Below are 229466 nucleotides of genomic sequence, written 5' to 3'. Positions count from 1 at the left end.
TGATCACGCCTTCTTTACCGACTTTGTCCATCGCTTCCGCGATCAGTTTACCTACGGTTTCGTCGGAGTTAGCGGAGATGGTACCTACCTGAGCAATGGCTTTAGAGTCAGAACACGGTACGGACAGCGCTTTCAGTTCTTCAACGGCGGCAACGACAGCTTTGTCGATACCACGTTTCAGGTCCATCGGGTTCATACCCGCAGCAACGGCTTTCAGGCCTTCAGCGATGATCGCCTGAGCCAGTACGGTTGCGGTGGTGGTACCGTCGCCTGCAGCGTCGTTCGCTTTAGAGGCAACTTCTTTCACCATCTGCGCGCCCATGTTTTCAAACTTGTCTTCCAGCTCGATTTCACGCGCTACGGAAACGCCGTCTTTAGTGATGGTCGGCGCACCGAAGGATTTGTCCAGAACCACATTACGGCCTTTCGGGCCCAGGGTTACTTTAACTGCGTCTGCCAGTACGTTTACGCCGCGCAGCATTTTCACACGAGCGTCGTTACCGAATTTTACGTCTTTAGCTGCCATTTTATCTTTCCCTTAAATTCGTATGTTCAGTGTCGTTCGCGGATTACGCTTCAACAATTGCCAGAATGTCGCTTTCGGACATGATCAACACTTCTTCATTGTCGATCTTCTCGGACTTCACGCCATAGCCATCGTTGAAAATGACGATGTCACCAACTTTAACGTCCAGAGGCTGCACGGTTCCGTTTTCCAGGATGCGGCCCTTACCGACAGCGATGATTTCGCCACGAGTTGATTTTGCTGCCGCAGAACCGGTCAGAACGATGCCGCCAGCAGACTTCGTTTCAACTTCTTTACGTTTGACGATCACACGATCATGTAACGGACGAATACTCATTTTGATAGCTCTCCTTTGAGAAAGTCATTATCAGTTATGGATGACGCCGGTCCGCACACGGTTTTCCGGCTAGTGCCCTGAGAGATGGGGATGGGGTTTTACCGCTTCAAGGGGAAAAGTAAAAAAAAATTTGTCCTCGTGCTCGGACGCACATAAATTTGCCGTCCTCGCCCGACGTCATAAGCAAAAGCGATTGTGATACCATCCTTTTTTTGCCGGGCGCAAGGTCGAATCATGAGTGGTTTAAAACAGGAGTTAGGGCTGGCTCAAGGCGTGGGATTACTCTCCACGTCATTACTGGGAACCGGGGTCTTCGCCGTTCCGGCACTGGCCGCGCTGGTCGCCGGCGATAACAGCCTCTGGGCCTGGCCGGCGCTGATTTTACTGGTGTTTCCCATCGCTATCGTCTTTGCGACGCTGGGTCGCCACTTTCCCAGCGCCGGCGGCGTGGCGCATTTTGTGAATATGGCCTTTGGCCCGCGTCTGGCGCGCGTCACCGGCTGGCTCTTTTTATCGGTGATCCCGGTGGGATTACCCGCGGCCCTGCACATCGCCACCGGCTTTGGTCAGGCGCTTTTTGGCTGGCACGACAGCCAGCTGCTGCTGGCCGAGCTGGGAACGCTGGCGATTATCTGGTGGGTCGGTTCCCGCGGAGCCAGCTCCAGCGCCAATCTACAAACGCTGGTTGCCGTGCTGATTGTCGCCCTGATCGTCGCCATCTGGTGGCGCGGCGCGATCAATCCCGCGCAGATCCCCTTCCCGGCGCCCGCTGAAATCGATAGTTCGCAGCTTTTCTCCGCACTTTCAGTGATGTTCTGGTGCTTTGTCGGGCTGGAGGCTTTTGCACACCTGGCCTCTGAGTTTAAGCAGCCGGAACGCGATTTCCCCCGCGCGCTGATGATTGGCTTATTACTGGCGGGTTCCGTCTACTGGGCCTGTACCGTGCTGGTCCTGCATTTTCATGCCTTTGGCGAGGAGATGGCCGCCGCCGCGTCGCTGCCCAATATCGTGGTGCGCCTGTTTGGCGTGCAGGCGCTGTGGATTGCCTGCGTTATCGGCTATCTCGCCTGCTTCGCCAGCCTCAATATCTATATTCAGAGTTTTGCTCGCCTGGTCTGGTCGCAGGCGCAGTACAAGCCCGAGAGCTATCTGGCCCGGCTGTCGCCGCGACAGATTCCGCGCAACGCGCTGAACGCGGTGCTCGGCTGCTGCGTCATTAGCGCGTTATGCATTTATGCGCTCAATATCAATCTTGATGCGCTGATCGTCTACGCCAACGGCATTTTTATTATGATCTATCTGCTGTGCATGCTGGCGGGCTGCCGTTTGCTTGAGGGACGTTATCGCGCGTTAGCGGCGTTTGGCAGTCTGCTGTGCCTGCTGCTGCTGGCGATGGTGGGCTGGAAGAGCCTTTACGCGTTTATCATGCTGGCGGTACTGTGGCTGTTTTTACCGAAGCGCAGGCTGGCGGAGGGGTATTCCAGGCCGGAGTAACCGGCCCGGGCAATGCATGTTAGTCGCGGCGATCGTCTTTATGATCGAGACGGTCGCGTTCGTCGTCTTTACGCTGGTATTCGCCTTCAAAGGTATCGCCGCCGCCCGTTCCGGCGCTAAACCCGCCGCCCGGCATTCGGCTAAAGCGCAGATGCGGCATCAGTTTTAAGGTCAGATGCTTCTGTACCGGAGGTAACAGCAGCAGCAGCCCCAGGAAATCGGTAAAGAACCCCGGCAGAAGCAACAGCAAACCGGCGATAATCAGCGACACGCTTTTGATCATCTCTGCGGCCGGGCTCTCCCCCGCTGCCATCTTCTGCTGCATCAGCATGAGGTTTTTAAAGCCCTGGTTTTTCACCAGCGATATCCCCACCACCGAGCTGAAGATCACCAGAATCAGCGTCAGCAGAACGCCAAGCACATGAGCGACCTGGATAAAGATCGAGATTTCAATGTAAACGTATAAAAAAACGGCAATTAACGGAATCCAACGCACCGGCGTCTCCTTCATTAACAGACGCCAGCATCGGCGCCCGTAGTCATAGATGTGCTATTCGCATCAGCAAGATGTTGGGCCAAAACGTCACTTTTCAATCGTAAAAAAAGCTTATTTTTTTCAAAATTAGAAAACCGGTGACTCATTTCACAGATTAATAATTCTTATAAGATTCACTACATAATAAGTGATCAGGGCGGCTGATATTCGCTATCATCAGCATATGATCGTGGGCACCGGGCCGATTAAGGAAATAATCTGCGGCCAGAAAATGCGCTAGATCCCATAAATTCTGCGTATTTGGTGAATTCATAGGCAGCTTGAAAGAGAAGGTTCACATGTTAAACAACATTCGTATCGAAGAAGACCTGTTGGGTACCAGGGAAGTTCCAGCTGACGCTTACTACGGCGTCCATACTCTGAGAGCGATTGAAAACTTCTACATCAGCAACAACAAAATCAGCGATATCCCTGAATTTGTCCGCGGAATGGTGATGGTGAAGAAGGCCGCTGCGCAGGCTAACAAAGAGCTGCAAACTATCCCCAAAAGCGTCGCCAATGCCATTATCGCCGCCTGCGATGAGGTCCTGAATAACGGCAAATGCATGGACCAGTTCCCGGTCGATGTGTTCCAGGGCGGCGCGGGCACTTCCGTTAACATGAACACCAACGAAGTACTGGCGAACATCGGCCTTGAGCTGATGGGCCACCAGAAAGGCGAATATCAGTATCTCAACCCGAACGACCACGTTAACAAATGCCAGTCCACCAACGATGCCTACCCGACCGGTTTCCGCATCGCGGTCTACGCCTCTATCCTCAAACTGATCGATGCGATTAATCAGCTGGGCGAAGGTTTCCAGCAGAAGGCCGTGGAGTTCCAGGACATTCTGAAAATGGGCCGGACTCAGCTACAGGATGCGGTACCGATGACCCTCGGTCAGGAGTTCCACGCGTTTAATGTTCTGCTTAACGAAGAGACCAAATGCATTCTGCGCACCGCGGAACTGCTGCTGGAAGTGAACCTTGGCGCGACCGCTATCGGCACCCGTCTGAACACCCCGGATGGCTATCAGCAGCTGGCGGTACAAAAACTGGCGGAAGTCAGCAACCTGCCGGTTGTCCCCGCGGAAGATCTGATCGAAGCGACCTCCGACTGCGGCGCCTACGTGATGGTCCACAGCTCTCTGAAGCGTCTGGCGGTAAAACTGTCCAAAATCTGTAACGACCTGCGCCTGCTCTCTTCCGGCCCGCGCGCTGGCCTGAACGAAATCAACCTGCCTGAACTGCAGGCGGGCTCTTCCATCATGCCCGCCAAGGTTAACCCGGTGGTCCCGGAAGTGGTCAACCAGGTATGCTTCAAAGTAATCGGTAACGACACCACCGTCACCATGGCTTCCGAAGCGGGCCAGCTGCAGCTGAACGTGATGGAACCGGTGATTGGCCAGGCGATGTTTGAATCTATCCATATTCTGACCAACGCCTGCTACAACCTGCTGGAAAAATGCGTCAGCGGCATCACCGCCAACAAAGCGGTATGTGAAAGCTACGTCTACAACTCCATTGGCATCGTCACCTACCTCAACCCGTATATCGGCCACCACAATGGCGATATCGTCGGCAAAATCTGCGCTGAAACGGGCAAAAGCGTGCGGGATGTGGTGCTTGAACGCGGCCTGCTGACCGCAGCGGAGCTGGACGATATCTTCTCTGCGCAAAACCTGATGCATCCGGCCTACAAAGCGAAGCGTTATACCGATGAAAGCGAACAGTAGGTTTTCCGATTAAACTAACCACGGGCATGTCAGCAATGACATGCCCTTTTTGTTCTTATTGATTTACTAAATTACAACAACCCAATATCAACTTGTTAATAAAACAAGGAAGGCAAATATGTTTGGTGCAGAACTCGTTATTGTCCTGCTGGCGATTTATCTGGGGGCCAGGCTCGGGGGAATCGGCATCGGTTTCGCCGGTGGCCTGGGCGTCCTCGTCCTGACCCTCGTGTTTCAAATTAAACCTGGCGCGATCCCCTTCGACGTCATCGAAATCATTATGGCGGTTATCGCCGCTATCGCCGCCATGCAGGTCGCCGGAGGGATGGATTACCTGGTCAGCCTTGCCGAACGTATGCTCCGGCGTCATCCCAAATACATCACCTTTCTCGCGCCGCTGGTCACCTGGTTTATGACCGTGCTTGCCGGAACCGGGCATACGGCGTTCTCAACCTTACCGGTTATCACCGAAGTGGCGAAAGAACAGGGCATTCGCCCCTCACGCCCGCTCTCCATTGCGGTGGTCGCTTCGCAGATTGCCATTACCGCCTCGCCGATTTCCGCCGCGGTGGTCTTCTTTGCCGGTATTCTCGAGCCCCTGGGCGTCAGCTACCTGACGCTACTGGCGATCTGTATTCCGGTTACCCTGATTGCCGTCATGCTTACCGCCATCGTCTGTAACTTCCTCGGCTGTGAGCTGAAAGACGACCCGATTTATCAGGAGCGGCTGGCAAAAGGGGAAGTCAAACTGCGCGGCAGCCAGGTTTTTGAACTGAAGCCGCACGCCAGACGCTCGGTATTACTGTTTCTGATCGGTATCGTCGCGGTGATGTTCTACGCCACCGCCATCAGCGATACCGTAGGGCTGATCCAGGATCCGGTCCTGCCGCGTAACGAAGCGATTGTGGTGTTTATGCTGACGATCGCGACGCTGATAAGCATCACCTGCAAAATCGACACCGGTGAAGTGCTCAACGCCAGCACCTTTAAATCCGGCATGAGCGCCTGCGTCTGCGTTCTCGGCGTCGCATGGCTGGGGGATACTTTCGTCAAAGCCCATATCAGCGATATCCAGACCGTGGCGGGCGACCTGCTGCACAACTACCCGTGGCTGCTGGCGGTGGTGCTGTTCTTCGCCGCGACCCTGCTATATTCCCAGGCCGCGACCACTAAGGCGCTGATGCCCGCCGCGCTGATGCTGGGCGTGAGCCCGCTTACCGCCATCGCCTCATTTGCAGCCGTCTCCGCCCTATTCGTTCTGCCGACCTACCCCACCCTGCTGGCGGCGGTCGAAATGGATGACACCGGCTCCACCCGCATCGGCAAATATGTCTTTAACCATGCCTTCCTGATCCCCGGCGTCATCGCCATTACGCTATGCGTGATCCTCGGGTTTATTTTCGGCGGCATCATGCTGTAAATCTCTTCAAATTCGGGCCAGATCCTGGCCCGTTTCGTTAATCCTCCCTATCTTGCGTGCTATAGTGCCTCTTTTCGCTGATACGAGGTTCACGATGACGATGCCTGATGCTGTTGTTGTACTCTGTACCGCGCCGGATGAAGCGACCGCCCAGGACCTGGCGGCCAAAGCGCTGGCGGAAAAACTCGCCGCCTGCGCCACTCTCCTGCCGGGAGCGACATCGCTCTACTACTGGGAAGGAAAACTGGAGCAGGAGTATGAAGTGCAAATGCTGCTGAAAACCGACCTTGCCCATCAGCAGGCGCTGCTGGACTGCCTGAAGTCCCATCACCCGTATCAAACCCCTGAACTTCTGGTTCTGCCCGTTATTCACGGAGACAACGATTACCTCTCATGGCTCAACGCATCATTACGCTGATCCTGCTGCTTTGCAGCACATCGGCCATTGCCGGCCTGTTCGACGCCCCTGGCCGCTCGAACTTTGTTCCTGCTGACCAGGCTTTTGCCTTCGATTTTCAGCAGAATCAACACGATCTTAATCTGACCTGGCAAATCAAGGATGGTTACTATCTTTACCGTAAACAGATAAAGCTGACGTCCGCCGATGCGGCGTTTACCGACCCCTCGCTGCCTGCAGGCGAATGGCATGAGGACGAGTTTTACGGTAAAAGCGAAATTTACCGCCAGCGCCTGACCGTGCCGGTCACTCTGACTCACGCCGCCGCCGGCGCGACTCTTACCGTGACTTATCAGGGATGCGCGGATGCCGGTTTCTGCTATCCGCCGGAAACCAAAATCGTGCCGCTCGGCAACGCGCTCGCGCGCTCCAGCAGCGATGCCGCCGTCGGGCAACCTGGGCTGACCCCGCCTCTGCCGCTGGAAACGCACCCGGCGCTGCCGGTAGAGTCGCCGTCTGACCTTCCGCCCCCCGCTGTGGACAATAAAGATGCCGCTCTCCCCTTTAGCGCGCTGTGGGCGCTCTTGATTGGTATCGGCATCGCGTTTACCCCCTGCGTGCTGCCGATGTATCCGCTGATTTCCGGCATCGTGCTGGGCGGTCAAAAACGTCTCTCCACCGCCCGCGCGCTGCTGCTGGCCTTTATCTACGTCCAGGGTATGGCCCTGACCTACACCGCCCTGGGGCTGGTCGTTGCCGCTGCGGGCCTGCAGTTCCAGGCGGCGCTGCAGCACCCTTATGTGCTGATCGGCCTGTCGGTGCTGTTTATCCTGCTGGCGCTGTCGATGTTTGGTCTGTTTACGCTCCAGCTGCCTTCGTCGCTGCAAACGCGCCTGACGCTGATGAGCAATAAACGCCAGGGCGGTTCACCCGGCGGCGTATTCGCCATGGGGGCGATTGCCGGATTAATCTGCTCGCCCTGCACCACCGCGCCGCTGAGCGCCATTCTGCTCTATATCGCCCAGAGCGGTAATCTGTGGCTGGGCGGCGGTACCCTGTACCTCTACGCGCTCGGTATGGGGCTGCCGCTGATCCTGGTGACCGTATTCGGTAACCGTCTGCTGCCGAAAAGCGGCCCGTGGATGGCCCACGTCAAAACCGCCTTTGGCTTTGTGATCCTGGCGCTGCCGGTATTTTTACTCGAGCGTATCGTGGGCGAACCGTGGGGCCTGCGGCTTTGGTCGCTACTTGGCGTCGCCTTTTTTAGCTGGGCGTTTATTACCTCGCTGGGCGGCACGCGCCCCTGGCTGCGTATTGTGCAAATAGCGATGCTCGGCGCCGCGCTGGTCAGCGCCCGTCCGCTGCAGGACTGGGCTTTCGATGCGCCGGTCGCGCAACGGCAGTCCCATCTCCAGTTTACCCGTATCCATAGCGTCGATGAGCTCAACCAGGCGCTGGCGCAGGCGAAAGGTAAACCGGTGATGCTCGACCTGTACGCCGACTGGTGCGTGGCCTGCAAAGAGTTCGAGAAATACACCTTTACCTCACCTGAGGTTCAACAGGCCCTGAAAGAGACCGTTCTGCTGCAGGTTGATGTCACCAAAAATAGCGCGCGGGACGCGGCGCTGCTGAAGCACCTCCAGGTGCTCGGCTTGCCCACCATTCTGTTTTTCAATGAACAGGGCGAGGAGCAGCCCATGCAGCGCGTCACCGGCTTTATGGATGCCGCGGCATTCAGCGCCCATTTGCGCGATCGACAACCGTGAGCGACACTGTAGGAGGAATAATGGAGGAAAAGACCGTGCAACGTGAAGATGTCCTGGGTGAAGCCATCCAAATCCTCGAAATCGAGGGTATCGCTAACACCACGCTGGAAATGGTCGCCGAGCGCGTGGCTTACCCGCTCAATGACCTCAAACGTTTCTGGCCTGACCAGGAAGCGCTGCTGTACGACGCGCTTCGCTATCTCAGCCATCAGGTCGATGCCTGGCGCCGCCAGCTTTTACTGGACGAGTCGCTCAGCGCGGAGCAGAAACTGCTGGCCCGCTACGCCGCGCTGACCACCTGCGTAAGCAACCATCGTTATCCCGGCTGCCTGTTTATTGCCGCCTGTACTTTTTATCCGGACCCTCAGCATCCGATCCATCAGCTGGCCGAGCAGCAAAAGCAGGCCTCGCTGGCCTATACCCATGAACTGCTTAGCCAGCTCGAAGTTGACGATCCGGCAATGGTCGCAAAGCAGATGGAGCTGATCGTTGAAGGCTGCCTGAGCCGACTGCTGATCAAGCGCAGCCAGACGGATGTCGATACCGCGCGTCGCCTGGCAGAAGACATTTTGCGTTTTGCCCAGTGCCGTATGGGCGGCGCCCTGACCTGATTCCGATATCTTAACCAATTCATCGCGCATATAATCCCCTCCTCATCGATATGCTGACAGGGTTTGATATGCGCTCTCTTCTTTGGGTTGCCATCATGGGGCTGTGTTCGACACCGCTCCTGGCAGCTTCTCCGCAAGGCTTTTCTTTCGCGCACAAAGACTGGGAGCTCGCCTGCGACAACACCGGGACCTGCCGAGCCGCCGGCTATGGCGCCACCATGGGCGAAGTCAGCGTTCTGCTGACCCGCAATGCGGGCGCGGCGCAGCACGTCATCGCTGTGGCGACTTTCGCGCAAACCGAACGCGATATCCCCCCTGACGCAACGGTAAATCTGTTCATTGACGATCGGGATAACGGCCCACTTGAGGCCGCCGACGAGAGCCACTTTCGCTTTGATGACACCCAAACGGCGGCCCTGATTCAGGCCCTGGAGCACAACGGCAAAATTGAGCTTGCCCTTAACGGCGAGCGTAAGACGCTCTCCGACGCGGGCAGCAGCGCCGTATTCCTGAAAATGGATGAGTTTCAGCAGCGCCTGGGCACTGCCGATGCGCTGTTACGCCAGGGCGACGCCGGTGATGAGAATATTTTGTCAGCCGCGCCCGCGCCGGAAATTATCGCCGCGCCGGTCATCCACAATGCCGCCACCGTAGCGCTGACGGCAAAGCAGCGGCAGAAACTCCGTCCCCAGCTCGTCCCTCTGCTAAACAGCCATTGCGACGACTGGCAAAACGCGGATATCCCGGCATCTGAGCGCCAGATCACCGCAACGCCGTTGGATAAAAGCCACACGCTGATTCAGGCGCTGTGCTGGCGCGCTGCCTACAACGACGGCTATGCAACGTGGGTGGTCGACAAGGCGTTTATGACCCAGCCTCAGCTGGTCACCACCGACGCCTCCAGCTATGCCGACGGCGTGCTCACCTTTTTCAATAAAGGCCGCGGTATCGCCGACTGCATCAGCGGTGAAGAGCGAGTCTGGGATGGCAAAACGTTTGTCCAGAGCCTGAAATACACCACCGGCGATTGCCGGGAGATCGCCCCCGGCGGCGCGTGGATGCTGCCCACCTTTGTGAGCCAGGTTATCCCGAAGCAACAGAAAGATGCCGATAACAACGCGCTGAAAGCGCTGTATAACGCCGTATTAAAGGAGCAGAAGGCCAATCCTGAACTGGATCTGAATAATATCGCCGAGCAGTTCCCCCTCAGCGGGAACGTCAGCCATTTTACGCTGACCTACGCGGACGACTCTCTGGTATCGACGACGAAACCGTCCGCCGATATCAGCGATGATGAGTGGCAGGCGTTTCTCCAGTCCGATATCAGCGCCGACTCCGAAAACGGTAAAGTGAGCTTTACGCTGGTCGACCTCGACGGTGACGGTAAACGCGATTTAATTATCGACAGCTACGTTGGCGGCACCGGACTCTTTAGCTATACCGGGATACTAAAACGCAGCGACGACGCTTTTGCTGCGGTTAACAGCGATGATAGCGGCAATGGCGATGATTTTGACGCAGGCGTTCCGGGCGCGCTCTATTCTCTCAACGGCCGCGGCGCCAACCAGTGGAGTCACTGGGTGCGCATTAACGGCCAGGTTTACGCACTCTGGTACAACGGCCAGTTTGGCGAAGACAATCTTTATCTGTTGCGCCCGTTTGGCCCCTCAGGCAGTACGCCGGCAGTGACAATCCGCTATCGCTACACCCTTAACGACATTCGCTCGCCGGAAAAAGACCAGCCTCTGACGCCCGCGCTGAATGAGCGGGAGAAGTCAGACCTGCTGAAGTCGCTGGAAGTGATGCAGAGCAGCCTGCTCAAGGATAAGCCACAGAGCGACAATGACGCGCCAATTTGCCCTATTCCTCCGGGCACATCATCCGACGACGCGGAAAACTACTACAGCGGGGTAGCGTCGAACTATATCTATGAAACCGTGGCATATATCCCGGTCTGGCTGAGCGATAAATGTTTTATCGGCACCATCTTTAGCCACCACGGCGCCTATCGTCACGGCGTCGATGCGGAAATCACGATCAGCTCGCCGCGCGATGACGAAGACATTGTTGGCGACTACGCGATCTCCGGATTACGCCGCGCTATCTCGGTGACCAGCGGCTGGAAAATCCGTGAAGGCGACAACGGTATGATGTAATTTTCAGCAAAAAAGCGTCTTCAGGTGCAGAATTGCCGCAAACTTAAGCAACCGGTAGATAAATCGAGAAATTTGATTGACGCCGCGTACGGATTACGGTTTAATGCGCCCCGTTGCCCGGATAGCTCAGTCGGTAGAGCAGGGGATTGAAAATCCCCGTGTCCTTGGTTCGATTCCGAGTCCGGGCACCACTAATTCTGCATCAAAGCACGCTGGTTAGAGGATAAATCCTTTGACGGGCGGAAAAAATGGAACCGGCAAGTTAATCTCGTAGTGTTTTCTAAGACCTTGTACACTCGATGTTAATGATTAGGTTCCTCTCAAAAAGGATGCCTGTGTCAGCAGGCGTCCTTTTCTTGAGCACTGGCAATTCTTACAGTTCGTTAAAGTTATGTCAAGGCGTGACTGGTTTCTACCTCGCCCGCCGGAATGACATCCATATACAGCGACAATTCCTCCTCTAGTGCCTGACCGGTGATCGCCAAATCCAACTCGACGTATTCCATTGTGGTACTGACGCTCCGATGCCCCAGCAGCCCTTTGACCAGCGCCAGATTGCGATCGGGCGACTTCATCATTTCCGTCGCCAGGGTATGCCTGAATCGGTGCGGGCTTACCTTAAAACCACACTCCTTTGTCAGTCTGGTGAAAAACGAACGAACAGGCTGTATCGCCGGTTCGGGACCCACTTCGCCTAATGGGTTCAGGAATCTTGCCACATCAAACAGGTAGCTTTCACGTTCGGCGCCTTGCGATATAGCGCGCTCAACCAGTATCCGCATACGCTCGCGGACAAAACTGACGACAGGAACCCGCCACTCGCGATAGGTTTTACTTCCCTCTCTGCACAGCAGAATGGCATTGGCTTCTAGATCGACGTCCATCAGACGTATGTGCAACAACTGGTTTTGCCGCATACCGGTCGAACGCAACACATCAATCACTGTCCGCCAATACCACACCGGATAGAGTGCGCAAGGCCGGCCTTTCTTCTCCTGGCGCTTTTCTCTTACTTCAAATTGCCCCAGAACCAGGTTCACCCTGACCAGTTGGTCACGACTCAGGATTTTCTTGCGTTTGCTTCCTAATGGCACCTGTGTTTCGTTGAGCGGATTCTCCCCGATAATGAGCCATTTTTTCTTGATCCCCTGGTTGTAAAGCGCCCGTAAATGACGCACCTTATTATTCCAGGTGCTGGTCGTTAAACCTCTTCCAAGCATGTCCCTGCGCCATAAAAGCAAGTCACGGTGAGTCACTTCGTCAGGCAACCTGTCATGGTCGATGAATTTCCGAAACACCGCGACCACGCGCCGATAGCTATTTTCAGTATCCGGTCGCAATGGTTTAGAGAAAAAGTATTCATCAAGCAATGCATCCCAGCTCATTAACCGTTCCTTATTCATGATTGACACCCCTCTTGTTTAACAGACATACAGCGAACGCCCGGCTCCCCATAGCACAGATAATTCCAGTCAGGGGATAACCAGCATCTTGCTATCGTCAGGTACATTTTTTCCGCGAAAGAGCAAACTCGCTTTAATGAGGTAGCCTTTAGTTCGTTTATAAGGGCCCGAGCCATCGGTGCTTTCATACAGATGAGCGAAATAAAAACGTTTCTCTTTGACCCGACGGTGTTTTTCCAGACGTTCAAAGTCCTCCTGGAGGGCTTCGCGCTGATTGCCATCCAGTCCTTGCTGTTTCAGATAAAGATAAAAAATACCGGGTACGGTGATAAAAACAAAACCAGAAACAAAATGGACTCTCGCCCCTGCCGTGTTGACCTCGATCTCGCCTGAATTAAGCCCTTCACTTAACCATTTCCAAAAATGTTCTCCCGGTTTATTTTCTGAGGGCGGGCCACCAAACGGCAGCATTTGCTCCTCTGGTGCGAGCGTTTCCCCACCAGAGACCTCAGCAATGTCCAGGGGCTCGGCTGGCGGTAGCGGTTCAATTTCAGGCTTGGCTGTTTGATCGAGCAAGTCAGCTAATTTTTCCGTTACGTCAGGCATATCCGGCACCGGGGCGTGGCTATCTTTAGGCGGAGGAACCTCTTCCTGATTTTTTGGGTGCACCGGTGCAGACACCTTTACTGCCATCAGTGACAACAAGGTCGCCATATCCTCTTCAGTGCCGGCAACCGGTTCAGGCGCCACAACCATTTCAGCCAGCGGTTTGTCATTGACGGGTTCATCCAGTGCGGAGCTCAGCAACACATCGGCTGTGGGCGTTTTGCTCACCTCTGCCGCAGGCTCGCTTTCCACTGACGGCGCTTCAACCGCAGGTAAAGTACTGGCCGCGCTTTGCAAATCCTCCGCCGGGGCCAATGGCCCGACAGCGGCAGTGACCGTTTGCAGCGGTACCGGTGAAACGATAGCCACGCTCCCCGACGGTAAGGCAGGCAACAGACTCTCCCCCCGCGCCTGCCGAACGGCTTCCCGGACAATCTCATCAATCACCGGTAATGGGCTGGGCTGATGTGCAACAATCATCATAAGTGCCTGGGCGGCGGCCGGCAGCGTCGACAGCCAGGCAATGGCATCCGACGGCACCAGGCGTGCGGCGATCAACGCACTCTGACTTGCCGTCAGTACCGGCTCAGGCGGCTTAACCCTGAAACGAAAACGGTATGGTTCACCCGGTACGGTGATGCCGGGCAACCAGGGCCGGCCGCTCAGCAGTTCGCCTTCAATTTGGCTGAGGACTGGCAGGTAACGACAAAGGGCGGCGTAAAAAATGACGGCATTCCACAGTACATTCTGGGCGGACTGATCTTCCGGCGCGGCACCGGGGGGAAGCATATGCCCCCTGGCCAGGCGTACGGCAAACGTCGTCGTCTGCAGGGTGACCTCCGCCAGCCCGCCCTCTCCGGCATACTCCCCTTGTTGCGTCGCTGGCAACAATTGCATCAGCGTTACCAAATGCTCTAGGGGCTGCAGATAAAATTGCCTGTAGAGGTCTCCAGGTAATGCACTGCTTTCCCATAGCTGTTGCAGGCATTGTTTGCGGGATACCGGGTTCAACAGTTGTCCGGCGGATACCGGCATAAAATAGCCTGCGGGGCATGCCGGAGATGAAGACTGAAGCACAGATTTTGCCGGTGCCGCCCGGCTGCCAACCAGTAACGCCCTGATGGCTTTCAGCATGACGTCTCCCCGGAGGTATCACGCTCTTCGGCCATAAGCGCCTGCAGCAACGTATTGATCACCAGCGTTTGCCGGGCGCGCGTCACCGCCACATACAGCAAATTGGTTTCATCGGTACGTTCGCACTCCGCCATCAACGGATCGGTAATATCGGCAAAATCCTCATCCAGCACCACCACCGGCCACTCCAGCCCCTTGCTGCGATGAGCCGTTGAAACGGTGACCTGGGCCTGATTTTCATTCGTCACCGCATGCTCACGCATCACCTGTAGCTTTTGTGGCAGGGGGAAATACCGATCAAGCAACCGCAATGCCTGATTCATGTCGGCATCTTTGGTGGCTCTGGCCACGGCTTCAAACTCGTCAAAGTGGCGATATTCCCGTGCCAGCTGTGGCGATTGCATGCGTTCCGGCATATCGGCCGAGAACCAGTACAAATCCTCCATTTCTTCCGTTTTGTAGCCGGCGATGCCGCCCACCCAATACACTTTTTTCCCAGCCAGGCTGGCCTGCAGCGCCGCACCGATGACGCCGGCAACGGTCCGGCTCAATATGGCGACATGCTCCTGCCCGGCGTCTTTGGGCAAATGTGCCACAACGTTATCACTGCCCCCATTACCCACCACGGCCAGCGTTTCTCCCTGACGGGCCAGCAGCATATTTGCCACGCCAGCCACCGCCGGGCCAAAACGAAAACTGTGGGTCAGGCACAATTGATCCGCGTCAGCCAGTTGCGGCGCATCGAGCGCATTTTCGGCGCCGCGAAACCGGTAAATCTGTTGATGACGATCGCCGACCAGCACCACGTTGCAGCGCTGTGTCAGTACCAGCGACTGGGTGACCGGGTTTGCATCCTGCCCTTCATCGAACAGCACGGTATGCCAGCGCGTCGAGAAATCGGGCCGGGAGAGCTGGTACAGTTTAAGATAGACGTCATGGGTGACAGGAAATATCCCGTCCTGGCGGGCTGATTCATGCCAGAGCTGTTGCGCTGCGGCCAGTATTTTTCCGGCGGACAATCCACTGCGTGCCTCGTTGTCCGGTAAGTGTTGATGCCCAAACTCGGTATCGCTACTGCAGAGGAAGGCATTGAAAGTGGTGATAGCCGCTCGTGCCAGCGGCCAGTGGCGGGTATTGAGCTGCCGGGCAACGTCGGTGATGCGCAGATTCCCGGTCAGCCGGTGTTGGTAGTGACGGCCAAAATTAGGCCAGGCCAATTGATGTGATGTTTTGCATTCCACGTTGAACGGGAATTTTTGCTCGGCTTCATCCCTGACCGACCGATTATAGGCGAGATAGAGCATCCTGCTTTCAGGGTTGGCCAACGCAAAACGCACCAGGGTCGAGGTTTTGCCTGTGCCGGCAAAGGCCCTGACCACCAGGCGGTGTCCGGACCAGCCGATGACGGCGGCCTGTTCAGGCGTATCAGAATAGGACATCAGCAGCACTCCGTAAAATCATGACCGGCGTTATGCTGCGCGGGTCGTTACAACGTTCGCCACAGAAAAACCTTTTCCCGGAAAGAAAAGATTATTTTCAGACAGATTTAATGCTACGACAGCGCCTGACCGAAAATACGGGTTAACCACATGATAAGAAAGACGAAACAATACGGTCTAAAATAAAAAAAACCGGCCAACAGGCCGGCACAAAGACAGCGTTTATTGCCCGGAGTCAGGCAATACTTTCCCGTCTTGACTGTAACCGATGTGCCCAGTTCCCCAGATAATGGCCGGGCGTGTAGAGGATCCGACGACGTTCATCGTTAAGGCTGTTCCCAATCACGACTTCACCCGCTACGCCACAAAGTGACAACTGTATATAGGCCATTCCAGCCGCCAGTGGATCAACATCCGTCGCGGAAACCCACAGGTAACGGTGCGAAGCGTAACCTGCCTGGTTAAGAACATCGGCATAGGCTAATACCATGCAACCCGCTCCGCATGCAGGCTCGCTGAGCGTGATAAAGGGGCGCTGTTTAAACACCTTATTCACATCGCCCAGCTGTATTTTTGCCATCATGAGTGAAATTTCCCACGGCGTAAAAAACTGGCCGCGGTATTTGTCGCCCAGTTCCAACTGCATAAACACCCGGCCGAGGAAGTCACAGAACCCTGTTTGCAAGCCGTTAACCACATGGGCAAGCAGTTGCGCCAGACGATTCACATCCGTTTTTTCATAGCCACTGATTATTCGCATATATTTGTCCTCCCGCTTTTGGCTGAAGCAAAGACGGTTCTCCAGCGCAATCACGCTGCAGCTGACAAAATCTTCGAATACCTTGTGCCGCTTATGGTATCGCGCCGTCTGGTTAAAAAGAGAAACAAAAGCCTTTTCATGGTTAATAACGCCGTTCATACGTGCTCTCCACAAAAAAGGGAACACGTATCCCGTCAGGGAAACAATGTTCCCCAACGGGTAAAAAGGCCACCGTTGTCAGCGGTGGCCACAGGTTAATTTAAACGCAAAGACAGCGGTTAACTGGCAGTTGCATTTGACGAAAGCGGCACTGAATCCTTGTCTGCGTAGGTCAGGTACACAACCTCATCCTCAGGCTCTATTCGTCCGCCATCGACATGTTCGCCACGGTCGTAACAGTCATAACCACTGCGTTCCGCATCCGGCATAAACCAGGCATGCTCGACCTGGCAACTGAACTGCTCTGATAATACCCCGATAACTTCGCCTTCCGGCGGATACCACGGAGAGTCGAAATGCACCGTTAACGTGTTGATACCGTCACGAACGCAACCAACGTTATGCCCACATGGCCATTCAACCCCGTACTGGCGGCCGTAAAGCCCGGGTGTTGTCGGCACGTCCCGCAACAGATCCCCTGAACCATTCAGTTCAGTGGCCAAACGTGTCGGTATCAGCATCAGCATATCGCACGGGGCGGTATACTCGGGCATCATGCCTAGACGTTCCCAGCAATTGCCGGCATCAATGACGGGGCTGACGCCGACGATGCCAAACCAGTCCGCATACTGACGGGTGAGTACATCCGCAATACGAGCCTGCGCCATGGCCGGGATATTTTCCCACTTCACCGCATCAATGCCTGACTGTCGGTAAAGACGTTCAATCAGTCGAATGTTTTCAGTCGTTAACGACACATCCGCTTTCAGCAACCCAATCCATTGTTCAAAGGCCAGATTCTGCGGCGATGCCACGCCAGGATGCGCCAGTAATCCTGGATAGGGTACATAGATACCGGGCTTTACCGTCGCCGGCTTCAATATTCCGGCGCAACCTGCCAAAAACAGGCGGCAGCTCTGCAAAATGGCATGACGATAATCAGGCACCACATGGCCATTGACCCATTTTTGCACCTCATCCACAAACACGGATTGGCCAGTGATAATCAAACGATTGTTGCACCAGTTCGACATGGTAGTTCTCCTCTTCTTTACAAGAAAAAGAGGGAGTTTCCCCCATAGGGGGAATGTCTCCCCCTATGGGTCAGGTGTTAAATCATGACAGTCAGACTGATTACGCCTTCCTCTCTGTTAGCTGTATTCTTCTTCTGCCTCCAGGATAACCTTCAACTCGTCGGCTTCACGGATATACGGTGATAGTGGTTGATAGTCAGTGGAATCAATGCGTTCAAGGTGGTACTTGTCCACCAGGGTGTTGATCGCCTCAAATGGCTGTATCCCGGCCTCCTCTAAAGCAATAACGCAATCATCTTCACACAGCTCGGTATCGTTTAACGTCAGGCCAAAGTATTTGGCCAGAAGCATGCCGGCAGTGGATTGCCAGATTTGTTGTTCATGATTCATCATGATGCCTCTCTCATGCCGCCACTGCGGATTCAGTCGTCCCCATTTCTGCTTCAGCCAGAGGCGTTAACAGAAACTCGGATGCCTCCCTTGCCTGTTTGCTGGCACGAAAAATCGCACGTTTATCCTCATGCAGCACCTTAAGCCAGGACTCAAGGTAACTGTCGTGCTGGACATGACCGAAGATCCCCAACTGCGCACATAAAAAAGCGCTGCCCAGCTCGGCCACCAGTTCTTCAAACGCATAAAGCGGATCGCCGAACCGGCGCGAAGTTAAGGCGATCCCCTCACGATTAAGCCGTTTGGCATGACCGGTACTGTGTACCAGTTCATGCAGCAACGTTGACCAGTAGTCCGCCTCGGTTCGAAACTGCCGAACCTGCGGCAAAACAATCTGGTCGCGGCCCGGTGAGTAAAACGCCTTGTCCTGGTAAATCCGGTCAAATTGAACGCTACAGGCTTCAACCATCGTATTAACCTGTTCCTGAATTTTCTCATCAACCCGCGTGACATCCTGTTCCGGGGCATCTGCCGGCGGTTCGCCGACAACGCTATCTGGGAGGTCATCACACTGGGCGACATTAAACAGATACAGGGGTTTCAGCATGGGTATTCGCATTTTCAGCGGGTTCCCGTCGTCGTCCAGTTGCGGCTTACCGTCGGTATCCTCCACCTGTTTATCCCAGGGTTTGAATACCACGGCCAGTGTCGCGGTCTCGCCTGCGCGCATATGGCCGCCAACGGCTTGCGCCTGTTTGTAGGTTAACCAGCGATTAGCCTCATAGCCCTTCTCAGCTGCAGCTATCCATAACAGCAATACATTGACGCCGCTGTAGAGATAACCGGTCATGCCGTTGCACGGCATGGCGGCATTCGGAGAAATACGGGGCTTATTGGTTCGCCATGGCTTACGCCAGGGCAAGGTTCCATTCTCAATGGCCACAATAATTTTGTCCGTCACCTGCTGATACAGATCCGGACGGTCGCCACGAGATTGAGTGAACTGACGTGATGTTTTTTTCATGGAGTGCTCCTCATAAAAAAAGGCGCATTCCTCCCCAAGTGGCGAAGAATACGCCCCGGGGGACAGAAAAAGGGTTAGCAAGCGGGGTAACGTATCGCCTCTTGTGTGTTGACCGAGTCAATGCGCTGTTTCAGTAACCCGAAAGCGGCCTGGAACTCTTCCCGATCGCGCGGTTTAGTCCGTTTGCAAGCGGTGTAGCAAGCCGTTCCCAGCAGGTTGATGGCGCTGTTACGCCAGCGTTTCAGTAACGATTTACCGACACATGCCGGATAATGGGTGTTAGCCTGTTGCAGCAGACGCGCAGCCATTCGACGGTAATCTGCAACGCATACCCACTCAACAGGAGCAACATGAATGATGAGTTCCTCTTTGAGTAAATGTATCCGTAACTGATTGCTTTCAGAAAGTATTCGTTCAGCAGCCTTTGCATCCAGTTTGAGGTGCTCGCAAAAGTCATCACCGCCGGCAAATTCACAGGCAGTATCGTACCAGTCCTCATCCTTCTCAGGATGGCAGCCATCCGCATAAACCAGATGCTTGATATGGCCATCTTTTCGCCACTCTCCCTCCGCCGACATCAGGTAAATCCCCTGATCTTTGACCAACAACAACTCACACTGGTTGGCCAACGTTTCCTCGACGACCGGACGCAATTCCGCAGGGTTAAAATGCAACATGTTTGTCTCCTTCAATAACGGAGACAGCTTCCCGGGAAGGAAAGCTCCCTCCGGGGATTAACGCCTTAAAGGCGCAGGGTTCTTTAGCTCAAAACCGTAAGGTCATCAGTATTCGTAAAAATTTTCCGCTTTTAGTTGATACAAGTGATGCTCGGCTTCAGTCAGGATCCGCCAATCGTCTTTATTCAGAGAACGTTTCGGATCGGAAAGAAAAGTAAGTAAAAGCTCGTCTACAGAACCCGCCATCACTGTTACGGAAGACGGTGAAAGAGGAGCCGATAACACAGGCCAGCCCAGATTCCGGTTCAGCCAACGTAACGGCATAGACCAACTGGCTTCGCCGGCAGAGGAATGCACCCGAAAATTATTCGGGCAGAGACTGTGCAACAGCACCATGACAAGCCGACTAAAAAAATCATAGGGTTGATGCTGTGGGGTAAATTCCTGAACGCAAAGTGTGTTGTTGCTACGTATACGTTCGACAGTGATGACATCCGGTCGGTGTTCAGCATCAGTTTCGCCAGAAAAGACCAGAACGCCAGAGTCAGGGAACAGACCAGAAGCATCAGTCAGTGCCCTATGCTGCTCATCATACGGACGCAAAATAGAGGGTAATCTCCAAAATGTATCCGTCACTGCCAGCACAAAATTTTGCCAGTCGTGAGGGGCAACAGTATTCACCTGTTCAATGGTGTAAGCGATGGGTTCAACAGTGGGGTTGAAAGATAACGAGCTCATGAATAAATCCTCCAGAAAGAAATGAAGGGGGATTTATCCCCCGGACGGGAATAAATCCCCGTCTGGGTCAGTCGTTACAGAAAACCAAACGCTTTAATGGTAATGGTAACGAAGTGAAGCAAGATGTTCGGCCAGAATCATTGCCGCCGCCATTGCCTCCCTTTGAGTACGAAATACGACTGAAGCCGCTCCTGCTGTCAACGGTCGGATAGAAAAACTGTACTTCCCGGCATGGAATCCGGAACGAGAGATGATTGACGCCCCCCAACCACCAGATGGCAGTGGGAAAGCTCTGGCCCTAAAGCTCAGATCTCCCATAGCGGTATGTTTCCACTCACCTTCAATTACGCCTTCCAGAACCGGATTTATTTGGCACCAGAGCGAACGCAATTTTTCGGTGACGCGAAAAGTTGGACGCAAGTAACGCAGTGAAAAGGTATGCATGGTATTTCTCCTGTAAAAACGGGAAACACCCGTCCCATCGGGAAGGTATTTCCCGATGGGTAAGCCAACTGCAAAGCAGACTGGCTGATGGTGATTAATCGTCCATATCCATTGAATAGACGAACTATGGGTGAATGAGACAATGACGACCTAACCGAAAAAGCGTTTTCCGATGGGTAAGTCAGCTAAATCAGGAAGGCATAACCAGAGGTACAGACCACTGGTTGATAGCTGGAGTCTTAATGAACCTTCATCACCGTTAAGTGATCTCCGTTCTCAAAGGGTAAACGGAGTTACCACCACAAGGGCATCCTCTTTCAGGCTACAAGGATATTCGCGATCGCCCGAAGGCGTTTCTCACAGATCGCTGAAACATTGGTTGGCACTCACCCGAAGGCGCCTCTCACAGAGTGCTGAGGCATTGGCTGGTTGTCCTAAGACAACAAGTAAGCCTGTTCATTTTCAGACCACATGATGGCTCTGTCAAGACGATTTACCGACAAATCAGAAGCGATAAAAAGCCGCAGCCCTGTGCGACCTGCGGCGGCTACGTTCATCCAGTAAACGTGGGCCTTATCCCTAACCCTCCATGTTTACAACACTACTCTTACCCTCATTTGTTTGCGATATTCTGTTGGCGTCATACCTTTAAACCTACGAAACGCTCTTGTAAGCATACCTGCTTTAGTTCCATGCACTTTTTGAGATTTCCTGGCTTTCAGCCATCAGCCGGTACTCTTCCGGCGTCAGATTATTCAGGGATTCATGGGGACGCTCGCTGTTATATTCATACAGCCAGCGCTCCGTGATTTCCCTTGCTTCATTCAGTGTCCTGAACAGATAAAAATCCAGTGTTTCTGTTCGGTACGTACGGTTAAAACGTTCAATAAAAGCATTTTGCGTCGGCTTACCCGGTTTTATAAATTCCAGTATCACCCCATGTTCTTCTGCCCACTGCGCCAGTGTCAACGATACTGAACTTACCCAGCAATAGTAGACACGCGATTAAGTGAGTAAACTCTCAACCAGAGGTGACTCATGACAAAACCGACATCAACCAGCAAGAAACCCCGTAAGCAGCATACGCCGGAGTTTCGCGATGAAGCCTTGAAACTGGCTGAGCACATGGCCGTCACTTAATCTGTCGCGGCACTCGTCAAGGATACGTTCGATCAATCCCAGCGCCATACTACACTGCAAACTGAGAAAACGCGGGTGCACGGCTGGAAAAAAAGTCCGGGCGGCAGGATGGATCACATTGTCCTTCTCCAGTACGACATCGTCGAAGCGCAATGCCGCCGTAGCGCTGCCCTGCATCGCCATCAGCGAAAGGTCGTCAGAGCGCGACACGCCTGCAAGCCCGGAGCTTATACAGGCGATGAAAGCAAAGCTCGCCAGTTGACGGAACTCCGGCGTGTATTTGTTACGGTATGCCTTTTCCACGGGTTTTGCTTGCGTCATGGTCCATCTATTAATGACTTTACGCACTTCACAGCGTGTCCACTATTCATGTATTCATCGGTAGGATCACTCCGACGAGATCAAGGTCATGCGACACGCCGTTCTTGAACCATATCCTTGATAACAAAGGACATGCTGCTTCTTTGATCTCTTTTGATGAGTTGCTGTTGCAATTCATTCTTAATTGCATAATATAGATGAACAAATGGGCAGCAAGGCTGCGAACTATTCCGAAGATAAATTCGAGAAACCATCCGCCGATAATGCAATTCAGATGCATATGCGCTAAAGGGGTATTTATGTTCAATAGAGTAAAATCATTCGCTCTGGCCGGAATAATGAGCGCTATGGTTATTACCACGTCACCGGTCGCTGCCCAGGAAAAGTTCAAGGCCGTTACGACATTCACGGTGATCGCCGACATGGCACAGAATGTGGCTGGTGATGCTGCTATTGTTGAATCGATTACCAAACCGGGGGCTGAAATCCACAACTATTCACCGACGCCGGGCGACATTCAGCGGGCGCAAGGGGCGCAGCTTATTCTCTGGAATGGGCTTAATCTTGAGGTTTGGTTCGAAAAATTCTTCAGTAATTTGCGTAATGTTCCCGGCGTTGTGGTCTCTGACGGTATCAAACCAATGGGCATATCAGAAGGCCCTTATGAAGGTAAACCCAATCCACATGCCTGGATGTCGCCAGAAAACGCGCTCATTTATGTCGATAATATCCGTGATGCTTTCGTGAAGTATGATCCGGCGAATGCCGAAACCTATAAAGCGAATGCCGAGGCCTACAAAGCGAAGATAAAATCCACGATCGCACCGATTCGTAAGAGCCTTGAACAAATCCCTGAAGACAAACGTTGGTTGGTATCGAGCGAAGGCGCTTTCTCTTATCTGGCGCGTGATTTCGGCCTTAAGGAGCTTTACCTGTGGCCAATTAATGCCGATCAGCAAGGTACACCACAACAGGTGCGTAAGGTGATAGACGCCGTTAGGGCTAACAAGATCCCGGTGGTCTTTAGTGAAAGCACCGTCTCCAACAAGCCTGCGCGACAAGTGGCAAGGGAAACTGGTGCGCATTATGGCGGCATTATCTATGTTGATTCGCTGAGTGAGCCCGATGGCCCTGTGCCGACATATCTTGATCTGCTCCGTGTCACATCCGACACTGTGGCAAAAGGCTTGGCTGAAGGATTATCTAGATAATGAAACAGCGCAACGTTCTCGACAGTTCCGCGTCATCGGAGGACAGTTCCGCGTCATCGGAGGCGCGAACGGGTATTTCGGTGATGAACGCTACAGTCACATATCGCAACGGGCACACCGCCCTTCGTGATGCCGTCTTCCATATTCCAACAGGTACGATCACGGCGCTTGTTGGGGTCAATGGTTCAGGCAAGTCGACGTTATTCAAGGCGATTATGGGGTTTGTGCGTCTCGCCAAAGGCGATATCAGCGTTCTCGGTATGCCGGTTAAGGTGGCGCTACGCCAGAATCTGGTCGCTTATGTTCCTCAGGCCGAAGAGGTCGACTGGAACTTTCCGGTGCTCGTCGAGGATGTTGTGATGATGGGGCGTTACGGCCATATGGGAATGATGCGTATCCCAGCACGCGTCGATCGTGAGGCCGTTGATACCGCACTTTCCCGCGTCGGCATGAGCGAATTTCGCAAGCGCCAAATTGGTGAGTTATCCGGGGGGCAGAAAAAGCGCGTCTTTCTTGCCCGCGCGTTGGCGCAGGATGGCCAGGTCATTCTGCTTGACGAACCTTTTACTGGCGTCGACGTCAAGACTGAAGACCAGATTATCAAGCTGCTGTGTGAGTTACGGGATGAAGGCCGGGTTATGTTGGTTTCCACGCACAACCTTGGTTCGGTGCCGGAATTCTGCGATCGTACGGTTCTGATCAACAGTACGGTACTTGCCTATGGTCTGACCGGGGATACGTTTACACAGGAAAACCTGGAAAAGACTTTTGGCGGCGTATTGCGCCACTTCGTACTTAATGAAACGCATGAAGGCAAACTGACATCCGCCAGCGTTTTTAGCGACGATGAGCGGCCACTGGTGCTCTCTGGAGGAAAAGTAAAAAGCATCGTATCGAAAGAACGCACCGGGAGCCAAAAATGATCGCCAATCTGCTTGAGCCCTTTGCTTACCACTATATGCTCAATGCCATGTGGGTTTCAGCATTGGTTGGCGGCGTCTGTGCTTTCCTCTCTTGCTATCTGATGCTCAAAGGTTGGTCGCTGATTGGCGATGCGCTGTCACATTCTATCGTTCCGGGGGTCGCGGGCGCTTATATGCTCGGGCTGCCTTTTTCGATCGGCGCCTTTTTTTCTGGCGGGTTGGCCGCCGCTGCGATGCTGTTCCTCAATCAACGCACAAAATTGAAGGAAGATGCAGTCATCGGCCTGATTTTCTCTTCCTTCTTCGGACTCGGTCTGTTCATGGTTTCCCTACGGCCGACAGCGGTAAATATTCAGACCATCGTGCTGGGCAATATTCTCGCTATCACACCGGAGGATACGCTTCAGCTTGCAATCATAGGTATCGTTTCCCTCGTTATATTGTTCGTCAAGTGGAAAGATCTCATGGTTACGTTCTTCGATGAAAAGCACGCACGTTCGATCGGGCTTAATCCGATCGCGCTCAAGATTATGTTTTTCACTCTGTTGTCTGCGTCCACGGTTGCTGCATTGCAGACGGTCGGCGCGTTCCTCGTTATCTGTATGGTGGTGACGCCCGGCGCGACAGCCTATTTGCTGACTGACCGCTTCCCGAGGCTTCTTATCATCGCCGTCGTCATTGGCACGGTCACCAGTTTTGTTGGCGCTTATGCGAGCTATTTCCTTGATGGCGCGACCGGTGGCATTATCGTCGTTCTGCAAACGGCAATCTTCCTTATTGCATTCTTTCTGGCGCCCCGACATGGCATGCTAGCGGCTCACCGACGAGCCACTAAAGCATTGGAGGCAGCGCGATGAATATTGTCGACATACTCATCTCCCCCTTTCAGTTCGGCTTCATGGTCAATGCATTGGTGATCTCAACGTTGGTCGCCGTGCCTATGGCGCTCCTGTCCTGTTTTCTGGTGCTGAAAGGATGGTCGCTTATGGGGGATGCTATCAGTCATGCCGTTTTCCCAGGCGTGGTGATCGCTTATATCATCGGCATACCTTTTGCGATCGGCGCTTTCGTGGCTGGCATGTTTTGCGCTATCGCCACCGGTTTTCTGAAGGACAACAGCCGTATCAAGCAAGATACAGTCATGGGGATCGTCTTCTCCGGCATGTTTGGCCTGGGGTTGGTTCTTTATGTCAAGATCCAGTCGTCGGTTCATCTCGATCACATCCTGTTTGGCGACATGCTTGGTGTTTCCGGGATTGATATCGGTGAGGCTGCATTAATCGCAGTGATAACGGCAGGGGTTATTGGCGTGAAGTGGCGGGACTTTCTGTTACATGCCTTTGATCCTGCGCAGGCAAGGGCTGTCGGGCTTCGCGTCAATTTTCTGCATTACGGTTTGCTCGCGCTTATATCGATGACTATTGTCGGCGCTTTACAGGCCGTTGGCATCATCCTTTCCATCGCCATGTTGATTGCGCCGGGAGCCATTGCCTTCCTGCTGACGAAAAAGTTCAACACCATGTTAATCCTGTCAGTGGTTATCGCTGTCTTCGGTTCTTTCGTTGGCGTTTATGTTTCGTTCTTTATCGACAGCGCGCCAGCGCCAACTATTGTGTTGCTACTGGCGATCAGCTTTGTGCTGGCTTTTATCTATGCTACTCGTAAGGCAGCCCGATTCGAATCATCATCGCAGGCAGTATGAGGCTTCACCCCACCCGGCGGGAGTAGCCGGGTGGGCCCTATGAAAGAAGACCTCTAACAGGGAAAGCGAGAAATACAGGCTGGCAGAATAGGGCAACGATCCGACAGCGCAACGGTGTGACAAAGGGCAAACTAATTATTCCTGTTTGGCGATGTTTTTTTCTTACCGCCTTGCCCTAATGGCTTGACGTAGATTTCAAACCTGTGGCTAACAATCGAAAAACCATGTTGGCGGGCAATCTCTTCCTGCAGACGTTCGATCTCATCGGAGCGAAACTCAATCACATCCCCGGTCTCGACATTAATAAAGTGGTCATGATGCTCGTGATCCGAACTTTCGAAGCGCGCAGGGCCATCCCCGAACGTATGCCTTTCCAGAATTCCCTTCTCTTCAAGCAACTTCAACGTTCGGTAAACGGTCGCGATTGCAATACCCGGATCGATTTTTGTCACTCGGCGGTGCAATTCTATCGCATCAGGATGATCATCCGATTCCGCGAGCACTTTCATGATGACACGTCGAGGCCCCGTCATCCGGAGGCCGTGCCCTTTGCAAAGTGTAATTATATCCATCTGAGGCCTAATTAACTAAATATACGCGCCCTACGGGCGAACAGTTCAAAATAGCTTCTGGTATAAAATTATCGCCGACAGCGCCATTGTTTGGTCTATTTTATTTAAGCTAGTTGCGTTGCAATTGCAATATGAGCAAGAATTGTACCATGCTTAGCGTGCGGAAAAAATTCTACATGCTACTCGAGCCTGGACATATAACCCATGTCTATGTTGTTTAAATAGTGCCGCGGAATAGTAGTAGATCACTTTTGGGGTACCCAGCTTAGAGCCTATCCCATTAGGGCTATTTTAGATTGCGTAATCTGATCAATCGACAAACCCACCCTATCAGCAACCGGACTGAGCGATGCCGATCATAGCATCAATGCCCACAAGGCTGTTCCTGTGATTGTTTTAGCCTGTAGATGTAGTAAAAGCGAAGAGAGCAGCAGTTTCACCAGGCGTTCTCTTCCCGACGGTGAGCCGAAAAGTAATTTTATCGCACAGACGGGGATAACGTAGCCACGAATTATTACGTAAAAGCGTGCTGTGAGGCTTAATCAGAAACTGCCAACTGTAAGCTGTGAAAGCGCCGACCGACCGGGGTTATCAAGCTTAACCTTTAAGGGGAATTCACATTCCCAAAAAGAATAGCAATCGCTTTGCGATTAATCCGCTTCAGTCTGTTGACCAGCCGCCTCCGAGCGCCTGATAAAGCGCGATTGCATTGAGCAAACGGCTTTCACGCAGTTGAACCAGTTCAACTTCCGCATTCAGCAACCCGCGCTGTGCGTCCAACTCTTCTAGATAGGAGGCATAACCCGCCCGGTAACGGTTGCGGGCATACTTCAGCGCCTCCGTGACCGCAGTCCGCTGCGCACTTGCCTCAATGGCCTGACGTTCCAGCCGAACCACGCCTTCCAATGCATTTTCAGTTTCCAAAAAAGCGTTCAACACCACCGCGCGATAGGCCAGCGCGGCCTGATCGCGACGCGCCTGCGCCGCATCCGCCTGCGCCGCACGTAGACCGCCGTCAAATAGCGGTGCCAGCAGACTGCCGCCGAGACTCCAGACGTTAACCGGATCGATACGCTCGACGAACAAGCGGCCGACCGATGCAGTGAGACTCACTTGCGGCAGCAAGGCCGCGCGATTGGACGCGAAGGTCGCATCCGCCGACGCCAGTTCCGCTTCAGCCTGGGCAATATCAGGGCGGCGCGCCAGCAACGAGGACGGCAGGCCCGGCACCGGTTCAGGAATGGTCGCGGCATCGAAACGGCCGCGTTTTACCGGGCCAGGCAAATCGCCGGTAAGCAACCTTAACGCATTCTCCTGTTGCCGCACGGCCAGCTCCAGCGCAGGAACGCGCCGGGCGGCGGTACGTTGCTCCACCTCGGCTTGCGCCTGCTCCAACCGAGACGTATGGCCCGCTTGCGTACGTCGTGTAGCGACGCGCAGCGCCTGATCGCGCGAAATCAGCGTGTCACGCGCGATCGCCAGTTGCGCATCAAGTGACATCAGTTGAACATAGGCGCGCGCTGTCGCGGCCGCCACCGATAGCGCGGCGGCGTCACGGGCATACCGACTAGCCTGAAGACTGGCGCGCGCCGCATCGTTGGCGGCCCGCAGGCGTCCCCACAGATCGACCTCATAGGCGGCCTGCAACTGCGGCTGAACGTTAGCGCTTCTGGATGCCTGACCCGACGCGTTCAGAGCACGAGCATTCTGCGCGGCGACCGCAGCCGTTAGCGAAGGAAACAAGGCCGACCGTGCCTGGGTCGCCAGGGCTTCAGCCTCGCGCAGGCGTGCTTCGGCGGCGGCCAGGTCGGTATTGCTTGCCAATGCACGCTCAATCGCGCTCTCCAGGTGTGGGTCGCCAAACGCACGCCACCAGCCGGTCTGTACGCTACTCGTTCCTGCCGTATCCGCCCGCCAATGCGTTGGCGGGGCAGGCGGCAAGTCATTCGGCGACGGCGGAGAGGACGTCGCGCAGGCCGTGAGAGCCAGCGCTATGATGCCAATAGACAGCGGACGCATCAGCGGTTCTCCCTTTCTTCGCCTTCACCCGTGCGCATGTCGACTCGCGCGACGACAGACATCCCCGGACGTAAATTCTTCAGCCCTTCCTGCCCATCATCAAGCTCAATACGTACTGGCAAACGCTGCGCCACTTTCGTGAAGTTGCCTGTGGCGTTTTGAGCCGGAAGCACCGAGAACTCCGAGCCGGTGGCGGGCGAGATCTGTTGCACCCGGCCGGTGAATCGCTGGTCGCCCAGGGCGTCCACGGTCAACACCGCGACCAGGCCTGCCTGCATGCGCCCGGCCTGCCGCTCCTTAAAACTGGCGATGACCCATAATCTCGGCGGCACCAGGGAGACCAATTGGGTTCCTGCCGTAACATACTGACCTCGCCGGGAGCCGACCTGGCTCAATTGCCCGTCTTCAGGTGCCGTGACAACCGTGTTGTCCAGATCGATCTGCGCCAGTCTGACCGCCGCTTCGGCAGACTCGACGGCCGCCTCCAGCCCCAGACGCGAAACCTCCACCGCACGCACATCCTGGCGCGCCACTTCAAGCGCGGCTTCAGCCTGCTTAACGGTGGCGAGTGCCGCGCGCCTGGCCGCTTCGGCTTGATCACGCTCGCGAATGGACAAAGATCCATCGGCGGCCAGCTCGGCCACGCGTGCCATATCGGCTTCCGCTCGTACCCGTTGTGCGCGAGCAGACGCCAGCTCGGCTTCGCGGGAACCGACATTGGCGCGGCTGGATGCCCCCGCCTGCGCCGAGTTGGCGAGATCCGCCTGGCTTGCCGCGAGGCTGGCGCGGGCCTGCGCCAGCCGTTGGCGATAAATGCGGTCGTCAATACGGAACAGCGGCTGACCAGCGGCAACATACTGGAAATCGGCGGCCAGCACCTCAGCCACATAACCGCTGACCTGCGGGGAAATCAGCGTGACCTGTCCACGTATATACGCGTTTTCAGTACGTTCATAAGGCGAGGAGAACGGCGGCAACCGCCATGCGAACAGGATCAGCAGTACCGCTGCGACGGCCAGTACGCCGATGGACAGAGTAGTGCGCAGCCGCAGCGTCTTCTCGGGCTCCGGCTGTTCCGGCGTTGATTCGCCCGCCGTGGACAGGCCTTCATCCTCCGGCTGCTGAATATGATCTGGGCGCTTGTCGCCTGCGGCAGGCTGCGCGGGAGGCTTGGTCGTGCTCATATAAAGGGCATCCGTTAAGTGGCCGCAGCGCTTGCGTCGCTGCGTTCGGCTGGTTGGTCTTTGGCTTTAATGGCCTGACGGACCGTATCGGCGATGTTCATCAAAAGCTGAAGCACGGCGATGGCGCCGATCAGCATGAAAACATCGTTAAACGCAAGCACGTTGGCTTGCAGCGTAACTTGCTGGTTTAGTCCGGAAACGCCGCCATAGGCCTGTAGCGCCAGCGCAGTCTGTACGTCGCTCGTCGCGGCACCCTCACTCAGGTAGGATAGATGATGCTGGACGCGGACTGATTGAAATGTCGACAGAATTGCGGCACCGAGTTGGCCGCCCAGGATTTGAGTGACGCCAAACACCACGGCGAAAGTAATGACCGACTGTAATCCCCTGGCCATCAAGTGGCCGATGCCAATGATGACCGCCGCGCCCATGAACATCGCCCCCGAAAAGCTGAGCAAAGCCTGGCTGACGTAGAGATTGATGGGATGCGTCGCTATCGTCGCGCGCGCGTCCATGAATGCGCCGATCGCAATCAGGGCCAGCGACAACAGCAATTGGGGAACGATCAGCTTGTTTGAAATCAACAAACTAAAAGCGCCGACCAGCACGCCCGCAACCGTCGCGGCCAGAACCACGACATAGAGATCGCGCATCTGTTCCGGACCGAATCCCAGCGCCATCAACAATCCGGTCGAACCAAAGGGCTGCTCGCTAAGCAACATGCGCACCAAAAGCATCGAAAAGGCGAAATTCAGGAAGTTGGCGCTGACAATCCAGCGTGTATCGATCAAAGGATTAGCCCGGCGGTGCTCATGGATACCGCCGGCGATCAGCAAGGTCACCGCGCCGGCCAGCGCCCAGCCCTGCCATGGCGCGTCGAACCACCAGTAGCTGCGTCCCTGCGCCACGACCGCCACCAGCAAGGCGAAGCCCGGCGCCAGCAGAAGGAAACTGACGAGATCCCTCCATTCAAATGAATGAACCCGAATACCGGGCGGCAACGGCAAGACATACACCACCGCCAGCGAAGCGACGGCGAAACCGGCCTCCAGCGCGTAGAGGCTCTGCCAACTACCGAAATCGAGCAGAGAGGGCGAAATGATCCACGCCAGCGGCATGGTAAGCTGGGAAACGCCGATGCCCAGAATAATCGTCTGCAAACGGAAGCGGGCGGGCAGCGCCTGCGCCATGTACATCACCGCCAGCGCGCCCAGGGCAGCGCCGGCCACCCCGCTGACGGCGCGCATGGCTAGCGCCCCGGCAAAGGTGTCCGTCATCAGATGCCCCACGGCGGCCACGGCGTAAACCAGCATAAACACTTTGGTGAAGGCGGTCAGCCCGAACTGCTGCCGATATTTGATCAGCAACAGGTTCATAGAAATGTTGAACATGGCATAGATGCAGCTCAGCCAGGTCGCCTCTCTGGGATCGAGACCAAGCTCCCCCTGAATGGCCGTCAGGTTGACCCCCACCAGAGCCGTCCCGAAGCCGCCGGTCAGCCCCAACAGCAAAGCGGAGAGACCGTACCAGAGACGGGTACGAGCGGGAAAGTCGGGTGTGGACGGCGTGCCTGGGATCGCCGGGCGCTCATGAGGCTTCCAGTCCGGCACCTCGCCGATGATATCTCCCAGACGCCGCTGGCTCATCAGTCGCGCCTCCGAATACCGTTCAGCATAATATCCAGTATGCGCTCTCCGGCAAGCTCATCGCCCTGAGCATAACGATTGCCGGCCGTTACCATGCGGCCAATACTGATGACGTCATCAAGCGTCAAATCGGCCCGCACCTGACCCGCCGCGATGGCGTCCGCCAATGGCTGTTCAAAGCGCGCCAGCAGATCGCGCTGACGCGTCTGCATTTCCGGGTGGAGCATGGCGATGGCGCGCCACGCATCTTCAAGGATAGGTTTCTTGCGCGTGACGCGCCCCATTTCGGTGAGCATGGCGATCAATGCTTCGCCCGGGGGCAGCCCTTCGCCCGCATTCAGAACCGGCGCGATATCGCGATCGAACAACGCCAGCAGCAGCGTCTTGCGATCGGGGAAATGACGATAGAGTGTCGCGCGCCCGACGCCAGACGCCTCGACGACCGCTTCGAGCGGAACGTGTACGCCCCGTTCGGAAAAAATGCGCGAGGCCGCATCAAGCAACATCTTTCGATGACGCGCGACATCCCGGCGGGGTTTGGCTACCTGGACCATATCAATCGCTATTCTCTTCTAAAAATGAGACTTCATGCATCATATGGACAAAATTGTCCGTATTCAAGTCAGAAAGTGGTCAAAGAAATTTTTATGGCGCCAAATAGCAATAACTGAGGCGTAATTTCCCCTCAGCGACGACATACGGTGCTCAATCCATTCACTCAATAATCTGCATTTGTTAATATTTTCGCTAAAATGGATAAACTGCGTTGTTCATCAACTAATAAATATTTCCATCTTAGTAAAATATTAATTTATTTCATCGAGGACGACTCAAGGTAGCGGAGGATGAATAATAACCCAGGCATACTATCAGTTGAATAAATCTTGGCTTAGCTCGAGGGATTAGCGGGGAAGGCTCAGCTTATTTATAATACTAACAACCATGAAAAATACGGTATCCACCACCTCTAATAAAATCAATATTGTTACATGCACCCTACTTAATTACATATATACGTAGCGAGAATAGTTGCATTCGGCCAACCTAATGCAACTATAATCATTGTATAACTCCAATTACCCAATAATCCTTTTACTGGGTAATTTTCAGCTCTTACTCAGTATTTCCGTATATAATGTTTTTACCGGATGACTACTATGAACGAAATGGATCACTCCATTTCAATCATAATCTTAATATCCGCAGGTTGACCTGATGCCGCTCTTTCAAAAGCTGCTACACTGTCAGAAAATTTATAGGTGTGAGAAATCAGGGGTTGCACACACAGTTTACCTGAACTCAACAATCGCAAAGTACGAGGATACATGTTGGCATAGCGAAAAACCGTTTTAAATGTTATCTCTTTAGCCTGTGCCGCCACGATATCTAGCGGAGCCGCATCTACTGGCATACCCACCAGTACAGCTGTGCCACCTGGAGCCATATGCTCAGCAATTCCTGCAATAGCTGATTTAGCCCCACTACATTCAAAAACCAGATCAACACCTGTGCCACTAGTCAGTTCCGCGACTTTTTCCGCAAGTTTTCCCGATTGGCTGTTCACTGCTTGAAGGCCATCATAGCTTGCCGCTATCTTCAATTTATCATCAAACAGATCACAGATAATAACGTCTGAACAACCACCGGCCAAAGCAGCTAATGCAGTTACAATACCGATAGTGCCTGCCCCGATGACAAGAGCGATATCACCGGGCTTAATGCCTGCTTTAGTCGCAGCCTGCATACCAATTGCCAGCGGCTCCACCATGGCACCTTCAGAAAAACTGACATTATCAGGCAATTTGAAGGTAAAAGCGGCGGGATGAATAACCGTTTCGCGCAAGCAACCATGAACAGGTGGGGTAGCCCAAAACCGTACGGACGGATCCAAATTATAAATGCCAGCGCGTGTCTGGGTAGATTCCATATCGGGAATGCCAGGCTCCATACAAACACGATCTCCCACTTTCAGGTGACGCACATTTTTTCCCACAGCCAATACGACGCCGGAAGCTTCGTGCCCAAGTACCATAGGAGTCTCAACAACAAAGGGTCCGATACGACCATGCTGATAATAGTGTATGTCACTACCACAAATACCGACTGAATGAATTTTGATCTTTACATTGTTGTCGCCCAGCGACTCATCAAACTGACATTCTCGGATACTAATTTTTTCGGCTCGTTCAAGGAGTAATGCTTTCATTTTTTTCATCCTTATTTCACTCTGAATTACTTTCATTGCACCAGTAGAGGTATTTTATCCTGAAAAGTCATATAAAATCGAACCGCAAAGGTCATATACAGATTTATTTTATCACCAGTACTACATTTCCTAATGTACAGCAACATTTTACCTATCTGCTTCCGTCAAATCATGTTGGTCCTTTCAAAAACTGACGCATGACACATTTGTCTACCACGATCTGCCACTCCTGGTTGATAGTTTACTCACTTAGTTCCGTGTTAACCAATAGTGTATAAGATCAGTCGATTACGTAAATACGAGTCCGGAACAGCGGCGACCCGAAGGGTACGGAATAACAAAAAGGTCATATTGAGTACCGGAAATATCACGTCTTGGATGCGGGTCCTTTGGTGCTTCCCGACTGACCGGGCCAGAAGAGCATAGAGATAGCTATAAGTTACCGGATATGTTACTACATTAGTTCGATGGCACTGGATACTGAGCGTTCTTCACCGACGCTTAGGGTTCTCTAGTTCAGAGAAAACTAATTACAGTGGGTACTAAATAGCTGTTCCTAATACCGCTACACTTTTGCCAGTCCATGGTTTCCTCCCGGGAACGGACTGACGGTTTCCATAAAATGGCGAACTTTTTTCAACAGTTTCCACATCGAACGGCACTGATGGTTACGTGTTATCGTGTCGTGAAGCGCCTGCCATAGCCGTTCAACATGATTCACCCAAGGTGAGTAAACCGGCTGATAAATCACCCTGAACTTCGGGTTTTCCTTCAGCCAGCGCTGTGTTTCCCGGCTTTTGTGGATAACGTAATTGTCCACGATGAGCGTTATCGTTTTTGCCCATCGGTACGTCGCCTTCAGATGCTTTAACAGGCTAATAAACAAAGACGAAGCTTTGCTGCTACCGCCCACATAACTGACTTTTCCTGTGCCGCTGTGCAACGCGCCTGCCAGATAATATTTTTCATTCTGCCCCGGTGTTACCACTCGTTTTTGCTGCCCGCATACCTGCCAGTCCGCGCCGATTTTTGGGTTCAGGTGGATATCCACTTCGTCCTCGTAGAACACGGGATTTTCTGAACTGCATTTCTCCAGCGCGTCCTGGATGGCCGCCATTTTTTCCTCTTTGTGCGGATCACGGATACGCAGCGTTGGTGCAGCTCTTCGCCACACCAGACCGGCTAACGGCAACCAGCGGCGAACCGTAGAGGCATGTAGCTGGCAACCGGTTATCTCATTGATTTTTATCGTCAGCAGTTCCGTACTCCAGCGTGAGCGCTGATAGCCAAAGTCTTCCGGGGAACGTTTTACGAGCTGGAGTAACAGCTTGCAGATCTGTTCAAACGGCCAGCGACGTCCACGACCGGGCGGCAAAGATTTCAGGCCCTCAATGCCGTACAGGGTGAGCCAGTAAATCCAGCGGCCGATTGACGAACGGGCGCAACAAAGCGTTCTGGCAACATTGCTGATACGGTCCCCACGGTGCAGCATCAGCATGGCGGTCAGTCTGCGGGCATGATTTTTATCGCGCGTTTTATGGATAGCTTTCTGCATCAGGCGTCGTTCGCTACGGGGGATTGGTGCTATGATCGGCATCGCTCAGTCCGGTTAGTGATTTGGGATATTTGGCGATTGATCAGATCGCACAATCCGGGCTGAGTTCCCTTGAAGTGATCTACTATTCGGAACAGCTATTTAGTTATGGGGGAAGATCGTTGCCGCGATTTATCGCGGCACAGAGAATCTTGCCTGACTGAGACAGAGTACCGCGAATATCCTGAAAAAAGAGCCCTCAAAGCCGAGTCTCTGCCGTAAACAATGCCGTGCGCCAATGGATTTTTCTTACCTAGAAAGAACATTAAACATTCACTCTCTCACCTTAGTCTTCATATATTCCTAAGAGGAAGAGTATCAAGATAAGCAAGGAAAAATAAGCAATGTCATGGCAGTAATTTCAACCATACCTATGTTATAAAAACATGACATTACTATTTTTCTTTACCTACATTACCCCTCAAGAAAAAATTCGCTTCTCACTTTTCTGAATTTATTTTAATTCTAGAGCTTTTCTTACTTAAGCGTTTAAAAAAAGAGGATTTTCTTTCGTGATATAACTTCAAGAAAATAACAGAAGAAGCCAATAACATGGTAATGACGTTGGCGACAATCAATAACCAGTCACCAATTTTAATACCATAAAATGCCCAGCACGTCACACCAAAGAAAAGTGACGCATACATCCCCAGAGATATACCTGTAGTATCCTTATTTTTTAAAATATGCAGGACTTGAATAAAAAAAGAACCCGTTGTCACCCAGGCTGCCAAAGTGCCAATAGCAAATGGCCAGGGGGAGAGTAGTGCAATACAAATTATTGTAGCTATAAAAACGGAAATAACAATTAATATACTTTTCATTTTTACTCCATGTTTTCTAATTTAAATTATCACATCACTTTCGCAACACCCTCATAAAGATAAGCAATTAAACAGCGACATTATCATGTTATCTATCGCCAAAATAACTAAGCTATATATTTCTGATGTAAATCATGAAGGTTGATAGCACCGACTACCTTTCCCTCGGCATTAACAACTGGTGCGGCGTTTATGTGGTTTTTGTGCAGCGCATCCAATGCGGTGCCCACAGACCATTCTTCAGGTAATTGGTAGCCTGGACGGCTAATCGCCTTAATAATCGGCGCATCAAGGCTCAATCCTTTTACCATCCACCTTCGGAGGTCTCCGTCAGTAAAAACGCCAGCGACTAAATCATTATTATCGCATACTACCACCAGCCCCAACCCAGTTCTGCTGAGCTCCAGCATCCCTTCCATCACCGTACTATCCAGATGAACTTTAGGTAACCTCTCACCGGTGCGCATCAAATGATGTACACGGTTGAGTAAGCGTGCGCCTAAACTGCCACCAGGATGTGAACGAGCAAATTGCTCAGGACTAAATCCACGATACCGCATCAGGGCCATGGCCAACGCATCCCCCATAAGTAGTGTATTTACAGCACTGGATGTGGGTGCCAATCCTAATGGGCAGGCTTCCCGTTCTACGCCTATATCCAAAACGCAGGTTGCCGACTGCGCCATTGGAGACGTTCGATTTCCAGTTATGGCAATGACAGGAATATGAGCCTCGCTTAATAATGGCAATAATGTGTCGAGCTCGCGGGCGCGCCCTGAATACGAAATAAAAATAACCACATCCGGGGCCGAAATCATGCCAAGATCACCATGCAATGCTTCTGCCGGATGTACAAAAAAGGCGGGTGTTCCTGTACTGGCCAATGAAGCTGATATTTTTTTGCCAATATGACCTGACTTTCCCATACCAGACACAATAACTTTCCCTTTGCACTGCATCAGTATTTCACACGCCCTGACGATAGAGTCATCCAGACGTTGGAGCATTTTTTGCGCTTCAGCGATCTCAATCGCCATCGTTTCCCGGGCAAAGGCTAAAAAAGATTTACTCATCTTCATTACTTCCTACAATCACGACCTCTATGCCGTTTTCACGTAATGCATTGAGATAATTTACAGAAATACCTGAATCGGTGATTAATATATCCACAGCGCTCAGTTGGCATACAATATTGGGGCTTTTACGACCGAACTTTGATGAGTCTACCAGTAAAATAATCTGCTTAGCCGAATGGCACATGGCCTGGCTTACTGCATAGGCTTCATTGAATGTCGTGACGCCTGCATTTAAGTCTACGCCGTCGGCACCGATGAATAATTTATCAAAACTGAATTGGGAAAAAGCAGCCTCTGCAAGACAGCCGTGAAAGGATGCAGAATTTTTACGGTATGTCCCCCCGGGCATCAGGATCACCTGATCATTATTCAGCTCAACGAGTTCATTAACGATGGTTAAACTGTTGGTCATTACCGTAATATTGTTGAACTGAGATAGACAAGGCACCATACGCAAGACCGTACTTCCTGTATCAAAAATCAGTGAATCACCATCGTTTATCAGCGAAACAGCATGTCGGGCAATCCACTTCTTTTGATCCGGGTTGATATGAGTTTTACGATGGATGGGTTGATCTCCCTCGTCTCGGCTGAGCATTACCCCGCCATAGGTCCTCAACACCATGCCCGCAGTTTCCAGTAACGTTAAATCCTTACGGATAGTCGTTCCTGTAGTCCCAAAATGATTGGACAATATCTCAACAGAAGTTTTTCCATTGTGATGTAAATATTCCAGAATTGCTGACTGCCGCTGCTTAGGTTTCATCACATTTCATCATCCAATTATAAATACCCTTACCTTTTTTGAAAAAAATATAACAAACTTCGAAATATTTTTCTTATACAATGAAAGATATCATAATTGAGGTTGAATCGCCAAATTCAGGGCGGTTTGGCATGCATGTTGATGAGGGAAAATCACTTTGGGCTCAAGGGCATTTTTATGCAGACCGATGACCTGAGTCAATCTAACTGGTCGAGCGAAAACGGTAAGACCCCTTAGCATAAACCCATCAGACACATGCCCATCTTCATCAAAGGATAATGCCATTATTACACGCGATCTGAAACGACCGGTAGAACGGCCAATACCCACGCGCCCCTGGCAATAAAGGCTATTCAGCGCCTGATTAAATCGCCTGATTTGCCACCACCCCAAAAGGATTTGCCCCAGCCATGCAACGATGGCAATACAAATTAGCAATGTTACAGAACTCATGCATTACACCTTGTTAGAGAACCGGCCCCATGCAATCGCATGAGGCCGAATGGTTAAAACATAACCTGACCACCGGTTATATTGATCGATTGGCCTGTGCAATATGAAGCCTTATCACTGGCATAAAACAGCAACGTATCCAACACATCCTGATAATCACATCCACGCTTCAATGGAACCTTATCAATGTAATATTGTTCGACCTGATCTTCCCTGATACCCAGTTTTTCCGCATATTGTGGGAGCAATGACTGGAACATTGGTGACTTGAGCAAATTACCCAGCATCAGGGAATGAACGGTGATACCGTACTCCGCCAAATCCAATGCTAACGACTGAGTCAGCCCCACACCGCCGAATTTGGCCGCACTGTAACCAGAGTTATGCTTACTGCCCACCTTGCCGGATTTAGAGTTGATCTGAATGATTCTCCCCGCGGCTTTATCGCGAATCATCAGTTTTGAAAACTCTCTGGCGCACAGGAAATAACCCACCAGATTCACATTGAGCGACAGGTTGAAATCGCTCAGTTTGAATTGAGTGATCGGCGCAGCTTTCGCAGTACCCGCGCTGTAAACAAGCAAATCAGTACGCCCAAATGTTTCATCAACAGCTTTCGCCAGAGAAATGACGCTATCTTCATCAGCCGCGTTCACCTGGAATCCAGCCGCATGTCCTTTTCCATGCGATTGGTTAATCTCTGCCGCTACTGCCTCGGCATTGCCGCCATTAAGGTCTGCGACTGCCACTTTATAACCCGCGTCTGCAAGACCTTTACAAAGGAAAGCCCCCAGTGTTTGCCCACCTCCGACAACTACAGCAATCTGTTCCATTTTTCTCTCCTGATTAATTACTTACTTAATACTCGAAACTTCTGTCCGTGCTCAATAACGTTAGGCGTAGGGCCTTCGACGTGAACTGTCCCCGGAAATTCTGCCTCTTTGGCGCCGTCGAACCGTATCGTGATATGCCCAAGCTCCCGCAGGTTTGTTTCCGCTACCGACCCAACCGCAGTTACAGACCAGCGATACTCCCCAATTGTGATCACAGAACCAGGTAGCAAAGCCTCCGTCAGATTAATTTCAGGGTGGTGGATAAAGCAGTATTCAGCTACTTCTGCTGGGGCGCCTTCGCCAAAGGTAATAATGAAATTATCCTCAAGTGATTCAGCCGCATTTGCCCCAGTAGAAACGAATGTAGACTCGTAAATTGTTCTCATGCATATTTCCGTTAATTACTGATAAATGAATCCGGACGCAGCCCAGGCCAAAAGGACAGCTGGTGCACCGGTAAGAAATCGCCCAACCAGAACGGAAGGCACACCCACCCGAACCGTATCCTGGCGCGCTTCAGCCAGAGATAACCCGACAGGAATAAAGTCACATGAAGCCTGGGAATTGATGGCAAACAGCGCTGGCAGTGCCAGATGCGGCGGAATGGTGCCCTGACCAATCTGCACGCCCACCAATACACCGATAACCTGCGCAATGACTGCGCCTGGCCCCAAAAATGGCGAGAGTAACGGGAAAGAACATATCAGGGCCAGAGTGACCAAGCCGATAGGGCTGTTAGCTAAAGGTGTTAGGCCGTGTGCGATAAAATCACCCAACCCAGAAGCCATGATGATGCCAATAAGGGCTGAGACAAACGCCATAAACGGCAGAATGGTTTTGATAACGGTATCAATGGTTTCCCGTCCAGCCTGAAAGAAGACGGCGACCACCGAGCCCATTCCCATACCGACCTTGGCCAAGAGGCCATCACTCTGCTCAGTGATTTTTTTGGTTGTATCGTAATCACGCTTTTTATTGTCAGCGTCGTCTGCTCCTGGGGCGTTTTTTTGCGGCTGTGGCTCAGTTGATACCTGAGAAGGGGCGGTGGATGGTGATACGTTAGGCGCGGCAGTATCTCCCTGTTCTACTGAACGGATGTCGCCGACTTTAACGCCGGAAACATAAATATCTTCCGTAATAAACTGCGCCAACGGTCCGGATTTGCCTGTCGCATGAATGTTGATAGTCGGGATCCGGCGTTTAGGATATAGACCGCAGCGAAGCGTGCCGCCACAGTCGATAACTGCAACACCAATTTCTTCTGCTGGCGGTTCACCCTCTTTAAACCCGTCGACAGCTTCCCAGCCAGTCAGTTCTTTCAACCTATCAACAATCGCCGGCCTGGTACCTGCAGTGATGTAAACAATTTTTTTACCTGATTCTGGTTTTAGAAACAGCGGCCCGCCCCAGCCACTTTCCCCTTTATGAATTTCAATCGTGTTAGACATCATGCACTCCGCTCTTATAAACGAACCTGACGGTCAAGTTGTATACGCATTTTTCTTTCGAAAATGGTTGTCGTGAGATCGGTCACCCAACCCCGGAAAAAGTTCATCACCATACCAACCAACAGATAGCTGACGGCCAATGGCCCCAGCGGGAGGTTCAGCGTGGTAAGGCCATTGGCAATACCCAGATAAACAAACAACTCACCCGGATTGATGTGCGGGAACAATCCATTCATTGAATGGCAGCTGTAGGATGCCGAGGCGTAATAGCTAGGCTTATACTTCTCAGGCATGAATCGTCCCAGACTCAACGTCATCGGATTACAGAAAACGAAGGTCCCAATAACAGGCAGAAACAGATAGCGCGAGACCGGATTGCCGGCGCAACGTTGCGCCAGAGCCTCAATTCGTTTCTGGCCAACAAAAACGATCAAAGCATTCATAATAACTAACAGACTGATAAGTAAGGGAAGGATACCTGTCACCATGCCGACAAACACCTCTCCCCCCTTCTGAAAAAGCCCGATAAACCATTCGGCTCCATGGGTAATTACTTCGATCATTTCAATCCCCTTATCTTTCACCATCACACACAAATATTTCAGTTCGATTGAAAAATTACACTAATAAAAAACAGCAAAAGGTGCCCAACATCACAAAATGAAATATAAAAAGCAAAAAATAAATTTCCCACTGAAAAAAATTGTTAGGCGGTCATGCGAAGTATGGCAGTGTTCAGGATATGGCAGCGTTCAGGATGAGGGGGCGAACGCTCCCTAAAAGACCGGCAGGCGCAGGGCGAATCACCTGAAATGAAGTACAAATTGATGTTGCGTGGCAAAGCCGGATTTTCAGTAAAAGAACATCATCCAGGCACGCCTCAAGACGCGAGCCGTGCAGTCCGGGGCATAAATATGATGAATATTTAATTGTGACATCCATCACAATTAAATAAATAAGTTAGATGATAGTTTAACAACAGCCAGATCATTTTAATTCACTGATTAATAATCAAACTAAACTAAATAGGCAGTATCATGAATGACAGAATTTTCAATCTTCCCAAAACGAAAGCATTCACATCAACCATCAGCCAACGGCAGTTAGTCCAACTGCCAGTAATCGTTGTTGAGCATCCGCAGGTTCGTGCCGCCGTGGCATTGCAAGGGGCGCATCTGTTGAGCTGGCAACCTGTAGGCGAAGAGCCTGTTTTTTGGCTAAGCGATAAGACTGCCTTTGCTGATAAAGTGGCTATTCGTGGCGGTATCCCCATCTGTTTTCCATGGTTTGGCTCGTTTGCCAAACCTAACCATGGCCTTGCACGTATACTCCCGTGGGAGTTTACATCTCATAGTGAAGATGAACGAGGCGTTGAGCTGGTATTCACGTTACGCGACACAGAGGAAACCAGAGCATCCTGGCCTCACAAATTCACACTTATCGCACGTTTTAAACTCGGTAAAGAGTGTCATGTCGAATTGGAGGCCCAAGGGGATTACAAAATAACCAGCGCATTACATACTTACTTCCAAATCGGCGATATTGGCAAGGTAAGTATCAAGGGTCTGGGCGACCAATTCATTGATAGAGTTAATCAGGACAAAGTATCCGTCCAGCACGGGGATGTCGAGTTCACCGATCTCACCGATCGTATTTACACTCAGCCACAGGCTGTTAGTGTGATTAATGATCCGGTACTGCAACGCTCTATCGAGGTTCACCACCACAACGCCAGCGATATAGTTGTATGGAATACCGGTGAGAACGCAGCAAAAACAATCGGTGATATGGCGGATGATGGCTATAAAACCTTTGTTTGCGTAGAAACAGCGCGCGTTAATCCCCCCTTAACCGCAACAGCGCAATCACCGGCCCGTTTATCGATGTTTGTTCGTATAAACAAATCATCATAACGGTATAAATCCGCCTTTTTGAAGGCGGATTTATTTATAGCAGGTGCATTGGCTTTGTGACTCGTCCCTACGGGTCAGCGCTGGCGCTGTTCAAAAACGCGCTGGCGTTTTTGTCCTGTGGTTGAATTATTTACGATATATAAAGCAATATATTTCCGCTTCTCCCAAGAGAAAAGCAATGCAAAAGCGCTTCTCTCCATAAGGCTTGAAAAAATTGGCAACCTGCTTATGGTCGCTCTATTTTTATGAAATAGCGGCAATAACCGATTCGGCAGCCGAAATCGCCTTCGCGCGGCTTTCAGGGCCAAAGGCAGTCCCCTCCGCCACGATCACCGTGGGTTGAATGCCGATAAAGCCAAATATCGCCTTCAGATATGTTTCAGCATGTTCGAATTGCGCCCATGGTGCACCCGGCTGGTAAACAGAACCACGCGACAACAGAATAATCACACGTTTATCCCCGACAAGACCGACCGAATTCCCCTGATTATCCAGGTTAAAAGTAATACCGGCGATAACAAGCCGATCGACCCAAGCCTTTAGCTGGCTGGAAATGGTGAAGTTATAAAGTGGCGCACCGATTATTACCGTATCAGCGTCCAGAAATTCATCAAGGATAGCGCCGCTTAACACGGATTCTTGCGTTTCTTGTCCGGGTTTATCTGTTATGCGGTAGTGTTCAAGCGGTGTGGCGGCAAGATCCCGGTACACTACTTTTTTTTCCGGCCGAGAGGCCGAGATTTTTGCAAGCGCCGTTGCAGAAAGCTGACGGCTAACGGAGTGTTCCCCGGTAATGCTTGAGTCGATATGTAGGATAGTCATAGTCTTATCTCCGGATAGTTGAGGTGAACAGGGTTGATCATTCAACGTGCGGTTACTGGGGCCTTGCATACTCGCCCCCACAAAACAAAAATCGCTAATGGCAACAGCACAAGATTGAGCGGAAGTACCATATATTCACCGCGAAATAGATGGAAAATAATTGCGAACACTTGCAATACCGTAATCCCCGCCGCGGCCGCCACCCCCAATCCTGGCAGGATACGTGTCAATGCCGGCAGCAGAATACCGAGACCACCAGCCAGATCGACGAAACCGATAAAGCGGACAAATGTTTCAGAAAGCTCTCCCGTCCAGGGCATCATCCCTGACAATTGTGGGATCGGTGTTGTCAGTTTTAGATAACCAGACAGGATAAAAACGATAAAAAGCGCACTTTGCGCAATCCAGAGCCCAACCCTAAGCAGTTTGTTTGCCTGGGGCCGAGACGCTGAGTTTAATTCATGCGTACTCATACATTTCATCTCCGATGACATACCGACTTTCAGCGTAAATCACCAACACCATAAAAGAAACCGTGATTGTTCTTATAAACATATTCAAATATTATTATATTCTTATTTTCAGTTGTGGAGATGGTCTGATGTACATGAATGCCCTGACTCTTGACCAGTTATTAGTGTTTACAACAACCGTAGATGAACACAGCTTTTCAGGTGCTTCGCGGGCCCTAAGCCGAACCCAGTCTGCCGTCACTTACACAATCCAAAAGCTGGAGGAGCAGATTGGCACGCCCTTGTTCGACCGCGGGGCCTATCGCCCCGCGCTGACGCCCATGGGCAAAGCATTACTGCCACGAGCACGACGTATCCTTACCGATGTTAATACGCTGCGAAGTCAGGCTAAGGCAATCGTTCAGGGGATGGAGTCTGAAGTCCGTTTTGGGCTGTCAGATATGGTGCCCATAGCACAACTTGCGCCGATTTTTTCCGCGTTTCGCGCTGAATTCCCGACGGTTTCTCTGCGCATTACACGGGCGTCATTTGGGTTGGCGGAATCATTAATTGCAGGGACATTGGATCTCGCGGTACTTCCCGAGGTTAATTTGCCCAGCAAGCTCGTTCGAAACTACCTGTCAACTATGGATTTGGTGGCCGTCGCCGCCCCCATGCACCCACTCGCGCTGATCAAAGGGCCGATTACGGGGGACATACTTCGCAAAGAATTACAGATCGTGCTAACGTCACTCGGTGAGGTGGCCGGGAGTCAAGAATATGGCATTGCCGCGCTAGACAGTTGGCGAGTTACCGATTTGGCGACTAAGCGAGGACTCATTTGTGAAGGGCTGGGCTGGGGCAGTATGCCCGAGCCACTTGTCGCGGCGGACATCGCCGCAGGCCGTTTATCTGTTCTGGATATTGAGCGCTGGGATGGTAGCAACCATTTGCCTCGACTCAACATCGTCACCGCACAATCAACTGAACAAGAACCGGGGCCGGCACGCAATGCGCTCATGGCTGCGCTCGCTGCGTGTCCAAACTGACTGCGCCGGTAACGCCGACTGGGATAGGCGCTAAGGTTTACCCTTTATCCCTTAATAATTCGAAATACAGGCCCCGCAGGCGTGGGGCCATAACAGCGAATAACATGGAAAATAAAGAGTTCGCGATACATTTAATCAGGTAGGTGATTCGGATTATTGAGTACGGGCGACACGCCTGCAACTCGAATTATGTTGGATCGATAGAAATAGATTTTTATTGACGAGAATAAATGGATGCTTTCCGGAACAACTCATCATCAGGGCGAACCCCAGTATACAGGAAGAATTGTTCCACCGCCTGAATCGCAAAAACCTCCGATCCTGTTATCACCGTTTTATTTGCATCTTTAGCGTAACGAATCAGTGGGGTAATTGAGGGTAAAGCAACGACATCAAAAATAATACGGGCATCATTAATCTCTGATTCGCTGTAGGCAAGTTTATTAGCATCGCTTCCTCCCGCCATGCCTATTGGCGTAGCATTAATCAACAGATCGGCCTGAATATCCTCCGTATTTGGCCGCCAATCATAACCATACAATTTCGCAAGTTTCTTTCCGGAATCTTCATTAATGGCGACGATATATCCTTTACGAAAACCAGCGTCTTTTAATGCGCAAGAAACGGCTTTCGCCATACCACCACTACCACGCAGTGCAAACACGCTATCGGTAGGCACCTGGTAATTTTTCAGTAATGTCGCAATGGCTATATAGTCGGTATTGTAAGCCTTCAGATACCCATCGGTATTCACAACCGTGTTAATGGAGTTAATCGCTTTCGCCGAAACATCGAGTTCATCCACCAATGGAATACAGGCTTCCTTAAAAGGCATGGAAATTCCGCACCCTCGAATACCCAGAGCACGCACACCGCCAATGGCGGCCGGTAAATCTGTCGTGGTAAAGGCTTTGTAAATGTAGTCAAGCCCCAGTTCGTCATATAAATAATTATGGAAACGTGTGCCAAAGTTGCTAGGTCGAGCTGCTAACGACATACAAACTTTGGTGTCTTTATTCAATTCTTTGGTCATGGAATGCCTCTTGAGAAATTAATAAGATATACAAAAAATAATCAAAATTAATATCAATAGCTCAAAAAAACCAAGTTAAAATATAATGAAAATCACCGATTAATATTCAATATCCTATTGAACAGCATTAAATATATGCAAAAAAACAACACCGGCATCAGATCCCTCTCATACTTATCCTTGCCGTTAAGCACATTATCGGTTAAACAGTGTAATAATAAACTGCTAACTTTCAGAAAAATGACTTCATCTTTTATGAAAACGAGACGCCTCGAACAACAATACCTGAAACTCTTTCAGTTTTTTGGTAAAGCCCGCGTAGACACAACGTCGCAAGAACTGGCGGATGTGCTGTATTGCACGAAACGACATATGCGAAACCTGCTGATACAGATGCAGGCTGCTGGCTGGATTGACTGGCTGGCCAAGCCTGGTCGAGGACAACGTTCCCGGTTGCAACTGAAATACAGCCCGCATCAATTGCAAAGCGAAAAAGCAGAACACCTGCTCGATTCAGGACGTTTCAGCGAGGCCATTGATCTCCTCGCTGGAGATAAGCAACTGATCACTCAGCTACTAAAGGCCAAATTGGGGTATAGCATTCGTGCGGATTGTCAGACACTGCGTATCCCCTACTACCGAACAATGCCGAATCTTTATCCGGGAACAGCGCTACGTCGATCGGAGATGCATCTGGTTCGACAGATTTTTAATGGTCTGACAAGGATAAACGAGGAAAATGGGGAAGTGGTAGCCGACCTGGCGCACCACTGGCGACGCATCGATGCATTACACTGGCGTTTTTATCTCCGCCCGGCGGTGCAATTTCACGATGGCCGGGAACTTTGTAGTCATGATGTCAGCGCTTCACTAACACGTTGCTCCCGCCTGGCATTATTTTCACATTTACGACAGGTTCAAGCTACCGGGCCGCTTAGCATAGAGATAACGTTATCACAACCGGATAACCGCCTGCCATTGCTGCTGAGTGACATTGACGCGATGATACTCCCCTCCGATCACCCCCAGCACGGCGAATTCGCTGCTCGGCCCATTGGCACCGGACCGTATGCTGTCATTGAAAATGATGACTGGCATTTGAAAATGAATGCATTTGATAACTATTTTGGCCTGCGTGGGTTGCTGGATGAAATTGAGGTGTTTATCTGGCCGGAGCTGACCTCGCAACATAATGAGCCGGGTAATGAAAGCCATATGGCGCACGGTAATAGCCATGAGACGACGACATGGTTGAGTTCCAGCATTAGCGATGAAGCTTACGTTTCAGGACTTGCCGCCAATCTTACCGGTAAGCCGACAGATTTTTTCCGTGAAATGTTTCTCGAACGAGGCGGATACTTCCTGCTGTGTGATAGTCGCTCACCACACTGGCATACTATCGAACAGCGGCGCTGGTTGCGTCATGTCCTCAGCCCATATGCGATAGGCCAAAAACTAATCGAGTCAATTCGTCATTTTTGGGTGCCAACAGGAAGTATGCTGCCAAACTGGTTTCACAGTATGAGCGATGGTGAGAAACGTTCCCCTTTTATCGCTCAACAGCCCCCGGCGACACTACGTCTTGCTTATCATTCGCAGCATCCCGAATTTCCGATGTTATTTCGCATAATGCAGTTATTGCTGGCAGAACAGAACGTACACCTTGAAGGGATAGAACTGGATTACGAACGCTGGGAAAACGGTGATGCAAAAACCGACCTCTGGTTGGGTACAGCTAACTTCGCAGTGCCGGAAGAGTGGCATGTTGGCATCTGGCTACTGGGTTCTCCGCTATTGCGCCAATCGATTTCTGGCGGCAACCAAGCTCAGCTAGAAGAGTGGATGCAAAGCTGGCGTAATGAAACATTAAATGCCGAGACGTTAGTTTCTAAGGTTACGGATTCCGGCTGGTTACAACCATTATTCCATCACTGGATGCGACTTAAAGGACCAGAACAAGCACAGGATATCCATCTTAATAACCTTGGTTGGTTTGATTTTAAATCAACTTGGCTTGAACCTGAGGCTCATTTAGAGAAGAAGAAATAATTCCACAAAAGTTGTTTAACTCCAGATGATTCGATAGCGAACAATTTTTGTGAGTGTTAGAAATACCGTACTGTAGCCTGTACATGGATTTGTGTAATTGCCTGATATTGATATCTTCAATCCAACATCGAAAACAGGTTGATTTATGGACGAAAAAAGTTGCCGGCTCTGGCTCATGAACTGGCCAAAAATCTCAATCTGATCCTATCCAGCATTAATGGAGACGTTGTTAAGTGTTCTTGGCCAGCACAGGCGACAATCGAGTAGGAGGCGGGATTACTCCCACCGTCCTCTAACAGCACTCCCGGCACCTGATTTTTCCGGTGCGAGTAAAAGATACCGCGTTTGATTATCTTCGGCAAGATAATGCTGTTACATAAAATCGCATTTCACTTCAAAATAATAGATCACGCTCATCCTATTTAAGGTGTTAAATCGATTTATCGACAAGGTAAAGAAATAAAAAAGCCGCAGCCCTGAGTGAGCTGCGGCGAAAATTTTAAAATAAATTAATAACTCAAAAAAATACCTTCACACACGCATTCATCATATGTTATTGACATAAAACAATCTGAATTGATTAACTGTTAACATAGTAGTTGCAGTGTATTTAATCCACATCACCTCTAAAATAAACCTGTTTGATATAACGCCCTCGTCCATCGCCGTGCCCCAAATCCATGGATACTAATGCTTCAGCCTCTGCCCGGCTCATTCCATTTTTAACATGAAAATTTACAGCATCGCGTGAATATGCATAACGTAAACTATGAGGAGCATCTTTACCGACCATCCCCGCCTCACGAACGATATTTCGGTAACGTTCAATTGCAGTGTGTAAAGATGGCTTATCAATCAGCTTCCCATTATTTTTATCACAGTATTTTATCGCCACATCTAAGATAGATAAAACTTTCTCTCGATTGAAAACGGTTGTCTCCCGTGGACGTCCACCTTTGGTTCCGAAAACAACCCGAACACGTTCATTGCCATTAATCAAAGACTGCTTCCACGTTTTTAACGACTTTGCCGATTGAACGGTTTCTTCGGTTCTCAAACCTAAATAACGAGACAATTGAACGGCTATTGCAACGCCCTCGTCCTTTTTTAATGAATGATTTATGACAGCCGCCAACTTTTCATCCGTTATTGGATTTTTTGTTCCATCACGGTTTGCGCCTGAAATACCCAAAGCCTGGTTACTCAGTTTTTCATGATTTGGGTCAGCCAGCTTATTTTTACCTGCCGCAGTCATGATTGAACGTACCGCTGACATTTCATTTTGCAACGTGCGAAGCGATATATTCTCAGCCTGACGACTATGAATATATTTCTCAATGTGAGACGTCTTGATGTGTTTTACATCCCTGATCTGAATATTTAACTTTGCCAGGCGCTCAGAAAAACGGTCGGCAATTCTGGAACGATCAGCAACGGTTTTAAAACTCCCCCGTCCCTGGCGGGCAAGTGTGACAAGCTGTTTGCCGAGTTGTTTACTGAATCTGGACATCGCAATATCTCCATAAGAAACACACATCCCCCAACTTTCGCAAAAGCAGGCAAATCGGTATTCCACATTTCAACCCCGACGACACGGTTACTTTTGCGCTTCCTGCGTCTCGACTGGTATCTGTGCATCGGGGCGGCGAAATGTTGAGTTCTTGCGAGGCACCTCAGGTCTCTGACCTGTTTGCTGCTTATGCAGAGCTGACATTCGTCAAGCCGCCTCCAACACTACTGTTCGTAGTGTCGCCATCGATACCGAGTCGATTTCCTCCTTATAGATAATGAAACGTTCAAAACGGTTGTTTCCGTCGTAGTTACGTTGAAGTGAATGTAAGTTTAAGACCGTACCGACACGGACTACGTGTTGGTCAGATGGTACTAAAACGTTGAAAACCACGTCGTACGTGGGTTGAGACGTTGTACGCTGCGCGCGTCACTTGGTAGTGTCTTCGCCACTTCACAAGTGACGCGCGCTCCTCTGCTCCCAATGAGACTCACGCAAGCAGCCAAATGTACCCATTGGCTTTATACGTTCGTTCAAAGGTTGCCTCGTCAGCGAGACGTCATAAAAGATAAAATAATCAAAGCGTTGAAACAGTGAAACGCGTCGTGACGAGCTTCTCTGCTAAGAGACGTAAATACATACGTTTATGGTGTGAGAAACTGTCCCTGAACGGGAACAGATTAGTCATTAATGAACCTTCATCACTGTCGTGATCTCCGTTCTCAAAGGGTAAACGGAGTTACCGCCATTAAGGCATCCTCTTCCAGGCCAGGAGGATTTTGCGATCACCCGAAGGCGTTTCTCACAGATCGCTGAAACATTGGATGGCACTCACCCGAAGGCGCCTCTCACAGAGCGCTGAGGCATTGGATGGTCGTCCGGGGACGACGCTACAACACGGATAGGGTAAGCGATCACAGTGACCATCGTCAAATCTGGTGGGAACCATAGTCAGTTCAATACATATTTTATTTATTTCATAGAATCAGCTAAAATCTACTGAGATAAAAAATGGAATGAAAAATGAAAAGATTAAAGCGAAATCCAGAAAAATTTGAAACACTCGATCTATTTACAGCATTTAGCATGAACTATGATTACAAGCTCATGGTAGAACAAGACATTGAAGATTTCACTCAGCGAATAAAAAAAATCGCTTAAATCATCTTGCGAAAACAAAACGCTTATTCATGGAAAAAGAGTCGAGGCTCTATTTAAGCATATCGCAGCTGCATTAGGGAAATGCAAAATAATAAAACAGGAAGATGCTGGAGAGACGATATCCGCTGTACCAGACATCACTCTCCCTGATTATAAAATTATTCTAAATGATGGCAGGCAGATTTTTTTTGAGGTAAAGAACTGTAACCTAACAAACCCCAAGGCAATCTATAACTTTAACAAAGAGTATCTTAACAAAGTCGAAAATTACGCAGACATGCATGGGATCCCCATATATTACGCAATTTATTTTCGCCTATTAAATCGTTGGGTATTAGTTAATAAACAGTCATTAATAGAACGAGATAAAAAATACGAAACATCTATTATTAGCGCAATGGCAAAAAATGAGATGGCAATATTAGGTGATCTATCGATTGGGACAAAACCTGCGCTATCAATCGAATTAATTTCTGATTCAAACCAAGAGGTCACACGAAAAGACAATGAAATTAAATTCATAATAGGTGGAGTTAAACTCTATTGTGACGGTAAAGAAATAACAAATGAGTTAGATAAGAAAATTGCTTATTATCTCATTAGATTCGGAGATTGGAACTGTGGTGAACCTAACATTATTTCTGGTGATGATAAATTCAGGAGTATTCGATACGAATTCAGCCCAGAGGAAGATGAAGAACAAGGCTTTAATATGATAGGCACTCTGAGCAGTATGATAACGACTGAATTTAATGAGAAAACTATATATGAAAAAAGCGTTATTGCCTTAGATACCAATCTCGACCCTAGTCTTTTCTCAGTAAAAATCCCACCTGATTACTATGGAGAAGACCTTCCCCTATGGATTTTTTCTCTAAAACCTAACCATGAGTTCAAAGAACCATCATTATAATGAAAGAGAGGTCTAGACTCTTGAAACCAGAACTGAGCAAATAGCAACCGGTTGTTATTCAATCCAGGATTGCTTAATATTTGCACCTGCGCCAAGTCTAGGAGGATTTATGAGTAAGACAGGACAACAGCACGCTTACCAGCGCGGAGCCCGCATTGCGCGGCTTTGGAAGAAAGTAAAAGGTAGTGTTTTGCACTGGGATAAACGCTGTGTAGCCTGGGCCAATAAAAAGCATCTCCCGTCATGGATAGGACATGCTCCCATTATCGTTGCACTGCTGGGGTTGCTCACTGCAATCTTGATGGGCAGTGTAGTCATTGCAGGTTGCCTTCTTTTCATCTGCGCAATTACTTTTACCATTCAGCAAATCGGTCAGGCAAACCATCAGGGACATGACGTAGCTCACCTTGATTCCAGCACTAGCAATGAACCTTTGACAGAGTTTAGGAATGGCGATCAGGGTTACGGATTGTATTGCGGATCTTATAGAATCGACCAAGATGAAGACTAAGAAGAGACAATTTGTATCCCCTCTTAGTCATAAACTTATAAGTTATAATCTGACTGATCTTTTCAAAGAATCAACACCTTGCCCACCTGTGTCATGAGCCGTCTTTGAACCTGCATTGATCGCATTACCAATTGCTTGCCCTGCACTCACGCCCGCCCAAGAAAGCGCGCCAAGCCAAACCATCGGCAGCACAATAAACATCGTCCCCATCACCAGGTTCATGATGATATCGTCTGTCGTGTTCTGAAATCCGGCGAGGTTCCAGCGATCGTGTGTGCTTGAACTGTAGAGCGCTTCCATAAGCCAACTGTCCAGCCAACGCGCCAACTCCCACCAGAAAGTCAGGAAGTTAAGTGCGAAGAGCACAAACGTCACCGTAATCACGGTCTTGTACTCATACGCCGCAAACGCCAGGATTAACGGGAGCATCACATAGATAGCCATCAACAGCACAGCCTGCACCATGGATAAAGCCTGACGCATAGCATCGAACGCAGGGAAAGCGGCCAGGCTTCCCAACGATGTGCCACCAAGGGCGGCCAGGCGAGTCATGGCGTTATCATTAGTAAAATCCGCATTACCACCGTAACCGGCATAGGCATGCCCTCCCTGTGACACGGTCAGGCTCTGCGGGCTCACCAGCCAACGAACCACCATTTCTTTATAATCGGCCGTGGATTCTCCGATCATCTTAACGGCCGCAGACATCCTCAACATGACGTCAGGATCAACCTGCTTCAATACACGGGCTTGCAGGCCAGTATCGGCCGTTGACCACCATTCGCTGCAGGTCGGATATCCGCCACGGCCGGTGTTCGGCCGGCCACTGTCCCGTGAATCGTTCCAGGGAAAACTTGCCCGCGGCATTTTTGACTGCAGGTTCGCGTAATAGCCCCCATTCAGGAATGTACCGGAGCCCAGCCATTCAATATCACGCAATGTGGCTTTATCCGTTGTCTGCCCCTGGTCACGGTTCTGCCAGGTGTAAAGCGCCAGAGAATAACAATCATTGGTAAAGTCCTGCAGTTCTCTGGCCAGAGCCGGATTGTTCACCCGGCTATGCTGAACCTCAAAACGCACCTGCCGCAAATCCGGTCGGCACGGAATGCTGGCCACCGCCGCCTGGGTGATCCCTTTGGAGAGCTTATGCACCACCAACCACCACACCGGCACCTTCGCCGCCTGGCCATTCATGCTCGATACAATATTGGCATACCCGGTGTCCGCCGGTTTTTTCGGTGTCCAGGTACCACAGGTCGATGCCCGGCTGCTGTCATATTTGATCGTGTCCAGGCTGACATTGATCAGCGGCAAGCAGCAGGCGAGCATCACAAAGAAAGCGACATAAAGCAGGTTCTCGATGCGCGGCAGGGACAGCATCCCTTTGTTACCTTCGTCATCGCCTTCTTCACGTACTTTCAGCCAGATGCCGACAACCCTGAACAGTAACGGCAGCACGAATAATCCAGTGCTGACCAGCAACTCCCACAAGCCATTGTTGATCAGCCAACCGAGCAGCGTCAGGAAGTATTCGAGATAGCTGTTGGTCATCATAACGGCAACCCTCCGCCAAAGAGGGAGTATTCGCAGACCAGCGCGAACAACGCGCATGCGATCGCCATACGTTTCAGAGGCCCCCTGTATGCCGGTTTGCAGCCCGGAGAATGACAGATTTTCCAAAATCCCCAGGCCAGCGCGGCGTAAAGCGCCAAACGCCAGACCAGCCAGCCGTAACGAGTGCTTTGCATCCAGTTTCGCAACGCGGCGCTATCTGTTGGGTGATTAATGCCCCAGTGCGCTATCACCAGGGCAATCGCCATCATGGCCACTATCGTGCCCAGCAGTTGCAGAACATGCTTTGCCCGGTGGCTGAATTTTCCGTCCCGTCGGGGCGACAACGTATTCTTCTTTGTTTCGTTCATCACAATGTATCCCCTCGGCTACTGGTCGCTTTCCGGCACGGCCAGCCGATTAAATTTGGTATCCAGACTGTCGGTAGACTGGCGCTGCGGGTTGGTTTCGACGCGGTTGTTCTCACGCTCAATGATGGTCAACACCGCGTTACGGGAGATTTCACGTTTCATTTCCATCTCGTTTTTCAGTGCGGCAATTTCTCTGTCCAGCGCCTCGATACGACGCCCACCTTCCTCCATGGCGGTTTTCAATGCGGCTGCGTTCGGCTCCGACATCCCGGTGGTGATCATGCGGCGCATGATGAAGGCAGTTTCGATGGTATCCGCCATCGCCAGTTCGCTGGCCAGACGGCCGACTAACGCCGCATTATCCGGATCTCTCTGCAGTGCTTTGATAACGCCGGCGGTGACCGCCAGGCTGCCGGTTTTGAGCTTTGCCAGGTTGGTCGCATTGGGCTTTTCTGTTCCGTTAACCAGTTTGGCCAACTGCTCATTATTGGTTTTAGTGGCTTCTTCCAGCATCGGCGCAAATCCGGTGCCGGCCACGGTGCTGCCCGGCTGTTCCGCGCTGTCACCACTGGTGCATGCGTTGGCGTCTTTGCAGGTACGCAGCGAGGCATCCCCCAGCACCTTCACGACCGCGGCAGCCGCTTCTTCGCTATTAGCATATTTGGCGCAGGCCCCGCCGGTGCAACTGCTGCCCGTGACGCTGGAGGTACTCGTTACGGCCTGCCCGTTCATCATGTTGTAGCCGGCTGCGGCCAGGTCATGCGTCGGCTTGATAGAGGGTTGCCCGGCACCGCCGCGCTTCTGGCCGCCGATCCAGGTCTGCCCGGATTCCCCGGTTACCTTTTCGGTGGCGTTCATTGAACGTACAGCATCCGCATCACCACCGTTGACCAGGCTTTTGGCTTCTTCCATCGCGGCCGCCTGGCTCCAGCTACCGGTATCGGCCATGTCCATCATGCGTTTGGAGAGGTTCTGACAATTCAACTGAGCCTTATCGAACGCGACACCACCCTGTAATACCCCGTTGGTGAGCATTTCATACAAACCCGGGTTGGCGCGCTGGATAATCATCGCCGGCAAGCTGGCCACCGCACCCGTTGCCCCCTGGATAACCTCACTCATCAGGTTCTTGAAACCGGAGGTCACGCCGTTAAGCTGGTTGCCGACCGTGGTCTTCAGGTCAAAGTTGCCGCACATCAAATCCGAGCTCCAACCCAGGTTCATTCCGAGACGCTGCATATTGCTGCGCGTCGCCGGCTGCGAAATCACCGAGCCACCGCCCAGGGAGTAGAACAATTTGTCCGAAACGGCACCGCTGGAGTTCAGTCCATAGCCCATATTGCTTTCATTTACCTGAGGTAATGACACCCCGAACAACGTGTCATTATCATCAGCGAATACGTTCATACTGCCCGTAGTGGCGGTCATGAGCAGACCTCCGGTCACCATCAAAGACAGAGCGCGGTATCGCTTCCTGGAAAACTGATTTTTTTCCTTTTTCCGCATTATTCGTTACCTCATCAAAAATTCGTGCTGTACAGGAACGTCTGGCCGCGTCGCTGGCAGCAACTGTAGGGTTGCCACAGGGCAAAAGCGGCATTGGCATCAGTCGCGGACGTGTGGTCTCCGTCCGGAAACACGGCGCAGGACTGGCTGAGCTGCGGGGAAAGACGCTGCCATTTGTGGTTTTGGGTACCGGTGTTTTCCTGGACGGCATCCGGCGGCCAGTAGCCAGCGGAGCGTTGGCCAACCAGGGACTGGTAAACATGGGGTTGCCCCGAACGGGTGATAATGTCGGCCACCCGCTGTGCCACCAGAGCACCGGCCTTGTCATCATCAACCTGCGTCACGAATCCCGAGCGGGGATAGACGTTCCCCCACATGTTGCTGGCAGCCTGACTGCCGACCTCGCGTTGCCCGGGGACCAGAGCTTCTGGATACAATGATTCCGGCATGCCGGTACGCCATACCAGGCTATCCAGCGTGCTGAGAAAATAGGGAACGAACGGCGTCGCCGCACTGTTGCACGAATAGCCAGGGATACTGCCGCCGATTAATGACGTCGCCGGATGGCCAATGGCATCGGCATACTTGAAATGCAGGTTGGTTTTACGTTGCCCCGGTGTTTTTTGCTCATTGTTGCCGCCGCCGGCAGACAAGCCACTTACCGCGCTGGTGACGGTGTTCTCCAGCCCGCCGGAGGTCTGGCTGACGACGGCCATTTCCTGCCACGGATTGCCGCCAGGGGCGTTATAAGAAGACACAACGGCTTCCGGAATAAAGTGGGTCACCTTGACGGAGGTTCGCACCTTACAGCTAAATGGCGTACACAGCAGCCAGTAACAAATACCGGACACGTGCCAACTGATGCAGGGCTGTGATACGGCGCTGGCAATAATCTGGGCGCTGTTCAGCGAAGCATTAACGGCAGGCACGCTGGCTGCGGATAGCATGATGACCACACTGAGAGACTTGAGGTTAAAGCGTGGTTGATTTGACCGTTGCCCGGATATCAAATGGAGATGATTAAATTGCATATCACTGCCCTCCCTGAGCCTGGATGCGCAGCGCCCTGGCGCGTGCAATATCGGCCGTGCCATACACCACGTCCCGATCATCAAACACCACCGCCGGTACCTTTTTCACCCCCTGTTCCCAGGCGCGAACAACGGCACGGTAAACCGTCGCCAGTTGTTCTTCCTGCGCCTGCCATTGTGGGGACTGAAATACCGCTTTCGCCTGGCGCTCTGCCAGAGCGGGCTCGGAAGACAGCTCGCCAAAGATTTGCGCCTGCAGTTGGTCCGGGCCGTCAAGATAAATAACGGCGACAGACGCATCGCTATTCGTAGGGGGATGGAGGGAATCGGTATAGAGCACTGTGCCGGCAAGCACCGATGCCGGCATCAGCAGTGGGAACAACGTCAGCAACGTGCTGATTTTCATGGTCTACACTCCTGCATGGATAGAATTCACACAGGGTGCTATGGGGAGCTCAGAAAGGCAGCAAAGAAGTCTTTATTGGATTGAGAAAATTTTTTGGCATCAAACGATAAAACCGTTTTTATGCCAAAAGTATTTATCATGATTAATAATCACATTGAGTCAATATTTAGAATGTGAATCTATAACCTGCCCACCCATTTATTAACGATCCATAGTATTAATATTGTGCGCTTTTGACACGAAGCTACCAGCAGTCGGGTCGGCTATGAGCGAAGCGGAAGTTCACTAAGTCCTGAAACCATCAGGAATGGGCTCAGGCCCATGGATCTCCATGCTCGCTTCCAAGGTAGCGTAATCCACTCTCTAAAAATGGTGCGGATTTCAGGGATACTTACACTTACAACACCATGCCTTGCGTTCGTTTTAATACCACGGTAATCACAATAACCCACATGCAAATTCATTCACACTAGACATACTTACAAAATATGATGTAATTCTAATCGTTGAATGATTTTTGAGTCAGATTTTTATCTACACACTAAACAGGAATGTTGAAAATGGGCGGAGAGACTTCTTCAATACAGCATGTTGCAAATAAGATAACCCAAGATATTTTTAAAATTTTCAAATGGCAACGAGCAACTAGTCAAGATATGAACTGGGATTGCGACCTAGAGGCTCATGACAAAAAAACACATCCTAGCGATGTGGTGTTTTACTATACCGATCCCTATGAAGAAGAGATTGTGTACTTGAACACAGACCTCAAAAGCTATGCCCAAAGTAGTATCGGCAAAGGGATGGTAGAAGGTGCACTTTCTTCTTTAGCTCTCGCTACAGAATGCGCCAACATTAGCCAGCAGTGGTGTAAACGATATGTGCGGGATGAGTCATTAGGTTACAAAGTTCGAGGTTTATTATTTCTCTATAATCATGACAACCTTTACGACAAGGATTTTTATTCCTCCGTTATGAAAAAAGTCGACCCTGAACTAATAAAACGCCCTCCAAACATAAAATTACACCTTTTAGATCCATTCAAAATCTCCGATATGATCAATATAGCATCAGATATTAAAATGCTTATTGGGTCCGGGGCTTTGCCTCAACCCGATTTGTACTATTTCTATTACCCAGACTTAGCACTCACTAGGATAAAGCATCCTATCAACAACAAGACTGCAGCTACTGTTGAGGTTTTAACATCACCATTCATAATAATAAAGCATAAAGAATTCGACTGGATGGGCGAAAAAAAAGATAGTGGTTACGTAATTTATTATAATCAACCAGGAAATAGTGAAGATGAGTTCATCTACTTCCTTGACATGCTTTCTAATTATCAAATACTGATTGATGTAAAAAGAATAAAAATTAGACATTGTCATATAAATCCGCATGAAGACGCCATTCATCACTTTGAAAGAGCAAAACAAAAATATAGTACTCATTGGCTATCAGGTGAAAGTGAACGTTTGTTTTCAAAAGTTACGTTCGAAAAAACAGCTGCAATGGTAATTCAATACAGTCTTGAAGCTATAGGCATGGAGCAACGCTGATGAATAATATGAATATTTATTTCGCTACTGACAAAAATATATATGACGCACTTCATCATAAAAGAATTACCATCGTAAGATTACGCGAGATATTACTACGGAAAGGTATTATTGTTTCTCAAGAATTAACAAAGGAGGAATTAATTGAAGAGGTTTGCAAACTACCTCAGGGATATAGTGATCTAGATTCAATTAAGGAACTTGTACAAACTTATGATAAAAGAGAGAGTATAACTAGCGTCAAGCTTCAAGCATCATCCTCTCAGACAGAATTAAAAACAGCAGCAGAGTTAGTTAAGAAAAAGTTAGCCACCGGATCTGGTGAAACCGTAAAAATCACTGCGAAAAAAGATGGGTCTTTAGCAATCGAGGTAACCTACCAAGAAGTAGACTTGTCCAGAACAGCATTGCGTCAGATAGACAATCGCAACATCAAGATTGATCTTACAGTAAATAGCGATAATGTTGATATTCGTATGCCTCAGAACCAAAAGGCTAAAGATGTAATAACACTATTACAAAAAGAGTTGTCAAAGATTAAATCCGTTGATATTGAAAAGTTTGAAATTTCTTTAGAGGCAATTCCTACACCAGCGCTAAGAAGTCAGTTTTTTCAAGAGGTTATGGGCGGATTGAGTGGATATGAAATTGACGACGTTACTAATGTAGAGCTTAACCGTTCAACAAGCAAAGGTGATGACGAGGAAGAAGAAGAAATCGAGACAGGATTCGTAAAAAAAGCTGTTCTAAAAGGTGATTCTGTTAATAGTTCTGCTATTTTCACCCAACTACACAACAAAGGATACTATATCGGGAGAATTGCTTGGTCTGCTAAACCTAAAAGCGGAATAGGAGATAGAATTTTGGTTGAAGCTTTCTTTAAGGATTCAGAAAACTGCTCTGATTTTTCCTATCAAATTAAAGGAATCAATAACCAAAAAGGTAGTGAATACAATGTTACCATTCGTACAGCAAATGAAATTGAAAAGAAGAAAATTAGCTTACTAATTGAACAGTCCGCAGCAAACGCCTATAATATCGTGACGGGTAAAAAGGTGGAAGAGCATGAAAAAAGTTAAATGGATTATACTAAACAATCGTTTCACTACTAGTGAAACACTTGAAAAACTCATGAGTGATCCTTTTACTGAAGAGAAAGGGAAAGGGTTTATATTTGATAAATCACGAGCTTCTCATTTTCACGCTCGCTTCATCGAAAAGATAATAAGCGAAGACAGAATAAGTAATCTATACGGCAACAGTACCGCTGTTGAACGCATTGAATATAGAGTAACGTCTTTCAGTTTTGACGAACAATACGCCCCAGTTTTACTTCTTGATAATCCACCAAGAACACTTAAACCATTTGCGCAGGCACTGGTAAAGAACCTTGGTCTTGGCACCAGCTTAGAAGATATTGAGATTGACCCGTTCACATGGTTCAGTTCTTTAAACACAGAGTTAACACTTAATATAGTGCAACTAGATGTATCTCAAATTCAAGTTGCTGAATTTGCTCTTGCCAAGATGCAAATTAATAGCACCAGCGATCTTAAGAAATATTTCAAAGATGAGCTTATTCACAAAAAAATGAGGCTTGATCGATTGACATGCACTATTCATGACCAAGAATTTAGCGGTAAGTTAAAACTCTTCCGAAATGGTATGGCTCAAATCCAAGCACGAGCGGAAAAAGAGTTAACCAAAAAACTATTTGACAGTTTAATGAATATTCATAAGTAAGATAAAAGGCTGCCTAAAGGTGGCCTTGCTTTAGTAAGGCAAATCCTCTTTTCAATAAAAATAACTAATTTTCGAATTTTCTATGCCTTGTGTTACATCGCTCTGATACTTTTTGCATGGTCCCATTATAATCTTACCAATGTTAATAACCCCTATTTTTCGACATACGAAGTGCCATTCTTTGCCCTTTAGCGCTCTGAATTCATGTTCAAGATATCCTTCTCAGTGCCTAAATCTAGCACCTCTGCGGGTATCACAGGCGGTATTAACATCGTATCCAAATCAGGGAGCCGATTCAACAACAAGCGATGCTCTCTACTCCTCTACTGATGGAAAGCCGATGCCCGCCACTGCGGGACATCGCCAGTAAAAAACCGGCCATCAGGCCGGTGCAGCGAACGTTATAACATTCAAATCGCTATCAAGTATTAATTCACCTGAAATCGCTCGCACATATCACTCAGATGGAGCAGCAGATACACCACGTCGGCCGCGTCCGGGACGGTGATGTACCAGCGTGGATGACCGTATTCCTCAGGCTGTGGCCACAAGGTATTGCCAGTCACCGTTATCAGGACATTGATGCACCGCCCCAGACGGCCTTCCAGATGCAGCGCCACACTGGTGCGGCTTCCAATCCGATGAGGGTGCGCGGTCAATGAGACTGGCCCCGAGAGCCGATCGCGGATAGCCTGACAAAATACATCCAGCGCGCGGGCATCGGTTTCACTGATACTGGCCAGCCCCTGTGGCGGCAGGGTAAATAGAGACGGCTCCCGATACTGGTTATGCGAACGAACCGCGAGGGCGGGGTATTTCAGTGTCATCATGCAGCTTCTTCCCCCTCGTCTGTCAGCAAACCACGCAGGCGGTCAAGCTTTTGCGCCACCTTGCGGGCGGCTTCCAGCTCACTACAGCCAAATTTTTGCATCAGCGCGCGACGCTCCGCTTTTTCCTCTTTTTCGGTCATACCCAGTGCCAGGTACAGGCTGGGCGGTACGGCCCGGAACAGCGCCTCCACTTTTTTCGACAGTATCACCCCTTCGGTATAGCAGCCGGACAGTTTACTGGCGGACAGCAATACCGCCTTTTGTTCATCAGTCAGCGCCTTGAATCGGGCGATATCGTTGACCTCTTCCGGGGGCATCGTCAGACAAACCCACCATTCCGCCATGTTCAGCATCTTCTCGGCGATGTCCGGAAAGTCCTTCAGGTTCTGCGTGGCCAGCCACAGCCAGGCGCCGAGTTTACGCCACATTTTGACGATTTTGGTCATGTACGGCGCCAACAGCGGGTTCACCGTCACGATGTGCGCTTCATCCACGGCAAACACGATATCCCGCTCCGAGTACTGGTCGCGTTCGGCAATGTTGTTGATGGTGTTGGTCAGACTCACCATGGTTAGCGCCATTTGTGCTTCATAGCCTTCCCGCGCCAGGTGACCCAGGTCGATCAGCGTCACATCCGCCTCCGGCCACAGGCTGCCTTCACGATTGAACAGTTCGGCTTCAAAGCTGCCTGTCTGTGTGAACATCCCCAGCGATTCCGCCATTTCGGCGGCTTTTGCCCGCCGTTGCGCATTACGCACATCGTTGCCGTCATCTTTGGAGATGTCATACAGCGCCTTCTGCAGGTCGGTCGGCAACATTTGACGCTCCTCTTCATACGTCTGACGTGCCGCCATCAGCAGGGCTTCACGGATCATCGCGCGGTCGGCGCGTTTCAGTTCAGCCTCTTCCTTCTCATCCCCACCGGTGATCATCATGCGCGCCGAAATTTCCATTTCCCCCAGGTAATCACGTTTGTCCTCATCTTCATCGTCAGCATCAAGATCTGGCAGGTCGTTCTCATCCAGATTCAAGGCGGTTTCTTCAACCAACTTATGTGCATAGGTGAACGGCGGCAGTGACACGCCGCTACCCGGCTTGATGCTCACTTTATTGACGCTGAGCCCCTGGTTTTCATAATAATCGGCGAGCAGCCCAAAACTGTTGCCCGCTTCCGCAATAAACAACCGTGGGCGGTGTATCGCCATCAATTGAGACATTACCGCGCACAACGTCGCGGATTTCCCGGCGCCGGTCGGGCCGAAATACAGCATGTGCGCATTCTGACTACGATCGTGCTTGTTCAGCGGGTCGACCGTCAGCGTATCGCCGCCACGGTTGAAAAAACTCATCCCTGGGTTGCCGGTACCGGTCTCACGCCCGGTTACCGGCAACAAGCCGGCCAGGTGTTGTACCCAGGTCAAGCGGGTATACCAGTGTTTTTTGTCCGTCTCCGGGTTAAAACACATCGGCAACGCCCGCAAATAGGTATTGAGGGGCGCCACGTCAAATTCGGGACGAATGGGCTGCAGGCCGGCGCCGAGCAACACGTTAGTCAGTTCCACGCGTTTGTGGTTGAGTGCATTCAGGTCGCCGGCTCGCAGCAGGAACGTGATGCCGGCGCGGTACAATTTGTGGCGATTACCCAGGTATTCCTTCACCTGTGCCACATCCTGGCGCACACGCCCGGACTCGGTATTTTCGCCGACGGCATTCTTGGACAGCTTGTTGAAATCGTTCTCCAGCGTATCCTGCGGCTGCACCACAATGGTTATACACACCATCGTCCCTTCCGGGAACAAATCCATCAGCGCATTGATTTTTTTCTCACCGCGTTTCATTTCCCCGGTGATCGTGCCCGGCTCCGGCGGGCGGCGCAGTTTCTCGACCGGAATGGCGCAATGCGCCTGATTATCGAACCACCAGACACCGTTGTCCGGATCGGACCGGGGCGGGGTAAACCACAATGTTTCAGCGAAATCGTTCATTACCGGCATCTCGCCATCCGGTGTATCACGACGGTCAAAATAGGCAGCGTCCCGGTACAGGGTCTCTTTATTCACCCAGTCCGGGCTCGGATTAAAATGACGCAGTAACCAGTCATGTACCTGCGCCCCGTTCTGACGCACGCAGATGACGCCAGCGCCGGCGAGAGCGCCGGTGACACGTTCACAGGCCTGGTCGAGCATCGCGATTGGCGGCATAGGATCCGCGTTATTCTTTCCAATCCAGCGATAGATCACCATGCGGGTGCGCCGCTGCTGGCCCCGCCATGGCTGATCGGTGATAAGCGTATCTTTAAACAGCCCCTCCGGACGGGCAATCCCACGCAGATGTCGCTCTGTCTCTCTTAGCCAGGACTCGGACAATTTACTTCCCTGTGCATGGGGTTTTACGTAGGCTCTGAGCCGGTCGATATAGGCCTCGACATTGTTTTCATCCTGGCAGAAAAATTGTACCACCCAGGGGTTTTCGTCATGTTCATCGAACGAATCCTGCAGCGCATCCTCAACCGTATCGCGCATCTGCTCAAGACGGTCATCAGTACGCCCTTCTGTCGCCACAGGCGTGACATCAAATACCGCGCCCACGGAAACGCCGTCATCGAGCAAAATACATTGCTCGCGATCCAAAAATTCTGCCCAGGGCAGGTAATCAATGATGGATGGATTGGCGTGATACAACTGTTTTTCATCATCAATCGTCATTTTTCCCGGGCGCGTCAGCGCCTCTCGCCCGGCAACGATCAGGGAAACACCTTCCTCAGCGGAAGTGAGCTGGCCGGTCGTATCATCAGCGGGAAGCGACGGACTTTTTCGTATCAGGCGCTTTTTATCAAACAGAGGGAATCGCATCAGTAGGCCTCCGTTCGCTCACCGGGCATTGCATATTGCACCTGGCTGTAGAACGGAAACACCGTACTGTAACCCGGCACCGGGGTATTGCCGTCAGCGAGATGCGGAAACACATACATCACAAGATCAGGATTAGGCAGACGCGGGAACTGCTGGCTGATTTCACTTTCCTGGGTGCGGCTGTAGCTGCGATCGTCTGCTAGGCTGGCCTGTTGCTCATTCTCAGTAAGCGGACGTCGCAGGCTGTCCCGGGCGGCCACCGCATGGCGCGTGGAGCCACTACCGTCCTCCCCCTGCCACAATTCCAGCATCGTGCTGTCGCCTGCCGGCAGCATTTCCTCTTTCGACGTAGAGCAGCCGCTCAGCAGTGCGCTCACCAAAATAGCGGCCATCACCGCCCTTGTTGTTTTTTTCATTTTCATGGAAGGTTCCCCTGTATCAGTCCAATCCGCCAGTGCTACCGTCTGCGCCAGGCAGACTGAAGTCGTCATAACGCACCTTGCGCCCCTGGGTCTCAAAATCGATCGCCAGTTGACGGGTAATATGGATCGCCAGCTTCTGACCCGGCGGCACATAAATGGCATCAAACATCATCCCGTAACGCTCACGCACCCAGTCAGCCGTTTCTTTCATACTGCCGGACAGCGCCTTGCCCAGAACAGCCTGGCCGGCACTGCCCGTCATGGTGGAGGTGATACCGTTGACGTTATTTTGCGTGGTGTACTGCCCCTGGCTAAATGCATCACCGGCGGCGCTGGCGCCGGAAAGGGCAGCAATGGTCGGCAGGTAGGTCGAGGCATTGGACTTACGTTCGCCACCAATACACGGGATACCATTGTCATCAGAAATCCAGCCAATGCCGGCATTGGTGCTCACGTCCTTGCCGTTGCCACCACTGTTACCGCTGCCGGCATTGGAATTGGCGTTGGCTTTCGGCAACGTACGAATCGTGCCATCAGCAAAGACAAACGTAATGCTGTTGACCTGGCCTCGCACACAGGAAAGCGTCCAGTCACCGCTGGCGGTGCCTGATACGACAGCACCTTCGACGTCCGGCAGTTCAATGCCGTTGGCCGTCAGGTTATCTTTACCAATAAGCAATTTAAACGGATAGGGGTCGGTGACCGTACCGTTGATTGGCACCCGCCCCAACAGTGCGGTCATCGCGCGGCTACCCACCAATGTGGCATTCTCCGGCAGGGTATATACCGGCTCATCGTTCTCCTCCTCCCCTTTTTCATGGGTGTGGCCCTTCACCTGCTGCTCATACGCGGCTTTTTGCCGGGTTAACGCATTGTCAGCCAGGAAAGACGTCGGGAACTGAGGCCCTTCTTTCGCACTGTTGGTATTGCGCGGATCGGGTTCTTTCTGATCTTTGGGGTTCACCCACATCAGGCCGTCCTGTCCAGGTGCGGCGCGCCCATCACTGGTGCCCATTCCGTCCAGCCCCAGGCCTAACGGGATATCTGAGTCGTTTTTCTTCTTATCCTTATTGTTGGCCAACTGATCGGTCAGACTCTGAATTTTACCCGTCAGCGTCTGCTGCTCCTGCTGGAGCTGCTGCTGACGTTGCTGAGCCTGTTTCTGGAACCCGGCAACCGCCTCGCTCACCTGACCCGAAACGTTCTGATTACGCTTGCGCAATTCCTCATTTTCTTTCAGGACATTATCGATATTTTTCTGCAACTCCGCCTGCTGAGTACGCGTTGTGCGTAACGTACCGACCAGGGTGCGTAGCGTGTCCTCCGGGGTATCGCCTTCAACCCCCAGCGCATGCAGTTCTTCTGGAGATAAGTTGGCCAGCACACTTTGATCGTGCTGGTTTTTTTCGGGTGATTTGTTACCACCGCAGCTTTTCAGCCCGACAACAATCACAGCAGCCAACACCCCGACCACAATCACCTTCGGCAGCATATTGGATTTAACGCTCGCCATGCTCACCTCCTTTCTTTACCGCTTTACGCACAACGTTCGGTTCTGCAACAAAAGCGCCGTCCGGACGTCCGGCCGTGACCAGATACAGCGTAGTCGTGTCCTCCGGCGTGCCGACCGGACCGAGGAAGCGATGCTGGAATGTCGCCGTCACAAACTGTCCCTGCAGATTGCGTGGATCCAGGACGATCTTGCGGCTGGCGGTGTTTTGCACCTTGAGCGCGACGACATTGCGACGGCCGATCCCCCATCCTCCCAGCGGCGTGACCGCCACAGGCTCTGACGGGTACAGCGTGGTGATACGTTTTGGCAAGTGGGGGTTAACCGGATGAATACCTGGTACCGCTTCAACCGTTCGCACCGGGCCGTACAGGCTTTGCGCCGCATAGCGTGTCAGCACAATCGGAAGCGGGGCGTTATATTTCACCGGCTTGCGTTTCGTCTGGGTACCGTTATCAGCGCCGGGAGTCGAACTTTCTTCGCCAGTGGCGACGGCATTGTCTTTATCACTGCTGACCGACGTTACATCGCCGCTGTAAACAAGACGCACCGGCTCAGTGGGACCATTTTCTGCGGCAGTGACATCAAGGAGAATGAATTCACCACTCTCCACGTCCTGCAACTGCAGCCGGGTTTGCGGGAAGGCGCTATCGGCTTTCAGATATACCGCACCACCGCTGCTTTGCACTCGTAACTTATCGTTCAGCGCCGGCGGGAAACCAACGCGCACATTTTTATCGACGAACAATACCCGCTCCTTACCCACGGCCAGCGGGATTGGCAGAGGAATACGCTCCCACTTCATCAACTCATCCGCATGGGCAGCCGGTGCGGTAAACGTCGCCGTCAGCGGTAATAAACCAAGGGCAAGCGCCAATACACGTACGTTGATCATTGGAACACTCCTTTTTTCTCCGGCGTGGGTTCTTGCGGTGCGACAGCCAGGCGCTGTGGGATACCGTCGTAGCAATCCAGTGCCATACCAAACTCATTACGTTCCGGATCGCCTTCCCAGCGAACAATTTTCAGCGGATAGCGCGTCAGCGCCCGCTTCACCGGCTCCCCGGCAAACGACTCATCGGCCACCAGGTCAAGACGCACAACCCAGTTGTCCCGACCATCGACCGTAACCGGATCCTGGTTATAGCGCCCGTTGTAGCCATGCTCCGGGATTTCGAACACCACACGCGTCCTGCCGGTCAGCTCGCCGTTATCACTGCGTTTTTTCGCATCCGCCTGCAGGAAACGTTCGCACGATGGCGTCAGGTAGGCAGAGAGCGTGTTAATTTTTGCCGGGTAATCTACTTCGCCGTTTTTCGGCCAGGCATTGAGTTGCTGGAAAATATAGAACGCGAAGCTGTACACCGTGGATGGCGGTATTTCCCACCAGGCGCGGGTAGAGCCGCTGCGCAAATCAGGAGGGTTATGGATGGTGAGATTATCCGGTGCCCGCATCCAGCCGACGCTGGTCACCAGAACGAAGAAGACCAGCACGCCGCAGGCTATACGCAACGTGAGAATATGCTGGTCACGGTTTTTTACCGCATGACGGAAACGGCTCATGTTGACCTCTTAACCACTCGGCTGCGTCGCAACGACCAGCCCTGTTTGTCGATAATGAGGGTGGGGTCACCCCACCCTATGCGACGTTTACGCTCCTCGAGACGCTGCCAGATATAGTTCTCCGGTTTACCGCGCTTGAGGCGCGTCAGCCGGCTGCCACCAAACCAGATGACGAGGAGTGGCGTCACCAGCATACCGGTGGGGACAACAACCCAACCGGCAAGCGGAAGAAACGGCAGCGACACAAGCAGACCCAGTCCCACTCCGGCCAACGCCGCTAGCCCCATCTCCGGGGTGGTAAAGCCCCGGAAAACCACCGGTTCAGCATTGAGACGATCGGGTAAAAAACGGATAGTCTGCATGGTCTGCGACCTCAGAACAGAATTTCGGCAGATTTGCCAACCAGCCAGATAACAATGACCAACAACACGACACCGACCAGAACGATGGCGCCAAATTTGGCCCAGGTCGATTTACCGTCACGAACTTCCGCAAAGGTGTGAATGGCCGCATTGGCGACGATAAGGAAGGCCACCGCAGCGGCAACCAGGCCAATGACGACAATCCCATCCTGGAAGTAGCCTTTGATGGTTGACATCAGACCACCGCCACTGCCGGTAGACGGTGCTTCAACAGTGGGTAATGCGGCCTGTGCCGGCTGGACAGCGGCATACAACAGTGACGTAGCCACCGCCAGTCGCGCGGAGAGATGACGAAAAAGACCTACAACAGCGTTCATAAGAGATTCCTTTTACGATAAAAAAACAACACATTCAACTGGCGAACATCCAGGTTGAGATAACCAACAAAAGAACGAGCCTGACGCCGAAATGAATCAGCGCGCTATTACGCACGTTCTCGTTACTCCACCCTTGCCAGACATCAACCAATGCCCAGGCCGCCCACACGAACAGCGTCGCAAGTAACCCGCCGATGCAAATCAACGAAAGGATATTGATTTCAACCCCGCCGCTGGCGGCGTTGAAGGCCTGCTCCTGTGCGCTACTCATGGCCATCAGGGACGCTCCCGGCGGTAATTGCCGGCGACGGCGCCAACATCACGTGGTTGCGCCCGGGACGGTTCCAGATAACGATCGATACCGGAGTTGATGGTATTGAGGTCGGACGTGGCGCGTTGATAGTCAAAGTAAAAACGGCCTTGTTCTGACGGATCCGCCTGAACAGCGGCGACACGGGCACGTTCCAGCGCCGACTGCACCTGAATCAACATGCGTTGGGCAGAAGCCAACTCATCCTTTTCAGATGCCTGCGATGGCAAAGCGGCCAGAAGTGTCAGGCCCAGCAAACAGCTGGCGTTAATACGTCGGGTTACAACGGGGATAGGCATACGAGCACTCCTTAGTGATTTAGGGTGCTGTCAGGGTGCGGTATAAGGCGGAGAAGGTCAGCGGTTAAATCTTTATGGTTTTTTGATAATTTTCGGGAAAAGCACCAACTGATATGAATCAGCAGAAGTATACTTTTCACTGTTTAGCAAAAGGAGAAGCAAGGAAATGACACTGAAAGAAATCAATGATATTGCAGTAGTTCTTTTATATAGCGTTATGCCGATAGCCTTCGCTGTGGTGGCATCGGGGATTATCATCTTCATCGGTTGGTATATAACAACTCTTCGCTATCGTAGAATCATAAGAATAGCCATACAAAACAATAAATTAAAAAATGAAGACTTACACATATTCTTGAATAAAAAATATATAAGCTATAGCTCACTCAACCTAGTTTTAAAAAATTTATTCGAAGAAGAGCTAAAAAAAACTAGGGGTGATAACCATACGAATACCCTAAGAGACATCATCAATTGGTACGAGGAACAAGAAGGACTGATTGAACTACCCAAGGACATAAGAGCTAACCTTGAAGTAATCCGAAAACAAACGCCAGAAAGCGAACATCAGATCAACCAATTAGCAGCCAGTTTGAAAGATCTCTTCATAACCCGGCAACGGCGTGAAAACAGATTAAGACGGTTCAGCTACATATCGGGTGGGGTCGGGATAATTGGCGTTCTATATGGCGTAATACAATCTATGTTGTGAAATTACCACTGACGCGCCGCTGATCGCGGCTTGTCTGCTGACGGAGGCGCACAAAAGCAAGTTTTGTACGCCTCCATCCAGCACGAATAACAGCCTGAGATCAGAGATATTTTTTGAAAGATGCTGTGGTAACAGTCACCGCGATCCCCAACAGAATCGCCGCCGGTAACAGCAGCAAGTTAGGATACACAGCCGTTGGCCAGGACAGATACAGCATGCAGGGGATATAAACGGCGGGTTTCACCATCCTTTTAGCATGGTGATACACAAAACTCGACTCATACCCGGCGCCGTAACGCCGAATATCACGCCGCCCCATACCTTCGGTCAATGCGACCAGCACCACCAACACAAACAGCGGAATAGACAGCACCAGAATTGTGACCCGAATTAGGGCTATCACCGTGACATACATGCCCGCCAACAAGAAGTCCTGTAATGAATGAGCCAGTTGCCCACTCCAACTGTTCAGTTCTCTGGCTATCTCATTCTGACTGTGCGCTTGCGTCTCATAAGCGCGATGGATCCACGCCAGAAAGCCGCTGTCGACAAATGCCCACTGATAGGCCGCGCTGATCCAGCGAACCAGGGTGACCGACGGTTCCGACAACAGCAGGCTGCGGGTAAACTCCGATGACAAATACCCTATTTCCGTATGCATCACCGCCTCGCTGTGCGACGCCCCGAGCTCCGGCCAGAAGAACACCATTCCGACATATTCGATCACCAGACTCACAAAGAGCGAAGCCAGGAACATCCCAATCAATGTCCAGGGCCAGCCCCACAGCACGTTGTAAATCAATCCGTGTTTTCGCGGTGGTACAGGATGCTGTGGCTGAGTATTATCCGTTTGCGACATGCATTCTCCCTACCGTATCCGGCATGATCTGGCTCGCCGACCACCAGGACTCGCTAGTCCGGTAGTTACGCCTCATCTCCTCGGCAATTTTCTGCAGATTAGCGGGCATCAGTGCATCATCACCGTCACCGCTGGGCAATGGCATGCGGATTTTCCATAACTGCCCGCCTTCCAGCAGGGCAAACGCCTGGCCTTTCGGCAGATTGATCACATCAGCTGGCGCCAGTAACGGTGTCTTCACTGTGCTGACACGATCCTGGGTGCTGGAAGTAAAATCCTGCCCTTTCTCAACATCGGCGGTATCTGCATGACCGGATACCAGGGTTTTGGTATAAACCTCCACCTCCGGCAATTGTGATGTCAGTAACTGAGCCGTCCGCTGCTCACGCACGCGCAACATAATCAAAGTATTGAAGTTACCGGTGACCTGAGCCGCTTTGGCCGCACTGCCGATACGGGCCTCGATGTCTGACTCGGTTTGCGTATAGGCTGTCACCTGAATGCCGGCGCCGCCGCCCTTATTGATTAGCGGAATGAACTCTTCCCCCATCAATTCATTAAACTCGTCACAGTGTAGGTTTATCGGCAGCTTGCCGTCGGCTCGGGTTGGCAGTCCGCCATGCATACCGTGTTTATAGATATGGCCGGCCACGGATACCAGATCAGCGAACATGCTGTTACCGACAGCTGAGGCCACAACGCCATCGGACAACGCATCCAATCCGACATACACAATGCCGCGCTTGCGGATGACCTGCTCCCAGTCAAAAATAGGCCGCGGATCGGCCATGTTCGTATAATCTGGCGCCAACAATTCAGCTGTTTTTCCGGTCGTCAGCTTCTCTAGCAACGGCAGTAATGAAGCGACGATTTTGTCAAAGTAAGTGCGGTCATAACGCACGGCCGAGCGCAAACCATCCAGGATGGGATCATACAGTTGCTTACCAATGTCAGAGCTCAACGCCATTTCGACCGCCATGATTTTTATCGCGTTTGGCTGACCCTGCATATTGCGCGGCACATCATCCTCCGTCAGCACTTTCAGGTTGTTCTCGATCTGCTGCTGTAGCACTGGCATACGCTCCCCGATAACCTTATGTGCATAGGTTTCATAAAGCTCATTGATATTGTTCACATAGCGGGTAATGAGGGTGTAGTCCGGGCGTTGGCCCAGGGCAACCAGAGCGCGGGCAACGATATTGACGAACCGCCAGGCAAACTCGCGGAACGCGGCACTGTTCCCCTCGCCACTTAACTGCCCGGAAATTCGGCCCGCCACTTCCGAAACACGCTCAAACCTGCCAACTGCGTTATAACGTGCAGAGATATCCGGCCACCCAAGATGAAATATATACAACTCATCCCCCCGACCGGCGCGGTGGGCCTCAGCCCAGACCCGCCGTAACAGGTCCGCATCGCCTTTTGGATCGAACACGATGGTGATATCGCCACGGCGGATATCCTGAGAGATCAGCAGTTCAGCCAGACGGGTTTTGCCGACTCGCGTCGTGCCCAGTACCAGGGAGTGGCCGACACGTTCACCGAGCGGCATCGAGACGTCGAGCTCATCCGGCTCAATGCCATGGATTGCCGGATTGCCCCCCACTGGCGGCAAAGGCCGGACCGGATTCAGCGGCGAATCGGTTCGCAGCAACTGGGACAACCACGGCATGTTGTATTCAGTTTGCAGTTCCAGACGCCGTGCCATCTGGTAAAGTTTTGGCGGGAGGACATACTTCTCTACCTCCGGTCGGCGCGTATCCATCAAGCGTTGGGTATGTTTCTGTTGCCAGCGAAAACCTTTGCCAAGAAAAAGCCGTTGCCGGCTGACAGGGATCTGCGCGCTGGTCATGACATAACGGGGTAAGCGGCGCAGATTACGGCGGTAACGGATCACTTTCATGCCCTGACGAGCCCGAATAACCGACAGAACGGCGAAGCCACTGGCGGTGACATAACTGACTGACGGTGCCAATGCCACCGACCAGGGCGCCACAAAACAAATCCCAGACGCGGCGCCGGCGACGATTGCCGTGTTGAGTTCCACTGCAGGACGCAACAACGCTTCCATTACATGGCGATTACTCATTGCTTTTCCCCTATGACAACCCTGGCCAAAGCACCTTCATACGAAAGGCGAAATGCAACACATGCCGGCACGTTGCCGGCAACAGATTAAACGGAAGATGCATCGGATTTACTCCGTTGAGATTTTGAATAGGGGAACCAGGACGCTTTGCCATTCAGCAGATCCAGCAGGCGTTGTCCGCTAATAAGTTGGATTTGCGGATGCGCACGCAGCAACGACCGGCTGAGTTCTCCCGTACGCCCGGTATGGATAAAAAAGCCGACACAGCGCTCACGTAACAACAACGCCCCAAAATGCTGAATATGCCCAGGAGTAATCGTCTTACCATAGCGTTTGGCCTGGATAAGATAACGCTGGCCGTCGATAAACACCTGGCCATCCAACCCACCATCACCGCTGTAGGAGGCATTGCGGATAATCGGGCATCCCTGGCGTTCAAAGGCAAGTAATAACAACTCCTCAAAAACATAAGGGTTGATTTTTCGCAGGTAAGCCAGGCGCTGCGCATCCCCTGATAATTGCGGGAACCGCTGAATCAGCCGTTCAGCTGTAGCACGATACCGCCGATGACGCCGTTTGGATGCCGTCTCACGTCCTCGCAGATTTAGGATGGCCATCGTGCCGATAAACAGCCCAATCAGCAGGGCTGAAAGCAATGGGCTCGCCAACAGAGCGGCAACCAGATGCTGCACGGGCATCATGGGGTAACCTGCTGCGATAATCCGGTGTCTGTGATAAGTACCGGGTAATGGCTGAACTGCAGACGGCGCGCCAGCTCACTGCCTGAAGCCGGCACCATAGGCACTCCGGGGGCCATTTCACGCAGTGACTGAAGCCCAGGAAAGTGGCTGACGTTCACCACCAATCCGGCGGCACGCCGGGACTTCAGGCTTTTCGCATTTGCCTGCAGCCAGGCACGGGAGGCGTCATCATCCCCCACAATAAATAAGGCGCCGATGCCAGGTAGATTCAGCGGTCGTGAGGCGACGCTCCCCGGGGTCAGCTCCGGCGTGCTCACTGGCAACATCGTCGTTTCCGTTTCAGGTGCAGACAACGGGAGTGGCGGTTCTACTGGGGGGGAAGGGCGCACGTCCTGGCGATTGATCCCCTCAAAATAGGGTGCGGCATTATCGCCCCCTACATCGACAATGACGTTCAAATTCGCTAACGCGGTGGCCGTTACCAGGTACAAGCCGAACAACAAAAAATTCACTTTACGCATAATTATTGGCTCCGTGGTTCTATCCAGGTCAATGTCGCGGTCTGTATCACCATTGGCGTCGTACGGGGCACGATGCCTGGAGACGTCGTTCCGCCGTTAATCCGTGCCAACTTGGTCTTCACGATGGATTTGTAACGGGCGGCAGGGGCGCCGCCGGCAGGATGGTGATAGCAGCCGGCAGCCGCCAGCCAACTCCCCGGATTACGGTCATAGCACTCTCGCAGAATGCTCGCGGCAGCGTTGAGGTTGGTATAAGGGTCAAATGCCTCCCAGGTCGAAACAAAGTGATGCCCATTCCAGCCCAGATTTACCTGGGCAATGCCGACATCAATGCGTTTACGCGGATGCGTTTTCAGGAAATTCTGCAGGGCTTCCCAGGCTTGCAGACGGCTGGCATATCGGTAACCTTTCCCGGCCACATTAATGGTCCATGGCCAGGGACGTTCTACCGAAGGAGGCTGGCCAGCACCCCGGGTAACAGAAGAAATGCGTTTGGGCGCCATCGAGGTTTCAGCCAGCGCCACCGAATAGAGCGATTCCGCCGGCACCCCGTGGCGCATAGCCACTTCGCGGTAACCGACCGGGATCTCTTGTGCCGTAGCGGCCTGTCCGCAAACCGGCACCCCACATCCCACTAACAGCGTCAGGGTCAGAACGCGGCGATAGTCCATCCGTTTTCCCCCTGTTGCAACACAACCGGCATCAGGCCGTTGCCGAATTTCATCCAGCGGCCACCGTCATGATTGAGCGTAATTTGGCGCGCGCGAACCTTATCAACGGGGATGTGGTGCGCCCTGGCCCAGTCACGCAGAAAACTGTCATTACCCTGGCTGTCGACCAGGTAAATATCGACAGGTCGGTTGTCCGCCAGAACTGCCGCCAGACGCGCATCGCATTGGGCGCAATCTTTGGCCTTAACAAACAGGGCCAGACGGCCGCCGGTATCATGCGCAATCCCCGCAGCATTCCCCATATTGACCGGCAAAACTCCCAGTCGCTGCCAGGCAGCATCCACCTCACGCTGGAACTTCAATTCTTTCTCGGTACGGATGAATTCCTGTCTGACCCATTGTTCGGCATATTTTTTTCGTTCAGCGTCAGTTCTCGCCTCAATGCCCAACGCCGTTAATGGATCGAGCCCGGGTGACTGCATACCGCGGGGGCCATCCATTAATTGTTGGTATCGCTGGTAATCCTCAACCTTCAGCCCCCACTCGCTGGCCTGTTTTTGAAGATCCTGAGAAGTGCTCTGTGCGGTTTCCTGCCTGGAAACGTCCTGCCCCTGACTGTTTACAGTCTGGATCCTGGCGTGGGCAGAACCACAGGTCAGGAACAGTACCGACAGGATAAAAAACGTGTTTTTTTGTCTCATCTAACATTCCTCACTGCACGTTGAGCGTCTGCAGACGGCCATTTACGCGGAATGTAGCCTGGCCAACCCCGGCGCTGACCAACTGCCATCCTGATACTGATTCCCCCTCGCTGATTAAACACACCTGGGATAAATCACTGAACCCCTGCGGTGCCACAGCGGCGAATGCGGCAGTACCTCGCCGCTCAATACCCGTCAGCACAAAAGGCGCTTTGCGCGCCACGCGTACTGCTTCTCGTGCAGGAGATTTAATCGGCGTAGCCGGATACTTTGGGGTGATTTTGGCCGTCGCAGACGGCGCTGCGGGGACGGATGTTGATGGCTTTGTCGATGCACCAGTTGAGCTTGCCGGGGTATCAGTCGTTGGTGTTGGGGCTAATGACGCCGACTTTTTATATGCGGCGAGGTCATCTTTCAAAGCGTTCAAATCTGCTTGCTGGGCCTCCAGTTGCGCCTGCAACTGCTGCGGCGATACTGCGTTATTGATGATTGCCGCAAGTTTCGTCTCGAATTGCGCCTGGCGGCTTTCCAGCATGGCTACTTGCTGCTGTTGCGCCCCGAACGTATTGCGCAAAGACGCCACATCGTCTTGTGGCGACAGGTTTCTCTGAGCCTGCTCCAGTTGTGCAACGCGTTGATTAACGCCCTTAAGCGCATGACTGCCGGCCATGCCCATCATGAGGACAATCAATGCGCTTCCAGTGAGCTCCCAGAATGTTTTGCTGCGAAGGAGACCTTTTTGAGGCGCGGTCATCTGGGGCATTTGTTCGTTTGGTACTGTCATTTTTTCAGCCATCCTCCCGTTACCGGTACGGGTTTTACTGGCGGCGGAGCAATAGACGTCGCCGGTGCGCTGATCGGGGCAGATACAACCGTCGCCGGCGGCAGCTGCGTGGCCGGCAACTGGTACCCTTCGCGCAGGCTGTGGCAAACGACACGCTGTACATCGTCCACTTCAAGCTGCCACGCGGGCCCCGCCAGTACCTGCAACGTGGTACGTAAACGCATTGGCCCCAATTGGTACTGAACAGCCGGCAGAGCCTGCCGGTACAGCACACCGTTTGCCGGCCCCGTGGCGCACAGCGAGTATCCCGACTGGCGCAGGGCATAACGCAAGGCATCCGCCACCGTCGGTTTAACCGACGCCGGGATGCGAATATCGATAATCTGGGAGAGCGGATCGCGCTGGACGGAAGCAGGATCGGTGCTGACCAGTAAGTAGCGGTCATAACGAACCACTTCCGGCGCCCGGGCATAAACGTCCGGGCTAACCGGTTGCACATTACGGGTAACGGTGACAGACGGCGTGACTGATGATACATCACGTTGTTGCAGAGGTTGCCGGGGGGCGCACCCTGTCAGCATGATGGCCGCCAGGGAAGTGATGACGAGTGTTTTTTTCATCCGGATGGTTTCCTGTTCAGTTACAATTGACAGGTGTCACTGTGCGGTTACCGCTCACGGCCCTCAATTAACAACTCTTTTTGCAAAACAAAAAAAAACGCCAACCAGAAGGTCAGCGTTGATGATGAAATCCAGATAACTCTATTTATGACTCAGGGTAGAAATCCGGGTTCATAATTTGTTCTGTTGTCCAAATGCATGAAGCCGGAAGTTTTTCCAAACCGATGCCTGTTTCTTTTGATGCTATAGCCAGCGCATCAAACCAGGTATCTTCCAACCATTCCTGATCGGCCAGAGTCACTTTCAGGCTTGGCGTTTTCTTAAGGCGGCGTTCAATCAAGCCTCGTTGCCCCTTAATCGTCAATTCCCAGCTCGCACCACGATGAGTGGGTTGAAATTGCCATTTGAGAAGGTGAGCAAGTAAAACCGCCATCCGGCTGGCCAGTTCGCGTTTTTCACTTTTACCCACGTCTTCTATCTCCTCGGCAATGTTTTCAATATCGAGCTGACTGAGTTTACCGGCACGTAGTAACGCAGCCTGTTCATTCGCCCAGGCTACCACGTCAGTATCATAACGAGTTCCCATGGGAGCCTCCGGTTAGTTAATAAAAAACATACGAGCAGATAAATCGTATGTCGAAGTATATCACACAGCCTTTCTTATAAAGCATGAATGGCTGACTTCGCTATTCCGTAACCAAACCCGAGAAACGGAATATCATCTTCAAAATCCATCGGCGGCTCATTTCCTCCTGATTGGGATTGAGGCTGTTGAGGCGCGGAACCGCTGTGCGTTGGCTTCTGGGGCTGTCCCCATCCTCCCTGAGCACGTTGACCAGAGTTTGCAGACTGGGAACGACCGCCCAACATCTGCATCGTTCCCCCCATACTGACCACGACTTCGGTTGAATAGCGGTCCTGACCACTCTGATCCTGCCATTTACGAGTCTGGAGCTGGCCTTCGATATAGACCTGTGAGCCTTTGCGCAGGTACTCACCGGCAATGTCAGCCAGTTTGCCGAACAGCACAACACGGTGCCATTCCGTTTTTTCCTTCTGCTCACCAGATTGTTTATCACGCCAGGTTTCGGAAGTGGCCAGTGACAATGTTGCTACTGCACTACCGGCTGGCAGGTAACGGATTTCAGGATCCTGACCAAGAAAACCGACAAGAATGACTTTATTTACACCGCGAGACGCCATAATCGAATCCTCATAGGGAATAAGAAAGGGGAAAACGCCCCGAGAACATGCGGGGCGTAGAGGGCGTTATCAGAAGGAGTTTTCTGCGTATTGTTGCTGAGCAGAACCTTGCTGAGGCGGCGTGGAGTCGGATTTCTCAGCCTGATAAACCTTCTCCTGGCCGATTTTGATCCAATCGACCTTGATCAGGCGGGCTTTCAGACTGACACGCTGTTCACCGGCATGTTCACCGCTGTTGAGCGTAAAAATGTCCGTTTTCAGGTTGCTGAGCACAAACCCAATCAGGACTTTTTTGTCTTCATCAACCGACTTTTGACAACGATTGATTAGGCTGCTGGCTTCTTTACCGGCGACCGTGACATCGAAACGCGTATAACTGGCGTTATCAGTAGGACCAGAAAGTCCGTTGATGACACAGCTGATAAAGGTACCGTTAGGGCCATTGACCTGGCGAACATTGCTGAGATACCCCATCCCTTTAATGGTCAGGTTGAAATATTCAGTTTTGTTGGACGTGTTTTGCGCTTGAGACATGATGTTTTCTCCATGGAGTGTAGATTCGGTGACGGAGAAAGACACCTTCCCCGACGGGAAAAGTGTTTCCCGTCGGGAGTCTGCAAAGTCGTACGTCAATGCAGACAGTCTGGATTGTGAAATGGACCTTCATCACTGTTGAGCGATCCCCGTTCTCAAAGGTTAAACGGAGTTACCACCACAAGGGCATCCTCTTTCAGGCTACAAGGATATTCGCGATCACCCGAAGGTGTTTCTCACAGACCGCTGAAACATTGGTTGGCACTCACCCGAAGGCGCCTCTCACAGAGTGCTGAGGCATTGGCTGGTTGTCCGAAGACAACGAGTAAGCCTGTTCATTTTTAATGCAAGTTATGTGGGTGTCAACGTTAATAATAAGTTTTGCGGGCGATAAAAATAAAAACGGCGTTGATCCGAAAATCAACGCCCTTGGGTCGGTACCTTAACCTTTCATATAATCAAACAGACTCCGGGGAGGAACCTAGTGTCCCGGCGCTTTTTTCACGGAGTCGCATGCGCCTTGTCAACCAACCTGAGTGTGGAGGCCGCTGACCGGACTGAAGTAGAAAAAACCATGGAAGAATTTTCCTACCACCGCAGTCACGGGGTACCCTGCATCAAAGCCAGTTCACCTTAGCAAAAGTTTCCGCCATATACATCAGACAATCTCTTACTCCGGTGAGGTTGCTTTATTTTTAGCCGCTGGTTTCCCTTTATATCGCTTACCGTTACGGTTGGTTTTAGCCCCAATATTGACAATGCCCTGGCAGGTTGGGTAATTGATACATCCCCAAAAAGAGCCACTGCCTTTCTTGCCCGCACGCCGGCGCATCGCTCCACCACAGACAGGGCAAGGAGGAGACGGCGGCGCAGTGAACTTCACCGCCTGCGTTTTACCTTTCTCGACCAGATGCCCCGTCCACTGCGCCTGCCGCGACATAAACGTTTCCAGCGTCATCTGCCCCTGGGCAATCTCATCCAACGCCTGTTCCCATAGCGCCGTCATACCCGGGTTTGTCAGCGCTGCCGGCAGGGCATCAATCAACTCGCCAGCAATCGGTGTGGAGAACAAGAATTTACCCTTTTTCTCCAGGTATCCCCGCTTGAATAGCGTTTCCAGGATAGCGGCCCGCGTCGCTTCAGTCCCCAATCCGGCATTCTCTTTCAAAATTTTCTTAAGTTGAGGATCGCTGACGAATGCGGCTGCATTTTTCATCGCCGCAATCAATGTTCCATCAGTGAAGTGCGCCGGCGGCTTTGTTTGCAGGGTCTTAAGCTCTGCGCCGGCTACGGCACAAGACTGTCCTTTAACAAGCGTCGGGAGACGGGCCTCATCATCGTCGTCCTCCTTCGATTCACTGCTTTCATGCTGAAACAACGCTTTCCAGCCAGCTACGATCTCAACCTTGCCGCGGGTGCGAAACAGTTGGCCGCTAATATTGAAGGTTGCTTCAGTTACATCGACCTCATGGAGCGGCAGGAACTGCGCCAGGTAATGCTGGCGTATCAGTTGGTAGACCCTGAGTTCATCCGCAGACAACTTACTCAGGTCGAATGGCTGTTTTGTAGGAATAATACCGTGGTGAGCGGTGATTTTCTTATCGTTCCAGATCCGTGAAACAAAACCTGTATCGAGTTTAGCCACTGCCGCACTCAGTGTGGGATCCGTTCGCGTAATGGCATTGAAGATCTGTGGGATTTCTTCACGCATTGACGTCGGCAGATAACCGCAATCGGTGCGAGGATAGGTTGTCGCTTTATGGGTTTCATACAACGATTGAGCAATGCTCAATACCTGGTTTGCGCTCATTCCCCATTGGCGAGAGCAGGCCTGTTGCAGTGTACCCAGATCAAAGGCCAGAGGAGCTGACGTTTTCTTACGCTCCGTCCCCACATCAAGAACCAGGGCACTCCCCGTTTGCTGGCAAAGCTGCACCACGGCCTGCGCCACATTTTGCTGAATACAACGTTTCTCCTCGTCACAGTAGTTGGCGGCGGGCACCCAGTTGGCAGGGAAATTGATCCCCTCTTTCTGCAACGTAGCCTGTACCTGCCAGTGCGGTTTTGACACAAAATTGGCAATTTCACGGTCACGGTTCACGACCAGCGCCAACGCGGGCGTCTGCACCCGGCCGATCGACAAGACCTCGCCATACCCTTGTTCCCGGGCTTTCAGGGTATAAAGCCGGGTCAGGTTCATTCCCGTCATCCAGTCAGCCCGCGCTCGCGCCATGCCGGCATGGTAAAGCGCCGCAGTCTTTTCACCAGGCAGCTTATTCGCCAGAGCCTGGCGAATACTCGACTCATCCAGCGCGGATAACCAGAGCCGCTGTACGGCCCCCGTAAAGTGACAATACTCCAGCAGCTCGCGGGCGATGACCTCGCCTTCCCGATCGGCATCAGTGGCGATGACCACGGAGTCCACTTGCTTCAGAAGTGACCTGACAACGGCAAACTGATCCGCCGTATCTTTTTTAATGGTCATTTTCCACTGCGTCGGCACGATGGGCAGTACGGACTCGCGCCATGGGTTGCCGTACTGTTCACCGTAGGTCTCAGGTTGAGCCTGCTCTAATAGATGCCCTATAGCCCAGGTAACAATGACTCCTGGACCGGCAAGATAACCCTGCTTACGTTGGGTCGCTCCAAGGATGGCGCCAATATCCTTACCCTGGGACGGTTTCTCACAGAGATAGAGTTGCATCTGATCGCCTCCAGTCAGCTCACCTGACCGTTAGCAACCTGCTGCAGCTGCTTCATTAAGCGCCCCAAATACGCATCGGTCAGGTGCGAACTATCCGGGGAACTGTAAGTCACCTTCAAACGACTGCCGGCACCGGATTTCTCAATTTCCAGCACCAGGCGATCGCTTCCTTTCCATTCCTGCCCCATTTTATAGTAGCCGCCCTTTACCGCTGACCATACGGAGTGAGCTTCATCAACAGAGCCGGCACTCCAGTCACCGTACTGATCACGCTTACGCAAACTTTCCAGCTCATCTGAAGAGATAAACTGATAATGACTTTTGAGGCGGGCCGCGGCGGTATCAACATCCACGGGAAGGGTATAAACATGGAGCACATTTTGACGCGGGCCGGTGTTTCCGGCTTTGGTCATCCATGGCATGTCACTGTCATTAGCGCTATTGGCACTGCCGCCGGCCAGCGAATGGGCGGCATCACTGATTTTTTGATTCCACGCAACGAGGTCGCTACCGGCGCAACCGCTTAAAATCAGCGCCGTGCAAAATAGAGCAGGCATTAACGCTTTCTTGTAAGGGCTCATGCATTGCCTCCTTTATCAGTGGAAGAATCAGCGGAGACAGTGACAGGATTACGTAACGGCGGGGAGAACGTTGAACGTTTCACACCCGTTAATATATCTGCATCCGGTTCACCTAACCGTTTGATAGCCTCAAGACCGGCTGGCGTTTGCAGACGAATATCATCGCGGGTCACGCTGACAGAATGATATTGTTGTACCACCCCGTATACCTGCCGAACCCAGTGCCCTCCCTTACTCAGCAAATCATCGCGTTTCTGACGTGAAATCAAACCGTAATGCCAGGCTTGGAAAGCTTTCATCGCAAGCTGATCGAAACCAACCAGTAACCAGACACAACGGTAGCCCAGGGGGGTTCGGCTGAATACACCGATATTCAAAGGCGAAACGGAGTAAACATCGGACATCGTGATCTGACCCGGCAAATCGGATAAGGTTTTTTCAAGCTCAGCAACCGCCTTTTGTAACCGTGCGGTTCCTCGCTCTATCGCCTGCTCCAACAACAACATCGCGTCGTCGGCGTACGGGTTGTCACTATCCGAATCGGCATTGATTTTACCTGCTCTGGCGATGACCTGGGGCATGCTAACTATTTGAGGTTTTTTTGACTCTTTCTGACGTTGACGGCCTTCCCATAAAAGGATTGCATATTGGGTATGTAGCTGGACGGTTAAAGTCGACTTCAGTGCCCCCGCCTTTCCCCGTGCGGGAGTGTCCGGAGAATTGTTTGCTGTATCTGCCATGTTGAGCATCCTTCTGTCTGCTGAGAGTATGTTTGGCTTGAAATAGTCTCGGCAGAGCCCGAAAGCAGCAATTCAAAACTCTTTTTGGTTTGTGAAGAGAAAGTGTAAAAGGTGGGGTGTTCATTTTTTAATCTTGTTGGCACTGCCAACAAGCTCGCTTTTTAACCACAAATAAATATCCTGAGTAATACAAGATACGTGTTAGGTACAGTATCCTGCAGTAGCAGCCCGGCAAAGCCTGTGCATCTACTCTATTGCTTCGGCCTGTTGACTCACGCTGTTCCTGCCTGAGTCAGAGATGATAGGTTGGTACCCGAAGAGTACTGAATTAAATGTCTCGAGGTACCGACACACCGTATTATTCAGGGAATAATGAACCGTAACCGACAATTCACTAGAGAACCTCAATGACTGAAAAATACGATGCTGCTGCAGCACAGGGGCTACAAATACTGACAGAAAAACTACGGCACTGGCGAGACGAACCCTATCCTGCCTGGAATTCAACATGGCCTGTATTTGAACGTCTAATTGAACGACACGAAGAAATGAAGCCGGTGTATGTAGAACTCGCTGAGCGAGAAATCAACGGCACTCGGCTTTGGATTCTGCTGGAACAGTGCGTCTTTGCCGGTGGCTTCAGTACCGAAGATCGACATGCCACGTTACGCGCTGACCATAAAGAGCTACTGGAGATCAATGAAAATATAGTGGTAATGAGCATCAAGCTTGCCGAGTTACTTGAGCGTCGTTCGGAAGTACTGAACCGGAGTGGTCATTTCTATATCGACAACATGGTCAGACTAACGGACTTCATCGACAAAGCGGGAAAGGATAACGGACTTTACCGTTCAAACATTCAGCCACAGTTGAATCTTCTAAATCATTATGATCTGAAGTACTGGCCTGACATGGCGGGTTTACTGCACGCCCTGGGAGAAGATAACACCGAAATTAAGTACGCTGATGAAGCAACAGCAGCCATTATCGGAGCAAAACGCAGTTCGCTTACTGACTTTTTTAGGGGGCTCTTTGACAGGCTAAATGATATCAAGGATGGCTCCTGTTTCGGATTGCCTCCAAGCTTCAGGATGTCAGACAGCGCCCTTGCAACCCTGAGTAATATCATCCGCGATCTACCACCGGACGAAATGATTGATGCCAGCTATGTAAAACGTACCAGGCAGAGGCTGAAAGAACAGGGATTCTCCACAGCCTGGTGAAATAGCCGCCAAAAGCAGGATCTGAGCTCACATACGGATGAAGTCAGGTCCAATAATGGCAATGATACGTGTACGATTTGTCAGTCTTACGATCTTTTGCTGGCTAAGCCCCCGCAGCAATTTTCTGACTTCTTTACTGCGTCTGATATTCAGGCCGTTCACCAGTTGCTCACGACTGGTGAAACTAAACAGACCGTCCTGAGTAGCCAGCGCTTCAAAACGAATATGGTGACCTTCAGCCAGGAATGCGGAATGCCGTGCCGGACTGAGCCAGTACAGTGCCTCCAGCATATCGTTCCAGGCCCTACGTAGCAGTTGTAGTGAGGCATTCAATCCATACACCGGCCGGTTATAATCTGGCGCACCGGTCACTGGATTTTCTTCCTGAAATTTCCAGATGGCTTCATGGTGAGCAAGACGATTACGCAGATCGCGGATACGAGTAAATTTTTTTTCCAGAATATGACGCCCCGTACCGGCAGGCGCACCAGGAAAAACCTCCGGTAGCAACTGAGGCCACAGCAGCGAACGGTTTCGGGGTTCATTATAATTGCGCGTCAGGAAATTGGTCCAGAAACCAAAATCCAGTCCAGAAATCACCCGTTCCGCAGTGGGTTTTTTGCCCGCATCTCTGATCCGCTTTGATACCTTGCGGATACAATCTTCTTCCCAGGCTGTTTTCTCATAAACCGGCTTTCCGTTATAACGAATAGTCTGACCACAGGCATCTTTCTTAAATCGTTTTCCCTGACGAATCCAAACCTTATCACCGATATAACGAGGCAAATCAAAGATCCAGTTGGCATCTGTGCGCCAATGTCCCACAGCCCCAGGCATAGGATGATGGCGAATGCTGTGATCGATGGCATTGCGCAGCGTCACCTCAAGGCAATGCATAAGTGGCTGCATTGCACTGGCAATCACCTTGTTCCAGTTATATCCTCCCAGCTCTTCACCAGGCTTAAGTTTCAGCACATCGGCGTAAATTTTTAGCCGCTCGGCTGAGATATAATCTTCCAACTGCATTCTGCCCTCCCAGGCTCTTAGGTTGGAACAAAGTTGACGTGCGCGTCGAATGCTGATAGATTTTCTACATCAAGGCGCGGATTTCTTCGGACCCGTGCGTATAAGTTAGTTCGGAAAAGCCACCTTAGGGTGGCTTTTCTCGTTCTGAGAGAAAATAGATCCCGTCGGTCTATTCCGGAAGAATCGCCTTCAAACTCTCCGCCAATCGTGAAAGTGAAGTATCAATGTTTTCACTATCCTTCTCCAGACAAGCCTTCATTGTACTGATAAGTTCCGGGTTGTTGGCCAGAGTGATCCTAAACCTCTTATCAACTGGCAATACTCCTGTTCGAACATAGCTTAGAGCAGCACAAATTAAGTTCGCCAGATCCAAAACGCGATGGACAGGAAGCTCTTCTGACTGCCTTGACCATTTCATTCCGGTGTATCGCCAGACCTTGGCAGACAACTCAGGGGAATCAGGTTCACTCCATTGTGCTATCCCGATAGAAAGCCCCTCGGCGTCAGTGTTATTTTTATACTGTCCGTCTATGGCGGAGTAGTTCTCCAGTTTGACAACTGGCCGATGAGATAGATGGGTTGGTATGTCCATAATTTACTCCTGCTCATGTTGGAACTAGTATGGTTATTAGTAAGCCATTTACTAACCATATTACTAAAAAACAGGCAACTCAACCAATTTTTAGTAAAATGCCACTACTTCTGGTTTCCTCTATCAAGGGACATCTAATCCCTCGTCGATTCGTGAAGATAAAGTCTAAAAAGTGCAGTGCTCATTTTTTAATCTTGTTGGTACTGCCAACAAGGTCATTTTTCATACAAACGAACCAAAACCCAATCACTTTCTGATTTTGGCTCGTGCCATTTCCTGACGTAATTTGGCCACAACACCACTGACATGTTCCCGTGAGGCTGCTTGAGGACGAACGGGTTGCGTTGATGTTGACATGGGCGCCGAACGCATTGCTTCGGGTTTGGCCGGGTGGGAAGATTTTCCTGCTGTGAACAATTCGCCATTCCGGGCGCGTTTTATCACCGTCAGCAGCCAGGCTGTCGGGTTATTCAGATTGCCTCGGGCCATCGTCTGAACAAGGCTATCCAGCACTTGCCGGGCAGCTTCAGCAGGCAGTGCGCAAAGCTGAGCGGTGATCTGCCTGCGGTCATCCTCAGCCATGCTGCGTTGCAGTTCGGCTGGTAGTTCTGGTACGTACGTTTTTTTATTCACACTGTGTGTGAAATTACGTACGTTACAGTTCGGTTTGGTTGAATCCTTGTAAGTAACTGATTCCAGAATGAGTTCGGAAAACGAACTCTGTATTTCATTACCCGTTTCATGACTGAGTTCGGTATCCGAACTGCGCTTAAATTGACTGGGTTCGGCATCCGAACCGGGAGGATTATTACCGGGTTCGGTTATAGAACCATGGGAAAGATGCTCCCTGAGGGACACGCGGTTCACCATCTGCTGAGGCGTTTGCGGCGACCCCAGTCGTTCAACGATAGCTGCCATCTGAGAATGCTGATGACGCATTGTCGGGTCATCTTGGATATCGGACAACACTGACCAGGCCGTTTGATTCACCGTACGGTTTTTATGCTCACAGGCCGCAGCCAGCGTATCAAGCCAGGTCGGATCTAATGTCTCGGCATCACGGGCTGATAATGGTTCATCGTGTTGCGCATAGATGTTTCCCCGCACACGACCTTTATCGTCACGCACACGGCGACACAGGCTGAGCCAGCCGGTAAGGCGTAACATCAACAAAACGCGACTAACGGTCTCACGGGATGCTTTGCCGTTAAATGGAGAAGCAAGCTGCAACTGTAATTCATCATAAGTCGGGAATACGGCCCCCTGATTCTGTTGCGCATACAGACGGATCATTATCCACGCCGTTTTATCCAGTGGCGATAAACGCGTGTCCAACAATAATCGGCGGGGTATGGAATCATGCACATTGCCCATATAGAGCAGGCCACTACGCAGATTCGTAACATCGGCGCTACCCGTGTGTTTTTCCGCGCTTATTCGCTCCGCCATTCGGGCATTCATTTGCGCCAGTGTAAAGGAGATCAGGCTATCATCAGGTATTCGAGTTGTAGTCATGGATTTAGCGGATCCTTAATCACGCGCCCTGCGCCAACCAATATGGCGAAGGAGTCAAACGGTAATCGTGCAGGCAATGCTGCATATGGCTAAAGGCACTCAGTCCTGTACCCGGTACCCAGGCACAGGGTGAATGTCGTCACTTCCAAATTTCATTGTTGTAGCGTTCGTGGGTGAGTAACTCCCAGTCTGCGCCACTGTTACGGCTTAATAGCCGCCAGGTGGCCCCGACATTAATCTTTATCCAGGCACGCCCGGGGGCGTGCTTACCTTTTACATGGATATTTTTGTAATTTCGCTCGCCGCGGCGAAACTGCTGAACCAGCGCTTTCGCTTTTTTCTGGCAAGATGGCGGCGCAGAACGAGGGACCTGTAAACCGGGCATCAAGATCATTGGCTTCATGCCGGCCTCCTCACCGTTCCTCTCTCGGCATGATTACGGACCGCCTGAATCGCTTTTTTGGCCGTGTTGGTATGAGGTACATCGAAGCCGCGTACCGCGTGCCACACAGCCGTGAGTGACACATCCATTTGCTCGGCGGCCAGCATCATGACATCCAGACCATCCGCGCTTGAGGGATCGTCAATGCCAGCCTTTTGCCACTGGCGCCACAGCGTCGCATTTTCTTCATCACTGAGTGCGGCGCAACGCCCCTGGCGGATACTGATACCGGTCATACGTCGACGCGCGGCGACTTCAACCGTCGTCAACCCAAAATAGTGCTGCATCATCTCAATAGAACCACCCAGCGCCAGGGCACGGTCAATACGTTGCATGCGTTGTTGCTCGCGACGCGCATGCTGCAGCATCAATGAGAAGTTTTCATGGTGGATTTGAAATGTCAGTACCGATACCGGGCTGTTCAGCAGATAATGCAGATCTTCAACAGTTAAGCCATGCAGCAGTTGCATTTCCTCTGTGGTCAGTCCCAGAGACTCACAACGGCGTATATAGCCGGACTTCAACTCCATAACCAACTGCGTTAACAAGCTGTTGGTCGCCTGAGATAAGCTGTTACTCATCGTTGGTTCCCCTCCAGATATTCAGCCACCGGGCTCAAAGCAGTGAATGGCAAAAAAATAAAGCGGTAAGATAAGCAGGTCAGAAAAACAGGAGCCAGGGAAAGGTTACCCGTTGGCGATAATTGAATGCACATCACTGAACCTCCCGCCGATGACCAAGCGCGACAGGCCCGGCGCCCTGCACACCGTGATGCAACCGGGCGTTCTGTCCGGCCTCATACCCCTGCCGTCGGGCAATATCGTCACCGCGACATGTCTTGAGTGCGCGTGTTTGTAACTCGCCCATTCTCTGATTCTCCATCCATGACACCATCAACTGGTGCTCCTGTTCAGAAACCCGAAACGTTGTAATGACCTGCCGAACGCCCAGAACCCATCCGGCCCGAAACTGCTCAGCTCGCGCACGGCGCGTAGTCAGTTTCAAACGCTTGTTCTGGGTTTTCAAATAGGCTGAAGTGGCATCTTTCAGCTGACGGCTAAGCACATCAAACGCATAAGCGGCAACAGCCGGGCGTTCGCTAAAGCCATAGAGCGTCACATTACGGCGATACCCGGACGGGGTTTCTCGCCAGGAGAAATACAGGCGACACCCAAAGGCATGGCAAACGGCCCATGCCAGACTGGACATCCACTCGGGGAGTTTGCTCTTAGCCTCTGACGGCGCTCCCTGACTTGGGGCCTGCTGTATTGATGAAAGGCTCGCATCCAGCTCACTGATACCGTATTTTTCCATCAGTTTTTGCGCCCGGGCCAACGCCAGACCAGCCTCATGAGCATTGCTGTTGCTACGAGCCAGCTCAAGAAGTTTACGAACCAGTTTCACCAGGCGTTCTTGTCGTTGCGAAGAACTCATCAGCTATTATCCTCCGTTGCAGGTACGCCACGCTGCAGCTCGCGCAGACGACGCATAACCCGGATAAGCCGCATCAGCTTGACAGCGTGAATGTCGTCAAGCAGCGGTAAGTCAGCAGCCCTCTCCGTTCCGATTAACACATCACCCAGTGAACAACCGTCATGGTCGATGTTGTCGGCGCCGGCAAGAGAAAGCAGAAAAACAGTAAAAGGGGAGGGTCGTTCAATACACCCGGCCGCCAGATGCAGATCGGCCAGCGCATAGCCGGCCGCGTACAATCCGGATCTGTCAGCTTTGATTTCAGCTTCGCACCCCGCGATTTCGGCCAGATCGAAAGCCAGACGGAACGTCATTACCTGCAGATGTTCAATATCATCCTGCAGTGTTGGAATGGCCCAGATAGTGCCGACAGGCTCCAGACCTACTTCAGCAAAAGCAACCTCAGAATGTTCGGTATTATCTTGTTGTGGATCCATGACCAAGTTCGGGGGCTGGAATGGAGAACGCGTTAATACCTCATCGTTGTCCGGTAAGGGGGCACTCCCTGAGGCACTTCCGGTTTCACCAGAGAGTATCGCCGGCGCACCGTATAAATCAGGCTGGGTCTCTACACGCGTCGTATTGAAAGAAGGAGCCGGTTTCTCTTCCTGCTGTTCCTCCGAAGTGTTGTCCTGCTTGCTATCTGAATCAAACAAGGCGCTGGCCAGGGCTGTCGGCGCAATATTCTGATCGCCCAGATGTTCAGCTGCGCCCGTCGATAATTGACTGCTTTTCTCCTCAGGAAATCCCTCTGGCGGCAAGGAACCATCAATTTCTAAAGATTGCGATAATGATGTTGGTTCCCCCAAATGCTTACGCCGATTTTGCTCCTTTGGATCGAGCTCCAGTAACCAACGGTCATAGTTAAGTGAGGGATGTGGCAGTGCTTCTACGAGAGCACCAATCAGCTCGTCACGGAACATATCCAGTGAATACATTTCGGGAGCGTCGAAATGACGGCAAACGGCAGCAAATACTTCATAAAAAGAGCGCGTTGTGGAAACATCATTAGCAAAAAGTTTCCAGGTTTTTTCAGCGTCACTACGCAGGGAAAGCAACTGCCTGATTTGCGGTGCGCCTAGCCCTGACTCTAGTAGTGTAGGCATGGATGGATAAAGATACTTCACCGTATCTTCCATGCGACTGATCCCCGAGAAATGCACCGGATAGCCTTCTGCAGCAAGTAATGAAGAAAGCTCTCTAAGAGTGACATATTTCCCCAATTGCTCTTCATAAATGGAACGTGCCTTTCTGATACCCAGTGCTTTCTCAATGAAACTCAAGTCACCACGAACGTCATTTTCGGCCAAGTGCCCAATGACACAGGACAAGCGCCCCGGCCATGGCTTGAACAAGCAAGGAAAACGATAGAAACGCTCTTCTCCGGTTTCTTGCCATAGTTCGCACAGAATCTGATATCGGGTATTGCCGCCATCACTGAAGATATAGACAGTCGAGCCAGCTTCCGGATCCCGGGTAACTTTCGGCACAGTATCCAGCCCTCGAGCCTGGATTGAGGCTTTGATTTCCTCATATTTAGGGTTACGGGAAGTCCGTGGGTTATCAGGATTTGGTGCCAGTTCGTCCAAAGTCAGCACCAACGGCATTTCACTAACAGGAAGCGGGGTGACTGAGGTTGTTTCAGGTTGTGTGGCCAACGCAGTTTTACCCTGTTGCAATAATGCGCTGCTCAGATCGAGTATCTTCTTTTTTGAACGCGCCATGCTCATGCCCTCCCTGCGCCAGCATATTGCCCGTCAGGGAGATCGCTGAAAGCGGTATATTGCCCTTCAAACTTAACGCGGATGGTGCCAGTAGCCCCCTGGCGCTGTTTGCCAATGATGATTTCGGCAATACCCACATCCTGCGTATCGGCGTCATACACCTCGTCGCGGTAAACAAAAGCAATGACATCAGCATCCTGCTCCAGCGCGCCAGAATCACGAAGGTCGCCGTTAAATGGACGTTTATCCGCCCGGCTCTCCAATTGACGGTTCAGTTGAGACAACGCTACTACCGGGCAGTCCAGCTCTTTGGCCAGCGCTTTAAGACTCCGTGAGATCTCAGAGATTTCCTGAGTGCGGTTTTCCTGACCTGGGCAACGCATCAGTTGCAGATAGTCCACCATGATTAGGCCCGGCCTGCCATAAAGGCGGGTATAGCGTCGTGCGCGTGAACGCAGCAAGGCCGGCGTCTGGTAACTTTCATCATCAATGATTAAGCGATCTTCCCAGGGCGTCATTTCCGCGACAGCCTGGCTGATCCGCGCCCAGTCTTCATCATCCAGTTGACCACTGCGCAGCCGCGCTAACGCTACCCGTCCCAGCATCGAAACAAGTCGTTGCAGCAACTGAGCTCGCGGCATCTCAAGGCTAAAACAGAATGCCGGCTTGCAGGAGTCCCGAAGGGCGCCGGCGCAGAATGAGAGGCCCAGAGAGGTTTTCCCCATGGAAGGGCGTGCAGCGAGTAAAATGAGGTCGCCGCTCTGCAAGCCACAGGTAATCGCATCCAGTCTGGCGAAACTGGTCGGCGTTCCGGTAATGCCATTACCACCGTTAACCATTTCCAAATGACTGGCCAGCGATTCAAGACCGGCAATCAGACTCACGTTTTGCTGTGTTTGTGTCTGTTCTGACAGTTGGAACAATTGCTGTTCCGCCCGTTCGGTCAGTACGGCCACATCGGCACGGGGAACGACTGCTTCGGCGCTTAATTCACACCCTAACTGGAGAAGTCCACGCAGCCTGCTGCGCTCAGCAACAATATTGGCATAAGCGACAATGTTGGCCGCACTCGGCGTGTTTTTCGCCATTTCAGCCAGATAGGCAAATCCACCAACCGATTCAAGAGCTGTGTTTTGCTCCAACGAATCGGATAAAGTAATCAGATCGATTGGCTGCTGGCTGGCCATAAGTTGCCCCATCGCCTGAAAAATCCGGCGGTGTGCAGGCAGATAAAAATCGGTATCCCGGATCAGCGGCAGCACATCATCCCAGCGATCGTTATCCAACATCAACCCGCCGATCACTGCTTGCTCGGCATCAGCGGAATAAGGTACGTTTACGGTTTGTTCTGACATGGCTCGCCCCTTAGTCATGATCATCAGTGAGTGGATGGTTCAGAAAAAAATCACAGGACGAACACACACCCAACCCTGCTTCGCGGTTGACTTTGAGCCAGTAACAAACGTTTCGGTTTTCGTCGACACAGGCATGGCTGTCTGTACAACCACACCCGACACAGGTGGCTTCCTGTTCAACCGCTACCGATAAGGCGCCAATCTCATGAAGCGCTGTGGTTAATATTGCGCGTAGCGCCGCTGAGGCGACCAGGATTAGGGGGGCATTATCATAGATTGCTCCCCCTCCAGCTTGATGGCTCCAGCCGATTTCCAGCAGAGGAGCTCCAGGGGAAGAAAGCGCGCCCAACGCCTGCTCGCGGAGTTCTTCTTCGCCATCAAGGTTATAGAAATCAATAAATCCGCGGGAAACACCCCATTCCAAAGACAATCGCTGGTATAACAACTCTTTGGCGGTTTCGTAGTCGGGAGCGTCAACAAACGCAAAAATCTCTTCACATAAGCGAAGAGGATCGGTACTGCTGGCAACGGCACGCCACAACCGGTTTTGGTTATTTTTGCTCATGCCAGCACCTCCTTGTTTCCCATCAGAAGTGCGTCAAAGTCAGGCTTCCAATACGGAAACAACTCGCAGGCCAGATGATGCATAGTAACGGCAGCGGCCTGAGTGGATGTGCGTGTCGTCGTTCTTTCAAGACGGTGAACCGGCTGGCCGCAGGCGTGCCCCATTTTGTAGATTTCTAATTTTGGGATCAGGGTATTAAGGAGAGAAACGTTGAATGCGTCTGCCCGGGGATATAGACCATTGGTGATAATGTTGTTCAAGCTTTCCAGCGTTTGCTGGTCAAGGTTCGTGAACTCCATGCAGTTGGTCAGAATACGAATGTGTGGTAATGAAATCCCGTAGCAGGTCAGCGGTAATAGCCCTTCCATCAACCCCAGGGTGCCACGCAGGAACTCACGAGTATCCGGTAATATAGGTTTGATAACACCTACCGAAAATTCAGTGCTGGCAAGTAAGATAAGCTCCAGCATCACTGAAGCCGCGCCTTTAGAATCGATGATAATGACGTCATAGCCCTGAAACAAAGGGTGCTGCAGCACATTGCGCAAACGCATACGACCATCAGGCGCGTGAAGCATGGCAGAAGACAGGCGGTCATGCGGATCGTTAGAAACAATAATGTCCAGATTTGGGATGACTGACCGTGAAACGATATGCTCAGGCTGATTGAGATCGACTGACTTCATCAACAATTCGTACAGGCCGCTGGGTGCCTCGTATTCCAGGGCGAATATACTACTTGCGGTAGGTTGAGAGTGGTCACCATCAATGAGGAGAGTCTTTTTACCCGCATCCGCCAGAAAACCGGCGAGGTTGGCACTTTGCGTCGATTTTCCTTCGCCGCCTTTGGTTGAGACCATAGGGACGATTTGCGGCCGGGTACTGACAGGAGCTTCAGTGGCTTTAGTAACGATATTTTCCATGTGTACACTCGAATAAATTATTCGATGCGTACAGGGTCTACGGTACTATTTACACACTGCGATATATTAACTTGCTAACGACGAGAGGATTGAAAATCCCCGTGTCCTTGGTTCGATTCCGAGTCCGGGCACCACTTCTTCAGAGCCTGTCCGTTAAGAGATGAGATCCTTAACGGGCAAGACAAAGTCCCGGCCCCATCATCGTGCAGGATGAGGCAAAGTCGTTCTGCACCTGAGGGTTTAGGGATTAAGAATCCGGAGGATGTTGGTCGCATCCTCCGGATTTCTCACATCCCAACAATTTCAGTTACAGGTATTTACCTTCTCAGCGCTGCTCTGTCAACGATCTGTAAAGGAAAACCCGCGATTTTTCCCGTTTAGATATCAAATCCTTATGAATTTGACTTAGGATTACTCCTAAGCTGCATATGCGGCTTCAAGATTTCGCCTCAGGTTATCCATGTTTGCTTCCACATATTCCAGGGTCACCGCTACGCTGGAATGACCGAGCAGCATCTGGACATCATTCAGGCTTCTCTCCGGGCGTTTCATCAGGTCTGTGGCTATCGTATGCCTGAACCGGTGCGGGCTGATATCACACTGACACTCCCTGGACAGTCTTCTGAAGAAGGCCCTCATCGGTAGGTGATCCATGTTTTTAGCCCGAATAATTCTTTTCTTTTTGGGTGTAAACCGGTTGATGTTGAATAACTGCTCCCCTTTTTTGGATCCCTTCTGTACAGACATAAGATACAGTTGCTCAAGACGCGGTCTCAGCCGCGCTGTGATCGGCACGCGATGCTCCCGGTGGTTTTTAGAACCTTCAGCCTGTAATTCAATGATGCCCAGTTTCAGGTCCACATCACAAAGTCGTATATGCAGCAGCTGATTCTGGCGCATACCGGTGAACTTCAGTGTCTCAATGACCGTCATCCAGAACCAGGCGGGTTCAAGGGCATTTGGCCGCGGATCGTGAACGCCCATCTGCTCCAGCTCAATTTTCCTTTCCATGATTAAATCAATTTTCTTCATCTGCTCCCCGGATAGTGTTTTTTTTCGTTTAATATCGGGTTTAACAATCACCTGGTTAAAAGGATTCTCTCTGGCTGAAATAAGTTTATTCGTGATGGCATGATTAAATACTGCCCGCATGTGGGCAACCTTGTTATTCCATGTCCGCTTACTGGACATCTGTTCATTCAGAACATACCGTCTCCATTTCAGAACATCCATTCGCGTCACATTTTCCGGAAGAATATCTTCTCCGTAAAATTCAAGGAAAGTTCTCACCACCTTTCGGTAACTCCATTCTGTTGCACGACGAAGAACTTTATTAAAAAAATAGTCATCGAGAATTTTTTCAAACGTCACAATGTCTGCCATAATGACCTCGTAATATTAACTTAACCTCAGCAAATTATTTCTTCGCTGAAAGCCATATACTGTCCGTGAGACAGCTCCCTTTTTTAAAAATAATGTCAGCGTTAATCATGTAGCCTGACACTTTGGTAAAACGACCGCTTTTATCCGGCGTGTCGTATTGATGGTAATGGAATAACCCCTTACCATTTCGTGAATGGTGTACGTTCAGCGCCTCAAAACTTTTCTGCAGCCTGTCCTTGTCGGTAACACTCCCTTCCGCTGTAGAGGTGTGACGGTAAAAACAGGCCGGTGACACCATGAATACAAACTGCGCCAGAACGTGCAGAATGCTGTCCTTTTCATTGACGCTGAGCGTGCCGTCCTCAACGCTGTCCCTGACCCACTCCAGAAATAACGCGCCGGCCTGCTCTTCCTTGTCCATCCCCTCCTCATGCGAAGGGTGCGTACCGGGCGGAAGCTCCGTGGCCGGAGGGCTATCAGCACTATCTGCAGGTACATTTTCCGTTACCACAGAGCTTTTCCCTTCTGCCATCAGGTCCAGCAATGACAGCAGGTTCTCCGTGGATACCTGCGCCCCACCTTCCTCATCCCTGCTGATATCATTTTCTGCTGAAAGCAGCGGTTCATGTGTTGAAAGTGCTGATTCCAGTACCAGTGCTGAAGGGACAGTATTAACGGACGTTTTCTCTCCGTCCTGACTGAAACTGTAGGTCATATCTCCGGTTTTAATTGGCACTGAAACATCCGGAGAATTATCGTTACTGGACAATGGGATAGAATCAGTCTCATATAATTTAGGGAAGGTATGACCAGTGACAGGCACAACTGTCACAAGGGAGACCGGGTCTGGTGGCTGCCCGGACATAACGGCCGTATCAGAGAGACCGCAGCTGCGCAGCGCATCGTTCACAATACTGTTCAGAATCCCGGCTTCCGCACGACGTCCGGAAAGAAACAGCAGCAGCGTATCAGACAGCACAGGCCAGCGCTGAAGCCACAGCAGAGCGGCCTCAGGCAGGAGCCTGAACGCCACATATACACTGCCCGTCGCCCCCGGAGGTTCACCGGCCGGCCTGACCCGCCACGGTTCTCCGGGCACACTCAGCCCCGGATACCAGACACGTCCGCTTTTCAGCGCCCCCTCCACCTGCATCAGCCAGGGCAGGTGATGGAACAGCCCGGCCCAGTACGCTGCACAGACCCAGCCGGGCATCTGCTCTGCCTGCTCTTCAGGCGTGGCACCCGGTGGCAGCATCATGCCACGTACCAGCCTCACCGCACGTGTGGCTACGTTCAGGCTGAGTTCATTAAACCCTCCCGGTCCGGAGAACGGCCCAGACCAGGCCCCCGGGCAGGCCTGCACCCGTCCCGCCATCTCCTCCAGTGGCCTGAGCCACCAAGCTTCCGTGACCTGCTGCGACAGCGGGCTGTTCTCTGTCAGCACCCGGATAAGGCGACGGTATTCGTCTGCCTGCAGCAGTGATCTGCCCGTCTGAGCAGGGCGCCAGCCATCATCAGCAACAGTCCGGGACGGCGTGGCACCCGCCGGTAGCCTCTCTCCGGGCCGTTTTTCCTGTCTGCTCCTGCCTGTTAACCAGTTAAGTCCACGCACCATCACCTCCGCCGGAATATGCCTGCTGAAAATGACGCTACGCTAAAAGCCCCCCTGATAATTGCAACCGGAAACCCTGAACCGCCCCTGACAGAAATCCTGCTTGTGAAAATATTCAGAAGTGGTTTCAGATTTTCAGGGTGCCGGGACCAGAGGAGGAGTGCTCTCCTGCACGCCTCTGTTAACACCGTTATCGGGAGTCTGTTCATGCAGCAAGCCTGTGTTTTTTCTTTTTTCCTGCTATGGCTGGGTTTGTCCGGCGTGATGGGTCTGGAGATCACCGGCGGCGTTCCCTGCTCCGGTTTTTATCTGGTCTGGGTGCTGCTGTCCGGCCTCCCCTTCCTGCTGCGCCCGCTCGCATGGGCAGAGCGTCGTTTCAGGCCGAAGATGACGCTGATAAGCCAGCACGGAAAGCGGGCATGGGTTCACCTGGCCCCCTGGCAGCCCACCACCGACCTGACGCCGTCGCGTGTCTGTCTGTTCTGGCAGAACGTGAACGCCTCAACCTGTCAGGCACTGGAAACACACCGCACCGTTATCATCTCATCGCACCTGCTGACCGGTATACGTGCCCGCAGGCTACTGGCCCACACCACGGAATATGGACTCACGGTCCGCAGCCGTATTTATCAGATTCCTTTTACTCCCTGGAAAAGAGCACTGATGCAGCTCGAAATCCTTTTCCGGCAGTGGCGCTGGCGCACGGACTTCCGCAGGGACTGGCCCGTGCTGGTCCTCCGGCGAAAATCTTTAAACACGGAAAAATAATTTCCCCTGTCAACAGTCTGCGCGCCGTTTCACACTGGATACATGCATGTATTCGATCTGAACGATCGATTTTATCCGTTATACATCCGCATTTTCGCGGCGTAACGTATTCACACCGGATACATATAAATAAACCGATGAAAATTAGACTGTTAGCCAACACCAGGACTTTTTATGAAGCATCTGAATATGACATCCCTGCTGGCAAGGATCGCCCTTGAACGGGACGACGAATTGCTGCAGCTGACCGCCGCAATGTCCGACGGAAAGAAAACATCCGGTAACCCGATGGCCATCCGTTTCAAACCTGCTGTGGGGGATTTTATCATCCTCATGTCAGGTCGTCTGGGTATCTCGGCTGCGGCTCTCGTGAATATTATGATTGAAGGCGTCATGCGTGAAACCCTCACACCGCATCAGGCCGCCGTTACCCGCATCCCTGAACGTTTCTGGCTGTTGATGGACGAATACAATCTGTCATCTCCGGAGGTGGCCCATCTGCTTGCGGACTGGAACATGAGCCTGGGTGTGCTGGAAAACCGGGAAAGAACGCTCGGTTACATGACCCCGCCCCTGCTGGAAAAATTGTCTGAATGGTTTTATGTCAGTACCGGGTGGCTCTCGGGCAAAATCGTCCCTCCGGTCCGGATTACCGTATTTCCTGACTGGCTCGATGCATCCCGGTTATTAACGTGCAGAATTCAGGAAATCAATCCGGAAGATTTTATCGCCCGGCCGGATCTCTTTTTTATTCGAAAAAAAGAGCAGGATGATATTTTCCTGTTTATTCGCCGGTACACAACCATTAACGACACAAGGTTCCGTGTTGTGGAATGTGCTGGCCGTTGTTCAGTATCCGGTGAGTCAGGGAAACAATTTACTTTATTCCTGGCCCTGTGCGGATTGCTGTTTAAAGCCGAAGTCCTCTCCCTTGTCGATACCTTTATTGATTCAGGGAACATTCTGGATTCAATGATATCCGGGGAAGTACTTCCGCCGGCAGCATTAAGGGAAATACAAAAACCCTTCCACGATTCTCACGGAAAATATACCCAAAGGATCTGGAGCACTGAAGAAAGGGAGCCTTTCCTTAATCCGGATAATTTTATAAATGATGAATGGAGAAAGATAGCGGAAGACATTATTTCAACCCGTTCCATCTGAATTCACTGAATAGCCCGTTTTAACTGGCGCGCCAGCGTCAGGGGATTCTTTTGCCTTAAACACCATAAATGAGAAAAGGAAATAAATGATGAAAGCTTCAGTTTCAATGATTACACGCTGCATTTCTGTTGCCCTGCTGGTTTCTGCGGTGCCGTCAGTCTATGCAGCCACAGGCTGGATGGAAGCACGGGGGGACGCAATGGGGGGCACCGGCGTGGCATCAGCACACTACGGTACCGCGGCGCTGTCCAACCCGGCGCTGTTGACGCATTTTGGACCAACCGATTATTTCAGCCTGGTGCTGCCGTCTGTCGGCGCGCAAGTCTCTGATCCCGATAACACGGTGGACAAAGCGGATGATGTGAAAGACCTGTGGGACCGTTTTGATGCAGCCGCCGACAGCCAGTCCGGTGTCAGCGAAAGCGCAGCGGCACTTAAAAATAAACTGCAGGATCTGAAAGATACTCATGCCAATGGTCAGGTCGGTGCCTCTGTAGTGGCAACCGTGCCAAATCAGACCCTGCCTTTTGCGGTAGTCGTGAAGTCCTGGGGGACAGTGTCTGTTGAGGGTAAAGTCAGTGACCATGACCTGGATTATCTCGATAAGGTGGCTGATGGCGACATCCCTCCATCCGCTGTAGACAAGAATTCCCTGACCTCGAAAGCTTATGGCCGTGCAGCCGTTATCACCGATGTCGGGGTAGCAATGGCACATGAGTTTGAAACTGCCGGTCAGAGATGGTCCCTGGGCATCACCCCGAAATATCAGCGTATTGACCTGTTTAACTACAATGTCTCCGTTCGCGATTTCGATAAGAGCGATATCCATTCCGGCGATTACCGCAACACAAAAACGGGTTTTAACGCTGACCTGGGACTGGCAACGGATCTGACTGACAACTGGACTCTGGGTCTGGCAGTCCTGAACGTCATTCCCCGTTCCGTTGAGACCAAACCGGTAAATGGCTCGACCGGGACATTCAAAGTTAAGCCGCAGGCTACGGCCGGAGCTGCATGGCACAGCGGTTTTATCACAACGGCGCTCGATGTCGACCTGACTGAAGCCAGCCGTTTCGATACCGACAAAAAGCGTCAGTTTGCAAGCGCTGGCGTCGAGCTGAATGCGTGGAGCTGGATGCAGGTTCGTGCAGGTTACCGCCAGAACATCATTTCGAACGATGGCTCCGCCTTCACGGCCGGGCTCGGTTTCTCGCCTTTTGATGTGGTCCATCTGGACATCACGGGCATTGCCGGCACCGATCGTACCTACGGTGCAGTCGCCCAGATGCAGTTCACCTTCTGATTCAACAAGACCGGGGCAACAGAGGATAAGCCCCGGGATTTCACTTCCTGAAGACGTCAAAAGGGTAATACCATGATAAAAATGTTCTCCGTTGTCTCTCTGACGACTCTTTTATTAACGCTGACCGGCTGTAGCGGCAGTTCCCCCTTAAACGACCTCAGCCTCAGCAGGCTGACATCGCTTATCAACCCTGTGAGTCAGCAGCAGACACAAAACAGTGCTGAACCGAACCAACGTAATTACGTCGGCCAGTTTTATGGCCCTATACCGATTCCAGCTGAAACTGTAGCCATGCGTCTGAAACAGCATTACGGGTTTGTATCGGACATTGATGTCGCTGCTGCACATAACAGCGGTCAGGGAAATGCAGGCTGGTCAGCATCGGCGATCTCAGAAGGCACCAGTTGGGAGGCGCAGCCGGGCAACTACTATCGCATGAGCCGGAACTGGGCCGAAAATGACCGCCTGACGCTCGATGTTCGGGGGAACAGTAAAGAGAGCTTTATTACAGCAACCTATATATCTTCCAATCCGGAGCATCTTAAAAAAACCTGGACATCACGTTTGTGGAAGCAGATCCCGGATGTCGCTAGCGGCTCTCTCAAATAAATAAGAGGTCACATCATGGTTCAGTTACAGACACAACTCAATGCCATCCACGAACGGATTGCAGAAGCGCAGAATATTGTGGCACGCCGGGAGCGCTCCGTTAAACGTGCGGAACGCAATCTTGAAATTGCAGAGGATAACCTTGCTCAGCTGCAAAATGAACGTGACGAACTGCTGATTGCGTCATGGGGAGATATACCGAACTGGCAGGTTATTTTTGACCTCGTTAATCCCTCACCGGCAATGTATGAATACAAAGAAAAATGGGTCAGGGAAAAAGGCCTTCACGCGGGCGGGATGTATAATTGCCATACTAATCAGGGCGCCTTCTCTGTTGGTTTTACCACAACATCAGAACACGAACTGTATCAAAATATCCGCATGGTTGAATTCGTTATGCAATATTTGCGGACCGACCACAATAACGAAAAAACAATGATTGTCTATAACGTCCCGACTGACAATTGTTGCCACAACTTCGTTTTTAATACAGGAACGGGAAAATACGGAATTACCACTGACAGCTATATGAGTCGCAGCAACATTACTGAATTCTCAACAGCAGAAGAAGCGCTGCGCTATCTGCAAAGCATTTCCGATACCGATATCGTCCCTGAGCCGGAAAGTCTTCCCGGTGCAGTAATATATCCTGACGGAGATGAAGAATGACACTTACCGTCCTGCCAGGTGATCTCTTCGAACAGGAAGCTGATTGTCTGATCAATGCCTGGAATATGAATTTTATACCCTGGTGGCTGCTCTGGCCTAAGGGGGTCTCCGGCAGACTGAAACAGCTGGCAGGGCCGGAGCCGTTCCGACAACTCGCCCGAACAGGTGTGATGCGCCCGGGAACGGTCTGCCTGACTGATGGCGGTAAACTTAAAACACCCATCATTCATGCAGCCGCACTGAATATGTTCTGGTGCAGCTCGGAATCAATCGTCCATTGCTGCACAGATGCGGCCCTGAACCTCGCCGCCGTGAAGGGATTTCACTCTGTTGCTTTTCCTTTACTGGGAAGCGGTATCGGTGGACTTACTCCATCACTCAGCCTGGAGGCGATGACCCGTGCGATTGAAATCAACCCGTACAGCAAAACTCTCGATATCAAAATCATAACCTACAGAAAAGGCGATGCAGTATGAATAACGACATGTTGACACTGGCGGCGAAGAAATACCTTTCAACATTCGCAGATCACCGAAACAATCCCACAAATTATGAAGCGCTGACTGCATGGGATAATGCCACCAGTGAGTTTATGGCATTAGTGAATAACGACGAATTAAACATCATCGCATCGCTGCTTGCAGGGCGCGAAGCTGACAAAACCGATAATTCTCAACTGCGCCAACGCATCGCCGATCTAGAAGCCCGCCCGGTTGCGCCGTTCGACTTCAAAGAGACCACTGACGCAGACTACTGCCGGGAGTGGGCATGGCGTGCAATCAAGAAAGACCTCCCTACTGAACACTGGAAAACCGGGGAGAACGGGACATTCTATGCATTTTACCTGATGGGATGGCATGCACGTTTACAGTACAACGAACAACGTCGCTCTGAGTATTCTCAAATCGCAGACACCATTCTGAAAACTCGCACGGTGAGCATTAATACGGAGCCGTGGCGATCATTCGTTTCTGACGATGATATTACAGCGCTGAACCGCTTTGCTGAGTGCTGTGATGACCCGGAATCAGGTGGCCATGACCTTGAGAAAGAACAGGTGAAACGGCTTGAAAAAATCGGGTTATTACGACGTTCGGGGCGCATCAGCTTCACCACGGATTTCGGCGATTTCGTACTGTCTGCCGCTGGCATCAATCTCAATCTGGAAATGGGGGAACAGGTATGCCCAGGGTTAAAAATCGTGAAGGCATGATGATTGAACTGCCTGATTTGCCGAAGCACCTGCCTAAAGCGGAAGTTCCGGACGGTCGTTTCTCCAGGCCAAAGAACAAAATCACAAAAGCGCAGCGGGCAGAGCTGCGCATGAAGTTCGGCGGGCGCTGTGCGTATTGTGGCTGCTTTCTCCCTGAAAAAGGCTGGCATGCAGATCACGTTGAACCTGTGCGCCGCGATTTTGAATATGTGCTGGCACCAGTTGGAAGCGGAGTAACGCATGTTGCCAGAAACACTGGTAAAGTCTTGCATCCAGATCTGCACACAATAGAAAACCTGTTTCCCGCCTGCGCACCGTGCAACCTGTTCAAGGGGGCATTTAGCGTTGAAGGAATGAGAAAAGAAATCAGCCAGCAGGTAGAGCGCGCCCGAACATATAGCGTCAATTTCCGCACCGCAGAGCGCTTTGGCCTGGTAGAGATCGTCGATAAGCCGGTGGTGTTCTGGTTTGAACACTATCAACAGCAGGAGGCGAAAATACAGGTATGAAGTATTACCACCACCTTATTTATACCTTCAGGCTGACCAGACTTCTGCTGAGAAGAGAAATCCCGCTGCGAATATTTATTTTTGCTTTACAGACAAAACCAGGAGCCGTCGCCGGTAAGCATGGTTCTTATATTGTAGACCCGTTCTACGATGACCTGGGTTAAAAGGCTACAGAATGAAAATTAACATCAGATTTTCAAGATTATTTTTACTTGCGATCCCATTAGCCATATATGGCACGGAGTTACTATTTTGGTATGTCATGATGAAAAGAAATATATTCCCGCCGGAATACATAAGCTGGCGGGTTACTATCCTGTTAACATTTGTATGGATATCTGGGTTTGCGCTCTATTTGTGTGAGAATGCTGAAAAATGGCCTGTACTTCTTATGAAGCTATTCAGTCCCGTTGCTGGCTATATTTTAGTGGCATGTGTAGCAACTCTGGATGCATTCGTAATGTGGGATACGAAACCATTCACCGACAATTACGTTGACTTTTTTCGTCTTGGTTTTCTTGGCAGCTATATTATCCCATTAATCCTCGTTTTTTTATCCGGAATCTTCGATAACTTTTCAGATATGTGAAAAGAAAAGGCCACAATGATTCGTGGCCTTTTGTTCAGTATGAGCTTTCATGCAACGGCTGCATTCATTCTCGTCTGCAGCAGGAAACTCCAGTTCCCCATGTAATGCGCGGGCGTGTGAAGTATTCGCCGGCGCTCATCGTTTAGTGAGTTGCCGATCACCACCTCCCCCGGCACACCAGACAGCGAAAGCTGGATATACGCCATACCGGCCGCCAGCGGATCGATATCCTGAGCAGAGACCCACAGATACCGGTGAGGAGAATAGCCAGCCTCACGCAGAACAAAGGCAAATGCCAGAGCCATACAGCCGGCGCCGCAGGCAGGTTCGGAAAGCGTGATAAACGGCTTGTCCCTAAAATTATCTTCGACGTTACCGAGCTGCATTCTGGCCATCATCAGACCGATATTCCACGGCGTGAAAAACTGACCACGGTATTTATCACCCAGTTCAAGCTGCATAAAAACGCGGCCAAGAAAATCGCCGGGCGTCTCATCCAGCCCGTTGGTCACATGGGCCAGTAGCTGCGCCATACGGGAGATGTCCGTTTTTTCGTAACGGCCGACAATACGCATGTACTTTTCTTCCCGTTTGTCACAGAACTGAAGGCTGTTCTGCAGTGCGATCACACTGCAGCTGACAAAGTCTTCAAATACCTGATGCCGGTGATGGTACCGTGCAGTCTGGCTGAAGAGTGAGAGAAAGGCTTTTTCGTGGTTGATGACGCTTTTCATATGTGCTCCCTTCCGGAAAGAGAACACGCGCCCGGAGGGAAACGGTGTTCCCTTCAGGGTGAAAAACGGCCACAGCTTTCGCTGTGACCGGTCAGAGGAGCCGGATAAACCGACGTTAAGTGAATGTTATGCGCGGATGCTGCCGTAGTGCGCTGCGGTGGTTGCAGGAACCGCAGCCGTTTCGGGTGTCACCAGATACATGCGTGCACCGTCGCCGGATGCTGACTGCCGCAGCGCTTCTGCCTGGTACGGACCACTGTCAACGTGGTCCCCCCGATCAAAGCAGTTGAACCCTGACGTGCCGGCATCCGGTGAAATCCAGTAGTGCCGGATTTCACAGTCAAACATCTGCGACATTATCCCCATAACCTCACCTGACGGCGGATACCAGGGAGATGCAAAGCTCAGCGTCAGTGACCCCACGTCATCCCTGCTCCAGCTGGCCTGATGGCCCGCCGGAAACTCCATGCCAAAGAGCTGCATATAGAGTTCGGACGTTATACAGAGCCCGGTGAAAAGACCACCTTCGCCGTTGAGCTCGGAGGCCAGACGTGACGGCATCACCATCAGCATGTCACAGGGGCAGGTCGTCTCCGGCATGATGCTCAGCGACTCCCAGCGCTCCTGCGGATCAAACTGACCACCGGCACCGGCAACGCCGAACCAGTCGGCATAGTGCACGGCCATCAGCTGCGCCATTATCTGCCGCGCTGCAAAGGGAATGGCTTCCCATTTCAGTGCATCGATGCCGGACTGCAGCCAGATTTTCTCCATACGGGAGAGCGTCTTGCTGTCAAGCCACGCATTCTGCTCCAGCAGCTCGATAAAATGCTGGAAGGCCTGGTTGGGTGAGGTCTGCGCGCCTGTACCGGATGCGGTCAGCATAGGATACGGTGCGTAATCCACCGCCCTGACGGGCTTCAGTATGCCGGCACAGCCGGCGAGGAACAGCTTTATCGCCTGCCGGATGGCATGCCGGTAAAGCGGTTTTTCCGTGCCGGCAATCCAGGGCTGCATCACATCGAGACAGACTGATTTACCGGTGATCTCCAGACGGTTTTGGCACCATGAGAACATTGTGAAACTCCTCTTGTCGGTTAAAACGAAAAGAGGGCATCTCCCTGAGGAAGATGCCCCCAGGGGGATGATGGCGGCCGCAGCCGCCGGGTCAGTTTATGCCGCCTGTTCCGTGTTCCGGTTCAGGGGGGCAAGTAAATATTCCGACGCTTCCCGGGCAAACCGGCAGGCACGGAAAATCGCTCTTTTGTCTTCACGAAGGGCTTTCAGCCAGCCGGCCAGATAGCTTTCGTGCTGCACGTCGCCGGTAATGCCGAGCTCCACACAGAGAAAGGCACTTCCGGTTTCCGCTATCAGCTCTTCGAAGGCGTAAACCGGATCACCGAACTTACGCGATGATGAGGTAATACCTTCCCGGTTCAGGCGGCTGCTGTGGCCGGTGGCATGTACCAGTTCGTGCAACAGCGTGGACCAGTAATCCGCTTCCGTCCGGAACTGCGATGCCGTCGGCATCACAATGCGGTCGGCACCCGGACGGTAAAATGCGCGGTCCTGCCGGCGATGGTCACAGCCGACGCCGGTTGTGCTGAGTATCTGCTGCACCTGCTGCAGTTGAGCTGCACTGAGTTCAGAGGGCGGCTCTGCCTCCACCGTGTTGGGCTGTTCACCCTGTACGGATTCGGGAAGGCCGTCGCACTGGGCAACATTGAACAACTGCAACTGCTTCAGCATGGCCAGTTGCTCCATGACCGGTTCACCGTCGCGATACAACAGGTTATCGCTGCTGTCGCGGGCCTGTTTCTCAAACGGTTTGTAGATGATGGCCAGCGCGCTGGTCTCATTCTTCCTGACATAACCGCCGACGGCTTTCGCCTGCCGGAAAGTCAGCCAGCGGTCGGACGTGTACCCGTGTTCTTCAGCGGCCATCCACAGCAGTGGTACATTAATGCCACTGTAGGCGCGGCCGGTGACGGCATTGACCGGCAGACTGCCTCCATGCACGTTCTGAGCCGAACGCCAGGGGCGCCGCCAGGGCGGTACGCCGTTTTCGAGCGCCAGAATGATTTTGTCAGTGACCTGCTGATACAGGTCGGGGGTCTGTACTGCCGCCGGTTTACGCCGGCCGGTGGTTATCTTCATGGGATGCTGCCTCTGAGTGCGGGGCGCATCCCTGCCCGGTGGCGGACGATGCGCCACCGGTGCGTGGAAAAATCAGTAATAACGTAAGGAGCCGTCGGACATCACCGAACGGATACGGTCACGTACGCTCTCGACCGCCCGGTCAAACCTCTCCCGGTCGGCGGGTTTCGCCCGTTTCGAGTCCAGGCGTATCACCTGATCCAGCACATGCAATGCCTGCGAACGCCAGCTGAGACGTTCAGCATCACCCACACAGGCATGGAAGTGGCGTAAGGACTGCTCATAAAGCCACTGTATCCGGTAGCGATATTCGCCCACCGGCACATATACCTTCATGGGTGGTCTCGTTCCCTTGTGAAGTGTCAGCGCGTTATTCAGCTTACTGATAACAGGCTTCATGAGCAGGTCGTGATGGTCGTTCAGCACGGCATCAAACATGCTCTGTGCCATAAATGTCTGAAAAGAAAACTCATGTTCGGGTATGAGCGTGTCGACAAGTGTGAACCAGTCTGCATCTTTTAACGGATTGCAGCCTGCAGCCCAGGCTTTCAGCCACTCCCCCGGACGTCTGTCATCCGGTACACGAAGATAAATGCCCAGTTTCTTTTCAAGTATCAGCGGGCGCTGCATACCCAGATTCTGTGTAAACAGCGGACGTAGTTCATCAGAAGTAAAGCGGATCATATTTCCTCCGGGGAAAGGAGGAGGAAACTTCCCCGGGAGGGAAGGTCCCTCCGGAAAGTGTTTGTTTAACTGAGAAAGCTTCTCTCGGGAGCCGCTTTCGCTTCAGAAATCAGGCTATATAGTCTGCACTCGCACAGAATACAGCCCGTTGTTCCTCACTGGCTTCATCGTCAGAGCGCATCTCATCAAAGTGCATCTGCCCCTCACTAAACCCAAAATTCCAGGCCCGGGGGGCAATCTGTTCTCCGAGAAGGATCAGCCCGGCAATGTACTTTTCGAATAAACCGTCAGTAAATGCCCCGGTCATACAGGCGTACCCAATAAGCCGGGCAATCGAAACAAGCCGGAATGTGCGTACCGGAACGCCGTAGCTGCCCGTCAGGTCAGGGATAGCGCAGCGCCGGAATGCACGTATTGCCAGGAGTTCACCCTCTAATTCCGCAACATAAGCGATGAAACGGGAAAGCGAGCGTTGCCCCTGCCACAGTTCATGCATTCCCTGAGGTGCGTAAGATCTGTCAAAAGCGATGTCATTAAATACGGTCATGTTGAATACCTCAGAATAAAATGAAGCCATGCCCGCCAGTACCTCCCGCAGGGAAGATCCCTGGGGGAGGTCAGTGTGTTGTATCAGTCAAAACGGTAACGTAAATCAGCCAGCTGCTGCGCCATCCGGCGACCAGCATTCATTGCCTGACGCGAGGAGGCAAACCGTCCTGCGGTTGCACAACGTTGATAGGTCCAGTCTTTCGGACTGTAACCGGTTCGTCGGGAAATTATGGCTGTGAATCCGTTACCATCCGGGATCACTTCCGGCCGGAAGCTGCTGTGCCCCGACTGATTGGTGAACCATTCTTTCTTACGTTGATTAAGTGACTCAGAAACGTGCGCCAGAGCTGAAGCCGCTTTTGATGCAAGGATGAGCATTATACTCATGGTATGTCTCCGTTGGTTAAGGCGGAGACACCTTCACCGCTATGCGGGGGGTTATCCCCGCATGGGTGAGTTATCAGTAATCGAATATCCGTCGTAAAAAATCAGATATTGTCGTTAAACGCCGGACCAGTTAGCCAGTCCACGTTCGGTGCCCAGCTTAAAACCGTAGCACCATGCGTTAGTGTCGCCTTCAGCGTCGAAGCGTTTTCCCGTCAGGACAACATCATCGACAAACTGACGAAGAGAGTCTGGAATCAGATTCATTTCCTGGGCCTCACCAACAACACTGGCAAGGTGGATTGTCTGGCTGCAGCGTTCCGGAAAACCATCCAGATCGATGCTGTCCGGGATGCCGCAAATGTTCAGCGCTGTAGCGCTCTGTAACAGCCCTTCAATCTCCGACATCACCGAAATGAACCCGGTCTTTGAATGGATGCTGGCAGCAAGGACATCAACAGTAATAGCAAAAGCAGTCATCAAAGGTTCCTTATAAAACGTGGAACCCTGCCCTGTCGGGAGCGGAGTCCTGTGGGAGAAGTGAGTGAAATGTACAGCGTTATCAGCAATGAGCAGTCGCCCTGGACTCCAGTGCGGCTGCGTCGCTGAATCCATTCTGACAGCCTTCCTGCCACTGCGTGGCGTCGAGCTGCATCCCGGTAAAATGAAGGCGGTTGATGAACCAGCGTGGCCAGCGAACCTTTAGTCCGTAATACTCGCGTTCTCCGAAGAAAAAGGCGGCATGGTAGACCGAGAATTCCGTCAGCAACACTGATGCTTCGTCCTTCTGATATGAACGGGCAAGCTCCAGCTCACGAACAACAAGCAGTAATGACTTCGCATCACCGGTGAACCAGAAAAACCATTCAGCAATCAGCGTTTTTGGTGCAATGAAGCACACAAAGCGATCGGCAAAAACAGCAACAAAGTAAACAATATGAAGAAAGGTCATGGCGGCATTTCCTGAATAAAAAAGGGAAACGACCACCCGATACGGGAAGCGTTGTCCCGTGGGATGAAAAATCTGGAAGAATAAGTTGAATGGACCTTAACCTGGTTATCAGGTCCCTGTTTGCAAAGGTTAAACAGGTTTGAACCACCCGAAGGCGCCACCTCTCAGGTTGTGGTGGCATTGGCATGGATTACCCGAAGGCGTTCGTCTCAAATCCACCGAACATTGGCAGTTGTCGTGATGACAACGGTTAGCAAAATTATCGTACGACAGGCTTGATGATTGTTCAACAGGTACTTAAGTACCATTGAACAAAATCCTTTAAGAAGCGGGTATCGGACTCTTCAACATAGGTGGTGAGAAAAGTTTCTGCATATGTGTCAAGTACATCCTGAGCAACTACTGTCCCACCTGTCACTGCCATGTTCCACTTTTTATCACCCAGTACCTGTTTACATTGCTCAAAAATATCATCAAGGCACTTAACTCTATGATCAGGAATCAGTCCAAGAAGTTTATATTCCATTAATCTTTCAGTAACTAAAAAAGTAGTCCGGGAAACATGCTCAAAAGAGAAGTAACTATCACCCTTACCATCGATGGCAAAGAGAATGGAGTATGCATGCAACAATTTCAAACGCCCTTCAATTTCTGATACGAGTGAAATAAAATCAAAAAATGAAGCCCTATTAGCCACTTTAACTAACCTGGATACTTTAAGTACATTCATCATAACCCCTGCCATCAATGAGTGAGAATAATTTAATTTCAATAAAACTTAGTGATAGCGTTCAACACGTTGGCTGCTATGATTTTGTCTTGCTATAAATCCTCGCTACATAATGTCCACGACCATCACCGTGACCTAAATCCATAGAAGCAAGAGCCTGAGCTTCTTTTACACTGAAGCCGTGTTCTAAATATAATCCGATCACATCTTGTGTATAAGCGTACCTGAGGCTATGAGGAGCAAACTCTCCAACCATTCCCGCTTCACGTACGATATTTCTGTATCGCTCAATGGCAAGGTGTAAGGAAGGTTTATCGATGAGTTTTCCATTATGTTCTGCTGTGTACTTCAAAGCGGAAGATAATAATTTTAATGTCTCTTCACGCTTAATAATTGTCGTGTCCCTGGGCCTTCCACCTTTCGTCCCAAAAACCACTCTGATTTTATTCTCTCCGTTCTGCAAAGCCTTTTTCCATGTCGAAAGTGATTTAACCGACTGGATCGTTTCCTCTGTTCGTAAACCGAGGAGACGAGAGAGTTGAATGGCAACAGCCACGCCTTCATCTTTCTCCTTAACTAACGAAAGTACAGAATCAAGATGTTCATCGGTGATGGCCACTTTTGTTCCATCACGACTTGTTCCGGAGATGTTCAATGCTTCATTGCTCAGTTTTTCGTGAGACGGATCGGCCATAAACGTTTTTCCCGCAACACGTAACAAAGAACGAATGGCGGACATTTCATTTTGCAGGGTGCGTTTTGATATGTCTTCCGCAAGACGGCTGCGAACATATAATTCAACATGCCCTGTTTTAATATTTTTAATGTCCCTAATCTGAATATTAAGACTTTGCAACCGGGCAGCAAATCTGTCGGCTATTTTCATCCGATCGGCAACAGTCTTAAAACTTCCACCTGCCTGTCTGGCAAGTGTTTTCAAATTTTTATTCAATTTAGCCATTACAGCTTCTCCTCATAAAAAGGTGACAGAGCTTTTCCGTCTGAGTGAACGGAAAAGCTTTGTCACCGGCTGCACTGAAGTTACAGACGATGGTATTTCACCCCGATGGCACGGTTACGGTTGCGCTTCCTGCGACTCGGCAGACATCTGTGCATCGGGGCGGCGAAATGTTGAGTTATTGCAAGGCTCCCCAGGTCTCTGACCTGTTCGCGGCTTTCGCCGGGCTGATATTCATCAGACTGCCTCCACACACCAGCTGCTCGCCGGTGTCGCCATCGATGTCGTGCCGATTTCTCCTTAAATGAAGTGAAGTCCTGACGCATAAGCGTGTTGAAGGACGTTGGTTAATTTGCGTTAAAACGTATGAGAGGACGTCTTTAAGGTCGTAAAACCCTTAGTTACGTGTTGTTCAGTTGGTACGAAAACGTTGAAAACCACGTCGTACGTGGGTTGAGACGTAGTGCGCTGCGCGCGTCACTTGGTACTCGTTTCACTCGAACGCAAGTGACGCCGCGCTCCTCTGCTCTCAATGCAGTCGTGGAAGATGCCCAAATGTTTCAAATGGTCATACCCACGCCGCAAAGTTTGCAACCGGAATTCAGCGTCTGAACGAAAGAGGAAACGTTGGCGAGAACCACCATTGAGATGAAAAGGCCATAAACAGGCATTGTAAGTAAAAGGACCTTCGTCGCTATACGACCTCCGTTTTCAAAGGTTAAACGGAGTTACCGCCCGAAGGCTCCGTCTCTCAGGTCATGACGGTTTTGGCAAGCAATCACCCGAAGGCGTCCCTCTCAGATTGCAGGGACATTGGCATGTTGCTTTACGCAACGGTATAACGGAGCCATGTTAGATCAGAGTGCGATCCTTTATCAAGGTTACAACAGCAAAAAGCAAAGTTAGTATGTTCCGAAATTAAATCATGAAGGAGCAGTTTACGTTCGGATTCGATATCTTGAGACTATTTTGTCTTGCATGTACTCGGTGAAATACATTATCTCAGGATAAATAAATTCTTTAGTCAAACTATATAAATTCAATCCTCCCGAACTTCATCAATTTTTTCTTTAGGAATAACTATTTTTAATAACCATGAATTTCCCCTTTAAATCTGAAAGGCTTACCCCATCGATTTGCGATATTGTATCAAAAAGGTTCGCAGGATAAGCCTCATCATTAATCCCATTTAAAAATAGCGATACACCCCTGATTTTTCACTCATTGATTTATAGGTAGTTGTTTTATTATAGCTTGATGTTCATTAAACATGTCGACATTATCTTAATTTCCGCTGCAGTTGGAGCCCATTTCGCCCTAGAACAATTTCAAAGATTAAAGAAAAGGCTTCAAGAAATTTATTTCAGACACACTGAGACCCAATATCTTCAAATAAAAAAATTAAAGTTTTTATTTTATTTTAGCCCAACCTTAAATTATAATAAATTAAGAGAAATTTACATTTTCAAGATAGTCATCAATCTTTTTAAAAGAACCACATCAAAAGGGTCAGCGATATAATTTTCATAATTCACCCCATAAAAATGACAGCTTTTATAATACACTTCTTAGCAAAAATTTCGCTCTACTTGAATTACTCCAAGAAATTTCGAACTTTGCATTACATCTAATTTACTATCTGGAACATCCCAAGTCATGAAAGCAGCAGCATCAGTTAGCTCATCTGAATTTTTTCTGTAGCAAAATACAGAGCAACTAATGGGCTTTTTTCCAGTCTATAACCTTGTCGATAAACCATAGCGTTACGCAGCCACATGAAGATCATTTTCATTCATAGTATACTCGCTGATAATATTTACATCAGTGATCTGTTCCCAGTTGTTCGTGTCAACGCAAAGCCTCTTCTCCTGCCTTACGGCGGGTAAACTGCTACTCTGATGTTGTCGAGACATAGAGTTGGCCCTGTGATGCGCCTCCTTTCATTCACCCAGAGTAGCCCCCAGCGGTCGGGAAGTTCATCAATGGTAATGACATCCTCCAGACACAGAAAATAACAAAAATCGCCCATCCCCCCACTGCCCTGTGGGGTTTCAGCCGGTCACGCAGAAAATCTGCCCGTGACACTTTCACCTACACCACCACGCTGGCCGCTTTGAATCCCCGCCGGCAGCCCCATGCGTCTGCCTGTTCGTTTTCCCTTAACGCGCCGACTTCGATAAAGGCAACATTGCCCACTGACCGCCCCTGCTTTCGGTGCGAAGCGACCAGCGACGGGCAATGTCTGCCAGTTCCATATGTATCATATGCCCTCCAAGCTGGTTCAGCTTGGAGGGCACGCGCCAGCGGTCAGCCGCACGCTGGCCGTCAGGCTACTCCTCCACCGCGTCCTGGTGCCACCTGAGTTCCGCCAGCGAGGGAAAGCGCCTGCGCCACTGCCAGAACATCGATGCCAGTTCGTCCGACCAGCGCGAATACTATGCTCCCACCATTTCCGGCGACTGAACACTCAGATCAGCCCGCGCGACCAGGCTCTGATGCAGCATGGCCTCATGGCACCAGCGTTTATCTTCCTTCCGCTGTACCTTGTGCTAGCGCAGATTCACGCGTTTTTCCGCACGGGGCTGGTTACGCCAGACCACATCCGGGAACAGACACTGCTGCACCACCTCCGACAGGGGCGAAAGGTGAATGATGATTTTCGTCCGCGAATGGATAACTCATCAGGATATTCACCAATTTTTTTTCGTTCTGCGGGAGAGCGAATATCAAGTTAACAATACCTGCCTGTTTCCCGTTGTAACACATCGCTGATATGGCATGCCGTAATAAATATTGATTTCAGAGAAAGTCTCATTTAAGCTCAATCCATAAGGTGATGGTGCTCCACCTTTCCCAACCGCCAGTACTTTCAAACTGGATGATGACGCCTGATATACAATATCGCTGTTTCCTTTTAAGCATGTATGTCAGGTGTTTCTATGCGAAATTCAGACAATTTCTTCTCATTCCACAAAACGCCCTTGTCAAAATGTTCTCTTTTCATTCATGTTATTGGGCTGCGCTACACTGTCTGTAGTGTTCCAGCTTCGGCCGACCCGCTTAACCACATCGGCGGACCAGCCCCCCATTATCGTCCAGGAAAATTCACCTGCTCGACCACGAAGAATCAAGAAACCATCACCACATTACGTGAAATTTCGGACCTGAATAATGACGCATTCGTTTGCGAACTTCGTTACAGTCGTCTAAAAACTGGTGCCCCCTGCGGCAGAGAGCGCATTGAAAAATACAATCAGTTGAAGCGTATTGAAAACGCTATGGGTGAGGCGGCAGTCTTTATCGGTAAGCCAGCCTTTAAAAAAGCCAGTCCTGTACCTACCCCATACCTTCGATCTGGGGGCTATAAGGAGGTCCTCTGTGAATCCTAAAATACTCTTACTATCAACGGTCATCGGAATACTGACAACTTGTCTGGTTTTCCTAATCTCAGATGTATTTTTTTCCGCACTTCCTGATGATTACGTGGCAATCGCTATTGCCCTTTTCATCGGGAGTAGCAGCCATTTGCTGGTCCGCCATTTTCTCAGCAGAACATCGAAAAAAAAAGGTTATTAAACGTGGATGCCAGGAAAACCCTGGCAATTTATTGATACGTACTATTAACAACAACGGGTTCTGGGTCATGGGAAAAATAATTTTGCTCCGACATGGCGAAAGTGAATGGAATCAGCAAAATCGTTTTACAGGATGGACAGACGTTACGCTGACCAGGAGAGGAGAAGAAGAAGCCCGACATGCAGCCAGGCTCATAAAACAGGCTGGTATACAGATAGATTCAGCCTGTACATCTGTTCTCAACCGGGCAATACATTCACTTTGGTTGATAATGGAGACACTGAACCTGTTATGGCTGCCAGTGAGTAAAACCTGGCGGTTGAATGAACGTCATTATGGCGCCCTGCAAGGGATGAGGAAAGATGAAGCGGCACAACAAATGGGCGAGGAACTGGTGTATCACTGGCGAAAAAGTTACCGAGGTATTCCGCCTTTGCTTGCGGCAGCCCCACAACTTCTCCATCGCGAAGCCCGCTATCACCATATTGCTCTGTCAGATCTCCCAAAAGGTGAAAGTCTTGAGATGGCACTACGAAGAGTTATACCTTACTGGCAGCATGTCATCGCTCCCCGCGTCGTCAGCGGAGAAACATTATTACTGATCGGCCATGCCAATATGCTTCGGGCTCTGACAATGTACCTTGAGCAGACAGACGAAAATAATGTAATGGATCTGCATATCCCTACGGGTGTCCCAGTCCTTTATGAAATGAGCGAAGACAAAACCATCAGTGGTCGCTATATACTGGAGTAAGTTACGATATTCTGTGGGTTTAAGTGTTTTATTTATAATTCATTATTAGCAATGATTATCTGTGTATCACTAGTATGTGTCCATATGTTGCCGGACCGTTCCACCGTGCCCCAGTGTGGAGTTTTTATGTTACCACTGGATTGTATGGTGGTATGACAATGCTCTCCACTTTTCCTTCTGAAGACGAGGCATTTAATCAGAACAGCAATTCTTTTATTAATAACACCATTCTATCGATTCACTACTGATGAAAGCGGCTGGCCATTTAATGATGGCAATGCTTTAAAAACACATCCCTGTTCTGTTTTTATCAGGAACAGAGGATCATGCAAGCTCATCAGATGTAAAAACCGCCTGATATAAGTCTTCACCAAAGCTAGTATCCATCGGTGCTCCCTCCTCGATCCTGAACGTCCTTTCACCATCGTCTCGTCTTTCAGCACACAGATATTCGGTATCTGGATGGAATTCCTGATAAAACGCGCAGGCAAACTCTGAACAATGGGTAACAAAAAAAATTTTTACCCTGCTCTCTGCAAGCGCCATCACAATCCCCCTGATAATATCAGCCCCTTCCCGGCTGTTGGTCGCTGAAAACGACTCATTGAACAGGACAAGATCGTCTTGTTCCAGAAGATCAACGATATCGCGCATACGCAGGAGCTCTTCATCCAGTTTTCCACTAACCATAGAGCTATCCTCTTCACACTTATAGTGAGTAAAGATTTGACCGCAAATATCGGTACAGAAATACTCAGCCACGACAAACATTCCACTTTGCATCATTATCTGTGCCAGTCCAATACTACGTAAAAAGGTAGACTTCCCGCCCTGATTTGCACCGGTAATAATGAATGTGTTTTTATTATCAGTCTTTAATGTATTGCCGACGATATTCTTGTCTGATGTAAGCCCCAGACAAACATCATACAACGATTCAAAAACCAGACGACGCTCTCGTTTATATACAGGAACAGGGAAACACTGGGGTAAATTGCGTTTATTTAATTCTTCAGCAAGGTTAATACAGCACACATAAAATCCTAGCTCTGCACGCAGTGATTTGAAAAAATTCCGTAAATGCTCTGTAGACTGCGCCATTGCACTAGCAACCAGTACCAGTCCCTCATCCCGTAAATCGCTAAGTGCTCTGAAGCCATTTTCATCACGAGGGGCTATTTGAACCGAGTAATGTTCAGGTCTCCTTGAGAAAATGCGCCTGAACCAGCACTTATCCGGCGAGTTGGGTTCTCTGAGAATATACTCGTCTCCACGACTTCCCGGACCAAGCTTGGCACTCATTAATACGCCTCTTTTGAAGTCCATCTGTTTAAGATGTTCTTCTATACCCCTCAGATAATCCTCATTCAGTTCCTGGATAATCATCTTCAGGAGGCGAGTCATTCCGGATGACTCAAAAAAATAAATATTTTTTTCAGCAATAGCTCTGACTTTCTTTAAATTTTCAAGGAAAAATCTAGTGAAGGAAATTGACTGATGAAGCATTGCTGAGGGGGAATGACCAAATACAATGTAGTGAAGTTTTTCTTTCTCCATCGTCAGGCACTCAAGAACCGCCTGATAAAATTCCCTGATAATATTTGAGTTATAAAGACAGTCACGCAAAATAGCCTGTCTGTACTCAATACACGGAACGTCAGCAAGCGACTGAGAACAGGCTTTTTTGACCACTGAATATAAAAACTCATCCCCAGCAGAAAGACTCTGGAATAATACATCCAACCCCAGATCTCTCACCTGGATATTGAAATTATCCGGGAAAATATCATCCAAAACAAAATCAGCATCTTTATACATCAGATATACGTTCATCCATTCACCTCCCCTTTTATTTTTTCATATGTCAGACCATACTTCTGAACCAATGTCGCTGACCACGCCACGCCATCCGAAGGTTTTCTGGCAATCCTGTAGGTTCGTGAAGCCCTTTCATCATTTTCCACCGTACTCATCATACTGACGATAGCCCGATCCAGTCTGGTGAGTTCATCGATAAAAGTCACACATACACAAAGTGCATCCAGCATCACTATTTTTTTAATAATTTGGGTTCCAAGGTATAACGCGTCGTGTGAAGTTGTTGAGGTAAAAATCTCATTCATGATAATAAGGCTTTTTGATGTAGCCACATCAAGTATAGATTTGATCCGTACAAGGTCGTCATACAATTTACCCCTAAGATTATGAATATTTTCGCTTTTTTCAAAATGAGTAAAAATATTATCGACCAGAAACAAATTCGCATCCTCTGCGGGAACGTATAGCCCCAGCAAAGCCAGATAGTGCAACTGTCCGATCATTCTGGCAAATGTGGTTTTCCCTCCCTGATTAGGGCCAGAAACAACTAAAATGCGTTCACATTCCCGCAACTGAAAATCATTACATACTACATTCTCTTTTTTCTTCAGAAGTGAATAAGCAAGAGCCAGATCAAATCCGTTGGTGACTGTTATATTTTTATTATTAACATTTATCTCAGGAATACAAAATGATAATCCGGCGTTCTGAAAGTTGCGGAAATATTCGATGCTGGCCAGATAAAACTGGATTTCACGTTCAAAAATGTTCAGTGTATGACTCTGATAATCGCTTCTGGTTTCAATAAATGTATCGAGCTCAGAAAAAACAGACGGAAAAAGTCTGGCAACGCACTCCAGAATTCTGGCTTCAACATTAGTCATGACAGTGTCATGACTCTTAAAATCAAGTTTAACCGTTACATCACGTTGTTTGAATTTTGAGAAAACATTAATAATCTTATCGCTATAGTTTATTTCATCTGCATGGTGTTCCACATTGATTGTGTCACCTTTAATTCTGAGATTATAGCGAATTCCCTCAAGATTATCTTTTATCCGGTTTGCCATTGCGGATAAACTTTTAAAATTCTCACTATCAATGTACCCGGAAAGATAATTTCTAAAATTTGTCATACCGGACGACCCAAGTAACAACGAGCTTAAATGCTCCCGAAGTTTTGTAACCGACTGACAATAAAGTAGTATACACTCAAGTTCCCAGCGTCTTTGCTGATAATGATAGTACCGGTACTCCTTTTCCCCTGAAATCTCTCTAATTTTCTGCATGTCAGATGAGAATTCCTTTATAGCACTATAGAGATTTTCATTTCCAACATCCTGAATTATACCCTGCCGATAGTAGATATCGTCAAGATATTCTAATGGTGAATAAAAAAATGGTTTAATATTATACACTTCCCGACCATGAGTTATCGAAGTGATAACTTTATCAAGGTTTAAATCAGCAAAACATGCAGGTTCATTTTTTCTGAGTGTATGCTGACGGTTTCCGTCGAGTGTGGCATACAATATGCTTATAAATTCCATCTTTTCTCCAGACTGACTTTATTGCCATATTATCTATTGAATATAAAAATCATTTACATTCACATATTAAATTGCATGACATGCTAAAATGGTCACAGTATAAAAATGGAGGCTATCATGGATTATTTAATAACGACGTTAATTCTCCTTTCACTGGGCCTGATTTGTGTTTTTGCTTTCTCGCTATGGTCACTGAACCGAACTTCTCGTAAAAAAAACAAAAGGAAATAGATCTGTTGCGTACCATCCAATGAAAATAGTCTCATTTACGGGTAACTGTTACCGGGCAAGGGGCATGGTCCACCACCTGTCGAGCAACTGAACCCAACAACCACTGAGAAAACTGTTTTTTTCCTCTGTGACCGACCACAATATGATCGATACCATGACCATCGGCATAATGCAGAATCTGTTCTGCCGGATGCCCTGTGGCAATATGTAATCGAGGTTTTTTTTTCATTTCCGGATACTGTTTCCTCAGATTTCTCATCCTCTGATAGAAGTAGGATTGTGTCCGACTCACAAAATCCAGCATCTCAACCTCACCGCCAAACTCAGTTAAGTGACAAACAGCCATAACATACAATTCGCTGTTAAAATGATGAGCAAGTTCAAAGGCGAAATCCATAGCCTCTTTTGCAGACTCCGAACCATCATAGGCAATCAGAATTTTTGTAATCATGATATTACCCTCTCCGGTTTCATCTCTGTTTACGGTGCCTACTGGAAAGCTTTTTCTTTCTTAGGCTTCATCATTTTTTACAACTGACATGGTGGTACAGAGCAAACTTTCCCGACTGGCTGAAGCAGGCCATCAAAACATTTGAATCCTTTGCGAGGCGCTAAACATTTAACCCGTTATCGTTTCTTGTTTCAGCGTTACTGGCGTCCGCCTTTCGCTCTAAAGGGGCATATTTTTATGTTCTACCTGAACGGGTAATCATCGTTAAAGCCGGCAGGAAGCCATTCTCCCTCAGCCCTGTCCGGCAGACCTAGTATTCAGTGCAGAGCAGGTCAAATCTGTAACTTGACCAGAGCTGCATTGTAAGTTTTATGCAAGTAATGTTATCAGGTAAAAACCCGCCGCGGTCATGAGCAGCGACCCTACCACGTGCACCAGTACGGAAGTGAGGGCCCACAAGTAATTTCCCACCTGCAATAATGTGAAGACCTCTACAGAGAATGTTGAAAAGGTGGTAAGCCCACCACACAGACCGGTAACGATCAGCAGTTTCCAGGCAGGATCCAACTGAGGGTTGCGCATAAAATAGGCCATTGCGGCACCGATGATAAAAGCCCCCAGCAGGTTAACCACCAGCGTTCCGGGCGGAAGTGAAGGAAAGAAACTGTTGAGCTTAACCCCAAAAAACCAGCGAATGACACACCCCACAGCCCCGCCAATCATAATTGCTGACAACTGACCCAATGCCCGACTCCCCATCTCAGATGAATATAATTTCGAAACCAGGATGTATGCCGGATTTAACCGGCATACATCCTTCAGATGCCGTTATGATTTCGGTCAACCCCGGCGAACAAATGCCTTGATACCCGCATAACGGGCTTCACTGCCCAGATCCTGCTCAATGCGCATAAGTTGATTGTATTTTTCAATACGTTCACCACGGCAGGGCGCGCCGGTTTTCAGATGCCCCGCCCGCAATGCCACCGTCATGTCGGCGATAAATGTGTCCATAGTTTCACCGCTGCGGTGCGAAATAAAAGCGCCCCATCCGTGTTCATGACACAGTGAAACCGCGTCGAACGTCTCGCTCAGTGTGCCAATCTGGTTGAGTTTGATGAGCGCCGCGCTGGCCAGCTTTTCTTCAATACCCCGGCGGATATACTTCACATTCGTTACGAAAAGGTCATCACCGACCAGTTCGGTACGGCCGCCCAGTTTATTATGCAGGTATTTCCAGCCAGCCCAGTCATCCTCGGCGAGTCCGTCTTCAAGCAGGACAATGGGGAACTGGTTCATCAGTTCACCATAATAATCCGTCATCTCTTCAGAGCTCAGGGCGCTGCTTTCGGTGCGAAGGTGATATTTCCCGTCGCGGTAAAATTCGCTGGATGCCGGGTCCATACAGATACTGATATCTTCCCCCGGCCGGTAACCGGCTTTCTCAATTGCCTGGACAATGAATTCCAGCGGCTCACGGTTCGAGGAGACGGCCGGGGCAAATCCCCCTTCATCACCCACCGCGGCGGAGAGGTTACGGGACAGAAGGATCTGGCGCAGAGCCTGATAGACCTCGCTGCCCTGACGAACGGCCTCTGCCAGCGTTGGCGCACCGTGCGGCGCTATCATGAATTCCTGAAAATCGGCGCCCTGACCACGGGCATGAACGCCACCGTTAATAATATTCATGCACGGAACGGGCAGAAGGCTGGCATTAAGCCCTCCAAGATAGCGGTAAAGCGGCTGACGGGTGACCTGAGCAGCCAGTCTGGCCACCGCCAGAGAAACACCCAGAATGGCATTGGCGCCGAGCCGACTTTTGTTCTCAGTGCCGTCCAGCTCCCGCATCAGATTATCCAGTCGCCGCTGCTCCCGCACATCTGTTCCCCTGACGGTGTCGCAGATTTCTGTATCCACGGCCTTAACGGCATCACGGACCCCTTTCCCGCCAAAACGAGTGGCATCGCCATCACGGCGTTCGGTCGCCTCGCGTGAGCCGGTGCTGGCGCCAGACGGTACCGATGCCCGGGCCATCATTCCGTCAGAAGTAAAAGCGTCCACTTCAACAGTGGGATTACCGCGAGAGTCGAGAATTTCACGGGCAGTAACTTTTTCCAGTATAAAGCTCATATAAATCTCCAGTGGTTCAGTTTGGAATGTGTTTAATCAGAACGTCGACGTTAAGATGGTTAATGTATTCAGCAGAACGGGATGTCAGCGCCCCCATAAAACGATTACGGTGACCTGCAATCACCAGGTCCACACCGGTGTCGGTGATGCATTTCTGTACATCTTCAAAACGCCGCATGGTGACCAGTTCACGTGCGTCAACGTGTTCGGCCACAGAGGACGTCAGTTCACTGAACAGCGCCTTCACCTGAACAACATCTTTTGATACGGCATCGTCCATCAGGCCGTCCGATACGTAGTTCATCTCCCGATAGTCATTGCAGATATGAGCAAGAGTGATTTTCATTTGCAGCAGGCGGGATAGCGTTGCCGCCAGTGCGAGAAGGGTAACGCCATCCTCTTTCCCCTGAACAAGAACAAGTGCATGTGTGTAGATTTTCATGGCTGTCTCCGGCTTTGACTGAGGAAGTGCTCCAGCCAGGGCAGAAGCTGTTTCTTCCGGCTGACCATGCCCGGTACGGAGCATGATGTTATGTTGCCACTCTCCGGCCCGGCGAAATACAGTGTTGAAAAGCATTCCTGGATATCAGTCACCATCAGCACGATAAGTCCGGCTCCGGTTGTCACCGCCATCTGCGCCATCGCATTTTGCAGTTCATCCAGTAGGGGAGCGACCTGTTCAGGTGAGTTGACCTCCAGTTGTGCGATACGCACATCCGTGCCAGCGAGCGAAAAGGCCTTCAGGTCTTTATTCAGAAGCTGCTCTGCTGACTGTCCGCTGATGTCGGTTTTGGCGGTCATGAGCCCATGAGCAAATGCCCTGCGTTTTATCCCCGACAGGACGCAGAGTTCAGTGGCTGTACGGATATCGTCTTCCGTCGTGGTGGGTGAGCACAGATTAATGGTGTCGCTGAGCAGCGCGCCAAGAAGCAGGGTTGCGTGAGTCGGGGGCATCGTGCGGCGCATTTCTGCATCCATCAGCAGCCAGAGTACTGTCGCGCTGCTGCCTGCCGGTTTTATCCAGACCTCCGGCGGCAGTTGCGTGACCAGACCGCCAAGCCGGTGATGGTCGATAATCCCGATGATATTGCTCTGGAGGAGATCAGCAGGCCCCTGTGCCGGTTCGGTAAAATCGACCAGCCATACCGGTTCACCTTTCAGTGGAATATCCAGCAGGGGCGGCAGGGAGAGCCCGGCAGCTTCAAAAATATAGCGTGTCTCAGGATTCGCTTCACCGGGCCGCCAGGCACGGGCAGGACGGTTACACCGGTTGAGCCAGCCCGCCGTCACGGCTGCGGTGCAGACAGCGTCGCTGTCAGGGTTAAGATGACCAAAAACATTAATCAAAGATGTATCCCCGTTAAGGGAAGTACACAGGCCGGAAGGATTTATCGACGGCCTGACATACCTCCTGAAAATCAAGAGTCATATCAGGCGTCATCAGCCCCGGACGGGGCGGTTGGGAAAGGTGGAACGCCATCACCTTTAAAAACATCATAGATCAACGCCTCTGGAAAGTCAGCAGGCCAATGCTTTTTCTTGTGCCCATGGATGCGCATAACTGAAGACGGTAAGGTGTACGGCATTTACCGGAATTTACGCGCATTACAACGGCTCAGGTTAACGCTTGTGATAAAATAGTTTATTATCAATCACTTCAGGTGAATTATGTCATGCAAGCAAGCCTGAGAATGTCATCCGCCAGGTGTCTTCAGGGACAGATCCACGTTTTCCGTATTTCTGTCAGTAAGAAACAGCCAGGTATCAACTTTCTGAAAGGAGGCGACACATTCCATGAGCGCAAATAAAAAAAAGCTTAACGGAGTTGTCAGAGGGTTTATCAGCTCGCCGGCGGCGGGCGGTATTATACTGATCCTCGCGTCTGTAGCAGCCATCGTGGTGGCCAACTCTCCCCTGCTTGAGGGATATGAATCACTGCTGAAATACAAAACTGTCGGGCTTTCCACGGAGCACTGGGTCAACGACGGGCTGATGGCCATCTTTTTTCTCTTTGTCGGTCTCGAGATTAAGCGGGAGCTTCTCGTTGGTCAACTGGCAACATGGAGCCAGCGCGCCCTACCGGGTTTTGCGGCGCTGGGAGGCGTTGCCGTGCCGGCACTGATTTATGCCGGGTTTAATGCCAGCAATGCAGAAACGCTTCGCGGATGGGCCATCCCGGCTGCGACGGACATTGCGTTCGCGCTCGGTGTGCTGACTTTGCTGGGAAGGAGGGTTCCGGCGTCGCTGAAGATTTTTCTCTCTGCCCTGGCCATCCTTGATGACATGGGAGCCGTAGCGATTATTGCAATTTTTTATACCAGTCATATTTCACTCATGATGCTGGGCGGCGCTATGGTAACCGCACTGATGATGTTCATGATGAACAGAGCTGGCCTGAAGCGACTGCTTCCCTACCTCGTTGCAGGCTGCCTGATGTGGTTTTTTATGCTGCAGTCGGGGGTTCATGCTACGGTGGCTGGTATTCTGGTGGCCCTCTTCATCCCGCTGAAAACAGACAGCACTTCCGGTTCACCGCTGGAGCGACTTGAACATGGTCTTGAGCCGTGGGTGGTTTTCCTTATTCTGCCGGTGTTTGGTTTCGCGAATGCAGGCGTATCGCTCACAGGCCTGACCGCAGAGGATCTTCTGTCACCCGTGCCAGTTGGTGTGGCCACGGGACTCTTCCTGGGTAAGCAGGTGGGCGTTTTTGGCCTTTCGCTGCTCGCTGTCGGTCTGGGGCTGGCCCAAAAACCGAAAAACAGCTCGTGGCTGCAGATATACGGCGTCTCTGTTCTGTGTGGAATTGGTTTTACCATGAGCCTTTTCATTGGCAACCTTGCATTTGCGGAAAGCCAGTTACTCATAGATGAAGTGAAAGTCGGCGTACTGGTGGGATCAGTTCTGTCTGCGTTGACTGGGGCGCTTATCATGTTGCTCCCGCGTCAGCGTTGAGATGTAACAAATGCTGAGAATACGGAAAGATGACGTGCCATATAGATGGCACGTCATCTGTTATTTATTCATCGACGCCATAACCGCTTTCCAGGTTATAAAACCACCGCTCAGATTATATGCCCGGAAGCCGTGAGCCTGCAGAATACGGTATGCCACATGCCCGCGCAGGCCACTCTGACACCCGATAAAAATCTCTTTATCTTTAGGTAATTTTTCAAGATTCTCCCGCAGGGAATCCAGAGGGATGGATAGTGCATCAGGATATTCACCAAATTGTTTCAGTTCTGCAGGAGAGCGAATATCAAGGAAACAATAACTGCCCGGTTCCCGTTGTAACACATCGCTGGCATGACAGATGACCGTATCTCCTTTAATTACATTTGCCGCCACCATTCCAGCCTGGTTAACAACGTCCCTTGCACTGTTAAAAGGAGGAGCATAAGTAAGCTCAAGATGCTCGAGATCGTTGACGGTAAGCCCCGCGCGCTGTGCGACAGCCAGGACATCGATGCGTTTATCTACCCCTTTTTTTCCTGACGCCTGGGCTCCGAGAATTTTACCGGTGTCAGGGCTGAACAGCAGTTTCAGACTGATCATCGTTGCTCCCGGGTAGTAACTGGCATGATCAGCGGCATGGACGTAAACCTTCTCGTATCGGGTACCATGGGCTTTCAACTGTTTTTCATTCGCACCGACACTGCCAATACTCAGCGAAAATACCTTACAAATGGATGTACCCTGACTGCCATGGTAAAGGCTGTGACGTTCAAGCATGTTATCAGCAGCAATACGTCCCTGGCGGTTGGCTGGCCCTGCCAGAGGAACATTAGCGGGTTCCTGAAAGACAAGGTCAGGAGTTTCAACAGCATCCCCCACGGCGTAGATGTCAGGGATACTGGTCTGCATACAGGCATTGACACTGATGCCTCCCCGTTTCCCCACTGCGAGCCCGGCTCCTGTGGCAAGGGTATTCTCAGGTTTTACCCCGATGGCGAGAATAACCATGTCGGTTTGCAGAAACTCACCGTCAGAAAGTGCAACGCGGAATCCCGTTTCTGTCCGCAGTACCTCGTTGAGTGCCGTTCTGAGACGCAGATCCACGCCATGACTCCTGATTTCCTGATGCAGGGCCGATGCCATTTCAGGATCAACCGGAGCCATAACCTGTTCCCCCATCTCCAGCAGGGTCACACTGATCCCTCTTTCGCTCAGTGCCTCCATCACTTCGAGCCCGATAAATCCCCCGCCGACAAGCGTGGTGTGAGCGACGTTATGTTGCTCAATCCACGCCTGGATAGCATCCATGTCAGTAAGATTTCGCAGCGTAAAGACCCCCTCTTCCTGTAGCCCGGGCAAAGGGGGGACAACCGGAGCGGCGCCGGTACTGAGGAGCAAACGATCCCACTCTTCGCTATAGACCTCCCCTGAGGTCAGATTCTTAACCGTTACCGTTTTATTCACCGGGTCTACTGAGGTCACTTCATGATATATACGGACGTCTATGTTAAAACGGGATTTAAAATCCTCCGGGGTTTTGAGAATAAGTGACTGCCGTAACGGAATTTTCCCGCCTATATGGTAAGGCAATCCACAGTTGGCGAAGGAGACATTGCTTCCCCGCTCAAGCACAACAATGCTGACATCTTCTGACAATCGACGTGCCCTGGCTGCAGCGGATGCGCCGCCGGCGACACCACCAACAATCACTATTTTCATTAAATCCTCTCCGTTTACTGGGGGCAAAAATTCCTGCCAGATATAATCATTCACCCGGGCCAGCAAGACGCTGCAGACCTGACGAACACGGTGGCAAAATCATAGCGCCATTAGTATACTAAACTATATTATATAAAAATACATAATGTGAGAAATCAGCAATGCGCATGAATGAAGACACAAAACGTCAGACCGATATGAAAAATGCAGCCCTGGGGGCAGCAGATGTCTTACGGGGACTGGCCAACAGCGACCGGCTATTGTTGATGTGTCAGTTAAGCCAGGGGGAAGCGAATGTGACCGAGCTGGAAGCGGCGGTCGGTATCACTCAGCCGACCCTGTCTCAGCAGCTGGGTGTCATGCGCCGCCTGAAGCTGGTCGAGACCCGACGGGCAGGTAAAATGGTATATTACCGTATCGGGGATAACCGTATCATGACGTTGTTAAATACCTTATATGATCTCTACTGCCCGCAGGAAGACACCGGTAAAGAAAGCCATAACAACGAATAATGTGATCCTGCTTTCACCGCAAACCGTTTTATCAGTGGATCATTAACCCTGTTCAGGCTGTGCAGCGCCTTCCCCGTGCCTGGCCGGAGCCTGCGATACTGTAACGGGAAAGCGGCAGTGGTGCGGATATACCCGCCGCTGATGCCTGTCCGGACTGTATTTATCGCTCACGCAACAACTGGTTATATTATTGATTTTTAATGTTTTTTTCAGAAAAAAAGCCACGAGATCAAGGATGATACTGCACTGTCAGCAATGGCCTGTGGCTGATAAACCGTTTTTTCTGCTACCACCGGGTTACATTATTCAAGCAGGCTACGCAACATCCAGGCAGTTTTCTCATGCAACTGGATACGTTGTGTAAGCAGATCTGCTGTGGCTTCATCATTCGCATTATTAACGACCGGGAATAAAGAGCGTGCAGTTTTAACCACGGTCTCCTGGCCCTGGACAAGATTTTCAATCATGTTTTTTGCTGCCGGAATATCCTTGTCTTCATTAACCGCTGTTAAACGTGAAAATTCATGATATGTGCCGGGCGCGAAGCATCCGAGCGAGCGTATACGTTCAGCGATATCATCAACGGCAGTGGCCAGCTCATTGTATTGATTTTCAAACATTAAATGTAAGCTGTTAAACATGGGGCCAGTTACATTCCAGTGATAGTAATGTGTTTTTATATACAGGGTATAGGTGTCAGCAAGAAGCCGGGCCAGGCCGTCTGCAATCTCCACTCGGGATGATTCAGCAATACCAATATCAATGATTTGTTTACTCATAACTACCTCTTACATTGTTTCAGTGGGATATACGATGTGCCATTATTCTTTCCGGTCTGGGCAAAACAGCCTCAAATTTTTATAATAACCAGGTACACCTGTCGTCTGTCACACTAGCGATGTGCCAGAGCAATATCCTGCGACGGGACAATGAATTTCGCCGTGGCACGTGCCACTTTCTGCTGTCCCTTTGTCAGCCATGCTTCGAGCTGGTAAATCCCCCTGCGTTGCCCAAGCAGTCTGGCACATACCATCAGTTTTTCCCCGGTACAAACGGGTGAAATGAATCTGACCGTCAGTTCAGCCGTCAGGGCCTGCACACCCTGCATGAACAAACAATGAGTCATTGCTGCATCCAGCAGGGTACTCGTCATTCCTCCATGTAAAAGACCCGTATAGCCCTGATGCCTGTGATCGGCCGTGTAGTTCGCACATACAGAACCATTCGGGTGTTCTGAAAACATTAAGCTCACCGAATCAGGGTTGTTGTCGCGGGAACCACAGGCCATACAACAGGTATGGGCCTTTCTGGCATTAAGATAACAATTCATCTGTTTCTGTTCAGTGTCCGGTTGTACTGACGGGAGGCATCCGGAATTCAGTCAGATGGGGTTCTCATACCCGGCAGTCATTACTGCCTCCTCCACACATTCCGGCTCCTGGTTTATACACAATACGGGTCGGATAAAAATCACCACCCGTGATGAAATAAACTCAGGAATGGCAACAGCGCCCGTTTCCGTGATGATGCTGATGACCCCGCAGGCACGCATTTTCTGCTGTGTTCCCGTCAGAGTGACAGCATTTTTTCCCCTTCGCCTCATGGTTAAGGGACTGGCGTCCCTGCTCCGGCTTATTCAGTTCAGTCAGTACACGGGTATCCGGATCACATAGTTCAGTGAACAAACGACGGCCACAGTCAGTCTGGTACACCGCGATCTGATGCCCCAGTAATTTACCCAGCATCCGTTCCCCGATGTTACGGACCACAACGCGGCTGACCTGTTGTTGAACCAGAAGGTCAACCAGCTTCCGTTTACCTGAACAATCTGCGCCCAGCGCGGGATTCTCTGTCCGGCTGAGTTCCGCACCGCGCTTATCCACAAAAACAAGGTGACTCGCTTTGGTAAAATGATTCGCTACCCGGTCGTCATTCACTGGAATGGCTGTGATCATCTTGTGTAACTCCTTCCCTTTCAGAGTGCATTATTAAGGCCTTGCCCTGAGTGAGACAGTCCACAACCTTAAAACGGGCTGCTTTCAGGACATTGGCCAGTGTCTGCCTTGAAACCCCCATTGCAACAGCCGCTTCCTGCTGTTGCATGCCCAGTAAATCGACCAGTCGTAACGCTTCAAACTCATCTTCTTTTAAATGAACATGTTCAAGCTGGCTCATCGGTCGCGCATTGGGCTTAAAACAGGTATCCGCAGGGCGGCCACAAATGTTACGGGGAATTCTGGGTCTTGGCATGAAGGCTCCTTATTGGCATATGCCATATATACACTCGTAAAGTGGCATATGCAATATACTCTGCTCACCGGCGGAGGATTTTTTTGCTTTGCCCTTGAGTCTGTAAGTGTGTAGCAGAGCAGGGGAAGATGAAGGGAAGGAACGCGGATACTATCTGTGACTCAATTAAAGTGCTGACATCAGAGTTCAACGCTTGCAGTCTGAGACATCCGGAGTTTTCGGATATCTTAACGAAAATTCATCGTATCCGTAGCTGTAAATCCCCTGATACGATAAAGGTTCAGTTCACAGCAGAGTATTCGCAGCAGTTATAATTTCGTCATGCTTCAGGTCTCTGTCTGATGCTATGAAAATCTCACATTTCTTTCGTCCAACGGAGTGCATGCCGGAAAGCATGATTTTGAGATGAGCTTCTTCCCCGTTCGGGTATACGCGCCTGATGATATTGACTTCCCTCAGGGTTTTTACTAATTCAGCGGGTTGAGAGTTAAAGAAAACAAGTACATTTTTCATGCGATTATCCTGAGAAGACCACGGGAAGGATATCTGTTAAAAATAGATTAGATTCACATCACAGAAAAATAACGTCCTCCTGAAAAATCAGGGGGTAATATTCCGGTTAGCACCACTCGTAGCTCGAAAAGCGTCAAAATGATTTCCCTCTTCACTCGCTGTGTCTCTCTGTCACATTGTAAGTTCTGACAGCATCGCGACAGGTTTAATTAATAGCAAAAGTCCGCGATATCCCCTGTAACTGGCCATCTGAGGGAGATTTTTCAACCCTGCGGGAAAAGGTCGATGTTACAGGGGGCAGTTTAGATATAGAAAATTATTGTACTATAAGGACTTCCCCGGCATGTCAAAGCCGGTATTTATGGTTTCTGTCTGCTCTTCAGTAAAAATAAAGGGGAGAGACTGCGGTACTATAAACGGCCATGATGAATCGTCATCGATTCGGGCCCTGATGAAAGACGCGCGTGAGGTTCTTGTTCGTTAAGCGGATACGTATATCCTGTACAATAGCCAGATAGGCCTCACGGGGTCTAACCCTTTATCATCAACGAATTGCAGGTCAGATGGTTATACAGCTTCGAGCTTTAGTTGACTGAGTACAGCCGGAAATCATCACCGTAATGTAGTGATGCCCAACACAGCCGCGCATTTTTGGCGGCGATGGCCACAACAGCCCGCCAGTACCCTCTGCGCTCAACCAACATACAAACCCAACGGCTGAATGAGTCAGTCCTTTTCCCGGCGCCAATAAGCACTGAACGAGCCCCCTGAACCAGAAGCGTTCGCAGATACGAATCACCGGCTTTTGTGATCCTGCCGAGTTTCGACTTTCCCCCGCTGCTGTATTGTGATGGCGTCAGCCCCAGCCAGGCTGCCAGTTGACGTCCATTTTTAAAATCATGTGCATTACCGATACTGGCGACCAGTGCACAGGCCGTTGTGGGACCAACGCCCTTTAGCTCCATCAGCCGCTGACTGCGATGATCTGTTTTGGCTATGTGGGACAAAATTCGGTCATATTCAGTGATGTTAGCTTCAATGCGATCAACGTGTTCCATCAAATCATCAACACATTGCTGAACCTGAAGCGGTAAAGAGCTCTTCTGCACAGAAACCATGTGGCGCAGGGCATCAGCACTTTGTGGCGCGATGACACCGAATTCAGATATCAATCCTCGCAGACGATTATACGTTGCTGTTTTCTCTTCGATAAAACCCTGACGGGTACGATGTAAACACTGCATGGCCTGCTGGCTTTCGTCTTTCACTGGTACGAACCGCATATGCGGACGACGAACAGCTTCACAGATAGCCTGAGCATCAGCTGCATCATTTTTCCTGATTTTCCGGCCATACGATAAGGCGATACAAACTTAGCAGCCATCAGACGTGGCTCATGACCATACTGCCGAAACAATCTTGCCCAGTAGTGAGCCCCGGAGCATGCTTCCATCCCGATAACACAGGGAGGCAAACTTGCAATTAACTCAGGAAGTGCAGCACGCGATACTTTAGGCTTAACCAGAACAGTTCTACCATTTTGATCAACACCGTGAACAGCAAACACATTTTTAGCAAGATCGATACCGACAGTCGTGATAGTCATAACGAATTCCTCCGGGACGATGTGTACCCCATGATTGCACAAGAGTTAATCAGGCGCATAATCAGGGGAAGTCCCTTCCATTCGGTAAGACCGCTTTTTAATCAGCGTAGGGTATGTTCTGGAAACGTAATCGTTCTGATATCAAGACATGCATGCGGTTACCTTGATCACCGACAGTCATATTCTGGTGCCTGAACTGCCCATACGGAGCCTGTGCATTGATCGTGTTGTATTTTCGTTTATAGTAGAGAGACTCTGCATCCTGCAGAGCATGTGGTCAGCACTAAAGTACATTACGCTGGCTTATTCTGTTCACTAAGGGCTGAGTACCTGCTTTCGAGGATTTACCTGCTGATCATGCGCATTACGCCACCCTGAGTTTTTCCTTCCTCCGCCGTACTGAGCGAGCCTCAGAACGCACGCAATAACATCCCGTCTGCGGATGTGTTTTATCGTATTTGAAACTTATGTCCTCCGGGGCTAACTCCATCTAAAAATTGAGAAATTACTATGTTGCTGTCCTCGACGCGTAGGGACTGGCTGGGTAACGTCCGTGGTGACGTGCTGGCTGGTATTGTTGTCGCGCTCGCACTCATTCCTGAAGCGATCGCCTTTTCCATTATTGCCGGTGTTGATCCTCAGGTGGGACTTTACTCCGCCTTCTGTATCCCGCTGGTTATGGCCTTCTTTGGTGGTCGCCCGGCGATGATATCTTCATCCACGGGGGCAATGGCGCTCCTGATGGTGACCCTGGTGAAAGACCATGGTCTGCAGTACTTACTGGCGGCCTCCATACTGACCGGCGTATTCCAGCTGATAGCTGGCTATCTGAAGCTCGGCGGGCTTATGCGCTTCGTCTCACGCTCCGTGGTGACCGGATTCGTTAATGCACTCGCGATCCTGATTTTCATGGCGCAGCTACCTGAACTCACCAATGTGACCTGGCATGTTTATGCCATGACAGCAGGTGGTCTCGCCATCATCTACCTTTTCCCGTATCTGAATAAAACAATCCCCTCACCCCTTGTCTGTATCGTGGTGCTGACGGCGATTGCCATGTGGTTACATCTGGACGTTCGTACTGTCGGGGATATGGGCAAACTGCCTGACAGTCTGCCGGTCTTCCTGTTGCCAGATATCCCGCTGAATCTCGATACCCTCCTGATTATTCTCCCGTACTCCGCAGGCCTCGCCGTTGTAGGGTTACTGGAATCAATGATGACGGCCACTATTGTGGACGATATGACGGATACACCCAGTGACAAAAACAGGGAATGCAAGGCTCAGGGCATCGCCAATATCTGCACACCCTTTATCGGGGGAATGGCGGGCTGTGCAATGATTGGACAATCCGTTATTAACGTAAAATCTGGCGGGCGGGGCCGCCTTTCCACCCTTACTGCCGGTGTGGTCCTGCTGTGCATGGTGGTATTCCTCAGGGACCTGGTCTCCCAAATCCCTATGGCCGCACTGGTCGCCGTGATGATCATGGTTTCGATTGGTACCTTTTCATGGCGTTCAGTTGCAGATCTTAAAAGCCATCCAATTTCTACCAGCGTGGTGATGCTGGCAACGGTCGTGGTGGTGGTGGCCACTCATAATCTGGCATTCGGGGTACTGACTGGTGTCCTGATCGCTTCCCTGAATTTTGCCACTAAAGTGGCGCGTTTTCTGGTTGTCTCTTCAGAACTGAAGAAGGATACCCGGTTCTATAAGGTCACCGGACAGGTGTTTTTTGCCTCCGCCGACCGCTTTATGGCGTATTTTGATTTTCGCGAAGCGGTAGAGAAAGTTGTCATTGATGTTGCGCAAGCCCATTTCTGGGATATCACGTCTGTCAGCGCACTGGATAAGGTGGTGATTAAATTCCGCAGAGAAGGAACTGAAGTTGAGATCCGCGGGATGAACGAAGCAACCCGTACTATCGTTGATCGCTTTGGTGTTCACGATAAACCCGAAGAAGTCGAAAAACTGATGGGAGGTCATTAATGTCAGGAATTAATGATATGAACAACACCATTATTGCCTGCGTGGATGGATCGTCATCTACACGCGCTGTGTGTGAATATGCGGCCTGGGTTGCAGGAAAGCTTGACGTTCCTCTTGCCCTGCTGCATGTGCTGGAAAAAAACGAACAACCGGCTGTTTCGGACCTGACAGGGGCTATCGGTATTGACAGCCGGGAGCAACTGACGCAGGAGCTTGTCCGGATAGAAGGGGAGCGCAACCGCCTGTTGATGACTCAGGGACGCGCCATTCTTGCCGGATGCGCGGAACTGCTCAGCCAGATCGGTATCCCGGATGTTCAGCAACTTCAGAAACATGGAGCACTGGATATCATCCTGGCTGATCTGAAGGATATTCGCCTGATGATACTCGGGCGCCGGGGGACACAGAACCCGGTTGGCAGTAATCTGGAGAGTATTATCCGCCTGCAGAAAAAGCCGGTATTGATTGTACCGGAAACTTTTACTCCCCCTTCAAAAGCCATGTTTGCGTTTGATGGCAGCGAGGAAAGCCGGAGAAACCTGCGTCGTCTTACGCTCAGTCCCCTGCTGTTAGGAATGGAGTGCCATGTCGTTATGGTTAACGGAGATGCTCATACTCTCGAAGAGGCGCGGCGTAGTCTGCAGACCTCAGGTATCAGTGCGATATCCCGGTTAGCTGAAGGGCGTTCGGTACCGGAGGCGCTCTGCCGTTACGCCTCAGACAACAATGTGGATCTGATTGTCATGGGTGCATATGGCCACTCTTCCCTGCGACGTTTTTTCATCGGCAGTAACACCACTGCGATGATCGAACAGACCCGTGTCCCCCTGTTAATGCTCAGATAAGCCGACACCCGGAGGAAACTCCGGGAACGCTTAATTCCAGATGGTTATTAGAACCCTGAATCGGGAAGGAAAGGCGACAATATGCAGAAAGCCCTTATGACTGCTGAACTTCTGGCGCTTGCCCGGCTTAGCATCATGGCATTTAAGAAGCCCTTAAAATATATGGATGACACTGACGCTGAAGTCATCGCTCGTTTTAAAAAAACGTTTACTCCTGAGCTTATTGAGCAGATGTGCCTCCGGATCCTAGGGCTTGAAGCGGAGCGTCAGAGTTTGAACGAATAATCAGAGTTTGAATTTTATCTGCTGCGTTAGAGCGACCCGGAGGTGAAGACATAAGCTCCGGGCCTGATCTTTACATCTCTCTCTGATCTGCAGGGTTCACATCCTGCAGATCAGAGCCAGCTTTCGATAATGTCTTTTGACGGTATTCCTCCGGCGTGTACAACGATGTCATTAATGACGACTGCCGGTGTCGACATCACTTTGTATTTCATTATTTCAGGTAGTGACTCCACTTTTTCAAGCTGAATAGCGACGCCTCGCTCATCAGCTACTTGCTGGATAAGCCGGATGGTTGTTTTACAACTGGAACAACCTGTACCCAGTACTTTTACATGCTTCATTTTATAATCCTCCTCAGGAAACCAGCGGGAATACGACGTTAAAAACCCAGCCAACCAGTGTGAATGAGGTCAACAACAGCAACAGCAGGATGCAGAGTAATTGCCACTTCATCACTTGTTTGAGCAGAACGAACTCAGGGAAGCTGACTGCGACAGTGCTCATGCAAAAAGCCAGTGCTGTACCCACTGGCAGGCCGTTAGTAATCAGGCTTTCCATCACGGGGATCACACCGGTCGCATTGGAATAGAGTGGTATGCCAACCAGTACGGCTACCGGAACGCTCCACCACTGACCGGCACCAAGATGCGATGCGATCCATCCGTCCGGCACAAATCCATGCAGTGCAGCGCCAAGTCCTACACCGAGAATGACCCAGAGCCAGACACGTTTAAAAATGGTGAGCGTTTCATCTTTAGCAAAGGCATGTCGCTTTGAGAGAGACATATGCGGTGTCCCGGTAGATTGTCGGATCACAGCAGTTTGATGTTGCTGCCCGTCTCTGAGGGCGTCAGCGGCAAAGTCGGCTAACCAGCGTTCGGCCTTAATCCGATCAAGAAAAGCACCGCCAGCTATACCAACAGCCATTCCGACAACAATATAAATGAGCGTGAACCTCCATCCGAGCAGGCTGACCAGAAGCAGGACGGCGACTTCATTGATAAGTGGGGAGGTGATGAGAAAGGCCATGGTAATTCCGAGGGGAATACCAGCCGAAGTAAATCCCAGAAATACCGGGATACTTGAGCAGGAGCAGAACGGGGTAATGGCACCGAAGCAGGATCCCAGTAAATACCCCACCCCCCGATGTTTACCTGCAAGATAATCTCTTACCCTCCCGACATCCAGCGATGCCCGTAACATGGCTACGAAGTAGATCAAGACCAGCAACAGAACGAAAATCTTGCTCACGTCTTCGACAAAAAAATGGAGCGCATCCCCCAGTTTGGTGGCAGGACTCAGATTAAGTCGTTGATAGACCAGCCAGGTGGCAAAATCTGTGAAAATCTGGAACATAACGAACAGGCCTCACGATGGTTGTTACTTTGGAAGACGCTGTTTAACAGAAAAGGATGCCGGTTTTCTCGATTTAATTTCCCTTGCTGAGAAATGTTAACCTGAGCAGGATTTCGCTACATTCTCTATTCTGATAACGTAACCACCTGTGCAATATACATATGCAGTGCAACAGAAATAGTTTCTTTCTGAGTCCGGAAGTCTTCATCGGGGAGTAAAACAACATACCCGACCATACTCATCCAGTCTGACCTGACAATCACTGGAGAGTTTCTTATGCAATCTCTCTCTCGCCCGTAATAATCTCGATTTGGTTGCAGCAAGCGTGAGACCGCTTCGGTCTGCAAAATCGGCCTGTTTCATCCCTTCCAGATCGCAAAGAGTAAGGATAGTTCGATCATCCTCTGTCATTTTATCCAGTATACGGGGCAGACATTCAGCGAGTGAATCGACAGTTTCAGGGGCATTATCCTGTATGCATACACCATCGTGGAGAGGCTGATATGGGCGCTGCCGCCGGCTTTTATCAATAACCAGATGCCGGGCAACCTCAAACAGCCAGGCTCTTGTATTTACAATGGAACAGAATTTTCTCTGTTGACGTATTGCCCGGAGGAAGGTTTCCTGTATCAGATCATCAGTATCAGCCTGATTACCCGTTTGTCTGAGTAACCAGCAATAAAGTTCGTGTTCATGCATCTTCCATGCCTTCATCAGGCAAGGTAGTGAGCCTGTCGGTTGCACCATTAAAGCGTTCTCTTGATATGTCCGTAATTGCCGGAGAGATGCTGTCGGATTCGCCTGAGGGCCTCACGGCAGACTGAGGTCAATTCAGGGGGCCCGACGATGTGACGGGCTGACAGCATCCGGTCAGTTATTTCTTTTTCGCCGCTCTTGCCCTGCTGCAGGGAGTGTGGCCTTCCGCTCAGTCTGTTCCGGCAGACGGTCACGCGCAATACCATCCATTTCCGCACATACGATCCCGGATAACGCGTCAAAAACGCGTTCCGGGATCAGCCTGAATAGCCAGCCAGTGACTTTTTCGATACGCATTGTGACCTCCCTTGCTCAGTCTTATTGATTATAGTCATTCATATTCATTAAATCGAATATGTTATTGACATCAATACAGCGAAGACTAAGATGAAGTCTAATAAAACCCCGGAGTATTTATGGCCCCGATTACTGCGCTTCAGCTTTTCAAGAATCTCTCGGATGAAACTCGCCTGAAAATCGTTCTGTTACTCAGGGCGTCAGGAGAACTCTGTGTTTGTGAGCTTTGCGGAACGCTTGAGGAATCTCAGCCCAAAATATCCCGCCATCTCTCCATGCTACGGGAAAGTGGACTGCTTATTGACCGCCGCGAAGGCAAATGGATCCACTACCGGCTTTCAGCGCATATGCCCGCCTGGGCGGCAGCTGTCATTGAACAGGCTTATCTCAGTCAGAAAGAGGATATTTCGCTTCTGGCCGGGCGGATTGCCCGCAACAGCGCCACAACCGGCGGCAGAGCGGTTTGTCTTTAACAAATTAAAAAATTTATCCATACATATATGTTTTAACGAATTTATATGGTGATGTTATGAATATTCTTTTTCTGTGTACCGGTAATTCCTGTCGTTCCATTCTGGCCGAAGCGACGTTTAATGCGCTTTCACCGGAAGCGCACCACGCCTTCAGCGCAGGCAGTCAGCCTAAAGGTGAAGTCCATCCCCGCGCTCTTGCTCTTCTCAGGAAAGAAGGGATACCCACGGATGGGTATTACAGCAAATCGTGGAACAACCTCCCTGTGACCCCGGATGTGGTGATCACGGTGTGCGGGAATGCGGCGGGTGAAACCTGTCCTGCGTATCTGGCTCCGGCGGTGAGGGCACACTGGGGAGTCGAGGATCCTGATAAGACTACAGGAAGTGATGAGGAGATCGATGCCGCTTTCGAACAGGCCTGGCATATTCTTCGTCGCCGGATTGAAGCCTTTCTGTTGCTTGCGCCATCAGTCCTGTCGGGCCCTGAGGAGCGTCTTCAGGCTGAACTGAACCGGATCGGTGAAACCATTTTTTAACGGAAACCTGAAGGAATAGAGAATGAAAACACTGTCAGTGTATGACCCGGCACTTTGCTGCAGTTCGGGTGTGTGCGGGACGGAAGTGGACCAGGCTCTGGTGTCATTTTCCGCAGACGTCACGTGGCTGAAACAGCAGGGTGTGTCGGTGGAACGTTTTAACCTGTCGCAGCAACCTCTGGCATTTGCTGAGAATCCGTCAGTTAAAGCCTTTCTTGAGCGCTCCGGTGCTGAAAGCCTGCCGTTAATTTTGCTGGATGGCGAGTTTGTCCTGTCTGGTCGCTATCCGACACGGCAGGATCTGGCTCGCTGGTTTGGGCTTAATCAGGAGAAAACAGGCATGGCACCGGGGAAAAGCTGCTGTGGCGGCAACACGTCATGTTGCTGAACCCAACCGGACAGGAGCTTATGATGAATTATCTCAACACTATCCCGAAGTTTCTCTTTTTTACGGGGAAAGGAGGCGTCGGAAAAACCTCGCTTTCCTGCGCAACCGCTATTCGTCTGGCTGATGAGGGCAAACGCATCCTGCTGGTCAGTACCGATCCCGCGTCCAATGTGGGCCAGGTCTTCGGGCAGCAGATTGGTAACACCCTGACGGTCATCTCTGACGTACCCGGACTCACTGCGCTGGAAATCGATCCGCAGGCGGCGGCGCAACAGTATCGTGCCCGCATCGTTGATCCGGTTAAAGGGATTTTGCCCGAAGATGTCGTCCGCAGCATTGAAGAACAGTTGTCCGGTGCCTGCACAACAGAAATTGCCGCCTTTGATGAGTTCACCGGGCTGCTGACCGACGACGCGTTACTGAATGATTTTGACCATGTGATTTTTGATACCGCCCCTACAGGGCATACCATTCGTCTGCTACAGCTGCCAGGTGCCTGGAGCAGTTTTATCGAGACGAATCCTGACGGTGCATCCTGCCTTGGGCCGCTGGCCGGACTGGAAAAACAGCGGGAACGTTACTCGCATGCATTATCGGTGCTGGCAGACGGGGAAAAGACACGGTTAATCCTGGTCGCCCGCGCTCAGCAGTCAACGCTGGCTGAAGTTGCCCGCACGCATGATGAACTGTTGCATGTCGGTCTCAAGCACCAGTACCTGGTCATAAACGGGATCATGCCTGCCGGAGAAGCCTCAGAGGACAGTCTTGCCAGCGCACTGTATCAGCGTGAACAACGTATTCTTTCTCACATGCCGCAGGTGCTTGCATCGCTTCCGACGGACAGGTTAAGCCTTCAGCAGGAAAACCTGGTTGGCGTGACGGCGCTTCGCCGTTTGCTGACGGGAGAAAATAAGCCATGCTCACTGCCCGCAGCGAAACCCGTGTCAGAGCCTCTCTCCGTACCGTCCCTGGAAATGCTGATTGATGATATTGCCCGTGGCGGACATGGTCTGGTGATGCTGATGGGCAAAGGCGGCGTGGGAAAAACAACGCTGGCCGCCGCTGTGGCCGTGGCCCTCGCTGATAAAGGGTTTGATGTCCATCTCACCACATCGGATCCCGCAGCACACCTTGAAAGCACGCTTAACGGACAACTGCCTCATCTCCAGGTCAGTCGTATCGATCCGCATGCCGAGACTGCGCGTTACCGGGAACATGTTCTTGCCACCAAAGGAAAGGAGCTGGACCCACAGGGACGGGCGTTACTGGAAGAAGATTTACGTTCCCCCTGCACGGAGGAAATCGCGGTATTCCAGGCATTTTCCCGTGTGATCAGGGAGGCCGGGAAACGTTTTGTGGTCATGGATACCGCCCCGACAGGCCACACCCTGTTACTGCTGGATGCCACGGGAGCCTACCATCGTGAAGTGGTAAAACGAATGGGCGAAAAAGGGCATTATCTGACGCCAATGATGCAGTTGCAGGATCCTGAGCGAACCAAAATCATGCTCGTAACCCTGCCTGAAACCACTCCTGTTCTCGAAGCTGCCGGTTTACAGGAGGATTTACGTCGGGCCGGTATTGAACCCTGGGCATGGCTCATCAATAACAGTCTGGTCGCAACAGAAACAACGTCACCGCTGTTATTAACAAGGGCTGCACACGAAGCTGCTCAGATCAATAAGGTCAGGACGGAGCTGGCCTCACGCATGGCGCTGATCCCTCTGCAGCAGGAAGAGCCGACAGGTATTGAACAACTCAAACGTCTTACCCGTCAGGCAGGAAAATAATAAATACGGGCAGGAAGAGTCCTGCCCGACAGGAGGCTTTATGTGGCTGGCTGCAGCTATTTTTATTCTGACCATTGTACTGGTCATCTGGCAACCCCGGGGGCTGGGAATAGGCTGGAGCGCGATGCTCGGGGCCTTACTCGCACTGATTACTGGTGTGGTTCACCCCGGTGATATTCCGGCCGTCTGGCATATTGTCTGGAATGCGACGGCTGCGTTCATTGCGGTCATTATTATCAGTCTGTTACTCGACGAATCAGGTTTCTTTGAATGGGCAGCTCTGCACGTCGCACGCTGGGGTAACGGCCGCGGACGATGGCTGTTTTCCTGGATTGTTTTACTGGGTGCTGCGGTAGCGGCGCTGTTTGCCAACGACGGTGCGGCGCTCATCCTGACACCTATCGTTATCGCCATGTTGCTCGCACTGGGATTCAGTAAAGGCACCACGCTGGCGTTCGTTATGGCGGCAGGATTTATCGCAGACTCCGCCAGCCTGCCACTCATCGTTTCGAACCTGGTGAACATCGTCTCGGCGGATTTCTTTAAGCTCGGGTTCAATGAATATGCGTCCGTTATGGTGCCGGTTGATATCGCGGCCATTATTGCCACACTGGTGATGCTGCATCTGTATTTCCGGAAGGATATTCCCGCGACCTATGAAATTTCGCGCCTTAAAGCGCCGGAAGAGGCTATCCGCGATCGGAATACCTTCCGGACAGGCTGGGGGATTCTGGCTCTTTTACTGCTCGGATTCTTTGGGCTTGAACCCCTGGGGATCCCCGTCAGTGCAGTTGCCGCCGTCGGCGCACTCATCCTGTTTCTGGTCGCCAAAAAAGGACATGCGATTAATACCGGAAAGGTGCTTCGCGGAGCCCCCTGGCAGATTGTGATTTTCTCCCTGGGCATGTATCTGGTGGTCTACGGACTGCGTAATGCCGGACTGACTGACTACCTGTCTGCTGTGCTTAATCAGTTCGCCAGCCAGGGCCTGTGGGCGGCCACGCTGGGCACGGGCTTCCTGACCGCCTTCCTCTCCTCGATCATGAATAACATGCCAACCGTCCTGGTAGGAGCACTGTCTATCGATGGCAGTACCGCGACCGGAGTGATTAAAGAGGCCATGATTTACGCCAATGTCATTGGCAGCGACCTGGGGCCCAAAATCACCCCTATCGGCAGTCTGGCCACCCTGCTGTGGTTACATGTGCTGGCGCAGAAAGATATCCGGATCACCTGGGGATATTACTTCCGGGTCGGCATCGTAATGACCCTGCCCGTGCTGTTTGTGACGCTGGTTGCTCTGGCATTACGTTTATCCGTTTCGTTCTGATTAACCCGGCACTGGTCGTCACTGACCTGCGCCCGTCAAACCCTAAGAGAGTGATTTATGAGCGCAATTACGATTTATCATAACCCGGCCTGCGGGACGTCCCGCAATACCCTCGAATTGATCCGCAACAGTGGTGTGGAACCCACGGTCATTTTATACCTTGAGACGCCGCCGGCCCGCGCTGAGCTGGTCACACTTATCGCTGATATGGGGATCTGCGTGCGTGACCTGCTGCGTAAAAATGTGGAGCCTTATGAGCAACTGGGCCTGGCAGAGGACAAATGGAGTGACGATGAGCTGATTGATTTTATGCTGCAGCATCCCATCCTGATCAATCGTCCTGTTGTGGTCACCCCTCTGGGTACCCGGCTGTGCCGTCCGTCTGAGGTGGTGCTGGATATTCTGCCGGATGCACAAAAGGGAGCGTTCAGCAAAGAGGACGGCGAACAGGTGATTGATGCCCAGGGGCAGCGTGTCGTGAAGTAATCCCAGTGGTCGGGCTGTCAGCACCTGAGCAGCCCGATCATACCTTTCCGGCCTGACAGAAGGTAAGCCGCGATGATGAGTAAAACATACAATGTCCTGTTCCTGTGTTCAGGGAATTCGGCACGGAGCCTGTTTGCGGAAGTGCTGATGAACCAGCTTGGCGGGGGAAAATTCCGGGCATTCAGCGCCGGCACTCAACCGGCCAGTTCACCTCACCCGCTGACGCTCAGGGTACTTAACGATCAGGGATTCAGCACTGAATCCCTGAAAAGCAAACACCTGCAAAACTTTCGGCATCCTGATGCCCCGCAAATGGATTTCATTTTTACGCTGTGTGACCGGATGGCGGGAGAAGGATGTCCGGTGTTCCCGGGCAGCCCCATAACAGCCCACTGGGGTTTCCGGGATCCGGCTTTAGCAGCGGGAACCGATACGGAGAAATACCACGCCTTTGTGGAGGTTGAAAAACAGATTGCCACGCGCATCCGGCTGTTTCTGAGCCTTCCCCTGGATAAAATCGATCGGCTTTCATTACAGAAGCAGCTGCAGGCAATGGGTAATACCGGATCTGACGAACATTAATCCGGTACCGCCCGGCCACCCTTTCTTACAAACCCTGACGATGTCCTGAGGACGTTATCCCTGTTGATACAGCCAGCATGGATGGGGTAAAGGCATAACGTTAACCAGATTAATAACAATAAGTATGGAGTCTTTATTGATGTTTCATCCGTTTGATATTCTCACCCTGGACAATGGTGCCAGGCTGATATTTACCCCCTGCCCGGGAACCAGAGGGGTGTCCCTTGCTGATTCATTAAAATCCTTAAAAGAAGCCGGTGCGCAGGCTGTTATCACGATGATGACGCTGGCTGAACTCAGTGAAAATCAGGCTGATGCACTTCCGTCACTGTGCGCTGACCTTCATATGGACTGGTTTCACCTCCCCGTGCAAGACAGCTGTGCACCTGAAGAACCATTTGAACAGGCATTTGCCCGAGAGAAAAAGAGCCTGCTGGCTTTAGTCCGGTCTGGCGGGACGCTGGTTATCCATTGTCATGGTGGTTCTGGCCGGACAGGCATGATGGCCGCTGTTCTGATGCTCGAGTCAGGTTATCAGCCTGCTCAGGTGAAAAAACAGGTCCAGCTAATCAGGCCAAAATCACTGACTTCGCCGGTACAGGTCAATTATCTTTGTAAGCGATACGGCTACCAGTAACAATGCCGTAATGTGCTGGCAGACCTTCCCGTCGAAAAATTATCCATCAGGGGGCAAATTTGTACCCTGATGGCCCCTGAACTGTATTTTTCAAACGCCCGGCAACAGCAGATTCTTCACTCTGCCCTTTCAGGGAGTCAGTGAGGCTCATACGTCAGGAAAGGCAGGGCCGTCCCCCTGTACTGCCAGCCGCAGTATGAACAACTGACCCAGATTGTCAGATTTTTGCTGGATGAGTGTTGCATGGGCAGCGCAGCCAGTGTTTTAACAATACATCAACCTGTGAGTAAAGCCTGCAATGAACGAATTAAATGACAGCCTGCCAAATATCATCCCTGACATTTTCGATACTCCGGACTTCACTGGCAAACCTTTATCTGAAACGCCCGGGCATGCACCACGTATTTTGATGCTTTATGGATCTGTACGTGAACGTTCATACAGCCGCCTGACTACGGAGGAAGGAGCACGCCTGCTCACCGCCATGGGCGCTGAAGTCCGTATTTTTAATCCTTCCGGGCTTCCCCTGCCAGATGATGCTCCGGATACCCACCCAAAAGTTGCCGAGCTACGTGAACTGGTGCGATGGTCAGAAGGAATGGTGTGGTGCTCCCCTGAACGTCATGGGGCGATGACCGGGATTATGAAAGCACAGATAGACTGGCTCCCACTGAGCGAAGGGGCTGTACGCCCATCGCAGGGGAAAACGCTGGCGGTGATGCAGGTCAGCGGTGGCTCCCAGTCCTTTAACGCGGTTAACCAGATGCGTATTTTAGGACGCTGGATGCGTATGATCACCATTCCCAATCAGTCGTCAGTCGCCAAAGCCTGGCAGGAATTTGATGAAGAAGGCAGGATGAAGCCCTCAGCCTATTACGACAGGATCGTGGATGTGATGGAAGAGCTGATGAAGTTTACGTTGCTTACCCGGGGGAGAACTGCCTACCTGGTTGACCGCTACAGTGAACGTAAGGAAAGTGCCTCTGCACTTTCCGGGAGGGTAAACCAGCGCAGCATATAGTGCTTAAGATTTACGGGAGATATCTGATTTCTTTCGGGGAAGGCACGCCCCGTAATAGCCCTCCCGGATGTAGAGAAGAGCCTCAGCCAGTGGGTATGTCCGGAAGTGTAACATCACCGGCACCAAGAGTGCGTTGCAGTATTACTGTATCAAGCCAGCGACCATGCTTAAACCCCACGGATTTAAGTGTCCCCGTATGCCTGAAGCCTGCGGAACGGTGCAGTGAAAGAGAGGCGATATTTTCACTGTTACCCACTACGGCGATAAGCTGGCGAAAACCATGTTCCTCTGCCCATGCCACTACACGTGACAATAACAACGTTCCGATCCCTCGCCCCTGAAATGCAGGGGCTATGTATACGGAATCTTCCAGAGTGAATCGGTATGCGCATCTTTCACGGTAAAGTGAAAGGTAACAATAACCCAGAACCTCTCCATTCTCTGTCGCGACAAACCACGGGAGTCCGGCAGCATGTATATTTTTTTGCCGGGCGGTCATTTCTGCCACATCGGGTGGCTCTGTTTCAAAAGTGGCTGTGCCATGCAATACATGCCAGGCGTATATCTGCTGAATCGCGGAGATATGTCTTTCATCTGCTTCAGTTATTTCCATCTGTGTAACTCCCTGCTGAATAAGAGCACAAGCGTACTTCATGGAAAACACCTCAGACATAGCGAAATGCTTATCACCCCTATAAGTAAATATTTTATCCGGATACAGCCACGCGCGAACAGCGATGAACTGATGAAAGTGCTGGACGGGATCAACCATTCCGGGTTAGGGAAGTGTGAATAGCGCTTGAACGGCAGATGAAACGTGAAATGCTCTCACCTTCTTAGACAACGAAATGGCTAGATATTCCTCGCGCTTTTATTAGCTAAACAGTGTGACGTAATGCCAGCACGGCCGACCAGTCGATGGTCACCTCAGGATGAGGAAGTTTTACATCAGTGGGACAGAAAATGCCGGCAAAGCTGCCACACAGTCATTTATCCGGGACTGACCGGGCAGATACTGCGCCAGCAGATGATCCAAGGCGACTCGTGCATAACTTTCACTAGCGTTTACCCGGATTTTACTCTGTCGTTCCATTTCATCTCCCACCGTGACCAACTGGCTGTGCATGGGGAGCAGATAATTGAGCATTTTCGTATACATACACGCCTCTACAATTCGCTCCGAAAACGTTTCATGGTCGCTGGCAAACACGCTCGGCGCGTGGCGCCCCACCCCGTTTTTTTCAGACTGAAGCGTCTGACAGAGAGTCAGGAGCGCTGCCAGTTCAACAGCAGTTTCTCTGGCCGATTTCATCCCATTTATTCCTCTGTCTCTGTAAGTGTGTATGACTTCCCCGACACCCTGATGCTAATAATTGCTCAAAAACATGGCAAGCTCAAAACGCTCTCATTATTATCTCAATGAGATTAATCCCGAATAGAGGGGAACTGCAGCGAATGAAAGGCTCTGAATGGAATAAATGGGACCTGCACATTCACAGTCCGATGACTTGGCTTGCCAATGTATACGCCGATAACTGTGATATAGAGACCTACGTCAGAAAGCTGGGAGAGCAACAACTGTCCCTGATAGGCCTGACCAACTATTTTTATTTCCAGGAAAATGAACTGGAGATTATCCGGAGTGAAATTGGCCGGCAGGGTCTTAATATTACAGTGCTTGGCAACGTCGAGTTTCGTCTCGATCAACAGAATAAAGACGAAGCGTTTATCAATGTGCACGTTTTGTTCTCCGACAAGCTCAGTACCTCAAAAATAAACGAGATACTTTCCAGACTTCCTCTGAAGCTGACCGATGATAGTGGGAAAAAAGTATACGCTTGTGAAAGCAGCGTACGTGATAGCGGGCATAACGTGGATACCATCGTGGTTAACCTCAGTGATCTGCTCGAACATCTTTCGTCAGCGCTGAGACCTTTTATCGATTATATCGTAGCCGTCTGCCCGAATGGTTACGGCGGCTACCGTCCGGGTGCAACCGGGCGTTCAGCAGCGATTGCTACTGAAATTGATCGTCAGGGACATATTATTTTTGGGGACCCCAACGATAGAGATTACTTCTTAACGACAACGCGCTATCCGGGAGCCTCGCTTAAACCAGTTTTTCACTGCTCGGACGCTCATCGGGCAGAACACATTGGCCGCGCTTACACATGGGTTAAGGCGAAGCCAACATTTGAGGGTCTCCGTCAGGCATTGCTGGAACCAGAAGCTCGCCTGCAGTTGGGCGCGGACTGGCTGGCGCAAAGGCCCCCAAAAGTACATTTCAGCCATATTGCTGTTGAAGGCACAATTTTCGACGGGCAAGCAATCCGGTTTAAAAAACAGAGTATTCCTCTGAATCAAGACATGGTGGCCATAATCGGCGGGAGGGGTACAGGTAAGAGCCTTCTTCTTGACGCGCTGCGCTCCCGCTTTGCCGGCGCCACAGCGTACGGCATTGAAGAACGTGAGGTCAACGTTGAACATCTGTCAATAGAGCTGGATAAGACAAACGGTGAAAAGACGCTTTTTGATACTCGCACTGACAGCTATGACTATCTGCACGTTTCGCAGGGGGAAATCAAAACCCTATGCCAGCAACCCGGCCTTATCAGCGATGAGATCAAAAAAATGCTTCGGCTGGCCGACTGCGAGGTTGCGGACGAACAGCGTAGAGGGCTGGGTGAAAACCTGAACGCCTTCCAAACGTTCCGCGAATACTATGTGGCCCAGGATGAGCGCCAGTACTATATCAATACGCCCGGGTATCAGGACGAAGTTATCAAGGTCGCCCAGGATAAGATAAACACACTCACTAGTGAAAAGAACAAAGCACTGATTGAACGATTTCGGGCAAACAGTCTACGAGCCACCGCACTGACGCGAGGCATCAATGCAGGAAATGCTTTTCTGCGGGAGGCTACAGCCGCAGAAACATCACTGAATAGCCGCCTGACCGAGATGAATACGGTTTCCGCCGGCGTGGTTCCCGTGCCACCGCTAGATCTGTCAGAGCTGATGGCTAGAGTCAAAGCCTATATGGAAGCGCTACAGACTCAACTGATGGAGACCGGAGAGGACAATCTGCGAATAACTGCTGAATTCCGGGAGCAGGGTATTGAACAGGACATCACTGGCGTGCTCGACAAAATTCAAGGCTATCAGCGGGAAATTCAGCAAGCGCAGCTCAGACATGGAGAAATTCAGCAGCGTATTACACAGTACAACAATGACGTCCGGCAGAGGGGAAACTTGGTGGAGACTTATGTCCGTCAGCTTCTGGAGCAGAAAACGGCTATCGACTCCTGCTTTGCCGCACTAGCGGAAAAACCACATCTTAAGCCTGACCAGCAGGAACTGATAAAAGAGATCCTGACCGATATACGTATTTACGGACAGCCTCACTTTGACACCGCTAGGTTCTATAATGGAATACTTGAGCGACTTAACCGCGGACGGTTCCGGACTGCAGGCGAGCAGTCTGGCACAGAAAAGCTAACTCAGGTTCTCGGCGTAAGGAGCATTGATGATTTTGTGGCACTTGTCCGGGGTGATGCCATCATCGAGCTTCCCGAGGAACCCGGAAATAAGATTACGCTTGAGGCCTTTCTTTGGAGGTCCGAGTATTTCAACAATCAGGGACCCTACGCCCTGCAGCGCTTCCTCTGCAGCCCCGAACACATCAGCAGCTATCTGACGGTGAGGGCCGAGTTTGAATACAAAGGAAAAACGGTTGAGAAGCTGTCGGCTGGACAGCGCGGAACGTTCTACGTTTGCCTGAAGTTGGCGACCGATGCGTTTGGTTCTCCATTTGTTTTCGATCAGCCAGAGGACGACCTTGATAATGACTTTATCATGCGCCAGCTTGTTCCGCTTTTCCGCAAAATCAAACTTTACCGGCAAGTCATCATCGTGACACATAATGCCAATCTGGTGGTGAACTGTGACGCCGAACAGGTAATTGTGGCCAGCAATGAAGATGAAGTGATCAGCTACCGCAGCGGCGCACTTGAGCACGGCGACCACGGGCAGAAAAACAGCATGCGTAAGGCCATCTGCGACGTATTAGAAGGTGGGCGTCAGGCCTTTGAAGCCCGCGAACAGAAGTACGGAATGCTGTGATAAGTTTTCCCACTGCTAATCGGTCAGCGCTGGAAATCTCGGTTGTGAGGGCGGAAAAAATCGCCGTCCCTCACCGCTTCGCCCATGCTAGCTGAAATTCTCACTTACCGCTTTATTAATGAATTACCTGGTGTAGAATTAATCAGGGTTCGTTTAAATAATGATAACCAATGGCTAAATAGGTGGAGGTAAATATGAGCAAAGATGGATTCCGTGCTGATGATATCGCCAGCACATTTGCCCGGTTCGCCAATAAACGCCGTAATATTGTTTGTGATGAGTCAAAGTTGCAGAGGAAGAAACCAGAACCGCTTGAGTTCTCCAGTGCAACCAATGCATGTGGAACTGCTGTGCTGGCTGGTATAGCAGATCTTATGATTATTACTCCAGAACGTAAAAAACAAAATGAAGAGTGGAGTGAAAGCTGGGATGCAGAAAGAGAAGATTGGGAAAGTCAAGATAGACAATGGAATGATAACAGAGAGCCTGTACACCATTCTGTGTAAATGCCTTTTCTCAGAAGTGACCGCTCAGGCGGTCACCGAACTCGATGATAAAACGGCTCATTGCCATGCGCCAGTCCCTCAGCGGCATCGTCCATTTTTGTGAGGCGGCCTGGATTGCCAGCCACACGACCTTTTTCACTGACTCATCCGTCGGGAACACCTTGCGCTTTTTGATCGCATGCCTGATCACGCTGTTCAGTGACTCAATGGCGTTGGTCGTGTAGATGACTTTGCGGATATCTGCCGGGTAGGCGAAGAACGTCGCAAGGTTCACCCAGTTTGCCGTCCAGCTCCGGCTTATCTGCGGATAGCGGCTGTCCCAGGCGCTGGCGAACGCTTCCAGCGCCTGCAGACCTGCTTCTTCCGTCGGCGCCTGGTAAATCGCCTTCAAATCGCGGGTAACGGCCTTGTAATCTTTCCAGGAGACGAACCGCAGGCTGTTGCGCACCATATGTACGATGCACAGCTGGATGCGGGCCTCCGGATATACCGCGTTTATGGCGTCCGGGAAGCCTTTCAGTCCGTCGACACAGGCGATGAGGATGTCGTTCAGGCCGCGATTCTTCAGTTCTGTCAGCACATTCAGCCAGAACTTCGCGCCTTCATTTTCGGCCAGCCACATACCAGCAGTTCCTTCTGGCCTTCGATGTTGATGCCCAACGCCAGGAACACGGATTTATTGATGACGCGACTGTCCTGCCGGACCTTAAGGACAATACAGTCAAGGTAAACAATAGGATAGATTGCATCCAGTGGCCGGTTTTGCCACTCAACAACCTGCTCCATGACGGCGTCAGTGACTTTTGAGACCAGCGCTGGCGAGACATCCGCGTCGTACATCTCTTTGAATGCAGTCGCTATCTCGCGGGTGGTCATCCCTTTGGCGTACAGGGATAAAATCTGATTATCCATCCCGGTGATGCGGGTCTGGTTTTTCTTCAGCAACTGAGGCTCAAAGGTGGCTTCGCGATCCCGGGGAGTACGCAGTTCAAGTGGACCATCCGCAGTCGCTACGGTCTTTGTTGAGTAGCCGTTGCGGGTATTGGAGCCCGGTTTAGGCTGATTTTTATCGTACCCCAGATGGTGAGACATCTCAGCATTGAGAGCCGCCTCAACGCTGATTTTCTTCAGCAGACGATCGAACTGGCTAAGATCGTCGGGAGTTTTGAGATTTTTGGCCAGTTCATTAGCCAGAGCCTGCAACTGTTTTTCGTCCATAAAGTAACCTGCCTTTGATGTTGAATTGAACATATCAAAATCAGGCAATTACACAAATTTATGTACAGGCTCATAACAGATGAACTGCGCGTTCTAAGCAACATGCAGTTCATCTTATAAATGCTTCTATTTAAGCTTAAGTCCCCCTTTTAAAGCACCTCCGGCTTTATCTGTAGCAATCTTCTGGGCATCTCTACCCGCCTCTGCACCAGCCTTCTGTGGCAAAGAACCACCTTTTTCCAAACCTGTCGATATTGCAGTTCCCAAATTAACGCCAATCCAACTAAGCATGCCAATCCAGAACACCGGGAAAACCACATACATCATTCCCAGCACCAGATTCATGATCCAGCCGTCGTTGGTTGAGCTGATAAAATTCGCAAAAGGTACAGAACTGGCCAGTCCCTGCTGGGCCATATTATCGTAGAGGATGGTGATCAGACGGTCATTATTAGACGTCAACTAGTTTTGCCGACTGGCGCCAACTATTCTGGCCGCATCCTTTAGTGCGACGTTAAGTCGCGCTGGTTACTGCCTTTGCCGTCTTTTTCCTGTAGCTTTCTCCCTTCAGTTCGAACATATATCCGTGGTGGATCAGCCTGTCGGCCGCCGCTACTGCCATCGTCTCATCCACGAAGATGCTGCCCCATGTGCTGAACGGATGGTTACTGGTGATCACCAGACTCCCTCGTTCATAGCGATGAGCGATTAACTCGAACAGCACACCGGTTTCCGCGTTGTCGCGTTTGACATAACCGAGGTCATCCACCACTATCACCCGATAGCGATCCAGTTTCAGTAACAGCTCATTCAGTTTCAGCTGAGCTCTGGCTTTACGCAGTTCCTGCAACAGCTCTCCCGCGCTGTAGAACCGGGCCCGGTAGCCCTGACCTACAACGCCATCCACGATCGCTGCCGCCAGATGGCTTTTCCCCAGCCCGCTGGCGCCGAACAGCAGGACGTTTTCACCTGCATCAACCCAGTCTGTCGTTTCGCAGAGCTGCCGGAACTGAGCTGCATTCAGCTCCGGCACCTGGGCGAAGTCATATTCACCCAGGGTTTTCGCGACCGGCAACCGGGCTTCCTTTTTATAGCGGCGCAGCTTTTCGCTTTCACGCCACAGCAGTTCTTCATTACACAGCGTCAGCAGATAGCGTGACGGGGTCCACCCCTCTGCCAGCGCACGTTTTTCCAGCGCATGCCATTCCGCGCCAACGCGTGTCAGGCGCAGTTTTCGCAGGCTGCGTTCCAGGTGATGGATATTGCTCACTGCAGACCTCCTTTTCCACGCAGCAACTGCTCATAACTGCTCAGGTTATGCTGAACGACACTGACGGGCGGTAGCTCTTTTTCCTTTATTCCCAGGAACCGCATCAACCGGTTCAGATCCAGTTCGCCTGGGGTATTCAGCATCTGCTCCATCCCGCGTGCCACGACCGAGATATCGTCATACCCCGCAGCCAGTTTCAGTGCGTGTACCATCAGTCTGCCAGCCATTTCGGGCTCCAGGTGGTTGCACAGACGGCGCCATAGTTTTCGCCATTCATCATCCGGCAGGATGTCGTTTCTCAGTGTCGCATGGCAGAACGCCCCGGGCTTTTTTGCCAGGCTGTCGATCACATGCCGGAAGTCGATTCGCCGTGCCCGCGTCTTGCCTTTTTCGGGTCTGACCCGGGGACAGTTCATGACTTCGTTACTGCCAACGTAACAACTCAGACGGTCATCCCATAACCGGACCCGCAGAAGCTGGCCAACCAGCCGGGAAGGGACGCTGTAGATGACGTGCCTGACGTTGATGGTACTGCTGCTACTGACCCTCACCGTCAGTTCGTCATAGTCGGCGCTGCGACGAAGCGGCAGCGGCTTCAGATGAGGCTGCTCTTCTTTAACCAGATCCTGATTATTGCGGTTATGCCGCATGACCTGCTGAGTGATGAAGGCCTGGTATTCTTCAAGCGTACTGAAGTCGTTGCTACCGCGTAGTATCAGCGCCTGGCGGATCCGCCGTTTCAGATGCCCGTGAGCGCTCTCCACCGAACCGTTTTCATGGCCCCGTCCGGCATTATTGTGCACGCCCTGCATACCGTAGTGCCGGCAGAGCTCGGCATAACGCTCTGTCAGTTCCCGTTGACCGTCTTCACCCCGGTGTTTCCACGCGGCCCGCAGGCTGTCAGTTTTGTGCTCTGACGGCACGCCGCCTAACTGACCGAGCGCCTCCTGCAACCCTTCAGCCAGGGCAGAGAAGCTCTCCCCACCCAGCACAACCCGCATCCAGCTCCAGTGGCTCCACTCAAGGCGGAAGTGATACAGCTTATGCGCCAACAACTTACCGGCGATGGTGACAACTACGCCTTTCAGCTCAGTAAAGTCAGACAGACCACGCAACCCGGGTTGATGCCGCTGGCGGAACATGACCTCCTGCTCCGCACCATATTGCAACTTCCATTCACGGACCCGCCGCTGCATTGTCCTGCGGAGGTTGTTGGGGTACTGACCAGGATATTTATCCTGTAGCATTTCCAGCAACGTGGTTGGCATCAGAGCAGGCCTTTCTTTCAGTAAAGGGACAAGCTCGCTGTCCCACACAGCTTCAAGTGGATCTTTACGCGTTCGCCAGTGGCGTTCACCGGCTTTCGACCACTGATCTTTCTCGATCCGGCGACCAGATCGGACAGAGATACCGGCCTTCATGGCCGAGATATGCTGGGTTGCCCCTTTTTTACGTTGAGTCATGTAGTAACTGACCTGAGAAGTATTGAGCGTCACGCCATTTCCTGTTGGAGCATGTACATGACATTCAGATTACAAAACCGGCCAGAATAATCAGCACCAGGCGGACTGAGTTATTGTCGTCTCATAGGTCATCGAGCCACCCGGCCAGTTCCCACCAGAACGTGATGAACTGCAACGCAAACAGCGCAAATGATATCGTCACCACCGTTTTGGGCTCATAGGCACTGAACATCATCAGGACCGGTATTACCGTAATAATCATCATCTGCAGCAGCGCCTGAATCATCGGAAGCGCCTGTTTCAGCGCATCAAATCCCGGCAGCGCTTCCGCCTGCTTGAGGCCCAGCCCGATAGTGGACGTCAGTCGTGTCATATTACCGACCACGCCGGTCACGTTATCAGAACTTCCCACGGCATACGTCGTTCCGTCTCCGGAGAGGCCGGCATTACGCGGACTGACCAGCCAGCGCAGGGCGACCTCTTCCCACTGCGTCCCCGGGAATGATCGCTGCATCTCCTTACGCGTGTTGTCACCAAAGCTGGCCAGTACCCGCTTGCGCAGCCCGGACGAGCCATCTGACCACCACGTTTTACAGGTGGGATAGCCTCCCTGCCCGGTATCCGGATAACCGCTGTCGCGCGTGCTGTCATAAGGCCACTGGCCCCTCGGTGTGGTGGCGGTGTAATAATCGTAATAGCCGGACGTATTCAGAAAATAGTCGCTGCCAATCCAGCCCACCGAGTTAATGGTAGCATCGCTGAGCTGGCTGTTGCTGTTCTTGAGACGAAAGTACGCCCGCGAGTAACACTGGTTCGCAAAATCCTGCACCTCCTGCAGCAATACCGGGTCACGCAGCTTCGTGTTCTGCACGTCAAACCGCATCTGGCGCAGCTCCGTACCGCACGGGATGGACGCAATCATCGCCTGCGTGGTGCCTTTCGAAATCATGTGCAGCAGATACCACCAGATGGGCACCTCAGCCGTGCGGCCGTCAAAGTCGTTCACCAGTCCGCTGTAACCGGAGTTCTGCGGCGTGGGAACACTGACACCGCACTGTTTTGCCCGGGAACTGTCGAATTTAATGGTACTGATATCCACCGGCAGCAGCGGAATGCAGCAGAACAACATCACCACAAACGACACGTAAAGCGCATGCTCGATACGGGGCAGTGCCAGCAACCCTTTGTTGCCTTCGTCTGCCCCTTCCTCCCGGACCTTCAGCCACACACCCATCACCTTAAAGACCAGCGGCAGGGCGAACAGCCCCGTGCTGCCGAGGATGGTCCACATGGCGTTGTTCATCACCCAGCCGAACAGGATGAGAAAATACTCCAGAAAACTGTTCGCAGTCATTGTCCCCTCCTCCTCACGCCACACCTGCCCAGGCCACGCACTCCGTGGCCGCAATAAACAGTACGCCGAGCAGTTCCGTGCGCGGCAGGCGAGCCCGGACCTCCGGCCAGCGCGCCAGCATCTGCGGCCGGACCTTCATCCGCCAGACTACCGCGATGCCGGCATACATGAGCAGCCGCCAGGTAAACAGTGCCCAGCGGCTGTCATGCAGCCAGCGACGGGTCAGGTGGCCATCCGGGTCATACGCCATAAACACAGAGGCCAGTGCGAACATGGCCACGGTTATAAGCAGTAAGGCGGCAATCATCAGGACAATGCGGCCCGTACGACCGCGAAGAAAAGAGCGCTTCATATCACTTTGCTCCTGAGGATTGCGTCTGGTTCATCTGGCTGAAGCCCTGGTCCTGGTTGCCGGCTTTCTGCTGCAGCTGGTTATCCTGGTTACGGGCACCCTGACGTTCCAGCGTGGTGAGCAGGCTGTTGTTACTGATGGCCTTACGCAGCTCCATCTCGTTACGCAGGGCATTCAGTTCCCGGTCCAGGGCATCGATGCGGCGGTCACCCTCGGCAATCGCCTCTGGCTGCTCGGCGGCATTCGGTTCAGACTCACCGGTGGTCAGCATGCGGCGCATGGTGAGCGCGGTCTCGACGGTGTCGGCCATCGCCAGCTCACCCGCCAGACGCTGCACCAGAGCGGCTTTATCGGGGTCATCGCGCAGCGACTGAATGACGCCGCGTGTCACCACCAGACTGCCGGTTTTGAGCGCCCCCAGATTTTCCGCGGTGGGCTGGATCTGGCCGCCGACCAGCTTATCCAGTTGTTCCAGGTTGGTTTTCGTTGCATCCTCCAGCACCGGCGAGAAACCGGTGCCGGCAACAGTACTCCCGGGCTGATTGTCCGTGCCACCACTGGTGCATTCACTGGTCTCACGGCAGGTACGGATGGAGCGGTCACCCAGCACTTTCACCACCGCGGCGGCTGCATCATCGGACGATGGCCATCGCTGACAGGCCGTGCCATTGCAGCTGGCGGAGCCCACGCTGCTGTTGCTGGTCACCGGCAGGCTGTTCATCATGTTATAACCGGCTTTCGCCAGGTCCCGGGTGGGCTGGATGGCCTGCTGCCCCTTACCACCGCGCTTCTGGCCGCCGACCCAGGTGACACCTTCTTCACCGGTGGCCTTCTGCAATTGCTGGTCGCTGGAGACCGCATCCCCGCCGCTGGACGCCACGATATCCTTGTACTCCTCAGATACAGCAGCCTGCTGCCACTTGCTGCCCACAGTGTAATCGGCGAGTTTTTTCGACATATTCTGGCAGTTCAGCAGGGCTTTGTCGTAACTGAGCCCCGCCTGAAGCACCCCGTTGGTGAGCATTTCATACAGACCCGGGTTGGCGCGCTGAATGGCCATCGCCGGCATGCTCATGACCGCCCCGGTCGCCCCCTGAATCACGTTACCCATCAGGTCCTTAAACCCACTGGTGATACCGTTAAGCTGGTTGCCTACAGTGGTTTTCAGGTCGAAGTTGCCGCACATGAGGTCACTGCTCCAGCCGTCGTTCAGCCCGAGTCGCGACATATTGCTGCGGCTCGGCGGCGGGGAAATCACTGAACCGCCACCAATGGAGTAAAAAAGACCGTCATTGATGGCACCGCTGACCGAGGCGCCATCGGACGAAAGCGATGTATTCACGGCCAGTGCAGGCAGGGAAAGAGCGGCGAAAAGTGCCAGTGTCGCCAGGGGGCGGCGCAGCCGCTGCGGATACTGTTGTTTCATCTGCATAGTCCTCATGAGAAATCGGTGCTGTAAAGAAAAGTCTGCCCGCGTCGCTTGCAACAACTGTACGGTTGCCACAGTGCCCAGGCGTAGTTGCCGTCCTGAGCCTCCTGTCCACCGGTGTCCGGGAACACCGCGCAGCTCTGCGACAGCTGTGGGGAAAGACGCTGCCACTTGTGATTTTTCGTACCGGTGTTTTCCTGCACGGGGTCGGGTGGCCAGTACCCCGGCGAACGCTGGCCGGTGAGCGGGCTGTAAACATGCAGTTGTCCCTGGCGGGTAATGATGTCAGCCACGCGCTGCACCACCATGGCCGCCGATTTGTAGCTGTCGGTCTGGGTCACAAAGCCGCTGCGGGGGTAGACGTTGCCCCACATATTGCCGCCGATGGTACTGCCGATTTCACGCTGTCCGGGGATAAGCGCCTCCGGGTAGAGTGATTCCGGCACGCCGGTGCGCCAGGCCAGTGCATCGAGAGCACTTGTGAAGTACGGCATAAAGGGCGTGGCGGCACTGTCGCACGAATAACCCGGGACCATCCCGCCAATAAGTCTGGTGGCCGGATGTCCATACGCATCGCCATAGTAAAAGTGCAGGTTCTGCTTGCGCTCACCCGGGGCTTTCATCTCCTGACGGCCACCGCCGGTGGCCACACCTGCAGCACTACCGAGCAGCGTGCTTTCGGTGCTGTCGGCCAGGCTGCTGACAGCCGACATTTCGGTCCACGGATTGGCACCCGGGCTGAGGTAGGCCGAAACCACGGCTTCAGGAATAAAATGCGTGACCTTCACGGAGGTTTTCACCGAGCAGCCGAACGGCGTGCAGAACAGCCAGTAACAGATGCCGCTGATGCGCCAGCTGATACAGTCCGGACTGGTGGCACTGGAGAGCAGGCTGGCGGTATTGACGCTGGCCATCGTGCCCGTGCAGACCATTAACGTGGCCAGCGCCAGCCGGCGCGGGCGGGAGAAAGACATTTTCACTGTGCCTTCTCCTTCCATACGTTCAGCTTCTGTGTGGCAACGTCGACGTCAGAGGTGCCGTAAACCACCCACTTATCGTCAAACACCACCGCGGGGTATTTCTCAAGACCCAGCGACCAGGCACGCGTGAGGCCGGCATAAGCCCCGGCAAGGTCCTGCTGGCGTCGCTGAAAATCCGGTGAACCGATAACCGTCCGCGCCTGCTGCTCAGCCTGCGCCGGGTCTGCCGGGAGCGGCCCGAACAGCTGCGCCTGCAGCCGGTCAGGGGCATCGAGCAGAACGACGGTCACTTCAGGACCGGGGTTGCCCGTGACCGGGTGGGTACTGTCGGTATAAATGACGGTGCCGGCACGGACGCCGGCGGTAAGGAAAAGTGCTGCGAGGCAGCAGACAGGTAATTTCATGGAGAACACTCCCTGAGTGAGTAACCCGCTCAGGGTGCGGTCAATGATACAGCTGGTCAGTAATTAACTCTGAGCCCGGTGCCGATAATTTATTATCCGTATGACTGGTTGACAGAAAGCAAAATCCACACCACCCGGTCGGCTGACAAACCCTGTATTATGCACAGTCAGGGAATGTCATCGATGGCGCTGTCGCGACGCCACTCCAGATAATCCATTTCCCGGATAAACCCGGCCGCTGCCGCGTTACGCTCAATGCTCCATCGGGTTTCGCCCTCCTGCATAAACGGAAGCCAGTCTGCCGGGACATTTTCCCCAAGTGGCTGATCAAAATCCTGCTCATACAGGAAATCAGCCTCACTGCACGACAGGGTATTTCTGGCATACCACTGGTCACTGTTTTCCCAGGCCCGCATGGCCCAGGCGGCCAGTTCCTCCTCTTCTGAATCGGTCATATAAGCAAGAAATGCCACAGCCCTGTCATGCAGATTTTCCTCAGTCGCCCCGGGTAAAATGGACAGGTAATGCAATTTACGGGACTCCAGCCACATCTGCTCTTCGGCTTCATCTGCCTGTTGCTCATCCGTCAGGATATCGGTCTCATCTTTATCTGAAGCGTACCATTCCTCCAGTAGTTTCTTTTGTTGGCCACGTATGTCCTGATTTACCCGGGTCTGCTCAATACCCGCGGCCACCACACTATTCCAGTCGGTCTCCGCCGGTGCTACCGTGCCCGCACCGTTCAACTGCAGGTTGAGAAAGCTGAGCCGGGCTACATCTTCCGGCTCAGCCGGTGCGTTCACAGCGTCCTCAATGCCTTCATGGCTGATGACACCGGGAAGCCCCTTTTTCTCCCGGCCGGTACTGGCTCGCTCGGTCAGGTAACGTTCCCGCCATGCTGTGCCTTTGGCACGCTTGCTCTCCGCTTCCAGACTGGTGGTGTATTTCATCAGCCAGACGTGCATATAACGCTGCCTGTCGGGGGCGCACAGGGTACTGATGTCATGAAACCGCTGGTAAAAGGCCTCATCATGGCCACAGTCCAGACTGTCACCCTCATGCGCCACCTCATGTTCCGTCAGGCTGAACAACAGGCTGGCGGTACGCAGCGCATCAGGCTTCAGCCGGCGCACGATATCAATGTTGTAGGCAATATAGGTTTCACCGTCCGTCCAGGCATCGGACGACGTGGACTCACCCAGCAGGATCTGGAAGCATTTGCCGCCGTAAGAACGTGACTGATAACCCGCCTCCCCCCCCGAACAGACGGCAGCATACCGGGCCAGACACCATCGCAGCGCCGTCCACGCCCGCCGTGTCTCCTTATCCAGTTGTTTCTCACTGACCATCTGCGTGCTGTCGATAAAGTTTGTGCTGAGCGTCTCAAAATCAACGAGCGCCAGTTCTGACAGCCAGCCGGAACCCCATCGCTGCTCCCGGGGCAGGGGTTCCCTGTACGCCATGAGGTTTTCCCGGACACGGCTCAGGCACTCCATAAACTCTTCCGGCTCATAACAGCCAAAGCGGGAAAGCGTGACCGGATGCACCACGGGTGCGATCCCCGCACGGGCAATGAGTTCTCCCCGGGGCACATCACCGGCATAACGGATGAGAGTGAAACAGTTTTTATCCACCGCAGAGGGGTAATGGCAGCATTTGCGGATGAAGTGCTCCAGCGTAACATGCTGCTTTCCGGGCAGCAGGGTGATGACCTCCTCACCATTGAAAAGACTCTGCATGTCTCCCTCGCCTGACAGCAGCGATCGCGCCGTTTTCTCCCGCCGGGCTTCCGTTTTACGGTGCTTACCCTGATTGTCAGAAAAAGTGGCAGCAAGCCGGCCAAACCGGGCCGCAATCGATGCCCACACAGGGCAGGTCTTGCGCAGGATTTCGGTGCGTGAGACGTTCAGCGCGAGCGGCTTTTTACTGACGACAAGGCCACCCACGCCCCAGATATGAGCCGGGTCATGTCGTACCAGGACGCCCTGATTGTAAATGGATACGGCACCGTCTTCGCGCAGGCGATACCAGGCCTCATCGTCCTCCATATCCCACTTTTCCAGCGCCGGATTCCGGGTAATGATGGTGCCGTTGAGATGTACCGTGACGGGCGTATAGCGTACCAGGTCGCGGATTTCCTGGAGGCAGGACATACGCTCCTGGCTGGTGAGCGGCTCATACCATTCACCGCTGATGATGCATCCCTGAATCGGCTGAGTCAGTTCTTCCAGATCATAGTGATACCCCATTTCACGCGTATCAACGGACATCTGCCATCGCTGCGAACGCCACAGCGTCCGGGCATGTGCCATAATCTGCCCCCGCCCGAGCCGGAAACGGCCGTAAGTGGCATCGCCCTCCTGGTGCGGGGTGCCGAACCGGCCAAAGTAGCGCTTAACATCATCGTATGACGCAAAACCCCGGCCATCATCCCGGCAGGAGAAGCCTTCCGGGGTAATATCGATAATCACCGCGCCGGCGCCGGCATCGACGCTGTTCATGATGAGTTCTATCACGGCCTTGCCGATGGAACCGGCCTGGCTGTAAATAATGTGATGGATAATCTGTGGATCGAGTTCAAAGGGATAGCGCATCAGAAGTCTCCGATATGGGGGTTCAGATGCCATTTTCCGTAAGCGCGCTGAGGGTTAAATAAAGAACTGTGATTGCGTCTGTGGAAGAATAGCCGGCAATGTCATGACTGCCTGGCGATGGAGATATATGGAACTGAAAGACAGTATTGCTGAAAGTCTGGAACACCGGGGGCAGTGGCGCCGTGCCGCCCGCCGGTGGCTGGCTGTGATGGACCTGTCGGACGACGATGCCGTACGGGAAGCCATTGCCCGTCGCAGGGAACACTGCATCAGTATGGGCGCAAACATAGCACCGGACGGACGACGAAATGAAACACGACGCCTGTATAAAATGCAGAGTCGCTACAACAATGGCTACTGACAACTCGGGACTGGCATCGAAGAGGCAGACTGTAATGTTTCAGACACGATATTCCCGAAGGACTGAAAGGCAAATCAACGCGGGCTCTTTGCCGCCCGCACCCGCAGCCTGCGTATTTGTCAGACAGCAGACTGCGCTGTCCGACAAACACGCAGGTCCTGTTAACTGCAGATTTCCCCGCCCGTAACTCTGTCAATCTCCTTCAGTACCCACAGCAGGTCGGTGGCGTCGGGTACGCAGACATTCCAGCGCAGGCCATTTCTGAACTCCGCTTCACCGGGCCACAGCGTATTGCCAGTCACAGTGATCAGGATATCCAGTTTTTTTTCATTCTCATCCGTCAGGTGTACCGCCACGCAACTGCGACGGCCAACACGGTGCGGGTAAACCGACAGCAAAAACGGTGTTTTCAGACGTTTCAGTATTTCCCGCAGCAGCGTATCAAGCGACACGCTGTCAGACTGCCCTATCGAGGCCATACCCTGCGGCGGTACGGTAAAAATGACAGACGCAATCAGCGCTTTGTCCGCAACGACCATCGGCGGTGCCATAGTCAGTTTCTTCATGAATTCCCCTGTCAGATACTCAGTCCGCGATTTTCATCAAGCCGGCGCGCAACATGAAACGCAGCCTCAAGTTCACTGCACTGTAATTCATTCATAATGAGGCGTCTTTCAGCTTTCTCTTCTTTTTCTGTCATACCCAGAGCAAGGTAGAGGCTCGGGGGCACGGCACGGAACAGGGCCTGCACCTTACGTGACAAAATAACGCCTTCCGTATATTTTTTAGGAAGTTTGGTGGCAGACAACAGCATCGCCTTCTGTTCACTGTTCAGCGTTTTAAAACGCGCTATCTGCTCCACTTCATCAGGGGGCATCACCAGACAAATCCACCACTCCGCCATATTGAGCATCTTTTTGGCCGTATCCGGAAAGTCGGCCAGGTTCTGCGTGAACAGCCAGAGCCAGGCACCCAGCTTACGCCACATTTTCACAATCTTGGTGGCATAAGGCCCCATCAGGGGATTTGCGGTCACGATATGCGCCTCATCGATCGACACGATAATATCCCGGTCACTGTACTGCTCGCGCTCAGCAATATTGTTGATGGTGTTGAGCAGGGAAATCACCGCAACGGCCATCTGCGCCTCATAGCCTTCGCGCGCCAGCGTACCAAGGTCAACGATGGTCACATCAGCCTCCGGCCACGGCGTACCCGGACGGTTAAACAGCTCACCTTCAAAGCCTTCGGTAAACATCCGTAGCGCTTCCGACATTTCCTCAGCACGGGCCCGGCGCGCGGCCGTACGCCTTTCGCGCCCGTCCTCACCCATCCCGGCATCCCGGGCGATGCCCTGCAGCGCAAACATCAGATCTTCAGGCAACATCTGCCGTCCGGCCTCAAACGTACTCCGCGCAGCGATCATGATGGCTTCCCGGATCATCCCGCGATCGGCGCGCGTCATTCTCTGCTCCTCCGCTGGCTCGCCGCCGGTAATCATCAGGCGTGCTGCAATCTCCATCTCACCCAGCACATCACGTTTTTCATCCTTGTCCTCATCGTCATCAATATCCGGCAGGGCGTCTTCACTGATAATGAGTTCATCCGGTTTTTCCTGCATCAGCAGATGCGAATCACCGAACGGCGCCAGCGAGATGGCCTTACCGGGCTTGATGCTGACACGATGAACGGTGAGTCCCAGGGACTCAAAGTAGTCTCCGGCCAGCCCGAAGCTGTTACCCGCCTCCAGTAAAAAGATACGTGAACGGTAAATGGCTATCATTTGTGCCAGCTTATCAAGTGCGGTAGCCGATTTACCTGCACCGGTCGGCCCAAACAGCAGGAGGTGGGCGTTCTGCGTACGGTCATTTTTGTTGAGGGGATCGACGGACAGCGGACCACCGCCCCGGTTAAAAAAGGTAAAGCCCGGGTTGCCGGTGCCGGTATCACGCCCGTACACCGGCGCCAGGCAGGCAAAATGCTGCACGAACATCAGACGGGTATACCAGTTGTGCCGGTCCTGCTCCGGATTAAAGCACATGGGTAATGCACGCATGTAGGTGCTGAGCGGCCCGATATCATGCTCCGGGTTTACCGGCTCCAGCCCGCAGTTCAGTAGCTTACTGCTGAGGTCGAGATAGCGACTGTCCAGTGAAGGCAGGTCGCGGGCTTTAATCAGCAGGGTAATGGCCGCGCGATACAGTTTATGCTTATTACCCAGGTAAGTGCGGGCGGTGGCCGCATCCTCCCGGGCACGCAGCGAATCCACGTTCTCCCCCATCGAGTCACGACTCAGCCGGGCAAAGTTTTCCTCCAGCTTGTCCTGCGGATGGATAACCAGCGTCATGACAAGCACCGTACCTTCCGGCAGCAGGTCCATAATGGCGTTGATATTATCGCCACGGCGGACCTCGCCGGTCAGGTGCCCCGTGGTGGGTGCGCTGCGCAGACGAGCCACCGGCACCGCCCTGTGCGCCACGTCATCAAACCACCATACGCCTTTCTCCGCATCACTGCGGGGGCGGGTGAACCACAGGCTTTCACTGAAATCATTCAGCAACGGCAGTTCGCCAGGAGCGTCGTCAGTATGTCTGGCACAGCGATACAGTGTGGCCTTATCCACCCACGTTGGTTCAGGGTTGAACCAGCGCAGCAGCCAGCTGTGGATCTGCTCGCCGTTCTGGCGCTGGCACTGAATACCGGCACCGCTCATGGCGGCCGTCAGGCGATCGCAGACCTGCTTCAGCAGCACCTCGGGGGCCATCGGGTCACGATACGGTGACTCCACCCAGCGGTAGATGACCATACGCGTACGACGTATCTGACCGCGCCACGGCGCACCGGTGACGGCCTCATCGACAAACAGGCCTTTTTCAGTGGCCACATTCTGCAGATGACGGGCCTGTTCCCTCAGCCAGGCGTCGGTGAAGTCGGTGCCCTGCGCCCGGGGCTTAACATACCCCCGGATCTTATCCATATACACCATCAGGTCAGACTCGTCCTGACAGTAGAACTGCACCACCCACTGATGTGTATCCAGCTCCGGAAGACTGTCCTGCAGGGCGTTTTCGACCACGTCGCGAATTTCCTCCAGGCGGGAATCCGGACGCCCCTCGGTGCCCACCGGGATGATTTCGTAAACTGCCCCGACCGACACGCCGTCATCAAGCAGGATGCACTGATGTTCAGGGAGATATTCCCCCCAGGGAATGTGATCGATGATGGACGGAGCCGTCTCATACAGCTTCGCTTCCTCGCTGCGGGTCAGACGTCCCTCGCGCGTCAGGGGTTCATGGCCGTTAACAGAAAACGGCCCGTCACCGTACTGGTGTGCTTCCTGCGCTTCAGCCCTGCGACGGAAAAGTGAAAAGGCCATTACAAATCCTCCGTGCGCTCGCCGGGCAGCGCGTACTGTACCTGGCTGTAGAAGGGAAATACGGTGCTGTAACCGGGCACCGGCGTGTTGCCGTCGGCCAGATGCGGGAAGACGTACATCACCAGGTCGGGGTTGGGCAGGCGCGGAAACGTCTGCTGGATTTCATTCTCCTGGGTGCGGCTGTAGCTGTCCCGGGTCTGCCGTGAAATAACCCGCTCACTGTCCGTAACCGGACGGCGCAGGGTGGTCCGGCTCTCACCGGTTGCATGGGTGGCTGAAGCACCATCATTCCACAGTTCCAGCATGGTGCTGTCACCCGGCGGGAGCATCTCATCTTTTGATGTGCTGCAGCCGGCAAGCAGCAGTGCCACGGCTCCGGTCAGGAAAAGCGTGACGGGACGCAGACTGCGCCACCTCATCACAGCGGTATAGTAATAATGCCGATGTCAGTCTTTACCACCACTTAGTTTGCCGTTTAACCAGATTGGTGTGATTACTGATGCAGTGAAGACCTTCCCGCATCCTGACTCACACAGCGATCGACCTTTTGTGTCCTGCCCTGGACCCGTCGGTTGCCGGAAGCGCCTTCATGCGAGGCATCTCCTCACCGATGCGCGTGACTCAAGAAGGGCCTGACGGCTTGTCTCGTTACTGTCCTGTCCGGGTTATCTGTCTGGAGATTCAACTCTGTTTCCTCACAGGAGCTCTGTCATGGTTGATAAAGTTACCGAAGCTGCCGTTGTGGGTGGCGTGGATACACATAAAGATTTGCACGTTGCCGCTGTCGTAGATCAGAACAATAAAGTCCTTGGGACTCAGTATTTCTCCACAACACGACAAGGTTACCGGCAGATGCTGGCATGGATGACCTCGTTTGGGACATTAAAGCGAATTGGTGTTGAGTGCACAGGTACCTATGGTTCCGGTTTGCTTCGTTATTTTCAGAACGCCGGGTTAGAAGTTCTTGAGGTGACTGCTCCAGACCGGATGGAGCGACGCAAACGGGGTAAAAGTGACACAATTGATGCTGAATGTGCCGCTCATGCAGCATTCTCAGGCATCAGGACAGTTACTCCCAAAACGCGTGATGGCATGATTGAGTCCCTGCGGGTATTAAAAACTTGCCGAAAAACAGCAATATCAGCCCGCAGAGTCGCTCTCCAGATTATCCATTCAAATATTATCTCTGCCCGGATGAATTACGTGAACAGCTCAGAAATATGACGCGCATGCAGCTCATCAGGACCCTGGGTTCCTGGAGACCTGATGCCAGTGAATACCGCAATGTAACCAACGTTTATCGCATTTCATTAAAGTCCCTTGCCCGACGCTATCTCGAGTTACATGACGAAATCGCTGATCTGGATGTCATGATTGCGGCAATTGTCGACGAGTTGGCACCTGAGCTGATTAAACGTAATGCTATCGGATACGAAAGCGCTTCACAGTTGCTGATCACTGCCGGAGACAATCCTCAACGGTTAAGATCAGAATCAGGATTTGCGGCACTGTGTGGTGTCAGCCCGGTCCCCGTTTCTTCTGGAAAAACGAACCGTTACCGACTTAATCGTGGTGGAGATCGTGCTGCAAATAGTGCACTTCACATCATCGCCATCGGACGCTTACGAACTGACGCAAAAACAAAGGAATATGTCGCCAGGCGTGTAGCCGAAGGACATACAAAAATGGAAGCGATACGCTGTCTAAAGCGATATATCTCCCGCGAAGTTTACACGTTACTGCGCAATCAAAACAGGCGGATCAACAGTATCCCGATAACAGCTTGACTCTTAGAAGGGCGTCCAGGGATATCATTTTGCATCAGTCTCTCCGTCAGTCCATGCCCGTGCCGCTGCCGGCCAGGCTGAAATCGTATTTAACCCTGCGGCCTTTTTCCTCGTAATCGATGGCCAGCTGGCGCGTGATATGCAAAGCCACTGTCTGACCCGGCGGCACGTAGATGGCATCAAACGTCTGGCCATAGCGGGCCTTCACCCAGTCAACGGTCTCACGCATGCCGCCGGAGAGCGCTTTACCCAGTACGGCCTGACCGGCATTACCGGTGAGCGTTGAGGTCACGCCACCGTAAGCGTTGGTCTGGCCGGTACTCTGGTTTTCCGCCACGGCATCACCCGCCGCACTGGCGGCCGCAAGTGCGGCGATGGTCGGCAGATAGGTCGAAGCATTGCTCTTGCGCGTCCCGGAGATGCAGGGAATACCGTTATCATCGGACAACCAGCCAATACTGCTGCTATTACCGCCCTGACTGTTCTGATTACTGCTGTTTCCGTTCTGCCCCTGTCCGTCAGGCGAAGGCAGCGTCCTGACCGTGCCGTCGCTGAAGACAAAAGTGATGCTGGTAATGGAGCCCCGCACGCATGACAGCGTCCAGTCGCCCGTCGCCGTGCCGGAAACAATGGCCCCCTGCACGTCAGGCAACTCGATGCCGTTTGCCGTCAGGTTGTCTTTGCCAATCATCACCTTAAAGGGATAGGGGTCGGTCACTTTACCATCCACGGGGATGCGCCCCAGGAGTGCGGTCATCGCGCGACTGCCAACGAGGGTGGAATTCTCCGGCAGCGTGTACACCGGGTCGGTGGCCTTCTGTGCATCCGTAAGCTGCGTCTGTACCGCTGCTGTGGTGTTGCCGACGGCCTGTTTACCGGCATCAGCTGTATCAGCAAACGACGTGGCAAACGAGAAGCCTGTGGCGTTATTCTTGTTGCTGTCGGTCACCGGCCGGCCGCTGGCATCAACGGGGACACCGTCTTTTGGCTCCACCCAATGAAGTCCATCAGCGGAAGACGATACGCCGGCGGCGCCGCTGTTCAGCCCACTGTCATAGCCCAGCCCGATCGGAATATCACTGCCGGAGCCGCTGTTTTTTCCGGATTCCGTGCCGGCACCGCCATTGCGCAACTGATCCATCAGCTGTTTGACCTGGGTACTGAGATCGGTGACCTCTGCACTGAGCTGCTGGCGTTTCTGCGCCTCCTCGGCACGGGCATTGCTTACTGCCTGATTAATCTGCGTGTCCACATTGCTGTTGGTGGTTTTCAGGGCTTTATTTTCGTCGCTGAGCTTTTTGTTATCGTCCGCGAGCGTATCGAGACGGTCCTGCACTTTGCGGAAATTTCCCACCACCGTGCGCAGTGTGTCCTGCGGCGTGTCACCTTCAATACCCAGCGCTTTGAGATCTTCCGGCGACAGGTCCTTCAGCGCAACATTGCTGGCGGTATGTGGTGCAGCCGTCTGATTCCCCCCCCCCTGAGCAGGATTTCACGCCCACCACCACCGCGCTGGCCAGTACCACCGGAACGGCGACTTTCACGAGAAGATTTGAGGAGGGTGCCTTCATTTTTTCGCTCTCCGTTTATGTCCGTCAGCGGGCTGCAGCGAGGGTGGCTCAGCAATGAAGGCACCCTCCGGGCGTCCGGGCGTCACCAGATAGAGGACCGTTGTATCCTCCGGTGTGCCTGCGCGCCCCAGCCAGCGGTGCTGGAAGGTGGCCGTGGTAAACTGACCTTCCAGCGCGCGGGGATCAAGAATGACCTTTCCGGCAGAACGGTTACGGACCTGCAGCGCGACGACGCTGCTGCCCTGCAGACTCCAGGCGGCCATCGGCGTGACGGTGACCGGTTCAGCAGGCATCAGTGTGGTGATGACGGAAGGCAGCTTCAGTGACACCGGGCTGATACCCGGCACCGGTTCAACCGTACGCAACGGACCGTACATGTTCTGGGCCGCATAGCGGGTCAGGACCACCGGCAGCGGTGCATTCAGTTTCGCGGGCTTACGGTCCGGCTTTGTGGTTTCCGTATCAGCCTGTTGAGCACTGCGGCCGGTGCTGTCACCCTCGCTGCTGACGGACTGCCTGTCACTGGCGGTTGCGGTGGCCACTTCGCCGTCATAGACAATTTTCACGGGTTCACGCGTGGTTTTTCCCGGTGCGGCTGATACATCGAGCAGAATAATTTCCCCGTTTTCCTTGTTCTGCAGCTCAAGCCGCGTCACCGGAAACGCCTCACTCGCATCGAGATACACCACGCCGCCGGTGCTCTGAATACGCAGCTTATTGTTAAGCGCGGGTGGAAAGCCGACACGCACGTTTTTATTCACAAAAACGATACGCTCCTGACCCACCGTCAGGGGAACCTGCAGCGGGATACGTTCCCATTTCATCAGCTCCACAGCGTCTGCCGCGCCCGACAGGATCAGTCCGGCGAGCAGGAGCAGACGGCATTTTTTTAACGGGTTCTTCATCACTTTTTCTCCGGCTCAGGCAGCGTGACGGCCTCCAGCCGCTGCGGGGTGGCCGCATAACAGTCCAGAGCAAGTCCGAAGGGATTGCGTTCCGGATCACCCTCCCAGCGCACCACTTTCAGCGGATAGCGGACCAGCGCACGTTTTACCGGCTCAGTGTGGTAATACTCATCCGCCACCAGATCGAGCTGTGCTATCCAGTGGTCCTGATCGAGAATGGTGACGCTGCGGCTGCTGTAGCCACGGCGCGGGATCTCATACACCACGCGCACGCGGTCCCGGAGCTCGTCGCTGTTTTTACGCATCTCCGCGTCTTTATTGAGAAAATCCTGGCAGGACGGCGTCAGGTAAGGACTCATCTGGGCAATTTTTGCCGGATAATCCACCTCGCCGTTCTTTGGCCAGGAATTGAGCTGCTGAAAGATATAGAAGGCAAAGCTGTACACGGTGGAAGGCGGCACTTCCCACCATTTACGGGTGCTGCCTGAACGCAGATCCGGCGGATTGTGGATGGTAAGTTCTGACGGTGCACGCATCCAGCCAATACCGGCCATCAGCATGCCAGCGAACAGCAGCGCACAGGCGATGCGCAGGGAGAAAATATGATTATCCCGCGCGGTCATGCCATTGCGGAAACGACTCATGACAGACCTCCGCGTTTTATCGCTGTGGTACGTTTCATCTCCCATGCCCGGCTGTTGAGGATCAGGGCACGGGACAGACCGGTACGACAGCGGATTTCCTCCAGGCGTTGCCAGATATAATTCTCCGGCTTACCGCGCTTGTAACCCGCAATCCAGCCCCCGCCGAAGAAGATGACGAACATCGGCATCAGCAGCATACAGGTGGGAAAGGCCAGCCAGCCGATAAAAGGTACCAGAGCCAGCGGCACCGCCAGCGGAATACCGGCAATGACGCCGGTGATGGCCGCCAGAAGAAATTCACCGGACGTGAAACCTTTCCACACCACAGGCGGGTTGTTCAGACGGTCAGGAAGGAAATCGATGACGGCCATAGAGTCTCCTTACAGAATGTCTGACGCTTTGGTCGCCAGAAAAATAACTACAAGGATAAGAATGATGCCCACCACACCGTAAAGCAGGAATTCCGTCCAGGAGCCTTTTCCCTTGCGGATATCATGGAAAGACGTGATGACAGCATGCGCCACGGCCAGAAATGCTCCCACGCTGACAAGCAGTCCGAGTGCGAGACCGCCCATTTTTGCGTAACCCATCATGATGTTGTACGTCCCGCCACCGCCGCCAGTCGTGGGTTGTTCAATGGGAGGAAGGTCGGCCAGGGCATTACCGGTAAAAAATAGCCCTGTCAGCAGTATGTGTTTTGCACGGGCCCGGATAGCCCGGTAACGCCTGAGTAATGTGGATATCATTGATATGGTCCTTTCAGTGGAAAAACAGAAACAGCATTGCCAGGTAAAGCACGATCAGTCGCACGGCAAGCTCATTGAACTGACGAAATGTCACGGATTTCGAGGCAACCCCGCGATAGGCCTGAACCAGCGCCCAGGCGCTGAACAGGAGAATGACGACTGCGAGCGTGCCGAGGATGAGCGTGTTCAGTTGCGAAGGCGTGAGGCTGCTGCCGGTGCCGGCGCTCCAGCCATTAAGCTGTGCACCGTTCATCGCCATGCCGGTGCCTGTGCGCGGTACTGTCCGGTGACAGAAGACGACGGTGACGCAGGCTGCGCGCGGGAGGGTTCAAGATAGGTTGAGATCCCCTGCTTCATGGTGGTGATATCGCGCGTCGCCTGCTGATAATCGAAGTAAAAGCGGGCATCCTGGGTCTGGTTCGCCACCACGCGGGCGCGGTCCAGCCCGGCCTGCACCTGGTCGAGCTGGCGCATGACCAGCGCGAGTTCATCTTTCTCTGAAGCGTGGCACTGCAGCGCGGGCAGGACGGCCATCAGCAGGGCTGTGAGGATTCGGGTATGAGGCATTCTGCGGCTCTCCGGTTAACGGGTCGTCGGCAGAGTGACGCAAAGCAGCCTGTCTTACAGCAGGAAATTCTTTATGTGTCAGCGAAAATTAATGCCTGAGTATGCCTGCTGAATCAGCTACCGTTTTGAGTCAAGATCAAAAAAAAGCCCGCACCAGCTGCGGGCTTCCGGGCATCATCCCGAAAACGGTACTGCGGGCGACTTTCTAGAGGTATTTTTTGAACGAGCCGGTCACCACGGCGAGCACACCACCGACCAGCAAGGCTGATGGCAGCAACAGCAGATTCGGCCACACCGCAGTTGGCCAGGCCAGATAGAGCATGCAGGGGCCATACAGGGCGGGTTTGATAAAGCGTTTGGCATGGTGATACACAAAGCTCGATTCATACCCCGCGCCGTAGCGACGCAGGTCACGTCTGACCAGCCCGTCCACCACGCCCGTGATGACAACCAGCGCGAACAGCGGCAGGCTGAGAAACAGGATCATTACCCGGATGAAGAATATCAGCGTGACCCAGACCGTGGCCTGAAGGTACACACCCAGCCAGCTCACAAGCGTGGCTCCGATTCCGTTCAGCGCCGGAATAAGCCCGCTACCTTTTTCGCTCAGGGATTTAAATGACTGCAGCCAGCCACTGAACCCGCTATCCACAAACAGCCACTGCCAGGCAACGTGCACCCACCGGCTGACTGTCTCAACCGGGGCGGCCATCAGCAGACTGCGCGTATACCCTTCCGAGAGCCAGTGGCTTTCTGCCACCATCACCTGATAGCTGTGGGCCGCGCCTTCTTCCGGCCACAACAGCGCAATACAGACATACTCGATAAGCAGGCTGACCAGGAGTGAACCGAGCAACACACCGATAAGGCCCATCGGGAAATCCCAGAGCAGCAGGCCAATCGGACCGGACTGTCGCTGTCGGGGCGTCGCGCTGCGCTGCCCGTTCTCACTGTCCTGCTGTGGCATCCGGCCCTCCTGCATACGTTATGTCACCACCGGTCCACCAGGTTTCACCGGTGTGGTAGTTTTTCTCCATGCTGTCAGCCAGATGCTTCAGGCTGGCCGGCATATGTGGGTCGTTGTTATCCGCCGGCAACGGCATACGGATTTTCCACAGTCTTCCCCCTTCCAGCAGTGCAAAGGCCTGGCCTTTCGGCAGATTGATGATGTCAGCAGGTCTTATCATCGGCACTTTTACCAGACTCACCTGGTCGTTAACGTTGCTGTTAAAATCCGTGCCTTCCCCGGGACGCGAGACGTCGGTGACACCCGATGTCAGTGTTTTCTGGTAGACATCCACTTCCGGGAGCTGATCGGTGAGCAGCATGGCGGTGTTTTTCTCGCGCACGCGCAGCATCACCAGAGTGTTGAAGTTACCCACCACCTGGTTCGCTTTGGCCGTACTGCCGATGCGGGCCTCGATGTCAGAAAGCGTCTGGGTGTAAGCCGTCACCTGAAAACCGGCACCACCGCCTTTGTTAATAAGCGGGATAAATTCATCCCCCATCAGCTCGTTAAACTCATCGCAGTGAAGGTTGATGGCCACCTTTGCGGATTTCCCCTCTTCCTCATCACCGAGACCGAACTTATAGATGTGGCCTCCCTCAGACACGAGGTCTGCGAACATGCTGTTTCCAACGGCGGCGGCCACCACCGGGTCGGAGAGTGCATCGAGGCCCACGTATACCACGCCTCGGGACTTGATGATATTGTGCCAGTCGAGAATCGGACGCGGATCGTCCAGGTCGGTGTAGTCTGGGGCGAGAAGCGCGGCCGTTTTGCCGGTAGTGAGTTTCTCCAGTAGTGGTAACAGGGATGCCACAATTTTATCGAAGTAGGTGCGATCGTACTGCACCGCGCTGCGCAGGCCGTCCAGCACCGGGTCCCAGAGTTTTTTCCCCTCCGGGCTGCCGAGCACCTGCTCTGACACCCAGATTTTCACGCCGTTAGGCCGTCCCTGGAGATGACGCGGCAGGTCCTTATCGCTGATCCCGCTCTGCATCATGGCTTCCGTTGTATTCATCAGCTGCGGCGCCTTTTCGCTCAGCAAGTTATCCACGTAAGTCTCATACAGCTCACCGATATTGGTGACATACCGCAGAATGAGGCCGTAGTCCGGGCGTTGTCCGAGGGCGACCAGCGCGCGGGTGATGATATTGACGAACCGCCAGGCAAATTCACGGAAGGCCGCGGAGTTACCTTCCCCCGAGAGCTGACCGGCCACGCGGGAGGCCACCTCGGAGATACGGCTGAACCGTCCGACGGCGTTATACCGGGCGCTGATATCGGGCCAGCCGAGGTGGAACACCCAGAAGTTATCCTGACGCCCCGCGCGGTGCGACTCTGCGTACATCCGCCGGAGCAGGTCCGCGTCCCCTTTAGGGTCAAACACAATGACCACCTCGTGTTCACCGGCGGCGTTTGTGCGGCGGATATCCTGGGTGATAAGCAGTTCCGCCAGTCGGGTCTTGCCCACGCGGGTCGTGCCGATAACGAGCATATGCCCGACGCGTTCGCCGAGATCGTAGGTCACCGTAGTCTCATCAGGCTCGACACCGTGATACACCGGGCTGCCGCCGACCGGGGGTAAAGGGCGAAAAGGGTTCAGCGCCGAATCCGTGCAGGTCAGCCGGCACAGCCAGGGGAGGCTGTACTCCATCTTCTTTTCCATCTCACGCGCCATGCGGTACAGCACGGAGGGCTGCACATAGATTTCGCACTCCGGCCGACGCGCCTCAATCAGCCGCTGGGTATGACGCACAGACCACTGAAAACCTTTCCCCAGAAACAGATGGCGCCGGCTGACCGGTATCTGTTCGCTGGTCAGTACATAACGGGGAAGACGGCGGATATTCTGCCGGTAGCGCAGAATTTTCATGCCCTCGCGGGTGCGCTTCAGGGCCAGAACGCCGAAACCGGCGGCCGTCACCCAACTGACAGAAGGCGAGAGTGCCACCGCCCACGGGGCGGTCAGGCAGATACAGGTCGCACTGGCCGCAACCGTTGCGGAATACAGTTCCACAGCCGGGCGCAGCAGGGATTCCATCACATAGCGATCGCTCATATACGCCCCCTGCTGGTCAGCCGGCTGAAAAATCCGGGACGTTTTGTTGCAGTACGCTTATCCCGCCATGCCATCAGAGACACAAGCAATTGCCATCCCTCATCCGGACACGAAAAATCACGCGGTGCAGCCAGTGCGCTGATGTCCAGGTTGTCAGCGTGTTCCCTGCACCATGACCCCACACTGAAATACAGCGACGTGGAATAGATATCGGTTTTCCAGCCTGCGGTATCCTCCCGGGCGCGATGAACGCGGTTGACATTCAGGTCCATGTGAAAGCCCTGTGCCGCATGCTGGCTCAGTTCCTCACGAAGGGCCAGATACACGGCCAGCAGGGGTTCATCGAACTCATAATGGTTCAGATGCACGCCATGCAGATACGCCATTTCCCGCTCATGAAACAGAAACCGTGCCAGACCGCTGCGGTGATTGCCGTCAGCACCGATATACCAGTCAATACCGTCATAGCTGTTGTAATACATGGAAGGTTTTTTACGGTCAGTCTCCAGGTAGTAACCCGGATTACGCTCCAGCATCGGAATGTTCCGGTCCATGCGTTTACCCCGGTGCAGAAACTCATGCCAGGTCAGCCCCTGATAGTCAGGATGGTCGGTGCCTTTTATGCAGAACACATTAATACTGCCCTGATCGGTCCAGTAATGCCGGCGGAGAAAACCACCGTACAGGCGCAACTTATGGTCATCCCATTTGCCGATAACCTCCCCCGCCCAGTGTGGCGGGTTAGCATCCGTTCTCGCCAGAAAATCACTCATCGCTTATCTCCCTTTTCGCTGAGCCGCATTATCCGGCCAGAAATCAGGGAGAACCGTAAAACGGCGAATCAGGTAAACCAGTTCAGACAGTGCACCGGCTACGCACAGCGGGGTATACGCCCCGGGGAGCAGGTGAATCACCCGTAAGAGGCCCTGAGCCAGCACATCCGGGGTGAACGACGGACTGATAAAAACCGCAACAGGCACGGCGATCAGTACCGCGAGTACCATGCAGCAAAAGATAATGAGGGGACGCAGAATACATATTCTGAGCACACACTGCACGAGGACGAAAATGACCATCGGGGCCGTTTTTGCCGCCTGAGAGGTAACCAGGTCGACGATGCGGTCTGTCAGGGAATACAGCATTCTGGGCATGGCAATGTTCCTTCTTAATCGCGGATGACGGGGGATGGTGCCGGTTCTTTACGTTGACTTTGTGGGGTGAGGGAGCGGTGTGGCGGTCTGGTCAGTGTGTCCATCCAGCGCCGGTCACCGGACAGCAGCCAGAGCAGGCGCTGCCCGCTGATAAGGATGATGCCGTCATAGCGGCGAAAGGCTTCCCGGCTGACCTCGCCGGTCCGGCCGGTGTGAACGAACAGCCCCGGACACCCCTCGCGCTCTGTCAGTAACCCGAATACCGAAACATGCGCGGCACTGATGGTGGCGCTGTAACGTTTGGCCTGAATCAGCCAGCGACGACCGTTGATCCAGACCTGACCGTCTGCGCCGTTATCACCGCTGTAACGGGCGTTACGCTGTATGCGCAGGCCCTGCCGGGAAAGTGCCGTCAGCAGCATTTCCTCGAACACATACGGGTTCATCTTACGCAACCAGGCCATCCTTGCCGCCTCGTCGCGCAGCTGTGGCAGGCGAAGCAGCGCCCGTGCGGCCTGTTTCTGATAGCGACGATGGCGGCGCTGACTGACAGTGCGCGGTTTTAATGCCAGGAATGCCAGCACTACCGCCCCCGTCATTGCCAGGACAGACAGTCCCCTGTGCGGGTTCAGCAACTCAGCGATAAGGGAGGCCGGCATCACTGTGATATCCCCGTTGCGGTGATGAGGGCAGGATAATGCGTCAGTGCCAGGCGACGGGCCAGGTCACCGCCGCTGACAGGCACCATTGCCACCCCCGGCGCCAGCTGACGCAGTGCGTTTAATCCCTGCTCATCCCTGACACTGATAACCATGCCGGTTGCCTGCATGCGGCTGAGCGTGGTGGCGTGGTGCGTGAGCCAATGACGGGAAGACGCATCGTCACCCAGTACAAACACCGGCGGCATGCCGGGAAGATTCAGCGGCCGGGCGGCGACAGCGCCTGGTGACATTTCAGGCGTGCTGACCGGCAGCATGTCGGACAGGGAAAGCGATGCCGGCGGTGGCGGGAGAACGGGCGACTCCGTTGCAGACTGACCCGGACCGGCATTGATGGCGTCAAACAGCGGTCCTGTGGATTCACCGCCGAGGTCGCCCACCACGGTCAGCGTGGCAGAGGCACTAAAGGCACTGGTCAGCAGCCCTGAAAAAAGCGTGAAAACAAGGGTATAACGAAGCGTATTTTTCATTGCGGTTCAATCCAGGAAAGAGAATTTCGGGCCAGTAACCCGGGCTGACCGACGGCCGCCGGTGTACCGGTCATGGCTATCTGACTGAGCTTGCGTCGCACAATGGCCATATAGGTTGCCGCGTGCGCACCGCCTGACGGATGGTGGTAGCAGCCCGCCGCACGAAGCCAGCTGCCGGGGCGGGCGTCATAGCAGGCCCGCAGGATACGGGCCGCTGCGCGAAGATTGGTGTACGGATCAAACGCATCACGGTATGTCGGGAAAAAATGCCCGTTCCAGCCCAGGTTCACCTGGGCCACACCGACATCAATATTTTTCAGCGGCCAGCGCTGCATAAACCCGAGCAGCGCCGTGAAGGCCTCTTCACGCGTGCTGTAATGGTAACCCCTGCCTGCGACGTTAATGGTCCACGGCCACGGCTTCGCACCCCAGGCAGTTTTGCGGGTGCTTTCGGCCATTGCCAGCGAATACAGTGACTCCGCCGGCACCCGCTCAGCGGCGGCTATCTGCCGGTACGCATCAGGAATAACCTGCAGGTCTGTGGCGCCGGACGCCGCTGTTGCAAACAGAATCCCGGCACCCAGCATCAGAATGCGGCGAGCTGCCATCCGTTTTCCCCCTGCTGCAGAATCACCGGCATCTGGCCCTGCCCGTAGCGCAGCCACAGGCCACCGTCGTGGTTGAGCGTTATCTGGCGGCTGCGGACTTTTTCCACCGGGATGTTGTGACGGATGGCCCAGGTACGGATGGCCTCATCGCTGTTTCCGCCGACCAGATAAATATCGACGGGACGGTCGTCGGCGAGCACGGCCGCCAGACGCGCATCGCAACGCGAGCAGTTCTCTTTCACAAACAGGGCGAGACGCCCCTGTGTGTCGTGCGCGATACCCGCCGCATTGCTGCCCATGTTGACGGCCAGCGTCTCCGGATACAGTCGCAGCCAGGCAGCATTGATTTCGCGCTGAAAGGCCAGCTCCTTTTCGCTTCGCTGGTATTCGTGCCTCACCCAGAGTTCAGCCAGGCGACGGCGTTCAGCACTGTTATCGGTTTCCACACCCAGCGCCGTCAGCGGGTCAAGGCCCGGTGACATAATGCCGCGATCCCCCTCCATCAGGGTCTGATAACGGCTCCAGTCGCTGTCAGACAGTCCCCACTGCTGCGCCTGCTGCTGCGCACTCAGCACGCCGGTGGAGGACTCCTGCGATGTGGATATGCTGCTCTGCGCGGAGGATGTCCTGACCGTGGCAGCGGAGGTCATGAGCGGCACCAGAAACAGTGAGGCCATCAGTGTTTTTTTCATCAAAGCGTTATCTCCGTTTATTCAACCTGAATCCGGTGTTCGCGGCCGTTTACCAGAAAGACAGCAGCACCGCTGCCCTCCGTTGAGCGCAGCGTCCAGCCCAGCATGGCATCCCCCGGTGAGAGCAGGCGCATGGCCGATATCTGCGAGACACCGCGGGGAATGACGACGGCGAAGGTCTGACCACCACGGCGTTCAATGCCGGTCAGCACAAACGGTGCAGCCGGCGTCACCGTACGCCTGGCTGACCGGTCAGTCTTTTTTACAGCGGCGCCCACCCGGGGGGGCACTGCACCAGTGCTGGTCCGGGGCTTTTCAGGCGCCGGCGTTTTCTGCGTGAGTTCCGCCTTACGGTTAATCTCATCAAGCTCGGCCCGGGACTGCTGTACATCGTGTTCAAGAGAGCCCACGCGTGACTGCAACTGAGTCACCGCCCGGGTGTTGTCGTTGCCGGCCTCCTGAAGCTGGCTGACGGATGTTCTCAGGGCGCTCTGCTGCTCATCGGCCGACTGCATAGCAGCAGGAAGTGAGGCAAGCGTGGCCGCCTGCTGTTCGAGCGTCTTCAGGCGCGCTTCCATCGCTGAAATATTTGAGGTGAGCTGGCCTATCTGGCCGCTGCGAAATGCCGCATCGAGTGTGTTAACACGTATTGTCAGGTCTGAAACCTGACGCCCCATGACAACCAGCGCGATCAGGGAACCCGTCAGACTGACAGTCAGCAAAATGATGCTGCCAGTCTGAAGAATTTTTCGGGGGCTGAACGGAAGCCGGATACGTGGCTTAACCGCAGCAGCGGACTGCACCTCCGGCGCACTGACCTGATGCTCAGGAGCTTCAGGGAGCAGTTCATCGGGCGAGGCATGACTGAGTGACATACAGGGATTCCTTATGGCTGCACAGCAGAACGGCCATAAGGTGCTAAAACACGCCGTGAATGGCGATGATTAACTCATCAGCCATTTTTTAAAATTATTCCGGGGAGGGGATCACCGATTAAGTTCCGTTATCAGTGCCTGCTGCCTCTCCCCCTTTATGGAAGGGATTAATCAGTACGCGGTGAGCTTCCCGGACGCCAATTTCACCCGGTGGAGGAAGCCTTTTACCGGCTCGCGCTGCCAGAGCCTGAATTCGCAGAAGATGTGAAGCTGCATTTGCCAGGGCTTCATCACGATTTACTGCGGTAATAGCCGTGTGCTCCAGGTCACTGAACTGCACCCGGAACAGGCCGCCGGATTCTGAAATCTCTGCCGGATAGGGAACAAATAACGTTGCCAGCTTCTGTGCCTGACGGCGTCGGGCATCCAGTTTGCTGACCAGCTGAGAGGCCCGAAGGTGTGTATACCGTTTCAGCATATTCATACTCTTATGGCCTGAGATCGCCGCCACCTCCATGACATTCAGCGTCCCGAGCTCGAACAAGCGGCTGACCGCTTCATGACGCAGATCGTGAAAATGGAGATCATGTATCTCCAGCTCAGCCAGAAGAACCCGCCATGCGCTTTTAAAACCATTTGAGGTGTAATCAAAAACCGGCCCCGTCACCGGCCCCGCAAACTCTTTCAGAACCTGTCGTGCTTTCCATGACAAAGGCACATCACGGGCGGTGCCATTTTTCGTGAGCGGCAGGTGAGCAATACCCAGATGAAGATCCACATATTCCCAGCGCAGGGACAGAATTTCTCCCTGACGCATGGCTGTTTCCAGCGCCAGATGAAAAATGGCGAGAAGCTGTGGATTTTTCTGGCGGAGGGCGCGCGCAATCCGGCGCTCTTCGGTGGAGGTCAGCCGGCGCGTACGCCCGGGGGACGCCGCAGGTTTACGGACGTGTTCGACGGGATTGTGTGAGCAGGTTCCCCATTCGATACGCGCAAGATTATACAGCGCCGAAAGTAAGGCCAGTTCAAGCCTGACCGTATTGGGACTCACAGTACGACCTGTACGGTCGCTCACCGTATTCAGCCTCATATCACGGTAATCAGCGATATCCACGGAGGTAATCTCATCCATGCACTTCAGTGACAGCGTTGAACGCTTGATAACGTTGATGCGGTAAAACTCCTGAAGATGACCACGTTTGTGGACAGAGACCGCACTGAAATATTTATCCAGTGCTTTTGCCAGTGGCATTTTTTTTATCCGATTCCTGACCGCCATCCTATTCCCCTGAAAAATCAGGAAAGATATCACACTGGTCAGACATCACTGTCAATCCGGTGTGTGGCAAAGCACCAGTCTTGGGGGATTCCAAATGGTACAGGGGAATAGCGCATGCGGAGCAAATACATTATCAACTGCTGTTTGCCCTAATGGGATGCGAGTCATTTCTGGCGGTTGGACTTTAACCGGATGGTCTGGAAATGACGGTCATAACTCTCCCGACCAAAGTATCCCTGGTAGCGCCAATACATGGCGGATAGTCACTGGAGGGGGGAATAATAATGGTCAATGTCTTGCAGCAGTAGCTTATTGCTCAAGGTAAATTATCTTCCTGTCAATCCGGTGTTGGACATGAATTGCTCGCTGTCAATTACTGTAATCCGGTGTTGGCAAAAGTCATCATGGTTATCGAATACATTCCGGTGCATACATTACGCCGTACTGTCCTTTCGTATGTTGTGGCGATGCACTGTTGCCACCAATCCACATGACATTCAACGGGGAATATATGGATGGCATGGATAATTCAGTCATGATGTAATGTGGGTACTCGGTTCAGGATGGTGAATACTGCACTTACGATAACGTCCGTTGTTACGCCGTCCGTTTGCAGTGACTTCAATCTACACCGCCATATTTCCTACCACTTGAACCGGAGATGAACCTAATCGCACGGATTACATAGTTTGACTGGCAGGTGTATCTATGGCCATCCAGGTATATGGTCGGCAGTAGAATGGATCATGCTAGATTTTCGCGCAATTCCAGTAAGCATCCCCAACATACGAAAGGACATACAGCCGTAATGCCTATAGCACCGGAATGTATTCGTACCATGAATTTGACTGTTTGGTCCACACACCGGATTGACAGGAAAGTATTGCGCCAGACGCATCACGGCTTACAAGCCCGTTTGGTGAACAAGTTGCACCCGCTGTGTTCACCCCATCGAGCTGCAGAACCTCACCGGTGGACAGACGACCATCTGCCCGTACGCTACCACCGCGAACCTGACCGGCGGTGTAAATATTCTTGTTATTAACAACCCGTACCCAGTCATTATCGGACATATAAAAACCACCGCCATGTGTTTCATCCAGCCAGCCTTTCCCGTCCCGAGTAATGAACCAGCCATTATTCGAACGGATATCGTTACTGGCTGTAATGGTATTGCCGGCGGTGACATTTGTCCCTGCAGCGACGTTCTGTCCCGTTACCGTGCCGTTTGCCGTCATATTGCCACCGGCGGTCACGTTGCCGCTGAACGTCCCCGTTACGGCATTGACGGTTCCGGTATTGTTGAGGTTGTTGCCGCCCATATCGATGCTGGTATGCATGGTGTTGAGATCGGGCTTACCGGTGACCGAAAAACGGTAAAGCCGGTCACTTTCACCGCGTGCCACCCCCAGTTCATCCGCAGTCAGCAGTGTGGCAATATGCCCCTGCGTGCTGCTGACACCAAACTGTGCGAGAGGAACAGTCCAGCTCCCCATTGCACCGGTGGCGATACCGGACGTCCAGATGTAGCCCCCCATGCCGGCAGAGATATCCATTGATATCTGACGCAGCGCGAGAAACGGCAGCGCAGATCCGTTCTGCGTGTAAATCATCGCCTGCAGCTGGTCGGTGTTGGTGGCATTGCGTATCACCGCAGCGGAATAAGCCTGACCGTCAATGGTGGTCTCACTGAAGCCCTGCTCCAGAAAACCGGTATTTTTCAGCATAGCGGGGGTCACAATGACCGGCGCGGTGGTGGTGGCACTGGCGAGTAACGTATCGTAATAACGCCCGGTATAACTCTTTACGGCCTGCGTGAAGCGGGACACCTGCGCGGAGGTGTTCATCCAGGTCCGTCTCTGCATCCAGTCGCTGATAAGCGAATATCCCCATACGCTGACCAGCAGCAGGATCACTAAAGCCGCACCTGTGCTGAGAATAGCCCAGCCACGATCGGTTGTTTTTGTTACGTTCACTGGTATCACCATGTAATAAGTGGCTGATAAAGTTTAAGCAGTGTCACTGACATCGCACCGGCACACAGCCAGGGGCCCATCGGCCCGCCCTCGCGGATGCGACGCACCGTTAACTGCCACAGGACAAAGAACATCACACCGGTCAGCAGGGCATAAAGCCCGCTGGCTCCACCGAGCCATGCGGCAATGGCACCGGCCAGCCACACATCGCCAAGCCCCAGACACTCGCGCCCCTGAATCTTCGTTGAGCCATATCGCCAGCCACCAAATATCAACATCGCGGTGACCGCAGAAAGGAGATGTTCCGTAAACCCCGGGTGCAGAAGTGCGGCAGCAAGACCCGCAGTCAGACAGCTCACCGTCATTTCGCGGGGGAGCAGTCCCGTCAGCGCATCGGTCAGCGTCATTCTGAAAAGAAACAGGCTGAGGAAAAAGGACAGAAGGCGGAGTATCGCCGGTGCAGGCGCCAGCAGCATGACACTGACAGCAGCGGCATACAGCCAGACTATCGCCGGACGCACAGGAGAACTGCCCCCGTTCCGGTGCCCCGATATCACCAGGTTAATACGCACGAGGATCGCCATAACATTAAACAAACCGAGACTAAGGGGAAAAAGGATGCCAAGCGTTGGCCACGGCATACTCAGCGTCAGCAGCGTCACAGTCTGATCCCCCGCTCTTTCAGTAAAAGGCGCCGGTAAATGGCATAAATCCGGTTAGCGTAGGATTCGCGCGTTTCATGGCGATCCTGACGAAACCCGGCGTTGTAAGAACCCAGACAGTTCCAGCTGATACCGCATACCTGAAAATGTTTCGCCAGAATCCAGGTGCCAATCTGCACATTGAGACAGGGACGGGTCAGCAGATCCTGCGGGCTGCGGATAACCCCCTGAGCCATCAGCGCCGGGATGTGCGAGGAGTTGACCTGCATCAGCCCGTAATCAGTGCTGAGCGCACGCCCGGTCTTTTTATCGCGGTTAACATTCGTAATCCCCGGGCGCAGACTGCTTTCGCCGGTGGCAATGGCCTGAATCAGCAGCGGATCGATGTGGTACTTTGCCCCGGCTGCGTCAAAGCAGAATGCCCCCGCGCGGGGGCTGAGCAGGATAAACAGCAGGAGGACTGTCAGGCGCAGCATGTCATCAGCCGTTGTGCGTGAAGACCAGGGTGTTGTTACCCGTCATACCGGTGTCAGCGGTACAGGCTTTGCCGGCATCTTCGGCGCTGACCAGACCGTCGCTGTAATCGGTGCTGTTGATGCTGATGGCACTGAATGCGCCACCGGAGCCGAGCTGGGTGGCAATGGAGATACAGTCGGCCTGCGGCACTTTCTGCGTGGTGACGGAGAAACCATTATTGAATCCGTTTGATGCCACAGGTGCCATGACAACCTGGCCACCGTAGCTGTTCCACATCGTCCCCGTGCCGGAACTGGCCGTCCCCTGAATCGTCCAGCCAGCTTTTGGCGCGCCTCCCTGCTGAATCAGCGTGCCGGTCATCGTGGTGCCGCTGGTAAAGTTATACCCGCCCTGGGTCTGCTTGAGTTGCTGGGCATTGGTCACAACGGTCTGGATATTTGAGGTTTCCACCGCAACAGACTTTTTGCCAGAGAGCCCCCAGACAAGCGCCCCGACAATGCAGATGACGATAACCGTAAACAGGGCAATGCTGCCGTGCTCAAGGATACCCCAGCCCCGGTCTGGCTGGCGCTGGTGATAATGTGATGTCTGAGATGACATAGTCGTTCCTTAATGTATGTTGAAGGTGTTCATGTCCTGAATCTGCATCACCATCAGCAGGATGAGTAAGAAGAAACTCATAATCAGAACGAGAGAAAAGAGTTTGGTGACGTTTGCCCGCCGGGCCACACGCGTCAGCGCCTGTTCGAGCCAGCGGTCGGCATAGTTAGTAATGAGTGACGCAGCGCTGTTGCCCTTATCCAGCAGCGAGAGGTAGTTGACCGCCTCGCGGCTGGGGAAGTCGTAACCGCTCTGGCGCAGCGCCATGCCCAGCGAGTCACCGTCGCTCATACACTCCATTGCCGCTTCGATACGCTCCTGCAGCCAGGGCGGAGCGAACTCGTTGAGGATCTGCAGCGCCTTAAGCTCCTGCACGCCAGCCCCCAGCAGGGCACCGATATTCATCAGGAACACTGCCCCCTGCAGATCCTGGTAAACCGACCAGGGCATCAGAAAATCGGCAACACGACGCAGCCGGCCTCGCCAGCGCGGCAGTGACCAGAACGCCAGAATGACGCCCCCGACGGTGGCCCCTGCTGCGGTCACACCCCACCTGTCGGTCCACTGAGCCACCCCGTTCATCAGCCCGAGTGCACCGGTCCAGCGTGCAGGGTCAGACATTTTGCTCAGGGTGGGCACCAGTGCCATGTTGTTGGCCAGCAGCAGCCCCGCGCTCAGCAGGGCCAGCGCTGACGGAAAGACCGAGGCAAAAACCACCTGACCGAGGATGAGCCGGCGGGCGACAATCAGCTTGTCAGCCTGCATCAGCGCACCGGGAATATTGCCGGTTTCCATACCGGCGCTGATAAGCGCCGCCTCTTCATAAGGTGCCCAGGCAGCCAGTACATCCTTAAGGGAGCGGCCCTCGCGGTTGTCTTTCACACCCTCAAGACAGTCCTGCACCAGTTCATAATAGGGGTGCCAGCGCCGGCCAAAGTCGGTATGCACCTCACCAATCATGGCCAGCGCCTCTTCCAGTGCTTTGCGGTTTTCCAGCAGAAAGCGCAGGGTTTCGTAAAACGGCTGGCGATACTGCCCGGTAAACGTTGCCCTGACCAGGCGATACCGCAGCATTTCCGCCAGCGACATGTCACGCTCAGGCGAAAAACGGGTCTTAACCGACATTTGGCACCTCACACTGCATGATGTCGTCCTCGTCCAGCGGACAGATAAGATCGCCTTCCACCGGATCAACGCGCCCCTGCGCGAGATAACGCAGCAGATGCATACGGCGGGTGATACCCCCCTGGTTTACCCAGTACTGACGGGCAACGGCCGGGCCGTGAGACAACCAGAGCTGCATCAGTCGGGCATCTGTGCGGACAACCTCGGCAATGGCCGTGCGACCGGTTACGCCGCGGCTGACGATGCGGCCGGTCAGCGGCACCGTTTTCTGGCAGTGAGAACAGCCCTCGTGATTACGGAAGAAGAGTTTGCCGGTGTCGCATACCCCCTCCACGGTGCAGTATTTTTCCAGGCGCGCGCGCGTTTCGCCGTCAAGCTCAGGCGCTTTCACCTGCCAGGGAATACGGCATTTTTCACACAGCAGCGGCACCAGACGCTGGCCTATCAGGCCGGTAATGAGTGCGGCATCCGCCAGAAGGTGGCGGTCAATGCCGAAGTGCTCCATACGGCGCAGGGAACCGATGGGACTCTGGGTATGCAGGGTCGAGAACAGCGCGTGGCCGGTTTCACTGGCGTAAATGGCGGCGATGAGGGAATACAGGTCACGCATTTCGCCGTTCAGGATGGCATCCGGATCGAGACGCAGCGCGGAGGCATTGGCGTTACTCCAGGCGCGGCTGATGGCTTCCGGCGAGTTGTCAGCCGGCATGACCGGCGTCTGGATGGCGCCGGGAATACGCCCCTCGGGCGGGTTTTCCAGCGTCAGCAGGCGCTTTTTCCCGCCGGTCAGTTTCAGCCAGATATCGCTGAACACACGCAGCGTGGCGCTTTTGCCGGAACCGGTAGGCCCGGTCAGCAGCACCATGCCTTCCGGCAGGCGCAGGATCTGCATAATGAGCGTTATCTGCTCCGGCAGAAAACCCAGTTGCGGCAGCCCGGGAATGTTATCGCCGTCATCAGGAATGAGTCGCATGACCACAATAAGCCCGTCGGGCGTGGGACGGTGTTCATAGCGGGCGCCATACAGACCGGCACGGCGGGCAAACTTCGCATCGATGCGCCCTGACTGCTCGCGGCCGGCAAAAAATGACTGCTCGCGCACGTCGCACATGGAAAGATAGGAGGTGGAGGCCAGTGTCATCCCCTCCACATCTTTCACTTCATCCACCACTTCCAGCTCGCCGTGAATGCGCAACTGGACGATGCTGAGCTTACGGTCGGCGCTGATTTCAATATGGATATCAGACGCACTGAACTCGTTTCCCAGTTTCATATAACTGATGACCTTATCCTGCGATACGCTGATATCGCGACTGTTCAGATCACTTTCACTGACGCTCCGGGACAGGGCCAGCCCCTGACGCTCTGCCACTTCACGCCGGCGGTTCAGCTCGCTCAGCGTCACAAACTCGGTCTTTGCCGTCGGATACTCGCGGGTGACATCCATCACCCAGCGCTGTATGGCCGGTTCTTTTCGCCGGTTACCGTCGATAAGCAGCGTCACGCCGCCGGACGGATGCTGTTCGGCAAACACAAAATCCATAATGTCTTTATCGGGCGTCATCATTGCCTCAGAAGGAAAGTTCAGAATTGTCACTGAGGCGCACGAGCGTGGACGTGACCTCCGTGACCCGTTTAGCAGTGCCGGGGATCTGGTCACCTTTCGCCACCTCGGTGACGCCCCCGTCCGGCAGCACAATGCGGGCGCGCAGCTGTGTGCCGCGACCGTAAATCTCCTGCAGGCGCACACTGCCGGCACGCTTCTCCGTGCCAGACGTCGCGGCCGTTTGTGACGGGACGGGTTGCGTCATGAGCGGGGCTGACGGTTGCAGGGATGTCGCCAGATAATTACGGTCGGTACTCTGCCCGGACTGGCTTTCGCGCAGCTGCTGTTCCAGACGGGCGGTCTGGACTTTCTGCTCCAGAATCAGGTTCCTGGCCTGTGTGGCTTCCAGTTCCCCGAGGGTGACGTTCGGTGGCAGCGCATCGGCGGTGGTGGCTGACAGCGCGGGCCCGCTGAGCAGAACGGACAGCAGCAGCCCCGTCCGGGCGGGATTAATTCTGCGCATAAATGCTCCCCTTCATGGTGTATCCGAACTGCCCCTGCGGGCTCATGGTGATGGACACGCTGGTCAGGCGAAGCCCGGCGGCATCAAAATCCTGCAGCAGGCGCTCAGGCTGCAGACGCGAGCTGACGGAGAAGGTGAATTCCCGCCAGTCCTGGACGGGCGTGTTTTTTTCCTGACCCGGCGCGACGGCAGGCGGCTTCACCTCCGTGAATTTCACGTCCAGGTTGCGGCGCTGCAGGTGAGAGATAAACCGCATCAGTTGCGCCTCGGCACCCGGCAGCGCTTCATCGGTGTACTCGCCTGCGAGGTATTTACGGAATGGAATGAAAACATCACCATTTTTCCCGCCTTCCTGCAGGTTAAAAACGGCCGCATGCCCCAGCAGTTCACGGGCGCGGCGGGAGAAGTCTTCCACTGTTGAGCCGGGGGTGGCGACAAAGCGCAGCCGCAGTCCTTCCGGCACACACTCACCGTCGGTAAAACGCCAGCCGGCCACCGAGGCAAAGACCGGCTCCCGCGTCAGCCAGCAGTTGCTGAGCAGCACTGACACCGGAGGCTGTGAGGCCCACGGGTGCGGTGCACGGGCCGGGAGGGCAGGTTTATCGTTTTTCGGCGCCACACGGGAGCGAGAAGCCTCCATCGCCTTATCCCGGTCTGCCTGCTGCTGCACGGTATCGTGCCAGTAAACGCCGGCAGCCGTCGCCAGGGTGAGCACGACAGCCGGCAGGATGAGCGACATTGGTGCCAGGCGTTTTCGCAGGCGGCAGCGCCTGAGCTGTGCACCACTCAGCCTGTCCGTGAGCGTGGTGGCATCGCGGCCATCCTCAGCCGTGGCCGCACAGCGCAGGCCCGGCGCATCGGCATCGTTAAAGCGCAGAAAATTCTGTGCGGCTGACTCAATGAATGCCCGCGTGCCGGTCACGTCGCCCATCACGGAAAGCTGCCCCCCACTGGCGGCAAAGAACACCCACAGGTCTTCATCGCGGCTCAGACGGTAAATACCCCAGGCATTACCGCCTTCGGACAACTGAAAAGCCACGGCAAGGGCATAAAGGCGGTGACGCACGCGTCCCGGGGAGACAACGCCCGCCATGGAAGCGCTGCCTCTGCCGGCCGTCACGCAGTGGGTGTCCGGCGAGGCCCTGCCCCGCAGACGAACACTGAGTACACTGTGCTGCGGCGCCCAGTGAAGACCGGCCATCCAGTCGCGCCGGTGGTGTGTGAGACGAATACCGGTGCGGCGTGCTGTTTTTTTCTGTGATGACATCGTTACCTCAGCAGAACAGGGGTGATCATGATGACGAGCGTGGTACGGCCCCGCGAGCCGGTCTGACCGCCGCCCAGGATAAAGTTGCCCGGCGTAAAGGTGCCCTGCTTATCCGCCGAGACGTTCTGCTGTTCAGAACCGGTCAGGACCAGCGTCTGGCCCGAGCGCAGGTTGACCTTACGGGCGAGCCCTTCGGTAGAGGTGTCTGCGGTATCATTGCGGGTATTACCGTCCCGGCTGACAAAGCTTTTGATATCCGGCGGGCTGGTATAACTGAAGGCAAACTGCAGCTGCACATCACCGTTTTCCTGAATGAAGGGCAGCATGGTCATGAACAGACCGGTGGTGACGTTGGTCGTGGTCATCGTTGACGTCACCCCCACGTTGGCGGTGGCCGTCGAGCTGGAGCTGGTCAGCATCCCGGTGGATTTCGAGAGCTGATAGGCCACCGGCGTCAGGTTGGCGGTCGGGTCGGTCTGGTTCAGCGCCATGCTGACGTTGCCCTGCTCAGACAGGGCATGAATGAGCAGGCTGGAGCCGGAGAATTTAGCGGCATTGCCGCTGGCCGTATCAAGAATGGAGATACCGGCGCTGGCGGCGGATGAGGAGGCGTTCGCCATTGAGCCGGTCAGGCTGGCACCCACGTTCTGCAGCGATTTATAGACCAGTCCCCAGTCCAGTCCCATCTGCTCGTTACGCGTCTGGTTGACGCTGACAATCTGGATATTAAGCTGGACCTGACGGCTCAGAACCTTGTTCTGGTATTCGATATAGCGACCGATACGATTCAGAACATCGGGTGTATCCGTTACGCTGAGCGTACCGGTGGCAGACGACAGCCAGAAGCGGCCGGATTTTGGCGTCACCATCTGCTCAACCGTTTTTTTGATGTCATCGTACAGGTCGCTGTTCATGCCATAGTCGGTCTTCTGGTTCGAGCTGATGTCGCCGGTGGTCCCCCCGGATGTACCGCCACCGCTGCCAAGTTGATTACCGGAGCCGGAGTTGATGGAGGCACTGCTGTTCACCTTCGTGTTGAGGATGACGAGCTGAAAGGTACGCGTATCCTGCTGGTAGAAATACACGCCGCTGCTGTCGATGCGCCATGACAGTCCCAGACCACTCGCTGCCATATCCAGCAGCCCGCGGATATCGCCCTGATATTTCAGGCCCCGGATAAGCGAAGGAGATGACTGAACGGAGACGGGCTGCGCAGACGTGGTGCCCATCTGTGACAAAGGTACGCGGCCATTATCATCCGGTGCCGGCAACTGACCGTTCATTTGCGACGTCACCACGCTGCCGGTGGAAATGCTGCTCAGTGCGGCAAAGGCATCCGGCGTGATGGAAACGCGGATGCCGCAGAGCGCGGTGATACGCTGCCCCAGCTCCGGCAGCGAAATCCCCTCCGGCCGGTTAATCGTAATCTGGCAGGCGGGCAGGTTCTTCTCATCCGGCGTGGAGATGACCGGCGTGACCGGCTGCAGGTTCACCCAGGGTTTATCGGACCAGACAACGGTGGGCTGAGTCAGGGTCTGGCGACTCTGCAGTACGCGCTGAGCGGTATCGGCCTGCCCCGAGGCCTCCTTGTCCATTTTGCTGATTTCATTCAGCGAACATGATGACAGCGCCAGCGCGGCGACCAGCGCTGTCAGGCAGAAAGGTAAACGCGGCATCGGCAGCTCCCTGATGAGGTTAGTTGAGGTAAACAATGCTGCCCTCCGTCACGCCGGACGGCAGGGACAGGTTCATATCGGTGCCGTCCGCCATCCGCAGCCGCCCGCCGCTGACGGTCAGCGCCAGTGCCGAGGTCACGGACTGCGTACGCAGTGCCGCATACACGCCATCAGTGGCGGGAACCCAGACCCAGAGGCGTCCCCCCTGAATCACGGTCTGAATACGGCTGTCAGGCGCGGGGACGATGCCGGCCTGTGCAGGTGTCACCGTGCCGTCAGCGACCGTCCGGCCGTGGCGCCAGTTGTTCACCGCATCCGCGGTGCGCAGCATGTCGGTGGCAAGCTGGTCAGGCAGGGTCTGCTGCAGCGACAGCCGGACGTGTTCAGCGGAGTGACGCTGCGCATCGCCGGCCATCAGCGCAATGACCAGACAGAAAACAAAGACGGGCAGCGCATAGCCCATATCAGTGCCCTCCGCCCGTCGGGGTATCGCTCACCGAAATCAGGCACTGAATGCGGTTAGCCTCGGCAAACAGCGGTTTTTCCGCTTTGCGGTAGAGATCAAAGACCTGTACCAGGACGGATTCGAAGTTGCCGTGAAACACCAGAGGCGCATCAATGCGGTAATCCAGTGATACCGGCCAGATGACCACCCAGTTTCCGCCATTGCTGCACGTCGCCTTTGATGCCCAGCCCGTCAGGGTCTCTTTCAGTGTGGAACCCGGTTCGGCACGCCACGTCTGGCCAACTGGCTGAGGAGTGACCGGCGCCCCCGGTATATATGAAGAAGCGGTCTGACCGGAGACGGGGGGAGCCGGCGGCAGTGAGGTGACGGGCCGGACGGGCACAGTCTGCCGGGCAGCGTTCACTGTAGCTGGCTGTACGGTAACCGGATGAACGGCTGTAACAGGGGTTTTCTGAGATGAGGCCGCTTTCGGTGCAGCTGCAGGTGGTGGCACCGGCGGGCGCCCGGCTGGCGACAGCGCAGCAGACTTCTGTGCTGCAGGTGTCTTCGCCACTGTCAGTACCGGTGACGGGACGGACTGGTTCTGCGCCGTAAGTACCGGTTTTTGCAGGGTCCCCGGGGTGCTGTTGATACTCGTATCACCGGTAAAGGGATTACGCGGCACAGCATTGACAGTGCCGGCGGCCCCGCCAGTCCGGGCTGGCTGTATGACCGGGGGAGACTGACGGGTGCATGCTGTGACACCAGTGAGACCGGAGCCGGCAACGGTGCGGCGAAGCTGCGATACTGGTCCCGCAGTTCAAAGCAAATTTCACGGTTAACGTCATCCACCTTCAGTCGCCAGGCCGGGCCGGCCACAATCTGCAGGGCTTCACTGAGCCGGACCGGACCGATATCACGCTGAACGGCCGGCAGTGGACGGCTAAGAAGTTCTGAAAATGCGGAGGTTGTGGCTGAGCACAGTGAATATCCGGACTCCAGCAGCAGATAGCGAAAGCCCTCACCGACCGTTTTGACCAGTTGCGCCGGCATGGTGATATCGACAATCTGATTGAGTGGATCGCGCTGTGCATCGTCCGGGCGCGTGCTGACCAGCGTATAACGGTCATAGCGAACCACGTCGGGGGCCCGGTTGCGGTAAATATCATCGAAGCGGGTGGGCTGCTGATAGCGGCCGTTTGCAAAGGGCGCGGGATCAGAAACGGCGCTGCTGCAGCCCGCCTGTATAACTGAACAGGCGAGGAGGGCAGCGCCCGTTGCCACACGTCTGGAAGGTACTGCCATCAGGATTCACCCCAGGATTAGTCTTAATCAGGAGTGCTATTCTGGCGGGGATGAAAAAGCGGGCAATGCGAAACTCTTTCCGGAAACTGAAGAAAAACATTGCAGAGCCAGTCAGGCTTAATCAGCTGACTAAGCCCTTCACTTTAATCAGATAAGAAAAAACGCCGGAGAACCGGCGTTGAATGTGATTTCAGGTCCATGTGTTCTACAGATGAATACCTGCATGAGACCATTATATTTTGTAGAAAAGCGTGTTAGCCGCAACCGGTGACTGCACAAAACCAAAGTATTCATAGAACGCTTTAGCCCGCTCATCAATTGCATGCACCATGATAGCCTTGATGCCGACCTGATCCGCCAGATTCGATACGCGCATCACAGCATCATTCAGCAACCATTTCCCGAAGTTATTGCCCTGAGTGGATACATCGACTGCAAGGCGGCCCAGCAAAACAACCGGTACGGGATCGGGCATATTCTGTCGCAGACTACGACTCAAGTCGACATGACTAACTGAGCCCGTCGCAAGGGAATAATAACCCACTACACACGCAGTACCTTCAGGACAGATGACGAATGTCCGGGAAGCATTAAGATGCTGATTCTTCAACGCACGCCGGCGAAGCCAGTCATCAAGTACCGCATTCCCGCAATCGAACGAATGAAGAACATGCTCCTCTGTCAGTAAAGCAGGCGCAGTGACATTTATTTCCATTCAGGTTTTACATCCATCAGTCGCTGACGACCTTCAACATTCTGCACAGGGGCTTCAAGCTGCCTGATGAACGCCTGGTAACGGGCATCATCAAGAACGAACACACGCTGGTCCAGAATGATGTTCTGGGCCTCATGCACAGCCCTTTCAATGATGAAATCAGTACGGTTTTTATTAACCAGACTCGCAGCGTAATCAATCACCGCACGTTCTTCATCCGTGGCGCGGATATTGATTTGCTTGTCACGGACGGATTTACGGACTGGAGTTTGCATAATTCTTCCTCTTGGTAACAAATTGCTATACACACAGGATAGTCTGAATGGTAGCAGATTGCTATACATAGTTATTCAGCTGAAGCTGAAAAAGAAAGCGCCAGACTGAACTGGCGCATGAGGGTATATAATTATATGAATCCGTTATGAAATTTTCAGAACGGTATATCATCGTCAAAATCCATCGGAGGTTCATTTTGCGGATTTTGTGGCGCTGACGGTGTCTGCTGCGGTTGCTGAGGCTGGCCCCAGCCGCCCTGCTGACCTGACTGCGCATTATTTCCACTGGTGTTGGTGCTGTTATTACGGCCACCGCCCAGCATCTGCATCGTTCCGTTAACGCCCACACGGACTTCTGTCGTCCAGCGTTCAATACCATTGGTATCGGTCCACTTGCGGGTGCGCAACTGACCTTCGATATACACCTGTGAACCCTTTCTCAGGTATTCACCGGCCACTTCGGCCAGCTTGCCAAACAGCACGACACGATGCCATTCGGTATTTTCACGGTTTTCACCGGTCTGTTTATCACGCCAGGTTTCCGACGTGGCCACAGAAAGCGTGGTCACGGCCGTACTGTCAGGCATGTAACGAACTTCAGGGTCCTGACCGAGATGACCGACCAGGATGACTTTGTTGACGCCGCGTGCGGACATAATGATTTCCTCTTAAGAATGGTGTTGAGAGGAGCACACCCACCGGGGTGTGTTCCGGTGGTGTGTCCGTGACGCTTAGAACGAATTCGGATCGTACTCTTTCTGAGCCGATGAACCGGATTCCGGCGTCTGGGAAGCATTGGGTGCCTGATAAACGACGTCCTGACCTTTCTTGATAAACTCCACCTTAATCAGGCGGGCTTTCAGGGAAGGGCGACTTTCACCGGCGTGATCACCCGTCTGCAGGGTAAACACATCGGCTTTCAGCCCGCTCAGCACAAAGCCAATCAGCACTTTTTCTTCTTCATCAACGGCTTTCTGACAGCGGTTGATGAGTTTGGTGGTCTCCGCACCCGCGATGGTGACATCGAAACGGGTATAAGATGCATTGTCTGTCGGACCGGTGAGGGCATTGATAACGGCGCAGGTGAATTCACCATTACCACCCTGTACACGGCGTATCGAGCTGAGATACCCGATACCATTGACGTTGAGGTTGAAAAACTCTTTTTTCTGGGAGGCAGAAGCAGAGCCGGTTGAAGCAGGGGTAGTGGTAGTTGCAGTCATGATGGTTTCTCCGGAGTAAAACTGAACGGGTTGCGGAGAAACATCTGTCCCGTACGGGAAGTGTTTCCCGCAGGGAGGTCAGCAAGGTTTGCCGACTGGCTGTAATGGTGAAATGGACCTTAACCTGGTTATCAGGTCCCTGTTTGCAAAGGTTAAACAGGTTTGAACCACCCGAAGGCGCCACTCTCAGGTTAATGTGGCATTGGCATGTGATTACCCGAAGGCGCCTGTCTCAAATCACCCAGGCATTGGCAGTTGTCGGAACGACAACGATTAGCCTCTTTATCATTCATTCAGACGCCACGGATGTCAACGCCGCAGCGTGCAAAAAATCATCAGCACACAAAAATAAAAAAAGCGGTGCCGTGCGACACCGCCTTCTGAGGTCTGCACCATCGACCTGAGGTAAACCTGCTTATCGCAGTGGCTCCGCTGGCTGAAAGGGCCCGGCACAGGTTTCACGGAGTTTTTGTGCCTTACCGTCTCCCGTTCAGGTGTGGACGGGGCCGGCCAGACTGTATTCCGGCAGCACATGCATTAGATGCTGACGAAACCCGCAGTCACGGGGTGCGGCTTCAGAGCCGGGGTCACAATAGCAGAGCCCACAACGCCCCGCAATCGGATACAGAGGATTAATTCTTCTTTGATTCAGGAGACTTAGCCCTGCGCGGTCGTTTCTTTCTGGTGCCCCCGATGTTGATGACACCTTTGCATTCCGGCCAGCGCTGGCAGCTCCAGAATTCCCCTTTCTCTCCCCTGCGCAGACGGGTTTTTCCCCCGCAGAGCGGGCAGGCGGGCGTGGGCGGAACCCGGATACGCACCTGCTGCTGTGTGCCCTGACTGACCAGGTTACGCGTCCAGCCAGTCTGCCGCTGCAGGAAGTCGTCGAGTGACATACGCCCGGCGGCGACCTCATCCAGCGCCTGTTCCCACAGCGCCGTCATGCCCGGTTCGGTCAGTTGCGGCGGCAGGGCATCAATCACATCGGCACCCAGTTCGGTCGCCATGATTTTACTGCCTTTACGCACGATAAAGTGACGGTTCAGCAGTTGCTCAACAATACCGGCGCGGGTGGCTTCGGTGCCCAGTCCCGCGTTGTCTTTCAGCACCTTGCGCAGCGCGACGTCGGTGACAAATGCTGCCGCGTTCATCATGGCGCCAATCAGCGTGGCAAAGGTATAGTGCGCCGGCGGACGGGTCATCAGTTGCACCACCTCAGCCCCCGTCACCGCGCAGCGGTCATTCTGCGCCAGCGGCGGCAGGGCAATGTCTGCTTCATCGCCGTCATCAACTTCATTATCACCAGCGTTCTCAAACAGAACCTTCCAGCCCTTTATCACCTCCGTTCGCCCGGTGGCACGGAACAGCTGCCCGCCAGTGTCGAACTGCAGCCGTGTGAAATCGGACTCATGCAGGGGGAGGAACTGGGCCAGATAGTTACGGCGGATGAGCATATAGACGTTACGCTCGGTCTCCGTCAGCGCGGACAGCTGAAACGCATTGCGGGTGGGGATAATGCCGTGGTGTGCCGTAATTTTTTTGTCGTTCCAGATGCGCGAGACAAATGTTCTGTCGAGGCGAGCCAGCACCGGCGCACATTCCGGGTCGGTACGGCCGATGGCATCAAGCACACCGGAAATCTCCTCCCGCATCGATTCCGGCAGGTAACCGCAGTCGGTACGGGGGTAGGTCGTGGCCTTGTGCTTTTCATACAGGCTCTGGGCAGTATCAAGCACCTGCTGCGGGGACATATCCCACAGCCTGCCACAGGCCTGCTGCAGGGACCCGAGGGAAAACGCCAGTGGCGCGGCGGCTTTTTCACGCTTAGTGTCACATTCGGTCACCACGGCGTGACCTGTCTGCCGGCAGAGCTGTGCCACCTGCTGCGCGATGTTCTGGTGAACACAGCGCTTTTCCTCGTCGGTATACACCTTCGCCGGCACCCACTGCGCCGGAAAGGTGAGGTCACCGGCGGAAATAAGCGCTTTAACCTGCCAGAACGGTTTCGGCACAAATGCTGCGATTTCCCGGTCCCGTCGGACAACCAGCGCCAGCGTTGGCGTCTGAACACGCCCCACGGAGACCACGCCATCAAAACCGGACTCCGCTGCGCGCAGGGTATAAAGACGGGAGAGGTTCATACCTATCAGCCAGTCGGCCCGGGCACGCCCCAGTCCGGCGTGATACATCCCGAGCGTGGCCTGACCGGGACGCAGGTCCTGAAGCGCCGCGCGGATACTGAGTTCATCCAGCGCAGACAGCCAGAGCCGCTGCACCGGACCTTCCCAGCGGCAGTATTCCAGCAGCTCACGCGCAATGACCTCCCCCTCCCGATCTGCATCAGTGGCAATAACCACATCGTCAACCTGTCGCAGCAGCCGCTCGATGACTTTGAACTGATCCTGCGTCTCTTTTTTGACCACAACCCGCCAGGGGGCAGGCAGGATCGGCAGTGCCGAAAGTGACCACGGTTTACCGTATTGCTGACCGTACGCCTCGGGCGGTGCGGTTTCCAGCAGGTGCCCCACTGCCCAGGTGACGGTGACTCCGCTGCCGGTCAGAAAGCCGTCACCGCGCCGGGTGGCACCGAGAACCCCGGCCAGATCGCGCCCCTGCGAGGGTTTTTCACAGATAAATAGCCGCATGACCAGCCTCCGGCTACTCAGACTGTCTGATAACGCAGGCGCAGCAGGTTCACGCTCGCTTCATTAACTGGAGGGGAAAATGCGGAACGTTTTTCTCCGAGCAGCACGGCACGATCGGGCTCACCCGCTTCCTGACAGGCCTTCTGCCAGACTTCATTATTCTCTGCTGCATCCAGGCGTGTCGCATCCACCCTGCGGTAAGAAAGAACCGTCCCGTAAATCTGACGCAAAAGTCGCCCACCTTCACTGAGATAATTATCCCGGCCATTACGGGTAATCAGCCCGTAATGTGACGCCTGAAGAACCTTCTTGGCAAACTGGTCAAACCCGACCAGCAGAAACACACACCGGTATCCCAGAGGAGTACGCGTAAACACATGAATATCGAGTGGTTCGACCGAAGTAACTTCTGTCAGCGTAATACCTGCTGGAAGCATACTCATCTCTTCATCCAGTTGCTTAATAAGCCCGGTCATCGTCTCTGTTGCAGATCTCAGCTTTTCCTCCAGACGGTACATGGCTTCATCTGCCCACGGATTATTATTCAGGGAGTCCTGGTTAATCAGTGTTGCACGCACGAAGAACTGAGGCATCCCGATGATGCCGTGTTTAACAGGAGTATTGTCTTCCTGTTTCTCCCGTTTGCGACCCAGCCACAAACCAATTGCATAATTGGTATGGAGCGCAATTGTCATTTCTGACTGAAGCGAGCCTGTCTTTGTTACCTGTTTATCTGCCATCGTTGTCGTCACCTGTATTCAGTTAAGAAGAGCTCGCATAGTCCTGAATCACACGCATGACCAACAATGTGAAACTCATAATCAGCGACAGGAAATTATCCTTTGTACGTTTTTTAATCTTGTTGCCACTGGCAACAAGGTCACTTTTTAATCAAAGCTAAGGACCACTTTTAGCATGCCTGTCATGAATCGCTCAAAAAACATACTTGTTGCCAGTGGCAACAAGCTCAAATTTTAACCAGTGATTTATCTGCCAACATTCTGTCGTATGCTCTCGATCATCGCCCTGACCTCATCGCGGGAAGGCCGTCTGGCAGGCTGCACGGGGATGATCGCCGCCGGTACAGCACGCGTACCGGTTGTCGGTGGATTGTTGCTGCCGGAGCCGGCAGGGGCAGGTGCTGCTGCTTCCGGCAGGTTCAGCTCACCGCTGCGGGCACGCCGCAGCATCGTGAACAGCCAGCCCACCGGGTTATTCAGCCTGCCAAGCCGCAGTTGCTCACGCAGCATGTCAGCCAGCGTCTTTGCCACCGCCTCAGGCAGTGAGGCCATCTGTGTGGTCAGCATCTGCCGGTCATCGCTGTTCAGTCCGTTCACAAAATCGTCAGGCAGAAAATGTTCCCCGCCCGGTACGTACGTTTTTTTATTCACACTCTGTGTGAAAGAACGTACGTTACAGTCCGGATTCCGGACTCCGGTGTAACTCGTTGATTTCAGACTGAGTCCTGATTCCGGACTCTGTGTTTTATCCACTGACGGGGTACTGAGTCCGTTTTCCGGACTCAGTGATTCCGGGATGTTTTTGGTGCTTTTTTGACTGAGTCCGGATTCCGGACTCCGGTTCACTGCCCGGCGATGACTGACCATCTGCCTGGGTGTGGACGGCGCGCTCAGGCGACTTTCGATAAGGGCCAGGCGACTGTGACGGTGACGCATTCCGGGGTCCTGAAGTATGTCATTCACCACGGCCAGCGCGGTCATGCGGACAGCTTTATTACGGCTAAGGCAACTCTCTTCAACCAGCTTAAGCCAGCCCGGATCGAAGGTTTCGGCGTCACGGTAACCCAGCGGCTCGTCATGCTGCGCGTAAATGTTGCCCCGCACACGCCCGCGGTCATCGCGTACCCGCTTACACAGGCTGAGCCAGCCGGTCAGGCGCAGCATCAGCAGGACGCGGCTGACCGTATCCCTCGATGCCTTCTCTGAATGCGCGGAGGCAAGCTGAACCTGCAGCTCATCGTAGGTCGGGAAGATGGCCCCTTCGTTCTGCTGGGCATAAAGCCTTATCATTACCCAGGCGGTTTTATCCAGCGGTGAAAGGCGTGTATCCAGAAACAGCCTGCGCGGGAACGCATCGTGCACGTTGCCCATGAACAGCAGCCCGCTGCGCTCCTGGCTGACATCGCCGGTATCGGTGCGCCGCTCAAGATTCTGCTGCATTCTGGCGAGCGTGTGCGCCACGATGCTGTCGGCGGGAATGGTCATTTTATGCTCTCCTCTTCAGCCTGAGACAGCACAGTGCCGGGATAAACCCGGCACTGTCTGGTCATCAGCGGCAGTCCGTTACCGCCGTATTTCACGGTTGTAGGTCTCATGGTCCATCAGCCACCACTGCCGGCAGCCATCCTTACTGAGAATGCGCCAGAACGGCCCCACGTCTATCTTGAGGTAGCCGTTCATGGTCAGCCGGCGGAACACCTTCTGTCCACCGCAGGCAGCGCGGAACAGCTGCTGCGCGCGGCGGCGTACTGCCGGTGACACCTGCTGCCGGGGGGAGAAATCACCCATTTCCATCACGCCTCCTTACGCACAGGTATTTCAGCCCGGCGGCCTGCGGCATTCGCCTCCCGACACCACTGGCAGACCCGGCTCCATACGGCCGTCAGTGAAAGCCCCAGTTGCTCGGCCGCCAGCATCATCGCCTCCAGCGCCTGATGGGAGTCCGGTGATGACAACCCTGCCGCTTTCCACTCGGCCCAGAGCGCGGCGTCCTGTGGCTCTGTCAGGGCCTGGGTTCGGCCCTGCCGGGATTCAATGCCCATCAGACGGCGGCGGGCGCTCACCTCCGAAGGAGACAGACCAAAATACCGGTCAATCAGCTCCATCGAACCGCCGAGCTCCAGTGCGCGGTCAATCATCATGAAGCGCTTCTGCTCATTGCGGGCCTGATTCAGCATCAGCCAGAAGTTTTCATGGTTCAGGGTGACATCGAGAACGGAAACATGTGACTGGCTGAGGTAATGCAGTTCATCAAGGCTCAGATGACTCAGCGCACGGATTTCCTCGACCGACATACCCAGTGACTCACAGCGGCGGATATTGCCGTTTTTGACGTCCATCAGCAGTGAGGACAGAATGGCCGTGGTGGCCTGAGAAAGATTATGCTGGCTCACAGGCCACCTCCTGATATCGCCCGGTCAGCGATGAGCAGAACATCAAAAAGCCAGCCCGACAGGCAGGCACTCCATAAAAGAACGTCAGTCATGTGCATGCCCTCCCGCCGTTATCTGCCGGGAAGCCTGTGCGCCACTGAGACCATGATGGAGGTCGATATCGCGACCTGCGAAAAAACCGGCCACCCGGGCCGTTCTGTCACCCCGGCATTTGCCTGCAGACCGGACCGCCATATCTTCCAGCGGCTCGCCTGCATGACGCCGGACCAGCCAGCGCTGCAGTACGGCGTTCTCTTCCCCCGAGGGTGCAAAGGACTGCAACACCTGCCAGACGCCGGATACCCAGCCCTCGCGGAACTGGTCTGCCCGGCGACGGCGCGTGCGCAGAAGAATGCGGCGCGTGCGATACCCGGACATATGTGCGTCTGTGGCGGCACGCAACTGCCGCTGGAGAACGGTATAGATGTAGAGCGCCACCTCCGGTCGTTCGCTGAATCCATAAAAGTGCAGTGAACGGCGCACGCTGCTCACGCCCTGTGGACTGACATGAACATGCCAGCCAAACCAGCAACGGCAGCCCGTGGCCATACAGACCACGGTTGCCAGCGAGCTCAGCCAGGCCGGCACCTTTTCTGCATCACTGGTCAGGCTGAAACAGACTGACTCACTGACATCACTGAGGGAAAGCATGTCCGGCGTCAGCCCGTGGCGCTGCATCAGCCGCTGTGCCAGCGCCACCGCACGCGCGGCTTCATGCGGGTTGCTGTTGCGGGTGCCCAGCGCCATCAGGCGCCGGATACGGGCAGTGATTTTTGCGTTATCCGACATGGCGCATCCCCCTGCCACCGTCGGCCCGGTGACGGTTTTTCATCTCTTTTACCTCCTGGCAACCGGCACAGAGCTCCACGCCCGGAACCGCAAGCTGACGGGCAACCGGAATAGCCGCACCGCAGCATTCGCAGAACGCTTTTGACGGTGTTGCAGAGTTTACCTTTGCCCGGATGGCATCGATGCCGTGCTGGATGAACAGAGCTGTACTGGCCTGGGCCATTTCATCATTCAGATCATCAGACATTTTCCCCTCCTTTCGCAGCGAGTCGCTGCAGTTCACGCAGACGGCGGATAACGCGGATAAGGCGCATTGTTTTCACGACCGTGATATCGTCGAATACGGCCATGTCAGCCGGTGACTGAGAACCGAAGAAATTCAGGCAGAACATAAACATATTGAACTGCCTGTTGGGGAGCGAGCCGGACAGGCCCGCCAGGAAGAGGACAAATTCGCTGCCGGTTTCGGAGACGGCAAAGCCTGCTGACTGAGGGTTTTTATCCTCCCGCACATTGTCCGCGCAGCCCATCGCCTCAGCAATCTCGAAGACAAGCCGGTAAGCCATATCCTGCAGGTGCTCAATATCATCCTGGAGGGCCGGGATGTGCCAGATATCACTGACGGGCTCAAGTCCGGTTGCGGCAAAGGCGACCGAACTGACGGACGCAGCCGGGGACGCATTCTCCTCGCCAAATGCTGACATCAGTGTGTCCGGGCTGAAATCAGGGAGAGAAATGCTGTCAGGGTCAGCCGTTTCGCCAGAAATGACCGGCCGTCCGCCAAACAGATCATTCTGTACTTCACGACGTGGTTCACTGCCGGCGGTCATCAGTGCGTTCACAGGCAATTCAGCATCTGCGGGCAGTTCCGGTGCCGGCTCAGGGCGTCCGGGTGTGGTCAGCGTGCCGCTGCGCAGTCCCGTGACCGGCGTTTCAGATGCAGTATCCGGAGGCAGGACAGTCACCTGCGGCTCCGGGGGTTCACGACCTGCCGCTTTTTCCTGTGGTGGCGTCAGTACGGGCAGCGGAGGCGGCTCACCAAACTGCTCACGGCGTTTCTGCTCGCGGGGGTCCAGTTCAATCATCCAGCGGTCATAGTTCAGGCTGGGATGTGGCAGCGCCTTAACCAGCTGACCGATAAACTCATCACGGAATGTCTCATATGCATAACTGTCAGGATCGTCAAACCCCTGGCAACTCGCCTCAAAGACCTGATCGAACGAACACTGCGGGGAGGACTCATGTGCGAACTGCGACCAGACCTTTCCTGCCTGGGAACGAATGCGCAGCAGTGACAGCACCTGCAGACGTGCCAGACCACTGTTGAGCAAGTTCGGGATGCAGGGCCAGAGATATTTTATGGTATCCTCCATCCTACTGATGGTTGAATAGTCAATAGGATAGCCTTCAAGGTTTAAAAGATCGGATAGTTCTCGCAGAGTCACTGGACGTCCCATCAGCTCTTCCTGAATGGCTCTGGCACTGTGTACACCAAACGCTTTATCTATGTAACTCAGGTCTCCTCTGACTTCGTTTTCTGCCAGGTGCCCGACCAGACATTTCAACCGTCCTGGCCAGGGTTTAAAAATAGTGTGAACGCGATAGAAACGCTCATCACCAGTCTCCTGCCACAGTTCGCAGAGGATCTGATACCGGGTGTTACCCCCGTCGCTGAAAATGTAAACGTCTTCGCCGTCCGGATCGCGTGTCACTTTCGGTACCTGGACCAACCCACAGGCCCTGATGGAAGCCTTGATTTCATCGAAATGTGGGTTACGGCTCTTGCGGGGGTTGTCCGGATTAGGGCGCAGTTGGTCAAGAGTGAGGACCATTGCCATCTCGCTGACTGGCAGGGGGACTGCGGCGGGAACCGCATCACCCTGAGCCGGGGTTTTGCCGCGCTGCAGCATGGCCGCGCCAAGATTAAGATTACGGACGTTGCTCATGCGCTCCTCCCCGGTCGGCCCGCGACGTCAGAAAAACGGGTAAAACGACCTTCATACTGCAGGCGGATCGTCCCCGTGGGTCCCTGGCGCTGTTTACTGATAATGATTTCAGCAATCCCTTTATCCTCGGTGTTTTCGTGATAGACCTCATCGCGATAAATAAAGACGATGACGTCAGCGTCCTGCTCCAGGGCACCGGAATCACGTAAATCACCGTTGTTGGGGCGCTTATCCGCGCGGCTTTCAAGCTGGCGGTTCAGCTGTGACAGTGCCACCACCGGACACATCATCTCTTTGGCCAGCGCTTTTAGTGACCTGGAGATTTCCGCAATTTCCTGCGTGCGGTTTTCCTGATCCGGGCACCGCATCAGTTGCAGGTAATCGAGCCCGATAATCGACGGGTGACCGTAGCGGCGGGCATTGCGCCGGGCGCGGATACGCAGCATCGCCGGCGTCAGTGAGCCGGTATCATCAATGATGAGACTGTCGTTGAGATCACCCATCAGCAATGCCGACGCGTCTGTTGCACGAGCCCAGTCCTCATCATCCATCAGCCCGCTTTTAAGATGCGTGAGGTCAATACTGCCAAGCGACGCGAGCATACGCATCAGGATCTGTTCGGTGGGTTGCTCCATACTGTAAAGCTGCCCCTTTGAGCCGGATTTTTTCATCAATGAGTTCAGTAGCAGGCTAATGAGAAGCGCTGTTTTCCCCATCGAGGGACGAGCCGCAATAAGTACCAGGTCACCCGCCTGGAGACCACTGGTCATGGCATCAAGTTCTTCAAAACCTGTTGGCGTACCGGTAATACCGTCAGGCACATTGCATCGCCGCTCCAGTTCTGGCAGCAGCCTTTCCATCCCTTCAAGCAGCGTGACGCCCTGCTCTGGTTCAGCGCGCTCTGCCAGACGGGTAATTTTCTGCTCGGCGGTCTCCATCACCCTGTCAATATCGGTGCCAGGTGTCCTGACTGATTCGGTGATTTCAGCGCCAATGGAGGCCAGTTGCCTTGCCCGGCTGGTTCTGGCCACAATGTCACAGTACGCAACGATATTTGCCGCACTCGGGGTGTTTTTACTGAGCTCAGCCAGGTAGGCAAAACCACCTAGTTGTTCAAGGGCATCTTTACCGCGACTTTCGATACTCTCCGAGAGCGTAATCAGGTCAAGCGGCTTTCCTGCCGCAACCAGACGGGTCATTTCCTGATAGATAACTTTATGGACTTTCTGGAAAAAATCATCAGCACTCAGACGGAGTGCCACTTCATCCCAGCGGTCGTTATCCAGCATAAGACCCCCGATGACAGACTGTTCAGCATCAGGGGAATAAATCCCCGGTATATTTCTGCGATCGTCAGACACGCTCACCTCCCTTTGCCAGCGTATCGAAAAGGCTTACCCATTCAGGGAACAGTTCGCAGGCGAGGCCATGCATAGAATCAAATGCGGAATCGCTTTTACGGCTGGTTTTCTTCTCAAGGCGGTGCACTGGCTGACCTGCTGCATGCCCCTGCTTATAAACGTCCAGGTCATAAATGCGGGTCTGGAGCATATCGATGACGATCTTATCTGCATGCTGACTGTAATCGCCGCTTACTATGATGTTTTCGGCCTGTTCAACTGTGGTTTTCGCGAGCAGCGTATAATCCATACAATTAACCAGCATATGTATGCGTGGGAGACTGATACCAAAAGCCATATACGGGATCAGTTCTTCCATCAGAGCTACAGTTCCACGCATAAATTCACGAACATCCGGCAGAACAGGTTTAACCATCCCAATCATTTCGCCGGTAGCGGCCAGAATAATCAGTTCGGACATCACTGAACGTGAACCCTGTGAATCAATCAAAATGACGTCATACTGACTGAAAACCTGATTTGACAGTGCATTACGAAGACGCACGCGTCCGTCAGGAACATTGAGCATATAGGTAGGTAAAAGGTTTCGAGGGTCATTGGAGACGATGACATCAAGGTTATCGATCGTGGTGCGGGAAATAATATTTTCAGCTTTTGATAGGTCTACGGTCTGCATGAGCAGTTCGTATAGGCCGCAGGGTGCTTCATATGCTAACGGGTAGATACTGCTGGCGGTAGGCTGAGCATGGTCGCCGTCAATAATAAGGGTTTTTATGCCTGCATCGGCGAGAAAACCACCGAGATTAGCGGCCTGGGTTGATTTCCCCTCGCCACCTTTGGTAGAAACTACGGGTACAACTTTCGTTTTTGAATGCATTTCGTCACCTGAATAACATTATTCAGATGAGAACGATTGCTCACTTCACTGCTTTCCAAAAACACGGGGATTGAAAATCCCCGTGTCCTTGGTTCGATTCCGAGTCCGGGCACCACTTATTCAGAGAACCCAGCCTATGGCTGGGTTTTTGCTTTTCTGCGGCCGGACTCTCCATCGAACTCCGTTCGATTATTCGCCGCACAGCGGCTCACCCCTTCGGGGCCAGCGCGGCAAGCGCGCTGTTCAACGCCTGCGGCGTTAGTCCGAGTCCGGGCACCACTATTCAGAGAACCCAGCCTATGGCTGGGTTTTTGCTTTTCTGCGGCCGGACTCTTCATCGAACTCCGTTCGATTATTCGCCGCACAGCGGCTCACCCCTTCGGGGCCAGCGCGGCAAGCGCGCTGTTCAACGCCTGCGGGGTGAGCTGAGTGCGTCGAACAATTAAACTTCATTAAAACTCTTTTTTGCGGAGCCCTTTCGAGCTCCGCGGACGCTGCTATTTCAACAGGGATTTAACTTTTCTGCCCACCCGACGAACCAGACTTCTGCCTCTGTTGGCGCCCTGAACGTGAATGGCTTCATAAAGGGCATTAAAGCGGTCATGGGCCCAGCCATCTCTTTGCTGGGAAATAAGACCATCAATCTTATGATTTAAAAGCTGCAGTTCATTGCTGACAGAGTGGCCGCCATTGATGCTACGCAGTCGGCTCACCTCGCTCTCCAGTTCATGAATTTTTTCGAGGTAAGCAGGAATCAACCCCATCGCATAATTATATTTCACATTTTCATCCATAAATGGACGGAAACTACGATAGTTATTTTTGCTCTTATTTCCGCTTAACAACATTCCGGAGTTTGCTACTCTGTACCAAAACAGCGGTTCAGGAACGAGCTGCAATTTATAGCCTTGTAAGGAGACTTTCGCAAAAAACTCCCAATCTTCATGGCCTAAACCATAATCTTCAGTAAAGCCACCGATATTGTCGAAAGCTTCTTTGCGAATAAGGGCATTAGCATCGCCAAAGCAGTTGCTAAAGCTGGCGATATTTAAATCCGGGCCTAACGGCAGCCAGCAGTGCGTCATTTTACGGAACGGAGAAGGGAACTCTTCACCAAAAATAAGATCGCTTGGGGTGGTTAACACATCGGCCCCGGAGTTTAATGCTGCCGTGACAAATGTCTCAACCTCAAAAGGTTTAGCGACATTATCATCGTCCATAAACATCAGATATTCACCGGAGGCGTGTCGCGCAGCCAAATTTCGCGCTGCGCCCAGGTAGTTATTAGAACTACGGATGATTTTCCAGCCTCGAGCGTTAAAATCGTTCTCGATAAGGTTCAAATAACGATGAGATTCTTCTTTTGTACTTCCATCATCAACTAAAATGACTTCAATATTTTGATACGTCTGCGTTTTAATTGAGGCAAGTGCCTGCTGGAGCAAATGGTGGCGATCGAAATGAGTGATACACACGCTAACTAACGGGCGATTCAATTCATCTATTTTTTTGAAGACGCTGTTATCTTTTCGCTCAATAGCGGCAAACCACGCTGCCTGGATATTTTCCTGTGACTCAACCAGCCCAGGCTTGATATTTATATTCTTTAAGCGATAGTGGATTTTACCGTACAAATCAACCGGCGTTGGGGTAAACAGAACCTCAGCATGATGCTCTTGCGGAATCAGTTCTGGAATTCCTCCGACGTTTGAGGCGAGGAAGTTAACGTTATTAACCAGGCACTCATAAACTGTATACGGAGAGTTTTCAACGAGCGATGGGATGATGACTAATACATTTTTTCTTTTTATATATTCATTAGCATTAGTACGATCGTAATCGCTGATGATATTGACTGCCAGACCCAGATTTTTGGTCTGGTTCATGATATAGGTAAAGGAATCAATTTTACCCAGCGTGACATTCTTCCCGAGGAAGGTCACGCCAGAGATCGTCTCTTTGTCTTCGTCAGAGAGCTTTCTTAATGCGCGCAGGAAGATATCGAGCCCTTTACGGGTTTCAAGTCGGCCGAAAAATACAAGCTCAACGCCTGAAGCGGGTGTTTCATTTGTTTTAACTGCAACATCACTTCTCGTCTCAAACCCTTGAAATGGCTCGCAATTTAAAATGACGTGGCGTTCTTCAGGAACATTCCAGTGTTTACTCAACATCCAGTCAATTAAATACTGAGAAGGACTAACGACTTCATCAGCCATCTCAACAACCATTTTCTCCATATAATAGAGTTCAAGATGATTCTGATCATATGGAAGCTGGTAATTACCTTCATCAGCCCATAATGTTGAGCTATGAGTATTGACAATGAATTTTGTATTTTCAAAATCAGTGCCATTCTTTTTACTTAATAAAGCGTAATACAGATCTGCCTGCCACTCACAAGAAATAATAGTGTCGTAGACATTATTTTCTTTCAGCCAGAGTAAAATTGAGTAACTTTTTCTTCTAAAATAAGGCGCATCAATATTAATCTCTTTTACCAGACCGGTACTTAGCAGATTAATACCAAAGGTGCTATAAATACGTGACCAATCGCTAAAAGTTGATGCAGAAGACTCCGAATAGTCACCACATGTATACAATACATCGACATCATAACCCTTTTTTGCCAAAGTAGTGGCAAGGGCAGTGAAAGCAGTACCAATGCCGCCGTTACGGACAGGCCCCTCTATGTCCGGCGTCATTATAAGAACTTTTTTCATTGTGATCTTTCCTTAGTAACCTAGACTTTTCTATAATAATGAGTGAGTTGAAGTAATATTAAGATAGCAATCAATAGCTTCTGTTAAACAGGATAAAAAATGACCAGTGCAGAGTTAAAATTTGATTTATTTCTAAAATCCTATCATCCATCTCATCGATTTGTCTATAAGGCAAACCCCGGTAACGCGGGTGATGGCGTGATTGCATCGGCAACGTACGATTTTTTCGAACGAAATGCGCTTACCTATGTTCCTTACAGGGCCGATGAGCGCTACAGCGCTGATACTGATATTTTAATTTTTGGTGGCGGAGGAAACCTCATAGAAGGACTGTATGCTGAGGGCCGCGATTTTATTCAAAGTAATATTCACAAATTTCACAAAACGATCATTATGCCTTCGACCATCAGAGGGTATAGCGATTTATTCACTAATAATATAGATAAGTTAGTTGTCTTTTGCCGAGAAAATACCACTTTCGATTATATAAAATCTCTCAGCTATGAGCCAAATAAGAACGTATTCATTGCTGATGACATGGCATTTTATCTCGATCTTAGCCAGTACCTGTCTCTTAAACCTGCCTATAAACAACAGGCAAACTGTTTCAGAACAGATTCAGAGTCTCTGACAGGAGAACATAAAGAAAACAATCATGATATTTCGCTCACGTGGAATGGCGACTATTGGGATAATGAATTTCTGGCACGAAACTCTACCCGCTGCATGATCAACTTTCTTGAAGAGTATAAAGTTGTAAATACCGACAGACTTCATGTGGCAATTTTAGCCTCCCTGCTGGGAAAAGAAGTCAATTTCTACCCTAACTCATACTACAAGAATGAAGCCGTTTATAATTACTCGCTGTTAAATCATTACCCAAAAACGTGCTTTATTACTACCAGCTAAAAAATGCAGCGTATATTAATACGCTGCTAAAAATTCACATAATCTTTACAGCATTATCAATTATTGCCTGCCAGCCTTCACGCGAGTATTCATTTGCCCGGCTATAGTCGGCAAATCTATCGATTGCACCAATAAAAAGATTATCAGTCACTTTCTTGATTTCACCTGGAGCTGAAGTTTCAACGTTACTTTTCACGTAAAGTATTTTACTGTTACCGTGCTTCTTAAACTCTTTTGCTAAAGCGGATACTATATCATCAAGATTATTGCCATTGCTTTTTACGACAAAAATTTTATTGTCATCAACAAGGCTTTTCTTAAATTTGCTTATCAGGTAAGTAATCTTCTCTACTTCTTTTTTATAAATAAGATCATTTTCCTGTGCAGAATAACGCCAGACCCAGCTATCATTTTTATTATCGCTATACATTTCAGTATGAAAACAAATATCATACTGCTGATCAAGCACCATATCCTGCCAGGATGGGGTCAGGTTTTCATAGACATACAAACCAGCAAAATCAGATTCTATTAGTTTTAGAAGAGCATGATAGTTTTTTATTAAAGTCCAACGAAACAAGCTGCCTTCATCATAACCTGACTCTCTGAGAAAGAAAGCAAACTCACAATTATCACCGAGACTTTCGAAACGCTGTAATTTATTCATCATTATTTTCCAGAAGGGGAACCGAAGGATTATACAATAAGGTACCTCTGGCTAACACCAAAAATGTCGTCAGATGCCGTCCGCGCAGGGCAACATAACGCGATGAAAACATGGCATATCAGCATGACGCCCCCTCGTGGGATTATCGCGCGTTCTGTACCGATATGATGCACATAAGCCATTGATAATATTTTTTTTCAGGCCGGGCCCGGATAAAGCCGCCCGGCGGAAACCCAGGCTCGGGAGCGAAGCGAGCCTCAGACAAACATCTTTCTTCCCAGCTGGCGCCCCGCCTCCAGATGCGCCTCCGCCGTTTTCAGGTCAGGCAACAGCAGCATCTGCGAACTGGCTACCGTCGCCCCGCAGTAATCAAAAATCCCGTGGACAATCTGCGCATGAAAAGCATCGGTAAACCCGTGCTTGTCATACGTTTGTTGACTCGCTGCGCCTAATGCCACCAGATGCACCCGCAGGCGGCCCAGCTTCTTCACGACATCGCCGTCGGCGGTCTCCTCATAGGCCCAGCCGTTTGAAAACACGCGGTCAACCCAGCCCTTTAACAGCCCAGGCATCGACCACCAGTAAACGGGAAAAACCAGCACCAGCGCGTCGGCGTTATCAATTCTGGCCTGCTCGGCCATCACGTCGGGCGGCGTGTCGCCGGTTTGCAGAAATGCGGCGATATCCGGCTCGGCAAATACCGGGTTAAAGCCTTCCTGCGTTAAATCCGCTATGTCAGCCGTATGCTGCGGGCCGGATTCGGCAATTCCTTGCGCAATCGCCGTCGCTACGCTGTGAGTCAGCGACGTCTTGAGAGGATGAGAAACCACGATTAATGCATGCATGACGGATACCCCAGTTGCGCTATAACGATATTGGACGTAGTCTTATATACCAACAGTAACCTACTATTAGTAAGTTACCTTTAGTATATTAGTATGTCAACGGGAGAATGTTTCCATGTCTGAACCACTCGTACGTCAGCGTTTAACGCGAGAAGAGCGGCGCAAGCAGCTGATTGATGTCGCCTGGCATATTATTCGGCAAGAAGGGACCGATGCTCTGACGTTGGGTTATCTGGCGACGCAGGCGGGCGTGACTAAACCCGTGGTTTACGATCACTTTGACAGCCGTTCAGGGCTTTTCGCGATGCTTTATCGCGAATACGACCAACGCCAGACGGCGCGAATGGATGAGATACTGCGCAATACCGAACCGAATGCGGAGAAGCTGGCCTCGGCGATCGCCAACGCCTATATCGAGTGCGTGCTGCTTCAGGGGCGCGAGATGCCCAGCGTCATGGCCGCGCTGGCCGGGACGCCAGAGCTGGAGAAGATCAAACAAGAGTGCATCGCCACCTTTACCGGAAAATGTCGGGACTATTTTTCGCCGCTTTGCGAGAGTGAGAATCTCAGCGAGGCGGCCATTCTCGCCATGCTCGGCTCCGCCGACGGGCTATCGGCCGCGGTAGTGAACGGCGTCATCACGGAGCAGCAGGCTAAAGATGAGCTTTTTCAGGTGATTATGTCGATGCTGCAGCGCTGCTGTCATCGCTAAATCGCGCCCGCCGTCCGGCGGACGCGTTGATTATCAGCCGCCCGCTTTCTTGATCGCCGCATCCAGCGAGGCTTTATCCGCCAGCCCCGGGAATACGGTGATCGTCGCTTCCGTGGCGCCGGTAGTCGGCATCACGATAACGCCCGGCGTCCCGCTCAGGCCAATTTCCTGCGCCAGCTGATTGGTGCTTTCCAGTACCGGCTCAACGTCCGCCGCTTTCTTCGCGTCGAAATTCACTTTCTTCGCCTGCTGCTGGATGTCGGCAGCCGTCAGCTTGCCTTCGTTATGTCCGGTGGAATAGATCCCGTTATGGTAGGTCAGATAAGCCTCTGCGCCCTTCTGCTGATAAATCTGCAGGCCGGTTTTGGCCGCTTCAAGCGAGGTTTCCCAACGGCTGCCAAAGATCGGCCACTCTTTAAAGGCAAAGCGGGTCTGCGGGTTCTCTTTAATCACCTGCTCCATTACCGGCGCCAGACGACTGCAGTAAACGCACTGATAATCAAAGAATTCAATGACCGTAACTTTGCCCTCTTTCGGGCCGTAGGTTGGCGTATTTTTATCCTGGGTCAGCGCGGCCGCATTCTTCAGTACCGCCTGGGTCGCGGCGCTGGCCTGCTGCTGTTGCTGAATTTGCTGTAGCTTCTGGCTGGCCTGCAGCAGCACTTCCGGATGCGCGACTAAGTAATCCGCGGCGATTTTGCCAATACGGGCCTCTTGTTCAGGCGTAAAAGTCGGCGCATCAGCAGCGGTCGCCATAAGCGGAAACAGGGTAGCGCCGATAAAGGCAAATGTGAGTAAATTCTTATGGCCGGGCATGTAGTTAGTCCTTGCGATAGGTGAACGGCAGATGTATTTCTACGAACAAAATATCATCCTTTGCCTGCGAATCATTGCCGGACCATGCAATGATTGGTAACGATATTTTTCAATCACTCGCTGCGCGCGGTCTCTCTGTAAGGTGGCCAGAGTGCCCTAACGAGAGTACGCTTCGCCCCTGCGTTTTTCCGTAGGTTCTCTTTTTTGGTTCGATGAGTTGGGTATGAATGCGTTTTTCAGTCAGTGGGACGTGGCGGTTATTCTGCTGCAAATTATTGCTATCGATCTGTTATTGGGTGGCGACAACGCGGTGGTGATCGCGATGGCCTGCCGTAAACTGCCGCCTCAGCAGCGTACCAAAGCGATTATCATCGGTACCGCCGGCGCAATAGCGGCGCGCGTGCTGCTTTTAGCTATTGCGATCTATTTACTCTCATTGCCGTGGCTTAAAGTGGTCGGCGCGCTGATGCTACTGTGGATTGGCATCAAGCTGGTGACCAATCAGGAAGAAGAGAATGATGTCAGCAGCTCCAGCAGCCTGTGGCGTACCGCGGTCACCATTACCGTTGCCGATGTCATAATGTCGCTGGATAACGTGCTGGCGGTGGCCGCCGCCGGAAAAGGCCATCTGCTTCTGGTCGCGCTGGGCGTATTGATCAGCATTCCGATTATCGTCCTCGGCAGCAAGCTGGTGCTGGCTATCCTCAACCGCTTCCCGTCCGTGGTGATGCTGGGCGGTGCGCTCATCGGCTGGATAGCCGGTTCCATGATGGTGACCGATGTGACCATCGTTCATCTGTTCCCCAACGCGCCCGCCGCGCTCCCCGTGATGGGCGGAGCCATTGGCGCTGCCCTTGTGCTGCTGGAAGGGTTGCGCAGAAACCGCAGGCGCTCCAGCGAATAGCTGGCGTTCACGCTTGGCCGCCGTCAATCCCGACGGCGTCAAGTTTGCGCCATTTTTCCCCCACATCCGCCCTCATTTGCCCTACGCTTAGTAAAGACACCTGATCCAGGGATCTGTAACCATAATATTGCGCATAAATGAGATAACATCATGGAATTAAAGGATTATTATGCCATTTTAGGGGTTCAGCCAACGGACGATCTGAAAACCATTAAGACCGCCTATCGCCGTCTGGCACGTAAATACCACCCCGATGTCAGCAAAGAAAACGATGCCGAAGCCAAATTCAAAGATCTCGCCGAAGCCTGGGAAGTGCTTAAAGATGACCAGCGCCGCGCCGAATACGACCAGCTCTGGCAGCACCGTAACGATCCGCAGTTTGGCCGTCAGCAGCAGCATTCCCACGAGCAGAGCTATAGCCAGCAGGACTTCGACGACATCTTCTCCTCCATGTTTGGCCAGCAGGCGCACCATAGCCGCCGCCAGCACGGCGTCCGCGGTCATGACTTAGAGATAGAAGTCGCGGTATTCCTTGAGGAGACCCTGGCCGAGCAGACGCGCACCATCAGCTATAAGCTGCCGGTTTATAACGTCTTTGGCATGGTCGAAAGCGAAACGCCGAAAACCCTGAACGTGAAAATTCCCGCGGGCGTCGTCGACGGCCAGCGGATCCGCCTGAAAGGCCAGGGCACCCCCGGCGAAAATGGCGGCCCTAACGGCGACCTGTGGCTGGTGATTCATATCGCCCCGCATCCGCTGTTTGATATCGTCGGACACAACCTTGAAATCGTCCTGCCGCTGGCGCCGTGGGAAGCAGCGCTAGGCACCAGGGTCACTATCCCGACGCTGAAAGAGAGCATCCTGCTGACCATTCCGCCGGGCAGCCAGGCCGGTCAGCGGCTGCGGGTGAAGGGCAAAGGGCTGACCAGCAAAACCACCACCGGCGACCTGTATGCGGTGATAAAAATCGTCATGCCGCCAAAACCAGATGAGAAGAGCCGTGAGCTCTGGCAGCAGCTGGCGGATGCACAATCCAGCTTCGAGCCGCGTAAGACATGGGGGAAAGCCTGATGGCTAAGATAACAGTGACGTTCACGATTACCGAGTTTTGTCTCCACACCGGCCTTTCCGAAGAGGAGCTTAACGAGATTGTTGGCCTCGGCATGATCGAGCCGCGCCAGCCGCAGCGGGAAAACTGGCTGTTTGACGATAGCGCGGTGACCATCGTTCACCGCGCCGTACGCCTGCGCAAAGAGCTGGAGCTGGACTGGCCGGGCATCGCTGTGGCCTTAACGCTGCTGGACGAGAACGCGCGCCTGAGCCGCGAAAATCAAATTCTGCAGCAGCGGCTGGCGCGCTTTCTGACCCATAGCTAAGCCGTAGCCCGCTCTCTTCCTGTGGCACCGCCCGGTCCTTACCGGGCCTGGGCGGTCCGCGAATGACCTCAAGCCCGTAGCCGCTCAGGACATAAAAAATGCCGCCGGGGGAAGCCCGCGGCGGCATGAATTACTGGCAAAACGATTTAGTCGTTGATGCGCGGATGCTGCTGCACCAGACGAGAACGTTTTTCCTGCAGGTCGGCGATTTCCTGATCGATATCTTCGATTTTATGTTCGATGTTATCGTAGTGCTCGCCGAGAATTTCTTTCGCTTCCTGAATATCCGAAGCCGCTGGCGTCGCCCCTTTCAGCGGACGATTGGCGGTCTCTTTCATCGACAGGCCGGTAATCAGACCAATCAACGCCACCACCATCAGATAGTAAGCCGGCATCATCAGGTTCTGCGTGCTTTCCACCAGCCACGCCGCCAGAGTCGGCGTCAGACCGGCAATCAGCACCGAGATGTTAAAGGCGCTGGCCAGGGCGCTAAAGCGGATGTGGGTCGGGAACATCGCCGGCAGCGACGAGGCCATCACCCCGATAAAGCAGTTCAGCACCACCGCCAGCAACAGCAGACCGGCGAAAATCAGGCCAAGGACGTTACTGTTAATCATGATAAAGGCCGGAATCGACAGCCCGAACAGCGCCACGCTACCAATCAGGATGAACGGACGACGGCCAAAACGGTCGCTGAGCATACCGATAACCGGCTGAACGAACAGCATCCCGACCATGATGGCGATGATGATCAGCACCCCGTGGTCTTCAGAATAGTGCAGGTTATGCGACAGGTAGCTCGGCATGTAGGTCAGCAACATGTAGTAGGTCACGTTGGTGGAAATCACCAGACCGATACAGGTTAGCAGGCTACGCCAGTGTTTGGTCGCAATCTCTTTGAAAGAGACTTTCGGCCCATCCTGCAGGCCCTCGCGGTCGCCCTGCTCCATTTTATCAACGTGCTGCTGGAACGCCGGCGTCTCTTCCAGCGCATGACGCAGATAAAGTCCGATAATCCCTAACGGCAGCGCCAGGAAGAACGGAATACGCCAGCCCCAGTCGAGGAAGTTCTCTTCGCCCACCACGCTGGAAATCAGCACGACTACGCCCGCGCCCATGACAAAACCGGCTATCGAACCGAAGTCCAGCCAGCTGCCCATAAAGCCGCGTTTACGGTCAGGCGAGTACTCTGCAACAAAGATAGAGGCACCGGTATATTCGCCGCCCACCGAGAAGCCCTGCGCCATTTTACACAGCAGCAGCAGGATCGGCGCCCAGATACCAATCGTGGCATACGACGGAATAAGGCCGATACAGAATGTACTTATCGACATGATAACGATGGTTATCGCCAGAATCTTTTGTCGACCGTATTTATCGCCCAGCATCCCGAAGAACAGGCCGCCTAATGGACGAATTAAGAAGGGAACCGAGAAAGTACCGAGCGCGGCAATCATCTGCACGCTGGGGTTGGCATCGGGGAAAAAGACCTTACCAAGCGCATATGCAACAAAACCATATACCCCAAAATCGAACCATTCCATCGCGTTACCCAGCGACGCTGCGGTAATCGCTTTCTTCAGTTTGCTATCATCAATGATGGTCACATCCCGAAGCGTGATGGGTTTTACTTTTTTCCTTTTAAGCATAATTATCCTCTTTTGCTCTCGCCTTGAGCGCACGAATCTCCGCCGAATGACAAGGTCATTCGCGTCATGCGTTGGGAGCGGCGAATTGCTGTGCTCCACATTTCAAGCGTAGCAGGTTTGCCTGCACTGTCTGCTGACAGTCCGTACAACCGAACCTGTTGACGCCTGCTCTGGCCATAATGAAATAAGCGGTACCGCTAATAAGTGTAGTGAATTTGCGTTCTCGCCTTTTTACCCTAACAGCGTTTAAATTTGGGATCAACTTCACAAAAATTTACCTACCCTTAAACAGAGTCATCCAAAAGCAATAAGTTCAATGAATATTGGAACTTAGCGATACATTTCCGCAAATATCCTGCGCTTTTTATGAAAATAAGCCCGCCAGGCCTCACGATATATATCCTCTTTCTCCGCTGCGATAAGTCATAAAAAAGGCCCGACAAAAGTGCGGGATTGCGCTATAATCAGCATTACTTTCGGCTATCAGCCGCCATTTAAAGGACCAACGTCCTGTTTTACCCAGTAATCGCGAGGAACGTCATGCAACTGCCACACTGCCCAAAATGCCATTCTGAATACACTTATGAAGACGGCGGCATGTTTATCTGCCCGGAATGCGCCCACGAATGGAACAATGCCGAGCCTGCGGACGATAACGACGCGCTGGTGGTCAAAGACGCCAACGGTAATTTACTCGCCGACGGCGACAGCGTCACCGTGGTAAAAGATCTGAAGGTTAAAGGCAGCTCTTCGATGCTAAAAATCGGCACTAAAGTGAAGAATATCCGCCTGGTTGAAGGCGATCATAATATTGACTGTAAAATAGATGGTTTTGGCCCGATGAAGCTAAAATCCGAATTTGTTAAAAAGAACTGATTTTATTCCCCCGACGCCCGTTGTCGGGGGGAAATATATTTTCCCGTGGCCTCCCGGAATCCCTCGCTGCCGCCTGGCTTAATTCTGCAATCCCCTTCTACGCTTAATGGAATATTCGTTACCTGAGGTAATGGTTATGCCCTTAAGTCCCTATATCGCTTTTAGCGGCAACTGCGCTGCCGCCATCGCTTTCTACCAGCAGGCGCTGGGCGCGGAGCTCATCCACAAAATCACCTGGGGTGAAATGCCGCAGAATACGCAGGACGCCGAAGATGGCTGCCCTTCCGGCCAGCATCTGGCTGCCGACGGTATCGCGCACGCCAGCCTGCGCATTGCCGATAGTATCCTGATGCTCAGCGACAGCCCCTCCAGCAACATGGAGCGCTACGCCGGATTTACCGTCGTGCTGGACTCGCAGGATGTTATTGAGGGTAAACGCTGGTTTGACGGCCTCGCCGACGGCGGGCAGATTGAGATGGCCTGGCAGGAAACCTTCTGGGCGCACGGCTTCGGTAAAGTTATCGACCGCTTTGGCGTCCCGTGGATGGTCAACGTGGTGAAAGAGCCTTAACGCTGGCCTTTTCCCCTCACCCTGTGCTCCCCCCGAAAGGGAGAGAGGGGGGAGTGAGGGCATCTGTGCATTCACTCCCCCTTCTCCTGTCATTCCACCGGCATCAACTCTTCATCCCCCGGTCATCATGAGTTAACCGAAATGTAACAAAAAACCGTCAGGATCGGCCCACGCTCAGAGGGAAATACTTCCTTGTCCTTAGTGAGGCTCGATTGACATGTACTTATCCAGACATCCGACCAGTTATCCAACGCGATATCAGGAAATTGCCGCCAAACTGGAGCAAGAGCTTCGCCATCATTACCGCTGCGGCGACTATCTGCCCGCCGAGCAGCAGCTGGCGTCCCGCTTTGAGGTTAACCGCCACACCCTGCGCCGGGCCATCGATCAGCTCGTCGAACGCGGCTGGGTCCAGCGCCGTCAGGGCGTCGGCGTGCTGGTGCTGATGCGCCCGATAGATTATCCGCTCAACGCCCAGGCCCGCTTTAGCCAGAATCTTCTCGAACAGGGCAGCCACCCAACCAGCGAGAAGCTGCTGTCGGTGGTGCGTCCGGCCAGCAGCCACGTTGCCGAGGCGTTTGCTATCAGTGAAGGCGATAACGTCATTCACCTGCGCACCCTGCGCCGCGTGAACGGCGTCGCCCTGTGTCTGATCGACCACTACTTTACCGACCTGCAGCTGTGGCCGGTTCTACAAACCTTTACCCACGGCTCTCTCCATGACCTGCTGCGCGATCGGCTTGATATCGAACTGACCCGCGTGCGCACCAAAATCAGCGCCCGACGCGCGCAGGCCAAAGAGAGCAATATTCTCGGCATTCCCAACATGGCGCCGCTGCTGTGCGTGCGCACCCTGAATCATCGCCAGGGCGAGCAGAGCGCGACGGAGTACTCCGTCAGCCTGACCCGCGCCGACATGATTGAATTCACCATGGAGCACTGAATGCACTTTGATACCGCAACCCGCCAGCGCTGGATGTCCGTGCTGGCCCACAGTGAACCACAAGAACTGGCGGCGCGGATGCAGACGCTGCAGCTCGCGCCGCAGTATGAGCTGATTCGCGCCCCGGAGACCGGGCTGGTGCAGCTGCAAGCGCGTATGGGCGGCATCGGCGACCGATTCTTCGCCGGAGACGCCACCTTAACCCGCGCCGCCATTCGCCTGGCCGACGGCACCCTCGGCTATAGCTGGATTCTGGGCCGCGACCGCCCGCACGCTGAACGCTGCGCGGCCATTGATGCCCTGATGCAGTCGCCACACCATTTTCACACCCTGATGGAAACCCTGATAACCCCGCTGGAAGAACAACGCAGCGCGCGCATTGAAGCCCGACGCGCCGAAGTCAACGCCAGCCGGGTCGACTTCTTTACTCTGGTTCGCGGAGATAACGCATGACATTACAACCCGCCTTTACCCTGGCTGTGCAGGATGCCCAGCACAGTTTCCGCCGCCTGCTGAAGGCGATGAGCGAGCCAGGAGTGATTGTCTCCCTCCAGCAGCTTCAGCACGGCTGGCAGCCGCTGAACGTCGCCTCCACCAGCCTGCTGCTGACGCTGGTGGATCACGACACGCCGGTCTGGCTCGCTCCCGCGCTGCATAACGATCTTGTCGGCCAGAATCTGCGCTTTCATACCGGCGCGCCGCTGGTTGAGCAGCCGCAGCAGGCGACCTTCGCCGTCGCCAGCGACAGCATCAGCGCCGAGCAGCTGAACGTGCTTTCCGCCGGTACCGTCGTCGCCCCGGAAACCGGCGTCACGCTGGTGGTTCAGCTTGCCAGCCTGAGTGGCGGCCGGATGCTGCGGCTGACCGGCGCGGGGATCGCCGAAGAGCGAATGATCGCCCCGCAGCTGCCGGAATGCATTATTGAAGAATTGACCGAGCGTCCGCATCCGTTCCCGCTGGGAATCGATCTGATCCTCACCTGCGGCGAACGCCTGCTGGCGATTCCGCGCACCACTCACGTCGAGGTCTGCTAATGTACGTAGCCGTCAAAGGCGGCGAGAAGGCGATCGTCGCCGCTCACGCCCTACAGGAACAGAAACGCCGAGGCGAGGGACGGCTTCCTGAAATCAGCGTTGATCAGATTAGCCAACAGCTTAATCTGGCGGTGGACCGGGTCATGACCGAAGGCGGCATCGCCGACCGGGAGCTGGCGGCGCTGGCGCTGAAGCAGGCCAGCGGCGACAGCGTCGAAGCGATTTTTCTGCTGCGCGCTTATCGCACCACCCTGCAAAGGCTGGCGGTCAGCGAGCCTGTCGACACCGCCGGTATGCGCCTTGAGCGCCGTATCTCGGCGGTCTATAAAGATATCCCCGGCGGCCAGATGCTCGGCCCGACCTACGATTACACCCACCGTCTGCTCGATTTTACCCTGCTGGCCAACGGCGAAACGCCGCCGCTGGCGACCGATAGCGCACCGCAGGAAGCCACGCCGCACGTCTTTAATCTGCTCGTCCAGCAGGGGCTGGCGAAGGCGGAGCGGGATACCGACGCGCAGCCCGACGATATCACCCGCCATCCGCCGGTTTATCCCTGTTCGCGCTCTTCGCGCCTGCAGCAGCTGGTGCGCGGCGACGAGGGCTACCTGCTGGCGCTGGCCTACTCCACCCAGCGCGGCTACGGACGCAACCATCCGTTTGCCGGTGAAATTCGCAGCGGCTACGTCGCGGTGGAGATCGCACCCGAAGAGCTGGGCTTCACCGTCACTATCGGCGAACTGCTGATGACCGAATGCGAGATGGTCAACGGCTTTGTCGACCCTCAGGATGAACCGCCGCACTTTACCCGCGGCTACGGCCTGACGTTCGGCATGAGCGAGCGCAAAGCGATGGCGATGGCGCTGGTTGACCGCGCGCTCCAGGCGCCGGAGTACGGCGAAGAGGTGGAGGGCCCTGCCCAGGATGAAGAGTTTGTGCTGGCCCATGCCGATAACGTCGAGGCCGCCGGTTTCGTTTCGCACCTTAAACTTCCCCACTATGTCGATTTCCAGGCCGAACTGGCGCTGCTTAAACGCCTGCAACGGGAGAATCAACGTGGCTAACGCACTGACCGGCTATAACTTTGCTTATCTCGACGAGCAAACCAAACGCATGATCCGCCGCGCCATCCTGAAAGCGGTGGCCATCCCCGGCTACCAGGTGCCCTTCGGCGGTCGCGAGATGCCTATGCCCTACGGGTGGGGAACCGGCGGTATCCAGCTTACCGCCAGCATCATCGGGGAAAATGACGTCCTGAAGGTGATCGATCAGGGCGCCGACGACACCACCAACGCGGTATCGATTCGTCAGTTTTTCAAACGCGTGACCGGCGTCGCGACCACCGAGCGCACCGAAGACGCCACGCTGATCCAGACCCGCCACCGGATCCCGGAAACGCCGCTGACTGACGATCAGATCCTGATCTTCCAGGTGCCGATCCCGGAGCCGCTGCGCTTTATCGAGCCGCGCGAAACCGAAACCCGCACCATGCACGCGCTGGAGGAGTACGGCGTGATGCAGGTGAAGCTGTACGAAGATATTGCCCGCTTCGGCCATATCGCCACCACCTACGCCTACCCGGTGAAGGTCAACGGCCGCTACGTGATGGATCCGTCGCCGATTCCAAAATTCGATAATCCGAAGATGCATATGATGCCTGCGCTACAGCTGTTCGGCGCCGGACGCGAAAAACGCATCTACGCGGTACCGCCGTATACCCCGGTTGAGAGCCTCGATTTCGACGATCATCCGTTTACCGTTCAGGAGTGGGATGAACCCTGCGCCATCTGCGGATCTCGCCATAGCTATCTTGATGAAGTGGTGCTCGACGACAGCGGCAAACGAATGTTTGTCTGCTCCGATACCGACTATTGCCGCCAACAGAGCGAGGAGCAGAAAAAATGAGTCATCCGTTACTGGCGGTGAACAACCTGACCCACCTCTACGCGCCGGGCAAAGGCTTCAGCGACGTCTCGTTTGAGCTGTGGCCGGGAGAGGTGCTGGGTATCGTCGGCGAATCCGGCTCCGGAAAAACCACGCTGCTGAAAGCGATCTCCGCCCGCCTGGCCCCGCAGCAGGGAGAAGTGCTGTATCAACAGCGCTCGCTATACGCCATGAGCGAAGCGGAGCGCCGACGTCTGCTGCGCACCGAATGGGGCGTGGTGCATCAGCATCCGATGGACGGCCTGCGCCGCCAGGTCTCGGCCGGCGGCAATATCGGCGAACGCCTGATGGCCACCGGGTCCCGTCACTACGGCAATATTCGCGCCACCGCCGGGCAGTGGCTGCAGGAGGTGGAGATCCCGCCTTCGCGCATTGACGACCTGCCCACCACCTTTTCCGGCGGGATGCAGCAGCGCCTGCAAATCGCCCGCAATCTGGTGACGCAGCCGAGGCTGGTGTTTATGGATGAGCCTACCGGCGGGCTGGACGTATCGGTGCAGGCGCGCCTGCTCGATCTGCTGCGCGGCCTGGTCGTCGAGCTGAACCTGGCGGTGGTGATTGTGACCCACGACCTCGGCGTCGCCCGCCTGCTGGCTAACCGTCTGCTGGTGATGAAGCAGGGCCAGGTAGTCGAAAGCGGCTTAACCGACCGGGTGCTCGACGATCCCCATCACCCCTATACCCAGCTGCTGGTGTCGTCGGTGTTGCAGAACTGAGTGAATGTCCACTCCCCGGTGGCGCTGCGCTTACCGGGGCTACGGATCCCGGGCCGTCTGCAAGCCGGTAGCCCGGACAGGCGCAACGCGCCGCCTCCGGGACTCCCCGGTCGCGCTTCGTGAGTTAATGCATCAGGTAGCCCGGATAAGGCGTTCACGCCGCGATCCGGGGAAATTCAGGCACGATGAGGCTAAAAATGAACGCCATCCGCGTTGAAAACATCCATAAAACCTTTGTTCTGCACCAGCAGCACGGCGTCCGTCTGCCGGTACTCGCCGACGCCTCGCTGACCGTGAATGCCGGTGAATGCGTGGTGCTGCACGGCCATTCCGGTAGCGGAAAATCGACCCTGCTGCGTTCGCTGTACGCCAACTATCTCCCCGATAGCGGCCACATTCATATTCGCCACGGCGATGAATGGGTGGACCTGGTCACCGCCACGCCGCGTAAAGTGCTGGAAGTGCGCAAAACCACCATTGGCTGGGTCAGCCAGTTTCTGCGGGTGATCCCGCGCATTTCCGCCCTCGACGTAGTGATGCAGCCGCTGCTCGAGCTGGGCATCCCGCGCGAAGAGAGCGCCGCGAAAGCCGCCCGCCTGCTAACGCGGCTGAACGTACCCGAACGCCTGTGGCACCTCGCCCCCTCGACCTTTTCCGGCGGCGAACAGCAGCGGGTTAACATCGCCCGCGGCTTCGCGGTCGACTACCCGATTTTGCTTCTCGACGAACCCACCGCCTCGCTGGACGGCAAAAATAGCGCCGCGGTGGTGGAACTGATCCATGAAGCCAAAGCCCGCGGCGCGGCGATCGTCGGTATTTTTCACGACGAGGCCACGCGCAACCAGGTCGCCGACCGTCTGCACCCGATGGGGATTTCAGCATGATTATCAATAATGTAAAGCTGATCCTCGAAGACGAGGTGATTAACGGCTCGCTGGAAGTGCAGGACGGCAGAATTTCGGCCTTTGCCGAAAGCCAGAGCCGACTGGCGGAGGCCATCGACGGTGAGGGCGGCTGGCTGCTGCCGGGGCTTATCGAGCTGCATACCGACAACCTGGACAAGTTTTTCACCCCGCGACCGAAAGTGGACTGGCCCGCCCACTCGGCGATGAGCAGCCACGACGCGCTGATGGTCGCCAGCGGCATCACCACCGTGCTGGATGCCGTGGCGATTGGCGATGTGCGCGACGGCGGCGATCGCCTGGAAAATCTCGAAAAAATGATCAACGCCGTGGAAGAGACGCAGAAGCGCGGCCTCAACCGCGCTGAACATCGGCTGCATCTGCGCTGCGAACTGCCGCATCACACCACCCTGCCGCTGTTTGAGAAGCTGGTTGGCCGCGAGCCGGTGAGCATGGTCTCCCTGATGGATCACTCCCCTGGCCAGCGCCAGTATGCCGACCGCAGCAAATACCGCGACTACTATCAGGGCAAATATCACCTGACCAACGAAGAGATGGACAAATTCGAAGAGGAGCAGATGGCTCTGGCGGCGGCCTGGTCTCAGCCTAACCGGCAGCGCATCGCCGCCATCTGTCGCGAACGGAATATCGCGCTGGCCAGCCACGATGACGCCACCTGCGAACATGTGCTCGAATCGCGCCAGCTTGGCAGCGTCATCGCCGAATTTCCCACCACGATCGCCGCAGCGCAGGCGTCGCGCCAGCACGGGATGAACGTTCTGATGGGCGCGCCGAATATCGTACGCGGCGGCTCGCACTCGGGGAACGTCGCCGCCCACCATCTGGCGGCCAGCGGCCTGCTGGACATTCTCTCCTCCGACTATTATCCCGCCAGCCTGCTGGATGCCGCTTTTCGCATCGCCGACGACGAGGGCAACGCCTTTACCCTCGCGCAGGCCATTCGTCTGGTGAGCAAAAACCCGGCCCAGGCGCTGGGGCTGCACGACCGCGGGGCGATTGCCGAAGGTAAGCGGGCGGACCTGGTGCTGGCGCGCCGTCACGGCGAGCATATCCATATCGATCACGTCTGGCGGCAAGGCAAGAGGGTCTTCTGATGACAGGGAAACTGATTTGGCTGGTCGGCCCCTCCGGCTCCGGCAAAGACAGCCTGCTGGCGGCTCTGCGCCAGCGGGAGCATCCGCAGCTGCTGGTGGCGCACCGCTACATAACCCGTCCACACAACGCGGGCTGTGAAAACCATATCGCCCTCAGCGAACATGAGTTTTTTACCCGCGCCGAACAGCATCTGTTTGCTCTTAGCTGGTATGCTAACAACAATTACTATGGCATTGGCATCGAGATTGACCTGTGGCTGCACGCCGGGTTCGACGTGGTCGCTAACGGTTCACGCGCCCATCTGCCGCAGGCGCAGGCGCGCTATGCCGACGCGCTGCTGCCCATCTGTCTGCAGGTTTCTCCGGCGGTGCTGCGACAGCGCCTGGAGCAGCGCGGACGGGAGAACGAGACGGAAATCGCCCAGCGCCTGGCGCGCGCGGCGCGCTATACGCCGAACGAGTGTCTGACGCTGAATAACGATGGCCGACTTAGCCAGTCGGTGGATGCCCTGGTTTCGCTGATTCGTATTCACGGCAACCGGCGCGAACAGCAGACTGCCTGAACGCGAGGAGAAGAGATGAGCCTGACTATCCGCTTAACCGGCACCGGCGGCGCGCAGCTGGTACCGGTTTTCGGCTGCGACTGCCCCGCCTGCCGCCGCGCCCGCGTCGACGAAGCGCATCGTCGCCGTCCCTGTAGCGCGGTCGTCAAATTCAACAACGCGGTGACCCTGCTCGATGCCGGGCTACCGGATCTGATGACGCAGTGGCCCGCCGGCAGCTTTCAGCAGTTTCTGCTCACCCATTATCATATGGATCACGTTCAAGGCCTGTTCCCGCTGCGCTGGGGCGTGGGCGAACCTATTGCGGTATACGGCCCCCCGGATGAACAGGGCTGCGATGATCTGTTTAAGCATCCGGGCCTGCTGGATTTCAGCCATACCGTCGAACCCTTTGTAAGATTTGAACTTCAGGGATTGCGCGTTACGCCGCTGCCGCTGAACCACTCAAGGCTCACGTTTGGCTATCTGCTGGAGTCGGCACACAGCCGGGTCGCCTGGCTATCCGATACCGCCGCGCTGCCGGAGAAAACGCTGAAGTTCCTGCTGAATAACCAGCCGCAGCTTATCATTATCGACTGTAGCCACGAGCCGCGCCCGCAGCCGCCGCGCAACCACTGCGACCTGAACACCGTGCGGGCCATTAACCAGGTCATCGGCTGCCCGCGGGTGATCCTCACCCATATCAGCCACCGCTTCGATGCGTGGATGATGGAGAATGCTCTACCGGCGGGATTTGAAGCGGGATTTGACGGCATGGAGATAGCGCTGGATTAAGCGGGCGCGGCGAAAGCCGCGGGTCGTGCCGTATCAATAATCATCATCCAGCTTGCGCTGGTCGCTTTCCAACTGACGGCGGTCCCGATCAAGCTGGCGCTGGCGCTCGTCAAGTTCGCGTCGGCGATCCTCAAGCTGCCGCCGCCGATCGTCATACTGCCGCTGGCGATCGGCGCTCTGCTGGCGGCTGTCCTGATAGCGCCCATCATCATAGTCATCATCGTCAGACCGGCTATCGCCCGGATGATAAGCATCATTAATGGCCTGCTGAATATTGCCGATCGCGTCGTCAATCATATCGGCGTGCGCCAGCTGGCCGGCGAGGGACAAGGTGCAGATAAGCAAAGCGGTAGAGTAACGTTTCATAAAGCCAGTCTCATCGGGGGGCTGGCTCTACGTTAATCAAGGGCTATCGCCGGGAGTAGCGGAGGAATCTCAAATCCGCTGCTGTTCAATCGCGCCGATGGCGTCCACTCGCCCCTGATGTCGCCCGCCCTCAAATTCGGCAGCCAGCCAGGCATCGACGATCATTTTCGCCAGTTCAAGGCCGATCACCCGCGCGCCAAAGGCCAGAATATTGGTGTCGTTATGCTGTCGTGAAAGCTGCGCCGAGTAGGGCTCGCTGCACACCACCGCACGAATACCCGGGTGCTTATTGGCGGCGATAGAGATGCCGACGCCGGTGCCGCAGATCAGGATCCCGCCGTCGACCTCGCCGGCGGCAACGGCCTGAGCGACGGCGCTGGCATAGCGCGGATAGTCGGTACGTTCCGTGGACCATGCGCCTTTATCTACGACGTCAATGCCGCGCTGGCGCAGATGCGCAAGAATATCGTCTTTCAGGATAATCCCGACGTGATCGCAGCCAAATGCAATCCTTTTCATACTTAGCCTCGCCTGTTGTTAACTTTACAAGGATGACTGGCGTTGTGATTTAAACGCCTAAAAATGCCCCAGGAAACGCTGAAAACAGCATCATCAGGCTCCTTTCTACACGGGTAAATTTTACAAATCAAGACAAAAGCGTTATTTAACTTGGTTTTCACCTTGCAAAAAAAGAACCAAAATAAAACAATAACGAACTGATTTATAATGAATTTATAAGAAATTAAAATAAAATCAACATTAACAAAACTTCACGATAAACATAACTTTATAAAAAATATAATTTTGTGAAGTTGGTAGTATCTTTTTTGTTTCGCCTGTGGTGATATAGTGTCGTCTTCATTTTATGGACAATGAGAAAGCGATGAGTCAGACAGAATCCAGTTCGCTCCCTAACGGCATCGGCCTTGCCCCCTGGCTTCGCATGAAGCAGGAAGGGATGACCGAAAACGAGAGCCGTATCGTCGAATGGTTGCTTACCCCCGGCAATCTCAGCGATGCGCCGGCAATCAAGGACGTCGCGGAAGCGCTGTCGGTATCAGAAGCCATGATCGTTAAGGTTTCTAAGCTGCTGGGGTTTAGCGGTTTTCGTAACCTGCGCAGCGCGCTGGAGGCCTACTTTTCGCAGTCTGAACAGGTGTTACCGACCGAGCTCTCCTTTGATGATGCGCCGCAGGATGTGGTGAATAAGGTGTTCAACATCACCCTGCGCACCATTATGGAAGGCCAGTCGATCGTGAACGTCGACGAAATTCACCGCGCGGCGCGCTTTTTTGCCCAGGCCAACCAGCGCGACCTGTACGGCGCGGGCGGCTCCAACGCCATCTGCGCCGACGTGCAGCATAAGTTTTTACGCATCGGCGTGCGCTGCCAGGCCTACCCGGACGCGCATATCATGATGATGTCCGCCTCGCTGCTGAAGGAAGGCGATGTCGTGCTGGTGGTCTCGCACTCCGGGCGCACCAGCGATATCAAATCAGCGGTGGAGCTGGCGAAAAAGAACGGGGCGAAAATTATCTGTATCACCCATAGCTACCATTCGCCGATTGCCAAGTTAGCTGATTTTATTATTTGTTCGCCAGCACCAGAGACGCCTTTATTAGGGCGTAACGCCTCAGCGCGTATATTACAACTCACATTATTAGATGCGTTTTTTGTTTCCGTTGCACAGCTCAACATTGAGCAAGCGAATTTAAATATGCAAAAAACTGGCGCGATTGTTAATTTCTTTTCACCCGGCGCGCTTAAATAAAAAACCGATCCCACACTGGTGGGATCAATATAACTGTATCCTACACTGAGAATACTGCCATGAATAAATATCTGAAACTTTTCAGCGGCACGCTCATGGGCGTAATGTTATCCACCAGCGCCTTTGCCGCCGCCGATTATGCTGTGGTATTAAAAACCTTATCCAATCCATTTTGGGTGGATATGAAAAAGGGTATTGAGGACGAAGCCAAAACGCTAGGCGTAAGCGTCGATATTTTTGCCTCTCCTTCCGAAGGGGATTTTCAGTCGCAGCTGCAGCTGTTTGAAGACCTGAGCAATAAAAACTACAAAGGTATCGCCTTTGCGCCGCTCTCCTCGGTAAACCTGGTCATGCCGGTGGCCAAAGCGTGGAAAAAGGGCATCTTTCTGGTCAACCTCGATGAAAAAATCGATATGGATAACCTGAAGAAAGCCGGCGGCAACGTCGAAGGTTTTGTCACCACCGATAACGTGGCGGTGGGGGCAAAAGGCGCGGAATTTATCATCGACAAGCTCGGCGCGGAAGGCGGCGAAGTCGCTATTATCGAAGGCAAAGCCGGTAACGCCTCCGGCGAAGCTCGCCGCAGCGGCGCCACCGAAGCCTTCAAAAAAGCGAGCCAGATCAAGCTGGTGGCCAGCCAGCCTGCCGACTGGGACCGCATCAAAGCGCTGGACGTCGCCACGAACGTGCTGCAGCGTAACCCGAACGTTAAAGCGATTTACTGCGCCAACGACACCATGGCAATGGGCGTCGCCCAGGCCGTCGCGAACGCCGGCAAAACCGGCAAGGTGCTGGTGGTGGGTACCGACGGTATTCCGGAAGCGCGCAAAATGGTCGAAGCCGGGCAAATGACCGCCACTATCGCGCAGAACCCGGCGGATATTGGCGCTACGGGTCTTAAGCTGATGGTCGACGCCGAGAAGAGCGGCAAAGTCATCCCGCTGGATAAAGCCCCGCAGTTTACGCTGGTGGATTCCATTCTGGTGACGAAATAGGTCTGTGCATCCCCTCTTTCTTTGGAAGAGGGGAAATCACGCAGCGGTAATAAAGGAAATTTTCTATGCTCACGCCATATATTTCAATGGCGGGGATCGGCAAATCCTTTGGCCCGGTTCACGCATTAAAATCGGTTGATTTAACTATTTACCCCCATGAAATACATGCGTTACTAGGGGAAAACGGTGCCGGTAAATCAACGCTGATGAAAGTATTGTCGGGAATACATGAACCGACCAAAGGCACCATTACGATTAATAACGTTAACTACCACAAGCTTGATCATAAATTAGCGGCCCAGCTCGGCATTGGAATTATTTATCAGGAGCTCAGCGTCATTGATGAATTAACGGTGCTGGAGAATTTATATATTGGCCGCCATCTGACGAAAAAAGTCTGCGGCGTCAACGTTATCGACTGGAAGGAAATGCGCGTACGGGCGGCGATGATGCTGCTGCGCGTCGGGCTGAAGATCGATTTAGACGAAAAGGTGGCGAATCTCTCCATCAGCCACAAGCAGATGCTGGAGATCGCCAAGACGCTGATGCTCGACGCTAAAGTGCTGATCATGGATGAACCGACCTCCTCGCTGACCAATAAAGAGGTGGACTATCTGTTCCTGATCATGAACCAGCTGCGTAAAGAGGGCACCGCCATTGTTTATATCTCGCACAAGCTGGCGGAAATACGCCGCATCTGCGACCGCTACACGGTGATGAAAGACGGCAGCAGCGTCTGCAGCGGGAAGGTCAGCGAAGTGAATAACGACGACATCGTACGCCTGATGGTCGGCCGCGAGCTGCAAAACCGCTTCAACGCCATGAAAGAGAGCACCGGCAACATCGCCCGCGAGACGGTGTTCGAAGTGAAAAACGTCACCAGCCATGACAAGAAAAAGGTACGCGATATCTCATTTAGCGTGAATCGCGGCGAAATTCTCGGTTTTGCCGGGCTGGTCGGCTCCGGGCGCACCGAGCTGATGGACTGCCTGTTTGGAGTCGATAAGCGTAGCAGCGGTGAAATATACCTCAACGGCAAGGCGATCTCGCCCCGCTCGCCGCTCGACGCCTTAAAGAAAGGCATGGGGTATATCACCGAAAGCCGCCGGGAAAACGGCTTTTTCCCCAATTTTTCCATCGCCCAGAATATGGCGGTCAGCCAGAGCCTGAAGCGCGGCGGCTACAAAGGGGCCATGGGGCTGTTCCGCGAAGGCGACGAACGCAGAACGGCGGAGGAGCAGCGCAAGCTGCTGGCGCTGAAGTGCCATTCGGTCGATCAGAACATCACCGAGCTCTCCGGCGGCAACCAGCAGAAGGTGCTGATTTCCAAATGGCTATGCTGCAACCCCGAAGTGATCATTTTTGACGAGCCGACGCGCGGTATCGACGTGGGCGCAAAAGCCGAAATTTATAAAGTGATGCGCCAGCTGGCCGATGACGGAAAAGTCATCCTGATGGTGTCGTCCGAACTACCTGAAATTATCGCCGTCTGCGACCGCATTGCCGTGTTCTGCGAAGGGCGACTGACGCAAATCCTGACCAATCGCGACGACATGAGCGAAGAGGAGATTATGGCATGGGCACTACCACAAGAGTGAAAGGCGAAATGGGCGAGAAAAAACCGTTTAACTTCGCGCTGTTCTGGGATAAATACGGCACCTTTTTTATTCTCGCCATCATCGTCGCCATCTTCGGCACCCTGTCGTCAGAGTACTTCCTGACGACCAACAATATTACGCAGATCTTCGTCCAGAGCTCGGTCACCGTCCTGATCGGCATGGGCGAGTTCTTCGCGATCCTCGTCGCCGGGATCGACCTGTCGGTCGGGGCGATCCTCGCGCTCTCCGGGATGGTCACCGCGAAGCTGATGCTGGCGGGCGTCGACCCGTTCCTCGCGGCGCTGATTGGCGGCGTGCTGGTCGGCGGCGCGCTGGGGGCCATCAACGGCTGCCTGGTCAACTGGACCGGCCTGCATCCGTTCATTATTACCCTCGGCACCAACGCCATCTTCCGCGGTATTACGCTGGTGATCTCTGATGCCAATTCGGTGTACGGGTTTTCGTTTGATTTCGTTAACTTTTTCGCCGCCACGCCGCTGGGCATTCCGGTTCCGGTGATCTTCTCGCTGATTGTGGCGGTGATCCTGTGGTTCCTGACCACCCGTATGCGCGTGGGCCGCAACATCTACGCGCTGGGCGGTAACAAGCACTCCGCTTTCTACTCCGGCATCGACGTCAAGTTCCACATGCTGCTGGTGTTCATCATTTCCGGCGTTTGCGCCGGGCTGGCGGGCGTGGTCTCCACCGCCCGCCTCGGGGCGGCGGAACCGCTGGCCGGCATGGGCTTTGAAACCTACGCCATCGCCAGCGCCATCATTGGCGGCACCAGCTTCTTCGGCGGTAAAGGACGCATCTTCTCGGTGGTCATCGGCGGCCTGATTATCGGCACTATCAACAACGGACTGAACATCCTGCAAGTACAAACCTACTACCAGCTGGTGGTAATGGGCGGATTAATCATCGCGGCTGTCGCCCTCGACCGTCTTATCAGTAAGTAAGGAATTTATCATGAAAATTGCTCCCTCTTTAATGTGTATGGATCTGCTGAAATTCAAAGAACAGATCGAGTTTATCGACCAGCACGCAGACTATTTTCACATCGACATTATGGACGGTCATTTTGTACCAAACCTGACCCTGTCGCCGTTTTTCGTCAGCCAGGTCAAAAAGCTGGCCAGCAAACCGCTGGACTGCCATCTGATGGTCACCCGCCCGCAGGACTACATTAGCCAGCTGGCGCAGGCGGGGGCGGATTTTATCACCCTGCATCCGGAAACGATTAATGGCCAGGCCTTCCGCCTGATCGAAGAGATCCGTCGCCACGGCATGAAGGTCGGACTGATCCTTAACCCGGAAACCCCGGTTGAGACCATGAAGTACTACATTCATAAAGCCGACAAAATCACGGTGATGACCGTCGATCCTGGCTTCGCCGGGCAGCCGTTTATCCCGGAGATGCTGGAAAAAATCGCCGAACTGAAAGCCTGGCGCGAGCGAGAGGGGCTGAGCTACGAGATCGAAATCGACGGCTCCTGCAATAAAGCCACCTATCAAAAACTGATGGCGGCGGGCGCGGACGTCTTTATCGTCGGCACCTCAGGCCTCTTCAATCACGCCGATAAGATAGAAGACGCGTGGCAGATCATGGCAGAGCAGATCCTGACGGCAAAACGCGAGGTACTGCCTCATGCAAAAACAGCGTAACGTCGTCGCGGGCGTAGATATGGGCGCGACCCATATCCGGCTTTGCCTGCAAACGGCGCAGGGCGAAGCGCTGCACTGCGAAAAGCGGCGCACCGCCGACGTGATTAGCGCCGACGGCCTGGTCAACGGTATTAAAAACCTGCTGCAGCAGCAGCTGACCCAGCACGACGCCCACTGCTGCGGGCTGGTGATGGGGTTTCCGGCGCTGGTGGCAAAAGACAAGCGGACGATTATCTCAACGCCCAATCTGCCGCTGGCCGCCGCCGACCTGTATAACCTGGCCGACCGGCTGGAAGCGGCGCTGGGCTGCCCGGTGGAGTTTTCCCGCGATGTGAATCTGCAGCTCTCTTTTGATGTGCAGCAGAACGGCCTGCAGGAGCAGGAGGTGCTGGCGGCCTATCTTGGCACCGGTATGGGCTTCGCGGTCTGGCTGAACGGCGGACCGTGGACCGGCGCCCACGGCGTGGCGGGCGAGCTGGGACATATTCCGCAAGGGGATGACGCCCTCACCTGCGCCTGCGGCAACCCCGCCTGTCTGGAAACCGTCTGCTCCGGAATTGCGCTAAAGCGCTGGTATGAACAGCAGCCGCGCGCCTATGAACTGGGCGAGCTGTTCGTTCACGCCGCGCGGGAGCCGTTTGTGCAGCAGCTGCTAAACCACGCCGCCCGCGCCATCGCCACCAGCATCAACCTGTTCGACCCCGATGCGGTGATCCTCGGCGGCGGAGTAATGGATATGCCCGCCTTCCCGCGTGAAGCCGTCATCGCCATGGTCAAAACCTACGTCCGCCGTCCGCTGCCGTATCAGGCCGTACGCTTTATCGCCGCCTCCTCTTCCGCGTTTAACGGCGCTCAGGGCGCGGCGGCGCTGGCGAGAAGCCGGTATTTAAGCTAGCCGAGGTAACGCCAATAACCCGGACCTGCCTCTTCCCCCCCGGCGGCGGTGCTGCGCGCCTGGCCGGGCTACCCGGCCGCGTCACAGGCGCCCGCGTCGACACGTCAAAACTGACGATAGCCTGTTTTTCGTCAGCATTTCGCCCAAAAAAACGACG

Annotated in this window: 233 protein-coding genes, 1 tRNA gene, 10 pseudogenes and 2 riboswitches (1 of these 246 cut by a window edge); of the genes and pseudogenes, 76 read left to right on the top strand and 168 right to left on the bottom strand. The window is 53.0% G+C overall.

Annotated elements, in window-relative coordinates; translation table 11 throughout:
• Positions 1-526: the start of a chaperonin GroEL gene (gene groL / locus BJF97_RS03070; RefSeq protein ID WP_014227597.1), read on the bottom strand. The gene continues 1121 nt to the left of window position 1, outside the view; 526 of the gene's 1647 nt are visible here — the first part of the coding sequence; it begins with the start codon at positions 524-526; its stop codon lies beyond the left edge, outside the window.
• A gap of 43 nt (positions 527-569) precedes the next feature.
• Positions 570-863: a co-chaperone GroES gene (locus tag BJF97_RS03065; protein ID WP_003855929.1), complete on the bottom strand. Its 294-nt coding sequence runs from the start codon at positions 861-863 to the stop codon at positions 570-572.
• A gap of 234 nt (positions 864-1097) precedes the next feature.
• Here BJF97_RS03065 and yjeH point away from each other — a divergent pair, with 234 nt between their 5' ends.
• A complete protein-coding gene (gene yjeH / locus BJF97_RS03060; protein WP_014227596.1) occupies positions 1098-2357 on the top strand; it encodes an L-methionine/branched-chain amino acid transporter in 1260 nt (419 codons plus the stop codon).
• A gap of 19 nt (positions 2358-2376) precedes the next feature.
• Here yjeH and BJF97_RS03055 read toward each other — a convergent pair whose 3' ends face one another.
• Positions 2377-2853, bottom strand: coding sequence for an FxsA family protein (locus tag BJF97_RS03055; protein WP_004097899.1), 477 nt, complete (start codon positions 2851-2853; stop codon positions 2377-2379).
• A gap of 338 nt (positions 2854-3191) precedes the next feature.
• On the opposite strand from BJF97_RS03055, the gene aspA reads away from it, so the two are divergent.
• The 7 genes from aspA to BJF97_RS03020 all read left to right on the top strand — a co-directional run bounded on the left by aspA (position 3192) and on the right by BJF97_RS03020 (position 11169).
• Entirely contained in the window at positions 3192-4628 is a 1437-nt protein-coding gene (aspA, locus tag BJF97_RS03050) for an aspartate ammonia-lyase (protein ID WP_004097898.1), read from the top strand.
• Between the two features lie 118 nt (positions 4629-4746).
• Positions 4747-6048: an anaerobic C4-dicarboxylate transporter gene (locus tag BJF97_RS03045; RefSeq protein WP_014227594.1), complete on the top strand. Its 1302-nt coding sequence runs from the start codon at positions 4747-4749 to the stop codon at positions 6046-6048.
• A 94-nt stretch (positions 6049-6142) separates the two neighbouring features.
• Positions 6143-6466 carry a divalent cation tolerance protein CutA gene (gene cutA, locus BJF97_RS03040; protein ID WP_004097896.1) on the top strand — a complete coding sequence of 108 codons (324 nt, stop codon included), beginning with the start codon at positions 6143-6145 and terminating at the stop codon, positions 6464-6466.
• Positions 6442-8211: a protein-disulfide reductase DsbD gene (locus tag BJF97_RS03035; protein WP_014837170.1), complete on the top strand. Its 1770-nt coding sequence runs from the start codon at positions 6442-6444 to the stop codon at positions 8209-8211. Before cutA ends, BJF97_RS03035 begins: the two co-directional genes overlap by 25 nt.
• 35 nt (positions 8212-8246) lie before the next feature.
• A complete protein-coding gene (locus tag BJF97_RS03030; RefSeq protein ID WP_009653888.1) occupies positions 8247-8822 on the top strand; it encodes a transcriptional regulator in 576 nt (191 codons plus the stop codon).
• Between the two features lie 68 nt (positions 8823-8890).
• Positions 8891-10978 carry a DUF1176 domain-containing protein gene (locus BJF97_RS03025; RefSeq protein ID WP_032695139.1) on the top strand — a complete coding sequence of 696 codons (2088 nt, stop codon included), beginning with the start codon at positions 8891-8893 and terminating at the stop codon, positions 10976-10978.
• A gap of 115 nt (positions 10979-11093) precedes the next feature.
• Positions 11094-11169: transfer RNA gene (locus BJF97_RS03020), tRNA-Phe, on the top strand.
• Between the two features lie 198 nt (positions 11170-11367).
• Here BJF97_RS03020 and BJF97_RS03015 read toward each other — a convergent pair.
• The 12 genes and pseudogenes from BJF97_RS03015 to BJF97_RS34995 form a co-directional block, all read right to left on the bottom strand.
• Positions 11368-12381 (bottom strand): tyrosine-type recombinase/integrase, encoded by a 1014-nt coding sequence (locus BJF97_RS03015; protein ID WP_070082838.1) that lies wholly within the window; start codon positions 12379-12381, stop codon positions 11368-11370.
• Between the two features lie 69 nt (positions 12382-12450).
• Complete coding sequence (locus tag BJF97_RS03010) at positions 12451-14121, bottom strand: TraI domain-containing protein (RefSeq protein ID WP_070082837.1); 1671 nt, start codon at positions 14119-14121, stop codon at positions 12451-12453.
• Positions 14115-15560: a UvrD-helicase domain-containing protein gene (locus BJF97_RS03005; RefSeq protein ID WP_070082836.1), complete on the bottom strand. Its 1446-nt coding sequence runs from the start codon at positions 15558-15560 to the stop codon at positions 14115-14117. Before BJF97_RS03005 ends, BJF97_RS03010 begins: the two co-directional genes overlap by 7 nt.
• Before the next feature lie 235 nt (positions 15561-15795).
• Positions 15796-16479 (bottom strand): N-6 DNA methylase, encoded by a 684-nt coding sequence (locus BJF97_RS03000; protein ID WP_070082835.1) that lies wholly within the window; start codon positions 16477-16479, stop codon positions 15796-15798.
• 119 nt (positions 16480-16598) lie between these two features.
• On the bottom strand, positions 16599-17513 hold the full coding sequence (locus BJF97_RS02995) for a DUF1281 domain-containing protein (RefSeq protein ID WP_070082834.1): 915 nt from the start codon (positions 17511-17513) through the stop codon (positions 16599-16601).
• 117 nt (positions 17514-17630) lie between these two features.
• Positions 17631-17903 carry a TA system toxin CbtA family protein gene (locus tag BJF97_RS02990; protein ID WP_070083025.1) on the bottom strand — a complete coding sequence of 91 codons (273 nt, stop codon included), beginning with the start codon at positions 17901-17903 and terminating at the stop codon, positions 17631-17633.
• Positions 17904-17916: 13 nt separating this feature from the next.
• Complete coding sequence (locus BJF97_RS02985) at positions 17917-18927, bottom strand: ArdC family protein (RefSeq protein WP_070082833.1); 1011 nt, start codon at positions 18925-18927, stop codon at positions 17917-17919.
• A 74-nt stretch (positions 18928-19001) separates the two neighbouring features.
• Positions 19002-19604, bottom strand: a complete 603-nt coding sequence (locus tag BJF97_RS02980; RefSeq protein ID WP_070082832.1) for a DUF3085 domain-containing protein — start codon at positions 19602-19604, stop codon at positions 19002-19004.
• Positions 19605-19709: 105 nt separating this feature from the next.
• Positions 19710-20342 (bottom strand): hypothetical protein, encoded by a 633-nt coding sequence (locus BJF97_RS33925; RefSeq protein WP_148722752.1) that lies wholly within the window; start codon positions 20340-20342, stop codon positions 19710-19712.
• Positions 20343-20435: 93 nt separating this feature from the next.
• Positions 20436-20786 (bottom strand): hypothetical protein, encoded by a 351-nt coding sequence (locus BJF97_RS33920; RefSeq protein ID WP_148722751.1) that lies wholly within the window; start codon positions 20784-20786, stop codon positions 20436-20438.
• A 684-nt stretch (positions 20787-21470) separates the two neighbouring features.
• A pseudogene (locus BJF97_RS02970) lies at positions 21471-21761 on the bottom strand (integrase core domain-containing protein); the annotation flags it as partial.
• A 78-nt stretch (positions 21762-21839) separates the two neighbouring features.
• The gene (locus BJF97_RS34995; protein ID WP_070082830.1) at positions 21840-22247 is read right to left on the bottom strand and encodes an acyl-CoA dehydrogenase family protein; all 408 of its coding nucleotides are present in this window, start codon (positions 22245-22247) and stop codon (positions 21840-21842) included.
• Positions 22248-22585: 338 nt separating this feature from the next.
• On the opposite strand from BJF97_RS34995, the gene BJF97_RS02960 reads away from it, so the two are divergent.
• The 4 genes from BJF97_RS02960 (at position 22586) to BJF97_RS02945 (ending at position 26083) form a co-directional block, all read left to right on the top strand.
• Positions 22586-23458: a metal ABC transporter substrate-binding protein gene (locus tag BJF97_RS02960; protein WP_228706706.1), complete on the top strand. Its 873-nt coding sequence runs from the start codon at positions 22586-22588 to the stop codon at positions 23456-23458.
• Positions 23459-23541: 83 nt separating this feature from the next.
• Positions 23542-24381: a manganese/iron ABC transporter ATP-binding protein gene (locus tag BJF97_RS02955; protein ID WP_236945568.1), complete on the top strand. Its 840-nt coding sequence runs from the start codon at positions 23542-23544 to the stop codon at positions 24379-24381.
• Positions 24378-25238: an iron/manganese ABC transporter permease subunit SitC gene (sitC, locus tag BJF97_RS02950; RefSeq protein ID WP_070082827.1), complete on the top strand. Its 861-nt coding sequence runs from the start codon at positions 24378-24380 to the stop codon at positions 25236-25238. Before BJF97_RS02955 ends, sitC begins: the two co-directional genes overlap by 4 nt.
• Positions 25235-26083, top strand: a complete 849-nt coding sequence (locus BJF97_RS02945; RefSeq protein WP_070082826.1) for a metal ABC transporter permease — start codon at positions 25235-25237, stop codon at positions 26081-26083. The genes sitC and BJF97_RS02945 overlap by 4 nt, the downstream gene beginning before the upstream one ends.
• A gap of 131 nt (positions 26084-26214) precedes the next feature.
• Here the strand turns inward: BJF97_RS02945 and BJF97_RS02940 are convergent, their stop codons facing one another.
• The 15 genes from BJF97_RS02940 to srlA all read right to left on the bottom strand — a co-directional run bounded on the left by BJF97_RS02940 (position 26215) and on the right by srlA (position 41267).
• Positions 26215-26592, bottom strand: a complete 378-nt coding sequence (locus BJF97_RS02940; RefSeq protein ID WP_222859776.1) for a Fur family transcriptional regulator — start codon at positions 26590-26592, stop codon at positions 26215-26217.
• Positions 26593-27315: 723 nt separating this feature from the next.
• Positions 27316-28674 (bottom strand): efflux transporter outer membrane subunit, encoded by a 1359-nt coding sequence (locus tag BJF97_RS02935; RefSeq protein WP_222859775.1) that lies wholly within the window; start codon positions 28672-28674, stop codon positions 27316-27318.
• Positions 28674-29777, bottom strand: a complete 1104-nt coding sequence (locus BJF97_RS02930; protein ID WP_416186833.1) for an HlyD family secretion protein — start codon at positions 29775-29777, stop codon at positions 28674-28676. Before BJF97_RS02930 ends, BJF97_RS02935 begins: the two co-directional genes overlap by 1 nt.
• A 95-nt stretch (positions 29778-29872) precedes the next feature.
• Entirely contained in the window at positions 29873-31504 is a 1632-nt protein-coding gene (locus BJF97_RS02925) for an MFS transporter (RefSeq protein ID WP_070082822.1), read from the bottom strand.
• A complete protein-coding gene (locus tag BJF97_RS02920; protein WP_222859774.1) occupies positions 31504-32010 on the bottom strand; it encodes a TetR/AcrR family transcriptional regulator in 507 nt (168 codons plus the stop codon). Before BJF97_RS02920 ends, BJF97_RS02925 begins: the two co-directional genes overlap by 1 nt.
• A gap of 665 nt (positions 32011-32675) precedes the next feature.
• Positions 32676-33710, bottom strand: a complete 1035-nt coding sequence (locus BJF97_RS02915) for an NAD(P)-dependent alcohol dehydrogenase (protein WP_070083024.1) — start codon at positions 33708-33710, stop codon at positions 32676-32678.
• A gap of 565 nt (positions 33711-34275) precedes the next feature.
• Positions 34276-35307 carry an IS630 family transposase gene (locus tag BJF97_RS02910; protein WP_070082820.1) on the bottom strand — a complete coding sequence of 344 codons (1032 nt, stop codon included), beginning with the start codon at positions 35305-35307 and terminating at the stop codon, positions 34276-34278.
• A gap of 437 nt (positions 35308-35744) precedes the next feature.
• Positions 35745-36128 (bottom strand): SemiSWEET family sugar transporter, encoded by a 384-nt coding sequence (locus BJF97_RS02905; protein WP_070082819.1) that lies wholly within the window; start codon positions 36126-36128, stop codon positions 35745-35747.
• 107 nt (positions 36129-36235) lie between these two features.
• Positions 36236-37207 (bottom strand): arabinose-5-phosphate isomerase GutQ, encoded by a 972-nt coding sequence (gene gutQ, locus BJF97_RS02900; RefSeq protein WP_070082818.1) that lies wholly within the window; start codon positions 37205-37207, stop codon positions 36236-36238.
• Positions 37194-37970 carry a glucitol operon DNA-binding transcriptional repressor SrlR gene (srlR, locus tag BJF97_RS02895; RefSeq protein WP_070082817.1) on the bottom strand — a complete coding sequence of 259 codons (777 nt, stop codon included), beginning with the start codon at positions 37968-37970 and terminating at the stop codon, positions 37194-37196. The genes gutQ and srlR overlap by 14 nt, the downstream gene beginning before the upstream one ends.
• Positions 37971-38060: 90 nt before the next feature.
• Positions 38061-38423 (bottom strand): transcriptional regulator GutM, encoded by a 363-nt coding sequence (gene gutM / locus BJF97_RS02890; RefSeq protein ID WP_070082816.1) that lies wholly within the window; start codon positions 38421-38423, stop codon positions 38061-38063.
• Between the two features lie 53 nt (positions 38424-38476).
• Positions 38477-39256, bottom strand: a complete 780-nt coding sequence (srlD, locus tag BJF97_RS02885; RefSeq protein WP_070082815.1) for a sorbitol-6-phosphate dehydrogenase — start codon at positions 39254-39256, stop codon at positions 38477-38479.
• Positions 39257-39273: 17 nt separating this feature from the next.
• Positions 39274-39642, bottom strand: a complete 369-nt coding sequence (locus BJF97_RS02880; protein ID WP_070082814.1) for a PTS glucitol/sorbitol transporter subunit IIA — start codon at positions 39640-39642, stop codon at positions 39274-39276.
• 15 nt (positions 39643-39657) lie between these two features.
• On the bottom strand, positions 39658-40704 hold the full coding sequence (srlE, locus tag BJF97_RS02875) for a PTS glucitol/sorbitol transporter subunit IIB (protein WP_070082813.1): 1047 nt from the start codon (positions 40702-40704) through the stop codon (positions 39658-39660).
• A gap of 14 nt (positions 40705-40718) precedes the next feature.
• On the bottom strand, positions 40719-41267 hold the full coding sequence (srlA, locus tag BJF97_RS02870) for a PTS glucitol/sorbitol transporter subunit IIC (RefSeq protein WP_070082812.1): 549 nt from the start codon (positions 41265-41267) through the stop codon (positions 40719-40721).
• Between the two features lie 474 nt (positions 41268-41741).
• Here srlA and BJF97_RS02865 point away from each other — a divergent pair, with 474 nt between their 5' ends.
• Complete coding sequence (locus BJF97_RS02865) at positions 41742-42617, top strand: D-hexose-6-phosphate mutarotase (RefSeq protein WP_070082811.1); 876 nt, start codon at positions 41742-41744, stop codon at positions 42615-42617.
• 243 nt (positions 42618-42860) lie between these two features.
• Here the strand turns inward: BJF97_RS02865 and BJF97_RS02860 are convergent, their stop codons facing one another.
• Complete coding sequence (locus BJF97_RS02860) at positions 42861-43439, bottom strand: FMN-dependent NADH-azoreductase (protein WP_070082810.1); 579 nt, start codon at positions 43437-43439, stop codon at positions 42861-42863.
• A gap of 41 nt (positions 43440-43480) precedes the next feature.
• Positions 43481-43912, bottom strand: a complete 432-nt coding sequence (locus BJF97_RS02855; RefSeq protein WP_070082809.1) for a DoxX family protein — start codon at positions 43910-43912, stop codon at positions 43481-43483.
• A gap of 128 nt (positions 43913-44040) precedes the next feature.
• Between BJF97_RS02855 and BJF97_RS02850 the strand changes: the two genes are divergently transcribed.
• Positions 44041-44940 carry a LysR family transcriptional regulator gene (locus BJF97_RS02850; RefSeq protein ID WP_077270202.1) on the top strand — a complete coding sequence of 300 codons (900 nt, stop codon included), beginning with the start codon at positions 44041-44043 and terminating at the stop codon, positions 44938-44940.
• Positions 44941-45154: 214 nt separating this feature from the next.
• On the opposite strand, the gene BJF97_RS02845 is transcribed toward BJF97_RS02850, so the two are convergent.
• A complete protein-coding gene (locus tag BJF97_RS02845) occupies positions 45155-45973 on the bottom strand; it encodes a shikimate 5-dehydrogenase (RefSeq protein WP_070082808.1) in 819 nt (272 codons plus the stop codon).
• Between the two features lie 255 nt (positions 45974-46228).
• Here BJF97_RS02845 and BJF97_RS02840 point away from each other — a divergent pair, with 255 nt between their 5' ends.
• Positions 46229-48022, top strand: coding sequence for an SgrR family transcriptional regulator (locus tag BJF97_RS02840; protein WP_070082807.1), 1794 nt, complete (start codon positions 46229-46231; stop codon positions 48020-48022).
• Positions 48023-48632: 610 nt separating this feature from the next.
• On the opposite strand, the gene BJF97_RS02835 is transcribed toward BJF97_RS02840, so the two are convergent.
• Positions 48633-49532 carry an integrase domain-containing protein gene (locus BJF97_RS02835; RefSeq protein ID WP_070082806.1) on the bottom strand — a complete coding sequence of 300 codons (900 nt, stop codon included), beginning with the start codon at positions 49530-49532 and terminating at the stop codon, positions 48633-48635.
• 1023 nt (positions 49533-50555) lie between these two features.
• Between BJF97_RS02835 and BJF97_RS34645 the strand changes: the two genes are divergently transcribed.
• The 3 genes from BJF97_RS34645 to BJF97_RS02825 all read left to right on the top strand — a co-directional run bounded on the left by BJF97_RS34645 (position 50556) and on the right by BJF97_RS02825 (position 52117).
• Positions 50556-50693 carry a hypothetical protein gene (locus BJF97_RS34645; RefSeq protein WP_187418276.1) on the top strand — a complete coding sequence of 46 codons (138 nt, stop codon included), beginning with the start codon at positions 50556-50558 and terminating at the stop codon, positions 50691-50693.
• A gap of 412 nt (positions 50694-51105) precedes the next feature.
• Positions 51106-51606 carry a hypothetical protein gene (locus tag BJF97_RS34990; RefSeq protein WP_228706699.1) on the top strand — a complete coding sequence of 167 codons (501 nt, stop codon included), beginning with the start codon at positions 51106-51108 and terminating at the stop codon, positions 51604-51606.
• 109 nt (positions 51607-51715) lie between these two features.
• Positions 51716-52117 carry a DUF3742 family protein gene (locus BJF97_RS02825; protein WP_070082805.1) on the top strand — a complete coding sequence of 134 codons (402 nt, stop codon included), beginning with the start codon at positions 51716-51718 and terminating at the stop codon, positions 52115-52117.
• 42 nt (positions 52118-52159) lie between these two features.
• Here the strand turns inward: BJF97_RS02825 and BJF97_RS02820 are convergent, their stop codons facing one another.
• The 5 genes from BJF97_RS02820 to BJF97_RS02800 all read right to left on the bottom strand — a co-directional run bounded on the left by BJF97_RS02820 (position 52160) and on the right by BJF97_RS02800 (position 56982).
• Positions 52160-53671 (bottom strand): conjugal transfer protein TraG N-terminal domain-containing protein, encoded by a 1512-nt coding sequence (locus BJF97_RS02820; protein WP_070082804.1) that lies wholly within the window; start codon positions 53669-53671, stop codon positions 52160-52162.
• A complete protein-coding gene (locus tag BJF97_RS02815; protein ID WP_070082803.1) occupies positions 53668-54039 on the bottom strand; it encodes a hypothetical protein in 372 nt (123 codons plus the stop codon). Before BJF97_RS02815 ends, BJF97_RS02820 begins: the two co-directional genes overlap by 4 nt.
• A gap of 18 nt (positions 54040-54057) precedes the next feature.
• Complete coding sequence (locus BJF97_RS02810) at positions 54058-55545, bottom strand: integrating conjugative element protein (protein WP_070082802.1); 1488 nt, start codon at positions 55543-55545, stop codon at positions 54058-54060.
• A gap of 14 nt (positions 55546-55559) precedes the next feature.
• Entirely contained in the window at positions 55560-56492 is a 933-nt protein-coding gene (locus tag BJF97_RS02805; RefSeq protein WP_416186832.1) for a TIGR03756 family integrating conjugative element protein, read from the bottom strand.
• Between the two features lie 85 nt (positions 56493-56577).
• Positions 56578-56982 (bottom strand): TIGR03757 family integrating conjugative element protein, encoded by a 405-nt coding sequence (locus BJF97_RS02800; RefSeq protein WP_070082800.1) that lies wholly within the window; start codon positions 56980-56982, stop codon positions 56578-56580.
• A gap of 560 nt (positions 56983-57542) precedes the next feature.
• On the opposite strand from BJF97_RS02800, the gene BJF97_RS02795 reads away from it, so the two are divergent.
• Genes BJF97_RS02795 through BJF97_RS02785 form a run of 3 tightly spaced genes read left to right on the top strand, consistent with a single transcriptional unit; the run spans position 57543 to position 60287 of the window.
• The gene (locus tag BJF97_RS02795) at positions 57543-58544 is read left to right on the top strand and encodes a hypothetical protein (RefSeq protein ID WP_070082799.1); all 1002 of its coding nucleotides are present in this window, start codon (positions 57543-57545) and stop codon (positions 58542-58544) included.
• A complete protein-coding gene (locus BJF97_RS02790; protein WP_070082798.1) occupies positions 58544-59623 on the top strand; it encodes a hypothetical protein in 1080 nt (359 codons plus the stop codon). The genes BJF97_RS02795 and BJF97_RS02790 overlap by 1 nt, the downstream gene beginning before the upstream one ends.
• Positions 59610-60287 carry a hypothetical protein gene (locus BJF97_RS02785; protein ID WP_070082797.1) on the top strand — a complete coding sequence of 226 codons (678 nt, stop codon included), beginning with the start codon at positions 59610-59612 and terminating at the stop codon, positions 60285-60287. Before BJF97_RS02790 ends, BJF97_RS02785 begins: the two co-directional genes overlap by 14 nt.
• A gap of 428 nt (positions 60288-60715) precedes the next feature.
• Here BJF97_RS02785 and BJF97_RS02780 read toward each other — a convergent pair whose 3' ends face one another.
• From BJF97_RS02780 to BJF97_RS02735, 10 genes are read right to left on the bottom strand one after another with little or no spacing between them, the layout of a single operon-like run.
• Positions 60716-61117 (bottom strand): acetyltransferase, encoded by a 402-nt coding sequence (locus BJF97_RS02780; RefSeq protein WP_070082796.1) that lies wholly within the window; start codon positions 61115-61117, stop codon positions 60716-60718.
• Positions 61114-63969 carry a conjugative transfer ATPase gene (locus tag BJF97_RS02775; protein WP_070082795.1) on the bottom strand — a complete coding sequence of 952 codons (2856 nt, stop codon included), beginning with the start codon at positions 63967-63969 and terminating at the stop codon, positions 61114-61116. The genes BJF97_RS02780 and BJF97_RS02775 overlap by 4 nt, the downstream gene beginning before the upstream one ends.
• Positions 63969-64385, bottom strand: a complete 417-nt coding sequence (locus BJF97_RS02770; RefSeq protein ID WP_148722763.1) for a TIGR03751 family conjugal transfer lipoprotein — start codon at positions 64383-64385, stop codon at positions 63969-63971. Before BJF97_RS02770 ends, BJF97_RS02775 begins: the two co-directional genes overlap by 1 nt.
• Before the next feature lie 22 nt (positions 64386-64407).
• Positions 64408-65904, bottom strand: a complete 1497-nt coding sequence (locus BJF97_RS02765; RefSeq protein ID WP_070082793.1) for a TIGR03752 family integrating conjugative element protein — start codon at positions 65902-65904, stop codon at positions 64408-64410.
• Positions 65891-66796 carry a TIGR03749 family integrating conjugative element protein gene (locus BJF97_RS02760; RefSeq protein WP_070082792.1) on the bottom strand — a complete coding sequence of 302 codons (906 nt, stop codon included), beginning with the start codon at positions 66794-66796 and terminating at the stop codon, positions 65891-65893. The genes BJF97_RS02765 and BJF97_RS02760 overlap by 14 nt, the downstream gene beginning before the upstream one ends.
• Complete coding sequence (locus BJF97_RS02755; RefSeq protein ID WP_070082791.1) at positions 66793-67464, bottom strand: PFL_4703 family integrating conjugative element protein; 672 nt, start codon at positions 67462-67464, stop codon at positions 66793-66795. The genes BJF97_RS02760 and BJF97_RS02755 overlap by 4 nt, the downstream gene beginning before the upstream one ends.
• Positions 67461-67826 carry a TIGR03750 family conjugal transfer protein gene (locus tag BJF97_RS02750; protein ID WP_070082790.1) on the bottom strand — a complete coding sequence of 122 codons (366 nt, stop codon included), beginning with the start codon at positions 67824-67826 and terminating at the stop codon, positions 67461-67463. Before BJF97_RS02750 ends, BJF97_RS02755 begins: the two co-directional genes overlap by 4 nt.
• Positions 67827-67837: 11 nt before the next feature.
• On the bottom strand, positions 67838-68203 hold the full coding sequence (locus BJF97_RS02745; RefSeq protein ID WP_070082789.1) for a TIGR03745 family integrating conjugative element membrane protein: 366 nt from the start codon (positions 68201-68203) through the stop codon (positions 67838-67840).
• Positions 68204-68237: 34 nt separating this feature from the next.
• Positions 68238-68480 (bottom strand): TIGR03758 family integrating conjugative element protein, encoded by a 243-nt coding sequence (locus tag BJF97_RS02740; RefSeq protein WP_070082788.1) that lies wholly within the window; start codon positions 68478-68480, stop codon positions 68238-68240.
• The gene (locus BJF97_RS02735; protein ID WP_070082787.1) at positions 68480-68812 is read right to left on the bottom strand and encodes an integrative conjugative element protein, RAQPRD family; all 333 of its coding nucleotides are present in this window, start codon (positions 68810-68812) and stop codon (positions 68480-68482) included. The genes BJF97_RS02740 and BJF97_RS02735 overlap by 1 nt, the downstream gene beginning before the upstream one ends.
• A 166-nt stretch (positions 68813-68978) precedes the next feature.
• On the opposite strand from BJF97_RS02735, the gene BJF97_RS02730 reads away from it, so the two are divergent.
• Positions 68979-69524, top strand: a complete 546-nt coding sequence (locus tag BJF97_RS02730; protein ID WP_070082786.1) for a hypothetical protein — start codon at positions 68979-68981, stop codon at positions 69522-69524.
• A 100-nt stretch (positions 69525-69624) separates the two neighbouring features.
• On the opposite strand, the gene BJF97_RS02725 is transcribed toward BJF97_RS02730, so the two are convergent.
• The 14 genes from BJF97_RS02725 to BJF97_RS02660 form a co-directional block, all read right to left on the bottom strand.
• Complete coding sequence (locus tag BJF97_RS02725) at positions 69625-70383, bottom strand: TIGR03747 family integrating conjugative element membrane protein (RefSeq protein ID WP_070082785.1); 759 nt, start codon at positions 70381-70383, stop codon at positions 69625-69627.
• Positions 70367-72472 carry a type IV conjugative transfer system coupling protein TraD gene (gene traD, locus BJF97_RS02720; protein ID WP_070082784.1) on the bottom strand — a complete coding sequence of 702 codons (2106 nt, stop codon included), beginning with the start codon at positions 72470-72472 and terminating at the stop codon, positions 70367-70369. Before traD (BJF97_RS02720) ends, BJF97_RS02725 begins: the two co-directional genes overlap by 17 nt.
• A gap of 86 nt (positions 72473-72558) precedes the next feature.
• The gene (locus BJF97_RS02715; protein ID WP_070082783.1) at positions 72559-73173 is read right to left on the bottom strand and encodes a restriction endonuclease; all 615 of its coding nucleotides are present in this window, start codon (positions 73171-73173) and stop codon (positions 72559-72561) included.
• Positions 73170-73694, bottom strand: a complete 525-nt coding sequence (locus BJF97_RS02710) for an integrating conjugative element protein (protein WP_070082782.1) — start codon at positions 73692-73694, stop codon at positions 73170-73172. The genes BJF97_RS02715 and BJF97_RS02710 overlap by 4 nt, the downstream gene beginning before the upstream one ends.
• 2 nt (positions 73695-73696) lie before the next feature.
• The gene (locus tag BJF97_RS02705; RefSeq protein WP_070082781.1) at positions 73697-74365 is read right to left on the bottom strand and encodes a transglycosylase SLT domain-containing protein; all 669 of its coding nucleotides are present in this window, start codon (positions 74363-74365) and stop codon (positions 73697-73699) included.
• Positions 74344-75066: a TIGR03759 family integrating conjugative element protein gene (locus BJF97_RS02700; protein WP_070082780.1), complete on the bottom strand. Its 723-nt coding sequence runs from the start codon at positions 75064-75066 to the stop codon at positions 74344-74346. Before BJF97_RS02700 ends, BJF97_RS02705 begins: the two co-directional genes overlap by 22 nt.
• Positions 75067-75076: 10 nt before the next feature.
• Positions 75077-75862, bottom strand: coding sequence for a hypothetical protein (locus BJF97_RS02695; RefSeq protein ID WP_416186831.1), 786 nt, complete (start codon positions 75860-75862; stop codon positions 75077-75079).
• A complete protein-coding gene (pilL2, locus tag BJF97_RS02690) occupies positions 75847-76470 on the bottom strand; it encodes a PFGI-1 class ICE element type IV pilus protein PilL2 (RefSeq protein ID WP_070082778.1) in 624 nt (207 codons plus the stop codon). The genes BJF97_RS02695 and pilL2 (BJF97_RS02690) overlap by 16 nt, the downstream gene beginning before the upstream one ends.
• 145 nt (positions 76471-76615) lie before the next feature.
• Complete coding sequence (locus BJF97_RS02685) at positions 76616-77056, bottom strand: DUF29 domain-containing protein (protein ID WP_070082777.1); 441 nt, start codon at positions 77054-77056, stop codon at positions 76616-76618.
• Positions 77057-77130: 74 nt separating this feature from the next.
• On the bottom strand, positions 77131-77673 hold the full coding sequence (locus tag BJF97_RS02680; RefSeq protein ID WP_070082776.1) for a single-stranded DNA-binding protein: 543 nt from the start codon (positions 77671-77673) through the stop codon (positions 77131-77133).
• A gap of 69 nt (positions 77674-77742) precedes the next feature.
• On the bottom strand, positions 77743-78207 hold the full coding sequence (locus BJF97_RS02675; protein WP_187418270.1) for an STY4534 family ICE replication protein: 465 nt from the start codon (positions 78205-78207) through the stop codon (positions 77743-77745).
• 670 nt (positions 78208-78877) lie between these two features.
• Positions 78878-80911 (bottom strand): DNA topoisomerase III, encoded by a 2034-nt coding sequence (locus BJF97_RS02670; protein WP_070082775.1) that lies wholly within the window; start codon positions 80909-80911, stop codon positions 78878-78880.
• A gap of 14 nt (positions 80912-80925) precedes the next feature.
• Complete coding sequence (locus BJF97_RS02665; RefSeq protein ID WP_070082774.1) at positions 80926-81492, bottom strand: hypothetical protein; 567 nt, start codon at positions 81490-81492, stop codon at positions 80926-80928.
• Positions 81489-82232: a PFL_4669 family integrating conjugative element protein gene (locus tag BJF97_RS02660; protein WP_070082773.1), complete on the bottom strand. Its 744-nt coding sequence runs from the start codon at positions 82230-82232 to the stop codon at positions 81489-81491. Before BJF97_RS02660 ends, BJF97_RS02665 begins: the two co-directional genes overlap by 4 nt.
• Before the next feature lie 407 nt (positions 82233-82639).
• On the opposite strand from BJF97_RS02660, the gene BJF97_RS02655 reads away from it, so the two are divergent.
• Positions 82640-83455, top strand: coding sequence for a hypothetical protein (locus BJF97_RS02655; protein WP_070082772.1), 816 nt, complete (start codon positions 82640-82642; stop codon positions 83453-83455).
• A gap of 27 nt (positions 83456-83482) precedes the next feature.
• On the opposite strand, the gene BJF97_RS02650 is transcribed toward BJF97_RS02655, so the two are convergent.
• The 12 genes from BJF97_RS02650 to BJF97_RS02595 all read right to left on the bottom strand — a co-directional run bounded on the left by BJF97_RS02650 (position 83483) and on the right by BJF97_RS02595 (position 96068).
• Positions 83483-84481, bottom strand: coding sequence for an Abi family protein (locus BJF97_RS02650; protein WP_070082771.1), 999 nt, complete (start codon positions 84479-84481; stop codon positions 83483-83485).
• A gap of 169 nt (positions 84482-84650) precedes the next feature.
• Positions 84651-85073 (bottom strand): DUF6530 family protein, encoded by a 423-nt coding sequence (locus BJF97_RS02645; RefSeq protein ID WP_070082770.1) that lies wholly within the window; start codon positions 85071-85073, stop codon positions 84651-84653.
• Between the two features lie 246 nt (positions 85074-85319).
• The gene (locus BJF97_RS02640) at positions 85320-86588 is read right to left on the bottom strand and encodes an STY4528 family pathogenicity island replication protein (protein ID WP_070082769.1); all 1269 of its coding nucleotides are present in this window, start codon (positions 86586-86588) and stop codon (positions 85320-85322) included.
• A 139-nt stretch (positions 86589-86727) separates the two neighbouring features.
• Positions 86728-86991 carry a ParE family toxin-like protein gene (locus tag BJF97_RS02635; RefSeq protein WP_070082768.1) on the bottom strand — a complete coding sequence of 88 codons (264 nt, stop codon included), beginning with the start codon at positions 86989-86991 and terminating at the stop codon, positions 86728-86730.
• Positions 86988-87611: a DUF2857 domain-containing protein gene (locus tag BJF97_RS02630; RefSeq protein WP_070082767.1), complete on the bottom strand. Its 624-nt coding sequence runs from the start codon at positions 87609-87611 to the stop codon at positions 86988-86990. Before BJF97_RS02630 ends, BJF97_RS02635 begins: the two co-directional genes overlap by 4 nt.
• 133 nt (positions 87612-87744) lie before the next feature.
• Positions 87745-88464 carry a DUF2786 domain-containing protein gene (locus tag BJF97_RS02625; RefSeq protein ID WP_070082766.1) on the bottom strand — a complete coding sequence of 240 codons (720 nt, stop codon included), beginning with the start codon at positions 88462-88464 and terminating at the stop codon, positions 87745-87747.
• Positions 88464-90227, bottom strand: a complete 1764-nt coding sequence (locus tag BJF97_RS02620) for a ParB family protein (RefSeq protein ID WP_070083021.1) — start codon at positions 90225-90227, stop codon at positions 88464-88466. The genes BJF97_RS02625 and BJF97_RS02620 overlap by 1 nt, the downstream gene beginning before the upstream one ends.
• A gap of 2 nt (positions 90228-90229) precedes the next feature.
• Complete coding sequence (dnaB-PI, locus tag BJF97_RS02615; RefSeq protein WP_077270201.1) at positions 90230-91582, bottom strand: SPI-7-type island replicative DNA helicase; 1353 nt, start codon at positions 91580-91582, stop codon at positions 90230-90232.
• A 10-nt stretch (positions 91583-91592) separates the two neighbouring features.
• Positions 91593-92147 carry a hypothetical protein gene (locus BJF97_RS34905; RefSeq protein WP_070082764.1) on the bottom strand — a complete coding sequence of 185 codons (555 nt, stop codon included), beginning with the start codon at positions 92145-92147 and terminating at the stop codon, positions 91593-91595.
• On the bottom strand, positions 92144-93070 hold the full coding sequence (locus BJF97_RS02605) for a ParA family protein (RefSeq protein ID WP_070082763.1): 927 nt from the start codon (positions 93068-93070) through the stop codon (positions 92144-92146). The genes BJF97_RS34905 and BJF97_RS02605 overlap by 4 nt, the downstream gene beginning before the upstream one ends.
• 417 nt (positions 93071-93487) lie before the next feature.
• Complete coding sequence (locus tag BJF97_RS02600; RefSeq protein ID WP_013095253.1) at positions 93488-94453, bottom strand: tyrosine-type recombinase/integrase; 966 nt, start codon at positions 94451-94453, stop codon at positions 93488-93490.
• A 34-nt stretch (positions 94454-94487) separates the two neighbouring features.
• Positions 94488-96068, bottom strand: coding sequence for a TraI domain-containing protein (locus BJF97_RS02595; protein WP_086538577.1), 1581 nt, complete (start codon positions 96066-96068; stop codon positions 94488-94490).
• Positions 96069-96272: 204 nt separating this feature from the next.
• Here BJF97_RS02595 and BJF97_RS02590 point away from each other — a divergent pair, with 204 nt between their 5' ends.
• The 9 genes from BJF97_RS02590 (at position 96273) to BJF97_RS02550 (ending at position 102889) form a co-directional block, all read left to right on the top strand.
• A complete protein-coding gene (locus BJF97_RS02590) occupies positions 96273-96833 on the top strand; it encodes a hypothetical protein (protein ID WP_013095250.1) in 561 nt (186 codons plus the stop codon).
• 174 nt (positions 96834-97007) lie between these two features.
• Positions 97008-97997, top strand: coding sequence for a hypothetical protein (locus tag BJF97_RS02585; protein ID WP_013095249.1), 990 nt, complete (start codon positions 97008-97010; stop codon positions 97995-97997).
• Positions 97998-98103: 106 nt separating this feature from the next.
• The gene (locus BJF97_RS02580; RefSeq protein WP_013095247.1) at positions 98104-99300 is read left to right on the top strand and encodes a conjugal transfer protein TraF; all 1197 of its coding nucleotides are present in this window, start codon (positions 98104-98106) and stop codon (positions 99298-99300) included.
• 72 nt (positions 99301-99372) lie between these two features.
• Positions 99373-99909, top strand: a complete 537-nt coding sequence (locus BJF97_RS02575; protein WP_013095246.1) for a hypothetical protein — start codon at positions 99373-99375, stop codon at positions 99907-99909.
• Positions 99910-99924: 15 nt separating this feature from the next.
• The gene (locus BJF97_RS02570; RefSeq protein WP_013095245.1) at positions 99925-100578 is read left to right on the top strand and encodes a hypothetical protein; all 654 of its coding nucleotides are present in this window, start codon (positions 99925-99927) and stop codon (positions 100576-100578) included.
• On the top strand, positions 100575-101054 hold the full coding sequence (locus BJF97_RS02565) for a macro domain-containing protein (RefSeq protein WP_013095244.1): 480 nt from the start codon (positions 100575-100577) through the stop codon (positions 101052-101054). The genes BJF97_RS02570 and BJF97_RS02565 overlap by 4 nt, the downstream gene beginning before the upstream one ends.
• Entirely contained in the window at positions 101051-101791 is a 741-nt protein-coding gene (locus BJF97_RS02560; protein ID WP_070082762.1) for a hypothetical protein, read from the top strand. The genes BJF97_RS02565 and BJF97_RS02560 overlap by 4 nt, the downstream gene beginning before the upstream one ends.
• Positions 101791-102300 (top strand): HNH endonuclease, encoded by a 510-nt coding sequence (locus BJF97_RS02555; RefSeq protein ID WP_370686018.1) that lies wholly within the window; start codon positions 101791-101793, stop codon positions 102298-102300. Before BJF97_RS02560 ends, BJF97_RS02555 begins: the two co-directional genes overlap by 1 nt.
• Before the next feature lie 175 nt (positions 102301-102475).
• Positions 102476-102889: a hypothetical protein gene (locus tag BJF97_RS02550; RefSeq protein WP_054442362.1), complete on the top strand. Its 414-nt coding sequence runs from the start codon at positions 102476-102478 to the stop codon at positions 102887-102889.
• A gap of 47 nt (positions 102890-102936) precedes the next feature.
• On the opposite strand, the gene BJF97_RS02545 is transcribed toward BJF97_RS02550, so the two are convergent.
• The 11 genes from BJF97_RS02545 to BJF97_RS35610 form a co-directional block, all read right to left on the bottom strand.
• Complete coding sequence (locus BJF97_RS02545; protein ID WP_013095238.1) at positions 102937-103623, bottom strand: N-6 DNA methylase; 687 nt, start codon at positions 103621-103623, stop codon at positions 102937-102939.
• A 126-nt stretch (positions 103624-103749) separates the two neighbouring features.
• Positions 103750-104700, bottom strand: a complete 951-nt coding sequence (locus tag BJF97_RS02540; RefSeq protein WP_013095237.1) for a DUF1281 domain-containing protein — start codon at positions 104698-104700, stop codon at positions 103750-103752.
• Positions 104701-104796: 96 nt separating this feature from the next.
• The gene (locus tag BJF97_RS02535; RefSeq protein ID WP_013095236.1) at positions 104797-105780 is read right to left on the bottom strand and encodes an ArdC family protein; all 984 of its coding nucleotides are present in this window, start codon (positions 105778-105780) and stop codon (positions 104797-104799) included.
• Between the two features lie 72 nt (positions 105781-105852).
• On the bottom strand, positions 105853-106464 hold the full coding sequence (locus BJF97_RS02530; RefSeq protein ID WP_013095235.1) for a hypothetical protein: 612 nt from the start codon (positions 106462-106464) through the stop codon (positions 105853-105855).
• 109 nt (positions 106465-106573) lie between these two features.
• Entirely contained in the window at positions 106574-107041 is a 468-nt protein-coding gene (locus BJF97_RS02525) for a hypothetical protein (RefSeq protein ID WP_013095234.1), read from the bottom strand.
• Positions 107042-107094: 53 nt separating this feature from the next.
• Positions 107095-107391 (bottom strand): hypothetical protein, encoded by a 297-nt coding sequence (locus BJF97_RS02520; protein WP_013095233.1) that lies wholly within the window; start codon positions 107389-107391, stop codon positions 107095-107097.
• A 123-nt stretch (positions 107392-107514) separates the two neighbouring features.
• Complete coding sequence (locus tag BJF97_RS02515) at positions 107515-107877, bottom strand: hypothetical protein (protein ID WP_013095232.1); 363 nt, start codon at positions 107875-107877, stop codon at positions 107515-107517.
• Between the two features lie 82 nt (positions 107878-107959).
• Complete coding sequence (locus BJF97_RS02510; protein WP_013095231.1) at positions 107960-108349, bottom strand: hypothetical protein; 390 nt, start codon at positions 108347-108349, stop codon at positions 107960-107962.
• Between the two features lie 286 nt (positions 108350-108635).
• Positions 108636-109082: a hypothetical protein gene (locus BJF97_RS02505; protein WP_099725561.1), complete on the bottom strand. Its 447-nt coding sequence runs from the start codon at positions 109080-109082 to the stop codon at positions 108636-108638.
• A 73-nt stretch (positions 109083-109155) separates the two neighbouring features.
• Complete coding sequence (locus BJF97_RS02500) at positions 109156-110040, bottom strand: integrase domain-containing protein (protein ID WP_013095229.1); 885 nt, start codon at positions 110038-110040, stop codon at positions 109156-109158.
• A gap of 2327 nt (positions 110041-112367) precedes the next feature.
• On the bottom strand, positions 112368-112442 hold the full coding sequence (locus tag BJF97_RS35610) for a hypothetical protein (protein ID WP_353055152.1): 75 nt from the start codon (positions 112440-112442) through the stop codon (positions 112368-112370).
• Between the two features lie 418 nt (positions 112443-112860).
• Positions 112861-112935: riboswitch (Fluoride riboswitch) on the top strand.
• Between the two features lie 293 nt (positions 112936-113228).
• On the opposite strand from BJF97_RS35610, the pseudogene BJF97_RS34985 reads away from it, so the two are divergent.
• A pseudogene (locus BJF97_RS34985) lies at positions 113229-113360 on the top strand (phosphopyruvate hydratase); the annotation flags it as partial.
• A gap of 152 nt (positions 113361-113512) precedes the next feature.
• Complete coding sequence (locus BJF97_RS02490; protein WP_227660841.1) at positions 113513-114367, top strand: 2,3-bisphosphoglycerate-dependent phosphoglycerate mutase; 855 nt, start codon at positions 113513-113515, stop codon at positions 114365-114367.
• Positions 114368-114691: 324 nt separating this feature from the next.
• Here the strand turns inward: BJF97_RS02490 and BJF97_RS02485 are convergent, their stop codons facing one another.
• The 7 genes from BJF97_RS02485 to BJF97_RS02455 form a co-directional block, all read right to left on the bottom strand.
• Complete coding sequence (locus BJF97_RS02485; protein ID WP_013095225.1) at positions 114692-116200, bottom strand: MutS-related protein; 1509 nt, start codon at positions 116198-116200, stop codon at positions 114692-114694.
• Positions 116197-117735, bottom strand: a complete 1539-nt coding sequence (locus BJF97_RS02480) for a MutS-related protein (protein ID WP_044158959.1) — start codon at positions 117733-117735, stop codon at positions 116197-116199. Before BJF97_RS02480 ends, BJF97_RS02485 begins: the two co-directional genes overlap by 4 nt.
• Before the next feature lie 262 nt (positions 117736-117997).
• Complete coding sequence (locus BJF97_RS02475) at positions 117998-118417, bottom strand: universal stress protein (protein WP_013095222.1); 420 nt, start codon at positions 118415-118417, stop codon at positions 117998-118000.
• Positions 118418-118786: 369 nt separating this feature from the next.
• Positions 118787-119176, bottom strand: a complete 390-nt coding sequence (crcB, locus tag BJF97_RS02470; RefSeq protein ID WP_044158961.1) for a fluoride efflux transporter CrcB — start codon at positions 119174-119176, stop codon at positions 118787-118789.
• 81 nt (positions 119177-119257) lie between these two features.
• Positions 119258-120547 carry a phosphopyruvate hydratase gene (gene eno / locus BJF97_RS02465; RefSeq protein WP_013095220.1) on the bottom strand — a complete coding sequence of 430 codons (1290 nt, stop codon included), beginning with the start codon at positions 120545-120547 and terminating at the stop codon, positions 119258-119260.
• A 16-nt stretch (positions 120548-120563) separates the two neighbouring features.
• Positions 120564-120989: a universal stress protein gene (locus tag BJF97_RS02460; protein WP_013095219.1), complete on the bottom strand. Its 426-nt coding sequence runs from the start codon at positions 120987-120989 to the stop codon at positions 120564-120566.
• Complete coding sequence (locus tag BJF97_RS02455) at positions 120986-121894, bottom strand: DHHA2 domain-containing protein (RefSeq protein ID WP_013095218.1); 909 nt, start codon at positions 121892-121894, stop codon at positions 120986-120988. The genes BJF97_RS02460 and BJF97_RS02455 overlap by 4 nt, the downstream gene beginning before the upstream one ends.
• Positions 121895-121971: 77 nt before the next feature.
• Positions 121972-122040: riboswitch (Fluoride riboswitch) on the bottom strand.
• Positions 122041-122341: 301 nt separating this feature from the next.
• On the opposite strand from BJF97_RS02455, the gene nhaA reads away from it, so the two are divergent.
• A complete protein-coding gene (nhaA, locus tag BJF97_RS02450; RefSeq protein WP_013095215.1) occupies positions 122342-123499 on the top strand; it encodes a Na+/H+ antiporter NhaA in 1158 nt (385 codons plus the stop codon).
• Between the two features lie 60 nt (positions 123500-123559).
• Here nhaA and BJF97_RS02445 read toward each other — a convergent pair whose 3' ends face one another.
• Positions 123560-125218 (bottom strand): FAD-dependent oxidoreductase, encoded by a 1659-nt coding sequence (locus BJF97_RS02445; protein WP_013095214.1) that lies wholly within the window; start codon positions 125216-125218, stop codon positions 123560-123562.
• A gap of 161 nt (positions 125219-125379) precedes the next feature.
• On the opposite strand from BJF97_RS02445, the gene BJF97_RS02440 reads away from it, so the two are divergent.
• A complete protein-coding gene (locus tag BJF97_RS02440; RefSeq protein ID WP_013095213.1) occupies positions 125380-125730 on the top strand; it encodes an ArsR/SmtB family transcription factor in 351 nt (116 codons plus the stop codon).
• A gap of 302 nt (positions 125731-126032) precedes the next feature.
• Here BJF97_RS02440 and BJF97_RS02435 read toward each other — a convergent pair whose 3' ends face one another.
• The 6 genes and pseudogenes from BJF97_RS02435 to BJF97_RS02410 all read right to left on the bottom strand — a co-directional run bounded on the left by BJF97_RS02435 (position 126033) and on the right by BJF97_RS02410 (position 130099).
• On the bottom strand, positions 126033-126509 hold the full coding sequence (locus BJF97_RS02435; protein ID WP_013095212.1) for a Dps family protein: 477 nt from the start codon (positions 126507-126509) through the stop codon (positions 126033-126035).
• Between the two features lie 113 nt (positions 126510-126622).
• Positions 126623-126883 carry a PaaI family thioesterase gene (locus tag BJF97_RS02430; protein ID WP_013095211.1) on the bottom strand — a complete coding sequence of 87 codons (261 nt, stop codon included), beginning with the start codon at positions 126881-126883 and terminating at the stop codon, positions 126623-126625.
• A 340-nt stretch (positions 126884-127223) separates the two neighbouring features.
• Positions 127224-127685, bottom strand: a complete 462-nt coding sequence (locus BJF97_RS02425; protein WP_013095208.1) for a NifB/NifX family molybdenum-iron cluster-binding protein — start codon at positions 127683-127685, stop codon at positions 127224-127226.
• A complete protein-coding gene (locus BJF97_RS02420; protein ID WP_001137910.1) occupies positions 127660-127980 on the bottom strand; it encodes a DUF134 domain-containing protein in 321 nt (106 codons plus the stop codon). The genes BJF97_RS02425 and BJF97_RS02420 overlap by 26 nt, the downstream gene beginning before the upstream one ends.
• A gap of 285 nt (positions 127981-128265) precedes the next feature.
• Positions 128266-128493, bottom strand: coding sequence for a hypothetical protein (locus BJF97_RS02415; protein ID WP_007372650.1), 228 nt, complete (start codon positions 128491-128493; stop codon positions 128266-128268).
• Between the two features lie 584 nt (positions 128494-129077).
• Positions 129078-130099: pseudogene (locus BJF97_RS02410) on the bottom strand (IS110 family transposase).
• Positions 130100-130609: 510 nt separating this feature from the next.
• Here BJF97_RS02410 and BJF97_RS02405 point away from each other — a divergent pair.
• From BJF97_RS02405 to BJF97_RS02395, 3 genes are all read left to right on the top strand, one after another.
• A complete protein-coding gene (locus tag BJF97_RS02405) occupies positions 130610-132088 on the top strand; it encodes a SulP family inorganic anion transporter (protein ID WP_013095207.1) in 1479 nt (492 codons plus the stop codon).
• Positions 132089-132105: 17 nt separating this feature from the next.
• On the top strand, positions 132106-132933 hold the full coding sequence (locus BJF97_RS02400; protein ID WP_007372648.1) for a universal stress protein: 828 nt from the start codon (positions 132106-132108) through the stop codon (positions 132931-132933).
• 81 nt (positions 132934-133014) lie between these two features.
• Entirely contained in the window at positions 133015-133218 is a 204-nt protein-coding gene (locus tag BJF97_RS02395; RefSeq protein ID WP_013095206.1) for a hypothetical protein, read from the top strand.
• A 110-nt stretch (positions 133219-133328) separates the two neighbouring features.
• On the opposite strand, the gene BJF97_RS02390 is transcribed toward BJF97_RS02395, so the two are convergent.
• The 4 genes from BJF97_RS02390 to BJF97_RS02375 form a co-directional block, all read right to left on the bottom strand.
• On the bottom strand, positions 133329-133559 hold the full coding sequence (locus BJF97_RS02390) for a thioredoxin family protein (protein WP_013095205.1): 231 nt from the start codon (positions 133557-133559) through the stop codon (positions 133329-133331).
• Positions 133560-133572: 13 nt separating this feature from the next.
• Positions 133573-134574, bottom strand: coding sequence for a permease (locus tag BJF97_RS02385; protein ID WP_013095204.1), 1002 nt, complete (start codon positions 134572-134574; stop codon positions 133573-133575).
• Positions 134575-134778: 204 nt separating this feature from the next.
• Positions 134779-135273 (bottom strand): sigma-70 family RNA polymerase sigma factor, encoded by a 495-nt coding sequence (locus BJF97_RS02380; RefSeq protein ID WP_198406523.1) that lies wholly within the window; start codon positions 135271-135273, stop codon positions 134779-134781.
• A 171-nt stretch (positions 135274-135444) separates the two neighbouring features.
• Positions 135445-135627, bottom strand: coding sequence for a hypothetical protein (locus tag BJF97_RS02375; protein ID WP_013095200.1), 183 nt, complete (start codon positions 135625-135627; stop codon positions 135445-135447).
• Between the two features lie 119 nt (positions 135628-135746).
• On the opposite strand from BJF97_RS02375, the gene BJF97_RS02370 reads away from it, so the two are divergent.
• The 9 genes from BJF97_RS02370 (at position 135747) to arsH (ending at position 142870) form a co-directional block, all read left to right on the top strand.
• Positions 135747-136100 carry a metalloregulator ArsR/SmtB family transcription factor gene (locus tag BJF97_RS02370; protein WP_013095199.1) on the top strand — a complete coding sequence of 118 codons (354 nt, stop codon included), beginning with the start codon at positions 135747-135749 and terminating at the stop codon, positions 136098-136100.
• Positions 136101-136156: 56 nt separating this feature from the next.
• Complete coding sequence (locus BJF97_RS02365; protein WP_013095198.1) at positions 136157-136636, top strand: arsenate reductase ArsC; 480 nt, start codon at positions 136157-136159, stop codon at positions 136634-136636.
• A 22-nt stretch (positions 136637-136658) separates the two neighbouring features.
• The gene (gene arsD / locus BJF97_RS02360) at positions 136659-137024 is read left to right on the top strand and encodes an arsenite efflux transporter metallochaperone ArsD (protein ID WP_044158970.1); all 366 of its coding nucleotides are present in this window, start codon (positions 136659-136661) and stop codon (positions 137022-137024) included.
• Positions 137025-137047: 23 nt separating this feature from the next.
• Complete coding sequence (gene arsA / locus BJF97_RS02355) at positions 137048-138814, top strand: arsenical pump-driving ATPase (RefSeq protein WP_013095196.1); 1767 nt, start codon at positions 137048-137050, stop codon at positions 138812-138814.
• Positions 138815-138854: 40 nt separating this feature from the next.
• A complete protein-coding gene (locus BJF97_RS02350) occupies positions 138855-140144 on the top strand; it encodes an arsenical efflux pump membrane protein ArsB (protein WP_013095195.1) in 1290 nt (429 codons plus the stop codon).
• A gap of 57 nt (positions 140145-140201) precedes the next feature.
• On the top strand, positions 140202-140630 hold the full coding sequence (gene arsC, locus BJF97_RS02345) for a glutaredoxin-dependent arsenate reductase (RefSeq protein WP_007372636.1): 429 nt from the start codon (positions 140202-140204) through the stop codon (positions 140628-140630).
• A gap of 72 nt (positions 140631-140702) precedes the next feature.
• Entirely contained in the window at positions 140703-141212 is a 510-nt protein-coding gene (locus BJF97_RS02340; RefSeq protein WP_007372635.1) for an arsenate reductase ArsC, read from the top strand.
• A 139-nt stretch (positions 141213-141351) separates the two neighbouring features.
• On the top strand, positions 141352-141849 hold the full coding sequence (locus BJF97_RS02335) for a phosphatase domain-containing protein (RefSeq protein WP_047028317.1): 498 nt from the start codon (positions 141352-141354) through the stop codon (positions 141847-141849).
• A gap of 298 nt (positions 141850-142147) precedes the next feature.
• The gene (gene arsH / locus BJF97_RS02330; RefSeq protein ID WP_013095191.1) at positions 142148-142870 is read left to right on the top strand and encodes an arsenical resistance protein ArsH; all 723 of its coding nucleotides are present in this window, start codon (positions 142148-142150) and stop codon (positions 142868-142870) included.
• Between the two features lie 82 nt (positions 142871-142952).
• On the opposite strand, the gene BJF97_RS02325 is transcribed toward arsH, so the two are convergent.
• A complete protein-coding gene (locus BJF97_RS02325) occupies positions 142953-143483 on the bottom strand; it encodes a GNAT family N-acetyltransferase (protein WP_013095190.1) in 531 nt (176 codons plus the stop codon).
• A 93-nt stretch (positions 143484-143576) separates the two neighbouring features.
• Between BJF97_RS02325 and BJF97_RS34980 the strand changes: the two are divergent.
• A pseudogene (locus BJF97_RS34980) lies at positions 143577-143710 on the top strand (DUF4113 domain-containing protein); the annotation flags it as partial.
• Positions 143711-143813: 103 nt separating this feature from the next.
• Here the strand turns inward: BJF97_RS34980 and BJF97_RS34975 are convergent.
• Positions 143814-144182: a hypothetical protein gene (locus BJF97_RS34975; protein WP_227522475.1), complete on the bottom strand. Its 369-nt coding sequence runs from the start codon at positions 144180-144182 to the stop codon at positions 143814-143816.
• A gap of 143 nt (positions 144183-144325) precedes the next feature.
• Here BJF97_RS34975 and BJF97_RS02315 point away from each other — a divergent pair, with 143 nt between their 5' ends.
• A complete protein-coding gene (locus BJF97_RS02315) occupies positions 144326-146992 on the top strand; it encodes a TrlF family AAA-like ATPase (protein WP_013095186.1) in 2667 nt (888 codons plus the stop codon).
• A gap of 194 nt (positions 146993-147186) precedes the next feature.
• Complete coding sequence (locus BJF97_RS02310; protein WP_070082760.1) at positions 147187-147498, top strand: hypothetical protein; 312 nt, start codon at positions 147187-147189, stop codon at positions 147496-147498.
• A gap of 10 nt (positions 147499-147508) precedes the next feature.
• On the opposite strand, the pseudogene BJF97_RS02305 reads toward BJF97_RS02310, so the two are convergent.
• The 10 genes and pseudogenes from BJF97_RS02305 to BJF97_RS02260 form a co-directional block, all read right to left on the bottom strand.
• Positions 147509-148716, bottom strand: a pseudogene (locus tag BJF97_RS02305) (IS256 family transposase).
• Between the two features lie 126 nt (positions 148717-148842).
• Positions 148843-149166, bottom strand: a pseudogene (locus tag BJF97_RS02300) (conjugal transfer protein TraG N-terminal domain-containing protein); the annotation flags it as partial.
• A gap of 64 nt (positions 149167-149230) precedes the next feature.
• On the bottom strand, positions 149231-149986 hold the full coding sequence (gene istB / locus BJF97_RS02295) for an IS21-like element ISEc10 family helper ATPase IstB (protein WP_038423655.1): 756 nt from the start codon (positions 149984-149986) through the stop codon (positions 149231-149233).
• A complete protein-coding gene (gene istA / locus BJF97_RS02290; RefSeq protein ID WP_004118622.1) occupies positions 149983-151482 on the bottom strand; it encodes an IS21 family transposase in 1500 nt (499 codons plus the stop codon). Before istA ends, istB begins: the two co-directional genes overlap by 4 nt.
• Before the next feature lie 94 nt (positions 151483-151576).
• Positions 151577-152803: pseudogene (locus BJF97_RS02285) on the bottom strand (conjugal transfer protein TraG N-terminal domain-containing protein); the annotation flags it as partial.
• Positions 152804-152816: 13 nt separating this feature from the next.
• Positions 152817-153155, bottom strand: coding sequence for a hypothetical protein (locus BJF97_RS02280; RefSeq protein WP_013095183.1), 339 nt, complete (start codon positions 153153-153155; stop codon positions 152817-152819).
• 1 nt (position 153156) lies between these two features.
• Positions 153157-154581, bottom strand: coding sequence for an integrating conjugative element protein (locus tag BJF97_RS02275; protein ID WP_013095182.1), 1425 nt, complete (start codon positions 154579-154581; stop codon positions 153157-153159).
• Between the two features lie 11 nt (positions 154582-154592).
• Complete coding sequence (locus tag BJF97_RS02270; protein WP_233607940.1) at positions 154593-155558, bottom strand: TIGR03756 family integrating conjugative element protein; 966 nt, start codon at positions 155556-155558, stop codon at positions 154593-154595.
• A gap of 2 nt (positions 155559-155560) precedes the next feature.
• Positions 155561-155968, bottom strand: coding sequence for a TIGR03757 family integrating conjugative element protein (locus BJF97_RS02265; protein WP_013095180.1), 408 nt, complete (start codon positions 155966-155968; stop codon positions 155561-155563).
• Between the two features lie 167 nt (positions 155969-156135).
• Positions 156136-158562, bottom strand: coding sequence for an ATP-binding protein (locus BJF97_RS02260; RefSeq protein ID WP_013095179.1), 2427 nt, complete (start codon positions 158560-158562; stop codon positions 156136-156138).
• Between the two features lie 127 nt (positions 158563-158689).
• Here BJF97_RS02260 and BJF97_RS02255 point away from each other — a divergent pair, with 127 nt between their 5' ends.
• On the top strand, positions 158690-158923 hold the full coding sequence (locus tag BJF97_RS02255; protein WP_013095178.1) for a PerC family transcriptional regulator: 234 nt from the start codon (positions 158690-158692) through the stop codon (positions 158921-158923).
• Between the two features lie 161 nt (positions 158924-159084).
• Here BJF97_RS02255 and BJF97_RS02250 read toward each other — a convergent pair whose 3' ends face one another.
• From BJF97_RS02250 to BJF97_RS02240, 3 genes are read right to left on the bottom strand one after another with little or no spacing between them, the layout of a single operon-like run.
• Positions 159085-159489 (bottom strand): hypothetical protein, encoded by a 405-nt coding sequence (locus tag BJF97_RS02250; protein WP_007372621.1) that lies wholly within the window; start codon positions 159487-159489, stop codon positions 159085-159087.
• Positions 159490-159500: 11 nt separating this feature from the next.
• The gene (locus tag BJF97_RS02245; protein ID WP_013095177.1) at positions 159501-162299 is read right to left on the bottom strand and encodes a conjugative transfer ATPase; all 2799 of its coding nucleotides are present in this window, start codon (positions 162297-162299) and stop codon (positions 159501-159503) included.
• The gene (locus BJF97_RS02240) at positions 162299-162718 is read right to left on the bottom strand and encodes a TIGR03751 family conjugal transfer lipoprotein (RefSeq protein ID WP_035943490.1); all 420 of its coding nucleotides are present in this window, start codon (positions 162716-162718) and stop codon (positions 162299-162301) included. The genes BJF97_RS02245 and BJF97_RS02240 overlap by 1 nt, the downstream gene beginning before the upstream one ends.
• A gap of 292 nt (positions 162719-163010) precedes the next feature.
• Here BJF97_RS02240 and BJF97_RS02235 point away from each other — a divergent pair.
• Positions 163011-164086 (top strand): annotated as a pseudogene (locus tag BJF97_RS02235) (IS110 family transposase).
• 46 nt (positions 164087-164132) lie between these two features.
• Here the strand turns inward: BJF97_RS02235 and BJF97_RS02230 are convergent.
• From BJF97_RS02230 to BJF97_RS02020, 43 genes and pseudogenes are all read right to left on the bottom strand, one after another.
• A pseudogene (locus tag BJF97_RS02230) lies at positions 164133-165657 on the bottom strand (TIGR03752 family integrating conjugative element protein).
• Positions 165654-166562 carry a TIGR03749 family integrating conjugative element protein gene (locus tag BJF97_RS02225; RefSeq protein ID WP_013095174.1) on the bottom strand — a complete coding sequence of 303 codons (909 nt, stop codon included), beginning with the start codon at positions 166560-166562 and terminating at the stop codon, positions 165654-165656. The pseudogene BJF97_RS02230 and the gene BJF97_RS02225 overlap by 4 nt, the downstream one beginning before the upstream one ends.
• Positions 166562-167206, bottom strand: coding sequence for a PFL_4703 family integrating conjugative element protein (locus tag BJF97_RS02220; RefSeq protein ID WP_013095173.1), 645 nt, complete (start codon positions 167204-167206; stop codon positions 166562-166564). The genes BJF97_RS02225 and BJF97_RS02220 overlap by 1 nt, the downstream gene beginning before the upstream one ends.
• Positions 167203-167577 carry a TIGR03750 family conjugal transfer protein gene (locus BJF97_RS02215; protein ID WP_007372615.1) on the bottom strand — a complete coding sequence of 125 codons (375 nt, stop codon included), beginning with the start codon at positions 167575-167577 and terminating at the stop codon, positions 167203-167205. Before BJF97_RS02215 ends, BJF97_RS02220 begins: the two co-directional genes overlap by 4 nt.
• 9 nt (positions 167578-167586) lie before the next feature.
• Complete coding sequence (locus tag BJF97_RS02210; protein ID WP_007372614.1) at positions 167587-167952, bottom strand: TIGR03745 family integrating conjugative element membrane protein; 366 nt, start codon at positions 167950-167952, stop codon at positions 167587-167589.
• A gap of 13 nt (positions 167953-167965) precedes the next feature.
• Complete coding sequence (locus BJF97_RS02205) at positions 167966-168211, bottom strand: TIGR03758 family integrating conjugative element protein (RefSeq protein WP_007372613.1); 246 nt, start codon at positions 168209-168211, stop codon at positions 167966-167968.
• Complete coding sequence (locus tag BJF97_RS02200; protein WP_007372612.1) at positions 168202-168519, bottom strand: integrative conjugative element protein, RAQPRD family; 318 nt, start codon at positions 168517-168519, stop codon at positions 168202-168204. Before BJF97_RS02200 ends, BJF97_RS02205 begins: the two co-directional genes overlap by 10 nt.
• 205 nt (positions 168520-168724) lie before the next feature.
• Positions 168725-169486 (bottom strand): TIGR03747 family integrating conjugative element membrane protein, encoded by a 762-nt coding sequence (locus tag BJF97_RS02195; RefSeq protein WP_007372609.1) that lies wholly within the window; start codon positions 169484-169486, stop codon positions 168725-168727.
• Entirely contained in the window at positions 169467-171584 is a 2118-nt protein-coding gene (gene traD, locus BJF97_RS02190) for a type IV conjugative transfer system coupling protein TraD (protein WP_013095172.1), read from the bottom strand. Before traD (BJF97_RS02190) ends, BJF97_RS02195 begins: the two co-directional genes overlap by 20 nt.
• Positions 171581-172357 carry a hypothetical protein gene (locus BJF97_RS02185; protein WP_013095171.1) on the bottom strand — a complete coding sequence of 259 codons (777 nt, stop codon included), beginning with the start codon at positions 172355-172357 and terminating at the stop codon, positions 171581-171583. Before BJF97_RS02185 ends, traD (BJF97_RS02190) begins: the two co-directional genes overlap by 4 nt.
• 3 nt (positions 172358-172360) lie before the next feature.
• Entirely contained in the window at positions 172361-172735 is a 375-nt protein-coding gene (locus BJF97_RS02180) for a hypothetical protein (protein WP_013095170.1), read from the bottom strand.
• A 14-nt stretch (positions 172736-172749) separates the two neighbouring features.
• Positions 172750-173394, bottom strand: a complete 645-nt coding sequence (locus BJF97_RS02175) for a restriction endonuclease (RefSeq protein WP_013095169.1) — start codon at positions 173392-173394, stop codon at positions 172750-172752.
• Complete coding sequence (locus BJF97_RS02170; RefSeq protein WP_013095168.1) at positions 173394-173924, bottom strand: integrating conjugative element protein; 531 nt, start codon at positions 173922-173924, stop codon at positions 173394-173396. Before BJF97_RS02170 ends, BJF97_RS02175 begins: the two co-directional genes overlap by 1 nt.
• Positions 173921-174532 carry a transglycosylase SLT domain-containing protein gene (locus tag BJF97_RS02165; RefSeq protein ID WP_007372603.1) on the bottom strand — a complete coding sequence of 204 codons (612 nt, stop codon included), beginning with the start codon at positions 174530-174532 and terminating at the stop codon, positions 173921-173923. Before BJF97_RS02165 ends, BJF97_RS02170 begins: the two co-directional genes overlap by 4 nt.
• Positions 174511-175224, bottom strand: coding sequence for a TIGR03759 family integrating conjugative element protein (locus BJF97_RS02160; RefSeq protein ID WP_013095167.1), 714 nt, complete (start codon positions 175222-175224; stop codon positions 174511-174513). Before BJF97_RS02160 ends, BJF97_RS02165 begins: the two co-directional genes overlap by 22 nt.
• A gap of 17 nt (positions 175225-175241) precedes the next feature.
• A complete protein-coding gene (locus tag BJF97_RS02155) occupies positions 175242-176099 on the bottom strand; it encodes a plasmid transfer protein (RefSeq protein WP_013095166.1) in 858 nt (285 codons plus the stop codon).
• A gap of 118 nt (positions 176100-176217) precedes the next feature.
• The gene (locus tag BJF97_RS02150; protein WP_013095165.1) at positions 176218-177378 is read right to left on the bottom strand and encodes a site-specific integrase; all 1161 of its coding nucleotides are present in this window, start codon (positions 177376-177378) and stop codon (positions 176218-176220) included.
• An 812-nt stretch (positions 177379-178190) separates the two neighbouring features.
• Positions 178191-179354: a shufflon system plasmid conjugative transfer pilus tip adhesin PilV gene (gene pilV / locus BJF97_RS02145; RefSeq protein WP_070082758.1), complete on the bottom strand. Its 1164-nt coding sequence runs from the start codon at positions 179352-179354 to the stop codon at positions 178191-178193.
• Positions 179355-179359: 5 nt separating this feature from the next.
• Complete coding sequence (locus BJF97_RS02140; protein WP_013095163.1) at positions 179360-180016, bottom strand: prepilin peptidase; 657 nt, start codon at positions 180014-180016, stop codon at positions 179360-179362.
• Positions 180013-180492: a lytic transglycosylase domain-containing protein gene (locus BJF97_RS02135; RefSeq protein WP_013095162.1), complete on the bottom strand. Its 480-nt coding sequence runs from the start codon at positions 180490-180492 to the stop codon at positions 180013-180015. The genes BJF97_RS02140 and BJF97_RS02135 overlap by 4 nt, the downstream gene beginning before the upstream one ends.
• A gap of 4 nt (positions 180493-180496) precedes the next feature.
• Positions 180497-181093 (bottom strand): type 4 pilus major pilin, encoded by a 597-nt coding sequence (locus BJF97_RS02130; protein ID WP_007372593.1) that lies wholly within the window; start codon positions 181091-181093, stop codon positions 180497-180499.
• Positions 181094-181102: 9 nt separating this feature from the next.
• The gene (locus tag BJF97_RS02125) at positions 181103-182218 is read right to left on the bottom strand and encodes a type II secretion system F family protein (RefSeq protein WP_013095161.1); all 1116 of its coding nucleotides are present in this window, start codon (positions 182216-182218) and stop codon (positions 181103-181105) included.
• A complete protein-coding gene (locus BJF97_RS02120; RefSeq protein ID WP_013095160.1) occupies positions 182208-183782 on the bottom strand; it encodes a GspE/PulE family protein in 1575 nt (524 codons plus the stop codon). Before BJF97_RS02120 ends, BJF97_RS02125 begins: the two co-directional genes overlap by 11 nt.
• Before the next feature lie 7 nt (positions 183783-183789).
• Positions 183790-184287 (bottom strand): type IV pilus biogenesis protein PilP, encoded by a 498-nt coding sequence (pilP, locus tag BJF97_RS02115; RefSeq protein ID WP_013095159.1) that lies wholly within the window; start codon positions 184285-184287, stop codon positions 183790-183792.
• A complete protein-coding gene (gene pilO2, locus BJF97_RS02110) occupies positions 184274-185554 on the bottom strand; it encodes a type 4b pilus protein PilO2 (protein WP_176682058.1) in 1281 nt (426 codons plus the stop codon). The genes pilP and pilO2 overlap by 14 nt, the downstream gene beginning before the upstream one ends.
• A gap of 2 nt (positions 185555-185556) precedes the next feature.
• Positions 185557-187230, bottom strand: a complete 1674-nt coding sequence (pilN, locus tag BJF97_RS02105; protein ID WP_013095157.1) for a PilN family type IVB pilus formation outer membrane protein — start codon at positions 187228-187230, stop codon at positions 185557-185559.
• A 19-nt stretch (positions 187231-187249) separates the two neighbouring features.
• On the bottom strand, positions 187250-187693 hold the full coding sequence (gene pilM / locus BJF97_RS02100) for a type IV pilus biogenesis protein PilM (protein ID WP_007372587.1): 444 nt from the start codon (positions 187691-187693) through the stop codon (positions 187250-187252).
• 1 nt (position 187694) lies between these two features.
• Positions 187695-188980: pseudogene (pilL2, locus tag BJF97_RS35605) on the bottom strand (PFGI-1 class ICE element type IV pilus protein PilL2).
• 232 nt (positions 188981-189212) lie between these two features.
• A complete protein-coding gene (locus tag BJF97_RS02090; protein WP_044159004.1) occupies positions 189213-189695 on the bottom strand; it encodes a GNAT family N-acetyltransferase in 483 nt (160 codons plus the stop codon).
• Complete coding sequence (locus BJF97_RS02085) at positions 189686-189970, bottom strand: type II toxin-antitoxin system TacA family antitoxin (RefSeq protein WP_007372584.1); 285 nt, start codon at positions 189968-189970, stop codon at positions 189686-189688. The genes BJF97_RS02090 and BJF97_RS02085 overlap by 10 nt, the downstream gene beginning before the upstream one ends.
• Before the next feature lie 155 nt (positions 189971-190125).
• Complete coding sequence (locus BJF97_RS02080) at positions 190126-190626, bottom strand: single-stranded DNA-binding protein (RefSeq protein WP_007372583.1); 501 nt, start codon at positions 190624-190626, stop codon at positions 190126-190128.
• Positions 190627-190701: 75 nt separating this feature from the next.
• Positions 190702-191193 carry an STY4534 family ICE replication protein gene (locus BJF97_RS02075; RefSeq protein WP_007372582.1) on the bottom strand — a complete coding sequence of 164 codons (492 nt, stop codon included), beginning with the start codon at positions 191191-191193 and terminating at the stop codon, positions 190702-190704.
• A 632-nt stretch (positions 191194-191825) separates the two neighbouring features.
• Positions 191826-193838, bottom strand: a complete 2013-nt coding sequence (locus BJF97_RS02070) for a DNA topoisomerase III (protein ID WP_044159002.1) — start codon at positions 193836-193838, stop codon at positions 191826-191828.
• Positions 193839-193855: 17 nt separating this feature from the next.
• A complete protein-coding gene (locus tag BJF97_RS02065) occupies positions 193856-194578 on the bottom strand; it encodes a PFL_4669 family integrating conjugative element protein (protein WP_013095151.1) in 723 nt (240 codons plus the stop codon).
• Between the two features lie 246 nt (positions 194579-194824).
• Positions 194825-196063 carry an STY4528 family pathogenicity island replication protein gene (locus BJF97_RS02060; RefSeq protein ID WP_013095150.1) on the bottom strand — a complete coding sequence of 413 codons (1239 nt, stop codon included), beginning with the start codon at positions 196061-196063 and terminating at the stop codon, positions 194825-194827.
• A 78-nt stretch (positions 196064-196141) separates the two neighbouring features.
• Positions 196142-196372, bottom strand: coding sequence for a ParE family toxin-like protein (locus tag BJF97_RS02055; protein ID WP_013095148.1), 231 nt, complete (start codon positions 196370-196372; stop codon positions 196142-196144).
• Positions 196372-196971 carry a DUF2857 domain-containing protein gene (locus tag BJF97_RS02050; protein WP_007372575.1) on the bottom strand — a complete coding sequence of 200 codons (600 nt, stop codon included), beginning with the start codon at positions 196969-196971 and terminating at the stop codon, positions 196372-196374. Before BJF97_RS02050 ends, BJF97_RS02055 begins: the two co-directional genes overlap by 1 nt.
• 84 nt (positions 196972-197055) lie before the next feature.
• Positions 197056-197799, bottom strand: a complete 744-nt coding sequence (locus tag BJF97_RS02045) for a DUF2786 domain-containing protein (RefSeq protein ID WP_013095147.1) — start codon at positions 197797-197799, stop codon at positions 197056-197058.
• On the bottom strand, positions 197789-198046 hold the full coding sequence (locus BJF97_RS02040) for a TraR/DksA C4-type zinc finger protein (protein ID WP_007372573.1): 258 nt from the start codon (positions 198044-198046) through the stop codon (positions 197789-197791). Before BJF97_RS02040 ends, BJF97_RS02045 begins: the two co-directional genes overlap by 11 nt.
• On the bottom strand, positions 198039-199745 hold the full coding sequence (locus BJF97_RS02035) for a ParB family protein (RefSeq protein ID WP_007372572.1): 1707 nt from the start codon (positions 199743-199745) through the stop codon (positions 198039-198041). Before BJF97_RS02035 ends, BJF97_RS02040 begins: the two co-directional genes overlap by 8 nt.
• Complete coding sequence (gene dnaB-PI / locus BJF97_RS02030) at positions 199742-201106, bottom strand: SPI-7-type island replicative DNA helicase (RefSeq protein WP_044158999.1); 1365 nt, start codon at positions 201104-201106, stop codon at positions 199742-199744. The genes BJF97_RS02035 and dnaB-PI (BJF97_RS02030) overlap by 4 nt, the downstream gene beginning before the upstream one ends.
• Positions 201099-201983, bottom strand: a complete 885-nt coding sequence (locus tag BJF97_RS02025; RefSeq protein WP_013095145.1) for a ParA family protein — start codon at positions 201981-201983, stop codon at positions 201099-201101. The genes dnaB-PI (BJF97_RS02030) and BJF97_RS02025 overlap by 8 nt, the downstream gene beginning before the upstream one ends.
• 497 nt (positions 201984-202480) lie before the next feature.
• The gene (locus BJF97_RS02020; protein WP_049069774.1) at positions 202481-204703 is read right to left on the bottom strand and encodes a glycosyltransferase; all 2223 of its coding nucleotides are present in this window, start codon (positions 204701-204703) and stop codon (positions 202481-202483) included.
• Between the two features lie 99 nt (positions 204704-204802).
• Here BJF97_RS02020 and BJF97_RS02015 point away from each other — a divergent pair, with 99 nt between their 5' ends.
• The gene (locus tag BJF97_RS02015; protein ID WP_004097886.1) at positions 204803-205612 is read left to right on the top strand and encodes a polysaccharide pyruvyl transferase family protein; all 810 of its coding nucleotides are present in this window, start codon (positions 204803-204805) and stop codon (positions 205610-205612) included.
• Between the two features lie 34 nt (positions 205613-205646).
• On the opposite strand, the gene BJF97_RS02010 is transcribed toward BJF97_RS02015, so the two are convergent.
• Positions 205647-206282: a hypothetical protein gene (locus tag BJF97_RS02010; protein ID WP_223226774.1), complete on the bottom strand. Its 636-nt coding sequence runs from the start codon at positions 206280-206282 to the stop codon at positions 205647-205649.
• 254 nt (positions 206283-206536) lie between these two features.
• Complete coding sequence (locus BJF97_RS02005) at positions 206537-207124, bottom strand: NAD(P)H-dependent oxidoreductase (RefSeq protein ID WP_014837165.1); 588 nt, start codon at positions 207122-207124, stop codon at positions 206537-206539.
• 115 nt (positions 207125-207239) lie between these two features.
• Between BJF97_RS02005 and BJF97_RS02000 the strand changes: the two genes are divergently transcribed.
• On the top strand, positions 207240-207836 hold the full coding sequence (locus BJF97_RS02000; RefSeq protein ID WP_014227589.1) for a TetR/AcrR family transcriptional regulator: 597 nt from the start codon (positions 207240-207242) through the stop codon (positions 207834-207836).
• Between the two features lie 33 nt (positions 207837-207869).
• On the opposite strand, the gene BJF97_RS01995 is transcribed toward BJF97_RS02000, so the two are convergent.
• The gene (locus BJF97_RS01995) at positions 207870-208652 is read right to left on the bottom strand and encodes a DsbA family protein (RefSeq protein WP_014837164.1); all 783 of its coding nucleotides are present in this window, start codon (positions 208650-208652) and stop codon (positions 207870-207872) included.
• A gap of 223 nt (positions 208653-208875) precedes the next feature.
• Between BJF97_RS01995 and BJF97_RS01990 the strand changes: the two genes are divergently transcribed.
• The 3 genes from BJF97_RS01990 to cbpM all read left to right on the top strand — a co-directional run bounded on the left by BJF97_RS01990 (position 208876) and on the right by cbpM (position 210932).
• Entirely contained in the window at positions 208876-209556 is a 681-nt protein-coding gene (locus BJF97_RS01990) for a TerC family protein (RefSeq protein ID WP_032695093.1), read from the top strand.
• Positions 209557-209706: 150 nt separating this feature from the next.
• Entirely contained in the window at positions 209707-210627 is a 921-nt protein-coding gene (cbpA, locus tag BJF97_RS01985) for a curved DNA-binding protein (RefSeq protein WP_014227587.1), read from the top strand.
• On the top strand, positions 210627-210932 hold the full coding sequence (gene cbpM / locus BJF97_RS01980) for a chaperone modulator CbpM (RefSeq protein WP_004097873.1): 306 nt from the start codon (positions 210627-210629) through the stop codon (positions 210930-210932). The genes cbpA and cbpM overlap by 1 nt, the downstream gene beginning before the upstream one ends.
• Positions 210933-211078: 146 nt before the next feature.
• Here cbpM and proP read toward each other — a convergent pair whose 3' ends face one another.
• Positions 211079-212581: a glycine betaine/L-proline transporter ProP gene (gene proP, locus BJF97_RS01975; protein WP_025107668.1), complete on the bottom strand. Its 1503-nt coding sequence runs from the start codon at positions 212579-212581 to the stop codon at positions 211079-211081.
• A 540-nt stretch (positions 212582-213121) separates the two neighbouring features.
• Here proP and BJF97_RS01970 point away from each other — a divergent pair.
• The 12 genes from BJF97_RS01970 to phnP all read left to right on the top strand — a co-directional run bounded on the left by BJF97_RS01970 (position 213122) and on the right by phnP (position 222019).
• Entirely contained in the window at positions 213122-213457 is a 336-nt protein-coding gene (locus BJF97_RS01970) for a zinc ribbon domain-containing protein YjdM (protein ID WP_004097870.1), read from the top strand.
• A 136-nt stretch (positions 213458-213593) separates the two neighbouring features.
• Positions 213594-214028 (top strand): VOC family metalloprotein YjdN, encoded by a 435-nt coding sequence (yjdN, locus tag BJF97_RS01965; RefSeq protein ID WP_004097869.1) that lies wholly within the window; start codon positions 213594-213596, stop codon positions 214026-214028.
• 217 nt (positions 214029-214245) lie between these two features.
• A complete protein-coding gene (gene phnF / locus BJF97_RS01960; protein WP_032695092.1) occupies positions 214246-214971 on the top strand; it encodes a phosphonate metabolism transcriptional regulator PhnF in 726 nt (241 codons plus the stop codon).
• A complete protein-coding gene (gene phnG, locus BJF97_RS01955; RefSeq protein WP_004097867.1) occupies positions 214972-215424 on the top strand; it encodes a phosphonate C-P lyase system protein PhnG in 453 nt (150 codons plus the stop codon). It abuts the gene before it with no gap.
• Positions 215421-216005 (top strand): phosphonate C-P lyase system protein PhnH, encoded by a 585-nt coding sequence (gene phnH / locus BJF97_RS01950; RefSeq protein ID WP_004097865.1) that lies wholly within the window; start codon positions 215421-215423, stop codon positions 216003-216005. The genes phnG and phnH overlap by 4 nt, the downstream gene beginning before the upstream one ends.
• Positions 216005-217069, top strand: coding sequence for a carbon-phosphorus lyase complex subunit PhnI (locus BJF97_RS01945; RefSeq protein WP_032695091.1), 1065 nt, complete (start codon positions 216005-216007; stop codon positions 217067-217069). The genes phnH and BJF97_RS01945 overlap by 1 nt, the downstream gene beginning before the upstream one ends.
• Complete coding sequence (locus tag BJF97_RS01940; protein ID WP_014227582.1) at positions 217062-217910, top strand: alpha-D-ribose 1-methylphosphonate 5-phosphate C-P-lyase PhnJ; 849 nt, start codon at positions 217062-217064, stop codon at positions 217908-217910. Before BJF97_RS01945 ends, BJF97_RS01940 begins: the two co-directional genes overlap by 8 nt.
• Positions 217907-218665 (top strand): phosphonate C-P lyase system protein PhnK, encoded by a 759-nt coding sequence (gene phnK / locus BJF97_RS01935; protein ID WP_014227581.1) that lies wholly within the window; start codon positions 217907-217909, stop codon positions 218663-218665. Before BJF97_RS01940 ends, phnK begins: the two co-directional genes overlap by 4 nt.
• Before the next feature lie 197 nt (positions 218666-218862).
• Positions 218863-219549 (top strand): phosphonate C-P lyase system protein PhnL, encoded by a 687-nt coding sequence (gene phnL / locus BJF97_RS01930; RefSeq protein ID WP_004097859.1) that lies wholly within the window; start codon positions 218863-218865, stop codon positions 219547-219549.
• Positions 219546-220682, top strand: coding sequence for an alpha-D-ribose 1-methylphosphonate 5-triphosphate diphosphatase (phnM, locus tag BJF97_RS01925; protein ID WP_014837159.1), 1137 nt, complete (start codon positions 219546-219548; stop codon positions 220680-220682). The genes phnL and phnM overlap by 4 nt, the downstream gene beginning before the upstream one ends.
• The gene (gene phnN / locus BJF97_RS01920; protein WP_014227579.1) at positions 220682-221245 is read left to right on the top strand and encodes a ribose 1,5-bisphosphokinase; all 564 of its coding nucleotides are present in this window, start codon (positions 220682-220684) and stop codon (positions 221243-221245) included. Before phnM ends, phnN begins: the two co-directional genes overlap by 1 nt.
• Positions 221246-221260: 15 nt before the next feature.
• Positions 221261-222019: a phosphonate metabolism protein PhnP gene (phnP, locus tag BJF97_RS01915; RefSeq protein ID WP_014227578.1), complete on the top strand. Its 759-nt coding sequence runs from the start codon at positions 221261-221263 to the stop codon at positions 222017-222019.
• A gap of 33 nt (positions 222020-222052) precedes the next feature.
• On the opposite strand, the gene yjdP is transcribed toward phnP, so the two are convergent.
• Together yjdP and rpiB are read right to left on the bottom strand one after the other, a co-directional pair.
• Positions 222053-222385, bottom strand: a complete 333-nt coding sequence (yjdP, locus tag BJF97_RS01910) for a DDRRRQL repeat protein YjdP (protein WP_032695090.1) — start codon at positions 222383-222385, stop codon at positions 222053-222055.
• Positions 222386-222454: 69 nt separating this feature from the next.
• Positions 222455-222904, bottom strand: a complete 450-nt coding sequence (gene rpiB, locus BJF97_RS01905) for a bifunctional allose-6-phosphate isomerase/ribose-5-phosphate isomerase RpiB (RefSeq protein WP_004097854.1) — start codon at positions 222902-222904, stop codon at positions 222455-222457.
• A 364-nt stretch (positions 222905-223268) separates the two neighbouring features.
• Between rpiB and BJF97_RS01900 the strand changes: the two genes are divergently transcribed.
• The 6 genes from BJF97_RS01900 (at position 223269) to alsK (ending at position 229309) form a co-directional block, all read left to right on the top strand.
• Positions 223269-224156 carry a MurR/RpiR family transcriptional regulator gene (locus tag BJF97_RS01900; RefSeq protein ID WP_004097852.1) on the top strand — a complete coding sequence of 296 codons (888 nt, stop codon included), beginning with the start codon at positions 223269-223271 and terminating at the stop codon, positions 224154-224156.
• Positions 224157-224215: 59 nt separating this feature from the next.
• Positions 224216-225151 (top strand): D-allose transporter substrate-binding protein, encoded by a 936-nt coding sequence (gene alsB, locus BJF97_RS01895; RefSeq protein ID WP_025107677.1) that lies wholly within the window; start codon positions 224216-224218, stop codon positions 225149-225151.
• Between the two features lie 65 nt (positions 225152-225216).
• Positions 225217-226749 (top strand): D-allose ABC transporter ATP-binding protein AlsA, encoded by a 1533-nt coding sequence (alsA, locus tag BJF97_RS01890; RefSeq protein WP_014837153.1) that lies wholly within the window; start codon positions 225217-225219, stop codon positions 226747-226749.
• Positions 226728-227708: a D-allose ABC transporter permease gene (alsC, locus tag BJF97_RS01885; RefSeq protein ID WP_014837152.1), complete on the top strand. Its 981-nt coding sequence runs from the start codon at positions 226728-226730 to the stop codon at positions 227706-227708. The genes alsA and alsC overlap by 22 nt, the downstream gene beginning before the upstream one ends.
• 10 nt (positions 227709-227718) lie before the next feature.
• Positions 227719-228414, top strand: coding sequence for a D-allulose 6-phosphate 3-epimerase (alsE, locus tag BJF97_RS01880; RefSeq protein WP_032695089.1), 696 nt, complete (start codon positions 227719-227721; stop codon positions 228412-228414).
• Positions 228398-229309 carry an allose kinase gene (alsK, locus tag BJF97_RS01875; protein WP_032695088.1) on the top strand — a complete coding sequence of 304 codons (912 nt, stop codon included), beginning with the start codon at positions 228398-228400 and terminating at the stop codon, positions 229307-229309. Before alsE ends, alsK begins: the two co-directional genes overlap by 17 nt.
• Positions 229310-229466 lie beyond the last annotated feature (157 nt).

It is taken from the genome of Klebsiella sp. LTGPAF-6F (assembly GCF_001753185.1).
Lineage (GTDB): Bacteria > Pseudomonadota > Gammaproteobacteria > Enterobacterales > Enterobacteriaceae > Klebsiella > Klebsiella michiganensis.
The sequence above is the reverse complement of the archived record's forward strand: the minus strand, read 5'-3'. Positions and strand labels throughout refer to the sequence as shown.

Excerpts from the sequence above, each read along its gene's own strand:
- BJF97_RS02580 (WP_013095247.1), top strand. The coding sequence starts at position 98,104 with ATGATTACACGCTGCATTTCTGTTGCCCTGCTGGTTTCTGCGGTGCCG.
- BJF97_RS01995 (WP_014837164.1), bottom strand. The coding sequence starts at position 208,652 with ATGCCCGGCCATAAGAATTTACTCACATTTGCCTTTATCGGCGCTACC.
- BJF97_RS02165 (WP_007372603.1), bottom strand. The coding sequence starts at position 174,532 with ATGGCAGCTCGCCGCATTCTGATGCTGGGTGCCGGGATTCTGTTTGCA.
- BJF97_RS02735 (WP_070082787.1), bottom strand. The coding sequence starts at position 68,812 with ATGCCTATCCCCGTTGTAACCCGACGTATTAACGCCAGCTGTTTGCTG.
- BJF97_RS02405 (WP_013095207.1), top strand. The coding sequence starts at position 130,610 with ATGTTGCTGTCCTCGACGCGTAGGGACTGGCTGGGTAACGTCCGTGGT.
- alsE (WP_032695089.1), top strand. The coding sequence starts at position 227,719 with ATGAAAATTGCTCCCTCTTTAATGTGTATGGATCTGCTGAAATTCAAA.
- BJF97_RS02370 (WP_013095199.1), top strand. The coding sequence starts at position 135,747 with ATGGCCCCGATTACTGCGCTTCAGCTTTTCAAGAATCTCTCGGATGAA.
- arsH (WP_013095191.1), top strand. The coding sequence starts at position 142,148 with ATGAACGAATTAAATGACAGCCTGCCAAATATCATCCCTGACATTTTC.
- BJF97_RS02080 (WP_007372583.1), bottom strand. The coding sequence starts at position 190,626 with ATGTCCGCACGCGGCGTCAACAAAGTCATCCTGGTCGGTCATCTCGGT.
- BJF97_RS02560 (WP_070082762.1), top strand. The coding sequence starts at position 101,051 with ATGAATAACGACATGTTGACACTGGCGGCGAAGAAATACCTTTCAACA.
- BJF97_RS02850 (WP_077270202.1), top strand. The coding sequence starts at position 44,041 with ATGTACATGAATGCCCTGACTCTTGACCAGTTATTAGTGTTTACAACA.
- BJF97_RS02375 (WP_013095200.1), bottom strand. The coding sequence starts at position 135,627 with ATGCGTATCGAAAAAGTCACTGGCTGGCTATTCAGGCTGATCCCGGAA.
- BJF97_RS02545 (WP_013095238.1), bottom strand. The coding sequence starts at position 103,623 with ATGAAAAGCGTCATCAACCACGAAAAAGCCTTTCTCTCACTCTTCAGC.
- BJF97_RS02035 (WP_007372572.1), bottom strand. The coding sequence starts at position 199,745 with ATGAGCAACGTCCGTAATCTTAATCTTGGCGCGGCCATGCTGCAGCGC.
- BJF97_RS02705 (WP_070082781.1), bottom strand. The coding sequence starts at position 74,365 with ATGGACTATCGCCGCGTTCTGACCCTGACGCTGTTAGTGGGATGTGGG.
- BJF97_RS02620 (WP_070083021.1), bottom strand. The coding sequence starts at position 90,227 with ATGGCGCGTTCAAAAAAGAAGATACTCGATCTGAGCAGCGCATTATTG.
- BJF97_RS34975 (WP_227522475.1), bottom strand. The coding sequence starts at position 144,182 with ATGAAATCGGCCAGAGAAACTGCTGTTGAACTGGCAGCGCTCCTGACT.
- BJF97_RS02205 (WP_007372613.1), bottom strand. The coding sequence starts at position 168,211 with ATGGCGATGAACGGTGCACAGCTTAATGGCTGGAGCGCCGGCACCGGC.
- BJF97_RS02160 (WP_013095167.1), bottom strand. The coding sequence starts at position 175,224 with ATGAAAAAAACACTGATGGCCTCACTGTTTCTGGTGCCGCTCATGACC.
- BJF97_RS02575 (WP_013095246.1), top strand. The coding sequence starts at position 99,373 with ATGATAAAAATGTTCTCCGTTGTCTCTCTGACGACTCTTTTATTAACG.
- BJF97_RS02740 (WP_070082788.1), bottom strand. The coding sequence starts at position 68,480 with ATGGCCATGAGTAGCGCACAGGAGCAGGCCTTCAACGCCGCCAGCGGC.
- BJF97_RS02955 (WP_236945568.1), top strand. The coding sequence starts at position 23,542 with ATGAACGCTACAGTCACATATCGCAACGGGCACACCGCCCTTCGTGAT.
- BJF97_RS02180 (WP_013095170.1), bottom strand. The coding sequence starts at position 172,735 with ATGCCCAGAATGCTGTATTCCCTGACAGACCGCATCGTCGACCTGGTT.
- BJF97_RS02915 (WP_070083024.1), bottom strand. The coding sequence starts at position 33,710 with ATGAAAGCATTACTCCTTGAACGAGCCGAAAAAATTAGTATCCGAGAA.
- BJF97_RS34645 (WP_187418276.1), top strand. The coding sequence starts at position 50,556 with ATGAAAAGATTAAAGCGAAATCCAGAAAAATTTGAAACACTCGATCTA.
- BJF97_RS02755 (WP_070082791.1), bottom strand. The coding sequence starts at position 67,464 with ATGAGCCGTTTCCGTCATGCGGTAAAAAACCGTGACCAGCATATTCTC.
- BJF97_RS02935 (WP_222859775.1), bottom strand. The coding sequence starts at position 28,674 with ATGCGTCCGCTGTCTATTGGCATCATAGCGCTGGCTCTCACGGCCTGC.
- BJF97_RS02800 (WP_070082800.1), bottom strand. The coding sequence starts at position 56,982 with ATGAAAATCAGCACGTTGCTGACGTTGTTCCCACTGCTGATGCCGGCA.
- sitC (WP_070082827.1), top strand. The coding sequence starts at position 24,378 with ATGATCGCCAATCTGCTTGAGCCCTTTGCTTACCACTATATGCTCAAT.
- BJF97_RS33920 (WP_148722751.1), bottom strand. The coding sequence starts at position 20,786 with ATGCATACCTTTTCACTGCGTTACTTGCGTCCAACTTTTCGCGTCACC.
- BJF97_RS02985 (WP_070082833.1), bottom strand. The coding sequence starts at position 18,927 with ATGAAAAAAACATCACGTCAGTTCACTCAATCTCGTGGCGACCGTCCG.
- BJF97_RS02585 (WP_013095249.1), top strand. The coding sequence starts at position 97,008 with ATGAAGCATCTGAATATGACATCCCTGCTGGCAAGGATCGCCCTTGAA.
- BJF97_RS02820 (WP_070082804.1), bottom strand. The coding sequence starts at position 53,671 with ATGATGACCAACAGCTATCTCGAATACTTCCTGACGCTGCTCGGTTGG.
- BJF97_RS02215 (WP_007372615.1), bottom strand. The coding sequence starts at position 167,577 with ATGGCCGTCATCGATTTCCTTCCTGACCGTCTGAACAACCCGCCTGTG.
- BJF97_RS02120 (WP_013095160.1), bottom strand. The coding sequence starts at position 183,782 with ATGACGCCCGATAAAGACATTATGGATTTTGTGTTTGCCGAACAGCAT.
- BJF97_RS02395 (WP_013095206.1), top strand. The coding sequence starts at position 133,015 with ATGCAGAAAGCCCTTATGACTGCTGAACTTCTGGCGCTTGCCCGGCTT.
- cutA (WP_004097896.1), top strand. The coding sequence starts at position 6,143 with ATGACGATGCCTGATGCTGTTGTTGTACTCTGTACCGCGCCGGATGAA.
- BJF97_RS33925 (WP_148722752.1), bottom strand. The coding sequence starts at position 20,342 with ATGAGCTCGTTATCTTTCAACCCCACTGTTGAACCCATCGCTTACACC.
- BJF97_RS02775 (WP_070082795.1), bottom strand. The coding sequence starts at position 63,969 with ATGCGATTCCCTCTGTTTGATAAAAAGCGCCTGATACGAAAAAGTCCG.
- BJF97_RS02640 (WP_070082769.1), bottom strand. The coding sequence starts at position 86,588 with ATGACTACAACTCGAATACCTGATGATAGCCTGATCTCCTTTACACTG.
- BJF97_RS02530 (WP_013095235.1), bottom strand. The coding sequence starts at position 106,464 with ATGATCCGCTTTACTTCTGATGAACTACGTCCGCTGTTTACACAGAAT.
- BJF97_RS02200 (WP_007372612.1), bottom strand. The coding sequence starts at position 168,519 with ATGCCTCATACCCGAATCCTCACAGCCCTGCTGATGGCCGTCCTGCCC.
- BJF97_RS02995 (WP_070082834.1), bottom strand. The coding sequence starts at position 17,513 with ATGTCGAACTGGTGCAACAATCGTTTGATTATCACTGGCCAATCCGTG.
- BJF97_RS02940 (WP_222859776.1), bottom strand. The coding sequence starts at position 26,592 with ATGAAAGTGCTCGCGGAATCGGATGATCATCCTGATGCGATAGAATTG.
- BJF97_RS02780 (WP_070082796.1), bottom strand. The coding sequence starts at position 61,117 with ATGATGACACTGAAATACCCCGCCCTCGCGGTTCGTTCGCATAACCAG.
- BJF97_RS02125 (WP_013095161.1), bottom strand. The coding sequence starts at position 182,218 with ATGTCGGTTAAGACCCGTTTTTCGCCTGAGCGTGACATGTCGCTGGCG.
- pilM (WP_007372587.1), bottom strand. The coding sequence starts at position 187,693 with ATGGGCTATGCGCTGCCCGTCTTTGTTTTCTGTCTGGTCATTGCGCTG.
- BJF97_RS02605 (WP_070082763.1), bottom strand. The coding sequence starts at position 93,070 with ATGGAAAATATCGTTACTAAAGCCACTGAAGCTCCTGTCAGTACCCGG.
- BJF97_RS02155 (WP_013095166.1), bottom strand. The coding sequence starts at position 176,099 with ATGTCACTCAGTCATGCCTCGCCCGATGAACTGCTCCCTGAAGCTCCT.
- BJF97_RS02745 (WP_070082789.1), bottom strand. The coding sequence starts at position 68,203 with ATGAACGCTGTTGTAGGTCTTTTTCGTCATCTCTCCGCGCGACTGGCG.
- dnaB-PI (WP_077270201.1), bottom strand. The coding sequence starts at position 91,582 with ATGTCAGAACAAACCGTAAACGTACCTTATTCCGCTGATGCCGAGCAA.
- alsA (WP_014837153.1), top strand. The coding sequence starts at position 225,217 with ATGCTCACGCCATATATTTCAATGGCGGGGATCGGCAAATCCTTTGGC.
- BJF97_RS02565 (WP_013095244.1), top strand. The coding sequence starts at position 100,575 with ATGACACTTACCGTCCTGCCAGGTGATCTCTTCGAACAGGAAGCTGAT.
- BJF97_RS02090 (WP_044159004.1), bottom strand. The coding sequence starts at position 189,695 with ATGGAAATAAATGTCACTGCGCCTGCTTTACTGACAGAGGAGCATGTT.
- BJF97_RS02420 (WP_001137910.1), bottom strand. The coding sequence starts at position 127,980 with ATGCCAAGACCCAGAATTCCCCGTAACATTTGTGGCCGCCCTGCGGAT.
- BJF97_RS02730 (WP_070082786.1), top strand. The coding sequence starts at position 68,979 with ATGACACTGAAAGAAATCAATGATATTGCAGTAGTTCTTTTATATAGC.
- pilL2 (WP_070082778.1), bottom strand. The coding sequence starts at position 76,470 with ATGAAAAAAACACTCGTCATCACTTCCCTGGCGGCCATCATGCTGACA.
- BJF97_RS02990 (WP_070083025.1), bottom strand. The coding sequence starts at position 17,903 with ATGAATCATGAACAACAAATCTGGCAATCCACTGCCGGCATGCTTCTG.
- BJF97_RS02240 (WP_035943490.1), bottom strand. The coding sequence starts at position 162,718 with ATGAGGTGGCGCAGTCTGCGTCCCGTCACGCTTTTCCTGACCGGAGCC.
- srlD (WP_070082815.1), bottom strand. The coding sequence starts at position 39,256 with ATGGAACAGATTGCTGTAGTTGTCGGAGGTGGGCAAACACTGGGGGCT.
- BJF97_RS02835 (WP_070082806.1), bottom strand. The coding sequence starts at position 49,532 with ATGTCCAGATTCAGTAAACAACTCGGCAAACAGCTTGTCACACTTGCC.
- BJF97_RS02325 (WP_013095190.1), bottom strand. The coding sequence starts at position 143,483 with ATGGAAATAACTGAAGCAGATGAAAGACATATCTCCGCGATTCAGCAG.
- BJF97_RS02880 (WP_070082814.1), bottom strand. The coding sequence starts at position 39,642 with ATGAGAACAATTTACGAGTCTACATTCGTTTCTACTGGGGCAAATGCG.
- BJF97_RS02135 (WP_013095162.1), bottom strand. The coding sequence starts at position 180,492 with ATGCTGCGCCTGACAGTCCTCCTGCTGTTTATCCTGCTCAGCCCCCGC.
- BJF97_RS02170 (WP_013095168.1), bottom strand. The coding sequence starts at position 173,924 with ATGAAAAATACGCTTCGTTATACCCTTGTTTTCACGCTTTTTTCAGGG.
- BJF97_RS02475 (WP_013095222.1), bottom strand. The coding sequence starts at position 118,417 with ATGATTACAAAAATTCTGATTGCCTATGATGGTTCGGAGTCTGCAAAA.
- BJF97_RS03025 (WP_032695139.1), top strand. The coding sequence starts at position 8,891 with ATGCGCTCTCTTCTTTGGGTTGCCATCATGGGGCTGTGTTCGACACCG.
- phnN (WP_014227579.1), top strand. The coding sequence starts at position 220,682 with ATGACAGGGAAACTGATTTGGCTGGTCGGCCCCTCCGGCTCCGGCAAA.
- BJF97_RS02220 (WP_013095173.1), bottom strand. The coding sequence starts at position 167,206 with ATGAGTCGTTTCCGCAATGGCATGACCGCGCGGGATAATCATATTTTC.
- alsC (WP_014837152.1), top strand. The coding sequence starts at position 226,728 with ATGGGCACTACCACAAGAGTGAAAGGCGAAATGGGCGAGAAAAAACCG.
- BJF97_RS02520 (WP_013095233.1), bottom strand. The coding sequence starts at position 107,391 with ATGCTCATCCTTGCATCAAAAGCGGCTTCAGCTCTGGCGCACGTTTCT.
- BJF97_RS01900 (WP_004097852.1), top strand. The coding sequence starts at position 223,269 with ATGAGTCAGACAGAATCCAGTTCGCTCCCTAACGGCATCGGCCTTGCC.
- BJF97_RS02065 (WP_013095151.1), bottom strand. The coding sequence starts at position 194,578 with ATGGCAGATAAACAGGTAACAAAGACAGGCTCGCTTCAGTCAGAAATG.
- BJF97_RS02425 (WP_013095208.1), bottom strand. The coding sequence starts at position 127,685 with ATGATCACAGCCATTCCAGTGAATGACGACCGGGTAGCGAATCATTTT.
- BJF97_RS02070 (WP_044159002.1), bottom strand. The coding sequence starts at position 193,838 with ATGCGGCTATTTATCTGTGAAAAACCCTCGCAGGGGCGCGATCTGGCC.
- srlA (WP_070082812.1), bottom strand. The coding sequence starts at position 41,267 with ATGATCGAAGTAATTACCCATGGAGCCGAATGGTTTATCGGGCTTTTT.
- BJF97_RS02335 (WP_047028317.1), top strand. The coding sequence starts at position 141,352 with ATGTTTCATCCGTTTGATATTCTCACCCTGGACAATGGTGCCAGGCTG.
- BJF97_RS02055 (WP_013095148.1), bottom strand. The coding sequence starts at position 196,372 with ATGGAAATGGGTGATTTCTCCCCCCGGCAGCAGGTGTCACCGGCAGTA.
- BJF97_RS02315 (WP_013095186.1), top strand. The coding sequence starts at position 144,326 with ATGAAAGGCTCTGAATGGAATAAATGGGACCTGCACATTCACAGTCCG.
- BJF97_RS02445 (WP_013095214.1), bottom strand. The coding sequence starts at position 125,218 with ATGAAAATAGTGATTGTTGGTGGTGTCGCCGGCGGCGCATCCGCTGCA.
- pilO2 (WP_176682058.1), bottom strand. The coding sequence starts at position 185,554 with ATGTCATCACAGAAAAAAACAGCACGCCGCACCGGTATTCGTCTCACA.
- BJF97_RS02670 (WP_070082775.1), bottom strand. The coding sequence starts at position 80,911 with ATGCAACTCTATCTCTGTGAGAAACCGTCCCAGGGTAAGGATATTGGC.
- BJF97_RS02825 (WP_070082805.1), top strand. The coding sequence starts at position 51,716 with ATGAGTAAGACAGGACAACAGCACGCTTACCAGCGCGGAGCCCGCATT.
- BJF97_RS02265 (WP_013095180.1), bottom strand. The coding sequence starts at position 155,968 with ATGAAATTACCTGTCTGCTGCCTCGCAGCACTTTTCCTTACCGCCGGC.
- traD (WP_013095172.1), bottom strand. The coding sequence starts at position 171,584 with ATGAGCGATCGCTATGTGATGGAATCCCTGCTGCGCCCGGCTGTGGAA.
- BJF97_RS02555 (WP_370686018.1), top strand. The coding sequence starts at position 101,791 with ATGATTGAACTGCCTGATTTGCCGAAGCACCTGCCTAAAGCGGAAGTT.
- cbpM (WP_004097873.1), top strand. The coding sequence starts at position 210,627 with ATGGCTAAGATAACAGTGACGTTCACGATTACCGAGTTTTGTCTCCAC.
- eno (WP_013095220.1), bottom strand. The coding sequence starts at position 120,547 with ATGAGCTTTATACTGGAAAAAGTTACTGCCCGTGAAATTCTCGACTCT.
- BJF97_RS03015 (WP_070082838.1), bottom strand. The coding sequence starts at position 12,381 with ATGAATAAGGAACGGTTAATGAGCTGGGATGCATTGCTTGATGAATAC.
- BJF97_RS02855 (WP_070082809.1), bottom strand. The coding sequence starts at position 43,912 with ATGAGTACGCATGAATTAAACTCAGCGTCTCGGCCCCAGGCAAACAAA.
- BJF97_RS02365 (WP_013095198.1), top strand. The coding sequence starts at position 136,157 with ATGAATATTCTTTTTCTGTGTACCGGTAATTCCTGTCGTTCCATTCTG.
- BJF97_RS02725 (WP_070082785.1), bottom strand. The coding sequence starts at position 70,383 with ATGTCGCAAACGGATAATACTCAGCCACAGCATCCTGTACCACCGCGA.
- BJF97_RS02600 (WP_013095253.1), bottom strand. The coding sequence starts at position 94,453 with ATGGCAGACATTGTGACGTTTGAAAAAATTCTCGATGACTATTTTTTT.
- BJF97_RS02340 (WP_007372635.1), top strand. The coding sequence starts at position 140,703 with ATGATGAGTAAAACATACAATGTCCTGTTCCTGTGTTCAGGGAATTCG.
- BJF97_RS02400 (WP_007372648.1), top strand. The coding sequence starts at position 132,106 with ATGAACAACACCATTATTGCCTGCGTGGATGGATCGTCATCTACACGC.
- BJF97_RS02550 (WP_054442362.1), top strand. The coding sequence starts at position 102,476 with ATGAAAATTAACATCAGATTTTCAAGATTATTTTTACTTGCGATCCCA.
- proP (WP_025107668.1), bottom strand. The coding sequence starts at position 212,581 with ATGCTTAAAAGGAAAAAAGTAAAACCCATCACGCTTCGGGATGTGACC.
- BJF97_RS02500 (WP_013095229.1), bottom strand. The coding sequence starts at position 110,040 with ATGGCTAAATTGAATAAAAATTTGAAAACACTTGCCAGACAGGCAGGT.
- phnF (WP_032695092.1), top strand. The coding sequence starts at position 214,246 with ATGTACTTATCCAGACATCCGACCAGTTATCCAACGCGATATCAGGAA.
- BJF97_RS02480 (WP_044158959.1), bottom strand. The coding sequence starts at position 117,735 with ATGGAATTTATAAGCATATTGTATGCCACACTCGACGGAAACCGTCAG.
- BJF97_RS02385 (WP_013095204.1), bottom strand. The coding sequence starts at position 134,574 with ATGTTCCAGATTTTCACAGATTTTGCCACCTGGCTGGTCTATCAACGA.
- BJF97_RS02225 (WP_013095174.1), bottom strand. The coding sequence starts at position 166,562 with ATGAAGAACCCGTTAAAAAAATGCCGTCTGCTCCTGCTCGCCGGACTG.
- gutM (WP_070082816.1), bottom strand. The coding sequence starts at position 38,423 with ATGAGTTCTGTAACATTGCTAATTTGTATTGCCATCGTTGCATGGCTG.
- BJF97_RS34995 (WP_070082830.1), bottom strand. The coding sequence starts at position 22,247 with ATGACGCAAGCAAAACCCGTGGAAAAGGCATACCGTAACAAATACACG.
- traD (WP_070082784.1), bottom strand. The coding sequence starts at position 72,472 with ATGAGTAATCGCCATGTAATGGAAGCGTTGTTGCGTCCTGCAGTGGAA.
- BJF97_RS02845 (WP_070082808.1), bottom strand. The coding sequence starts at position 45,973 with ATGACCAAAGAATTGAATAAAGACACCAAAGTTTGTATGTCGTTAGCA.
- BJF97_RS02925 (WP_070082822.1), bottom strand. The coding sequence starts at position 31,504 with ATGAGCCAGCGGCGTCTGGGAGATATCATCGGCGAGGTGCCGGACTGG.
- BJF97_RS02440 (WP_013095213.1), top strand. The coding sequence starts at position 125,380 with ATGCGCATGAATGAAGACACAAAACGTCAGACCGATATGAAAAATGCA.
- BJF97_RS02540 (WP_013095237.1), bottom strand. The coding sequence starts at position 104,700 with ATGTTCTCATGGTGCCAAAACCGTCTGGAGATCACCGGTAAATCAGTC.
- srlR (WP_070082817.1), bottom strand. The coding sequence starts at position 37,970 with ATGAAACCTAAGCAGCGGCAGTCAGCAATTCTGGAATATTTACATCAC.
- BJF97_RS02130 (WP_007372593.1), bottom strand. The coding sequence starts at position 181,093 with ATGTCATCTCAGACATCACATTATCACCAGCGCCAGCCAGACCGGGGC.
- BJF97_RS02390 (WP_013095205.1), bottom strand. The coding sequence starts at position 133,559 with ATGAAGCATGTAAAAGTACTGGGTACAGGTTGTTCCAGTTGTAAAACA.
- BJF97_RS02805 (WP_416186832.1), bottom strand. The coding sequence starts at position 56,492 with ATGCTATCCGCAGCCAGCGTGCCTGCCGTTAATGCTTCGCTGAACAGC.
- BJF97_RS02785 (WP_070082797.1), top strand. The coding sequence starts at position 59,610 with ATGAAAAAAGTTAAATGGATTATACTAAACAATCGTTTCACTACTAGT.
- BJF97_RS03045 (WP_014227594.1), top strand. The coding sequence starts at position 4,747 with ATGTTTGGTGCAGAACTCGTTATTGTCCTGCTGGCGATTTATCTGGGG.
- BJF97_RS03065 (WP_003855929.1), bottom strand. The coding sequence starts at position 863 with ATGAGTATTCGTCCGTTACATGATCGTGTGATCGTCAAACGTAAAGAA.
- gutQ (WP_070082818.1), bottom strand. The coding sequence starts at position 37,207 with ATGAAGATGAGTAAATCTTTTTTAGCCTTTGCCCGGGAAACGATGGCG.
- BJF97_RS02770 (WP_148722763.1), bottom strand. The coding sequence starts at position 64,385 with ATGAAAAAAACAACAAGGGCGGTGATGGCCGCTATTTTGGTGAGCGCA.
- BJF97_RS02715 (WP_070082783.1), bottom strand. The coding sequence starts at position 73,173 with ATGATGCCCGTGCAGCATCTGGTTGCCGCTCTGTTGGCGAGCCCATTG.
- BJF97_RS02865 (WP_070082811.1), top strand. The coding sequence starts at position 41,742 with ATGAATGACAGAATTTTCAATCTTCCCAAAACGAAAGCATTCACATCA.
- BJF97_RS02750 (WP_070082790.1), bottom strand. The coding sequence starts at position 67,826 with ATGCAGACTATCCGTTTTTTACCCGATCGTCTCAATGCTGAACCGGTG.
- BJF97_RS02275 (WP_013095182.1), bottom strand. The coding sequence starts at position 154,581 with ATGAAACAACAGTATCCGCAGCGGCTGCGCCGCCCCCTGGCGACACTG.
- alsB (WP_025107677.1), top strand. The coding sequence starts at position 224,216 with ATGAATAAATATCTGAAACTTTTCAGCGGCACGCTCATGGGCGTAATG.
- yjdP (WP_032695090.1), bottom strand. The coding sequence starts at position 222,385 with ATGAAACGTTACTCTACCGCTTTGCTTATCTGCACCTTGTCCCTCGCC.
- phnM (WP_014837159.1), top strand. The coding sequence starts at position 219,546 with ATGATTATCAATAATGTAAAGCTGATCCTCGAAGACGAGGTGATTAAC.
- BJF97_RS02005 (WP_014837165.1), bottom strand. The coding sequence starts at position 207,124 with ATGCATGCATTAATCGTGGTTTCTCATCCTCTCAAGACGTCGCTGACT.
- BJF97_RS02505 (WP_099725561.1), bottom strand. The coding sequence starts at position 109,082 with ATGATGAATGTACTTAAAGTATCCAGGTTAGTTAAAGTGGCTAATAGG.
- BJF97_RS02245 (WP_013095177.1), bottom strand. The coding sequence starts at position 162,299 with ATGGCCTTTTCACTTTTCCGTCGCAGGGCTGAAGCGCAGGAAGCACAC.
- BJF97_RS02020 (WP_049069774.1), bottom strand. The coding sequence starts at position 204,703 with ATGAAAAAAGTTCTTATAATGACGCCGGACATAGAGGGGCCTGTCCGT.
- BJF97_RS02460 (WP_013095219.1), bottom strand. The coding sequence starts at position 120,989 with ATGAAAATCTACACACATGCACTTGTTCTTGTTCAGGGGAAAGAGGAT.
- BJF97_RS02675 (WP_187418270.1), bottom strand. The coding sequence starts at position 78,207 with ATGTCTCAAGCGCAAAACACGTCCAACAAAACTGAATATTTCAACCTG.
- BJF97_RS02485 (WP_013095225.1), bottom strand. The coding sequence starts at position 116,200 with ATGAACGTATATCTGATGTATAAAGATGCTGATTTTGTTTTGGATGAT.
- BJF97_RS02630 (WP_070082767.1), bottom strand. The coding sequence starts at position 87,611 with ATGAGTAACAGCTTATCTCAGGCGACCAACAGCTTGTTAACGCAGTTG.
- BJF97_RS01990 (WP_032695093.1), top strand. The coding sequence starts at position 208,876 with ATGAATGCGTTTTTCAGTCAGTGGGACGTGGCGGTTATTCTGCTGCAA.
- BJF97_RS02010 (WP_223226774.1), bottom strand. The coding sequence starts at position 206,282 with ATGATGAATAAATTACAGCGTTTCGAAAGTCTCGGTGATAATTGTGAG.
- yjdN (WP_004097869.1), top strand. The coding sequence starts at position 213,594 with ATGCCCTTAAGTCCCTATATCGCTTTTAGCGGCAACTGCGCTGCCGCC.
- phnK (WP_014227581.1), top strand. The coding sequence starts at position 217,907 with ATGAGTCATCCGTTACTGGCGGTGAACAACCTGACCCACCTCTACGCG.
- BJF97_RS01945 (WP_032695091.1), top strand. The coding sequence starts at position 216,005 with ATGTACGTAGCCGTCAAAGGCGGCGAGAAGGCGATCGTCGCCGCTCAC.
- srlE (WP_070082813.1), bottom strand. The coding sequence starts at position 40,704 with ATGTCTAACACGATTGAAATTCATAAAGGGGAAAGTGGCTGGGGCGGG.
- rpiB (WP_004097854.1), bottom strand. The coding sequence starts at position 222,904 with ATGAAAAGGATTGCATTTGGCTGCGATCACGTCGGGATTATCCTGAAA.
- BJF97_RS02860 (WP_070082810.1), bottom strand. The coding sequence starts at position 43,439 with ATGACTATCCTACATATCGACTCAAGCATTACCGGGGAACACTCCGTT.
- BJF97_RS02000 (WP_014227589.1), top strand. The coding sequence starts at position 207,240 with ATGTCTGAACCACTCGTACGTCAGCGTTTAACGCGAGAAGAGCGGCGC.
- BJF97_RS02175 (WP_013095169.1), bottom strand. The coding sequence starts at position 173,394 with ATGCCGGCCTCCCTTATCGCTGAGTTGCTGAACCCGCACAGGGGACTG.
- BJF97_RS02795 (WP_070082799.1), top strand. The coding sequence starts at position 57,543 with ATGGGCGGAGAGACTTCTTCAATACAGCATGTTGCAAATAAGATAACC.
- BJF97_RS02210 (WP_007372614.1), bottom strand. The coding sequence starts at position 167,952 with ATGATATCCACATTACTCAGGCGTTACCGGGCTATCCGGGCCCGTGCA.
- BJF97_RS34990 (WP_228706699.1), top strand. The coding sequence starts at position 51,106 with ATGGCAATATTAGGTGATCTATCGATTGGGACAAAACCTGCGCTATCA.
- pilP (WP_013095159.1), bottom strand. The coding sequence starts at position 184,287 with ATGCGCAGAATTAATCCCGCCCGGACGGGGCTGCTGCTGTCCGTTCTG.
- BJF97_RS03010 (WP_070082837.1), bottom strand. The coding sequence starts at position 14,121 with ATGCTGAAAGCCATCAGGGCGTTACTGGTTGGCAGCCGGGCGGCACCG.
- BJF97_RS02920 (WP_222859774.1), bottom strand. The coding sequence starts at position 32,010 with ATGTTGCTTGATGCGGCCTCGCGCATTTTTTCCGAACGGGGCGTACAC.
- BJF97_RS02515 (WP_013095232.1), bottom strand. The coding sequence starts at position 107,877 with ATGACTGCTTTTGCTATTACTGTTGATGTCCTTGCTGCCAGCATCCAT.
- BJF97_RS02945 (WP_070082826.1), top strand. The coding sequence starts at position 25,235 with ATGAATATTGTCGACATACTCATCTCCCCCTTTCAGTTCGGCTTCATG.
- BJF97_RS02045 (WP_013095147.1), bottom strand. The coding sequence starts at position 197,799 with ATGTCGGATAACGCAAAAATCACTGCCCGTATCCGGCGCCTGATGGCG.
- phnG (WP_004097867.1), top strand. The coding sequence starts at position 214,972 with ATGCACTTTGATACCGCAACCCGCCAGCGCTGGATGTCCGTGCTGGCC.
- BJF97_RS02435 (WP_013095212.1), bottom strand. The coding sequence starts at position 126,509 with ATGAGTAAACAAATCATTGATATTGGTATTGCTGAATCATCCCGAGTG.
- BJF97_RS02960 (WP_228706706.1), top strand. The coding sequence starts at position 22,586 with ATGAGCGCTATGGTTATTACCACGTCACCGGTCGCTGCCCAGGAAAAG.
- phnL (WP_004097859.1), top strand. The coding sequence starts at position 218,863 with ATGAACGCCATCCGCGTTGAAAACATCCATAAAACCTTTGTTCTGCAC.
- arsD (WP_044158970.1), top strand. The coding sequence starts at position 136,659 with ATGAAAACACTGTCAGTGTATGACCCGGCACTTTGCTGCAGTTCGGGT.
- BJF97_RS02595 (WP_086538577.1), bottom strand. The coding sequence starts at position 96,068 with ATGGTGCGTGGACTTAACTGGTTAACAGGCAGGAGCAGACAGGAAAAA.
- phnP (WP_014227578.1), top strand. The coding sequence starts at position 221,261 with ATGAGCCTGACTATCCGCTTAACCGGCACCGGCGGCGCGCAGCTGGTA.
- BJF97_RS02680 (WP_070082776.1), bottom strand. The coding sequence starts at position 77,673 with ATGGCGTCTCGCGGTGTAAATAAAGTCATTCTTGTCGGTTTTCTTGGT.
- BJF97_RS02280 (WP_013095183.1), bottom strand. The coding sequence starts at position 153,155 with ATGAAGCGCTCTTTTCTTCGCGGTCGTACGGGCCGCATTGTCCTGATG.
- pilN (WP_013095157.1), bottom strand. The coding sequence starts at position 187,230 with ATGCCGCGTTTACCTTTCTGCCTGACAGCGCTGGTCGCCGCGCTGGCG.
- BJF97_RS02260 (WP_013095179.1), bottom strand. The coding sequence starts at position 158,562 with ATGCGCTATCCCTTTGAACTCGATCCACAGATTATCCATCACATTATT.
- BJF97_RS03005 (WP_070082836.1), bottom strand. The coding sequence starts at position 15,560 with ATGTCCTATTCTGATACGCCTGAACAGGCCGCCGTCATCGGCTGGTCC.
- BJF97_RS02415 (WP_007372650.1), bottom strand. The coding sequence starts at position 128,493 with ATGAAAAATGTACTTGTTTTCTTTAACTCTCAACCCGCTGAATTAGTA.
- arsC (WP_007372636.1), top strand. The coding sequence starts at position 140,202 with ATGAGCGCAATTACGATTTATCATAACCCGGCCTGCGGGACGTCCCGC.
- BJF97_RS02255 (WP_013095178.1), top strand. The coding sequence starts at position 158,690 with ATGGAACTGAAAGACAGTATTGCTGAAAGTCTGGAACACCGGGGGCAG.
- BJF97_RS02685 (WP_070082777.1), bottom strand. The coding sequence starts at position 77,056 with ATGGGAACTCGTTATGATACTGACGTGGTAGCCTGGGCGAATGAACAG.
- BJF97_RS02910 (WP_070082820.1), bottom strand. The coding sequence starts at position 35,307 with ATGCCGATCATAGCACCAATCCCCCGTAGCGAACGACGCCTGATGCAG.
- BJF97_RS02150 (WP_013095165.1), bottom strand. The coding sequence starts at position 177,378 with ATGGCGGTCAGGAATCGGATAAAAAAAATGCCACTGGCAAAAGCACTG.
- BJF97_RS02710 (WP_070082782.1), bottom strand. The coding sequence starts at position 73,694 with ATGCGTAAAGTGAATTTTTTGTTGTTCGGCTTGTACCTGGTAACGGCC.
- BJF97_RS02625 (WP_070082766.1), bottom strand. The coding sequence starts at position 88,464 with ATGAGTTCTTCGCAACGACAAGAACGCCTGGTGAAACTGGTTCGTAAA.
- BJF97_RS02040 (WP_007372573.1), bottom strand. The coding sequence starts at position 198,046 with ATGTCTGATGATCTGAATGATGAAATGGCCCAGGCCAGTACAGCTCTG.
- BJF97_RS02650 (WP_070082771.1), bottom strand. The coding sequence starts at position 84,481 with ATGCAGTTGGAAGATTATATCTCAGCCGAGCGGCTAAAAATTTACGCC.
- BJF97_RS02635 (WP_070082768.1), bottom strand. The coding sequence starts at position 86,991 with ATGAAGCCAATGATCTTGATGCCCGGTTTACAGGTCCCTCGTTCTGCG.
- BJF97_RS02700 (WP_070082780.1), bottom strand. The coding sequence starts at position 75,066 with ATGAGACAAAAAAACACGTTTTTTATCCTGTCGGTACTGTTCCTGACC.
- BJF97_RS02535 (WP_013095236.1), bottom strand. The coding sequence starts at position 105,780 with ATGAAGATAACCACCGGCCGGCGTAAACCGGCGGCAGTACAGACCCCC.
- BJF97_RS02645 (WP_070082770.1), bottom strand. The coding sequence starts at position 85,073 with ATGGACATACCAACCCATCTATCTCATCGGCCAGTTGTCAAACTGGAG.
- BJF97_RS02905 (WP_070082819.1), bottom strand. The coding sequence starts at position 36,128 with ATGAAAAGTATATTAATTGTTATTTCCGTTTTTATAGCTACAATAATT.
- BJF97_RS02075 (WP_007372582.1), bottom strand. The coding sequence starts at position 191,193 with ATGACTGCAACTACCACTACCCCTGCTTCAACCGGCTCTGCTTCTGCC.
- BJF97_RS34905 (WP_070082764.1), bottom strand. The coding sequence starts at position 92,147 with ATGAGCAAAAATAACCAAAACCGGTTGTGGCGTGCCGTTGCCAGCAGT.
- arsA (WP_013095196.1), top strand. The coding sequence starts at position 137,048 with ATGAATTATCTCAACACTATCCCGAAGTTTCTCTTTTTTACGGGGAAA.
- BJF97_RS02380 (WP_198406523.1), bottom strand. The coding sequence starts at position 135,273 with ATGCATGAACACGAACTTTATTGCTGGTTACTCAGACAAACGGGTAAT.
- BJF97_RS02660 (WP_070082773.1), bottom strand. The coding sequence starts at position 82,232 with ATGGCAGATACAGCAAACAATTCTCCGGACACTCCCGCACGGGGAAAG.
- BJF97_RS02815 (WP_070082803.1), bottom strand. The coding sequence starts at position 54,039 with ATGAACGAAACAAAGAAGAATACGTTGTCGCCCCGACGGGACGGAAAA.
- BJF97_RS02695 (WP_416186831.1), bottom strand. The coding sequence starts at position 75,862 with ATGGCTGAAAAAATGACAGTACCAAACGAACAAATGCCCCAGATGACC.
- BJF97_RS02590 (WP_013095250.1), top strand. The coding sequence starts at position 96,273 with ATGCAGCAAGCCTGTGTTTTTTCTTTTTTCCTGCTATGGCTGGGTTTG.
- phnH (WP_004097865.1), top strand. The coding sequence starts at position 215,421 with ATGACATTACAACCCGCCTTTACCCTGGCTGTGCAGGATGCCCAGCAC.
- BJF97_RS02510 (WP_013095231.1), bottom strand. The coding sequence starts at position 108,349 with ATGACCTTTCTTCATATTGTTTACTTTGTTGCTGTTTTTGCCGATCGC.
- BJF97_RS02760 (WP_070082792.1), bottom strand. The coding sequence starts at position 66,796 with ATGATCAACGTACGTGTATTGGCGCTTGCCCTTGGTTTATTACCGCTG.
- BJF97_RS02185 (WP_013095171.1), bottom strand. The coding sequence starts at position 172,357 with ATGAGTGATTTTCTGGCGAGAACGGATGCTAACCCGCCACACTGGGCG.
- BJF97_RS03035 (WP_014837170.1), top strand. The coding sequence starts at position 6,442 with ATGGCTCAACGCATCATTACGCTGATCCTGCTGCTTTGCAGCACATCG.
- BJF97_RS02765 (WP_070082793.1), bottom strand. The coding sequence starts at position 65,904 with ATGGCGAGCGTTAAATCCAATATGCTGCCGAAGGTGATTGTGGTCGGG.
- nhaA (WP_013095215.1), top strand. The coding sequence starts at position 122,342 with ATGAGCGCAAATAAAAAAAAGCTTAACGGAGTTGTCAGAGGGTTTATC.
- BJF97_RS02570 (WP_013095245.1), top strand. The coding sequence starts at position 99,925 with ATGGTTCAGTTACAGACACAACTCAATGCCATCCACGAACGGATTGCA.
- BJF97_RS02810 (WP_070082802.1), bottom strand. The coding sequence starts at position 55,545 with ATGCGGAAAAAGGAAAAAAATCAGTTTTCCAGGAAGCGATACCGCGCT.
- BJF97_RS02015 (WP_004097886.1), top strand. The coding sequence starts at position 204,803 with ATGACCAGTGCAGAGTTAAAATTTGATTTATTTCTAAAATCCTATCAT.
- BJF97_RS02060 (WP_013095150.1), bottom strand. The coding sequence starts at position 196,063 with ATGACCATTCCCGCCGACAGCATCGTGGCGCACACGCTCGCCAGAATG.
- BJF97_RS03000 (WP_070082835.1), bottom strand. The coding sequence starts at position 16,479 with ATGAACGGCGTTATTAACCATGAAAAGGCTTTTGTTTCTCTTTTTAAC.
- BJF97_RS02195 (WP_007372609.1), bottom strand. The coding sequence starts at position 169,486 with ATGCCACAGCAGGACAGTGAGAACGGGCAGCGCAGCGCGACGCCCCGA.
- BJF97_RS02790 (WP_070082798.1), top strand. The coding sequence starts at position 58,544 with ATGAATAATATGAATATTTATTTCGCTACTGACAAAAATATATATGAC.
- BJF97_RS02525 (WP_013095234.1), bottom strand. The coding sequence starts at position 107,041 with ATGGCTTCATTTTATTCTGAGGTATTCAACATGACCGTATTTAATGAC.
- alsK (WP_032695088.1), top strand. The coding sequence starts at position 228,398 with ATGCAAAAACAGCGTAACGTCGTCGCGGGCGTAGATATGGGCGCGACC.
- BJF97_RS02980 (WP_070082832.1), bottom strand. The coding sequence starts at position 19,604 with ATGTTGCATTTTAACCCTGCGGAATTGCGTCCGGTCGTCGAGGAAACG.
- BJF97_RS02665 (WP_070082774.1), bottom strand. The coding sequence starts at position 81,492 with ATGAGCCCTTACAAGAAAGCGTTAATGCCTGCTCTATTTTGCACGGCG.
- yjeH (WP_014227596.1), top strand. The coding sequence starts at position 1,098 with ATGAGTGGTTTAAAACAGGAGTTAGGGCTGGCTCAAGGCGTGGGATTA.
- BJF97_RS02025 (WP_013095145.1), bottom strand. The coding sequence starts at position 201,983 with ATGCATTCAAAAACGAAAGTTGTACCCGTAGTTTCTACCAAAGGTGGC.
- BJF97_RS02430 (WP_013095211.1), bottom strand. The coding sequence starts at position 126,883 with ATGACGAGTACCCTGCTGGATGCAGCAATGACTCATTGTTTGTTCATG.
- crcB (WP_044158961.1), bottom strand. The coding sequence starts at position 119,176 with ATGGGGAGTCGGGCATTGGGTCAGTTGTCAGCAATTATGATTGGCGGG.
- BJF97_RS02840 (WP_070082807.1), top strand. The coding sequence starts at position 46,229 with ATGAAAACGAGACGCCTCGAACAACAATACCTGAAACTCTTTCAGTTT.
- BJF97_RS01970 (WP_004097870.1), top strand. The coding sequence starts at position 213,122 with ATGCAACTGCCACACTGCCCAAAATGCCATTCTGAATACACTTATGAA.
- BJF97_RS02310 (WP_070082760.1), top strand. The coding sequence starts at position 147,187 with ATGAGCAAAGATGGATTCCGTGCTGATGATATCGCCAGCACATTTGCC.
- BJF97_RS02085 (WP_007372584.1), bottom strand. The coding sequence starts at position 189,970 with ATGCAAACTCCAGTCCGTAAATCCGTCCGTGACAAGCAAATCAATATC.
- BJF97_RS02490 (WP_227660841.1), top strand. The coding sequence starts at position 113,513 with ATGATTACGTGGCAATCGCTATTGCCCTTTTCATCGGGAGTAGCAGCC.
- BJF97_RS02250 (WP_007372621.1), bottom strand. The coding sequence starts at position 159,489 with ATGAAGAAACTGACTATGGCACCGCCGATGGTCGTTGCGGACAAAGCG.
- BJF97_RS02655 (WP_070082772.1), top strand. The coding sequence starts at position 82,640 with ATGACTGAAAAATACGATGCTGCTGCAGCACAGGGGCTACAAATACTG.
- aspA (WP_004097898.1), top strand. The coding sequence starts at position 3,192 with ATGTTAAACAACATTCGTATCGAAGAAGACCTGTTGGGTACCAGGGAA.
- BJF97_RS02270 (WP_233607940.1), bottom strand. The coding sequence starts at position 155,558 with ATGTCTTTCTCCCGCCCGCGCCGGCTGGCGCTGGCCACGTTAATGGTC.
- cbpA (WP_014227587.1), top strand. The coding sequence starts at position 209,707 with ATGGAATTAAAGGATTATTATGCCATTTTAGGGGTTCAGCCAACGGAC.
- BJF97_RS02350 (WP_013095195.1), top strand. The coding sequence starts at position 138,855 with ATGTGGCTGGCTGCAGCTATTTTTATTCTGACCATTGTACTGGTCATC.